192 protein-coding genes, 2 tRNA genes and 1 riboswitch (2 of these 195 running past the window's edge) are annotated in these 230686 nt (G+C 33.5%); of the genes, 78 read left to right on the top strand and 116 right to left on the bottom strand.

The annotated features are described in order from the left end of the window. From D1818_RS17280 to D1818_RS25420, 18 genes are all read right to left on the bottom strand, one after another. Positions 1-468, bottom strand: partial view of a cobyrinate a,c-diamide synthase gene (locus D1818_RS17280; RefSeq protein WP_118460216.1) — the 5' end (the start) only. The gene continues 849 nt to the left of window position 1, outside the view; 468 of the gene's 1317 nt are visible here — the first part of the coding sequence; its start codon is at positions 466-468; its stop codon lies beyond the left edge, outside the window. Then, on the bottom strand, positions 465-2135 hold the full coding sequence (locus D1818_RS17275) for an AAA family ATPase (protein WP_118460215.1): 1671 nt from the start codon (positions 2133-2135) through the stop codon (positions 465-467). Before D1818_RS17275 ends, D1818_RS17280 begins: the two co-directional genes overlap by 4 nt. After that, positions 2132-2848, bottom strand: a complete 717-nt coding sequence (locus tag D1818_RS17270) for a hypothetical protein (protein WP_118460214.1) — start codon at positions 2846-2848, stop codon at positions 2132-2134. The genes D1818_RS17275 and D1818_RS17270 overlap by 4 nt, the downstream gene beginning before the upstream one ends. After that, positions 2845-3930: a cobalt-precorrin-5B (C(1))-methyltransferase CbiD gene (gene cbiD / locus D1818_RS17265; RefSeq protein WP_118460213.1), complete on the bottom strand. Its 1086-nt coding sequence runs from the start codon at positions 3928-3930 to the stop codon at positions 2845-2847. Before cbiD ends, D1818_RS17270 begins: the two co-directional genes overlap by 4 nt. Continuing rightward, positions 3927-4682 carry a precorrin-6A reductase gene (gene cobK, locus D1818_RS17260; RefSeq protein WP_118460212.1) on the bottom strand — a complete coding sequence of 252 codons (756 nt, stop codon included), beginning with the start codon at positions 4680-4682 and terminating at the stop codon, positions 3927-3929. Before cobK ends, cbiD begins: the two co-directional genes overlap by 4 nt. Positions 4683-4867: 185 nt before the next feature. After that, on the bottom strand, positions 4868-6709 hold the full coding sequence (cobM, locus tag D1818_RS17255) for a precorrin-4 C(11)-methyltransferase (RefSeq protein WP_118460211.1): 1842 nt from the start codon (positions 6707-6709) through the stop codon (positions 4868-4870). Between the two features lie 3 nt (positions 6710-6712). Next, positions 6713-7909, bottom strand: a complete 1197-nt coding sequence (cbiE, locus tag D1818_RS17250) for a precorrin-6y C5,15-methyltransferase (decarboxylating) subunit CbiE (protein WP_118460210.1) — start codon at positions 7907-7909, stop codon at positions 6713-6715. Next, a complete protein-coding gene (bluB, locus tag D1818_RS17245; RefSeq protein WP_118460209.1) occupies positions 7910-8551 on the bottom strand; it encodes a 5,6-dimethylbenzimidazole synthase in 642 nt (213 codons plus the stop codon). A gap of 1 nt (position 8552) precedes the next feature. After that, a complete protein-coding gene (gene cobJ, locus D1818_RS17240; RefSeq protein WP_118460208.1) occupies positions 8553-9929 on the bottom strand; it encodes a precorrin-3B C(17)-methyltransferase in 1377 nt (458 codons plus the stop codon). Continuing rightward, positions 9926-10630 (bottom strand): precorrin-2 C(20)-methyltransferase, encoded by a 705-nt coding sequence (gene cobI / locus D1818_RS17235; RefSeq protein ID WP_233558516.1) that lies wholly within the window; start codon positions 10628-10630, stop codon positions 9926-9928. The genes cobJ and cobI overlap by 4 nt, the downstream gene beginning before the upstream one ends. A 2-nt stretch (positions 10631-10632) precedes the next feature. Continuing rightward, complete coding sequence (locus D1818_RS17230; RefSeq protein WP_118460206.1) at positions 10633-11571, bottom strand: sirohydrochlorin chelatase; 939 nt, start codon at positions 11569-11571, stop codon at positions 10633-10635. A 109-nt stretch (positions 11572-11680) separates the two neighbouring features. Beyond that, positions 11681-13222: a uroporphyrinogen-III C-methyltransferase gene (gene cobA, locus D1818_RS17225; protein WP_118460205.1), complete on the bottom strand. Its 1542-nt coding sequence runs from the start codon at positions 13220-13222 to the stop codon at positions 11681-11683. 2 nt (positions 13223-13224) lie between these two features. Next, positions 13225-14025 (bottom strand): ferredoxin, encoded by an 801-nt coding sequence (locus tag D1818_RS17220; protein WP_118460204.1) that lies wholly within the window; start codon positions 14023-14025, stop codon positions 13225-13227. Positions 14026-14105: 80 nt separating this feature from the next. Beyond that, positions 14106-14311, bottom strand: a riboswitch (cobalamin riboswitch). Between the two features lie 16 nt (positions 14312-14327). Further along, entirely contained in the window at positions 14328-14858 is a 531-nt protein-coding gene (locus D1818_RS17215) for an AAA family ATPase (protein ID WP_118460203.1), read from the bottom strand. Beyond that, the gene (cbiB, locus tag D1818_RS17210) at positions 14851-15786 is read right to left on the bottom strand and encodes an adenosylcobinamide-phosphate synthase CbiB (RefSeq protein ID WP_240338266.1); all 936 of its coding nucleotides are present in this window, start codon (positions 15784-15786) and stop codon (positions 14851-14853) included. Before cbiB ends, D1818_RS17215 begins: the two co-directional genes overlap by 8 nt. Continuing rightward, positions 15783-16790, bottom strand: coding sequence for a histidinol-phosphate transaminase (locus tag D1818_RS17205; protein ID WP_118460201.1), 1008 nt, complete (start codon positions 16788-16790; stop codon positions 15783-15785). Before D1818_RS17205 ends, cbiB begins: the two co-directional genes overlap by 4 nt. After that, positions 16790-18247, bottom strand: coding sequence for a cobyric acid synthase (locus tag D1818_RS17200; protein ID WP_118463876.1), 1458 nt, complete (start codon positions 18245-18247; stop codon positions 16790-16792). The genes D1818_RS17205 and D1818_RS17200 overlap by 1 nt, the downstream gene beginning before the upstream one ends. A 302-nt stretch (positions 18248-18549) precedes the next feature. Continuing rightward, positions 18550-18690 carry a hypothetical protein gene (locus D1818_RS25420; RefSeq protein ID WP_158596914.1) on the bottom strand — a complete coding sequence of 47 codons (141 nt, stop codon included), beginning with the start codon at positions 18688-18690 and terminating at the stop codon, positions 18550-18552. Between the two features lie 132 nt (positions 18691-18822). On the opposite strand from D1818_RS25420, the gene D1818_RS17195 reads away from it, so the two are divergent. Beyond that, positions 18823-19737, top strand: a complete 915-nt coding sequence (locus tag D1818_RS17195; protein ID WP_118460200.1) for a phosphatase PAP2 family protein — start codon at positions 18823-18825, stop codon at positions 19735-19737. A gap of 25 nt (positions 19738-19762) precedes the next feature. Here the strand turns inward: D1818_RS17195 and D1818_RS17190 are convergent, their stop codons facing one another. The 8 genes from D1818_RS17190 to D1818_RS17155 all read right to left on the bottom strand — a co-directional run bounded on the left by D1818_RS17190 (position 19763) and on the right by D1818_RS17155 (position 38498). After that, positions 19763-20659, bottom strand: coding sequence for a hypothetical protein (locus D1818_RS17190; protein WP_118460199.1), 897 nt, complete (start codon positions 20657-20659; stop codon positions 19763-19765). Position 20660: 1 nt separating this feature from the next. Beyond that, on the bottom strand, positions 20661-22058 hold the full coding sequence (locus D1818_RS17185) for a vanadium-dependent haloperoxidase (RefSeq protein WP_118463873.1): 1398 nt from the start codon (positions 22056-22058) through the stop codon (positions 20661-20663). Further along, positions 22042-25308, bottom strand: a complete 3267-nt coding sequence (locus tag D1818_RS17180) for a VCBS repeat-containing protein (protein ID WP_118460198.1) — start codon at positions 25306-25308, stop codon at positions 22042-22044. The genes D1818_RS17185 and D1818_RS17180 overlap by 17 nt, the downstream gene beginning before the upstream one ends. Positions 25309-25330: 22 nt before the next feature. Beyond that, on the bottom strand, positions 25331-28657 hold the full coding sequence (locus D1818_RS17175; protein WP_118460197.1) for a VCBS repeat-containing protein: 3327 nt from the start codon (positions 28655-28657) through the stop codon (positions 25331-25333). Further along, positions 28650-31970, bottom strand: coding sequence for a VCBS repeat-containing protein (locus tag D1818_RS17170; protein ID WP_233558514.1), 3321 nt, complete (start codon positions 31968-31970; stop codon positions 28650-28652). Before D1818_RS17170 ends, D1818_RS17175 begins: the two co-directional genes overlap by 8 nt. Before the next feature lie 88 nt (positions 31971-32058). Beyond that, positions 32059-33543, bottom strand: a complete 1485-nt coding sequence (locus D1818_RS17165) for a RagB/SusD family nutrient uptake outer membrane protein (RefSeq protein ID WP_118460196.1) — start codon at positions 33541-33543, stop codon at positions 32059-32061. A gap of 22 nt (positions 33544-33565) precedes the next feature. Next, positions 33566-36538, bottom strand: a complete 2973-nt coding sequence (locus D1818_RS17160) for a TonB-dependent receptor (RefSeq protein WP_118460195.1) — start codon at positions 36536-36538, stop codon at positions 33566-33568. A 286-nt stretch (positions 36539-36824) separates the two neighbouring features. Further along, complete coding sequence (locus D1818_RS17155) at positions 36825-38498, bottom strand: alpha-glucosidase (protein ID WP_118460194.1); 1674 nt, start codon at positions 38496-38498, stop codon at positions 36825-36827. A gap of 696 nt (positions 38499-39194) precedes the next feature. Between D1818_RS17155 and D1818_RS17150 the strand changes: the two genes are divergently transcribed. Next, positions 39195-40226, top strand: a complete 1032-nt coding sequence (locus D1818_RS17150; RefSeq protein ID WP_118460193.1) for a LacI family DNA-binding transcriptional regulator — start codon at positions 39195-39197, stop codon at positions 40224-40226. Between the two features lie 24 nt (positions 40227-40250). Here the strand turns inward: D1818_RS17150 and D1818_RS17145 are convergent, their stop codons facing one another. From D1818_RS17145 to bglX, 4 genes are all read right to left on the bottom strand, one after another. After that, a complete protein-coding gene (locus D1818_RS17145; RefSeq protein ID WP_118460192.1) occupies positions 40251-41264 on the bottom strand; it encodes a LacI family DNA-binding transcriptional regulator in 1014 nt (337 codons plus the stop codon). Positions 41265-41285: 21 nt separating this feature from the next. Further along, complete coding sequence (locus tag D1818_RS17140) at positions 41286-44072, bottom strand: two-component regulator propeller domain-containing protein (RefSeq protein WP_118460191.1); 2787 nt, start codon at positions 44070-44072, stop codon at positions 41286-41288. Positions 44073-44208: 136 nt separating this feature from the next. Next, complete coding sequence (locus D1818_RS17135; RefSeq protein ID WP_118463867.1) at positions 44209-46482, bottom strand: glycoside hydrolase family 3 N-terminal domain-containing protein; 2274 nt, start codon at positions 46480-46482, stop codon at positions 44209-44211. A gap of 4 nt (positions 46483-46486) precedes the next feature. Continuing rightward, positions 46487-48802 (bottom strand): beta-glucosidase BglX, encoded by a 2316-nt coding sequence (bglX, locus tag D1818_RS17130; RefSeq protein ID WP_233558647.1) that lies wholly within the window; start codon positions 48800-48802, stop codon positions 46487-46489. 656 nt (positions 48803-49458) lie between these two features. Here bglX and D1818_RS17125 point away from each other — a divergent pair. The 7 genes from D1818_RS17125 to arsM all read left to right on the top strand — a co-directional run bounded on the left by D1818_RS17125 (position 49459) and on the right by arsM (position 54693). Continuing rightward, complete coding sequence (locus D1818_RS17125) at positions 49459-49794, top strand: arsenosugar biosynthesis-associated peroxidase-like protein (protein ID WP_118460190.1); 336 nt, start codon at positions 49459-49461, stop codon at positions 49792-49794. Between the two features lie 63 nt (positions 49795-49857). After that, positions 49858-50913 (top strand): arsenosugar biosynthesis radical SAM (seleno)protein ArsS, encoded by a 1056-nt coding sequence (gene arsS, locus D1818_RS17120; protein WP_118460189.1) that lies wholly within the window; start codon positions 49858-49860, stop codon positions 50911-50913. A gap of 12 nt (positions 50914-50925) precedes the next feature. Next, positions 50926-51624 (top strand): DUF2064 domain-containing protein, encoded by a 699-nt coding sequence (locus D1818_RS17115; RefSeq protein ID WP_118460188.1) that lies wholly within the window; start codon positions 50926-50928, stop codon positions 51622-51624. 131 nt (positions 51625-51755) lie between these two features. Continuing rightward, positions 51756-52256, top strand: coding sequence for a rhodanese-like domain-containing protein (locus D1818_RS17110; protein WP_118463859.1), 501 nt, complete (start codon positions 51756-51758; stop codon positions 52254-52256). 17 nt (positions 52257-52273) lie between these two features. Beyond that, positions 52274-52870 carry a TIGR04282 family arsenosugar biosynthesis glycosyltransferase gene (locus tag D1818_RS17105; RefSeq protein ID WP_118463856.1) on the top strand — a complete coding sequence of 199 codons (597 nt, stop codon included), beginning with the start codon at positions 52274-52276 and terminating at the stop codon, positions 52868-52870. Further along, positions 52863-53675 (top strand): purine-nucleoside phosphorylase, encoded by an 813-nt coding sequence (locus D1818_RS17100; RefSeq protein WP_118460187.1) that lies wholly within the window; start codon positions 52863-52865, stop codon positions 53673-53675. Before D1818_RS17105 ends, D1818_RS17100 begins: the two co-directional genes overlap by 8 nt. Before the next feature lie 49 nt (positions 53676-53724). Beyond that, a complete protein-coding gene (gene arsM / locus D1818_RS17095; RefSeq protein WP_118460186.1) occupies positions 53725-54693 on the top strand; it encodes an arsenosugar biosynthesis arsenite methyltransferase ArsM in 969 nt (322 codons plus the stop codon). Positions 54694-54868: 175 nt separating this feature from the next. Here arsM and D1818_RS17090 read toward each other — a convergent pair whose 3' ends face one another. Continuing rightward, the gene (locus tag D1818_RS17090; RefSeq protein WP_118460185.1) at positions 54869-56089 is read right to left on the bottom strand and encodes an NADH:flavin oxidoreductase/NADH oxidase family protein; all 1221 of its coding nucleotides are present in this window, start codon (positions 56087-56089) and stop codon (positions 54869-54871) included. Between the two features lie 236 nt (positions 56090-56325). On the opposite strand from D1818_RS17090, the gene D1818_RS17085 reads away from it, so the two are divergent. The 6 genes from D1818_RS17085 (at position 56326) to D1818_RS17060 (ending at position 60523) form a co-directional block, all read left to right on the top strand. Then, entirely contained in the window at positions 56326-57039 is a 714-nt protein-coding gene (locus tag D1818_RS17085; RefSeq protein ID WP_118460184.1) for a DUF547 domain-containing protein, read from the top strand. Positions 57040-57065: 26 nt separating this feature from the next. Further along, positions 57066-57776: a TIGR04283 family arsenosugar biosynthesis glycosyltransferase gene (locus D1818_RS17080; protein WP_118460183.1), complete on the top strand. Its 711-nt coding sequence runs from the start codon at positions 57066-57068 to the stop codon at positions 57774-57776. 24 nt (positions 57777-57800) lie between these two features. After that, the gene (locus tag D1818_RS17075) at positions 57801-58907 is read left to right on the top strand and encodes an AraC family transcriptional regulator (RefSeq protein ID WP_118460182.1); all 1107 of its coding nucleotides are present in this window, start codon (positions 57801-57803) and stop codon (positions 58905-58907) included. A 133-nt stretch (positions 58908-59040) separates the two neighbouring features. Further along, positions 59041-59442 carry a hypothetical protein gene (locus D1818_RS17070; RefSeq protein ID WP_118460181.1) on the top strand — a complete coding sequence of 134 codons (402 nt, stop codon included), beginning with the start codon at positions 59041-59043 and terminating at the stop codon, positions 59440-59442. A 7-nt stretch (positions 59443-59449) separates the two neighbouring features. Further along, complete coding sequence (locus D1818_RS17065) at positions 59450-59938, top strand: hypothetical protein (protein WP_118460180.1); 489 nt, start codon at positions 59450-59452, stop codon at positions 59936-59938. Between the two features lie 12 nt (positions 59939-59950). Further along, positions 59951-60523 carry a YceI family protein gene (locus D1818_RS17060; protein ID WP_118460179.1) on the top strand — a complete coding sequence of 191 codons (573 nt, stop codon included), beginning with the start codon at positions 59951-59953 and terminating at the stop codon, positions 60521-60523. 213 nt (positions 60524-60736) lie between these two features. Here the strand turns inward: D1818_RS17060 and D1818_RS17055 are convergent, their stop codons facing one another. Both D1818_RS17055 and D1818_RS17050 read right to left on the bottom strand, forming a co-directional pair. Continuing rightward, positions 60737-62203 carry a BLUF domain-containing protein gene (locus tag D1818_RS17055; RefSeq protein WP_118460178.1) on the bottom strand — a complete coding sequence of 489 codons (1467 nt, stop codon included), beginning with the start codon at positions 62201-62203 and terminating at the stop codon, positions 60737-60739. A gap of 221 nt (positions 62204-62424) precedes the next feature. Next, a complete protein-coding gene (locus D1818_RS17050; protein WP_118460177.1) occupies positions 62425-63246 on the bottom strand; it encodes a thioredoxin family protein in 822 nt (273 codons plus the stop codon). 874 nt (positions 63247-64120) lie between these two features. On the opposite strand from D1818_RS17050, the gene D1818_RS17040 reads away from it, so the two are divergent. Next, complete coding sequence (locus D1818_RS17040) at positions 64121-64327, top strand: hypothetical protein (protein WP_147406161.1); 207 nt, start codon at positions 64121-64123, stop codon at positions 64325-64327. 54 nt (positions 64328-64381) lie between these two features. On the opposite strand, the gene D1818_RS17035 is transcribed toward D1818_RS17040, so the two are convergent. The 8 genes from D1818_RS17035 to D1818_RS17000 all read right to left on the bottom strand — a co-directional run bounded on the left by D1818_RS17035 (position 64382) and on the right by D1818_RS17000 (position 71268). Continuing rightward, on the bottom strand, positions 64382-65356 hold the full coding sequence (locus D1818_RS17035; protein ID WP_118460174.1) for an alpha/beta fold hydrolase: 975 nt from the start codon (positions 65354-65356) through the stop codon (positions 64382-64384). A 24-nt stretch (positions 65357-65380) separates the two neighbouring features. Next, positions 65381-65791, bottom strand: coding sequence for a nuclear transport factor 2 family protein (locus D1818_RS17030; protein WP_199726284.1), 411 nt, complete (start codon positions 65789-65791; stop codon positions 65381-65383). A gap of 50 nt (positions 65792-65841) precedes the next feature. Next, positions 65842-66402 (bottom strand): TetR/AcrR family transcriptional regulator, encoded by a 561-nt coding sequence (locus tag D1818_RS17025; protein ID WP_118460172.1) that lies wholly within the window; start codon positions 66400-66402, stop codon positions 65842-65844. Between the two features lie 88 nt (positions 66403-66490). Continuing rightward, positions 66491-67753, bottom strand: a complete 1263-nt coding sequence (locus D1818_RS17020) for a POTRA domain-containing protein (RefSeq protein WP_118460171.1) — start codon at positions 67751-67753, stop codon at positions 66491-66493. 4 nt (positions 67754-67757) lie between these two features. Then, the gene (locus D1818_RS17015; RefSeq protein WP_233558587.1) at positions 67758-68495 is read right to left on the bottom strand and encodes a hypothetical protein; all 738 of its coding nucleotides are present in this window, start codon (positions 68493-68495) and stop codon (positions 67758-67760) included. After that, positions 68488-69486 (bottom strand): glycoside hydrolase, encoded by a 999-nt coding sequence (locus D1818_RS17010; protein ID WP_118460170.1) that lies wholly within the window; start codon positions 69484-69486, stop codon positions 68488-68490. The genes D1818_RS17015 and D1818_RS17010 overlap by 8 nt, the downstream gene beginning before the upstream one ends. Positions 69487-69531: 45 nt before the next feature. Then, complete coding sequence (locus tag D1818_RS17005; protein WP_118460169.1) at positions 69532-70485, bottom strand: hypothetical protein; 954 nt, start codon at positions 70483-70485, stop codon at positions 69532-69534. 72 nt (positions 70486-70557) lie between these two features. Next, complete coding sequence (locus D1818_RS17000; protein WP_118460168.1) at positions 70558-71268, bottom strand: DUF547 domain-containing protein; 711 nt, start codon at positions 71266-71268, stop codon at positions 70558-70560. Positions 71269-71590: 322 nt separating this feature from the next. On the opposite strand from D1818_RS17000, the gene D1818_RS16995 reads away from it, so the two are divergent. Continuing rightward, positions 71591-72892, top strand: coding sequence for an NAD(P)/FAD-dependent oxidoreductase (locus tag D1818_RS16995; RefSeq protein ID WP_118460167.1), 1302 nt, complete (start codon positions 71591-71593; stop codon positions 72890-72892). Between the two features lie 3 nt (positions 72893-72895). After that, positions 72896-74533, top strand: coding sequence for a 4Fe-4S dicluster domain-containing protein (locus tag D1818_RS16990; protein WP_118460166.1), 1638 nt, complete (start codon positions 72896-72898; stop codon positions 74531-74533). 65 nt (positions 74534-74598) lie between these two features. Here D1818_RS16990 and D1818_RS16985 read toward each other — a convergent pair whose 3' ends face one another. The 3 genes from D1818_RS16985 to D1818_RS16980 all read right to left on the bottom strand — a co-directional run bounded on the left by D1818_RS16985 (position 74599) and on the right by D1818_RS16980 (position 77267). Further along, a complete protein-coding gene (locus D1818_RS16985) occupies positions 74599-75450 on the bottom strand; it encodes an IS3 family transposase (RefSeq protein ID WP_233558671.1) in 852 nt (283 codons plus the stop codon). Beyond that, positions 75447-75878, bottom strand: a complete 432-nt coding sequence (locus D1818_RS25625; protein ID WP_205487255.1) for a helix-turn-helix domain-containing protein — start codon at positions 75876-75878, stop codon at positions 75447-75449. The genes D1818_RS16985 and D1818_RS25625 overlap by 4 nt, the downstream gene beginning before the upstream one ends. A gap of 105 nt (positions 75879-75983) precedes the next feature. Continuing rightward, entirely contained in the window at positions 75984-77267 is a 1284-nt protein-coding gene (locus tag D1818_RS16980; RefSeq protein ID WP_118460165.1) for a sensor histidine kinase KdpD, read from the bottom strand. 228 nt (positions 77268-77495) lie between these two features. Between D1818_RS16980 and D1818_RS16975 the strand changes: the two genes are divergently transcribed. Genes D1818_RS16975 through D1818_RS16950 form a run of 6 tightly spaced genes read left to right on the top strand, consistent with a single transcriptional unit; the run spans position 77496 to position 82797 of the window. Further along, the gene (locus D1818_RS16975) at positions 77496-77993 is read left to right on the top strand and encodes a toxin-antitoxin system YwqK family antitoxin (RefSeq protein WP_162897285.1); all 498 of its coding nucleotides are present in this window, start codon (positions 77496-77498) and stop codon (positions 77991-77993) included. Beyond that, positions 77994-78686, top strand: a complete 693-nt coding sequence (locus tag D1818_RS16970; RefSeq protein WP_118460163.1) for a glycosyltransferase family 2 protein — start codon at positions 77994-77996, stop codon at positions 78684-78686. Next, positions 78686-80158, top strand: coding sequence for a cellulose synthase family protein (locus D1818_RS16965; RefSeq protein WP_118460162.1), 1473 nt, complete (start codon positions 78686-78688; stop codon positions 80156-80158). The genes D1818_RS16970 and D1818_RS16965 overlap by 1 nt, the downstream gene beginning before the upstream one ends. Beyond that, complete coding sequence (locus tag D1818_RS16960) at positions 80158-81537, top strand: mannosyltransferase (protein ID WP_118460161.1); 1380 nt, start codon at positions 80158-80160, stop codon at positions 81535-81537. The genes D1818_RS16965 and D1818_RS16960 overlap by 1 nt, the downstream gene beginning before the upstream one ends. Further along, a complete protein-coding gene (locus tag D1818_RS16955) occupies positions 81534-81962 on the top strand; it encodes a hypothetical protein (protein ID WP_162897284.1) in 429 nt (142 codons plus the stop codon). The genes D1818_RS16960 and D1818_RS16955 overlap by 4 nt, the downstream gene beginning before the upstream one ends. A gap of 7 nt (positions 81963-81969) precedes the next feature. Further along, entirely contained in the window at positions 81970-82797 is an 828-nt protein-coding gene (locus D1818_RS16950; protein WP_118460159.1) for an alpha/beta hydrolase, read from the top strand. 14 nt (positions 82798-82811) lie between these two features. On the opposite strand, the gene D1818_RS16945 is transcribed toward D1818_RS16950, so the two are convergent. Next, positions 82812-83432 carry a hypothetical protein gene (locus D1818_RS16945; RefSeq protein WP_118460158.1) on the bottom strand — a complete coding sequence of 207 codons (621 nt, stop codon included), beginning with the start codon at positions 83430-83432 and terminating at the stop codon, positions 82812-82814. 1 nt (position 83433) lies between these two features. After that, complete coding sequence (locus D1818_RS16940; RefSeq protein WP_118460157.1) at positions 83434-84624, bottom strand: hypothetical protein; 1191 nt, start codon at positions 84622-84624, stop codon at positions 83434-83436. A 557-nt stretch (positions 84625-85181) separates the two neighbouring features. Between D1818_RS16940 and D1818_RS16935 the strand changes: the two genes are divergently transcribed. Next, positions 85182-85859, top strand: a complete 678-nt coding sequence (locus D1818_RS16935) for a sensor histidine kinase (protein WP_158596942.1) — start codon at positions 85182-85184, stop codon at positions 85857-85859. Between the two features lies 1 nt (position 85860). Next, positions 85861-86622 carry a LytTR family DNA-binding domain-containing protein gene (locus D1818_RS16930; protein ID WP_118460155.1) on the top strand — a complete coding sequence of 254 codons (762 nt, stop codon included), beginning with the start codon at positions 85861-85863 and terminating at the stop codon, positions 86620-86622. Between the two features lie 229 nt (positions 86623-86851). Here D1818_RS16930 and D1818_RS16925 read toward each other — a convergent pair whose 3' ends face one another. Both D1818_RS16925 and D1818_RS16920 read right to left on the bottom strand, forming a co-directional pair. Then, on the bottom strand, positions 86852-87691 hold the full coding sequence (locus tag D1818_RS16925) for a pseudouridine synthase (protein WP_118460154.1): 840 nt from the start codon (positions 87689-87691) through the stop codon (positions 86852-86854). A gap of 48 nt (positions 87692-87739) precedes the next feature. Next, a complete protein-coding gene (locus tag D1818_RS16920; RefSeq protein WP_118460153.1) occupies positions 87740-88696 on the bottom strand; it encodes a carbon-nitrogen hydrolase family protein in 957 nt (318 codons plus the stop codon). A gap of 454 nt (positions 88697-89150) precedes the next feature. Between D1818_RS16920 and D1818_RS16915 the strand changes: the two genes are divergently transcribed. Further along, the gene (locus D1818_RS16915) at positions 89151-89495 is read left to right on the top strand and encodes a hypothetical protein (RefSeq protein WP_118460152.1); all 345 of its coding nucleotides are present in this window, start codon (positions 89151-89153) and stop codon (positions 89493-89495) included. A 173-nt stretch (positions 89496-89668) separates the two neighbouring features. Here the strand turns inward: D1818_RS16915 and D1818_RS16910 are convergent, their stop codons facing one another. The 4 genes from D1818_RS16910 to D1818_RS16895 all read right to left on the bottom strand — a co-directional run bounded on the left by D1818_RS16910 (position 89669) and on the right by D1818_RS16895 (position 93899). Beyond that, complete coding sequence (locus tag D1818_RS16910; RefSeq protein WP_118460151.1) at positions 89669-90505, bottom strand: hypothetical protein; 837 nt, start codon at positions 90503-90505, stop codon at positions 89669-89671. A gap of 404 nt (positions 90506-90909) precedes the next feature. Continuing rightward, a complete protein-coding gene (locus D1818_RS16905; protein ID WP_118460150.1) occupies positions 90910-91815 on the bottom strand; it encodes a geranylgeranylglycerol-phosphate geranylgeranyltransferase in 906 nt (301 codons plus the stop codon). 15 nt (positions 91816-91830) lie between these two features. Beyond that, entirely contained in the window at positions 91831-92766 is a 936-nt protein-coding gene (locus D1818_RS16900; protein ID WP_118460149.1) for a mevalonate kinase, read from the bottom strand. A gap of 47 nt (positions 92767-92813) precedes the next feature. Further along, positions 92814-93899 (bottom strand): diphosphomevalonate/mevalonate 3,5-bisphosphate decarboxylase family protein, encoded by a 1086-nt coding sequence (locus D1818_RS16895; RefSeq protein ID WP_118460148.1) that lies wholly within the window; start codon positions 93897-93899, stop codon positions 92814-92816. Positions 93900-93997: 98 nt separating this feature from the next. On the opposite strand from D1818_RS16895, the gene D1818_RS16890 reads away from it, so the two are divergent. Beyond that, positions 93998-94471 carry a TspO/MBR family protein gene (locus tag D1818_RS16890; RefSeq protein WP_118460147.1) on the top strand — a complete coding sequence of 158 codons (474 nt, stop codon included), beginning with the start codon at positions 93998-94000 and terminating at the stop codon, positions 94469-94471. A 26-nt stretch (positions 94472-94497) separates the two neighbouring features. Continuing rightward, positions 94498-95055 carry a TetR/AcrR family transcriptional regulator gene (locus D1818_RS16885; protein ID WP_118460146.1) on the top strand — a complete coding sequence of 186 codons (558 nt, stop codon included), beginning with the start codon at positions 94498-94500 and terminating at the stop codon, positions 95053-95055. 106 nt (positions 95056-95161) lie between these two features. Here the strand turns inward: D1818_RS16885 and D1818_RS16880 are convergent, their stop codons facing one another. From D1818_RS16880 to D1818_RS16860, 5 genes are all read right to left on the bottom strand, one after another. Continuing rightward, positions 95162-95944 (bottom strand): hypothetical protein, encoded by a 783-nt coding sequence (locus D1818_RS16880; protein ID WP_118460145.1) that lies wholly within the window; start codon positions 95942-95944, stop codon positions 95162-95164. A 74-nt stretch (positions 95945-96018) separates the two neighbouring features. After that, positions 96019-96576: a DUF1697 domain-containing protein gene (locus D1818_RS16875; RefSeq protein WP_118460144.1), complete on the bottom strand. Its 558-nt coding sequence runs from the start codon at positions 96574-96576 to the stop codon at positions 96019-96021. Next, a complete protein-coding gene (locus D1818_RS16870; RefSeq protein ID WP_118460143.1) occupies positions 96577-97788 on the bottom strand; it encodes an NAD(P)/FAD-dependent oxidoreductase in 1212 nt (403 codons plus the stop codon). It abuts the gene before it with no gap. Then, positions 97788-98465 (bottom strand): glycerophosphodiester phosphodiesterase family protein, encoded by a 678-nt coding sequence (locus tag D1818_RS16865; RefSeq protein WP_233558545.1) that lies wholly within the window; start codon positions 98463-98465, stop codon positions 97788-97790. Before D1818_RS16865 ends, D1818_RS16870 begins: the two co-directional genes overlap by 1 nt. 38 nt (positions 98466-98503) lie before the next feature. After that, positions 98504-98950 carry an Lrp/AsnC family transcriptional regulator gene (locus tag D1818_RS16860; protein ID WP_118460141.1) on the bottom strand — a complete coding sequence of 149 codons (447 nt, stop codon included), beginning with the start codon at positions 98948-98950 and terminating at the stop codon, positions 98504-98506. Positions 98951-99104: 154 nt separating this feature from the next. Between D1818_RS16860 and D1818_RS16855 the strand changes: the two genes are divergently transcribed. Together D1818_RS16855 and D1818_RS16850 are read left to right on the top strand one after the other, a co-directional pair. Further along, on the top strand, positions 99105-99740 hold the full coding sequence (locus D1818_RS16855; protein WP_118460140.1) for a LysE family translocator: 636 nt from the start codon (positions 99105-99107) through the stop codon (positions 99738-99740). 16 nt (positions 99741-99756) lie between these two features. Beyond that, the gene (locus tag D1818_RS16850) at positions 99757-101157 is read left to right on the top strand and encodes an aminotransferase class V-fold PLP-dependent enzyme (RefSeq protein WP_118460139.1); all 1401 of its coding nucleotides are present in this window, start codon (positions 99757-99759) and stop codon (positions 101155-101157) included. Positions 101158-101189: 32 nt separating this feature from the next. On the opposite strand, the gene D1818_RS16845 is transcribed toward D1818_RS16850, so the two are convergent. Together D1818_RS16845 and D1818_RS16840 are read right to left on the bottom strand one after the other, a co-directional pair. Then, the gene (locus tag D1818_RS16845) at positions 101190-101753 is read right to left on the bottom strand and encodes a hypothetical protein (RefSeq protein ID WP_118460138.1); all 564 of its coding nucleotides are present in this window, start codon (positions 101751-101753) and stop codon (positions 101190-101192) included. Positions 101754-101835: 82 nt separating this feature from the next. After that, positions 101836-103014, bottom strand: coding sequence for an acyl-CoA dehydrogenase family protein (locus D1818_RS16840; protein WP_118460137.1), 1179 nt, complete (start codon positions 103012-103014; stop codon positions 101836-101838). A gap of 391 nt (positions 103015-103405) precedes the next feature. Here D1818_RS16840 and D1818_RS16835 point away from each other — a divergent pair, with 391 nt between their 5' ends. Continuing rightward, positions 103406-103717, top strand: coding sequence for a hypothetical protein (locus D1818_RS16835; protein WP_118460136.1), 312 nt, complete (start codon positions 103406-103408; stop codon positions 103715-103717). A 118-nt stretch (positions 103718-103835) separates the two neighbouring features. Here D1818_RS16835 and D1818_RS16830 read toward each other — a convergent pair whose 3' ends face one another. The 3 genes from D1818_RS16830 to D1818_RS16820 are packed head-to-tail and all read right to left on the bottom strand — an operon-like array spanning position 103836 to position 105625. After that, positions 103836-104549, bottom strand: a complete 714-nt coding sequence (locus tag D1818_RS16830) for a tRNA1(Val) (adenine(37)-N6)-methyltransferase (protein WP_118460135.1) — start codon at positions 104547-104549, stop codon at positions 103836-103838. A 3-nt stretch (positions 104550-104552) separates the two neighbouring features. Beyond that, complete coding sequence (rimM, locus tag D1818_RS16825; RefSeq protein ID WP_118460134.1) at positions 104553-105077, bottom strand: ribosome maturation factor RimM; 525 nt, start codon at positions 105075-105077, stop codon at positions 104553-104555. 14 nt (positions 105078-105091) lie between these two features. Further along, positions 105092-105625, bottom strand: a complete 534-nt coding sequence (locus D1818_RS16820) for a 30S ribosomal protein S16 (RefSeq protein WP_118460133.1) — start codon at positions 105623-105625, stop codon at positions 105092-105094. 362 nt (positions 105626-105987) lie between these two features. On the opposite strand from D1818_RS16820, the gene D1818_RS16815 reads away from it, so the two are divergent. Continuing rightward, positions 105988-106875 carry a DUF6252 family protein gene (locus D1818_RS16815; RefSeq protein ID WP_118460132.1) on the top strand — a complete coding sequence of 296 codons (888 nt, stop codon included), beginning with the start codon at positions 105988-105990 and terminating at the stop codon, positions 106873-106875. A gap of 265 nt (positions 106876-107140) precedes the next feature. Here D1818_RS16815 and D1818_RS16810 read toward each other — a convergent pair whose 3' ends face one another. Next, positions 107141-108094 (bottom strand): bifunctional helix-turn-helix transcriptional regulator/GNAT family N-acetyltransferase, encoded by a 954-nt coding sequence (locus tag D1818_RS16810; protein WP_118460131.1) that lies wholly within the window; start codon positions 108092-108094, stop codon positions 107141-107143. A gap of 204 nt (positions 108095-108298) precedes the next feature. Here D1818_RS16810 and dnaE point away from each other — a divergent pair, with 204 nt between their 5' ends. Together dnaE and D1818_RS16800 are read left to right on the top strand one after the other, a co-directional pair. Further along, positions 108299-112684, top strand: a complete 4386-nt coding sequence (gene dnaE, locus D1818_RS16805) for a DNA polymerase III subunit alpha (protein WP_118460130.1) — start codon at positions 108299-108301, stop codon at positions 112682-112684. Positions 112685-113108: 424 nt separating this feature from the next. After that, on the top strand, positions 113109-114485 hold the full coding sequence (locus tag D1818_RS16800; protein ID WP_233558546.1) for a hypothetical protein: 1377 nt from the start codon (positions 113109-113111) through the stop codon (positions 114483-114485). Positions 114486-114601: 116 nt separating this feature from the next. Here the strand turns inward: D1818_RS16800 and D1818_RS16795 are convergent, their stop codons facing one another. After that, entirely contained in the window at positions 114602-114961 is a 360-nt protein-coding gene (locus tag D1818_RS16795; protein WP_118460129.1) for a hypothetical protein, read from the bottom strand. Between the two features lie 263 nt (positions 114962-115224). Here D1818_RS16795 and trxA point away from each other — a divergent pair, with 263 nt between their 5' ends. From trxA to D1818_RS16780, 3 genes are all read left to right on the top strand, one after another. Beyond that, complete coding sequence (gene trxA / locus D1818_RS16790; protein WP_027394894.1) at positions 115225-115542, top strand: thioredoxin; 318 nt, start codon at positions 115225-115227, stop codon at positions 115540-115542. A 127-nt stretch (positions 115543-115669) separates the two neighbouring features. After that, positions 115670-116599 carry a DUF58 domain-containing protein gene (locus tag D1818_RS16785; RefSeq protein WP_118463849.1) on the top strand — a complete coding sequence of 310 codons (930 nt, stop codon included), beginning with the start codon at positions 115670-115672 and terminating at the stop codon, positions 116597-116599. An 86-nt stretch (positions 116600-116685) separates the two neighbouring features. Beyond that, positions 116686-116759: transfer RNA gene (locus D1818_RS16780), tRNA-Asp, on the top strand. 276 nt (positions 116760-117035) lie between these two features. Here the strand turns inward: D1818_RS16780 and D1818_RS16775 are convergent. Together D1818_RS16775 and D1818_RS16770 are read right to left on the bottom strand one after the other, a co-directional pair. Continuing rightward, entirely contained in the window at positions 117036-117242 is a 207-nt protein-coding gene (locus tag D1818_RS16775) for a hypothetical protein (protein ID WP_147406130.1), read from the bottom strand. Positions 117243-117638: 396 nt separating this feature from the next. Beyond that, the gene (locus D1818_RS16770; RefSeq protein WP_118460127.1) at positions 117639-118139 is read right to left on the bottom strand and encodes a DUF456 domain-containing protein; all 501 of its coding nucleotides are present in this window, start codon (positions 118137-118139) and stop codon (positions 117639-117641) included. Positions 118140-118298: 159 nt separating this feature from the next. On the opposite strand from D1818_RS16770, the gene D1818_RS16765 reads away from it, so the two are divergent. From D1818_RS16765 to D1818_RS16705, 13 genes are all read left to right on the top strand, one after another. After that, complete coding sequence (locus D1818_RS16765) at positions 118299-118718, top strand: hypothetical protein (protein WP_118460126.1); 420 nt, start codon at positions 118299-118301, stop codon at positions 118716-118718. A 255-nt stretch (positions 118719-118973) separates the two neighbouring features. Then, a complete protein-coding gene (locus D1818_RS16760) occupies positions 118974-120782 on the top strand; it encodes a M56 family metallopeptidase (RefSeq protein WP_118460125.1) in 1809 nt (602 codons plus the stop codon). A gap of 189 nt (positions 120783-120971) precedes the next feature. Beyond that, complete coding sequence (locus D1818_RS16755; protein ID WP_118460124.1) at positions 120972-121343, top strand: BlaI/MecI/CopY family transcriptional regulator; 372 nt, start codon at positions 120972-120974, stop codon at positions 121341-121343. A gap of 176 nt (positions 121344-121519) precedes the next feature. Beyond that, entirely contained in the window at positions 121520-122047 is a 528-nt protein-coding gene (locus tag D1818_RS16750; protein ID WP_118460123.1) for a hypothetical protein, read from the top strand. A 50-nt stretch (positions 122048-122097) separates the two neighbouring features. Beyond that, on the top strand, positions 122098-122655 hold the full coding sequence (gene ruvC, locus D1818_RS16745; RefSeq protein WP_118460122.1) for a crossover junction endodeoxyribonuclease RuvC: 558 nt from the start codon (positions 122098-122100) through the stop codon (positions 122653-122655). 64 nt (positions 122656-122719) lie between these two features. Then, complete coding sequence (gene hemW / locus D1818_RS16740) at positions 122720-123856, top strand: radical SAM family heme chaperone HemW (protein WP_118463845.1); 1137 nt, start codon at positions 122720-122722, stop codon at positions 123854-123856. Between the two features lie 28 nt (positions 123857-123884). Continuing rightward, complete coding sequence (locus tag D1818_RS16735) at positions 123885-124673, top strand: class I SAM-dependent methyltransferase (protein WP_118460121.1); 789 nt, start codon at positions 123885-123887, stop codon at positions 124671-124673. A gap of 7 nt (positions 124674-124680) precedes the next feature. After that, positions 124681-125430: a cyclase family protein gene (locus D1818_RS16730; protein ID WP_118460120.1), complete on the top strand. Its 750-nt coding sequence runs from the start codon at positions 124681-124683 to the stop codon at positions 125428-125430. Beyond that, positions 125430-125786 (top strand): DUF4260 domain-containing protein, encoded by a 357-nt coding sequence (locus D1818_RS16725; protein WP_118463842.1) that lies wholly within the window; start codon positions 125430-125432, stop codon positions 125784-125786. The genes D1818_RS16730 and D1818_RS16725 overlap by 1 nt, the downstream gene beginning before the upstream one ends. Position 125787: 1 nt before the next feature. After that, complete coding sequence (locus D1818_RS16720) at positions 125788-126402, top strand: DUF4230 domain-containing protein (RefSeq protein WP_118460119.1); 615 nt, start codon at positions 125788-125790, stop codon at positions 126400-126402. Positions 126403-126407: 5 nt separating this feature from the next. Further along, the gene (locus tag D1818_RS16715) at positions 126408-126818 is read left to right on the top strand and encodes a GNAT family N-acetyltransferase (RefSeq protein ID WP_118460118.1); all 411 of its coding nucleotides are present in this window, start codon (positions 126408-126410) and stop codon (positions 126816-126818) included. A gap of 12 nt (positions 126819-126830) precedes the next feature. Next, on the top strand, positions 126831-127187 hold the full coding sequence (locus tag D1818_RS16710; protein ID WP_118460117.1) for an MmcQ/YjbR family DNA-binding protein: 357 nt from the start codon (positions 126831-126833) through the stop codon (positions 127185-127187). Positions 127188-127331: 144 nt separating this feature from the next. Next, the gene (locus D1818_RS16705) at positions 127332-129101 is read left to right on the top strand and encodes a DNA mismatch repair protein MutS (protein WP_118460116.1); all 1770 of its coding nucleotides are present in this window, start codon (positions 127332-127334) and stop codon (positions 129099-129101) included. Here the strand turns inward: D1818_RS16705 and D1818_RS16700 are convergent. Next, positions 129078-129938, bottom strand: a complete 861-nt coding sequence (locus tag D1818_RS16700) for an AraC family transcriptional regulator (RefSeq protein WP_118460115.1) — start codon at positions 129936-129938, stop codon at positions 129078-129080. The genes D1818_RS16705 and D1818_RS16700 overlap by 24 nt on opposite strands. A gap of 138 nt (positions 129939-130076) precedes the next feature. Between D1818_RS16700 and D1818_RS16695 the strand changes: the two genes are divergently transcribed. The 4 genes from D1818_RS16695 to D1818_RS16680 all read left to right on the top strand — a co-directional run bounded on the left by D1818_RS16695 (position 130077) and on the right by D1818_RS16680 (position 134978). Continuing rightward, positions 130077-130997, top strand: coding sequence for a dihydrodipicolinate synthase family protein (locus D1818_RS16695; protein WP_118460114.1), 921 nt, complete (start codon positions 130077-130079; stop codon positions 130995-130997). Between the two features lie 34 nt (positions 130998-131031). Further along, entirely contained in the window at positions 131032-132615 is a 1584-nt protein-coding gene (locus D1818_RS16690; protein ID WP_118460113.1) for an aldehyde dehydrogenase (NADP(+)), read from the top strand. A gap of 5 nt (positions 132616-132620) precedes the next feature. Next, entirely contained in the window at positions 132621-133631 is a 1011-nt protein-coding gene (locus tag D1818_RS16685) for a 4-hydroxyproline epimerase (RefSeq protein WP_118460112.1), read from the top strand. A 99-nt stretch (positions 133632-133730) separates the two neighbouring features. Next, positions 133731-134978, top strand: a complete 1248-nt coding sequence (locus D1818_RS16680) for an FAD-binding oxidoreductase (RefSeq protein WP_118460111.1) — start codon at positions 133731-133733, stop codon at positions 134976-134978. Positions 134979-135042: 64 nt separating this feature from the next. Here the strand turns inward: D1818_RS16680 and D1818_RS16675 are convergent, their stop codons facing one another. The 4 genes from D1818_RS16675 to D1818_RS16660 form a co-directional block, all read right to left on the bottom strand. Next, positions 135043-136143 carry a DUF4407 domain-containing protein gene (locus tag D1818_RS16675; RefSeq protein ID WP_118460110.1) on the bottom strand — a complete coding sequence of 367 codons (1101 nt, stop codon included), beginning with the start codon at positions 136141-136143 and terminating at the stop codon, positions 135043-135045. A gap of 128 nt (positions 136144-136271) precedes the next feature. Beyond that, on the bottom strand, positions 136272-138311 hold the full coding sequence (locus D1818_RS16670) for a M56 family metallopeptidase (RefSeq protein ID WP_118460109.1): 2040 nt from the start codon (positions 138309-138311) through the stop codon (positions 136272-136274). After that, on the bottom strand, positions 138308-138679 hold the full coding sequence (locus tag D1818_RS16665; protein ID WP_118460108.1) for a BlaI/MecI/CopY family transcriptional regulator: 372 nt from the start codon (positions 138677-138679) through the stop codon (positions 138308-138310). Before D1818_RS16665 ends, D1818_RS16670 begins: the two co-directional genes overlap by 4 nt. 222 nt (positions 138680-138901) lie before the next feature. Next, a complete protein-coding gene (locus D1818_RS16660; RefSeq protein ID WP_118463838.1) occupies positions 138902-140296 on the bottom strand; it encodes a dipeptidase in 1395 nt (464 codons plus the stop codon). Positions 140297-140511: 215 nt separating this feature from the next. Here D1818_RS16660 and D1818_RS16655 point away from each other — a divergent pair. The 4 genes from D1818_RS16655 to D1818_RS16640 all read left to right on the top strand — a co-directional run bounded on the left by D1818_RS16655 (position 140512) and on the right by D1818_RS16640 (position 144612). Beyond that, positions 140512-140593: transfer RNA gene (locus D1818_RS16655), tRNA-Leu, on the top strand. A 697-nt stretch (positions 140594-141290) separates the two neighbouring features. After that, positions 141291-141953 (top strand): AraC family transcriptional regulator, encoded by a 663-nt coding sequence (locus D1818_RS25415; RefSeq protein WP_158596887.1) that lies wholly within the window; start codon positions 141291-141293, stop codon positions 141951-141953. Positions 141954-142034: 81 nt separating this feature from the next. Beyond that, the gene (locus tag D1818_RS16645) at positions 142035-143234 is read left to right on the top strand and encodes a leucine-rich repeat domain-containing protein (protein ID WP_118460106.1); all 1200 of its coding nucleotides are present in this window, start codon (positions 142035-142037) and stop codon (positions 143232-143234) included. 55 nt (positions 143235-143289) lie between these two features. Then, positions 143290-144612 (top strand): serine hydrolase, encoded by a 1323-nt coding sequence (locus D1818_RS16640; RefSeq protein WP_118460105.1) that lies wholly within the window; start codon positions 143290-143292, stop codon positions 144610-144612. A 191-nt stretch (positions 144613-144803) separates the two neighbouring features. Here the strand turns inward: D1818_RS16640 and D1818_RS16635 are convergent, their stop codons facing one another. The 33 genes from D1818_RS16635 to D1818_RS16475 form a co-directional block, all read right to left on the bottom strand. After that, positions 144804-146459, bottom strand: a complete 1656-nt coding sequence (locus tag D1818_RS16635; RefSeq protein WP_118460104.1) for an alpha/beta fold hydrolase — start codon at positions 146457-146459, stop codon at positions 144804-144806. Between the two features lie 313 nt (positions 146460-146772). Next, complete coding sequence (locus tag D1818_RS16630) at positions 146773-148443, bottom strand: tetratricopeptide repeat protein (protein WP_158596885.1); 1671 nt, start codon at positions 148441-148443, stop codon at positions 146773-146775. 151 nt (positions 148444-148594) lie between these two features. Then, complete coding sequence (locus tag D1818_RS16625) at positions 148595-150250, bottom strand: alpha/beta fold hydrolase (protein WP_118460102.1); 1656 nt, start codon at positions 150248-150250, stop codon at positions 148595-148597. A gap of 217 nt (positions 150251-150467) precedes the next feature. Further along, entirely contained in the window at positions 150468-152228 is a 1761-nt protein-coding gene (locus D1818_RS16615) for a tetratricopeptide repeat protein (protein ID WP_118460100.1), read from the bottom strand. Positions 152229-152410: 182 nt separating this feature from the next. After that, positions 152411-152956, bottom strand: a complete 546-nt coding sequence (locus D1818_RS16610) for a hypothetical protein (protein ID WP_118460099.1) — start codon at positions 152954-152956, stop codon at positions 152411-152413. A gap of 28 nt (positions 152957-152984) precedes the next feature. Further along, positions 152985-153371, bottom strand: a complete 387-nt coding sequence (locus tag D1818_RS16605; protein ID WP_118460098.1) for a hypothetical protein — start codon at positions 153369-153371, stop codon at positions 152985-152987. A gap of 370 nt (positions 153372-153741) precedes the next feature. Then, entirely contained in the window at positions 153742-160098 is a 6357-nt protein-coding gene (locus D1818_RS16600; protein WP_118460097.1) for a leucine-rich repeat protein, read from the bottom strand. A gap of 1111 nt (positions 160099-161209) precedes the next feature. Continuing rightward, positions 161210-161794 (bottom strand): hypothetical protein, encoded by a 585-nt coding sequence (locus tag D1818_RS16595; protein ID WP_118460096.1) that lies wholly within the window; start codon positions 161792-161794, stop codon positions 161210-161212. A 7-nt stretch (positions 161795-161801) separates the two neighbouring features. Next, positions 161802-162473 (bottom strand): hypothetical protein, encoded by a 672-nt coding sequence (locus D1818_RS16590; RefSeq protein WP_118460095.1) that lies wholly within the window; start codon positions 162471-162473, stop codon positions 161802-161804. A 123-nt stretch (positions 162474-162596) separates the two neighbouring features. Beyond that, positions 162597-163364 carry an N-acetylmuramoyl-L-alanine amidase gene (locus tag D1818_RS16585; RefSeq protein WP_118460094.1) on the bottom strand — a complete coding sequence of 256 codons (768 nt, stop codon included), beginning with the start codon at positions 163362-163364 and terminating at the stop codon, positions 162597-162599. A gap of 326 nt (positions 163365-163690) precedes the next feature. Then, positions 163691-164395 (bottom strand): hypothetical protein, encoded by a 705-nt coding sequence (locus D1818_RS16580; protein ID WP_118460093.1) that lies wholly within the window; start codon positions 164393-164395, stop codon positions 163691-163693. A 710-nt stretch (positions 164396-165105) separates the two neighbouring features. Further along, positions 165106-170214, bottom strand: coding sequence for an OTU domain-containing protein (locus D1818_RS16575; protein WP_118460092.1), 5109 nt, complete (start codon positions 170212-170214; stop codon positions 165106-165108). 291 nt (positions 170215-170505) lie between these two features. Next, positions 170506-171888 (bottom strand): ATP-binding protein, encoded by a 1383-nt coding sequence (locus D1818_RS16570; RefSeq protein WP_118460091.1) that lies wholly within the window; start codon positions 171886-171888, stop codon positions 170506-170508. Beyond that, positions 171863-172345, bottom strand: coding sequence for a hypothetical protein (locus D1818_RS16565; RefSeq protein WP_118460090.1), 483 nt, complete (start codon positions 172343-172345; stop codon positions 171863-171865). The genes D1818_RS16570 and D1818_RS16565 overlap by 26 nt, the downstream gene beginning before the upstream one ends. Positions 172346-172807: 462 nt before the next feature. After that, a complete protein-coding gene (locus tag D1818_RS16560) occupies positions 172808-174415 on the bottom strand; it encodes a contractile injection system tape measure protein (protein ID WP_118460089.1) in 1608 nt (535 codons plus the stop codon). An 8-nt stretch (positions 174416-174423) separates the two neighbouring features. Further along, entirely contained in the window at positions 174424-176889 is a 2466-nt protein-coding gene (locus D1818_RS16555) for a hypothetical protein (protein ID WP_118460088.1), read from the bottom strand. A 60-nt stretch (positions 176890-176949) separates the two neighbouring features. Then, on the bottom strand, positions 176950-178056 hold the full coding sequence (locus tag D1818_RS16550; RefSeq protein WP_118460087.1) for a hypothetical protein: 1107 nt from the start codon (positions 178054-178056) through the stop codon (positions 176950-176952). 67 nt (positions 178057-178123) lie between these two features. Continuing rightward, positions 178124-179320, bottom strand: a complete 1197-nt coding sequence (locus tag D1818_RS16545; protein WP_118460086.1) for a hypothetical protein — start codon at positions 179318-179320, stop codon at positions 178124-178126. A 130-nt stretch (positions 179321-179450) separates the two neighbouring features. Continuing rightward, positions 179451-183647 carry a baseplate J/gp47 family protein gene (locus D1818_RS16540; RefSeq protein ID WP_118460085.1) on the bottom strand — a complete coding sequence of 1399 codons (4197 nt, stop codon included), beginning with the start codon at positions 183645-183647 and terminating at the stop codon, positions 179451-179453. Positions 183648-183669: 22 nt separating this feature from the next. Continuing rightward, positions 183670-184092 carry a hypothetical protein gene (locus D1818_RS16535; protein ID WP_118460084.1) on the bottom strand — a complete coding sequence of 141 codons (423 nt, stop codon included), beginning with the start codon at positions 184090-184092 and terminating at the stop codon, positions 183670-183672. Positions 184093-184114: 22 nt separating this feature from the next. After that, positions 184115-184531 carry a GPW/gp25 family protein gene (locus tag D1818_RS16530; RefSeq protein WP_118460083.1) on the bottom strand — a complete coding sequence of 139 codons (417 nt, stop codon included), beginning with the start codon at positions 184529-184531 and terminating at the stop codon, positions 184115-184117. After that, on the bottom strand, positions 184521-184727 hold the full coding sequence (locus D1818_RS16525; RefSeq protein ID WP_118460082.1) for a hypothetical protein: 207 nt from the start codon (positions 184725-184727) through the stop codon (positions 184521-184523). The genes D1818_RS16530 and D1818_RS16525 overlap by 11 nt, the downstream gene beginning before the upstream one ends. 10 nt (positions 184728-184737) lie before the next feature. Beyond that, positions 184738-186426 carry a phage baseplate assembly protein V gene (locus tag D1818_RS16520; protein WP_118460081.1) on the bottom strand — a complete coding sequence of 563 codons (1689 nt, stop codon included), beginning with the start codon at positions 186424-186426 and terminating at the stop codon, positions 184738-184740. A gap of 3 nt (positions 186427-186429) precedes the next feature. Next, the gene (locus D1818_RS16515) at positions 186430-187149 is read right to left on the bottom strand and encodes a hypothetical protein (protein WP_118460080.1); all 720 of its coding nucleotides are present in this window, start codon (positions 187147-187149) and stop codon (positions 186430-186432) included. Positions 187150-187151: 2 nt separating this feature from the next. Continuing rightward, on the bottom strand, positions 187152-187316 hold the full coding sequence (locus tag D1818_RS25410; protein ID WP_158596883.1) for a DUF5908 family protein: 165 nt from the start codon (positions 187314-187316) through the stop codon (positions 187152-187154). Positions 187317-187318: 2 nt separating this feature from the next. Then, on the bottom strand, positions 187319-187822 hold the full coding sequence (locus tag D1818_RS16510; protein ID WP_118460079.1) for a phage tail protein: 504 nt from the start codon (positions 187820-187822) through the stop codon (positions 187319-187321). Positions 187823-187833: 11 nt separating this feature from the next. Further along, positions 187834-188277 carry a phage tail protein gene (locus D1818_RS16505; protein WP_118460078.1) on the bottom strand — a complete coding sequence of 148 codons (444 nt, stop codon included), beginning with the start codon at positions 188275-188277 and terminating at the stop codon, positions 187834-187836. Positions 188278-188438: 161 nt separating this feature from the next. After that, positions 188439-188912, bottom strand: a complete 474-nt coding sequence (locus tag D1818_RS16500) for a phage tail protein (protein ID WP_118460077.1) — start codon at positions 188910-188912, stop codon at positions 188439-188441. Between the two features lie 41 nt (positions 188913-188953). Further along, positions 188954-190585 (bottom strand): phage tail sheath C-terminal domain-containing protein, encoded by a 1632-nt coding sequence (locus D1818_RS16495; RefSeq protein WP_118460076.1) that lies wholly within the window; start codon positions 190583-190585, stop codon positions 188954-188956. Positions 190586-190656: 71 nt separating this feature from the next. After that, entirely contained in the window at positions 190657-191433 is a 777-nt protein-coding gene (locus D1818_RS16490; protein WP_118460075.1) for a hypothetical protein, read from the bottom strand. Positions 191434-191474: 41 nt separating this feature from the next. Continuing rightward, a complete protein-coding gene (locus tag D1818_RS16485) occupies positions 191475-192089 on the bottom strand; it encodes a DUF4255 domain-containing protein (RefSeq protein ID WP_158596881.1) in 615 nt (204 codons plus the stop codon). 507 nt (positions 192090-192596) lie between these two features. After that, entirely contained in the window at positions 192597-192902 is a 306-nt protein-coding gene (locus tag D1818_RS16480) for an HPF/RaiA family ribosome-associated protein (protein ID WP_118460073.1), read from the bottom strand. A gap of 55 nt (positions 192903-192957) precedes the next feature. After that, positions 192958-193128, bottom strand: coding sequence for a hypothetical protein (locus tag D1818_RS16475; protein WP_367183193.1), 171 nt, complete (start codon positions 193126-193128; stop codon positions 192958-192960). 246 nt (positions 193129-193374) lie between these two features. On the opposite strand from D1818_RS16475, the gene D1818_RS16470 reads away from it, so the two are divergent. Then, positions 193375-194295 carry a LysR family transcriptional regulator gene (locus D1818_RS16470; protein ID WP_118460071.1) on the top strand — a complete coding sequence of 307 codons (921 nt, stop codon included), beginning with the start codon at positions 193375-193377 and terminating at the stop codon, positions 194293-194295. Between the two features lie 173 nt (positions 194296-194468). Then, positions 194469-195830, top strand: coding sequence for an FAD-binding domain-containing protein (locus D1818_RS16465; RefSeq protein ID WP_118460070.1), 1362 nt, complete (start codon positions 194469-194471; stop codon positions 195828-195830). 77 nt (positions 195831-195907) lie between these two features. Here the strand turns inward: D1818_RS16465 and D1818_RS16460 are convergent, their stop codons facing one another. Beyond that, on the bottom strand, positions 195908-196273 hold the full coding sequence (locus D1818_RS16460) for a hypothetical protein (RefSeq protein WP_118460069.1): 366 nt from the start codon (positions 196271-196273) through the stop codon (positions 195908-195910). Between the two features lie 37 nt (positions 196274-196310). Then, entirely contained in the window at positions 196311-196451 is a 141-nt protein-coding gene (locus D1818_RS16455) for an NAD(P)-binding protein (protein WP_199726275.1), read from the bottom strand. Positions 196452-196705: 254 nt separating this feature from the next. Here D1818_RS16455 and D1818_RS16450 point away from each other — a divergent pair, with 254 nt between their 5' ends. From D1818_RS16450 to D1818_RS16410, 9 genes are all read left to right on the top strand, one after another. Next, on the top strand, positions 196706-198964 hold the full coding sequence (locus D1818_RS16450; RefSeq protein ID WP_118460068.1) for a tyrosinase family protein: 2259 nt from the start codon (positions 196706-196708) through the stop codon (positions 198962-198964). Positions 198965-198979: 15 nt separating this feature from the next. Further along, on the top strand, positions 198980-201193 hold the full coding sequence (locus D1818_RS16445; protein ID WP_118460067.1) for a LodA/GoxA family CTQ-dependent oxidase: 2214 nt from the start codon (positions 198980-198982) through the stop codon (positions 201191-201193). 6 nt (positions 201194-201199) lie between these two features. Further along, on the top strand, positions 201200-201643 hold the full coding sequence (locus D1818_RS16440; RefSeq protein ID WP_118460066.1) for a hypothetical protein: 444 nt from the start codon (positions 201200-201202) through the stop codon (positions 201641-201643). Then, complete coding sequence (locus D1818_RS16435; RefSeq protein WP_118460065.1) at positions 201643-202791, top strand: NAD(P)/FAD-dependent oxidoreductase; 1149 nt, start codon at positions 201643-201645, stop codon at positions 202789-202791. The genes D1818_RS16440 and D1818_RS16435 overlap by 1 nt, the downstream gene beginning before the upstream one ends. Positions 202792-202813: 22 nt before the next feature. Continuing rightward, on the top strand, positions 202814-204433 hold the full coding sequence (locus D1818_RS16430; RefSeq protein WP_118460064.1) for a hypothetical protein: 1620 nt from the start codon (positions 202814-202816) through the stop codon (positions 204431-204433). Between the two features lie 134 nt (positions 204434-204567). Next, the gene (locus tag D1818_RS16425) at positions 204568-205002 is read left to right on the top strand and encodes a hypothetical protein (RefSeq protein ID WP_118460063.1); all 435 of its coding nucleotides are present in this window, start codon (positions 204568-204570) and stop codon (positions 205000-205002) included. A 65-nt stretch (positions 205003-205067) separates the two neighbouring features. Then, positions 205068-205964: a metallophosphoesterase family protein gene (locus tag D1818_RS16420; RefSeq protein ID WP_118460062.1), complete on the top strand. Its 897-nt coding sequence runs from the start codon at positions 205068-205070 to the stop codon at positions 205962-205964. A gap of 12 nt (positions 205965-205976) precedes the next feature. After that, a complete protein-coding gene (locus D1818_RS16415) occupies positions 205977-207155 on the top strand; it encodes a helix-turn-helix domain-containing protein (protein WP_118460061.1) in 1179 nt (392 codons plus the stop codon). A gap of 110 nt (positions 207156-207265) precedes the next feature. Beyond that, positions 207266-208396, top strand: a complete 1131-nt coding sequence (locus D1818_RS16410) for an acyltransferase family protein (RefSeq protein ID WP_199726276.1) — start codon at positions 207266-207268, stop codon at positions 208394-208396. Here the strand turns inward: D1818_RS16410 and D1818_RS16405 are convergent. The 3 genes from D1818_RS16405 to D1818_RS16395 all read right to left on the bottom strand — a co-directional run bounded on the left by D1818_RS16405 (position 208393) and on the right by D1818_RS16395 (position 210416). Next, positions 208393-208944 (bottom strand): hypothetical protein, encoded by a 552-nt coding sequence (locus D1818_RS16405; RefSeq protein ID WP_147406121.1) that lies wholly within the window; start codon positions 208942-208944, stop codon positions 208393-208395. The genes D1818_RS16410 and D1818_RS16405 overlap by 4 nt on opposite strands. An 86-nt stretch (positions 208945-209030) precedes the next feature. After that, positions 209031-209270 carry a NifU family protein gene (locus D1818_RS16400; protein WP_118460059.1) on the bottom strand — a complete coding sequence of 80 codons (240 nt, stop codon included), beginning with the start codon at positions 209268-209270 and terminating at the stop codon, positions 209031-209033. A 3-nt stretch (positions 209271-209273) separates the two neighbouring features. Beyond that, complete coding sequence (locus D1818_RS16395) at positions 209274-210416, bottom strand: Mrp/NBP35 family ATP-binding protein (protein WP_118460058.1); 1143 nt, start codon at positions 210414-210416, stop codon at positions 209274-209276. A 191-nt stretch (positions 210417-210607) separates the two neighbouring features. On the opposite strand from D1818_RS16395, the gene D1818_RS16390 reads away from it, so the two are divergent. Both D1818_RS16390 and D1818_RS16385 read left to right on the top strand, forming a co-directional pair. After that, positions 210608-211435, top strand: a complete 828-nt coding sequence (locus D1818_RS16390; RefSeq protein WP_118460057.1) for an outer membrane beta-barrel protein — start codon at positions 210608-210610, stop codon at positions 211433-211435. Between the two features lie 238 nt (positions 211436-211673). Beyond that, the gene (locus tag D1818_RS16385) at positions 211674-212984 is read left to right on the top strand and encodes a Fic family protein (protein ID WP_118460056.1); all 1311 of its coding nucleotides are present in this window, start codon (positions 211674-211676) and stop codon (positions 212982-212984) included. On the opposite strand, the gene D1818_RS16380 is transcribed toward D1818_RS16385, so the two are convergent. The 3 genes from D1818_RS16380 to trmB are packed head-to-tail and all read right to left on the bottom strand — an operon-like array spanning position 212979 to position 214630. Next, on the bottom strand, positions 212979-213317 hold the full coding sequence (locus D1818_RS16380) for an MGMT family protein (protein ID WP_118460055.1): 339 nt from the start codon (positions 213315-213317) through the stop codon (positions 212979-212981). The genes D1818_RS16385 and D1818_RS16380 overlap by 6 nt on opposite strands. Beyond that, positions 213307-213942: a LysE family translocator gene (locus D1818_RS16375; protein ID WP_118460054.1), complete on the bottom strand. Its 636-nt coding sequence runs from the start codon at positions 213940-213942 to the stop codon at positions 213307-213309. The genes D1818_RS16380 and D1818_RS16375 overlap by 11 nt, the downstream gene beginning before the upstream one ends. Before the next feature lie 13 nt (positions 213943-213955). Beyond that, complete coding sequence (gene trmB, locus D1818_RS16370) at positions 213956-214630, bottom strand: tRNA (guanosine(46)-N7)-methyltransferase TrmB (RefSeq protein ID WP_118460053.1); 675 nt, start codon at positions 214628-214630, stop codon at positions 213956-213958. A 311-nt stretch (positions 214631-214941) separates the two neighbouring features. On the opposite strand from trmB, the gene D1818_RS16365 reads away from it, so the two are divergent. Continuing rightward, on the top strand, positions 214942-215997 hold the full coding sequence (locus D1818_RS16365) for a glycosyltransferase (RefSeq protein ID WP_370449391.1): 1056 nt from the start codon (positions 214942-214944) through the stop codon (positions 215995-215997). Here the strand turns inward: D1818_RS16365 and D1818_RS16360 are convergent. From D1818_RS16360 to D1818_RS16350, 3 genes are all read right to left on the bottom strand, one after another. Beyond that, positions 215935-217014, bottom strand: coding sequence for a cell wall metabolism sensor histidine kinase WalK (locus tag D1818_RS16360; protein WP_118460051.1), 1080 nt, complete (start codon positions 217012-217014; stop codon positions 215935-215937). The genes D1818_RS16365 and D1818_RS16360 overlap by 63 nt on opposite strands. Position 217015: 1 nt before the next feature. Then, on the bottom strand, positions 217016-217699 hold the full coding sequence (locus D1818_RS16355; protein WP_118460050.1) for a response regulator transcription factor: 684 nt from the start codon (positions 217697-217699) through the stop codon (positions 217016-217018). 142 nt (positions 217700-217841) lie between these two features. Then, positions 217842-220229 carry an inorganic phosphate transporter gene (locus D1818_RS16350; RefSeq protein WP_118460049.1) on the bottom strand — a complete coding sequence of 796 codons (2388 nt, stop codon included), beginning with the start codon at positions 220227-220229 and terminating at the stop codon, positions 217842-217844. Between the two features lie 540 nt (positions 220230-220769). Here D1818_RS16350 and D1818_RS16345 point away from each other — a divergent pair. The 5 genes from D1818_RS16345 to D1818_RS16325 all read left to right on the top strand — a co-directional run bounded on the left by D1818_RS16345 (position 220770) and on the right by D1818_RS16325 (position 230450). After that, positions 220770-221132: a toxin-antitoxin system YwqK family antitoxin gene (locus tag D1818_RS16345; protein WP_118460048.1), complete on the top strand. Its 363-nt coding sequence runs from the start codon at positions 220770-220772 to the stop codon at positions 221130-221132. Positions 221133-221515: 383 nt separating this feature from the next. Then, positions 221516-224371 carry a TonB-dependent receptor gene (locus D1818_RS16340; protein WP_118460047.1) on the top strand — a complete coding sequence of 952 codons (2856 nt, stop codon included), beginning with the start codon at positions 221516-221518 and terminating at the stop codon, positions 224369-224371. Positions 224372-224415: 44 nt separating this feature from the next. Then, entirely contained in the window at positions 224416-225579 is a 1164-nt protein-coding gene (locus D1818_RS16335) for a multidrug transporter (protein ID WP_118460046.1), read from the top strand. Positions 225580-226415: 836 nt separating this feature from the next. After that, positions 226416-229190, top strand: coding sequence for a TonB-dependent receptor (locus D1818_RS16330; protein ID WP_118460045.1), 2775 nt, complete (start codon positions 226416-226418; stop codon positions 229188-229190). Positions 229191-229244: 54 nt separating this feature from the next. Continuing rightward, complete coding sequence (locus D1818_RS16325) at positions 229245-230450, top strand: hypothetical protein (protein ID WP_118460044.1); 1206 nt, start codon at positions 229245-229247, stop codon at positions 230448-230450. Between the two features lie 60 nt (positions 230451-230510). Here the strand turns inward: D1818_RS16325 and D1818_RS16320 are convergent, their stop codons facing one another. Further along, a protein-coding gene (locus D1818_RS16320) for an MATE family efflux transporter (RefSeq protein WP_118460043.1) crosses the window boundary here: on the bottom strand, positions 230511-230686 show its 3' end. 1231 nt of this gene lie beyond the right edge of the window; the window shows 176 of its 1407 coding nt (coding positions 1232-1407); its start codon lies beyond the right edge, outside the window — the gene reads right to left on this strand; it ends in the stop codon at positions 230511-230513.

Raw genomic sequence — 230686 nt, 5'->3', positions numbered from 1 at the left:
ATGTCTTTCGGAGCCTACTCGATTAAAAACAACTCCCATGATTTTCACCTCCTTATCAAAATTCACAAAACCTTGAATCAACGGTGCCACAGAATACGCAACTGCTTTTCCATCGACTACTAATAAAACAGGAGTTTGTAATTTCTTTGCCATTTCGGCCGTGCTCCCTGTATCTTTTTTAGCACCATCAAACAACCCCATCACGCCTTCTATGCAATTAATTTCAGCATGCTGGCCATAGAAATTTAAACTAGTGTTAATTTCATTTTGATCCATCATAAATAGATCTAAATTGACTCCTATTCTTCCACTAGCCAATTCGTGAAATTTTGGATCAATATAATCCGGACCAACTTTAAAAGACTGTACATCAACATCTTTTCGTTTAAGCAACCGTAATAATCCTAAAGTAACAGTTGTTTTACCTGCATTACTACTTGGAGCAGCTATAATAAATTGTCTGCTCATCCTTTGGTATATTTTGGGCTTTCAGAAACTGTTGTCCTCATTAAAATTTCATAATTAGCTTGAATACGCTTCGCAAATTCTTGAGCAACTCCAATTTTTACCATTCCTTTTTCTGCATCAATTATTTGATTGATATGTATTCCTTTGCAATACGTCTGAAAAGCAAGTACTATATCTTCTAAAGTATGTTCCGCATTTAATTTCCCATCTGTAATAATATGAAGGTGATGATGAAATGCTATATCTGAACAAATTCCTTTTATTTTTTTAAAACCAGCTATTAAATTGGTCTTACCTCCAGTTTTAAGATCTATTAATGCCGTTTCAATTTCTTTTAAAATTCCTGTTTGATTTAAAATATGTTGTGCTTCTCCATCAAATAAAGAAACAATAGAGAATTGCGTATGTTGTTTTTTCGACTGTTCAGCTATTTTATGTACGATACCTTTAGCATATGCTATAATTTCATCTTTCATCATAGAGCCACTAGAATCTATCAAAAAGATATGATGCTTCTTCAAAAGATTACTTTTCCTTTTTGTTTTTAATTCAAATTTATCTGTCGCTATATATTGACTTATCGTCTTTTTTGTATCGATAGCAGTAACATTTCCTTGATTATTTTGAATTGAATTTGCACCGTTATCAATTGTATTCGTAGCTATGTCTTTTGGTTTTCTAAATTCGTTTAATGGACTTAGAATATGTGTTTTTTCTTCTTTAGAAAGCGTTTCATTTGAAGGGGATTCTTTTGATTGCTCGTTTTCGTTTTGATTCGGTTGTTTCTGGTTCTGATGCTGATTCGAACTTCTATGGTTCAATACAAAATCGGCAATTTTATCTACGTCTTCTGTAGTAACTTCTGATTGATTCCAATAAGAAGCATAAGCTCTTGCAGTTTTCAGTAATAAAATATCTGCACGTAAACCTTCTACTTGATGCTGAACAGCCAATGCACTACAATATTCTATAATTGAATCATTTATTTTTATGGATTTTAAATTCTTTTTAGCCCTTTCTATTTGCATCGCTATATCTTCATCTTTATTTTTATAATTAGCGACAAACTCTACAGGGTTATCATCAAACTCAAAACGTTGTTTGATAATTTTTTGACGCACTGCCAGCTCTCTAGGAGTTGTAATATGTACGCTTAATCCAAAACGATCTTTAAGCTGTGGTCTTACATTTCCTTCTTCAGGATTCATAGAACCAACTAAACAAAATTGACTTTTAAAATAACGAGACATGCCTTCGCGCTCTACATAATAACTACCTGAAGCAGCTGCATCTAATAAAATGTCTGTAAGGTAATCTTGTAGTAAGTTCACCTCATCTACATACAAAACACCTTGGTGTGCTTGTGCCATTAAACCTAAGTTAACAACTTCTTTCTTAGCATTAATCAATTGTTCTAAATCGATATTTCCGATAAGTCTGTCTTCAGAAACACCAATAGGTAAATTAATAAAGGGAAAAGATTGTTCAGTACTCATTAGATTTGTTAGCGATCTAATGAGCGTGGTTTTTCCGGTTCCTTTATCACCAATAGCTAATACTCCTCCAATAAGAGGATCAACCAAATTTAATATAAGTGCTAGCTTAAAATCATCTTGACCAACAATCGCTGAAAACGGAAAATTGATTTGTTTTTCGTCTTGTATCATAATACCATACTATTATTATAGATCCATATCAATCCTATAATTATCGAAGCTACTCCTGCAAGACCATTCATCCACTTGAAAATTGCTAGATTACGTTCTAAAAAACGACTCATCACAACAATCAAAACATAACTATATACCGCCATTGCTACAATAATTCCTAAAGATTCTACAGCTAGTATAAAAAAAGCATCAGTTATAGTTGCGCTACTTAAAACTAGTGCAGATGTTAATGCACCTCCTGTGCCTGCCAACCCATGCAACATACCAATCCAAAAAGATTTATTCATTGGATTTACAGCAATTTCTTCTCCTTGGGTTCCGTGTAAATGAATTGGATTCGAAAGTTCGTGTTCGTGAGGTTCAATCTTTTTATGGACTTTTACCATTTCATTAATAGCATGATTCCTTCTGATTGCTACGATCCCTAACCAAATCATAATTGGACCGACAGCTAATTCTGCATAAAAAGAAATATCATTTATTACTAAAGAAGTTATACTCTTAAAAAATAATGCAACTCCTCCAAACAGTAACAAGGTTACGGAATGACCAAATGCCCATTGAGAAGCTTTGAATACCGATTTAAAGCTTACCTTTTTTTTATTAATGGCATTCTCAGTAGCTAGCACAGAAACTGCTGTTACGTGATCTGGCTCAAAAGAGTGTAAAATTCCCGCCATCAAAGGTCTAATCAAAGAAGTAAAAGTCATTTTTTATTATATTTAATAAATGTTCCGTTTTTATGAATAAGGTAAATATCGAGTGTTACCTGTTTAATTTTCACATGCGTATGTTGATAACAATGTTTTAATAGCAACTGAAAAAAAGGAGCGTCTTGCTCAAAATCAAATAATTCAATCAACCGTCCAGCCATATTTAAGGATTTGATTTTATCTGCATCCTCATAACCAACTTTTTGCGCTAATTCTACTACAAAATCTTTATTCCAACTAGAGACACAGCTATGCGTATCGGTAACTCCACCTGCTAGTTTTACAGCCTTGCCTAGCATAATCCCAATACTTACCTTTTCTATCGGTGATTGATTAATTTTATTGAGAGTTTCTCCTATCCAATTCCCATAATGAATAAAAGCTTGCTCTGGTAAATGATTAAATTTTTTTGACAGGAACTTTTCGCTTCTGGCACCAGAATTAATAACCAACTCTGTTACCTTATTTGCCACTGCAACATCAATTCCTTGCTCTATACTTGCTATATAAGATGAAGCGGAATAGGGTTTTACAATTCCGGTGGTTCCTAAAATAGAAATCCCATTCATAATACCAACCCGCTCATTAAGTGTTCGTTTGGCTAATTTTTTCCCATCAGTAACATACACAGTAACCGATACACCGCACTCTAAATCGTAATCGTGTAATAATTTTTGAAGAGCGCTAGCTATCATTTTTCTTGGAACAGGATTAATGGCAGGCTCTCCAATAGCCAATTCTAAACCTTTAAGCGTAACCGTGCCAACACCTTCTCCTGCAATAAACTGAATACCTTTTTCCTGCGTTAATTTTAGCATACAACCTATCTCTGCCCCATTGGTAACGTCAGGATCATCTCCAGCATCTTTAATTACTGAGCAATTGGATGTGCTTTCTGTAAACTCGCAATGATGGATAGGTATTTCGAGTATTTTATCTATAGGTAAGTATACGTTAACAGCTTTATTTTTTTTCTGATGAATAATAGCCTTTAAACCTGATTTAGCGGCAGCAGTAGCGCAAGTACCAGTAGTAAATCCATCTCTTAAAGGCCCTTTTGGAATTTTTCTCAAACTCATACTACAATCGTTTTAGAGATTAATAATTCCAAGGCTGAAGTATTATATACCACCTTAAAATACATTGGTATTTTTGGTTGCTTGATAATAATGATTTGCACATCTGCTTTTAAAGCTGCTTCAATTTTTGTGCTTAAAAACCCACTATTTCCTGTTTCTTTAGTTAAAATAACATCGATCTGATGCGTTTTAATCACCTCAATTTCTTTTTTCAAATTGGAAGATGGTAACCCTAAAATCAATTGTTCTTTAGGGAAATCACTTTCTGCTGCAATCGCTAGTGACTCAGGTCTGTTTAATATTCTAAAATACGTAGTGTTTTTTTGCCACCAAGGTGCTAATCTTTTAATCGATTGCACTCCGGTTAAGGCTAATACCCTTTGATTTTCTTTTAATATGGCTACACCTTCATTATAAGAATTCACATAACTGACCAATGAATTTTCAGTTTTAGGAAGTAATTGTCGTCCAAATCGTATAACAGGAATTTGTAAACGTTCTGCCACTTTAGCTATAGTATCGTGCAATAGTTCTGCAAATGGATGAGAAGCATTTACAATCATTTCTATATCATTCTTAATGATATATTTTTCTAATTGTTGCTCATCTAACGCACCGTGTCTGTAACTAGCAATCTTAGTTGTTTTAAAAGAGATATTTGTTTTTGTAGAATACACAAAAGACAAGGCCATACTTTCTAATAAAGTGGCTGTTTTTTTACCTTCTGTTGTTCCTCCAAATACAAGTATCATTATTCTTCTTTTAATTTTTTATATAAAATAGTGTCACTTCGAGTGAATTTCACGATTTCAATGAGTGAAATTTGTATCGAGAAGTCATTCTCTTATCGAAATGTTCTCGATACAATTTTTCTCCGCTATCGCTTCGGAAAAACCACTCGAACTGACGTATGCGAATTTCTTATCCATAAATCATACTATTCTGTTACGACAAATTTCTTATTGGTTCTAAAAATATGCTTCCATTCCGGGCTGTATAATTGTGACCTGTTCTTACGTGCGTCAATGGCATGGCCTACGACAATCAATACAGTTCTTGTTTTCTTGCTTTTCTTAACAATTTCAGCAAGATTCTCTAATTTTCCCTGAAAAATTTCTTCATCCTTCCACGATATTCTGTACATAACTGCTACAGGAGTATCGGCATCAAAATGTTCTAATAATTGCGCTTCTACTTTTTTAGCAATTCCAGCACTTAAAAAGATACACATAGTAGCATTCGTTGCTGCAAATGCCGAAATACTTTCTTTAGAAGGCATTGGTGTTTTGCCTTCACCACGCGTTAATACAATAGACTGTACCACTTCTGGAATTGTAAATTCTGATTTTAAAACTGCTGCTGCTGCGCTAAATGCAGAAATTCCTGGTACAATAAAATAATCCATCCCCAACTCGTCAAAAATGGTCATCTGTTCTTGGATAGCGCCATATAAAGAAGGGTCACCAGATTGTAAACGTACAATTGAATTTCCTTTTTTATAATGTTCTTGCATGATAGACACTTGCTCTTCTAAAGTCATCATTGCAGAATTTCTAACCACCGCACCTGGTTTGCACCAACTGGTCATTTCTTCTGGCACTAAACTACCTGCATATAATACACAATCGGCTTCTTCTAAATATTGTTTTCCCTTTACTGTTATGAGTTCCTCATCTCCAGGTCCAGCCCCAATAATAGCAATAGCAGTTCTACGTCCGGCTTTTGTATCTAATGCTACAGAAAATGTAAACTTCTCTCCGTTATCTAAATGGATTTTCTGTTTTTCAATTACTACATTTTTATTTCCAGAAAGTAACATTGCTGTAGATTCTGAAACACCGTGTACACCAATTTTAAATTGTACAACTTCACTTGGATTAGGTACCGTAATCGTATTTATTTCATCAGCCGTAAATGTGCTAAAAGGAATCCTGTTATTGTTACTGAAGTCCAAATACGCTTGCTGCTTTGCTTTGATATCAATAGAACCAAAGTTTTTAATGGCCGAAAAGTGAATGTTTCTACGTCGTAATTCTTCTTTTAAAGTGGTTTCAAACAGCACTGAATCTAACTGTTTAGAACACCCTGAACCTATCGAAAGTACTTTTGGAACATACAACAAACTCGGAATATTCACATCGTATACTTTGTAACTTACAACTATAAATAATTTAAACTGTGCGTAATCAATATCTGCTTCCCTATAAAAAACAGTAACAAAATCCGGAACTGTTTTTTCTAAATACTTTGTTCCTTTATCTTTAATATCTAACAGTAAGGCAGTGGGTTTATTATTTACAAAAAGCGCCATCGTTTTGTGCATAGACAATGAACTTTCCACTTGCCAATCAAATTGAGTACCTAGCGTATCTAATGCCCAAATGTTTTGTACATCACTCGAAGTAGATATAATAGGTTTTGCTCCTAAAACTGCTGCAATTTTCGAAGTAAAATCATTTGCACCACCTTTATGACCACTCAATACTGATTGAACATTTAATCCTAAATCATCTACCGAGACCACAGCTGGGTCACTATTTTTATCTTGAATATATGGTGCAATTAGTCGTACACAAATACCTAATGCAGTAACAAAACAAATACCATCTAATTTTGTGAAATTTTCATTTAAATAGTTCGAAATAGAGTTAATGGTAGACACATTTCCATTAGTGGATGATAACGTAGTTATGACCACCGATTTTGGAAATTCTTTCTGAATAACAAGGGCTTTTTCAAGGCCTTTTTCAGTAACTGCTATTATGGATATTTTTTTCATGTATTATTTTTCTGCGATGTGAATGCTAATTGTATTGTGTTCGTTTAACTGTATGGTATTCGTGCTAATCGTATATTTTAACTTCGTAAGTACTGAAATGAATACGATGCTACTACTTTCTCTTACCGCATTAGTTACAAATCGAACTTCCGGATTTAATTGATAAACGGTTTGAATTAATTCTTTTAAACGACCTCCGTGTCCACCAATAAAAACAACATCAGGCCTAGGATAGTTTTTTAAATTAATATTAAAGAAATCATCAATTACAATTTCAATACCTGGTGTTCCTAAACGTTCGGTGTTCTGTTGGATAATAGTCCTGCATTCAGTTCGTTTTTCGAAAGCTATTGCATTTATATGCGGAAAATGTTGTTTTGCTTCAATAGCTACAGAGCCTGTGCAAGAACCTATATCCCAAAAAACACGTTGATCTTGTAATGCTAATGCATTAATGGTACTTAAACGGATGGGCATTTTGGTAATCATATTCGCTCGATTCTCTAAAGGAATAAAAGCAGCATCAGGAATACCAAACAGTTTTTCCTTAGATCTTATCCGTTTTAATAACACACAATTTAATCTATGATGTATTTTGATTGAACAAGTGGATATATCAAGTTGTTCAATACGTTCATCATCACCATCTAAAGATTCACCAATAGTAATTGAATAATTGTCAAAACCATATTGTAACATACGTTTCGCTATTACTGCTGGTGTTTTTTTGTCATCTGTTAAAACACCAATCAATTCATTTCTATTGATTAATGCTTCATCTAAAGCTGACCAGTCTCTACCGTGAACCGATATTGATTTTAATACATTGTAATTTGTTTGCGTTTTATGACAAAGTAACTGAATACTATTGAAATAGGGAAAAGCTTTGAGCTGTCCGTTAGGTAATAAACGTTGTAATGTATTTCCGAAACCATAGAAAAAAGGATCTCCCGAAGCAAAAACAACAATAGAAACATCAACCGTTTTGTATTGTTCTATTAAAGCATCCATTTTTCCCGAAATCTCAATCCACCTATGATTTTTAGGTAAATATGATTGTACCAATTCATAATGACGTTTTCCACCAGAAAAAACAGATGATTCTTTAATTAATTGTAGCACTTCGCTATTCCAAACAGGAGTAGGATGATTACTAATACCAATCAAATAATAATCAATATGTTCTGTGGTTTTTATCATTTATTGATAAGATTCTTTTATTACTACATCGCTTATGTTCTTGCGTTTTTCCCATTGTAAACGTTCCAATTCTGGACTCTCATAGAACTTATCTACGTGTCCTAAACATAAATAACCTATTAACTGTCTATCTTCAGGAGCGTTTAAAATGGCTTTAATTTTATTTGGGTCCAAAATACTTACCCAACCTAAACCAATGTCTAAAGCTCTAGCCATTAACCACATATTTTGAATGGCACAAACCACAGAATACACTCCTGCTTCCTTCATAGTCGTTTGTCCTAAAGTAGGATCGGTGCTTGGTTTATAGAAAACAGCAATATTCAAATCCGATTCTATAATACCTTCCAACTTTAATTGAGTATAGGCCTCCGCTTTTTTTTCTTTAAACAGTTCTTTTGCCTTTTCATTTTCTTCAAAAAAACTTTCTTTTATTTTAATTCTAGTGACTACATCTTTAATAATAACAAACTCCCAAGGTTGCGAAAACCCAACCGAAGGTGCATTTACTCCTGCAAATAAAATCTTATCTAAATCTTTTTGAGAAACAGGCGTATCTATAAAACGGTTTCCTCTCACATCTCTACGTGCAAGAATTATCTTTTCTAGAGTATCTATATGTTCTGAAGTAAATTTGCTCATCTTAAGGTTTAAAATAGTTTGAAGCTTCGGGTAGTGTAAAAGCGGCATTTACAATAGCAGCGGCAACATTGCTACCACCTCTGTTTCCTTTTACAATTACCCAATCAGTAGTAGTAATTTGAGATAACTGTTCTTTTGCTTCTAACACATTTACAAAACCAACAGGTACACCAATAACTCCAACAGGTTTAAAAGTTGTGTTTTCTCTTAATTGTTCTACAATTTCAAACAATGCGGTAGGAGCATTTCCAACAACATATAAAGCATTAGGATACATCTCAATAGCTTTTCTAATTCCCGCTTGGGAACGTGTAATGTTTGCTGATTTTGCTAATAACTGCGCATCTTCATCATTTAATAAACAATGTATTTGATTTCCGTATGCTGCAGTAAAAGCTTTTGTGATTCCAGCTTTTACCATGGTAACATCGGTAACAATCTCTCCTCCGTTCTTAAGATGATTGTGCCAATTTTCAATAGCTTCTGATGTTGCCGAATAATGATTAAAATCTTCTAAAATTCCTGTGGTATGAATCACTCTGGTTATTGCCCATTTATCCGAAATAGAAAAGGGTAAATCGGTAATATGCTCCGTAACAATTCTAAAACTCTCTTGTTGGATTTCTTTCCCAGTATGTGGTTTTCTGTTCAAATACCCTCGCGGCGTTACCAAATAGTCTTTAAAACGGTAGGTTTGCGAATTCCCAATCATCACCAAACAAAACATATCTACATCTTCAGGATTAAATTCTCCTAAGGTGGTAATTTTAAGTTCTTCTTCTGGTCGTGTAACATGTCTTATAATCGCAACAGGTGTATTAGGAGAGCGCTCTTCTAAAAATATTTTTTGTAATCTACCTAGTTGCCAATGTCTTTTTTTACTCCTTGGATTATATAAACTTGTCACAAAATCCCCAGTAGCAGCAGCTTTAATTCTTTGCTCTATTTTGTTCCAAGGCGTCATTAAATCTGATAAAGAAATACAACAAAAATCGTGACCCAAAGGTGCACCTAATTTACTGCCAGATGCTAAGAAAGCAGAAACGCCCGGTAAGGTTTCCAGTTCAATATCCGTATGCTTTTCTTTTGACACCACTTCATAAACAATAGCTGCCATAGCATAAATACTAGCATCCCCAGAACCAATAACGACTACATATTTATCTTCATTCGCTTTTTCAATAGCTTTATGTGCTCTTGCTTCTTCCTGTCCTAAAGGCATTGAAATGAGCTCTGCTTCTTCTCTAAAAAGTGATGCTCCAAATTGAAAATAATAATCGTACCCAATAACTACATCTGCTTTTTCTAAGGCATTCTTAACCACAGGCAACATATAATTGATATCTCCAGGACCTAAGCCTGCAACTGTTATTTTCATAAGGCTTGTTTTTTAATAATGAGCAGAGAAAAATAAGGGATCTCTCTTTTATTTGCTATTGCCCAATTACTGGTAATAAATTGTTTATCCGTCCCCAAACACTCCGCATAAGTAATACTATGCTTTTTTGTATCGATTACCTCAGTAATACTATCCATAACCGATTTTATCTTCATCAAAACCACAGTATCAAAATTATCAATAGCTTCTTGTAACTCTCCTCTTGTTTGTACTCTAGGAATTACTACCACTTTTTCGTTTTGTAGGCACAATGGTATTTCACTTTCTGAAGCTAAATGCAGATACGATGTAATACCAGGAATTAAATTTATAGGTAATTTATGCTCCTTTATTTTTTCTAATACATATGAAAAAGAACTAAAGGTGCTAATATCGCCTTCGCTAACAATTGCAACAGATAAACCTTTCTTATAATCCTTCACTATTTGTTGAAATGTAGTCTCGTAAATTGTTTTTGCCTGGGCTCTTTCTAAATCCATTTTTAGATAAAAACCTTTCAGTTTCTCTACATCTAAATCATATTGATTTAAAATAGATAACGAATAACTCGATTTTCTACCATCTTTAAATAAGGATCCTGGATAATAGATTTTATCAGCTTGTTGTAATGCTTTTAAACCTTTTAGGGTAATTAAATCGGCATCACCAGGTCCTAAAGACACTCCGTATATTCGACCCATCGTCATATACCTAACATCTTTTTAACCTTATTCCCCAAACTGTTTTGTTTTTCATTAGGTTTTTCATCTTCCTCAAACAAAATTCCTTTTACATTTAGGTGATGTCCCATTTGTTCTTTCCCTTGAAATTCTTCAAAACCAATCACTTGTTTTCTGTACTTACACAGTTGACAATTCATATTGGCAATTCCATTTTTAGCTTCATGTAAACGCTCATCAAAGGCTTGTAAAATCAATTCATCCGCACCAAATGGATCTGTATACACATATTCCAAATCAGAATTGGTATTCATTTCGGAAACACTTTTATAAATTCTTTCTAATAAAACACCCGTAAAAAAGAAGAAAGGAATGACAATGGTACGTTTAAAACCTAGCTTTTCTACTAACTGCAAACCTTCATCAATTTTAGGATATGCTGTTCCGCTATACGCTGTGGTAGCAAAGCCAAATCCCATTCCATCCCAAAGCATACTGGTTAATTTAGCAACATCACTGTTAGCATCAGGGTCTGTAGTTCCTCTACCAACTACTACCAAACAGGTATCTTTTCTATCTATCTTAGGTAGGTTTTTTTCTGTTTCCTCAATACGTTTTAATGACAAATCCAGTAAAAAAGAACTCACACCAATATGTTTTCCCATAGAAATGGTTAAATCATCGTGATATGTTTGTAGCGTATTTAATTCGTAAGGAATGTCATTTTTGGCATGAGAGCCTGCAAATAAAATAACCGGTAAGGCATAAATTTTACGAATACCATTTGCATACATGCGTTCTACCGCAGCTTCATAGGTAGGATGATTAAATTCTAAAAAACCATAATCTACTTCATATGCATCTTGATAACGCTCTTTGAGAATAGCCACCAATCGTTTAAATGATTTTACACCAGCTTCTCTTCGTGTACCATGTCCACACAATAAAATTCCTTCTTTCATCTATTCGTTTTTATTGTTTTTTATCAGTCATATGTAACATCCAACAACACGTGCTGCTATGTGTTTTAGAAATTAAACTTAGATGTTTCATTTACTATTAGTTTTTAGATTAAATAGGTGTTGCGCCAATAATAAAAACTACCGGCATTTGTATCGTAGCATTCGTTATTTTTTCTTCTATATTTCCTAAGTTCCCAGTAACGATGGCTTGCTGTTTTCTCGAGACACTTGAGATAGCGTTTACAGGAATCCTATCATCTTTACATACTTCTAATAATTTAGGAACAATTCTATGCAAGTTTTTTAGCCCCATGTAAATAGAAATCGTATTCCCTGCTTTTAGCATATGCGCAATTCCATTTAGTTGCTCAAACGAATAATCAGCTGTATGTGCAGTGCATATTAACATAGCATTCGATTGGTTGCGTTCAGTAATAGGAATATTACAAATATTAGCTGCTGCTAAGGCTGCAGAAATTCCCGGTATAACTGTAAAAGGTAGTTTGTGTTTCTTCAAAAAACGGGCTTCTTCTGCTGCTCTACCATACACATATGGGTCTCCAGATTTTAATCTAACTACTTTATCTCCACGCTCACAATGATTTTTCATCAACGTATTGATCTTATTTTGTCTAGTTTCTTGGTTTTCTGAATCACCGAATTTCCGACCTACATAAATGCGTTTAGCATGGGTATTGACATCTAGTATTTCATCAGAAATCAAATTATCATGTAAAATAACCTCGGCCTTTTCAATGGCTTCAAGAGCTTTTAAGGTTAATAAATTTTTATTCCCAGGCCCAGCTCCTATAATATTAATTTCAGGCAAATATTCTTTTCTAAAAATCCACTCGGGATTTGAAAATTGATATTCAAAATTAAGTAGTGCCTTTGATTTTGAATTATCTATTATTTTAAAGTTTTCTTTTGTCGTTGTTACAAAAATAGGTGCTGGCAAGTTTAATTTGAGAGCCGCATTTTCATAAAAATCTTTCCGTTTTGGGTGCATATCTGCACAACCATTAATAATTTCGCCAAAACAATTTTGTTCTAAAATTGCTTCGACTAGTCCTATAGCATCTTTTTGATGAATAAGATTTACTGGGACATTAGGATTTTTTAATTGTTTCTTATCTGCTAACAATCTTCCTGGATTACGTTGCGGTCCAATTAGTCCTGCTAATCTCAAAATAGTTAGATTATCCCCAAAATGTTGGTGCAATAATTGTTCTGCTTTTAGTAAAGCTCTTCCTGATGCTTTTTCTGGAATGCAATCTTCAGTTTCATTGATGAGATTATTACTATCTTGGTATACTGATGTAGAGCTTACAAAAATAACCTTTGTGGATCTAGGTGTATGTTTTATAATCTGTTCGATCTGAAGTGGATGTACGACTTCTATGTTATCAATACGTTTTGGAGGAAAATTGATAATAAGCGTCGATGTTTCATCTATAAAAGACTCCCAATCTCCAATAATTCTATCGGATTCAATTTTTATTCTGCTTGTGGGAAATGAATACTTACATAATGATTTTAACGCAGCCAATTCAGCTGTGCTTCCATTAATTGAATACCCACTTTTTTGAAGTTGCAACGCAAGCGGCAACCCCAACCAACCTAAGCCTAATATAGAGATATGAGTATTCATAACTACACTAAAACTAAGCTTGTATTTTGTAATTGAATTTTTTTACAATACTCCCAAGCTTTGCTCTCGGCAGAATCAAATTCAATTTTCCCTAAAACTTCTCCAAATTTATTTTTGAAACGAATACCTGTTTGTTCTGTTCCTTTCTGATGAAAATATTCTGTACTAGAAATTTTTGATTTTTGCAATTCCATATTTTCTTTAGGAACTGCTGCAATCGTTAATCCAATACTTTCTGTTTTGGTATGTAGTTCAAGTGTGTATGCCTTTGTATATACTATCGTATCTATTTCTTCAAACGAAATGGGACTTCTATCAGCCATATAAAGCAGCACTCCTTTTGGGTTTTCTACCAGATATAAAAATAACGGGTATAAATATTGGTCAGAACTAAATCCTTTGGTGATATAACATTCTCCCAACTCTGCGTCATCTTTTAATTCAAAAGGTTTTGGTTTTATGGGAGTTCTTTCTTTGTTAGAAAATTGTTGTTCCCATCCTTTTTGGTACAATAGCTCAGTTTCGATAGGGTTTTCATTATTGAGATGTCTTTTTACAATAGGAATTATTTTTTCTGGTGTTAGTTCTTTGTACCAACATTCACCTGGATGTACAATGCAAGTAGGGGCATCTTCACATCTTCCATTACATCTAGTTTTAATAGTATGGGTAGTATCCCAAAGTTCGTTATTACGTAAATAAGCTCTTGCTGCTCTAATTACTTCCTCTGAACCTGCTTTTTGACAAGATCCTCCATCACAAAAGAAGAAAGTATTTGTTGTATTTGCTATGTTTTTACCCATTTTTTTAAATTATGGGATAGCTAGAGTAGGAAGCCTAAAAAATAGGCAGTCGAACACTTTAACTTTTATCCCGAAAGTTTAAATTATGTTTTGCTTTAGGCAGGTATTCTGACTCACTCTACTTTTAACGCCTTCCCATCCGCTTGTAGTGGACAGTGACATATATGTTAAAAGCTTTTTGTAGAGCTTACAGCTGCGGGAACAGTTTTGGATTCTCACCAAATTCCCTTTTAATTCTATATTCTTAAATCTAAAAGAACAAGAAACCAAAAAGCAACACAAATGTATCGTTAATTTTTGATTTAAGAGTAAATAGTTTCTAAAATGAATTTTGTTCTTTTCAGAGGGGAATATTTAGGCAATATTATAATTTCGAATCCTTTGTTTTTATACTGTTCTAAAAGGGATTTTTCTAATCTCAAACAATATTCAAAATCCTGTAATCGTTGTCCATCTTTACAATAGATCTCAAACCAAGTTGGTGCAAAAAAAACAATTTTATGATACGTTTCTTGATAAGGAAAACTAATTAAGTACTTTGGGATAGCTTTGTTTTCCAACATTAAATAAGCTTCCAAATCTAACAAAGATCTATCGCAAATTAACGTATCAGTATTCAATAGTTCTTGATTTGTATGTCTAAATACAAGATCCGTAAATCGATCAATATCTCCCCAAGGCATACCATTTTTATCGTTTTTTTGCTCATCAATAATTACTTTTCTAGCGACCTCATCCATACAAGGTATGGTTTTCTTTAGAATATTTATCAATGTCGTTTTCCCAGTACCTGGAGCGCCCGTAATAATGTGTTTTTTTTGAAAACTATGCATATCGAAATAATACTAAAACTCCAATAATTAAGAGACAAAAAACAATACTTACCGCATAATTAATTTGGCTTACTGTTTTAATTTCTTCGTGTTTAATTTCACGATTATTAGTGCCTATAAAAGGTTTCTTAACCAATTTTCCGTGATAATAATTTGGCCCTCCGAATTGGCAGTTTAACACATATGCCAGAGCAGCTTCTGGATAGCCAGCATTAGGACTACTATGCTTTTTTCCTTCTCTAAACAGAAAAGAAAGTCCGCTTAATTTAAACCTCACAACTAATATTAGTAGTGCAGTAATTCGAGCAGGAATATAATTAACAACATCATCTAATTTTGCGGCAAATTTACCAAACTGTATATAACGATCGTTTTTATATCCAATCATAGAATCTAAAGTGTTGATCATCTTATACCCCATTGCTCCTGGAACTCCTAAAATCAAAAAATAGAATAAAGGCGCAATAACACCATCACTTAAATTTTCTGACATGGTTTCGAAAGTAGCAACTCTAATTTGCCGTTCACTTAAATTATTAGTTTCTCGTCCTACAATCCAAGACAGACGTTTACGTCCCGCTTCTAATCCTTCATCTTTTAGGATATTAAATACCGTAAACCCTTCTTTTATCAATGTTTTATTCGCCAAACAATAAAACAACATCAATATTGAAAATACAAGTGCTAAAATTTCAAAATCATAGACATTTAATGATCTAATAATTAGAAAAGGAATAGTAAAAGAAATCCCGACTAATACACTTGTTAACAATACACCTTTTAAGAATTTATAAGATCCTCTATTCAACCATTTTTCTCCAAAAGCAATACTCTTTCCATAACCAACAATAAGATGTGGTAATTTTCTAGGATCTCCCAGAAGCAAGTCCAAACCAAAAGCAAAAACAACTATACAAATTTGGTTCACATCCATTCCTTTATAGCTTGAATTAATGCATTATTAGCTTCTTTACTTTGAGTAGAAAGTCTAATATATTCACCTTTTAATCCTTTAAAATTTGTCGCATCTCTAATAAGGATTTGATGTTTTACAATTAAATATTCTTTTAACTCTTTAGCAGATTTCTGTAATAATTCAACTAAGAAGTAAGAGGTATTACTTTTATAGACTTTTACACCTTTCAATTGCTCAAGTTGTTCTTTAAAAATGACTGTTTCTTCCATTAATTCAGCCGCGTCAAATTGAAATGCTTCATAATTTTTGAAAATATATTCACCTGCTTTTATCGCTAATGAATTAACACTCCAAGGCATTTTTAAAGTTAAGAGTTCTTTAATGATTAAGTTGTTTGAAACGATATATCCCAAACGCAATCCCGGAATTGTAAATGTTTTGGTTAATGAACGAACCACTATTAAGTTATCGTATTTTTTTGTCAATGAAATGATAGATTCAATACTATTAGTAAACTCGATATACGCTTCATCAATGACAAAAATAGTTGCTGGCTTTTGTTGAAAAAGAAGTTCTAAATCATTTTTAGAGAAAATAGCTCCATTTGGATTATTTGGATTACAAATAAACACTAAATCGGCATTAGTATCTTTTATTTCGGTTCTAGAAATCAATAAGTAATCTAACTGAAAAATTTTACAAGCATCTTCATATTCTGAAAAAGTGGGAGCTACTATAGCTGCTTTTTTATTAGAAAATAATTGGGCAATAAGATAAAAAGCTTCTGTGGCGCCATTAGTAAATAAGAACTGTTCTCTATCGAGTTGAAATTTATGCGCTGCCAATTCATTTAACTCACTTGCAGCAGGTGAAGGATAATTTTGAATTAGAGAGACATTCTTTGAAATATGAGTAAGTAATGTTTTAGGACATCCTTTATAATACACATTTGAACTAAAGTTATACCTGATTTTTTCTTCAATTAAATGAAGGTCATCCCCATGTCCGTCTAACATTATTGCAGGCTATTTTTTAAGATGGTTGACATTTCTAAGTTTTCATCTATCCAATCTGCTAATTTATCAAATTGTACTGCTTTAAACGCTTTATAGTCTTTTGCCGTGGCATCCGGATACTTTAAGCGTAATAATTCTGTAACTACTTCTTGATTATCAAATATCCCATGAAAGTACGTCCCCCAACTTTTATTCCCATCGAAATAACCTTCTTCCTCACCATCAACAAGGTTTAAACCTCTCGTTTTTGGCACTATAGTTTCTCCCATATGAATTTCATACCCTTCACAAGGTATTGCCAAATCTTTAAACCAAAAGTTACGTTGTACTGTTTGTTTCGTTTTTGAAAGTGTTGTTTCGATATCAAACAACCCTAAACCTACTTCTGAATTGATCATACTCTCTATTGAAAAAGGATCTTTGACCACCTTGCCTAGCATTTGATATCCACCACAAATCCCTAAAATTGGAATGTCTTTGTATTGTTTTTTGATAACAGTATCTAAACCATCTTTTTTCAAAGCTACTAAATCTTCAATAGTATTTTTGGTGCCTGGAATGATAATTACATCTGCTTTATTTAGCTCTTCTATATCTCTTGTAAAATATAGATTGATTAATGATTCTTGCTCTAAAACCTGAAAGTCTGTATAATTAGACATATAATGAAGTTTGACAACAGCAATATTTAATTTATTATTTGAAGCAGTTGTATTTCTGCGATTCAATGCTACGGAGTCTTCTTCTTCAATAATAATATCTTTAGCATAAGGTAAAACGCCTAAAACTGGAATACCCGTAAGTTCTTCTAATTTCTTTTTCCCATCAATGAATAAAGTTGGATCTCCTCTAAACTTATTAATGATGATTCCTTTAATCAATTCACGCTCCCAATCCTCTAGCAATTCAATAGTTCCATATACACTTCCAAATACTCCACCTTTATCAATATCCGCTACTAAATAAACACATGCATTGGCAGCAGCTGCCATTCGCATGTTTACAATATCTCTATGTTTTAAATTAAGTTCGCTAATACTTCCTGCACCTTCCATTACAATAGGATTGTGTTTTGAAGCCAATTGTCTAAATGATTTTTTAGCTTCTTCAAACAACTGTTTTTTATTATCTACTAAAAAATATTCTTTAGCTGTTTGGTCACCAATTGGTTTTCCGTGTAAAACAATTTGTGATTTATTTACTGATGAAGGTTTTAACAGAATAGGATTCATTTCTACTGTTGGTGGAATACCACAAGCCTCTGCTTGTACCGCCTGTGCTCTTCCAATCTCTAGATTATCCGGTGTAGAAAAACTATTTAATGACATGTTTTGAGCTTTAAAAGGAGCAGGATTATATCCTTTCTTTTTAAGCCATCTGCAAATACCTGTCGTTATCCAGCTTTTCCCTACATCAGAGCCAGTACCGACTAACATTATAGGTTGTATTTTTTGCATATTTGCCATTTTTTCGAAGTACAAAAATATTGAATTATATAGATTTTATATGAGGTTAATGACAAAGTTATTACAACTAAACTTTTATGTTATCTTATCTAAAAAAAGTTTCAATATTAATCAGGACTCTCTTACTATAGCTTCTACCTATTTTATATCAAAAGCTTTATTAACTATATATTAAATACTCTTGTTTTTTTATTATTATTTTCGAGCTTTCAAGACATATGTAATCATTTTACCAAAATTAGTTTCGTTTAATATTGTTACATTTTCTTTAAAAACTCGTTTAAGAGCTTCTTCTATCTCCCCATAAATAAAGATCCATCTTCTACTTTTGTGAAAATTTGTTTCAGCTCTTCTTTTGGCATATAATTAAAAGGTAGACGTATTAATTGGGATAATTCTTCTTCGTCAATGGTTTTTAACGTTTCGCACAACATTCCAAAAATTCGAATCGATGATGTTCAGTTTTTTGTTTTCTACAACTATAAAACCTCATTATTTAGATCGCGCCAACATATTTAACCTATGTTTGCGAATAAGTTGTTATTTTTACTTTACAAATTCTGCTTATGAGACATTTTAATATCCGACCAGTTTTTTTATTGTTATTTCTTTTTTCTGTTATTACTTATTCGCAAGAAAAATCAGAAGAACAGCCTGAAAAAAAATTAGAGGAAGAAAAATCAGAATCAACCCCAGAAGAAAAAACTGAAAAATCGCAATATGAAATGACTCGATGGCAAATGCTAAAGTATGATGGCGTTTCTGCTTTGGGTGGAGTCAAAAATGCATACACCCAACCTCTTAGATGGAAAGGTGATGATTGGGCAAGATTTGGGGGGATTATTGCGGGGAGCGCAATATTACTAGCCGCTGATGAACCTGCAAATGATTATTTCACTAAACAAAGTGAAGGGGTTCCTCAAATAATTAAGGAAAGTGGTTTTCGCTTTGGAAAACCTCTTTTTAACTATGGATTGACAACAGGTATTTACGCTTTGGGTCTTATTACTAAAGATGAAAAAATAAGAAAAACCGGAGTTTTACTTATTGCTTCTGCCACTGCTGGAGGGATTATCCAAACAGTGAGTAAAACGCTAGCCGGTCGTGCAAGACCTACCGCCGGAGAAGGTAATTGGAGTTTCCGTTTTAATGCTAGTGAAGCTGACTATCATTCTTTCCCTTCTGGACATGCTATCCTGTCATTTACTACAGCTTATGCAATAGCAAAACAATTCGACAGCCCTTACATCAAAGGAGGTCTTTATGCAGTAGGCTTAATTAGCCCTATTTCTCGTTTATGGAGTGGTGCTCATTGGTTAACCGATGTAGTTCTTGGTGTAGCATTAAGTGTGGTTATTGTCGATGGTATAGACAACTATCTATATAAGAAAGAAAGGTATGTTTATGATAGTAAAAAGTTTAGAGTAAAATGGGATCTTAAATTAGGTGCAGGTCAACTAGGCGTAGTAGGTACATTTTAACAGAAAGAATAATTTTATTAGATCTTTATTTTATTGGAAGAAAGACTTCTGCTTTCCATTGTAATTCATCACCACCTTGCATAGGATTATTATAAAAAATTTCGAATGGTTTTTTTTCTATTTCGATAGCATTAATTCTAGCGTATTCGATTAATGCAAACCAAGCCTGGTCACTATTTTTATAATTACCATAATAAGTAGCCTTCAGAGCTTTTTGGGAGACTTGTTCGTTATAGTTAGTGATTGAATTCGAGACAATAGAATCTTTACTTTTTACTGGAAATCCAAAATCAAACTGAATAGAATCAGATTTAAAATTCCAATGTTTTACTTTAATTACAGGATGACCTTTTTGTTTTATACTATTTCTGGGAATACTTAGAAAAAGGTCACTGTTAGCCATAATCATTTTACTGGCTTTTTCTGATCGTTTAGCTTTTATAAAAGCACTTACATACTTTACCTCAGGGATCTCACTTTCTCCATGTATATGAACTTTAAAACTACTTGTATAATCAATAAGCTTATTATTAAATTTAATTATTTGATTTTTATATGTATCAACAAAATCCGAAGAACCTGTAAGCACTTGCAATCTATTTTTTATTGATTCTTGTTCCGAAACAACGCCTACAGTAACTTTTGTGACGCTGTCATTAACAACTTTAAAATTCCAATCCAAAACGAAAGCAGTATTCTCACTTCCTACTTTTTGAATAACTTTTTTAAATAATATTGTATCTAATATTTCAATCTTACTATTACTATCTCCCCAAGATTTTAGTTCACATAATTCGTAATACAAACTACCAGGAGCCATTTTAACCTTAAATGTTATCTGATAATCATATTCTTTTATAAATAAATACCAAATGGACAAGCAGGAGAGCATCCCCAAGATTAAAACTACAATTTTCTTCATATTAATTAGAACTTGCTACTTTAGAATTTGATGTGTTCATTTCTAATTTATTAGCCACAAAATTTCCTAATGCACGTCCCTGATCCAATCCTAAATCGATTGCCGCTCTATAATGAATTCCTCCATATAACCTACTGATCGCAGCTTCATCAGCCGCTTGATTAAAAGACTTAAAAGAACGAACAGGAAGACCATATTGTAATTCTGTATCATCATCAAAAGCAAAATTATCTCCAAAAATAGTTGTTAACACCGTTGAAGCCGCCCCAGAAACAACCGAATGACCGCTAGTATATTCTGGAAAAGGTGGCGTCTGTAAAACTGGAGTCCAATTTTCATCAATATGTTGATTAATCAAGGTTTCAGGACGAATCAAATTGCTTCTGTATTTCTCATCCCAACAACTTATAAATGCGTCTGCTATTGCGATAGAGGTTTTGGTATAGGCAAAAACTGTTTTTGCAAAATCCGCATTGGTTTTTTTACTAGCTATTTTACATATCCCAATCCAATGAGCACCCGGTGTAATTTTTTTTGTTGCAAACATTAAATGCCCTTTATGTGTTGAAACATATGGATTACAATCCCAGAATTGTGCAATTTCTAATTTTTCTGAACCCTCTCCTTCTTCCTTAATTTTCTGGCCTACTTCATAAGTTTCCATTAATTCTTTATAAAATGGTGTATCTTTTTCTAATGAAAAATCAGGATATTTCGCAGGTTTAAACTGTGAAGAAGAGTCTATAATCGATGGTCTAATTTCTTTCCAATGAGGCTCAATACCATCCATATAATCTGGTGGAGTCGGTTGCCACCTAGAAGGATCTTCCGTATTTACAGAAAACTTAGGCATTGTTCTGGTTTGCGCATAATTATCTGTAGCATACCATTTTTTTATATGCTCTGCGACTGTTAATCCATAAGTTTTAGAGTCATTAAAAGTTACTTCGTTTTGTAATTTCCAAGCATTATATATACTGTCACGATATACTTCTACACGATCTTCTGAAAAAAGCAATGATTTACCCACTTCCAGATATGCAACTAATGCAGAAAGCTTATAGTTAATGCTTTTGGTTGTATCAACAGCAGGAATAGATTTTAGACCGTGTAATTGATTTGATAAGGTTTTATAGTTCCCGTCTTCTTGTCTTATCACTTCATATGCAGCAATATTAGCATAGTTGTATATTCTACTAGCTACAGGAGGTGAAAAAATATCGTGTACCATTACCTCTGTAATTTTATCCACAGCTTGGTGGTAATCATCAGAAGTAATTTCAATTTCTTTGGCTTCTTTTTGACAAGCATTTAAAAACAATAGCAAAAAAGTGAATAAAAATATATTCTTACTCTTAACCAAGAAAGGTATTTCGTTTAATTTATTGAAGCATTTCATAAATCTCTGATTTTCCATTGTTTAGTGTGATTAGTAAATAATCCTTATTTACAAAATTAATAATATTTAACCCTCTAGCGGATTTCTGACTCAAATTAATATGCAACTCTTGGGCATCAATTAACGAAGTATATCCTTTCATCATCGCCCCAGCAAATCCATCAAATCTGCCATGATAAGGAATCACTCCAAAATAGTTCCCCGCCATAAACACTTCTTCTTTTCCGTCTTTGTTAAAATCATATTTTAACATGGCAGTAATTGGGGATAATTGGAGAGAGTTTTCAAAAGGAACAAACACGAATGTTCCTTTTTCATTTTTCAAATACCCAGAAGCTAATTGATGCACTTCTAACAGCTCCGCTTTCTGCAGTTCACTTTTTCCAAAAACTTCTTCTACAGTCTTACCTGCAAAACTGTTATATGATGTAAACTTTTTCTTTAGATAGTTTAACTGACCTGACAATTCATCTAAACCCAAGGCAGTATAGTATTTTCCGTTTTTAGGTAATGCTAAAATTGTTTCCGTTTTATTATTGTTATCAAAATCAGAATAGTACATTTTTAGAGGAAAATCCGAAGAAGCAGTAAATTTAGAGTTCAATCCAAAATTGCCTAACAAATAATCAATATCACCGTCATTATCAATATCAAAATCTACTATAGATTGCCAAAGACCTTTTAATTCTATTTCAGAAACTTTATCGGTAACATCAACTAGATTTCCATTATTGTTTTTAAAAAAATGTGGTGACATCCATTCTCCTATTACAATCAAATCTTTTACTTTATCATTATCGAAATCGGTCCAAAGAGCATCAGTAACCATGCCCACTTGTTGAATCTCTTGGTTTTCTTTTATGGCGAAATTTCCATTATTATTTATTAAGAGATACGAGTTTGGAATTTTACCAAAATCATTAGAAACAGCATAGCTTCCCACAAAAAGATCAAGATCTCCATCTGCGTCTACATCAAAGGGTTTAATTACTGATTCATGTCCATATAATTCTGGAAAAACGCTTTTAGATAAACCTGCCTCTGAGTTTACATACAATCTATCCACCAACTCCTTAGATGTCCCAAAAAACTCTCCTCCAGAAGATGCAATCAATAAGTCTTTTTTACCATCATTATCTAAATCTTCTATAATAGCAGCTACGTCTTCTTTCTTTTTATCGGTATTAAGAAAATCAGATTCCAGTTGTTTAAAACCCGAATCAGTTTGGATATATATTTGAGATGCTTCAAGTTTAGAACTTCCAAAGAAAATATCATCTTTCCCATCTCCATTTAGATCCCCTATTGCCGTAGCAGGTCCTCTGTCAGAAATTTTATACGGTATTAACTTTTGACGATTAAAATCTGTGTAATTATTTTCTTTATGTACATACCGTAATCCAGGAATAGAATCCACTTTTTTAAACCAGCCCTTATTTTTAGGAAATAGTTCTTCATAATTCACAGTATTCCTTTTGTGTAACAATTTAATTGTTAATGTTTGATTTGTAGCTATATTTTCTGCAACCTGAATTGTATTATCGGGCCATATAATTTTTAGCGAATCTATAGTTGATATCGTATCGTATCCAAAATGAATCATAGGTTCTGAAGAAGACTGGAAACCCTTAGAAGTAAATAACTGCTTGTACTGTGCAATTCCTTGATGGTACGATATTACTTTGGTTCCTATTCCTAGTTTATTTTTGTCTTTGAAATCAAATTTCAGTTTTAAAAACTTACTTTTTTGATTTGTTTTATTTTGATAAAAAGAAGCTGACGCATTGATATTGTTCGTTATAATATCTAAATCTCCATCATTGTCCAAATCGGCATAAGCACTTCCTGTAGAAGCTGTATTTTCTATCGGGAGCCAGCTGGAAGATTTATCCATAAAGCTAATCTCTTTATCTCCTCTAAAAATACAATTTTGCACTTTGCCAGAAGGCATCATATTTAATGCCTCATTATCTACTAACTTTTTAGTGTTTAGTTTTTCTTGTATTTTTTCATTAGAAATATATTTAATATAGTCTAGGTCATTAGGGCGTTTCGGAATTCCATTAGATATAAATACATCTTGTTCTCCATCTTGATCATAATCCGCAAACAGGGCAGACCAGCTCCAATCCGTAGCCGATATACCACTTAGCAATGCAGTTTCAGCAAAATAACCTCCTTTATTGATCTGAAGCATATTACGAGCATATTGATAATGGTATCCTAATCGATTGATGCGCATTTGCAACATATCTACCGTTTCATCTCCAGCAGAAGCCTTCAGAACTGTTTCTTCATCGGGAGTCATATCCAACGTAATTATATCTGCATATCCATCGTGATTAATATCAGAGACATCATTACCCATTGAGAAACGGCTCGTATGCCCAAAACTCTCTTTTAGAGATTCACTAAAAGTGCCATCACCATTATTGATATAATAATAATCATCTTCGTGAAAATCATTACTCACATAAATATCTATATATCCATCATTATTAAAATCTGCTGTTGCTATTCCAAGACCATATCCGTTTCCTCCACCAAAAATGCCAGCTTCTGCACTAACATCTGTAAATACATCCCCATCATTACGAAGTAATTTATCTCCGCTTTCTGAGCTTCTTTTATTTCTGAGTGCAGCTCTACCAAAAGAGTTCTGGGTATGGATTGCGTGATTTAATAAATACATATCCAAATCGCCATCATTATCGTAGTCAAAGAATGCTGCTGAAGTGGTGTAGTTTTGAAAATCTAATCCATACTCCGACGCTTTCTCTGTAAATGTATTGTCTCCGTTATTTATAAATAATTCATTTCTTCCCTGTAATCCCTGAAGCCCAACAACCGCACAAACATAAATATCTAGATACCCATCGCCATTAATATCTGTCATTACTGTTCCTGTGTTCCAATCAGCATTTCCTTTTACTCCTGCTTTATCTGTAATATCCTCGAATTGAAAGTTTCCTTTATTTAGGTAAAGTTTATTTTCACCTTGATTAGAGGTGAAAAACACATCTACTAAATCGTCTTTATTAATATCTCCCACTGCAACCCCTGCTCCGTTATAGTAGTACAGATAATCAAGAATATTTAGTTCTTCGGTAGGATTTAGGGTGTTCTGAAACTTCACATTGGTAACCTCTGAAGTTATTTTGTCAAATAATTCTCCTTGGTGTACTTTTTGTTTTTTACACCCAGATACAAGCAACAGCCCCAATATTAATATGATTAAATTCTTGATCATTCTTATGAAATCTATTCTTAGGCTATTTATTGTCTATTTTAAATATTTTTGGAGCTTTATTGTTAATGCCAACAAGCAAATATTTTTCTCCAGACTTATTTTTCATCCAGTGCATGACTCTTACCTCATCTTCTACTAAAAACCCTGATGCTTTTTGATTTTTATAATTTCCTTTTCCATCTCCTAGCAAGACGTTTCCGCGACTAGCATCTAATCTGGAGAATTGAGGCTTAAAATTGTAATTGTTACCTGCAACAATAAGATCTAAATGACCATCTTTATTTACATCCTTTGTTTCGATATCACAGATACAAGATAATTGTGTCTCTTTTGGAAGTTCTTTTATCTCAAAAGTATTATTCCCATTGTTATATGCTATTAAACTTGCAAAGTTATTTACAGTCTTAATGGTTGTTTTATCTAAAATTTCTTTAGAAAATATTTCATCAATTGCCTTAGTAGCGTATTCAGAAAACTTAAGGTTTTGCTTTTTCAGAACATTAATTTGTGCTGTTATTTCATTTTTTAAATGTATTGGAATGTCTTTGCCATTTATTGTCTGTGTAACAATTTGTTCTACGGTTCCATTATTATCAAAATCATTTATATACATCTTAGATGGCCTTTCTTTACTACATTGGTAAATCGAGTTTAAACCTCTGTTACCTAATACCAAATCCACATCCCCATCATTATCAAGATCAGTAGCTTTTACTGTATTAAACCAACCGGAAACTTCATCTAAATTTGTTTTTATTAGGTTTAATGAACTTCCATCATTAAGAAAAACTTTTGGAGACATCCATTCGCCAACAAGGATTAAATCTTTTTTACCATCTCCATCTATATCTTGCCAAGTAGCGTCAGTGATCATTCCGGTATTTTTAGCTTCAGCAGCCTTGTTACTTGTAATATCTATAAATTTACCTTTACCTTTGTTTTCTAATAAATAGCTTTGTGGAGAAACTCCATAAGTACCTATGACGCTATGACTTCCAACAAATATGTCAATATCTCCATCCTGATCATAATCATAAGGTGCTAATGTAGATATATTAGTAACCGTTGGTAAAATTATTTCTCCTCTAGAAAGATATCCTCTTCCATCATTTATATAACTCCTAACCCCAGTCTTAGCGCCTCTAAAATTTCCTCCTGAACCTATTATTAAATCTAAGTCTTGATCCCCATCTATATCTTCAAAAATAGCAACGGTATCTTCAAAAAAAGTTTCTGTTTCGAATTTAGACAATGTTAATTCACCTCTTCCATTTTGATAATATAACTTACCAGGTTGACCATAGGCTCCACCAATGAAAACATCGTCATTGCCGTCTCCGTTAATATCTGCAATTGCCATCGCTGGACCTTCTCTGGATTGCATTTTGTAAATTAACCCTTCATAATCAAAATCTACATATTGATCTTCTTTATGAGCATCTAATGTGTTTTCGATTTCTTTAAAATAGGTGTCATTTTTTTCTGAGAAGTACTTGTAATCATGATCTGCATCTTTATGACTCAACGTAATTTGATGATTCACCGTAACATCTTTAATTAATTGTGATTTTCCATCCGGATAAATAACCCGAAGAGAATCTACTATATTTCTCTTACCAAGACCGATCGTCATTATATAATCTATCGATGACTGAAAACCTCTTGTAGGAATTAATTCTTGTCGTAATGTTTCATTGTTAATATATGTCTCGACAATACTACCTATCGCAAAAGTATTTTTACTGTCTCCATTAATCTTAACTTTCAGATAGTTGTTATTTCCCTGTTCGCTATTATTCTTATAAATAGCAACTGGCATATTAAAATTATTGACCACCAAATCTAAATCTCCATCATTATCCAAATCTCCATAGGCGGATCCATTAGAAAAAGTTGGTTCTTCGAAACCCCAAGTTTTTGTAGCATCAGAAAAGCTTAGATCTCCGTTATTTTTAAAAGCATAATTAGAAATCGGTGTGGAAGGCATTTTATTAATAATAGAATCTACTTCTTCTTTTTTACCGGTTAAAGTCATCTTCTGTATGATATCATTGGCAAAAAAGTTCATGAAATCCATATTAGTTAGATCATGATAGATTCCATTACTTACATAAATATCACGATAGCCATCATTATCCATATCAAATAATAAAGCTCCCCAACTCCAATCTGTTTTTGCTACTCCACTATAAAAGGCAATTTCTGAAAACGTATTATCTCCATTATTTAGCTGAAGTGAATTCTGCATATATTGATTATAGAAATCTCTGCTTTTCTTTAGTTTATACAAATCATAATTTTCGAAAGCACTGGTTTCTTTTAATCGTTGATCACCCTCAGGTAACATATCCGTTACAAAAATCTCTGGATATCCATCGTTATTTATATCTGCCATATCTGCTCCCATAGAAGAGGTACTAAGATGCTTTACCCAATCCTTAATTTCTTCATTAAACGTTCCATCACCTTTATTGATATAGAGATAATCTCTTTCATAAAAATCATTAGACACATAAATATCAGGAAGCAGATCTTTATTCACGTCTCCTATAGTTACTCCTAATCCAAAACCAATAAGACTTCCGAATATACCTGAAGCCTCGCTTACATCTGTAAACACCCCATCATCATTTCTTAGTAGTTTATCTCCTCCTCCTTTTAGAATTTCAGGAACATCCCAATCCTTTGCTCTAAGGTTACGTTTGTTCACATATCCTAAACTACTTACAGGGATAAAACTATTATTAAGTATATATACATCCAGATCTCCATCCTTATCATAATCAAAAAATGCTGCGTGGGTCGTAAACCCACTATCGGCCAGATTGTATTCTTCGGCCTTTTCCGTAAACGTAATGATTCCTGAATCTTCTGAAGGACCATTGTTTATAAAAAGTTCATTTTTCTGATCATCTCCTTTTACATTACCAGCATTACATACGTAAATATCCAATAATCCATCTGCATTGATATCCACCATGACTACTCCGGTAGACCAAGAATTCTTTCCTGTGGTTTTAGAAGATTTAGAAATATCCTCAAAAGTGAAATCTCCTTTATTGAGGTACAATTTATTTTCTTTTCGATTGGCCGTTAAATATAGATCAGGTAAACCATCATTATTTATATCACCAATAGCTACGCCGCCGCCATTATAAAAATTCCTGTAGGTAAAAATATTGAAGTCTTTTTCATTATTGACCTGATTAATAAAATCAATACTTGTTTTTTCAGGAGTGAGTTTGGTAAACAAAGTATTCCTTTGTTCTACAGGTTTTTGCTCTATTTTTTCTTTCGCACAGGAAAAAAATATTAGTAATATAAGACCGCTATATAGGAACTTATTCATGTTTCTTTTTTATTTTTTTTACAACTTGGATACTGTCATTATTAATACCAAATAGAAAATATTCCTCTTCTTTAATCTTGATTGTCTTAATGGATCTAACAGCTCCATTAACCTTCAAACTCGTGTTTTCACAACTTACAAAGCTTCCTTCTTTATCATTTAAGAGTACAACTCCGTATGATGCATCTAATCTACTTAATTGTGTGCTGATCTCATAGGTATTACCCCCGAGAATTATATCAGGATATTGATCATCATTTATATCGTGAACCAATATATCCTGAACAGAAGATACCTGTGCTTCCCAAGGCAAATCGCGCTGCGTAAAATCTAGATTGCCTTTGTTTTCAAAATATATCGTCTTAAGCGTAAATACTTGTTTTTTCTCTGCCTGATCAATTTTCCCCTTTGAAAAGTAATCTTTGAAATTGGCTTCAGAAAAGGCTTTGTATGACAAGAACTTCTTATTAAGTTGTGGTATTTGTTTAGTTAATTCATCCTTGGTGGCAATTGGTGTTTCTCTTCCTTGATAAAAATAGGTAACAATTGGATCTACTTTACCATTATCATCAAAATCATTAAGGCATAACTGAATTGGCTCCTCTTCTGAAGCTTTAAGACGACTATTAAGCCCCCAATTACCTGCAACAATATCTATATCTCCGTCCTGATCCATATCACCAACAGCAATACAATTCCACCAACCGTTTGTTTTTTCTAATGAAGGCACTATTTCTTTTTTATAGTTTCCTTTACCGTTGTTCATTAGAATTGTAATTGGCATATAATGTCCTGCCAGTATTAAATCTGGATATTTGTCATTATTGATATCAATAAACTCTGCATCAAAGACTTGTCCGATACTATATAAATCCGGAGCACTGGTTTTGGTTACTTCTTTAAAAATACCTTTGCCATTATTCTGGAAAAGATAATTTTTTGGAGATTTCCCATAAGATCCTGCCTCACTATTACTTCCAATAAAAACATCCAGATCACCATCCTGATCGAAATCTGATGTAATAATTACTGAAGCATTGATTTTAAGATCAGGGAAAGCATCAAGGTTAACTTTGAACACACCATTTTCATTAATGAAAAGTTTTGGACTTGTATCATATTCAGAATGTTTTTCATTACCTCCATAAATTGTAATCAGATCTAAATCACCATCGGCGTCTACATCAAAAAAACATTGATCTACATCTTCATATTTCTTATATAACTCTAGATCAGGTTGTTCAATTTTATTGAATTTTCCTGATATTTCTTGTAAGTACAGTGTTCCTGCTCTAAATCTTCCTCCAGGAACAAAAACATCTTCTAATCCATCTTTATTTATATCCTTTGTAGATATATGAGGCCCTTCATTAGAAATCGCATAAGGCGCTAAGGGTTCTGCACTAAAATCCTTAGTTTCATAATCCTGATGTTTAAATTTTATGTGTATGGAATCATTTTCAAAAGTGTATGAAGGTTCACTAATGTTAAAGAGACTGGCATAAACATCACCTTTACTTAAGGTAGTTGTAGTGTTTATTGCAATGTTTTTATACACAGACCTATCTCCGTCAGGCCATCTAATACCAATAGAATCTATACTAGCACTATCTCCTAATCCAAAATGTAATATGGGCGAAACCGATGACAAATACCCTCTGGTTGTATATGCTTCTGAAACTTGGAAACCTATATCAGTGTAAATAGTTGCTTTAGCTCCTATGGCATGTGGATTTTGTGCTGTTCCTTTTAATTTTAGTTTTATATAATTATTATGTTCCAAAGTATCTGAATGATTTTGATACACAAAAGCATTTTCATTAATGTTGTTAGTTACAATATCTAAATCTCCATCATTATCTAAATCTGTATATACAGCACCATTACTATACGATCCCAAATTCTGTGACCATACATTAGAAACATCCTCAAAAGTCAAATCTCCATTATTACGATAGAAGTAATTCGCGGTTTTCTTATCAGGCAGCTCGTCAACCAATGCTAAATCTTCTTTAGTCATTCCTTCACTGACACGTTTCTGAATATTATCATTAGCAATAAAGCTTATAAAATCCATATCATTAGTTGCTCCTTTTATTCCATTAGAAATAAAAATGTCTTTATAACCGTCGTTATCATAATCTCCCATCAAGGGCGCCCAGCTCCATTCTGTTGCGGCAATTCCTGAAAAAAATGCAATCTCACTAAAATTATTATTTCCTCTGTTTAACTGCATCGCATTTTGCATATACTGCGGTTGGTATCCATTTTTAAGATATTGATTATATATTGTGAATCCATATTCCGTTCCGGATGATTTATAAGTTGTTAAGTCTTCTGGCAACATATCTAGTGATAAAACATCAGACCATCCATCGTTATTGATATCCGCTATATCAACACCCATAGAGAAATGAGATGTATGCTGTATTGTATTTAAACCTAAAGTAATAACTTCTTTAAAAGTACCATCATTTTGATTGATATATAAATAGTCATTTTCAAAAAAATCATTCCCAACATAAATGTCAGGATATCCGTCATTATTAATGTCACTTGTAGCAATCCCTAAACCATATCCTATAGCTCCTTGAAAAATACCCGTTTCTTTAGTTACATCTATATATTTATTGTTATCATTTCGATATAATCGATCTCCAGATAGAGAATCTGTTTGTTTTCTTTTAGTGCCTCTTCCGTACGTTCGATTAGGATGCACCGAATGATTCAAGAGGTACATATCCAAATCACCATCACGGTCATAATCAAAAAAACTAGCTTGCGTAGAAAAACTAGATATATCAAGGTTATATAAAGATGCTTCTTCTTTAAAGATAGGAATACCTTCATTATCTAATCCTTGGTTTACAAACAGCTTATTCTTTCCTTTTAATCCTTTATAATTCCCAACTTTGCACAGATATATATCTTGTAGTCCATCCTGATTAATATCGATTATAGTAACACCTGTAGACCATCCTTCTTTATCTTTAAGAAGGTCAGAGGTAACTTCTTTGAATTGAAAATTCTTTTGATTGAGATACAACTCATTTTCATTTTGATTAGAAATAAAATACAAATCCTCCCAACCATCATTATTAAAATCTCCTACACCTATACCTCCTCCATTATAGTAATATAGATATGTAAGTATATTAAGTTCTGGAGTATCTTTTAATTCATTTTGAAAATTGATCCCAGTTTCTTTGTTTGATAATAATTCAAAAAAATAAGTTCTCTCATCATTTTGACAAGATGTAAGAAGTATAAATAGAAATATGCAAACGCTAATATTCTTAAGAAAAGTAATCAATTTTGATTTTTTTGTACAAGATAATAATTAGTAGAGCCCTTCAATATTGAAGGGCTCTGTTCTATTTTAACAAATTTTATGAACTTGCCTAATAACCAGTATTTTGAGATAAATTAGGATTTGTTGCTACAGCAGATGCTGGTATTGGAAACAATACTCTAAACTCTTCTGTATTGTCTTTCATGTCCCACGTACTATTAAAAGTACCGAAACGAATTTGATCATTTCGTCTCCAACCTTCAATCCATAATTCTCTTCGTCTCTCATCTAATAATTCTTCCATAGTATAACTTCCGGAAGCAGTTGCACCACGTAACGTTCTCAAACCATCCAGAATACTCTCTGCAGTCTCTCCTGAGGTACCTCCTCTCATAATTGCTTCTGCTTTCATAAGAACAACATCAGCATATCTTGCTACCACGGTTCCATTTCCTGGTGATGGCGATCCATCCGTAGTATTCGAATATTTCATTGGTCTTACACCCGTTCTTTCATTGTTACCACTAATTCCATTAGGAAAGTCTTTTGTAAACACTAAATCAATTCCACTTCTATCTGTTAATTTTGTCCCATCAGGAGCAAACTGTTGACCAATTAACATTCCTCTTCCTACTCCAGCAGTACCTGTCTCTCCAAGACGAATATCACTACTTTCAAATGAATCATAAACCTCACCTAAAGTAGCAAATCCGTTCCAACCTCCTTGAGAAGATTGAAGTATATTCCATACTCTATTACCTGTCCATGTATCTAATGCTAATATAATTTCTTGATTTGCACTATTATCTGGTAAAAATATACCAAAATAATCTGAATCTAAAGTATATCCTTGAGCAGTAACTGCATCACTATTTTCAATAACTTTTGTATAATCAGTCGCGTCGGCACTACCCGTATACACTTCTTTATTTATATACAATTTAGCTAACAGGAAATGAGCAAAAGCTTTATTCACTGTATAAATGTCGGATAAATTCGCATCTTCTAAATCAGGCAATGCTTCAGTTAAATCTTTTACTATAAACTCAAATGCTTCGGCTCGTGTAAATACTACTGGATCTACATTTACACCATCATTTACTTCTCTAAAAGGTACTTGTCCAAAGAAATCCATTACGTAGAACATGTTCAATGCACGTAATGCTTTTGCTTGTGCTACTTGTCCTGCTGTTGCATTTGATTCTGTTGCTATAATCTGATTACATCTGAAAACAGCTGCATTACGATTATTCCATGCCGCTAGAATATGTGGGTGATTGGCATCCCAATTATGCTGATGCATCGTTCTCCAGATACCATTATCCCCCCAATCGGCTCCACGGGTTGGCACTACTAATTCATCAGAGGACACTTCTAATAAAGCATAGGTATTTGCTTGATCTCCCATACCTTCAATATCATTATATGCTGATTCCAAGAAATTAGCTGGATCAACACCTGCAAAAGCTCCAGAAGCATCTTCTACAGCTACAGAATCGTCAAAAACAGGTTCTAAATCGGTACAAGAACCTATCGATAAAATTGCAATACTCAGAATGAGTCTTACAACATTTTTTGTTTTTAAATTTTTCATGATCGTTTTTATTCTAAATATATTAAAAAGTCACGTTTAATCCTAATGTAAACGTTCTCGCTTTTGGAAATGCTGTATAATCAATTCCTATTGATGGAACTCCGTTAATCTGCTTATTAATAGACACTTCCGGATCCTGTCCGCTATAACTAGTGATTACAAATAAATTCTGTGCATTGACAAATAGTCTTGCTTTATTAATCCATTTATATCTGTCTAGATTTAACGTATAACCTAATGTTGCTGTTTGTAGTCTCAGAAAATCACCACTTTCCAGATATCTAGTTGAAACGTCTGCAGCATTAAAAGGGTCTTCTGTACCAATAAGAGCTGCTGTATCAGTAGTACCATTTCTACCTTGTGAAAGATTTGCTACAGAAAACAAAGCATTCTCAGTATTGTTATAAATCTTGTGTCCAAATTGTCCTGTAAAGAATAAGTTTAAATCAAAGTTTTTATAAGTCATATTACTCGAAAAACCTAAGTTATACTTAGGAAGTGGACTATCTCCTGTGAATTTTTGAACATCTCCTCCTTCATATTCTGCAATTCCATTTTCATCAAATCCAATAAATTCTCTCAGGAAAAATGCATATAGAGGTTGTCCATCGGCTATCTGTTGCGCAAACGCTCCAGTTAGACCTGGACCATCTATTTGCCCTGTATTAATAGGAGCTTCATTGAAATCAGTTACTTCATTCTCAAGAAATGCTACATTGAAACTAGTATCCCAGTTAAAATTTTCACTACTTATCACTCTATAGTTAAGAGATAATTCTACACCTTGATTTATAATAGTAGCATCAATATTTTTCCAAACAAAAGGATTTACTGCTGGTTGTGCGCTAGTAATTTGTGTTAATAAATCTGTGGTCTCTTTTCTAAATACGTCTAAAGACCCAGACAATCTATTTCCAAAAAATCCAAAATCCAAACCGAAGTTAAGTTGAGTAGACTCTTCCCACTTTAAATCAGGATTTCTAAACGCCACAGTAGACTGACCTCCTGGTATAAAATTACCATCATTATCGATACTTCCTTCATCAAAACGAACTCTTTCTACATAAAGATTAGAAGGGATCTCTTGGTTACCAGTAATACCATATCCTAGTCTTAATTTTAGATCAGAAAAAGCGTCTGGAATAAAATCTTCTTCGGATAATCTCCAAGCAAATGCAAAGGATGGGAAATAACCATATTTTTCATTAGGTCCAAATCGAGTAGAACCGTCCGCTCTTAATGTTCCCGTAAATAAATACTTATCATATAAAGAATAATTTATTCTTCCATAGAAAGATTGCAATTCGTCCGTGAAATTACCGGAATTTGCGCCAAAAACCTCCGCAGATCCAATATTATTAAGCATTAAACCTGGATCTGTTTCTCTAAAATTCGCTGCAAATAATGCTTCTACATTGGTGCTAAATTGCTGATAAGAGTATCCTAATAATGCATTAAGACTACTATTTTCAAAATCCTTTTGATACGTAAAATAGTTTTCCCAAAGCACAGAAGTCAAACTTAGATCATCAACTCTTGCTCTACCAATACCCTGTGTATTAGTTAGTTCGAATTCAGATGAAAACGCCGAACCTGTTTTAGAGATTGATCTATCTACCCCTATCGCTGTTTTAAAAGAAAGCTCTGGAATAAAGAAGTATTCTAGAGAAAAATTACTAAGAGTTCTTAAGGTTTTTGTATTAATTCTAGAAAACCCTAAAATAGCCGCTGGATTCAATTGTTCTACAGACCCTGTTGATGTAGGAACCCCATTCTCATCAAAAGGTGACAATGTAGGATTTGAATAGTACGCTGCAGAAATTAAATCACCTCTTGCATTTGCATCATCTGTAATTGGTGCTTTATCAATATCTACATTAGAAACATTTAACTGAACATTCATTTTCAATTTATCATCGAAAAAATTGTATTTCCCATTAAATCTAGCTGTCAAACGTTCTAGACCAGTTTTTTCCACAATACCTTCTTGGTTGATGTATCCCACAGAAAAACGATATCCTCCATTCTCTCCACCACCTCCAAAAGCTGCATGGTATTCTGAACTAAAACCATTTCTAAATATAAAATCTTGCCAATCTGTATTTCCTCCTAAATCCAATACAGATAAATCGGCTCCTAATTGTGATTGAGCATCTAAAAACTGATCTCTATCCAATATGTCCAACGTATTACTTACAGAACTAGAAGATACAGATGTATTAAATTCTAATAATTGAACTCCTTGTTTTGCTCTTTTAGTAGTTATTAAAACGACTCCATTTGCTCCACGCGAACCGTATATTGCAGTTGCCGACGCATCTTTAAGTATATCTATACTTGCTATATCATTTGGATTTAGAAAACTTAATGGATTTGTAGCAGCTGAAGCTCCAATATCAGAACCAGAAGCTCCTGCAGATGTATCTGCTCCGTTCAAAGGAAAACCGTCTACCACATAAAGTGGATTATTATTCGCTCTTACTGATGAAGTTCCTCGTATTCTTAAATTAACCCCAGCTCCAGGTTCACCACTGGTTTGTGTGATCTGAACCCCAGCTGTCTTACCTTGAATTAACTGTTCTGGAGAATTAATAATACCTTGATTAAAATCTTCAAATTTTACGGTAGCTACCGCTCCTGTAGCATCCTTGGACCTAATTGATCCATATCCTACCACTATCACTTCATCTAATCGCGCAGCATCTTCTTTTAAGATGACATTAATAACAGTTTGTCCATTAACTGCTGCTTCCTGAGTTTCGAATCCGATGTAGCTAAAAATTAATACAGCATCTTCTGGAACATTGTTAATAGTATAGTTACCGTCGAAATCTGAAACCGCCCCATTTGCAGATCCTTTAACAATGACATTAACCCCAGGTATTGGACCGTTTGCATCAGAAGTCACCCCCGTAACTGTGATTTGTGCAAACATCATATTCCCCGAGATAAATACCAAAAGAAACATGAGTTTTTTGAGTATCATACTTTTCATAATTTAGAGTTTGATTAAATTTAAATATTTAGTTGTTAATTATTAATATTTTTACCGTTAAAAAATTCATTTTTTCTTAAAAAAAACAAGTAACAGGGGCGTCTTCGTCTTACTAGAACAATCGACACGTTAGTAACTACAAATAAATATTTGAAAACAAAAGTTACAATTTTAAGATGCCCCTATGTTACCTCTTATAAAGGAGTTCCTATCAGAAAAACTCCTTCGCTAACAAACAAAAACTAATTTCACTTTCTACTTGATTCATCTTTGTTATACTTCAATTTTATTTTAAATCCAGTATCACCCCTTGATATGGTTTCAAGAGAACATTATTATTTTCAACATCCAGATTTTCGTAATTATTTACCAAAACCTCAACTTCATTTATATTACTTCCAGCATCAAATGACTCTTCAGAACTATTGAAGTTAAGCATCACCATAATTTCCTCTTTACCAAGCTTCTTTTTGTATATATATAACTTAGGGTTATTAAATTCTATCTCTTCGAAATCTCCGTGTACAAATACATCGTGTTCTTTCCTTGTTTTTAATAAATTTCTATAAAAATTCAATATAGAATTGGGATCTTTCTCCTGATACGCTACATTAATATCTTTATAATTAGGATTAGCTTTTAACCAAGGTTCCCCTTTAGAAAAACCTCCATTTATTTCATCACCATCCCATTGTACCGGAGTTCTTGCGTTATCGCGACCTTCTTTATTAATCATTTCTAGAGCCAATTCCTCTGTGTACTTATGAGTTATTTTATTTTCTTTATAAAAGTTTAAAGACTGTATATCTCTTACTTCATCAATATTAAGCAAGGATATATTAGTCATTCCAATCTCATCACCCTGATATATATTCAAAGTACCGTTTTGGGTCGATAACATGGTCATTAACATTTTAGCGGACTCTTTATGATATTTCTTATCGTCTCCAAACCTAGATACCATGCGCGCAAAATCGTGGTTTCCCATAGCGTTAGCAATCCAACCTGTTTGGTGTATTGCATCCCGCCATTTTTTAAATATATGCTTCATTTGGACCAAATCAAACGGAGAAACTTCTTCAAATTTCCCGTTTACTATTGTACATTCCAGAATATCGAAATGATACAACATATCTAATTCCTTTCTATCATAGTTTACATAAAGCCCTACAGTATCTTCATTAATCCCAACTCCTTCTGCCAAAGAAAATGCATCATATTTACTAATAACCTCTTCATTCATTTCATTTAGATACCTATGCAGAGTAGGCCCATTAGCGTACACATCTTCAATAATTTTTCTAAAACCTATATCTGGTGCATCAGGATACCCTTCAGGTTTTGATATCAAAGGAATAACATCCATCCTAAACCCATCAACTCCCTTATCTAACCAAAAACGCATTGCATCATATATCTCTTCCCTTACTTTAGGGTTTTCCCAATTTAGATCAGGCTGTTTTTTAGTAAAAAGATGCAAATAATATTCATCTGAAACTTCGTCTAACTCCCAAGCACTTCCACCAAAAAAGGATTTCCAATTATTTGGAGGGCCACCATCGATTGAAGGTTTCTTCCAATGAAAATAATCTCTATATGGATTATCTTTAGATTTCCTAGCCTCTTCAAACCACTTATGTTCATCGGAACAATGATTCGCAACCAGATCCAAAATAAGCCTCATCCCTCTTTTATGGGTTTCTTTTAATAACACATCAAAATCTTCCATTGTACCAAACTCTGACATAATAGAACAATAGTCACTTATATCATACCCATTATCATCATTTGGTGAACTAAAAATAGGACTCAACCATATGATATCGATATGCAAACTATGTATATAATCCAGTTTTTCGATGATCCCTCTTAAATCTCCTATACCATCATCGTTACTATCGTTAAAACTCCGAGGATATATTTGATAGATCGTTCCTTTTTTAAACCAAGTAAGCTCCACTTAATAAATTTTATTTTTTAAACAATAATTATTCTTATTTATTAAAGGATCCAGATGCCATTAAATTAATTCTAATTATTTTTTTCTCAAAAAACATTACACATAATTAAATTAATAAAAAAAGAGTTAAAATATATCGATATCAACACATGTTAAGTTCTTTTTTTATCAAAACTACAATAATATTCACATAGAATCTCAAATATCTAAATCTTTACATTAACTATACAACACGGTTTTAATGGCTATTATTATAGTTCAAAAAACTGATAATCAGATAATTAATTAATATCAACAAGACGTAAAAAGGTGGCATAAATAAAGAATACAAACGATTAAGTATAGATTTTATATAGACACGTCCTTAAAATTTTTCTATACAATCATAAAAAAACAACCAATAAACTTCTTATCAAACCATTTTTCAATTTCTTAAAAAAACATAGGTTCTAACATTATTTATCATAAATTAGCGTAGGTGATTCAAATACGGAAATTTGAATTTTTTATTTTGGGGAAGGTTTTATCAATACATCTTAATACTGTATTAATTTGTGCTAATTCATGTTATCACAAATTACATAACAAATAGCATCCTAGAAAAGTAAATCTTCTATTAAAAAAATACAAACGTTTGTATTATCGTTTTTTTATCAAAATAAGGAATTTATTGATAATTTTTTAATACTAATTTTGATGGGTTTTAAAAAAAGAAGAGTAAAACTTGAGGATATTGCAAGAAAACTCAATGTTTCTATTGCAACCGTATCTCGTGCTTTAGATAAAAACCCCAGAGTAAAAGCAAGTACTCAGGAAAAAGTATTTAACACTGCAAAATCGATGGGGTATATGCCTAATCAAATTGCCAAAAGCCTTAGTTCTGGGAAAACTAATATTATTGGAGTTCTTATTCCTCGATATGATGAGCCTTTCTTTATTGAAGTATGTCGAGGGATTGATCAATATGCCAGAAATCATAACTATAAAATACTTATTAGTTCCTCAAGAAACTCATATGAATTCGAAAAAGAAAATCTAATTTCCTTTGAAAGAGGTTTGGTAGATGGTATCATATTATCGCCGACGCATGAAACTGAAAATGTAGCTCATTTAAATGACTTGATCAATAAAGGAATGCCAATGGTATTATTTGATAATATTAGAGAACAAGTTTCTGGAGCTGATCACGTAATGATAGATGATAAAAAAGCTTCTTTTGAAGCTGTAGAATTCTTAATAAAAAAAGGAAAGAAAAAAATCGCTTTCATCGGAGGGATAAAAGAAAAGAAAGTGTTTCAAGATCGACATAAAGGTTTTATTGCCGCTTTAACTGAATATGACATTCCTGTTTACAGAGAACTAATTTTACACTGTAATTCTCTTCATCGAGAATTTGAAGATAAAGAAATCCTTGATTTTTTTAAGCATTTATCTACTACTCCTGATGCAGTCTTTGCGTGTACTGATAATTACGGATTACTAACCATGAAAACTCTATTGAAAATGGGCAAAAAAATACCAGAAGAAGTTGCCGTAATAGGATTTGGAGATTTAGGCCTGGGAGAAATATTCGTTCCAACTTTGACTTGTATATCTCAACCAAGTTTTGAAATGGGTCAAAAAGCAGCGGAACTTCTTATTAACCAACTTAATGAACCCGATGAAATGGATCATAAGAAAACAATAATTCGGTTGAAAACTCAACTAACTGAAAGAGAAAGCACCTAAAAAATCAGTAATAATTGAATAAGGTTAATTCGTAGAATCCCTAAGTATTAAAGAAGTTTTTACAATCTCAGTACTAGTTTGATAATTATTCTCTGACGTATTAGATAATCTGTCAAGCAACATTTTTGCCGCTTTTGCACCCAATTCTTCCGCATGTTGAGATACGGTAGTTAATTTAGGGTAAGAGTGTTTTGACAATATACCATCGGTAAAACCAATTACAGAAATTTCTTTCGGTATGCTATAGCCTAATTTATTAGCCATATTTATTGCTATTGCAGCAGCAGTTTCATCCAATCCAAGTACTGCATCTATTTCATTATTCCTCAGAAATGACTCTATTTCATTTTCCTCTGTCTCTACATTGTTAATAGGCAATTGTATCAATGTTACTCCATCGTGTAATAGAACTTCTTCCTCCGCTCCTTCTATTCTCAATTTACCCACACTAAGGTCAAAAATGGTAGAAATTATTGCTAGTTTTTTACATCCGGTTCCTATTAAATATTGAATAGCGGTTTTTGACGCGTGCTTATCATCAACAATAACTTTATCACAATCTATTTCTCCACTTACCCGATCAAACATAACCAAAGGCACATTGTCTCTTTTTAAATCTTTAAAATGATCTAGTTTATTAAGCATTTGAGTTTCTTTACTCAATGCTAACACAAATCCATCAACACTGCTATAATTAAGCATTTCTACATATTCTACCTCTTTCTCATAAGATTCATTGGTTATACAAGTAACAATTTTATATCCATTCTTAGAAGCTTCTTGTTCTATACCATATAACACTTTTGCATAAAAATGATTTAAAATTTCCGGTAATAAAACCCCTATAGTATTCGTCTTGTTACTTTTTAAACTTACAGCTAATGCGTTAGGTTTATAATTATAAAAATTGGCTAATTCATGAACTCTATTAATGGTTTTCTGACTTATTTCTGAATCATTTTTTAATGATTTAGAAACGGTAGAAATGGACAAGTTTAGTTCTTTTGCAAGCTGTTTTAGGGTAACCTTTTTCCTCATGACCTTACTATTAGAAATTTCTTATTTTAGACTTATAAGAATATTAGTCAAATTATCTTTGGAGCCTAAATTAAGCTTTTTTCTTAATCTATGTCTGCTAACATCGACACTTTGTGAACTTATTCCTAATAGTGGAGCAATTTCTTTTGAAGAAAGATTCATTTTAAGGTATGCACATAACCTTAAATCCTTAGAAGTGAGGTTAGGGTAATTTTTAGAAAGTTTTTCATAAAATTCCTGATGTGATTTATCAAAATTAATTTCAAACAACTTACTTTCTTTATCTGTAATATAATAATCCACCAATCTTACCAATTCGTTATAGCTATTAGTGGGCAATTTTTGAGGAGAAGAACCTTGTACTTTAACAATTTTATCCTTTATTTTCTTGAGAATTTTATTTTTGTTTAAGTTAACATAAGCGATCTGAGTAAGCTCTCTACTTTTTGCCTTTATCTCATCCTGTAATTTAGAATTATTTAGCTCAATAATTTTATGCTCCTGTTCTAATTTCTGAGCTCTATGTTCTTCCTCCTGTTTTTGAAGTTTTTCTGCTTTTTGCTCTAATAAAATTCGTTCTTGCTTCTTCAGTTTATGTCGATTAACTCCGATTACAGAAATAATCAACAACAACAGCAGTAGCAGATACAAAACATACGCCCAATTTGTTCTATAAATAGGAGGTTTTATACTGAAATCAAAAGTACTTTCTCTAAAATCGCCATTGTATTTAGCTCTTATTTTAAGCTTATATTTTCCTTCTTTCAGATTAAACAAAGTTTGTTCTGTTGCTGTAGTTTTTTCACTCCATTCCTTGTCATTTAAACTAGTTTGATATGCTATTTCCTGGCCATATATAGGTAGCGCATAATTAATCTTAAGATCATTGTCTGAAAATGGTATCTCGGAATCAAAGGCATATGATTTTTCGCTATTAACCGAAACGAAATCTCTAATTAACACTTCGCTCCCAAGAGCTCTGGTCATTACCTTTTTATCCTTGGAATACAAAGCATAACCATTAAAAACAGGAATGATCTTATGCTCTTTACTCAATGAGAAAACATTAAGGACATCAGGTATCAACTGGTCTTTTAGTTCGGGTAGTGCTGTAAGGCCATCTTGATCCTCCACCGCTACTTTATTATTATCCACATACCAGGTTTCATCTCCTCTTTTAAGTATTCTAGGAGCATATCCTTTGCTTAAACCTATTTCAGACTTTGTAAAAGTGTTTTTATCACTAGAATAAGTATATGAATGAAAATTTGATGTTATAACAATTTTATTTTCAACTTTTGAAAGAGATATTCTTTTTCCGTCAAACTCACTTACAGGATAAAACGCTATGCTTTTTAATTCTTTATTATCGTAATTCAATCGATACTTAAACACACCATCAGTTCCTAGAGCCACCCAAAGATTGTTTTCTTCGTCAACTTCCAAATATCTCCCCGATTTTTCAAAACCTTTTAATTTATATCCTTCCCATTCATCACCATTTTTTTGGTATAAGGAGATTCCGTTATAATTTCCAGAAACAATAACATTATCGAGTCCCGGTACTTCATATTTCCGAAAATTCCAAGCACCCAAATCCTCCCCCATTCTTATTAAAACCTTTCCTTTTAACGCATAAGCACCTTTATCATGTCCAACATAAATTTCATTTCCAACCTTTTCTATATTCCAAACCTGTCCGTTAAGTAACAACTCTAAAACATCATTAGAATTTCCTGAGGCATTATCCGTAACATAAAGTCCTTGATTGGTTCCTAAGTACGTTAAATTTTGTTCTTTAACTACAGCATAAGTGGATCCTAGATCTCCATAGTAATCATAATAATAAGTAAGAGGTGAGTTCAATTTTACGTAGTCTACTCCGTAGTCTAATGCAAGCCAAAGATTATCTTCGTCATCTTGATATATAGAAAGTATCGTATTATTTTGTAATCCATTTCTCTTATTTATATTATTTGTCTCTCCTGTTTTAAGGTCTACTATATATAGTCCATTAGAAACTGTTCCCAGTGCTATTCTGTTGTCGCTAAGTTTTAGAAAAGAAAAGATCTGAGCTTTCTCAACTTCATCAGACATAGAAAAATTAAGGGGGATCAAACTATCACCAATAAGCTTATATAACCCCTTAGTATCTGTTATAATAATTAAATCTTCATTTACCTTCGTAACTCCAATAATATTCTCATTTAGATCAGCATCACTAATTACTGGGATCAGGTTAGTCTCCTGCAACCTAAAAACACCATACTTAAGATCATTTACATATATTTGATCATCTACCTTATAGCTCCATTTAAAGCGATAGGGAGCTGGTATTTTAGTAATGATATTATCTTGATTAACGTATAAATTCCTGAAGGTTTGAAAAATGATCTCATTATTAATAAAATGAGTTCTCCAATATTCTTCAATATCGGATACAACGTCTTTTTTACTATTCCTTAATGGCTGAACATCATAGTTATCGTAACCATTTTTAATTAACATACCATGATGCCCGTCCGCACCAAAATAAACTGTATCCTTATTCTTAACAAGAAGACTTCTATTGACCATTTCTGGATTAGTAGCTACAGAAGACCAATCAGTTCCATCAAATATCAAAACTTGATGCCCATTAGCAATATAAATCAGACCATTCTCATCTTGCTGAATATGCCAAGACTGAGCATTAAAACCCATATTTTTAGTATCATAATGGGTGATTTTAGGAAGTGTCTTATTCTTTATAGATTGAGAAAAAACCGAAAAAGGTAAACAACAAAGTATAATAAAAAAACGATACATTAGATGAGTTTTTACATAAGTAAGCTTATCAAATATACCATTAAAATCTTAACACATTTTACAAACTACTTGTTTATAAAATATTAATAAGTCATCAATGCTAATTTACCAAAAGACAGATACTAAGTCTAGGCAATTATTTAAGCTTAATTTTTTTATTTAAATCTCCGATTCTAATTTCAAAATCACCGGGTTCCGCAACTGTTTCTAAATTTTCATTAACAAAGGATAATTCATCTTTTGTGATTGTAAATGAAACTTTTTTAGATTCCCCTTTATCCAGTGTTATCTTATCATACCCTTTTAGTGCACGAACTTCTGGTGTAATGCTGGCATATAAATCACTTATAAAAAGTAACACAGTTTCTTTTCCTTTTCTACTTCCGGTATTAGTAACATTTACAGAAACTTCAATTGATCCATCTTGATCCATTTCTGCAGAACTAATCGATAAATCAGCATACTCAAAACTAGTGTACGATAATCCATCCCCAAATTCATATTGCTGATCGTAGTCAGATTCATAGTAATTAGGTACAGAAATATTATCCGAGTGCTTATGATTATAATTTACAAACGCATGAGGATGTTTCGGGTAATTTATTGGTAATCTTCCTGATGGATTTTCGATACCAAATAATAAATCTGCTAAAGCATCCGCTCCATAATTTCCTGGTAAATACCCCATAAAAACTGCATCAACCAGCGGCTCTATTTCATTAAAAATAATTGGTCTTCCTTCTAATAAAACAAGTATTATTTTTTTTCCAGTTTTAGACAATGCTTTTGCCAAATCAATTTGATCCTTTGGCATTAGTATAGAATTTATATTTCCCGGGGTTTCTGTATATGAGTTTTCGCCTAGACATAATACTACTACATCACTTTGTTTTGCTGCTTTCACTGCTTCATTAATATTGTTTTCGCCTTCAAAAGAAACTCCCTGTATAAATGTAGCATTACCTGAATTCGTAAAAGCCTCAGCTATTGTATTTTTATCTTTTGCATAATTATCAGCCTCACTACCCTGCCAATTATAAGACCAACCTCCGTTAAGGGATCTCATAGTATTAGCTGTTGGACCTGTTACTAATATTTTAGCACCCTTTTCTAGAGGAAGGATATCATTCTTATTTTTCAATAAAGTAAAAGATTCTACCGCTGCTTTTTTACTAACCTCGGCAAACTTATCAGAACCAAAATCAGGATAATCCTTTGGATCCGTAACAGGATTCTCAAACAACCCTAATTGCATCTTAACTTTTAATATTCTAGAAACTGCATTATTGATCCTTTCCTCAGAAACATTTCCTTCTTTCACTAATTCGACAAGTAATTCTGAAAATTCAAAGTCATGTGGCACCATACTCATATCTATTCCCGCATTAACAGATATTTTAATTGCATCTTTAATAGTTTCGGCTACTTTGTGTCTAGTATGCAGATAATTGATATCCGCCCAATCTGTAACAGCAATACCATCAAAACCTAATTCACCTCTTAACACATCTGTTAGTAAAAACTTACTGGCGTGTACTGGAACACCATTAATCTCCCCAGAATTTATCATTAATGTCACAGATCCTGCATCTACGGCTTCTTTAAATGCTGGCAAAAAATACTGTCTTAATTCTCTCTCTGGTATCCATGCAGGTGTGCGATCTTTACCAGAAAGTGGAACACTATACCCTAAATAATGTTTCATGCAGGAAGCAACTGTATTTGGATCTCCTAATGTTCCCTGATATCCCTCGACCATGGCAACACCCATTGTTTTCCCTAAATACACATCTTCTCCAAATGTTTCCCATAATCTTGGCCACAATGGATTTCTTCCTAAACCTAAAACAGGAGAAAAATTCCAAGGAATCGAAGAAGCTCTCGTTTCATAAGCAGATATTTTTGCTGCTTCTTTTACCAAGTCTTTATTAAAAGTAGCGGCTAATCCTATTTGTTGAGGAAACAATGTAGCTCCAATTGTATAGTTTACACCATGAATGGCGTCGATCCCATAAATAATTGGAATCTGTCTTGGCGTTTTTGCTGCCTCATCCTGAAAAGTTTTAATCGTTTTATACCAATCTTGTCTTGACAAAGGCACTCCTGGAGTGTTAAGTATTGAGCCAACCTTATAAGTATGAATGGCTTTATGAACCAATGCAGAGTCCAAAGCGTACGGTTGTGATGAGCTATATTGATTATCGCCTTTTGTAACAACATCCAACGTAATTTGCGTCATCTGACCTACCTTTTCTTCTAAAGTCATTTTAGAGAGTAACGTAGCCACTTTTTTGTCTGTTTCCGAACTCATTGTTGGTTTTTCTGATATTGATTTACCATCTTCTTTACTTGATTCTGAATTACAACTTACGACAATTAGAACCAATAATATTATATATAATTTTTGCATCATTTTATTTTTTAAAAGAGAAATCGATTTCAAGATCTGTGTCTGAAGTACCTCCTACAAAAGCCTTAAAATCTCCCGATTCGGCTTCCCATTTTTTATTTGCTGTATAAAACTGGATTGTCTCTTCACTGATACTAAAAGTAACTGTTTTACTTTCTTTAGGCTCTAATTCAACTAACTCAAATCCTTTAAGCTCTTTTACCGGACGTGTTAAGCTCCCTATGATATCCCTAATGTATAATTGTACAACTTCTTTACCTTTTCTCTTACCCGTATTTGTAATAGTTACTGAAACAGAAAGATTTCCTCCAGAGGCAAAAGACGGAGCACTTATTTTTAAATCTTTGTATTTAAAAGCAGTATAGCTTAATCCATGTCCAAAAGGATATAAAGCATCATTTTTCTCATCAGTATAATGTGACCAAAATACCATCCCATCAAGGTTTGAAGGTCTTCCTGTATTTTTTACATTGTAGTATAAAGGTAACTGACCAACGTTTCTCGGAAAAGAAACAGGCAACTTACCAGAAGGATTATAATCCCCAAACAAAACATCTGCAATTGCATTTCCTGATGCCGAACCTAAATGCCAGGTTTCTAATATCGAAGGTGCTTTTTCCGCAATATCCGAAATTGCCATAGGACGACCATTCATAAGAACTACTACTATGTTTTTATTAACCGTATATATCTCTTCGAATAGTTTTTGCTGAGGCTTTGTTAACTCAATACTTACTTGACTTCTCGCTTCTCCAGACTGAAAAGCTTCTTCTCCAATAGCTAAAACCACAACTTCTGCATCTTTAGCTACCTTTACTGCTTCTTCAATACCTTTAAAACTATCTCTATTTACTTTTAAATCACGGACAAAACTCCTTTCACCCACTCCAAGCTCTACTCCTTTAGCATAGGTTATTTTAACACTTTGATCTAGTGCTGTTTTAATCCCGTCTAGAAGTGAAACTGCAGAATTAGGAGTTGCCATTCCTCTCCAACTACCAATTGGAGTATCCTTATCATCCGCTAATGGACCAATAACTGCAATACTTTTGATATCTTTTTTAAGAGGCAATACATTATTATCATTTTTTAGCAAAACAATAGACTTTTTAGCTACATCTCTAGAAGCCTCTATGTGGCCTTTGGTGTATATATCTTTTTTCTCTCTTTCTTCATCACAATATTTAAATGGATCATCAAATAATCCTAACTCAAATTTAACTCGCAGTACTCGCTTAGCAGCATCGTTAATTAGTTTCTCATCTACTTTCCCATCTTTTATCAATTGTTCTAAACCTGTCTCATAGGCTCTTCCTTCCATATCCATATCATTACCAGCGTGTATCGCCAGTTCTGCTGCGTGTGTTTTATCTTTTGCATATCCATGAAATATCATCTCTGCAATAGAAGCCCAATCAGAAACTACAAATCCGTCCCAACCCCAAGTATTCTTAAGAAGATCTCTCTGCAATCCTTTATGTCCAGTCGCTGGTATACCGTCAATTTCATTAAATGAACTCATGATAGAAGCCACACCGGCATCTACTGCTGCTTTAAAAGGAGGTAATACCGTGTTATGTAACTCATACTCTCCAATACTTACTGTATTATAATCTCGCCCTCCTTCTGCAAACCCATAAGCTGCAAAATGCTTAGCACAAGCAGCTAACGTATTATTTTTAGACAGATCATCACCTTGAAAACCTTGAATTCTGGCGACAGCTATTTTTGAAGCTAGAAAAGGATCCTCTCCAGCTCCTTCCATAACTCTACCCCAACGAGCGTCTCTAGAAATATCCATCATAGGTCCAAATGCCCAATTAATTCCAGAAGCCGTTGCTTCTTTTGCCGCTATAGATGACGACTTTGTAATAGCCTCTAGATCCCAACTTGCGCTTTCTCCAAGTGGGATAGGAAACATAGTTTTAAAACCATGTATGACATCATATCCGAAAAGTAATGGTATTTTTAATCGTGAATTTTCAACAACGGTTTTCTGTAACTCTTTAGTTCCCGCAACAGAAGTAGCATTAAGCATAGCTCCAACTTCTCCATTTTTTAATTTTTCATATTTTTCCTTATTCCCTACATCAGACGGTGGTCCAGTTACATCCCAACTTCCATTATATAAAACAAGCTGTCCTATTTTTTCTTTAACAGTCATCAAAGAAAGTAGTGAATCTACTTTTCTTTCAATAATATCTGGAGATTCTTGACGCCCTTTATCTTGAGAAAAACTAAATTTAGGTACTAGTACTAAAAGACCTACTGTAACAATTACATTAGTACTCCTAAAATTAAATTTTTTATAAACTTTCACTGATTTTGTTTTTTGGTTATTTACTAATAATGATTAAACAAATCTATCCTCCCTATTTACTTAAAAAATATTAACTCTATAATCATTTAAAGAGTAAATAAATATTTTAGATTTTTTACTGCGAATATTGATAAAACTACAACATTACATCCTAATTCACTACAATAAATCAATCTTAACATTGTATTTACATATGATACTAAAAGTTTGACAACAATTTAATAATATTTAAAAAAAACACTGTAATTCAGTCATTTATGCTTTTTATTTGTTAAAACATTGAATGCTTCAACAGCTAACAAAACAAAACCTAGTAAAGATTAATTAAATATATTGTATCAAAGAATTTCATAGTTATTACTAAATATCATCTATCAATTTTTAAATTAAAAAGAAGTCCATTATCTTAACATTTCTAATTAAAAAAGCATAATATCAAAATTAAAACAACACTTCACCTGATATACGATTCAGATATTTTCACTTTTTAATAATCAACAATTTGTAATAAAAAGACTTAATTATTTAACATTAGCTTTTATTTTAACAGCATAATGCAGACTTTAGTCCTTATAAAATAAATATAAATTTATTGTAAGTTTTGATTATTACTATACGACTAACAGTAAATGTCTGTAACTAAAAAATGACACAGCATGTCTAAAACATATTACGATCCTGCGGATCTAAGAAAATTTGGAAAAATAACAGAGTGGAGTGAAGAACTTGGAACTAAATTCTTTGATTACTATGGAAAAGTTTTTGAAGAAGGTGCGCTAACTGCACGCGAGAAATCTTTAATTGCATTAGCAGTCTCTCATGTAGTAAAATGTCCTTATTGTATTGATGCTTACACCAAAGATGGCCTTCAGAGAGGAATTACCAAGGAAGAAATGATGGAAGCAGTGCACGCCGGAGCAGCTATAGAAAGTGGAGCTACACTAGTACACGGTGTACAGATGATGAACAAATATGATAAATTGTCCATGTAAACGGATTGTTATCGGTACATTTTACGTCATCTAAAAACAGAATATTATCGCTAAAAACAATGTATGGCTACTAAGTCGCTAAAGAATAGAAATAACGAACTCGCTGACTCTCATAGACAATTAGAGATTCTGAACAATGGCATTTTTGCAAATGGAGAATTACCAAAGTTCGCTGATAAAATTGCCGAAATTGGACATGATACATTGCGCCCTAACAAATTGGAAATACTTCAAATTAATGTAGGGTATATGTGTAACCAGGTTTGTGAACACTGTCATGTAGACGCTGGTCCTGATCGAAAAGAAATTATGACTAAAGAGACCATGAAACAGTGTCTGGAAGTCATCAAGAAAACAGGAGCCCACACATTAGACTTAACAGGGGGGGCTCCGGAAATGAATCCTAATTTTAGATGGTTTGTAGAAGAAGCTAGCAAAGCAGGAATCAAAGATTTTATTGTACGAAGTAACCTTACCATTATTAGAGCAAATAAAAAGTACTATGATTTACCTGATTTTTTCAAAAAACATAATGTACACGTAGTTTCTTCGATGCCTCATTGGACCAGAGGTAAAACTGACAAACAACGTGGAGATGGTGTTTTTGACAAATCTATCAAAGCGCTTCAAGAACTTAATGAACGGGGATATGGAATGCCAAATAGTGGTCTGAGATTGGATTTGGTTTACAACCCATCTGGTGCTTTTTTACCAGGTGATCAAGCATCCATGGAAAAAGATTTTAAAAAAGCTTTGTTAGAAGATTTTGGAATTCACTTTCATAATTTGTTTGCAATTACTAATTTACCGATCAGTAGATTTTTAGATTATCTAATTGCTTCAGAGAATTATGAAGATTATATGTATTCATTAGTAGAAGCATATAATCCATCTGCCGTAGCAAATGTAATGTGTACTAATACTATTTCTATAAGCTGGGATGGATGGTTATATGATTGTGATTTTAACCAGATGTTAGATCTTAAAGTTGCCAGTAAAGTAAAACATATTAGTGAGTATAATGAAGAACTACTACAAAATAGGGATATTATCATCTCTCAGCACTGTTATGGTTGCACAGCTGGAGCTGGAAGTAGTTGTCAAGGAACTGTAGCATAAAATGATCAGCATATGAACATTAAAACCGCCGTATTAGTTTTTGTGAACTCCTCCAAGGAAGAGCTTCTGCACAAACCTATTATTGGTGGTGAAAAACTTTTTACAGAGCTTACTAAAAAAACAATGCAGGTTGTAGAAAGTTCTGGACTTCCATTTTTTGTATTTACTGAAAAAAGACAAACGGGTAAGACCTTCGGAGAACGTTTTGTAAATGCTATTCAGGCTACCTATGATCTAGGATTCGAAAATATAATCACCATAGGAAATGACACACCTCATTTAAAGAAACATCATTTATTAGAAAGCGCCAAACAACTTCAAAACAATAAGTTTGTCTTGGGACCATCTGCCGATGGTGGATTTTATCTAATGGGATTACATAAATCTCAGTTCAATATAAATACTTTCTTAAAGCTTCCCTGGCAGTCTAAACATTTAGCTAAAAGTATATCGTTTTTAATTAAAAATACAGAAATTGAAGTTGCACAACTTGAGGTTCTATATGACATTGACACAGTTGACGATCTAAAAATCATTTCTAAACTTAATTTTACTTTTTCTGAAACGCTTCAGGCTATTATATATCATATTACAAATTCCCAAATAGAGATAGTAAAACATAACGATTCGATAAAAGATACTTATTATCTCCAATCCTTTTATAACAAAGGTTCTCCTATGTATTCGAATTCCAGTTTTTACACTATTTAGACCCTAACAACTACCTTATCTTCTTAAGGGAAGTTTATGGAACAAACCTAAAAACTGATCTCTACAAATAGATTCGCACTTTAACAATCAATTACATTGTATAGCTATATTAACTAGATATGCCGTTATATATGAGAAAAATAATCGTAATACTATTATTAATTTTATTCCCTTTTTTAGCTATTGGCCAAGATTCACTTGATGAATTATTGGATCAATACAATAATGAAAGTATCCCATATATCTCGGTAAAAGAATTAAATGAGATACAAAGTGAAGTAATCCTATTAGACGCTAGAGAAATAAATGAGTACGATACTAGTCATCTACAAGGTGCAATCCACGTAGGATATGACCATTTTGACATCAAGACTCTTTCCAACGAAAACATAGATAAGAAATCAAAAATTATTGTTTACTGTAGTTTAGGCATACGATCGGAAGACATTTCGGAAAAACTTAAAGAAGCAGGCTATAACAATATCTATAATCTATATGGCGGAATTTTTGAGTGGAAAAACGATAATAATAAAGTGATTGACTCTAAAGGAAAAGAAACAGATAAAATACACGCATTTTCCAAAGAATGGGGGAAATGGTTACATAAAGGAAAAAAAGTATACACACAGTGAAAGAAAAGAATCTATTAATGATTTTTACCCGAAATCCCGAATTGGGTAAATGTAAAACTCGTTTAGCCGCGACCATAGGAGATCACGCTGCTCTGGAAGTTTATGAGTTATTGTTAGCCCATACTGTATCTATTACAAAAGATCTTACAGTGGCTAAGGAAGTATACTATTCCACAAGAATTGGAGAGAACGACATCTGGAACCCTACTGTTTATGAAAAAAAGCAACAAGAAGGAGAAGATCTTGGTGATCGTATGTATAATGCTTTCAAAAGAGGTTTTAAAGCAGGGTATACCAATATTATTATAATAGGGAGTGATATGTACGACCTAAGCCAATCCGATATACAGAACGCATTCAATGCTCTGAAAACAAATAATTATGTAATAGGTCCTGCGGAAGATGGAGGGTATTATTTACTAGGTATGAAAAAGCTGAATTCGCAAGTTTTTCAGAACAAATCCTGGGGAACAAATACAGTACTTCAAAATACATTAAACGATCTACAACAAACAACTATTAAACTATTAGAAGAACGTAATGATATAGATTATTATGAAGATATCAAGGACATTTCAGTTTTTCAACATTTATTAAGCTATCAAAATGACTAAATACATTAAAGAAACAACAGAATACTTACAAGAAAAAGGATTTGATAATCCAGAAATAGGTATCATCTTAGGAACAGGATTAGGACAGTTACTAGATGAAATAGAAATCATAAAAGAAGTAAGTTATAATCACATTCCCTATTTCCCTACAGCCACAGTAGAATTCCACAAAGGAAAATTAATCTACGGAAAGTTAGAAGGCAAAAAAGTAGTGGTAATGCAAGGACGTTTTCATCTCTACGAAGGTTACTCTCTACAAGATGTGACATATCCTGTTAGAATTATGCATCAATTAGGAATCAAAACACTTTTAGTTTCTAATGCATCCGGAGCGATTAATTTAAACTTTAAAAAAGGCGAATTAATGCTTATTGATGATCACATTAATCTTCAGGGAGGATCTCCTTTAGCATTTAAAGGAGTAGAACAATTAGGCACCCGTTTTACAGATATGAGTGCTCCTTATAACCTTAAAATTAATGCAAAATTAGAATCCATTGCTAAAGAAAATAACATTAATCTTCATAAAGGTGTATATGCCTCTGTAGTAGGACCGCAATTAGAAACCCGCGCAGAATATCGTTATCTAAAAATCATTGGAGCCGATGCAGTAGGAATGAGCACAGTTCCTGAAATTATTGTAGCCAATCATTTAGATCTTAAAGTTGCAGCAGTATCTGTTCTTACAGACGAATGTGACCCAGACAATCTACAACCTGTCAATATTGACGAGATTATTGCCATGGCCGGAAAAGCGGAACCGGAAATGATCCTTTTATTCAAAGAATTGATAAAATCTCTCTAAACATTAACGAATTAAGTAATTATTCCTTCAAAATAAAGAAAACAAAAATATGAGCTATTTAGAAACCACGCATGATGTATACAAAGAAGCAGCATTAACTCCAGATGTAGGTTTATGTTGTACCACAAATCCTATTTGGGAACTACCTGGATTAAAAATCCCAAAGATCATGCAAGAAATGAATTATGGTTGTGGGAGTACAGTAAACGCCCGTGATTTAACCAATAATCCAAAAACACTTTATGTTGGTGTTGGTGGCGGAATGGAATTATTACAATTTTCGTATTTCTCTCGTCAAAAAGGTGGAGTAATTGGTATTGATGTAGTTCAGGAAATGCTAGATGCTTCTCGTAAAAATTTTAAAGAAGCAGAAGAACAAAATGAATGGTTCAAAAGTGAGTTTGTAGACTTAAGATTTGGTGATGCTCTGAATCTTCCCGTAGAAGATAATAGTATTGATGTTGCCGCTCAAAATTGTTTATTCAATATTTTTAAAGCAGAGGATTTAAAAAAAGCGATAGAGGAAATGTATCGAGTATTAAAACCTCATGGTAGATTAGTGATGAGTGATCCAACTTGCGAGCAACCTATGAATGATACGCTCAGAAATGATGAACGATTAAGAGCTTTATGTCTTAGTGGAAGTTTACCTATTGCGGAATATGTAAAAGCATTGACCGATGTTGGTTTTGGAACCATAGAAATTAGAGCGCGTAAACCGTATCGTATTTTGGATCCTAAAAACTATGAAACCGATGAATTAATCTATATAGAATCTATTGAAGTAGCTGCAATCAAAGACCCTATGCCAGAAGATGGCCCTTGTATTTTTACTGGTAAGGCAGCCATTTATTATGGTAATGAAGATTATTTTGATGATAAAAAAGGACACGTATTACTGAAAAATCAACCTATTGCGGTTTGTGATAAAACTGCTGGTGCTCTTGCTGACCTGGGAAGAGATGATATTTTCATCAGCGAATCTACGTACCACTATGATGGTGGTGGATGTTGCTAAAATTTTAAAACTCGCTTTAAGTAATAATTTTATATGAGGCTGTCTGAAAAGTGAACAAAATCTAAAATTGTCAGTCTGAGCCTGTCGAAGACATTTTGAAAATCAACGGATTAAAAACTTCGACAAGCTTAGTTTAGCATAGTAAAGTTACTTTACAGACATCCTCATTGTTTTTTCAAGCTAATTTCTTAGCCATCGCTTTTCGGAATTCATATACTATTAGAAACATAGAACACCAAAGTGGGTTCATATTGGTTTTTAGTCCTTTCCCTTTAGAAAACCGGATAATTTGCCTAGCATAAAAACCACCTTCAGCAGCATCTTCGAATTGTTTTAATCCAGTGCGGAGTACCAGGTTTTCAAGACATGGTAATTCTCCAACTAAAAATTTAGATATATCCTCTCGATTGGTAATAAAAGGACGAGCCATCCCTATCAAATCAACCTCTCCCTTTGCTAACACTTCATTACAAAAATCATAAGATCTAAAACCACCTGTAATCATTAGAGGCAACTTACTAACAACTCTGATTTTCTTAGCAAAATCGATAAAATATGCCTCTCTCTGTTTCGTGCTTTCTTTAAGATCAGAATCCTCTTCATTCATTATAAAAAAAGCTAGTTTTTCATAAGTCCCTCCTGATATCTCGAGCAAATCGATCTTTTCCTTGTCTAACATCTTTATCACTTCCAGTGATTCTTCTTCGGTAAATCCTCCTCTCTGAAAATCCGCTGAATTCAATTTAACAGATATCGGAAAATCAGTTCCAACAACTTTTCTAACATCTCTGATAATCGTGAGTAATAAACGGCTACGATTCTCTATATTACCACCCCAATGATCAGATCTTATATTAGTATTGGGTGATAAAAATTGACTTAATAGATATCCGTGAGCCGAATGAATTTGAACCCCAGTAAAACCAGCTTCTTTGGCTAGTTTAGCAGCAGTAACAAAACGTTGGATCACGTCTAGGATATCCTCTTCTGTCATTGCTTTCGGTTTACCAAAAAGCCCTAATTTCTTTAACTGCACCTCAGAAGGTGCTAAGGGTCTACTCGTTCCAAATCTATTCGTTTGTCTTCCGGAATGAGAAATCTGAACCCATATATGATTTCCATGTTTTTTACCCGCTTTGGCCCATGATTTTAGTTTTGGCAGCATCCTTCTATCATCAAAACACACATTTCCTGCTGACTCGACATGTTTTCGATCCAGTACAACATTACCTGTTATTAATAAGCCTGCACCTGTTTTGGACCAATCAGCATACAATTGTTCATGCCCCTTAGTTGGTTCAAACTTATTATTACTAATGCGCTCCGTCATAGCAGATTTCACTAATCTATTATTTAATATCGCACCGCAGGGGAGTTTTAAAGTTGTACTAATCATATAAAAACAGTTCAATTACAATAATACGGAATCAGAAATTGACTTGCAAAACCAAAAAACATTGGCCATAACTATATTTGTAAGGAGTGGCACAAACTTTGGACTAAACCCAAGTATTTAACGAATATTTAATAGAATTTTCGTTATTTGAAAACAAAAAAGTAATTAAAAGTTGAACACAATTAGCCATTTGTAAAAATCGATACATCTGGATGGATTAAAAAAGATTAAAAAAAATGAAGACCCCTAAAATAATTATATTAGTATTATTGGTATTTATCTCTTTTCAGACAAAAGCTCAGGAAAAACTTGACCATGCTGTTTGGGATCAAATTTTATTGATCAATGTTTCTGAAGACGGAAAAGTAGATTACAAAGGATTTATGAGAGATAGTGCTCAACTATATGAATATTTCACTTACCTCTCGGACAATCCTCCAGCCGCAACATGGAGTAAAGAAGAAACATTAGCGTACTGGATCAATGCTTATAATGCGTACACTATAAAGTTAATTATAGATAATTATCCTTTAAAGAGCATCAAAGACATTAAAGATCCTTGGCATAGACAATTTTTCAAAATCAATGGTGTTTTGCATAGTTTAAATGAATTAGAGCATAAAATTCTTAGAAAGCTTGGCGATCCCAGAATTCATTTTGCTATTAATTGCGCTTCTTTCTCTTGCCCCATAGTTTGGAATAGAGCATTCACAGCCAGAAATGTAGATGATGCATTAGAAACGCTAACAAAGAATTTTATAAATGATCCAAAAAGAAATACGATAACTGAAGAAGTAGTTGAAGTCTCTAAAATCTTCAGTTGGTTTAAGAAAGATTTCAAAGTAGATGGAGAAGATGCTAAAGCTTTTATCAATAAATATTCTGAAGTTAAGATTGATAAACAGAAAAAGAAAGGATATAAAAAATACGATTGGAGTTTAAATGAGTAATTTTATATTCGCATAATACTAAGCTTTTGAAAATATCAATAATCATCCCTATTCTAAATGAAGCAGCTACAATTTGTAAGCTGCTTTCCCATTTAATACAAGCTGCAAGTGCAGCGGATACTATCGAAGAAATTATCATTGTAGATGGCGGAAGTGTGGACGAGTCTATAAAAACAGTACAGAATTTTTCGAACACACAAAGCACGTCTATTAGAGTAGTTTCTTCAGAAAAAGGGCGTGCTAAACAAATGAATGCCGGAGCTGCAAAAGCTTCTGGAGATATACTCTATTTCTTACACGCTGATTCTTTTCCTCCAAAGAACTATGACCGATATATTGTAGAAGAAGTTCATAAAGAAAACGAAGCAGGGTGTTTCAGAATGAAATTTGATTCTAATCATTGGTGGCTTCGTTTTCTCGGTTGGTTAACTCAATTCGACAGTAAACGATGTCGCGGCGGAGATCAAAGTCAGTTTATCACTGCATCATTATTCAAAGAAATAAATGGGTATGATGAAGCGTATGTGGTATATGAAGACAATGATTTAGTTGACCGACTTTTTGCAATAAATAAATTTGTTATCATCCCTAAATATGTGGTTACCTCTGCCAGACGTTACAGAGAAGTTGGAGTTTGGCGATTACAATATCATTTTCTTAATATACATATGAGAAGATGGTTAGGTGCTTCGTCAGAAGATTTGTATCGATATTATAAAGAAAAAGTTGTTTCTTAAATCTTCTTATATATCTTTAATGTAGTGGAAACGTTAGAGATACTTTTAATCATATTATTATGTATTGGTGCTATCCAAGGAATCATTTTTGGAGTCATTTTATGGCAAAAAAAAGGATTGCACTATATTGCTAATCGATTTCTAGCAACCATATTATTTTTCTTCTCCTACCGCCTGATTGTAGAAACCTTAAATATTTTTGGGCTGGGACGATATGATTTCTGGTATCATATCCTATTAGAATACAATTGGATTTATGGAACACTCATCTATTTTTTTGTAAAAAGTTATGTAAATCCAAAATTCAAGTTCATACAAAAAGATTGGATTCATTTCCTTCCTGTACTGATAGAATTTGTGTGGAGCTTTTTTATAAAAACACAAAATTTTTATTGGGATGGTACTCGCGAGAGTTTATCTTGGTTAGGATATTGGGGATATGTTGTATGGATGCATTATCCTACTATGTTTATCATTTCTGGAGCATTAATTATTTTTTATAGTAGCAAAGCTGAAAAAATACTTAGCAACACTATTGAGGTGGAAGGATATAAAATTCTTCCAGAAAAAATCAATTGGATTAAAAGAGTGGTACTGGTAATGAAAATATTCTCTATCCTTTATGTATTTGGAATATTAATCGACTTTTTCTTTTTCAATTTCGCTAGTAATTTTTTCTATGGTCATCCGGTATTTATAGGAATGGCAATTATTACCTATTGGTTAGGCCTAGAAGGGTTTGCCAGAAGAAAAGAAAGCGCATTCAAACAAATTGCCACCGTTTCTGATAAAGAAAAAGAGCAATTGCAAAATATTAGTAAAACTTTAGAAACTAAAATGAGGGAAGAACAACTCTTCAAAAATCCAGAGCTTACTCTAGGTTCTCTATCAGAATGCCTTTCTGTAAAACCCTATTTGCTTACTAAATGTCTAAATACGATCTATCAGAAAAAATTTAGTGATTACATAAACGAACTTCGTTTTGAAGAAGTAAAAAAGTTACTCAATAATCCTAAAAACGATAATCTTACCCTTCTTGCTTTAGCATATGAAGCAGGTTTTAATTCTAAAGCCTCTTTTAATAGAGCCGTAAAGAAAATTACAGGAAACCCTCCAAGCGCTCTAAAATAAAGACAATAAAGGTTTCAATTAAAAAATTGCAACGTCTACTTCTCTAAAAATTCGTCTCATTTAGCCAATTGAAACGATTCTTTTCTGTATTAGGTGAATATTTGTCTCAAACAAATTCTAAAAATCAGAAAAAATGAAACATCTCATGATCATAAAAAAAGCAAGCCTACTTATCCTTTTGATTACTTCTTTCTCAAGCTTTTCTCAAGAAAATAATAAAGATCTAAAATTACTAATTGGCGAATGGCAATTAGATATGAGTCCGCAAGATAAAACGGATACCAATTTCGCTATGATGCGCATAGATAAAATAGATGCTAATTCAGTACAGGGAACATTTTATCGAGAAGGGGTTGAAATAAAACAAGGAAAAGTTAATACCCAACGAGACGTTATTTATGTTGCCCTAATCTCTGGCGACAATAGCGGAAGTTATAATACTAGCTTTTATTACAAAGACGGAAAACTATATGGTTCTACACACGCCGTTGACAGAGGGTTTTTAGCAGTTTGGATCGCTGAAAAAATAAAATAATAAGAATATGAGAACAGTAATTTTACTAGTAATAGCATTCACCTTAAACTCATTGACTGCACAGATAAAGTATGGAACTCCTATAAACGATCAATTACCCGAAAAACTAAAAAGCGTACGCAAAGCAATTGAAGTAAACAACTTTCCCAAAACCATTGATCCTATTAAGATTGGTGATCGATATTATTGGAAACACAATACAGCAATTCTGTGCAAAGAAAGTGAGATCAAAATTATTGAGTACGGAGCCTATCTTTTTTATAATGACACCTGGAATCTTAGGAAATCATATTCATTAAAAGAATTGAACAAAAACTTCGGAACCAAAAAAGAAATTATGAAACAGTCTGAACCATATACTTGGTCACAAAATTGGCGTACAGATAGTTCGCTTTTTGGAGGATGGGCTATGTGGTATTTCATTGGTATTACAAAAGAAGGAGAAACTGTATGCGGCTATGAAAAAATTGAAACTACAGATACACTTCTAAATTAAAAAATCCCTAAAATGAAAACAATACAAATACTATTAATTACTCTTTGTCTACACATCGGATTACAAAAAGCATATACACAGAATTTTGAGTTGGATACCAGAAAATCTGAACTATTCTGGACAGGCAAAGCAGCATTTAGTTCTTATTCCTTAAAAGGAACTATAGCACCAAAAAAAGGTATCATCTCTATATCCAATACTACGATCATGGCTTTAAACATCGTAATTGATATGAAAAGTCTGGATCATGAAAACAACGATCTTAAAAATCATCTAAAAAATGAAGATTTTTTTGAAGTAAAGACCTTTCCAAAAGCAACATTTTTAATAAACAATGTTATAGAAATCAGTAATAAGAAAGCTATCTTACTTGGAGCGCTTACCATTAAAGGAAAAACGAATACAGAAAATATTACTGTACGTATAGAGCAAGCTGAATCTGGAATCACTCTTAAATTCAATCATACTATCGATCGAACCAAATATGGAGTTAACCATAACTCACCTAGTATTTTTAAACGTATGAAAGAAAATGCAATTGCAGATGAATTTACACTAGAAGGTACATTAATATTTGTCAAGTAAAACATAGTTGACGGGAAATCACTGTTTTTAACAAACATCATTATTTACTATCACTTACTTTTTTAGGTTTCGTTTATCACGAAAGTAGTACATCAAGTATTTTATAAACATCCCTAAACACAGAAACAGGGTATTAATGGATATTATTTATCTCTTCTGTGATTCTTAAAAGTATACGATAGGTAGATTTTTTAGAAAAAAGTGATTTCTATTTCACAGCTCACTCTTACTTACTTTTCCTGAAACATTTATAATTGTTCTCACTTTTCTCCAGAGATTCCGAGACACTATTGCGTTTTCGTCAATCTCTCCTAGAAGATGTTCCAAATTTAATTTTTTGACTCTATCTTGATGTTGTATGCTTAGCATACCATCATCTGATAATATTGACATATCCCATTTTTCGAAAGTGCGGTAAGGTTTCGATCCACTCCACATAGTGATCACATCCGTATGCCTTTCATCTTCTTTTATTTTATCATATAACGGTAAAACTTCCTTTTTAGGTCCTTCAATTAATTGAAAAAATACATTTTTATAATAAATCAGACTTCCTGTAATATTATTTTTTTTATTGTTTATTCTTGAAACATCTATTATCTGTTGTACATCCGATTCATTTAATTTATCACTTGCTATCGATCGATAACTTACTTCATACATTAAAGTATCCTTGTAGAACGAGTCTTTATATTTACTAGGAAGAATACCGAACCTTTTATAAAATAAATTTGAAAAATGACTTCTACTAGAATAACCAACCATATAGCATATTTCAGAAACACTCTTGTTCGTTTTATAGATAAGCTCTTTTGCAACTTCCATCCTAACATTGCTTACATATTCATTAACAGAATAACCATATAAAAATCGAACGCCGGCTTGGAGTTTTCTTGGAGAAAAACCTAAATATTTACTAAGAACTGAAATTGTTAATTTATCGTCGATATTATCTCTTATGTAATCACCGAGTTCTGTAATTTTTGATAATTCTGATTTTGTAAGCTTGGGCTGAAAATTATCAGTTTGATGATCTAAATCGTGTGCTTCAATTTGTGCAGCAAGTAAATTTGTTATAGCGCCCTCAGTTAAAAGTCGGCCTACTAAATCAATTCTTGTATTCTTTATAATAATTTCTGCAAATGTACCGGTATGTGCATCAATATCTCCAAAATAGCGATATGGCCGTTCACCTGAAATTTGTAGAAATATTTCTTTTAGGTTCTGTTCCAGTCTCTTCCTCGTGTTGTGGCTAGAGCCCTTCAATAATGACGGTGTTAGAATTAAATAACAACTTTCAAATTTGATACCACTACTCATCTTAAATTCAGAACTAGTGCCAGGTTCGCTAATAAGTATGAAGTTTTGCCCTTGTCTTATTTTATGATACTCTGTCTCGTCAGCGAATTTCTGCATTTGAAATCCCGAAACATGATACCCAAAATAATAAGGTCTATCAGACGAAAACTTTAAATCGATAACTAGTTCAGAATTAAATGTAATATTATAAACCCAGGCAGTAAGGCCAGGAAAAAGCTCATATAAAGATATACTACCTTCTCCATGTTTATTATTCAAAATAAGAGTAGCCGCCCCAAGACTTTCTTCTAAATTAGCATCAAAATAAACAGCAAACTGTTGTAACATCTCCAGTGGGCTTTTCTCTTCTAATCCTAACATATAACTTTAAAATTTAAATATTTTGTTTTTTTAAATTCACTTACAAAATTAAGGAAAATTACAGGTACTCAAAAAAATTAAGCTAATTCTTCGTGCTAATAGTTATACCAAAGCTCTAAGCTTAATCACTAGTAAAATAAACTTTTGTATAAGTCAATGAATATGTAATAATAGGTTTTAACATAAACATAGGTTCTCGGGTTATAACATTCTTATCAAGTTTACTGTTCTAATAGTGCCAACATATCAGGATTTTTAAGCTGTTTTTTTTCTATAGCTAGGGCTTTATCGTTACCTTCTTTAAGGTAGCAATAGCATTTTATAAAATGTACTAGCTCTGATGTATAATCCTCGGGAGTTTTTTGGTTTAGTTTTTTAAGAACACTTTTACTTTTGCCAGCGATAGCTTTATTGAGTAACTTATATAATTGAACCTTGTCTAATAGCTCCTCATTTTTGCTTTTTTTTAGAATCACCTTGAATTGCTGATTACTTTGTTTTATGAATACGCTTTTGATCAAAGCATTGGACGTATCCATAGCAAGATTCTGATACGCTACTCCAAGCTTAAGATGCGCCACACTACTTTTTCGATTCTGAATCATAGGGATCATAGCTGTATATACGTTTTCTAAATCGAGATTTGGGATCTTTTTAAACCAGTTTATATACTCATCTGTATGTCTGTATCCTGTTTTTCTATCGATGACCGCTTTATTAGGATCCATTATTAAAACCGTAGGAAGCGATTTTATATTAAAGTATTTGGCGAACTCTCTTTTTCTATCAAAATTTACTTTTACAAATACGAAATTATCTTTTATAGAATTAATCGCTGTTGTTTGCCATAGCTTGTCATCCATTCTTTTACAGGGACCACACCAACTGGCCCAAAAATCAACTACCATCCACTTTTTTTGCTCTATGGCAATCGCACGCCCCAGCTCAAAGTCATGAATCCATTGCACCTGGGCTATTGTCGTTGTGGTGTGCAGTAGCATTACGAATATGACACTATACTTTAATTTCTTTATGTTTTTCATTGTTTTAAAATCATAGTAGTGCCAACCTTATTTTATAGAGGCTGGCTTTACTATATTAATTAATATTTTAGTGATATAATCTCACCGTCCTTGCAAATCTACTGAATCTAGAAATCAAACCATTCTTATTTTATCATCTCATCTCATCTATGTATAGGGCTTACCCCATTCCGCACCCCCTTTTAGCCCTCAAAAAGGTAATTCGAAGAATTAAAATACTTCTTAGAAGAAGTATATCAACGAATATTTTGGTATTGGCAATGCATCCTAGGGGTATCATAAAGGCTATAAGCCTTGTTTTCGAGGCTGCTTGGCCAAATTTTAGGGGTTCTGATCCAAAAAATGACAGCTCGAAGAACCTTTTTAACCCTTCGAAAGACCTCAGTAACGCTTCCGGGAATCTCTGAAATAGCTAGAAGGTGTAATCTAGGGGAGCAATGTCGTTCAAGATTTGTTTGATACCATCTAGGTACTGGTCTAGCTGTGTTAATTCTTCTTCTGTAAAGCTTATGCTTATTAGATTCTCTAATGCCATACTTCTAATTTTTTATGATTACTATTCTTATAAGTGTTCGACTCTCTAAAGAGCCACCATAAGAATGTGTAAGGAAGTATGAAATTGTTACCTTGGATTTTAAAGTTTTTTTAAACATTCTACTATTATTACTGCTAGCTATAATGCTCCGCTTTAGAAAAAAACCAATCGGAGCTATATTTTATGCAAGTTCTGGAACCAAAAAGAAAAATCATTAGAGAAATGATAACTAACACTAAAAAAGCAACAAATTCCCCATTTTTTCGTTAATAATCGTATAGACAGAAACCTCAAATGTCTATAAATGTTTGGGGAAATATGATTCTTAAAACCTTAATTATGTTAAAAAGCATTTTAAATCTAAAAGACGCACAGACTCTTAGTAAAGAAGAACAAAGATCTGTAAATGGTGGTAGTAACAAAGCTAGTTGTCCTATCTACACTCCGAGAGAATGTCAATCGTGTGGCGGGTATTCATTACCAAATGGATGTTGTTTAGGTACACAAGCAACTCATCTTTGTCTTACCGGAGGAGGTATTGAATAATAATGAAACAAGGATCTAGTTTATCAACTAGATCCTTGTTCTATTTTGTAGCTATTATTTAACTCCATTTTTTTTCAGGAAAAATCTAATTTTCTTGATAATCGATTTACTTTCTTCCTCTAAAGCAAAATGCCCAGTATCATAAATATTATAATCAATATTTTTTACATCCTTTTTAAAAGCTTCTGCCCCACTTTCTGGAAAGAAGGCATCGTTTTTACCCCAAACAATTAATAGTGGAGGTTGGTTGTCTCTAAAATACTTTTGCCATTTCGGATATAACTTTATGTTGTTTTGATAATCATAAAACAGATCTAAGTTGACTTTATGAGCATTCGGTCTTGACATTCGTAAGTAATCCAAATGCCAAGTATCTGGATTCACATTTTCTGGATTTCTGGTACCGTGAGTATATTGCCATTTTAATCCTTCTATAGAAAACACAGGTAACAAAGCCTTCTCAGTTTCTGGAGATCTATTTGCCCAAAATGCTTTAACATCCTTCCAGGCAGGTCCTAAACCTTCTTTATAGGCATTTCCATTTTGATTTATAATAGCGGTTACTCTTTCTGGATACTTAGTCGCAATTCTTAAACCTATTGGAGCACCATAATCTTGAATCATTAATGCATAGGACCTAATTTTTAACTTTTCCAAGAAAACCTCAATAGTATTAGCTAAGTTATCAAAAGTATACTCGTAAGACGTAGCACTTGGAAAATCACTATTCCCAAAACCAGGATAATCCGGTGCAATTAAGTAAAACTCATCGGATAATGCATTCAATACTTTACGGTATTGATGAGATGAAGAAGGAAATCCATGTAATAATACAATCGCCGGATTTTTAGGATTACCAGCCTCTCTATAGGCAACATCTATTCCTTGTATATTGATTTTTTTATATTTAACCGCATGCTCTATAGTAGTTTCGTAATTATTCTTAAGGGGTAAACCATGCGCTAAGACACTTGTGGTAAGAGTAATCACAAGCAATACTATAAAACGCTTTGTCTTTTGATTTTTCATCTTTATGTATGTATTTAAATTAGATTATAATTTTCTTTCTGTCTCTGATATTTCTAAATCGTTAATACTGGCATATCTTTTTTCCATAAAACCATTCTCATCAAACTCCCAATTTTCATTACCGTATGCTCTGTACCATTGATTGTTTTTATTTTGATATTCATACTCAAATCGCACTGCAATCCTATTATCTTGATATGCCCATAATTCTTTTCTAAGTTTATAATTGAGTTCTTTTTTCCATTTATCTCTGAGAAATTCCTGTACTTCTTCTTGTCCATTGATAAATTGATTTCGATTACGCCATTCGGTTTCTAAACTATAAGCCGTTGATATAGCTATTGGATCTTTACTGTTCCAGGCATCTTCTGCCATCTGAACTTTTTGTTTTGCCGTTTCTTCTGTAAAAGGTGGCAAAGGGAATTTTTTTTTCATTATTAAAATTTATTACCGAACGTTCGGTAAATTATTATTGTAAAAAAATATTATGCTTTATACTTAAGTTTTATATCTTCTAAAGTATCCAAAAACAAGCTGTTATCAGACATTGCATTAGCTACTACAAGACTTCCTTGTATACTTATTAAACCCTGTTTTGCAATTCTCGTTGATTGATCTCTACTAAGTCCGAACTCTAATCCAAATTCTGTGAAATTTCTTATCCATCTATCCATCTCTTCTTTTATTTGATCTCCAAATATTTCCATTCCAGATTCCATTGATAAGGATCTAAGCACACAAGTTTCTTTTCCATCACCGTATAATTCCTTTATTCTGGTTAAAGTCGTTTCCAACCTTTCCTCTTTCAAAACTTTTTTATCCATCAGTAACTCATACAGATTCTTATGCAACCAATCCGAAGAATACGATAAGACTGCAAGGCCAATTCCCTTTTTTCCATCGGGAAATCTATGATACAAACTTGCTTTTTTTAAACCGGCACCTTCTGCCAATTCGTTTAGACTAGCTCCTTCATAACCTTTAGATCTAAAAACCTGATTAAGGCCCTCCATCAACCGTTTATCTTCTACTTTTACTGGTCTCATAACACCACAAATATATAGGTAATTAGTTTTTTACCAAACGTTCGGTAACTAATTAACTTGTTTTTAACAAAAACCTAATTTTTGATTATTAGAAATATTGCCCTATTCCAAACACAAATCCATTGGTAGCGTCCTCTGTGACACCATACCCATAATCGATTCTAAAAATCGCATTAAAAATACGTTTGTGCATAAAACGTAATCCTACACCTGGATATATTCTGAAGTTTTGTGTATCGCCAAAATCACCAAAATCCCCTCCAGGATTTCGCCAGCTACCTCCATCTACAAAAACATTACTCTGCAATACGAACCAATCTTTGTCGTACAATGTATGCCTGTATTCTGTATTGATTACGATTACTCCGGTTCCTCTGTCAATTGTATTTCCAACCCCTCTAATATTAAGGTTGTTATCCACTGCAAAGGGAGCAAAGGGAGAGTCATCATTAGTTGCTAATCCAAGACGTAATCGTGATGCCCAATTGCCTTTTTTTCCTACTCTGTGATAATATAAAAAATCATTCCAGCCGATTAAAAAATCAGGTAAAACATTTTCGGTACTAATTACATATTGAAAATTAGCAACACTCTTAAATCCAGAGACATACTGAAAATCATAATCAAGATTATTATACTCGTAGATTAGTTTGTATAGTAATTTATTAACATCAAAATCTAAAGGCACACCTGGACCTGTTGCTCCTCTTTTATAACTATAATCTTCATTAAAGTAATTTACTCCCAACTCTACTCGATTCTGAAAATTAAACTCATACAATCCCAATAATTCATAAGATGTATTATTGTATCTATAATCCGCAGTACCAGTATCCAAAAAAACAGGTTCCTGAGTGGTAAGATTTTGATAATTAAAAGCTAGGCCAATTTTACTACTAAACAAATAGGGAGCTCTTAGATTAACCCCAAAGGAACTATATATATCATCCTGATAAAATCCTCCGAAAGTAATATTTTGACCAAAGAGATTAAATTCATATAAACCAACTCTAAAGGCAAACTCGTCATCATTAGTCGTATACACATTCGCACTAGGAATGATAGTAAAATTTTCTTCTATGGTATAAAAAACATTATACTCTCCTTCTTTTTGTGCTTCGAAAACCTGATAATACGCATGAGCGACTGATGGCAATCTTTTAATTCTTTTAATATCTTCTTCGATTGCAATCGAATCCAGAGTTGCTCCTGCTTTTACTTTTGCAATTTTTTTTATGAAAGATGCCTTTGTTTTTTTATTCCCTTGTACTTTGAGATCAACAATCTTTAATTCTTGTGCATAATTGACAAAGCAAAAAAATAGTGTGGTTAATAAAATGACCCTTTTCATAGCGCTAAGGTGTAAAGTTTTTTTCAATAAGTAAATTCACCCAATTATCTTCACTTACTCCCATTAAAGTAAAATTGTAAGAGTTCATCGGATCTAGTGGTGGTGGTATTCCTTGTGTAATATTTAAAACTACATTTTCTAGTTTATAATACTGAAACTGTTTTTGAAAAGTATACGTTCCAGAAAGTAATTCATTATTGGTGTTAGAAATTACCTGGAAATATATGTTATTATCATCAAAAAATCCATCATTCCAGCTAAAAGAGGGCATAGCCTCTGCACCTGTAGTAATAGTCAATTCATCAGTAAATTCAGTGGGTTTTGTAATATGCTTTAATCTAATCGGATTAGACAAGTGTAATTTACTTTCTTCAAAAAAGGTAATGATTACCCATTTTTCTTCAGTAGTACTTCTGGTAAATTTTTTGAGATATCCGCTAAAAAAATCCGAAGATTCTATGTCGATATGCATATAGTTTTTATAATTATCCTTATCCACATCAATTCTAGAAGTCTCATAATATCGTATATCTGTTGCACCGGGCCTTGGATATACATAAGTAATAACAGTGTTTTGATCTGATTTAGATGCTGATGCACAAGCAATCACATTATCAATTTCTATTTCATTAGCATTTACTAATGAAGCTAAAGAATTCTCCAATTGTATAGTATTCTCACCATTGTCACACGCATATAAGATGCAACATAACACGAGTACTATATAATTGGTTTTAGTCATCTTTATATAATGATTGTATTAGCTTTTCTGCTGGTTTATTCTGTATGGTAAATCTATTATTATCTTCACCTCCTACCTCATCATGATTATGATACCATTTCCAAAGAAATCCTCCAGCAAACCAAGGTTCTTTCCAAAATTCTTCATATAATGCTGTTAAAGCATTACTTTGCGCCAATAGATCCACATTTCCATGTATTCTATTAGAATCCCAAGGTTCTTTTCCTGTATAATGAACACTTCTATATCCGTATTCTGTAAATAAAACCGGTTTTACTATAGTTTCCTGTAATGTCTCTATTTTACTTTTGTGCTGCTGCCATCCTTCTCTCAACTCTTCTATAGTTGGTGTTTTACTATCAGAAACCGGAAAATATGCATCTACACCTATATAATCTAGCTGATTCCAGAACGGAACATTAGCAAACTGATCCCAATTCTCCGCATACGTCAACTTTCCTTTATATACTGATCTTATCTTCTTTATGAGTTGCCTCCAGTAAGTAGGTCTTTTTTGCACAAAAGTGTGCAATTCAGTTCCAATACATAAAACAGGAACTTTCATTTCTTGGCCTAATCGAGCATATAACATTATGAAATCTTCATAAGAATTCTCGAAAGTGTTCCAGTCTTCTTCAGAATCCATAGAAATATTACCCGTAAACTCTCCTTTCCAAACCCAAATCTGAGGTTTCAACATTACTTTGATCCTCTTTTGATTTAGTAACTCTATAGTTTGTTTTGCTCCATCTGCCCGTTCTCCCCACCATTGTCTTTCTATATTAAAAACAACCGAAGGTTCTTTTAAATTTTTAACAAAACCAAAGGGCATTACCGCTGCCCAATTAGCCTTTACATTTACAACCGGATCTATATTGGTTTCGCTTATCTCTTTAGGTGATGCTACAAAACTAATTCCGTTAATTTTAGATTTTTGACCAGAACAACCGCAACAGATTAAACTAATCAGCAGTATAAAAAATCTTTTCATATATATCTTTTATACCGCTGAAAATACAATTTATATTCTTTTTTCTTAAAACAATGCTCTTAAACCTAAGCTAAATGTTTGTCCTAATCCTTGAAAATTATCTCCTCTAACAAATTTTCCAAAAGAAGCCTCTATATTAAGAACTTTTGTTAACTGATATTTACCTCCAAATCCTAATTGCGTACCATTTTGAGAAAAGTTATCCTGTCCTGGTCCTTGGGGATTATCAATTCCTATTAAGAAAGCTTGTTGAGCATTTACGAAAACTGTAGATTTTGATGTCGGAAAGTAACTCAAGAAAGCACTTATTGGCAAGAACAAACTATTACCCGCGAACCTTTCTGATGAATTTTCATCTGGTGCTACATTTTCCCTATTATCTCCAAAATTGAATTTAAAATCTACTTCCGTAAACAATTGCCACTTATTTCCACCAAAAGTTCTGTCATAGAAAAACTTGGTTTCCCAAGCAAAACTTCGCTGATCCAAAAACGAATCCACATTATCAGCTACCGTATCAGGAGCATCTTCAAAAACTGGAATAATCAATGATGTCGTAAAAGAGAATGTTGCTAAACTTCTGAATGGCTGTATTCTTACTGCAGGGGCAATTGTAGTTAAACCAGATCTTCTATCATTACCGTTATCCTGGAAAGAAAAAACGTCCAAAGCACCTTGACCTGCTAATGAATTAGACCTTACCTGAAAAATGGCTCCTACATTTACTCTAGAATTTTTGCTAACCCCGGTAAATATTTCTGTAGTATTGGTAAAGAATGTTTGCCTATCTATTGTTACTGATTTAGATCCTGCGTCAGTTCGTTCGGTTTGAGTATAAATACTATTAAAAAACTTAATATCCCATTGTCCCTTTTTCAATAGTTTTGACGGTGTAAATTCTTGTATATTAGACACTCCAGAATCATCATCCTGAGCAAATCCAAAAGTGATTGCTAGGCATATAAAAAGTGTAGTTATAAGGTTTTTAGTAGATTTCATGTTATTAAAAGATTATATGATTAGAACAATTTAGATGATCAACACCCTAAATTGTTAATGATTTGATTTTTATTATTTGATACTATTTAGACTCCAATTGTATGGGTAATAAGATACTTTTGCATTCGTCGGAATTTTTTCCTTTCTAAACTGATTTACATAGTCTATTTCTGAACCATTTTGGGTAAAATCGCCTTTGTACCATTCGAATATCTTAGAAAGCTGCACTTTTTTTCCTTTAACTTTTATGAAATTAGGGTTATTTAATGCTATCGTTGTCTGGCGTTGCAGTTGTTTTTCTAATAATGAAGGAGTGTAAGCTTCAGAAATTATTGGAGGACATCCTAATCCAGCACACACTAATGCGAAATGAAAACGAGCTTCGGTTGGGAAGTTTTTTCTTAATATTTTATTCTCAAGATCATTCAAGGTTGTCGTTTTACCTCCTAAAGTATATTTGGTTTTATCGAAAAAGCCCTTGATATCTAGTGGAGACTTTGTTGGATAATTATCAACAATTCCTTTTATCACAGACAAATTATATCCATTTATAAAGAACGCCTGAAAAGTTTTGGAGTCATTTTTAGAAACACTCGCACCAGCAGCTATATCTAATAATTCATTTAATGTAGTTGGGTCATTTTTGATGGACTTATAATCAACTTTTCCTTTAGTTACATGCTTTTTGAAAAAAGCATCTGACTTAGTAAAAAAATCGGCTGTGTTTTGTGCAGAACCAATAGTGACCGTAAGAAAAGTCAATAAGAAAATTATTTTTTTCATGAGTTAATGTTTTTATAAACTTCATTCAATGAAGCTGTTTTTTATATGAGTTAATTTCATTTAAGTTTACCTTGGCAACTGGCATTGAGTCGAAGGGCATACCTGCTACTTACAAATTATTTTGAATTTGTTTAAAAGATATTTTTATTCTTTTCGAAAAGAAATCACTGTTCGATTTCGATAGTAAAACTTACAGAAGCACAGCTTTTTAGATTAATTCTAAATTATTAATTCTCTTTAAGTTCTTATATTTATGAACGACTGACAGACGTAAGTTTTATTTTTTTAAGCTAAAAATCGAATTCAACTAACACAAATCTTTATGGAACATATTGTAATTATCGGCAACGGAATTTCTGGTGTTACTGCTGCGAGGCATATCCGGAAAATGTCTGATAAAAAAATTACCCTTGTATCTGCCGAAACAGATTATTTCTTTTCTCGTACAGCATTAATGTATGTCTATATGGGGCATATGAAATTTGAACACACCCAACCCTATGAGAATTGGTTCTGGAAAAAAAATCGAATTGAATTGAAAAAAGGGTATGTTTCTAAAGTAGATCACCAAAAAAGTCAGTTAATTTTCGATAGCGGAGAAAATCTGAAATATGACAAACTTATTATTGCCACAGGCTCAAAACCAAACAAGTTTGGGTGGCCAGGTCAGGACTTAGATGGTGTAATGGGAATGTATCACAAACAAGATCTTGAAAATCTTGAAAAATATGCCCCTACTAATAAGGTTTGTAAAAGAGCAGTAATTGTGGGAGGTGGATTAATAGGTATAGAATTAGCAGAAATGCTAAACTCCCGAGGTATTCCTGTTACTTTTTTAGTAAGAGAAGATAGTTTCTGGAATGGCGTTCTTCCTCCTGGAGAAAGTGGAATGATTAATAGACATATAAAGAATCATCATATTGATCTTCGTTTAGGGATGAATCTAAAGGAAATTATTGCTGACGATAACGGAAAGGTTAAAGCAGCAGTAATTCAGGAAACTGGAGAAGTCATTGATTGTGATGTTGTAGGTCTAACCGCTGGTGTATCTCCAAATGTAAATTTCTTAAAAGATTCTGGCATTGAACTGGGAAGAGGTATCAAAGTAAATCGCTTTCTAGAAACAAACATTCCTAATATTTATGCGATTGGAGATTGTGCAGAACAACACGAAGCTATAGGAAACAGAAGACCTATCGAAGCTGTTTGGTATACGGGCAGAATGATGGGCGAAACAGTTGCGCAGACTATATGCGGAAATAAATTAGAGTATAAGCCGGGGCATTGGTTTAATAGTGCTAAGTTTCTAGATATCGAGTATCAGACCTATGGATGGGTGTTTGGAAAACCTAAAGAATACGAAGCACAATTTCATTGGATACACAAAGATGATACAAAATGTATTACCGTTTCTTACCATAAAGAAACTCGAGAATTTCTTGGTATAAATACTTTTGGAATACGAATGCGTCATGAAACATTTGACAAGTGGCTAACAGAGAAAAAAGATGTAGACTATGTTATGGAGCATCTGGCAGAAGCCAATTTCGATCCTGAATTTTTTAAACATTTCGAAAAAGATATTTTAAATGCTTTTCAAAAGCAACAAACAATAAACGCATAAATCATGGCAGTAGAAAGAAATATGGCATTAACAGGACAACCTCCTAAAAGCCTAAACACAATTCAAAAAATTGGTGTTCTTATCGGGATATCGGGATTATTAGTATTACTATTAGCAGCTTTTAATTTAAACTTACCTAACAAAGGACTTTGGCTTACAATGTCTTTATCAGCCTTAATAACAGGTATTATCATTTTTTCAAAAGGATCTTATGACAAAAAATTAGAAGGAATAAAAAATGATGGAGTCTGGTTTAAATCTATGTCATCAAGAGGAGTGCTTGCCTGGATAGCAGGAGTTGCTCTCACAGGCTTTTATATCGTTTTATACTTTTTTGCCGAATTATTAGGATTAGGACAAGGAGTAGACGGAACCAATACAGGATTAGTAGGATTGTTTGATCCTTTAAGTCGTTTACTAAGTGGTAATCCAGCTAGCCAATGGTTTGTATATGGAACACTATATACTGTCGCCATAGTTGGTTTTGGGATAAAGTTTTTGATGAAATACAAACACAATCGCTACGAGCAATTACGTACTATGAGCGTTATGTTTTTTCAAACAGCATTCGCTTTTGTAATACCAGAATTAATGGCTCGTTTAAATTCTGACACTTTTTCTTTGCCTTATAATGATCTAAAGAATATGTGGCCTCTTAACTATTATGCATTTGAACAATGGCGAGTAGATCAATTCATCAATGCGCAAAATATTGGACTATTCTTTTTAATCCTTGCCGTATTAATGGTATTTGTAATTTCTCCGTGGTTAACTTATAAGTATGGAAAAAGATGGTATTGCTCTTGGGTTTGTGGTTGCGGAGGATTAGCTGAAACCGCTGGAGATTCTTTCCGCCAGTTGTCCGACAAGAGCGTGAAAGCTTGGAAACTTGAAAGATGGATGATAAATACAGTATTAGTATTCTCTGTAATTATGACCGTAGCTACGATCTCTACTTTCCTAGGGTATGATGCTACCAAATATTGGTTTACTAAAAATGTATTTCTGATTAGTGTCGGCGTGTTTTTAACATTACTTTTTACTGGTATTTTATATTTCAAAAGAGACCAACTTAATAACAGTGCTGTAAAAGGAGCTGTTGGTTTCTTTATTCTTACCATAGCTTTTCTTGTATTAATTGCTTTTGTGGATTTAAGTCAAATACAAATTCAAGCAAAATACTTTTCTTTTGGTTTAAACGACAAAAGTTATGCTGCTGATAGTGCTTTAAGAACATTTTATGGTTTTGGTATTGGATCTATCTTCTCAGGTGTTATTGGAACAGGTTTTTATCCGATTTTAGGTAACCGTGTTTGGTGCCGTATGGGATGTCCAATGGCGGGTATTATGGGAATACAACAAAAGTTATTTTCTAAATTTAGAATTACTACTAATGGAGGTCAATGTATTTCTTGTGGTAATTGCTCAACATATTGCGAGCAAGGTATCGATGTACGTGCTTATGCACAAAAAGGTGAAAACATTGTAAGATCTAGTTGTGTAGGTTGTGGAATTTGTTCTGCTGTATGCCCTAGAGGTGTATTAAAACTAGAAAACGATAGTTTAGACGGAAGAATCAATTCTAATGAGATTTTATTAGGAAATGATGTGGATTTAATGGATTTTGTAAATAACAAATAAACTCAATATAACTTGTGACGTCCTGAATAATCGTTACAGGAATTAATAAATACAAGGTAGCAATTTTAATTTGCTACCTTTTGTTTTTTGTAGCTTTTTCTTTTTAATTTATTTTGTTGATGCATTTGATCAGGTGTTAACATTGAATTAGATAAATGAGGTCTTATCTGATTATAAATGCGGATTGCATTTTGAACCAGTTTGGTTTTGATTTGCATTGAAGTATCATACTTGTCAATAGCAAATTCTTGTTTAAGAATTCCATTAATTCTTTCTGCTATGGCATTTTCGTAAGGGTCATATTTTTCAGTCATACTAGGGCTAATATTATTGATGTTTAATGTTTTTTGATATTCATTGGAACAATACTGTAATCCTCTATCGGAATGATGAATTATAGGTTTTTCATTATAATCTCTATTAGAAATAGCCATATCTAAAGCTGTTAAAGATCCTTTTACACTTAGACTATTTGATACATTATATCCCATTATTTTTTTAGAATAAGCATCCGTGATTAAAGCCAAATAACATGGATTTTCCCTATTTCCTATATAAGTTATATCACTGACCCATACTTGTTCTGGTCTGATAAATTCAACATCTTTTATTCGATTTTTATGTTTTCTAAATCTATGATGAGAATCCGTAGTTACATGATAGTTCTTTTTAGGTAAAATCAACAAGTTATTAGCCTTTAGTATTTTAAATAGCTTATCGCGACCAACTCCGATTACTTTGAGTTGAGATTTTAAAAGATGAAATAATTTTCTTGTACCGATTCTAGGCATTGATATGCGAATGGTATTTACTAAATCAATTACCTTTTTACTTAGTTTTTGTTTGTCTTGATAAGACCGAATAGCTCTATAATACACCTGTCTATTCACCCCGAGTAAATCACAGGTAGCAGTTATGCTTTCTTGTTTTTCTTGGCTATATTTTTCGATAACTCGGGTACGTGCTTTTTTCTGATCGGAATATTAAATTCCTCTTCGGCGATATCAATCATCATATCAAATATAATTGCTTTCTTATCCGCACGCTCTGCTAAAAATTCAGCTCTTGCTTTTTGTTTCTCTAAAAACTTGACTTGCTGTTCTAATTCTAAAATACGTTGTTCAGGTGTTTTGGACATGGATCTATTTACACTAAAATCATAATCAAATTTACCATATTTTTTTAACCAAGTGCGAATCGTAGATCTTGCTTGAATACCATACTTATCCAAAGCTTGAGTTCTTGTTAATAAGCCTTGTTCAATCTCTTGAACAACTTGTAGCTTAAAGGATAAACTGTAATCCTTCTGTGTACGCTTTACATAATTTGAATGTAATGACTCCATAAATAACATTTTAGTGTAACGATATTTCAGGACGAGACAATTATTGTAAAAAAACAGCCTAATCTATTAGGCTGTTTTTTTTATGTAATAGTTAGGTTGTAAATTTTAAGCACTCATAGTGTGTGGAAAATACAAGTTAATTGTCGTTCCCTTATTATACTCGCTTTCTATTTCTAAAACTCCGTTTTGTTTTTCCACTAGTTTCTTAGCGATACTTAGTCCAAATCCAGTACCTCTTTCATTTTCCGTTCCGGTTGTAGAATTATTCTTTTCTGTAGTAAAAAGATCATAAAGACTTTCGTTACGTATTCCTATTCCTTTATCCTCTATGGCTATTCTTACTTGTCCTCCTATTTTTTCGGATTTTACGATAATATCAGATCCTCGATGAGAAAATTTTATAGCATTTGCTATTAAGTTTCTCATAACTGTTTCCATCATTGCAGGATTTATAGTAACCTTAAGATCTTTTGGCAATTCATTTATTAAACTAATTTCTTTATTTTTTGTTTTCAAATCAGAAAATGCAAAAACCTTGTCGACAATAACAGAAATCTTCTTCGTTTCTAGCAAAACTTGTGATTGCTTTTTATAAATATTACCCCATTCTAGTAAATCTTCTAACAAATTGTTTCCTTTGTCAGCTGCCTCTTTTATCATAGCCCTTATTTGATCTCGTTCCTGAACATTATCCACTTCATCTACCATATCGATAAGAGATCTAAGTTGATAAAAAGGTGTTCTAAGATCATGCCCGATAATTCTAAAGAGATCATCTTTTGATTGATTCATTTCTTTAAGTTCTTCATTCTTGATACTTATCAATCTATTTGCTTCTTTTACTTTTCTAGATAACTGTACGAGTAATCGTTGACAAAAATATGCCATAAGACCACCTCCACTTACAATCACAAAATAGAATGCTAATTTCTCCAAAGGAAAACTAGGATAATAGAATGTGCTCAAGGCTATGAAAAGAAAATTAATCGTAAGTAAAAAGATAATATGTCTAAAATGAACCAACATCCCTACAGCAAAAAACAATAGTGACACGATCACTTCTACTTTCAAAAAGAATGATTCAAACTCGAAATTAGGATCTAGTACCCCATAAAAAAGAGAAGACATCATCCCTAAGACAATAGTATATACCGAAAGCGTAAGCAATCGAGACTTTCTGATCAAACCACTTTTCTGCAATAACAAACTTATGGTAACTATTGTAAAAGTGATAATTGCTCTTATAAAATAGACACTTAGTCCTCCTTCGTTATATTCTACGATACCATCTAATATTATTCCCGGCAATGCAATAAACATTACAGTGAATAATACTTTGTCAAATTGAAAAAACTTGGGTGATTTTCGGGATTTATCACTAATATTCATATCAATATCAATTTATTTAGCCCCGTTAAACTTTATATAGAAATAGAAATCAAATTTCAACTATATCGATAAAGTTAACAAAAAAATCGACAAAATGCACTTTTATTGTTAAATAAATCTAAAAAAAGCTTTTTTGCATACACATTAAAAATCTATTAGTTTAATTTTTAAAAATATTTTGTAGGTAAACCAAATCATTTTCGTCTAAGCAACTAACCAATGCTAATTATGATGAAATACACTGTCTATATTGTTATTTCCCTATTTTTCCTTTCTTTTCAAACTTCTGTTAAAAAAGAATACCATAAAGAATATTATAGCGATGGATCCATCAAATCTGAAGGCTGGAAAATAGCCGAGCAAAAGATCGATTATTGGTATATATATCATCCTAATGGTACTGTTTTAGAACAAGGGCATTATAGAAATAATAAGAAACAAGGGTATTGGTATTTCTATTCCTCAGAAAACAAACTCATTAAAGAAGGACATTTTATAAATGATAAAGCAGAAAAATGGTGGATTATTTACGATATTGCCGCTGGTAATAAGAAAAATCAAATTATCAGAAAATATCAATATCAAAATAATAAAAAAAACGGGTACTGCCTATTATATAAAAATGATAAGCTCTTTAAAGCAGAAAAATACGTTGATGATCAAAAAGTGGGAGAATGGACAGATGTTTTTAGCTTTAAGAAAGACAATCCCAATGCTTCGCTATAAATGAATCCCATAATCAAAGTTATCATACCTGCCTATAATGAAGAAGACTCTATAGGCCATGTAATCAATGAAATTCCTAATCTTGTCTCTGAGATAATTGTTGTAAGTAACAACTCCAGTGATAATACTGAAGCAGTGGCAAAACAAGCCGGAGCTATTGTACTAAGAGAGGAAAGAATGGGATATGGATATGCTTGTCTTAAGGGTTTAGCATATGTAGCTTCACAAAAAACTACTCCAGAGATTATTGTATTTCTAGATGGTGATTATAGTGATTACCCTGAAGAATTGACAAAGATTATTGAACCAATCATCAATCAAGATATGGATATGGTTATTGGTGCTAGAGATAAAAAATTAAGAGAATCAGGTTCTATGACCGTTCCACAGATTTTTGGGAATTGGCTTGCTACAAGTTTAATGAAACTTTTTTTTGGAGCAAAATTCACAGATCTAGGACCTTTTAGAGCAATTAAATACAAAAAGCTTCTGGAATTGAATATGCAAGACAAAACCTATGGATGGACTGTGGAGATGCAACTAAAAGCAATAAAAAAGCGTTTTAGTTATACAGAAGTTCCTGTTCGTTATAAAAAGAGAATAGGCGTCTCAAAAGTTTCAGGAACCATAAAAGGTGCTATCTTTGCAGGCGTTAAGATTTTAAGTTGGATTTTTAAATATAGCTTTGCATAATGGATATTGCTATCATTGTTATTTATACAGTAGCTTTACTAATCATTTTCTTGTATAGTTTAGCACAGTTGAATTTACTTTTCAATTATCTTAAGTCTCGTAAACTAGATGATAATTCTCCTACTTTTGACCTTTCCAAAGAAGAAGAAACTCCTTACGTCACCATTCAATTACCAGTATATAATGAACTCTATGTAATGGAACGTTTATTGGATAACATTGCGTTATTGGAGTATCCTAAAGACAAGCTAGAAATACAAGTATTAGATGACTCTACAGACGAATCTGTGAATACTACTGCAACCCATATTAAACAACTACAAAACACCGGTTTAGATATTAAGCATATCTGCCGAGAAGATAGAACAGGTTTTAAAGCAGGAGCTTTAAAAGAAGGATTAAAAATTGCTAAAGGTGAATTTATAGCAATCTTTGATGCCGACTTTCTTCCTGGTAAAAAATGGTTGCTTCAGACAATTCCTTATTTTAAAAATGATAAAATAGGTGTTGTACAAACTCGCTGGGGACATATTAATAGAGATTATTCGATGTTGACCAAAATTCAGGCATTTGCGCTGGATTTTCATTTTACGATGGAACAGGTAGGTCGTAATTATAAAGATCACTTTATTAATTTTAATGGAACCGCAGGTGTATGGAGAAAGAAATGTATTGAGGATGCCGGAAACTGGCAAGGAGATACGTTAACAGAAGATTTAGACTTAAGTTATAGAGCCCAGCTCAAGAAATGGAAATTCAAGTATCTGGAAGAGGTAGAAACTCCTGCCGAGTTGCCCGTTGTTATAAGCGCTGCTCGATCGCAACAGTTTAGATGGAACAAAGGTGCTGCAGAAAACTTCCAGAAACTGTATTGGAAAATGCTGAAAGATAAAACGGTATCCATTAAAACCAAATTCCATAGTTTCTTTCACTTATTAAATAGTAGTATGTTTTTATTAGTACTGCTAGTTGCAATATTAAGTGTTCCGGTGATGTACATTAAAAATAGCAATCCAATGTTTAGCTGGTATTTTAATGTGATTGCCTTCTTTGCATTAAGTACTGTGATATTTTTCTTTTGCTACTGGCACACCTTTAAGAAAATTCATAAAGGTGGATTTTGGAACTTTATAGAATATATAAAGATGTTTTTTACTTTCTTTTCTATAGCGATGGGGTTCTCTGTACATAATTCAATGGCAGTTCTAGAAGGTCATTTTGGAAAGAAAAGCGAATTTATCAGAACGCCAAAATTCAATATAAATACACTTAAGGATTCCTGGAAAGGAAATAAATACGTGAATAAGAATATTTCTGGAAATACAATCATAGAAGCGATTCTTATGTGCTATTTTGCATTTGCTTTATACAGTGCTTTTAAACTTCAGGATTTTGGATTGTTTTTATTTCACATCATGTTATTCCTCGGATTTGGTTTTGTATTCTTTAAGTCAGTTACTTCTAAAATGTAATGGTTAGACTTTGGAAATACCATAAGTTCTCCATTATCTTTACCGTAGTTTGCGCCTTATTTTATTGGAATTTTGCATATCGACTAGATCGCATTGACTTCCTAAAAATGTTTGGTCTGTGGACTGGATTATTCTTTCTGTCCTATAAAATCGTTCAGACTAATCCTAATAGTATTAAACTCTTAGCAAGTATTGCTTTAGGATTTAGAATTATATTTCTATTCGCCATACCAAATCTATCTCAAGATTTTTACCGATTTATCTGGGATGGTCGCATGCTACTAGAAGGATTTAATCCATATCTATCATTACCAGAAATATGGATTGCCCAGGGTAGTGCTCCAATTGCTCAAGCACAAGAACTTTATGAAGGAATGGGCACACTTAATGGTAGTCATTATACCAATTATCCTCCTGTAAGTCAGTTTTGTTACTTAATTGCCGGAATTTTTGCTGGAAAAAGTATTCTGGGCTCAGTAGTGGTTATGCGATTTTTGATTATTTTGGCAGATATCGGTACTTTCTTCTTTGGAAGAAAATTATTAAGACTACTCCAAATACCAGAAAACAGAATATTTTGGTACATCCTGAATCCATTTGTTATTCTCGAGCTCACTGGAAACCTTCATTTTGAATCAGTCATGATATTTTTTATTATCTGGTCATTATATCTACTGCAAAAAGGATATTGGTATTGGGCAGCCATTGCTCTAGCACTTTCTGTTTCAGTGAAACTAATTCCATTATTATTTTTACCGTTATTCTTCCAGAAGTTCATAGTCGACTTCGATAAGATCAGTCTAAAATATCGGTTTTTAAAGCTTATTGGATTTTATAGTATAGTTATTATAACTACTGTAGTTCTTTTTGCTCCTTTCTTATCTTTAGAATTTATCTCAAATTTTGGTAAAACTATTGGTCTTTGGTTTCAGAATTTTGAATTCAATGCGAGTATCTATTACATCATTCGCTGGATAGGATACCAAACTATTGGTTGGAATATCATTGGCACGGTTGGTAAGATTTTACCATTAATTGTGATTGGGATCCTTTTGCTACTCACTTTTTTAAGGAAAAACAAAAGTTCAGCTCAGTTAATCACGGTAATGATGGTAGGGATTTGCAGCTATTATTTCTTATCAACTACAGTACATCCCTGGTATCTGGCAGTTCCTTTAGCCCTTTGTGTTTTTACAAAATATAAGTTCCCTATTTGGTGGTCATTCGTTATTATATTTAGTTATACTGCATATATACATCCCGATTTTAAAGAAAATTTATGGTTTGTTGCTCTAGAATATAGTGTTGTATTTGGTATTTTTATTTCCGAAGTGTTTAAAAACACAAAAATAGTTTCACTAAAATCTATTTATACTTGAGATTCACATTACATAGTAAAATATGCTATCTACTCATAATATCACTTATAAGTGGTTTTTTATTTTCTCAAGACATTTCTTCTAACATAATAGTATCATTACAAAATGATTGGAATCTATGTAAGGATATGACCAATAAACATTATTGTGAATCGAATTCTAGTAGCTTATATTGTAGCTATCAAATAAAGTTTATAAAAAATCAATTTATCTTATTAGAAGATTTAGAAAAGATTGATGAAGGAGATTTTGAAATCCAACATGAGTATGACAATACTTTCTTAATAAGTTTCTATTCTACATTTAATGATGAAATTTTGAAACTATTAGGATCTGAAACCATCAAGCTTTTTAACGAAAAGGAAAAAGGGTTTATACTGTATGCGGAGTCACCAGCAAATTTATTTGTATTAAAAAAAATATAGCGACATTTTGAAAATCAATTTCAGAAAAATAGGAAGAAGATTATTACGATTTATAGTATTCATTATTATTTTGATTCTTTGCGGATACATATTCCTATATATAAAACAAGAACGTTTCTTTTTTAACCCTAAAGTATTATCTAAGGATTATACCTATTCTTTTGATCAATCTTTTGAGGAAATCGACATTAAGGTAGAAGATGATGTGACTTTAAATGCTTTATTATTTAAAACCGATTCTATTAGCAAAGGTTTAATCCTATACTTTCATGGAAATGCAGGAGCAATTCATGAATGGGGAGAACGAGCATATTTATATACAGAAAATAGCTTTGATGTCTTATTTGTAGATTACAGAGGATATGGCAAAAGTGATAGTTTTTACGAGGAAGAATCTGAATTATATAATGATGCCCAAAAAGTATATGATTATGTACTTACACGTTATGAAGAAAAAGATGTTATTGTATTAGGATATTCAATAGGAACAGGGTTTGCGGCGTATACGGCAGCAAAGAATAATCCTAAACTTCTAATTTTAGAAGCTCCGTATTATGCTTGGAACGAATTCATATCTAATATAGCTCCTGTTCCACTGGCACTAATTAATTACGAGATTCCATCCTATAAGTTCTTAGGAAAAGTCAAGTGCCCTATTCGCGTTTTTCACGGTGCTAAGGATTTTCTGATCAAACCTGAGGAACATTCTAAACGATTAAAAGAATTATATCCTGATAAAATAGAACTTACACTCATTAAAGGTGCTGGGCATAATGGCATTTACCTTTCTAAGCAATATTATGATGAGCTACAGGAGTTATTGAGTAGGTATTGAGATCTGAATAAGAGTTACTTATTTTTATTCACGAAATGTTTAGTCAAAGCATACTTGATTTTCTGTTTAAGATAGAGTTCTTGGCTATATAATTCGGTAATATAAGCATTTAGAATCTTTAGATTTTCAAATGTATGATTAGGATCAAAGTTTTCTCTCGAGAGTAAAAAATTAGCAATTAGCTTCCAAGTAATCTCAACACCATCTTCCTGAAGCTTATAAAGTTTCGAAAGGTCATTCACTAATTCAAAATCTAATAGACTAATTGAATTAGTAATCCTAATAGTCTCCCAAGATGTTTTCTGTGGCGAAGGCGGCATAATACCAGAAGGATTCACATCACTCATCAACTCTAAACCAGTTTTATTTATTTCCCCTTTTATGGTGCTCAACGAGTCGATCATTTTCAATAGCCTTTGAGTTATTTTTTTATGGTAGGGAATAACCTTCTCTAAACCTTTAAAATTTCGCTTTAGTTCATTTTCAAGGTTATGTAACGATTCCTCTTTTTGACTGTTTAACTGTTTCGTAGCACGAATTTCATTCACTCCAAGTGCAAAAAGAATACTAAATATTATAAGTAAAGATTCAATTATGATTTGAAAACCATTTACCCTTTTTAAAAATCTTTTCATATCAAAAACTCGTAAGAGGTTTTGCATCTTTGATAAGAATAATTACATCAAACTTGAAAATATATTGTTTTATTTTTCTTGAAAGTTTATTGACATAAGGCCTTAATGCTTTTGTATCTATAACAAGATATTTTTCATCCGATTTACCTGTTAACGCCATAAATTCTTCCGGAAGGTATTTATTTTCGTTTATCGTATGTAATGTCTTTGATGGCTCGAAAGGATTTGCTAGTCTTTGTACTCCTGAAATACCCATTGCTAAAATATGTAAAGACTCCATTCCATTCATAATGGCTAACTCTGAACATAAGTTAGAAATGTCATAAATATTAGTTCTTGTTAAACCACGAGCAGCATGATTTGCACCAAGCTTAAAAACTACCTTTGGTAACGAATCTAATAAAGAGGCTTTTCTGTAATAATTCATAAAGTTTGACTTCATTAAACTACCTCTGATTTGATTGTTTAAATAATATTTACCATTAAAATTATATTCGTAGATTTCTTTAGTTTTCCAAAGTTGTTCAATAATTTCTTTCTCTACAGAATCGTTAGTTAGGCTCATTAATCCTTGATGAATTGATTCACTATACTGAAATATAAAAGGAGCCATAAAATCTTTTTCTTCAATTGCTTTTTTATAAGAGGTTATTGCTTTTTCCCTTAAAGGAATTAATGTATCCTTTAACTTTTTATTACTAGTCCGGTTAATAATATAATCAAAGTTATATCTAAACTGTGTCATTAGACTTTGATCAATACCCCATAGAGAACCTTCTAATTTAGATACATTTTTAAACATCTCAAAGTCCTCATAATTATTATAAAAAGGTATCGTAAAAGGATATTTTTTTTCAAATTCTTTTGCCTTGTTTATAGGAGATGCTACATCTAAAAACGAAGAAAGTGTTTTTGCTGCTACGGCATCTGTTTCAATACACAAAGTTCTGAATCCAAAAGGTTGGGCAATGTCATACAAAAGGGTTGTTACTTCACCAACTTCTATAATACCGTGTTGTTCTCCTAAAAAGACAAACTGACTTTCTTGAATTTTAGGTTTAATAAAGTCTACAAATTTTGAATTCGATATATCCTGAATAAAAAAACTATTCGTTTCTAAAAGTTCGTTTTCCTGACCATTTACACTTAAAAAAAAGGTCCATATAATTGACAAAATAACAGCTTGTTTCATTTCGAAAGTCTTTATTCAAAACTAGAGATTTCAACACTCTGTTTTTTTTAAAATTTTTCTCAATGTAAATTATCGCTATATGAACCTAAATATTTTGAGTACAGACTTTACTATATACAATATAAAGATGTTGAATTCATTAAAATTATCCATTACGGCAGGATCATAATAGCTTTGACCTATTAGAAATATTCTATTTTTGATTACAATTATAGTTTATGAAGAGTTTTTCAATATATAAGAGGATACTTATATCTATCGCTATTTCCACAATTTTTGTTGTGTTCATTTGGTTAACCTCACAATTTAAAGAGCCCCCTGAAATTAATTTTTTGACTTTTGTTTGGTTTATTATTGCCCACATAACATTTGAAGTGATCTGCTTTTTTCAAAAAAAGATGTATTATTCTAGCATACTTCAGAAAAATTTAATCCAACAAATATTATTTCTTTTATCAAGCATCACTATAGGAACATTAGTCTATTCCTTTTTGTTTTTTGGTTTTAAATGGATAGACCACTTGCTATATTATAGCGAAAAACCAAGCTTAAAACATATGACCCTTGCATTCGTTATTGGGCTTTGCTTATCCATAATATTTTCATTAATTCAATATTTATCAGATTTAAAAAATCAACATTTCTATACATTAATTGAAAATGAAAAGATTAAAAGCGAGATTACAGAAGCTAATCTTCTTATTTTAAAAAATCAATTGAATCCACACTTCCTTTTTAACAATTTTAATACGCTCTACTTTCTCATAGATGAAGACACAGAATCTGCCAAGAGTTTTTTAAAAAACATTTCGAGTATTTACAGAGTAATGCTTCAAAATAAAAATAACTCAGTAATAGATGTAAAAGAAGAATACCGTCTTGCTATACAATATCTTGATATTATGAAACAACGCTATCAAGATACTTTAATCATTAATAACAATCTACTTCTTAAGGAAATTGCAGGTAAAAAACTCCCCCCATTAGTACTCCAACAACTTATCGAAAATGCTATTAAGCATAACCAAATTGATAAGGACACTCCCTTAGAATTACAATTTACTAATGATCTTGATTCATTGTCAATTACCTCTATAGGAATAAAAAAAGTATCTGGAGATCATCTTAGATCTGGATTACAAAATATCAAAAAAAGATATAGTTATCTTACGAATGAAAAAGTGAAAATAGTATCTGAAGAAAAGATGTTTAAAGTAACCATTCCATTTATATAAAATGAAAATAAAAACGGTTATCATAGAAGATGAAATCACCGCCTTACAGCATTTACAAAAGATTCTCAGTCAGGTCTCTTTCGATTTTGATGTAATCAAAGTTTTAAGTTCGGTTAAAACGGCGACAGAATGGTTTCAAAATAATCAAAAACCTGATCTAATCTTTATGGATATTCAGCTTTCTGATGGTATTTCTTTTCAGATCTTAGAAAATGTAATTATTGACACCTCAATTATTTTTACAACAGCCTATGATCAGTATGCCATTAAAGCTTTTAAAACCACTGGTATTGATTATTTACTAAAACCTATTACTAAAGAGGATGTAAATATATCTGTATCCAAATTTGTAGAAAAATTTGCTATAGATAATGACTCTTCATTCCTGAAAAACATAGATCTTATAAATCAACTTAAAACAAAAGAGCATTACAAGAAACGATTCTTATTAAAAGACGGCAAGAAATATACACCGGTAAATATTGAGCAGATTGCATACTTCTATAGAGATGAATCCGTATTTGTAAAACTAAAAAATGGTGATTCTTATATAATAGACGAATCTTTAGAACAACTACAAAAAGAGTTAAACCCAAATCATTTTATACGATTACACAGAAAATTACTTACTAACATTAGTGCTATTAAATCCTTGAAAAACTATAAACCAGGGCGCTTTGTTGTCGAACTCGAACCTACATATGAGGATGGTATATATTTAAGTCAAGAACGCTCAAGATGGTTGCGGAATTTTTATAGTTAACACTAAAAAGGTATAGCTTTTAAGAACTTATCTGGAAAGAAAGTTTTTATATCGTGAAAAGTGGTTAAATAAAATAGTAAGAACAGCTAATGTATTTAATTCAAAGGTAAAGAATCAAACAGTATTGTGATAAATTAAAGAATTTATTAAATAAGTTTAGTAATAAAAGAGGGAGCTAGATAATTAATCATCTAGCTCCCCTTTTATATTACGAAATTATCAGTTTATATTACATCATCCTCAAGTTAATCACTTCTTGTTCAGTAAGTATTCTCCAATGACCTCTAGGAAGATCTTTCTTGGTCAGTCCTGCAAAAATAACTCTGTCTAATTTCACTACACCATAATTAAGGTGTTCAAAAAGTTTTGTTACAATTCCATTTTTTGAAGACATCAATTGAATTCCTATTTCACTTTTAGCAGCTCCTTCTATATAAGAAATCTCATCTACCTGAATAAAACCTTCCTCTAATTTGATCCCTTTTTCTATTTTCTGAAAATCTTCGAACTTAAGATTGCGATCCAACTCTACATGAAAGATTTTACGAACTCCTGTCTTATGATGTGTCAATTTTTTTTCTAAATCCACATCATTGGTAAACAAAAGTAATCCCGTTGTATTACGTTCTAATCTACCAACTGGTTTTAATCTATTTTTAGAAGCATTGGATACTAAATCCATTACTGTTCTTGTTTTCTCTGGACTCGTAGAGGTCACAAAACCTTTAGGCTTATTAAGCAATACATATTCTTTTTTCTCTGGAGTTATAAGTCTTCCATCGAATTTAACCTCATCAGTAAGCTTCACTTTATAACCCATTTCGGTAATAGGCTTTCCATTTACCCAAACACTACCTGTCTTAATATACAGATCTGCATCTCTTCTGGAGCAAACACCAGAATTAGCCACAAATTTATTTAATCGAATTTCATCAGAATTCGAAATCTTCTTTGGTGAGTTATTTGCTTTTTTTACAGGAGCATTACCTCTAGTATATGATTTCTTTTTTGGATTTCCTCCTTGTCTTCCACTTCCTTTTCCTCTATTGGAATTGTCTCCACGACTCATATCTTACATTTTTTGCAAAGATAGTTGTTTAGTTTTTAGGAATAACAACTATTCTTCACCAAACCAAACAGTACTTTGTCGTTCTCTATTCACACTCAGTTGTGTAACATCAGGTCTAGAATAGTGTCCAACGGGATCAAAATTCTGGCGCTCCTGTAATACGCGATTAAAATCTAAGGTTTCTATTAATAATCCTTCTTTATTAAGAACAGGTTCTAGAATCCATTCTCCATCAGGTCCCGCAATACATGAACCTCCATTTCCTAAAATGTCTGGGGCTTTTTTTAGAATTTCATCTAAATGTGGTGTTGTCGAAGGAAAATCTTCTTTGCGCATTAAACTCGAAACGGAAATTACATAGGACCTAGATTCTCTAGCGATAAAACGAGTAATATCTTTAGTGTTATAATCACTTCCTGGCCAAACAGCGACGTGCAGATTTTCTCCTTGTCCATATAAAGCAACTCTTGGCAGTGGCATCCAGTTTTCCCAACAATTTAAACCTCCCACGGTAAATGCTTTTAATGGATGAACGCGAAGCCCGTTACCGTCTCCAGGTGCCCAAGTCAATCGTTCCTCATATGTTGGCTGTAATTTGCGATGTACAGATTTAATTTCTCCATTCTGATCTATATATACCAATGAGGCATATAAGCTATGACCTCCTCTATCTAATGGACGTTCTATAATACCTAAATAAATTGCTATTTCGTGCTCTTTTGCTAAACTACAGATTGTATCCAGATCACCATGTTCTATTACTACTGCATTCTGAGCATAGTGTGCATGAATTTCTTTCTGAATTTTACTATCAAATTGTGCTCCGTCTGTTAATGAAACCCAAAATGGGTAACCTGGTAACAATGTCTCACCAAATACGATAAGTTCTGCTTTTTTCGAAGCGGCCTCAATAATTGAACTTTTTATTTTTTCTATAGTAGCATTTTTATCCAACCATATTGGTGATATCTGCGCCAACGCAACAGTGAGTAGTTGATTCTTCATTAAGAATTTCTAATTTTTATAGTTTTTGTATATAGGTTTACTCTTAGGATTCACAAAGTTTAAAGATTTGGTTAACGAATAATTAACATTTAAAAAATTGACTTTCAATCACTTAAATTCAAATGTTGACGTTACGGCTAAACCCTTTGGTAACGTTAAGTTAACATTAGAATAGGTGCAAAAATTCAATTATTCGTACTTCAATAATATCAAGACTTAAGAATTTAGCACCAAAAAAATCAATCTACCTTCATACTCCCAAAGTAAACTTATAAAAAGTATATATTATTCAAAGTTCAATTTATGTTAAAACGTTCTCTTTTTTACACAATGGTAAACTTAGGAACACATTCTAATAAAATTCAAACCAAAAAAAAAACACCTATCACATCTACATTTGTCATGTAAAATTTAAACAAACAATATTTTATAACTCAAATTAAAAACACAAAAAATGAAAAAGTTAATCGTATTATTAGTAGTAGTTTTTGCATCAACTCAGATTTTTGCAAATGACAAAAACACAAAAGAAACAAACAAGGAAAAATTAAGAAGTGAAATCGCTGTTTTATTAGAAAAGCCGCAGATCAAATTAGAACGTAACGAAATTAACGCTAGTATAGAGTTTATCTTAAATGCTAAAGGTGAAATTGTAATCTTAAGTGTTGATTCGGACAAAGAGGCAATAGATGCTTATGTAAAAACTAGATTAAACTACAAAAAAGTAGATGCCGATATCACTAGAACAGGAAACAAGGTATTCAAATTAAAATTAAAAGTATTGAATCCTGAAGCTTAAACTTCTTTAGTCAACTACCTCGGGGCAAGCCCACAAGGCATTAAAACGAACTGACTTTTAATTTCGAGGCAAGCCTCGGAGTATTAAACCCTTTGGCGGTGCCAATAAAATCTATAATTCAAAAGAGCGCTTTTAATAAAAGCGCTCTTTCTTTTTTTTATTCGTATTGCAGCTTATTTCTTTACATATTTATTCCCGCTTGTTATAGCGCAAGGTTGAAATCCATAAGTAGCATCAGGAGCAATCAATTGCCAAAAAACAGTATCTCCCGAATTTAAGTTTTGATCTGCAAAAGAGGTTCCTATTGATCCCGAAGTATTTGGATTTGCCCTTCCATTAATAGAATAAAACCAGAAAACATAATCTGCACTAGGATTAGTTGTTAGATCATAACAAGAATTACTAAGATCAGCAGTTAATTCATATACGGATAATGGTGTAAATGATTTTACATATAAGTCACCATCAATTGTAACTGTAGTATAAGGCATCACAGGAGATGAAAAATACTGTTTATTTACCTCATCCATTACCTCCTTAATTGTTGGGTTTTGATTGCTTAATTGTACTGTGTATGCCGGAGTAGAAATGGCATAAGGACCTCCATAATTTTGATCCACAAAATCATTCCCTTTACAAGTAAAATCTACGGGGCCATTAGACCCGGAAGGAAGATTGTAAACTACTGAGAATGGATATAATGCCGTTGCATTTTCGGACTGCGGATCGGTTAATACATCTTGTACCATTTTTGATCCTACATTATGTAGTACATTTTGTAAAAGTCGCAAAGATCTCCTATATGACCCCAAGTGACGACTTACAGTATATCCATTGGCAGAATTATTACTTAAATGCGCTATAGTTCTTCGTAAAACTGCACGTTCTGCTTTAGTAATCCCGTGAATTCCTTCTGCTTCGGTTATAGGATCTACTAAAAAAGTTCTTAACGCATCATCATCTGATAATAGATGAGATACGTAATTTAATAATTTCGAATTTGATTTCATTTTTAAATAAGTTTTAAGGTTATAAATGATATTTAATTAAAGAAAATAAACCTTGTATTCATCTTCTATAATTTCCCTAAAACTACCTTAAAAATAAAATATCCTATATAGGGGAAAATACCCTTATTTAAAATAAGTACAATAGCACATATAATGAAACGAATAAGAAACATTTCAGTGATTTACAGAACGATATTTTAATCCGTTTTATGCATAAGAAACCTACTACAAATGTCTCTTTTTGCGTGAAGGATTGTAGTGAAAATCCCGCAGCCTGAGCCTTTTTCTGGCGAAGTACGAGGAATTGTAACAGAAAGCCTGACCCTTGTGGTCACGCCCACATCATTATTGCGCAAAGTTTATCCTGAATTCGTACGATATATGATAGATCTCTATGAATTTCATCAAAATATCCTATCTAAAATCATATTAACATCAATTAATATGATACTAAACACACCTGATACAATAATCAGTTTCAGAATATTATGTAACCAAACATAGTGCGTTCTTTCGAATGACTTCCATAAAGCAATCAGAAATAAAAACAATAGTCCTAAGCATATATAGAAATAAAGGTGCATAAAACCTATTTCATACCTTGTTAATAGCAGATAAATAGGAATGCAAGAAGCAAATACAAGTAAACTAATTAATCTTTTAGAAGTCGTTTCTCCGTATATAATAGGAATAGTTTTATAGTTCTGTGCTACATCTCCTCTAAGGTTTCCAAGATCTTTAACCATTTCTCTCATCACCAACATTAAGAATAAAAAGGTAGCGTGGACAAAAACAACTTCATCAAAATTCTTATAATAGATAAATACTGCAAAAAAAGGTGTTATAGATAATGTTGAAGCAACAAAATTCCCTAGAAAAGGCATTTTTTTTAGTTTATGGGAATAGAACCATATCCCGAAAACATATAAGGAGAAAAACATAACTGCCCTAAATGAAACATAACTAGCAAGTATTACAGAAAGAAAGTTAAGCACAAAATACCCGGTTAATTTGGTGCGTTGACTTACCAAACGATCCAGCATAGTTTTCTGAGGTCTATTTATGAGATCTTTTTCTCGGTCGTAAAAGTTATTAATAATGTACCCAGCAGCAATTACTCCGGCAGATGCTAAAACAATAACAAACAAATTAGTATCAAAAAGAACATTTCTCAAGGGTATATGAGGAGCCAGAATAAATACAGAAGTAAGGTATTGTGCCAAGACAATAATAAGAATGTTATACCCTCTAACAATAGAAAACAAACTCAATAACTTTAGAAGAATGAGTTTATTTTTTCTGGAAAGCATCCTGATATGTACCTGTTAAAAGTTGTAAACCACTTCTAATTTATAATCTTTAAGAGCAGATTGAGCTTTATCTAAGTCTTGAGTAAATCCTAGAATATAACCTCCGCCACCAGAACCACATAGTTTAAGATAGTAGTCATTAGTTTCTATTCCATTTTTCCACAATGCATGGAATTGTTTAGGAATCATAGGCTTAAAATTATCTAAAACGACATTAGATAATTGTTTGATGTTCGAGAATAACGATTTTATATCTCCTTGAAGAAAATCATCAACACACGCATCCGTATGTTTTACAAACTGATTTTTAAGCATTGTACGAAAACCTTCTTGTTTCATGTTTTCCATAAAGATACTGACCATAGGAGCAGTTTCTCCAACGATTCCGCTATCCAATAAAAATACAGCTCCTTTTTTATTATCAAGACTTTGTGAAGGAATTCCTGCTGGTTCTATATTATCTTTAGAATTGATAAGGATTGGAAGGCTTAAATAACTATTTAAAGGATCTAAACCTGAGCTACTACCATGGAAAAATGACTCCATTAACCCAAAAATCTCTTTAAGTTTCAGTAATTTATCACGAGTAAGATTTTCTAAAACCGTAATTTTATCATCCGCATATTTATCATAAATTGCGGCCACCAACGCTCCACTACTACCTACTCCATATCCTTGAGGAATACTACTATCGAAATACATTCCTGATCCAACATCTTCTTTCAATCTTTGTAAATCGAATTTCACAACACCTTCATCCTGAATTTTCTCTAAGTAGCTTGTAAAATTACGTAAACTTTCGTTGGACTTAATAGCTTGTTCGTCTGGATTATCAGTAAGCTTTAAAGCTCCTTTGAAGAAATTATAGGGAATAGAAAGTCCTTTAGAATCTTTGATTATTCCGTATTCGCCAAATAAAAGTATTTTCGAGTAAAATAGTGGTCCCTTCATCAGTTTGCTTTCCTTATATCCAATTTGTCTAACTAATTAGGATAAAGTTACAACAATTTAGCACCTAATCCTATTTTGTCGCAAATATACTGTCCTTTCTGACAATATACAACTAACTCACTCTTAATGAAATCCATCACTTTGTTTTTCTCAGAATCTGGATACAATACGTGTACATTCGCTCCCGCGTCTAGAGTAAAACAAATCTTAGACCCTGTTTGTTTTCTATATTCCCAAATCTTATTGATTACGGACAATGTATTCGGTTTCATTAATATGAAATAAGGTAGCGAAGTCATCATCATTGCATGTAGTGTTAATGCCTCACTTTCAACCACTTCAACAAACGCGTCTAAATCTCCTGACATCAAAATATCTTTTAGTCTTATGATATTTTTATTTGCCTGTATAAATCGCTCTGATGAAAATGGATGTCCGTGCATTAAATCATGACCAACAGAACTACTTACTTGTTTCTCTCCTTTATCCACAAGAAGAATGGTATCTTGATAATTCGCAAAGTTTGGATGAATATCATATGGAAATTTAATTGCGTAAGCATCGCTACTTTCTGAAACTTCTTTATGCTTACCCCATACTGTTATAGGACCTTCTATACTTCTACTGGCACTTCCCGATCCTAATCTAGATAAAAAAGAGGTTTTTTGTATATATTCCTCATCAGTCATTTCCGGATTTATTTGTTTATCTAATTGCATTAAACAATATGCTAAAGCGCTCATACCACTTGCAGAAGATGCGATACCACTACTATGTGGAAATGTATTACTTGTCTCTATTATAAACTTATAATCCTTCAGAAATGGAACATAGTCCAAAATTCTTTTAAAAAAACTTTGGATTTTCGGCTTGAAATCTGGTTTCGGTTTACCTTCAAAAAACAATTCAAACTGAAAATTTTCAGAAGCTTTCTCTAACTTTTCATACTGTAATGTTGTCTCCGTTTTACAAACATCTAGGGTAAAACTTATCGAAGGATTCTCTGGTAATTGTACTGGTCGTTTTCCCCAATACTTAACTAAAGCAATATTACTAGGTGATGAACAGGAAATAGATCCTTTATCTAGTTTTACTGAAGATATTTTAGAAATAAATTGGCTATAATCGCCCATAATGCAAAATTATTTTGGCAAAGATAAGTTGTTAAGTGGTTTTAAAAGTAAGCTAGTAAAAATAAATTGCTATTTTAGTATTTAACTAACTAACCCTAATGAAAAAAAAGTTACTGCGTATCGGTATTGCCGTTTTATTATGCGTGCTAATAGGTTTTTTGAGTAGTATTGCTACCCAAACATCCATTAGCACTTGGTATGTAGCTTTAGAAAAGCCAACTTTTACCCCTCCTAATTGGCTTTTTGCTCCTGTATGGACAATCCTTTATATTTTGATGGGAATTGCAGCAGGAATTGTTTGGAGTAAAGGTTTTTATCATAAATGGGTAAAAACTGCGTTATATCATTTTGGGTTTCAACTTTTACTCAATGCTGCGTGGTCCATTTTTTTCTTTGGAATGCGTAATCCATTGATTGCACTTGTGGATATAATTGCCCTGTTTATCCTATTATTGTTTACAATCAAGTGGTTCAAAGTTGTAAACTCTACTGCCGCTTACCTACTTATCCCTTACTTGATTTGGGTTGCTTTTGCGACTGCATTAAATTTTAGTATATGGCAACTTAACTAAACCAAGAATGAAGGAATAAAATTTTTATGAACAAAAAGTCAATCGTCTTACAGACAACTTTAGAATTAATTACAAAACAAGGAATACAGGCAACTTCTCTTTCACAAATTATTAAAGAATCCGGCGTTGCTAATGGGACCGTATATCATCATTTTAAGAATAAAGAAGAAATTATAACGGAACTTTATTTAATGCTTACTCAAGATTTTGGAACTGTGGTTATGCGTAACATCCCAGAGGATGATATTAAGAAGCAATTTTCAATCATGTGGCTTAATCTGTTCCACTATTTCGTGAATAACCCTCTTGCTTTTGTATTTTCTGAACAAATAGCAAGATCACCAGAGATTCCTCAATCCTTAAAAGATCAAGCAAGACAATATTATGGTGAAATCGAGAATTATTTCAAAACAGGTATTCGTCAAAAAGTATTCAAATCATACAATTCTATGGTCATGGAAGAATTATTTTTTGGAAATGTGGTATCTATTGTGAAAATTCACGAAAATGAAAAAGTAAAACTGCTTGATAAACACATCAATCAAGCTATTGAAATCTCCTGGAAGGGATTCTTAAGAGATTGAATATTCACTGATCTTTAAAATTTAATAAAAGATATCCTACTAAATAATTATTTAGCAGGATATCTTGATTTTTGGTTTTAAGAATTTTTATAATCTGGATAGTAGCTTAGTTGAACACCACATTAATGCACGAATCTTTATACAAATCCTTAACGGCTGCTTGTATAGCAAGTTTAGAATCTTTTGTCTTACCAATAGATTTTCCTTTGTAATATATACCACCATTTCCTTTCCAAGAAAACTCCTCACTATGAGATTTTATAAGCCTAACTCCATCTTTTCTCGTAATCTGAAAAGACTCTAATTTTTGATCATACTCTAATCCCGCCGGAAAATACACCTCAGTAACGAACTTAGTATCTCCATTTCCATACATATAGCAAACACACTCTCCTATATCTTTAGCCTCAGAAACTCTTACCATATTGTTTTGCACAATCCGCCATCTTTCATTAATCTGAATCCCTACCATATCCATCAACATAGTTCCTTTTTCGGCAAGTTTTTTATTAATAAATGACTCAAAACTAACCACAGCCGATATGATTCCTGCATTTTCTTTCTGATTCTGGAAAACGATTTTATCTAAGGTGAGTCTAAAGCTATAATTATCATCATTGATAATATCATCTAATTGAGAAGAAATATTTTTCTTATCATAATTTTTTCTAACTAAAGCACCGGATAAATTAACATAAACAGTATTACCGCTATATTTTTCATCAAATAAATACAAAACATCGTTTTTTTTAGCCCCTCTTTCCAGATCGTTAATCTTATTAATATAATCCATCAATAGCTTTTTTATAGGCTCTTCTACGCTGGCTTTAGCTACAAAAGTGCTATTGCAAATAAAAATAATAATAAGTGCTAATGTAATTTTTTTCATAGTTAATAAGGTAATGGTTAAACCTTTTTAAGGTACAAAATTTTACACAGATTTCCGAAAAGTATTAAGACAACTTATTTTTTTAAAAAACTTAATTCCAATAACTTACTCAATGTCCTGAGATTTCTAGTGGTTGTTTGACAATTTAATTTTTTTTCAAAAAAGTTGTTATGAAGTTTTGTTTTCCCATACCCATTAGCAGCAAATAAGTAAATTACATTTTTAGTAATTATGAATTCTTCAGGGTCAAAAGATACCTTAGAAAGTTCTGCTGTCGCAAGAGAATTGGGCTGATTACATAAAAGCATGAAGTACATTTTTTTATCATCAATCTGGCCACTTTCCAGTCTTTTCACATAAGGGTTTTTCTGAAGAATTTCATTTAGCGTATCGTGAGTAATTATTAATACTGGTACATCAAAACCAAAACGTTTCTTGATTGCAGTTTGAATTTTGACCTCTAAAACTTCTATATCTTCTGAAGCATCCCTAAAAACAATATTTCCACTTTGGATGTATGTTACTACAGCACTAAATCCTAAGCTTTCCAGCATCTCTTTAAGATCGGCCATTTTCATCTTTTTATGACCACCAACATTGATCCCACGAAGTAAAGCAATATATGTATTCATTTATTTTGATGTAATAGCCTGAGCTGCAATATAACCACCTGTCCAGGCATTCTGGAAATTAAACCCTCCCGTTATAGCGTCTATATTTAAGACCTCTCCAGCAAAATATAAATTCTTATGTTTCTTACTTTCAAAAGTTTTAAAATTAATCTCTTTTAGATCAATTCCTCCTGCCGTAACGAATTCTTCCTTAAACGTACTTTTCCCATTTACCTTAAAAACACCTTTGGTTAGTTCTTCTGAAAGTTTGCTCAGTTGAGATTTATTGGTATCCGCCCATCGAGTTGTACTCTCAATACCAGAAGCTGTCACTAAACTTTGCCAAAGTCTTTTAGGCAGCTCAAACTGGGCGTATTTAGACACTTGCTGTTTTGGATTTTTATTTTTCAGAATTTTAAGTTCATTTAATACTTCTTCTGGAGAATAATCCTGTATCCAATTAACAATGATTTCAAAATTATATTGATAGGAATTCAATTCTATTGCTCCCCAAGCTGATAGTTTAAGAATCGCTGGACCACTCATTCCCCAATGAGTAATAAGCAACGGACCATCACTGGCTAATTTAGAATTCTTTACTTGAACGGAAGCATCCGTTGCTATTCCTGGCAAACCTTTAATTCTATTATCTTTTATATTAAAAGTAAACAACGACGGAACGGCATCGATAGTTTGATGATCCAAGGAATTAAGTTTTGTCCATATTTTAGGATTACTTCCTGTAGCGATCATCAGCTTTACAGTTTCAAAATTACCTTGACTTGTAATTACTTTCCAGATTCCTTTTTCTTGATAAAAATCTTTCACTGAATGATTCGTCAGAACCTGGATGCCTAATCGTTTGGTTTCTGATAAAAAACAATCTATAATCGTCTGTGATGAATCAGAAACCGGAAAGATTCTACCATCATCCTCTATTTTCAATTCCACACCACGATGATCGAACCATTCCATAGTATCCCCTGTCATAAAAGTATGAAAAGGTCCTTTTAGTTCTTTCTCTCCTCTTGGGTAATTCTTACTTAAATCATCAGGAATAAACTCTGCATGTGTTACATTGCATCGGCCTCCTCCAGAAATCCGGACTTTGGATAGCACTTCTTTTCCTCTTTCGAGAATAGCTATTTTCAGACTTGGATCTTTTTCTGCCACATTAATCGCAGTAAAAAATCCAGCTGCTCCACCACCAATTATTAAGAGATCATACTGCATTAAGCAAAATTAGGGAAATCTGTTATGATACCATCAATCTTCCAGGTTTTTGATGATGCTATCTTAGCGGTATCATTTACAGTCCAAGTATATACTTTATACCCTTTGTTTTTTGCCAAAGTGACTTCTTCTTTTTGTAAAGAATATATCGGTGGATGTACAGAAAATGCTTCTAAGGTTTCGGCTACATTTAGTATGGATGGGATGTTTTTTTCTGTTAGTACCCCTAATTTAAATGCCGAAGTTTTAAGTTTTATTTGAAATAACTGAGAATGATCAAAACTAGATAAGATGAAATGATCATAATCCCATTTAGAATCTTTGATTCTTTTTTCTAAAAGCTCTATAACAGGAATAGCCGTACCTATTCCTTTTAATTCTATATTAAGAGTACATTTAGCATTCACTACATCTAATACTTCATCAAGAGTGGGAATGCTATATCCTTCTCCAGTTTTATATCTTTTGAGCTCCTGTAAAGTGAATTCTGAAATCTTTCCTTTACCATTGGTTGTTCTTTGTAATGTTTCATCATGGATAACTATTAGTTCTCCCGATTTACATTTATGAACGTCTATTTCTATTCCGTCTACATTATACTTCAAAGCTTCTGCTATAGATTCTAATGTGTTTTCGGCAACCAATCCAGCTGCTCCACGATGTCCAAATATTTTCATTAATATACTATTGATTAAATCATATTTTCAGTAAACATTTACTGACCATTAATTATTTTCTTACCATTAGTTATGATATCCGAAAGAATTACTTGTGTTGATGGATTACCGTGTTCTGCTAATTTATCAATCACCTCCTGCAAATGTTCACTATCTCTTACTATAATCTTCATAATCAAGCAATTTTCTCCAGTAACCCTGCTACAATGTTCCACCTCCTCAAAGCGATCAATAATACTTATAAAATTGTGAAAATTTTTGCTCTCTAAACTCATCAGAATATATGCAGATACAGAAAAGCCTATTTTTTTGGTATCTATTAGTGTAGCATACTCTTTAATAACTCCTGTATTTTCTAATCGCTGTATTCGTTCACCGACAGCAGAGGCAGATAATCCAATCTGCCGTCCGATCTGAGCATATGAAGCTCTCGAATTATTTTTCAAAAACAGAAGTATTTTACTATCTAATTCATCTTTTATCACAATTCATTGTTTTAACACCAAAAAAAGCTCGATTCAAAGGAAACAACAATATAAATTGATTGAATCATCCTTCTTTTCTTAAGGGCATAAAGTTAAATTTACATTTCAAATTATAATAATATCTCATTGAATTATTTTTATTAAAAAAGAAAAAATGTTTGGAATCATAAATTTTGAAGCTTTTGTGCTTGCAGGAATTCTGCTAAACCTGACTCCAGGGGCAGACACAATGTATATCTTAGGAAGAAGTATTTCTCAAGGAAAAAAATCAGGGGTTTTATCCGCATTAGGTATATCAACCGGTGCCTTAATCCATTGTTTATTTGCCGCCTTGGGGTTATCTATTTTATTGGCAAAATCCGCAATAGCATTTAATATTATAAAATATGCTGGGGCTATATATTTATTATATTTAGGTATCCAACTTTTGCGATCTAAAAGCCAAAATAATCTCGAAATAGAAGAGCGTAAAACGTATAGAATAAATTATAGAAAAGTTTATTTATCGGGAATATTAACTAATGTATTGAATCCAAAAGTAGCATTATTTTTTCTTGCTTTTTTACCTCAATTTATAAATCCCGACTTTGCAGAAAATTATACTCCTTTCCTTATATTAGGTTTAACATTCGTAACTACCGGAACCCTTTGGTGTTTATTTCTTTCCTTTTTTGCAGCAAAATTATCTAACAGTATAAGACGTAATTACAAAATAAAACTATGGTTAGATAAATTCACGGGTAGTGTATTTATCATTTTAGGAATCAAATTAGCTTTTACAAAGCAGTAAATAAAAACGCAAAGTTATGAATATACTTGAGCAAATGCGTCTAGAACTATCAGAAAAGAAACTTTTTGACCAAGCCCGTAATTTTGCATTTAATTATATTGATAGGATTGAGGATATGGATGTTTTTCCATCAGAAGAAAACATAAAAAAATTAGACTTATTTGACGAACCACTTAAAGAAAAATCCTGCTCAGCCACAGAAATTATTAACCAATTACATAATTTTGGTTCTTCTGGAACTATTGCCCAAACCGGAGGCAGATATTTTGGTTTTGTAAATGGAGGTGCAGTCCCAGTATCATTAGGTGTAAAATGGTTGTCTGATGTTTGGGATCAATGCGGAGGATTATATCTTACTTCTCCTATTAATGCAAAATTAGAACAAATCTGTGAACAATGGCTTAAAACCATTTTTAAATTACCAAAAGAAACGGTCGCAGGCTTTGTTAGTGGAACATCTATGGCAAATCTATCTGGGCTTGCCGCTGCTAGATTTAGGTTGCTCAAGAATTTAGGATGGGATATCAATTTAAAAGGATTAAATGGTTCTCCAAAAATTAAAATTATTGCACACGAACAGATCCACGCAAGTATTAAGAAGACATTAGCGATGCTAGGTTTTGGTCACGAAAACATCACGTGGATTCCATCTGACAACCAAGGAAGATTTAATACAGAAGCATTACCTGAATTAGATGATCATTCTCTTATAATTTTACAAGCTGGAAATGCTAACACAGGATCTTTTGATGATTTCAATATCATATGCGACATTGCTAATAAAGCCGGTTCCTGGGTACATATTGATGGTGCCTTTGGACTTTGGGCCGCTGCTTCAAAATCACTTTCTTATCTCACAAATGGAATTGAAAAGGCTTCATCTTGGGCGGTTGATGGTCATAAAACATTAAATACACCTTATGATTCTGGGGTAATATTATGCAAAGATTCTGAAGCGCTTTTATCCGCTCTGCAAGCTACAGGAGAATATATTATCTATAGTGAACAACGAGATCCACTATTGTACACTCCAGAATTATCAAAACGCTCCAGAGGTATTGAACTATGGGCAACAATTAAGTATCTTGGAAAAACAGGAATTGATACAATGGTTACTACATTCCATATAAGAGCAAAACAACTCGAAAAAGGATTACAAACCATCGGTTTTAAAATACTTAATGATGTTGTTTTCAATCAGGTATTAGTAGCTTGTAAAAATGATCAACAAACAAATTTGGTTTTAAACTTTATACAAACATCTGGTCAATGTTGGTGCGGAGGATCTACTTGGCAAGGAAAAGTAGTAATCCGTATTAGTATCTGCTCTTGGATGACAAGTGAGAAAGACATCGAACAAACCATCGAAGTATTTGCTAAAGCCAAAAACCTATCCGAGAACAGACCTGCGGTTTAAAAAATCTATTAGTAAACCAATCATTTTCAGAACTAAAAAGCGTATCCGATCGTAAATGACAATATGGGTAACACGACATTATCTGTACGAGTTTGTCCATACCCTATACCTCCTTCAAAACCTAAATGAAGCCAATCGAAATATGTTCGCTGTATTCCATATGCTAATCCAATCACAGACAGATCACTTTCGTCTGTAAAAAGGTCTTCCTCATTACCTTCCAGATTCTCAAGAAAACTCTCTGTAAAATAATAAGTTCCTTTTAGAGCTATAAAATTACCACTGTTTTTGGAAATATTTTTACCTTTTTCTTGTCTTTGCTTCAGATTGTAATAGTATCTATATTGTCCATCAATTATCGGAAGAATCGCAAAATTAGTCTCTACGTTTCCATTAAAATCCTCACTAGATCCAATACCCCATAAAAAACCTGCATTTAATAATATAGTAGAGCTTTTAGTAACCCCAAATTCAACTTCTGCTCCTGGAGCTAAAAAATTTATTCGAAATTGTACTGGTTCTACCTTTGCCATATCCTGAGCAAAAGATGAATACACAAACAGACTACACACTAAAATAAAAATTACTTTTTTCATTGATTTGATTTTTTGAAGCCGCAAATATCCATAAAAAAACGTCTTAGAAAAACTAAGACGTTATTATTTTAAAAATACAGTCTTATTTAAAAGCGGCAATTCCTGTAATATCCATTCCTGTAATCAATAAATGAATATCATGGGTTCCTTCATAAGTAATCACACTTTCTAGATTCATCATATGCCTCATAATACTATACTCTCCAGTAATTCCCATTCCTCCTAGAATTTGTCTAGCTTCTCTAGCAATTTTTATCGCCATATCTACATTATTACGTTTTGCCATAGAGATTTGTGCTGTAGTAGCCTTTCCTTCTTCTCTCAAAACTCCTAATCGCCAAGCAAGTAATTGTGCTTTGGTAATCTCGGTAATCATTTCTGCTAGCTTCTTTTGCTGAAGTTGTGTTCCTCCAATGGGTTTATCAAACTGAATTCGTTCTTTAGAATAGCGCAAAGCTGTATCATAACAATCCATTGCTGCTCCAATTGCACCCCAGGCGATTCCAAAACGAGCAGAATCCAAACAACCTAAAGGAGCTCCCAATCCACTTTTCCCTGGCAAAAGATTTTCTTTAGGTACTTTTACATTATCAAAAATAAGCTCTCCTGTTGCCGAAGCACGGAGTGACCATTTATTATGAGTCTCCGGTGTGGAGAATCCTTCCATACCTCGTTCTACAACAAGTCCATGAATTCTTCCTTCTTCATTTTTTGCCCAAACCACTGCTATATCAGCAAAAGGGGCATTGGATATCCATAACTTAGCGCCGTTAAGCAAATAGTGATCTCCTTTATCTTTAAAATTGGTAGTCATCCCACCAGGGTTTGATCCGTGATCAGGTTCAGTTAACCCAAAACATCCCATAAACTCTCCTGATGCTAGCTTAGGAAGGTATTTATTTCGTTGTTCTTCTGTACCGTATTTCCAGATTGGATACATAACCAACGAAGATTGTACCGAAGCCGTAGAACGAACTCCAGAATCCCCCCTTTCTATTTCCTGCATGATCAATCCATAGCTAATCTGATCTAATCCAGCTCCACCGTACTTTTCTGGAATATAAGGACCAAAAGCTCCTATCTCTGCTAATCCTTTAATAATTTGATTTGGAAACTCTGCGCGTTGGGCATATTCTTCAATAATAGGAGACACATCTCGTTTTACCCAACTGCGAGCAGCATCGCGAACTAACTTATGCTCATCTGTTAAGAGTTCATCTAAATTATAATAATCTGGTGCTTCAAAAAGATCAGGCTTCATTATATTTTCTATTTATGTTTTATACTATTTTCAAAATCATGGTGATTAAACCGGTAACAAATGTAATTAATGAAAAAAGAGCAACCAATTTTTTTTGACTTCTTAAAATATTATATAAAACACTGAGGATCTCTAATACTTGGAATATTTGATGGTAATGCCACTCATAACAGAAATATACTTAGACTTAAATTTATAGAAACTTGTGGACAAATTCCGCATTTGGAAATTGATTTCTACACATTTTAGATACTCTTAACATTATTAATACTTTGTTTAAAAACCTGATTTAAAGCTATTTAATCCTTTTTTCTTCATTAAAAACCATCTGGCACAATTATTCCTTTTAGTTAAACAACGAAATAAAGAATAATTAAAACCTAAGAACAAAATGAAAAATTTATTTGTATTACCAGTAGTAGCTTTTGGACTTTTATTAGGAACACAAAGTATCAATGCACAAGAATTGTCTTCTGATGAAACAGTAGAAGTTACTGCTCAGGAAAAATATATTGAGTTAGCTGTTGAAAACTTACCACAACCAGTGCTTGACGCTGTAGCAAAAGATTTTGCTGGAGCAACTATTAGTAAAGCTGCTGCTAAGGAAGATGCTTCTGAGTTTAAATTAGAACTTACTAAAGAAGATGGAGAAACAGTAGAAGTGCATTGTGACGCTGAAGGTAATTGGGTTGCTAAAGACTAATTACTGTAAAAATCTTAAGAGTGTTAATTTATAGAAATATAAATTAAACTTCGTAGAGTGATTGAATTTGGAGAAAAGGAGCGTTATAGTATAATGCTCCTTTTTTTATATACTCACCTTACATCTTAAGGTAAAACTCCTTTGTCAATTCGATATACTCTTTCGTATATTGAAGCCTAGTTTTTTCTATAATCAATTCTTCTGATTCAAAATCGGATTGATCAAATCCGAATAATAACATACTTCTTTTAATTTCTGAAGAAGGATTTCCCTTAACTCTGGTAATTTTTTGAGGATATAATCCTACTCTTTTTGCGATATCTATAGCATTATTTTCTTCTTTATAAGGGAGTATAACCGCAAATCTTCCATTTTCTGATAGTAAATGAGAGGCTCCTACAAAAAGGTGTTCAAAAGGTAGCGAATCTTCAAACCTAGCTGCATCACGACTTGCATCAGCTGTTTTGTAATCATCTGTATAAAACGGAGGATTACTAATTAGTAAGTCATATTCGTCATCTATCTCCTGGAAAAATTCCTGAAAAGAAGCGTGGTAGCAAAACAATCGATCTCCCCAATCCGAGGCTTCAAAATTTTCTACCGCTTGCTCATACGCATCATCATCAATTTCTATAGCATCTATAGTATCTACATAAGATCGCTGAGCCATCATCAATGCTATAACTCCTGTTCCCGTACCTATATCCAGAATTGAATTTATCTCATTGGATAACGGAACCCAAGAACCTAGCAAGACCCCATCTGTGCCTATCTTCATAGCACAACGGTCCTGGTGTATTGTAAATTGCTTAAACTGGAATGGTTTAGACATGTTCTAAAGGTAAAGATCTATCAATCCTTCTGGAGTATTTACAAAAACGGTCTTAGTATCTCTATCCACCTTATCTATAAATTCATCATTCATCGGTATTAAAATCTCAATACCATTACGATCAATCTCAAAAAGCGCCTGTGCTGTACTATCATTAATATGTTTAATGACACCTACCTCTCCAAAACTATTGTCTATAATTTTAAAACCTATCACTTCATGAAAATAGAATTTATTTCCTTCAAGTTTAGGTAAAAGATCGATGGGCAGATATATTTCTGCTTTCATCAGATCATCCGCATCTTCTTCTGAATCTACGTCTTCAAATTTCACGCGAAGCAAATCACTTTTATGAAGTGAACTTTTTTCAATAAAAAATGGAACCAAATTTTTATTATAATTAATAAAAACTGATTCCATTTTCACATAACTTTCAGGTTCGTCAGTGTCAAGTTTTATCAACACTTCGCCCTTAAAACTAAATTTGCTTACGATTTTGCCTAGATAGAAGCAATCTTCTTTCTTCATCGTCAGTAATGCAACTATTCTTCCTCGTTGCTAGCTTCTTCAGTTGCTTCTGCTTCTGTAGCATTAGCGGCAGCTTCTTCTGCTTTAGCAGCTGCTTCTGCTTCCGCAGCATCAGCTTCACGCTTAGCATTCACTTCTTTTTCTGCAGCAAGTGCTTTTGCTTTAGCATCAGCTTCTGCTTTAGCTAAAGAATCTTTCTTAGCACCAACAGATCCTTCTTTTTCCTGAACCCAAGCATTGAATTTTTCTTCAGCTTGTTCTTCAGTCAAAGCACCTTTTCTTACACCTCCAGTAAGGTGATTTTTTAGCATCGCTCCTTTATAAGAAAGGATAGCTCTAGCTGTATCAGTAGGCTGCGCTCCATTTTGTAACCATTTTACGGCACCATCAACATTTAAGTCTATAGTCGCTGGGTTAGTGTTTGGATTGTACGTACCGATTTTTTCTAAAAACTTACCATCTCTTTTTGCTCTAGCATCCGCTGCTACGATCCAGTAAAAAGGTTTTCCTTTTTTACCGTGTCTCTGTAATCTTATTTTAACAGACATATGAATTAATTTTTGGGTACTCGACCCCGATTATAATTAAGTGCGCAAATGTAATCATTTTTAACAAATTAGCGCTAAAATGATTTGCCTTTATGATCTATTACAAAATCTTTTAAGTTTCAAATTCTAAAACAAGGTTCTAATATGTAGAATTTGCATATTTATAAATAAGTGTAAAAACTTACTTTAAATAAACAAAAACAAGTTTTTTGTGTATTTCATCGGTGTTTTTTATCCTTAATCGTTGAAAATTGTGTTTTTTATCGGAAAAAAATTGTTTTCTTAAGATTTTCATTATATGTTTGTACCAGAACATCTAATTATAGTTTTTTCCGTAATTAGATTTTTAAAGCCCCAAACGTATGATTAAAAAAATTACCCCACTATTGGCAGTAGTCTGCCTAATTTTTAATTCTTGTACAGACGATGTGGAATTTAACACACCAGGATTACAGGCTACAATCGACGGAAAATTATTCAGACCTGATATCAGAAAAGCTATTATTCACGATGATGGTACATTAGTCATCGTCGGAAACACTGGCACAGAATCAATAAATTTTTCCACTTCTTCTACTGACATTGGAACTTATAGACTAGAACAACAAGCTATTAACAAAGTTAGTTTCGAAGAGGATGATGTAAAATTTATCTCAGAAGACGGAGTAAGTAACGGACAGATAGTTATTACAGAAATTTATAATAATAGTGTTTCCGGTAATTTCTATTTTGAAGACTTAAAAGGTAGTAATGGAAGATCTATGAGCTTCAAGAACGGATGGTTTTATAGATTACCTATAGAAAATTTTGTTCCTCAACCAGAAGAGGAAGAAGAAGATCCTGAAATTATTATAAACGTTGAAGAGGAAGAAGAAGATCCTGAAATAAACCCATGTCTTCTTAATGCATCTCTAACTGCTATGATTAATGGCAACCCAATGATTACAGATGATCACGACGCAATTCCATTTGGAGTAAACAACCCTTCTATTTTTATCAAAGCAAGTAACGATGATGAAGAAATAGAGATTGTTTTCCCTATAAATGTTACTGTTGGAACACATTCCCTAACGGGGTCTGGAGATTATAGTGCTACTTATAGTTTATATAATGACAAGGCATCTGCAGTATCAGGAAGACTTACAATAACTTTTCACGATACTGAAACCAAATGTATTAGTGGTAGCTTTGAATTTACCACAACAAGCGGAATAGTTGTCACCGAAGGATTATTTGAATACGGATATTAAAATCACAACTCAACTATAATTCGAAAAGCGTTCACCAATAATATTGTTGAACGCTTTTTATTTTTTAAAGGATTTGTCGATATTTACAGAGTTCATCAGAATAGCATAAGATTCTTTTCAAGTACTTTATAACCTAATATAGCAGTAATTATGATTCGGCGAGGTAGTAGTTATACCTATAAACTCATAAACAAATCAAATAAAGACTTATTAAGTATAATCTACAACCAACGCCGAACATAACTCCTTTTCACTTTTTACCATTTTAATCAAGCTTAAGTTCCATCTGAATATTACAGCGTTCATATGGAGTAGGATGACCAACAACCCTTTTGAATCCTAATTTTTGATACAGATTGATCGCAGGAGCTAATACAGTATTACTCTCCAGATAAATTTTCTTTGCATTTAAGAACCTTGATTTTTCAATAATTGCTTTCCCTAAAATCCAGCCTATCCCTTTTCCTTTAGCTTCAGAAGAGACAGCCATCTTTGCTAATTCAAAATCATATTTGGACTCTTGCATTTTTATCAATGCACACACTCCAACAGCCTTATTTTTATACAAAGCAATTAAAATATAACCTCCTTTATCCAATATATACTCTTTAGGATGTTCTAGTGCTTTTCGGTCAGTCTCCTCCATCTTGAAATAATGATTTATCCATTCTTCATTTAGCTGTCTAAATGTTTGTCGATATTTTTCTTCATAAGGTATGATTTCAACGTTATAAGATTCTCGTTTTTTCTTCTGCTCAATAACTCTTTTTAGTAAAGACTTTTCATCTAATAAAAATTCAAACTCTCCGATGGCATTCCACATATTATGTTTTGTTTGCACTAAAATATCATCTACAGCACTCTTTACATCAAAGCATTGATTCTCCATTTTTAACGCCAGACTCTTTCCTTTAGAAGTAAGCTTTATATTATTTTTTCTACCATCATTTTTATCTTTCTGTTCAGAAATAATTCCATCCTGAGACATTTCTCTAACTATTTTGCTAACAGAAGGATGAGAATGCCCTATTTCTTTAGCAATCGCTGTAATTGATTTTTCATTATTTTGTGACAAAACATAAAACACAGGAAACCATTTTGGTTTTAAACCAACTCCATACAATTCATATACTTGTCTCGCATCTTCTGTTATTCGTTCACTTAACATCCTTAACCTGCTGCCAATTGCCATTGTACCTATAGTATCAAAAAAAGTCATATCTAAATCTATTTACGTAACTGATTACGTAAATATATTATTTTATTTATTTATTTCAAAAAACAAAATCCTTAAATTAAAAATGCAGCGTATTCTCAATGGTTAATAATTCTGAATAACTTTTAATCAATCAACTTATCATTTTAGTTATTTTTGGAGATCACTTCCACTGGAAGATTGAACTTTCTCGAAACTGATCTTTTTATGTACTTAATTTTTGACACCGAAACAACAGGTTTACCTAAACGTTGGGATGCTCCAATAAGCGACACAGACAACTGGCCAAGATGTATCCAAATCGCTTGGCAGTTACACGATGAAATGGGGAACTGTGTAGAGCACGAGGATTATTTGGTAAAACCCGAAGGGTTTAACATTCCTTATGATGCAGAAAAAATTCACGGAATTTCTACCGCATTAGCAGATCAGGATGGTATTACATTAACAGAAGTTTTAGAGAAATTCAATATTGCGCTTTCCAAAACCAAATTCGTTGTAGGTCAGAACGTAGGGTTTGATATTAACATTATGAGCTCTGAGTTTTACAGGCTTGGTATTGATAATCAGCTGCAGGAACTGCCTGTTCTAGATACCTGTACAGAAACTACGGCTAGTTTATGTCAGATTCCCGGTGGTCGTGGAGGAAAATTTAAACTCCCTACATTAACCGAACTGCACGAATATCTTTTTGGAACAGCATTTGGCGAAGCACATAATGCCACTGCGGATGTAGAAGCTACTACCCGATGTTTTTTGGAATTGATCCGTAAACAAATTTTCACACAGGAAGAACTAGATGTTCAACCAGATTATTTCCAAGATTTTAAAGAAAAAAATCCAGCACCTATACAATTAATAGGTCTAAAGCATATAAATCTTAAAAAGGCCTCACAAAAAATCCAAGAGGCTTTGGATCAACAAGGCAGCTCTAATATTTCTCAGCAAGAGATCAAAAAAAATATTGCCGCCCTTGATTCAGTTAACTTTGCACATCTTCACAATCATACTCAATTTTCGGTTTTGCAATCCACTACGAGTATTCCTGATTTGGTAAAAGAAACAGCTAAACACAAAATGACAGCTGTTGCTATGACGGATCATGCAAATATGATGGGGGCTTTTCATTTCGTATCGGCAGTTACTAATCATAACAAAAGTGTAAAAGCAGCTAATGAAGAAGCTCTAGAAAATGGAGAGGAACCTACAGGAGTAGAAATAAAACCAATTGTTGGTTGTGAATTTTTTGTTTGTGAAAATCATAAAGACAAATCCAGAAAAGACAACGGTTATCAAATCGTACTGCTCGCTAAAAACAAAAATGGATATCATAATCTAGCAAAAATGTCTTCTATCGGTTTTGTTGATGGGTTCTATTACCTGCCTAGAATTGATAAAGAGGTGATTAAACAATATAAGGAAGACATTATAGTGCTTACTGGAAATCTTTATGGTGAAGTTCCAAGCAAAGTATTAAATATAGGAGAAAAACAAGCTGAAGAAGCATTGCTCTGGTGGCATCAGGAATTTGGTGATGACCTGTATATAGAAATTATGCGTCACAACCAAGAAGATGAAAATCGTGTAAATCAGGTCTTAATTAATTTCTCTAAAAAACATAATATTAAAACCATCGCTTCTAATAACACGTATTATTGTGAAAAAGAAGATGCCAACGCCCATGATATTCTTTTATGTGTAAAAGATGGAGAAAAACAAGCTACACCAATAGGACGCGGAAGAGGGTATCGATACGGTTTACCTAATCAAGAATACTATTTTAAGTCGTCTGAGGAGATGAAAAATCTATTCAAAGATCTTCCAGAAGCGATTATTAATATTCAGGAGGTTGTTGATAAAATAGAACCTTTTGTACTAGCCAGAGATGTATTATTACCAGCCTTTGATATTCCCGAAGAGTTTCAATCCGAGGAAGACAAAGTTGATGGTGGTAAAAGAGGAGAAAATGCTTACCTAAGACATATTACTTATGAAGGCGCCAAAATACGATACGGAGAAATTACTCCTTCTATTGATGAACGACTTGATTTTGAATTAAAAGTAATCGAAAAAACGGGATATCCAGGATATTTCTTGATTGTAGAAGATTTTATACGAGCAGCAAGAGATATGGGAGTTTCAGTAGGTCCTGGACGTGGATCCGCAGCAGGGTCGGCAGTTGCCTATTGCTTATGGATTACCAATCTTGACCCTATAAAGTATGATTTACTTTTTGAGAGATTCTTAAATCCAGATCGTGTGAGTATGCCCGATATTGATATTGATTTTGATGATGAGGGACGTGGACGTGTAATGGATTACGTAATTGAAAAATATGGATCAAATCAGGTAGCACAGATCATTACATATGGTACTATGGCAGCAAAATCTTCTATACGAGATACTGCGCGAGTTTTAGATCTACCACTTGGTGATGCGGATAGAATAGCCAAGTTAATTCCTAATATGTCTAAATTAGGAAAGATATTTGGTGTAGATGAAGCTACTTTAAAGAAGAAATTTAGAAGCGATGAATTAGAAAAAGTAAACGAGCTACTCAATATTGCCGAAGGAAGTGATCTGGAAGCAGAAACACTAAATCAGGCAAGAATATTAGAAGGCTCTGTTAGAAATACAGGAATTCACGCTTGTGGTGTAATTATTACGCCAGATGATATTACCAAATTCGTCCCGGTTGCTTTAGCCAAGGACTCGGATATGTACTGTACACAGTTTGACAACTCTGTTGTGGAAGATGCAGGACTACTAAAAATGGATTTCCTGGGATTAAAGACATTAACTTTAATCAAAGACACCGTAAAAATTGTAAAAGCTAAACATGATGTAGATCTTGATCCAGAGAATTTTCCACTAGATGACGAAGAAACCTATGCATTGTTCCAGAGAGGAGAAACGGTAGGAGTTTTCCAATATGAATCTCCTGGGATGCAAAAATATATGAAGGAATTAAAACCTACTGTTTTTGCAGATCTTATCGCGATGAATGCTTTGTATCGTCCTGGTCCTTTAGAATATATTCCAAGTTTTATTAACAGAAAACACGGAACCGAAGAAATTATTTATGATCTTGAAGCTTGTGAAGAATATCTAAAAGAGACTTATGGAATCACGGTATACCAGGAGCAAGTAATGCTATTATCACAGAAACTTGCAGATTTTACTAAAGGTGAAGCGGATGTACTTCGTAAAGCGATGGGTAAAAAGCAAAAAGCCGTTTTGGACAAAATGAAGCCAAAATTTATTTCACAAGCTTCGGCCAAAGGGCATGCAGAAGAAAGTCTGGAAAAAATATGGAAAGACTGGGAAGCTTTTGCAGCTTATGCCTTCAACAAATCTCACTCTACTTGTTATGCTTGGATAGCCTATCAGACCGCATACCTAAAAGCACATTATCCTGCGGAATACATGGCTGCGGTGCTTTCTAATAATATGAATGATATCAAACAGGTTACTTTCTTTATGGAAGAATGTAAACGTATGAAATTAGATGTATTAGGCCCTGATGTTAACGAATCCTATAGAAAATTCTCTGTAAACAAGAATGGTGCGGTTCGATTTGGGATGGGAGCTATCAAAGGTGTTGGTACCGGAGCTGTTGCAACCATCGTAGAAAACAGAAAGGAAGATGGACACTATAAATCTATTTTTGATATGGCAAAACGTATTGATTTACGAGCCGCCAATAAAAAAGCATTTGAAAGTTTAGCACTAGCCGGTGGTTTTGATTCTTTTTCCGAAACACATAGAGGTCAATACTTTCATCAAGATGGAGATGGGGTTACATTTCTTGAGAAAGCGATGAAATATGGATCAAAGTATCAGGAAAATGAAAATTCCTCTCAAGTAAGTTTGTTCGGGGAGGCCAGTGATGTCCAGATTCCTGAGCCTGTAGTCCCTCCCTGCGAGGAATGGGGAACTATGGAAAAACTAGCCCGAGAAAAAGAAGTAGTTGGTATTTATCTTTCAGGCCATCCATTAGATGATTTTAAATATGAAATGAAATATTTCTGCAACGGATCACTTCTTAATTTTGCAGACTTAGAAAACAACTTAAATAGAGAAATCTCATTTGGAGGTGTAATCACTGGTGTAGAACATCGCACCTCTAAAAATGGAAAAGGATGGGCTATTTTTAGTATAGAAGACTATAATACTGCACACGAATTTAGAATTTTTGGAGAAGACTATTTGAAACATAGACCTTTCTTGGTACAAAGTACATTTGTATACGCCAAAGCCTTTATAAAAGAAGGGTGGGTAAATAGAGATACCGGAAAAAAAGGTGACCCAAGAATACAGTTCAATAGCTTTCAATTACTACACGATGTGATGGAGACCTACGCCAGAAAGTTAACTATTCAGTTAGATATTAATGACCTTTCTGATAAGAGAATTGACGGACTTAAAGAATTATTAACAGAGCATTCAGGGAATCACACCTTAAACTTTGTAATATTTGAAATGGCTGAAAAATTAAAATTACATATGCCTAGTAGAAAACAGAAAGTTAATATTTCTCCAGAATTATTGACCGCCCTTGAAAATGATTCTGTGTATTACAAATTGAATTAAAATTTTAAATTAATTTCTAGAACAAAATAGATTATTACTAGATTTTCTATGTAGATACAGACTCTACAATTTACACCTATAAAAAAGACAAAAGTATTTACTTCATATGTTAGTTATCTAACATATGTGAAATTTTCACACGCTCTTAAAAAGTGAGAAAATATAATAATTATTTGTTAAAAACATAATCTTTCAAAATTATTTTTTTTCTTATAAAAAATTGTAATATTCTAAAAATCAGTTATTTAAAATCAAATCTAAAAATAAAGAAAACAATATCCTCTTTATTTTTAGATTCCTCTTTGTAAGTACAAAATATCGATATCGTCTCAAACTATGTAAGATCTTAAGACCCTTATTTAAACGATTGGCCGATTGTTTTCCTATTTACTTTTTCAGAATATAACTATTAAAAACACAAAAAATGAAAAATTTTAAAACTATACTTTTAGGTATTTTCACTATCTCATTATTTATAGCCTGTAGTGCGGATGACACTGTAATTACAGAAGATCCATTAGCAACCAGTGAAACGGCAGAAGATGCCTTAGAAAGAGAAGCTCAATCCAAAGGATTCTTTCAATCGTTAAAAGCTTTAAAAGAAGCTAAAATCTTGTTAAGCAGCATTCGTAAAGATGGAGGGATCCCATATAATGTATTTAATCCTGCGCTTAGATTTACAGAAGCACAAAATGTTTTTTTACCGAGTGTTCTAGGTATTGATTTTAGGATAGATAGGTCTGTCGTTCCAGCTGGACCTACTGCTAGATTTCCAATGTTTCAGGGATGGGAAACCTTACCTGATGGAAATCTTAGAAAAGGATACTATGTAATAACAGAAGCATCAGACAGATTTATGGCTAAAAAATTAGGAGTTATTTTTTCTCCTAGAATGGCTGCATCAGTAGGATCAGGAGGAGAACAAAAAGCATATTTTAATCGAAATGGTAGATTAGTTTTTGAAGGATCCGTAGATTTTTCTCCTAAAAGATCTTTAGTAGCGGGAGCTCCAGATGGTTTGTTATTTGGTTTCCCTCCAGCAGAAGCTAATCCCGGAGCAATAGCAGACTCTAAATGGTCATCATATGTAGTATTACCAAGTGGAGTAGTTGTAAATGCTCAATTAGTGGCGAACAGTACCGGTATTCACGATAGAATTCCAAATCCGAATGGAAACAGCATCGAAGATCAAGATGATTTAAACAATCCTAACTTAGCTATTAATCAAGCCTCTGTAGTAATGCAACTCTTAGATGGGTGGCAAGATGGTAAACCTTATTACTTTCATATAGTTACAGATACGTCCGATCCAGGACCTGCTACTATAGAGCTAGGAGTGTTTGCACCAAGGCTTGCTAACTTACCGACATTTGGATTATTCCCTGGAGGTTCTATGCTACCTTTTAGTCCTACAGCAAATGGTAGAACAACGGATACAGATGGTTTTGGAGTACAAGGTTTAAATACCGCTTCTTTAAGTGATCAACAAGTACAGGACCCAACGAACACCTTCCCTATTGATCCTAGAGATGAAAGATATGCGCCAATGTGGGATGCACACGTAACTGAGTTTACAGTTCCAGAATCTGATCGTCCAATCTTAAGAAGTTTTGATCAAGTAAATCAACTTCTAGAAGAAGGTATTTTAATCCCTTTCAGAGGAAATGCTAACCCTAGTCCATTAGCAAATTCTTTGTCGGATTTACTAACAGCTACAGGCGCGATTATAAACTGCCCTGTAATTACACAACCAGACGCAAGTGTTATAGGTAGTCAAATTGGAATACCATTAAATAACTAAAAAGAAGATTGAAGAATAAACTATTTTGTTTGTCTTTAATTTCAATATCAAAAAGCTTCGACTATTATTTGTTGAAGCTTTTTTTTATATAGTTAAAAGTGTAAATTCAGAATAACTCAATCAAAAAAACTCAGTGCCCAATCCTCAGCCTCATCGAGTTCTTTAAAAAAAGTAAAGGCTTCATTCCACAATGGTTGCTCCTGCATAGCTCTTTTTATTTCTTCAGGATTTTCAGAAACAATAGCAAAACCAATCATATTTTTTAGTATTCGTCCGTTGTAAACATTTAGATCTATATCGTGAGGATATTTCCTATGCGTAATAAACACGAACTTCTTCCCTTTATAATACGCTTCAAGATGATCCGTGATTTCTTTTGACGTTTCCATAGTAATAGCAGAATCTACTTTCATTACTAAAATAGCATAGGACTCTTTAAAAACAAGATTACAATATGACAGTTCTATTTCTTTCATTCTGTTAATTACAGATGTAAATATAATGTTAATTTTAAAAAATAAATTGAATTAATCGTATATCAATTCTATCCTAAACCACAAATGAAATTATTAATCCGTTAAAGAATTATTGTTAGCCGGAATAATTTAATATTATATTTGGTATCAGGAAATCCAATAACCCCATAGTCAAAACAAATATTATGACTGTAAGCTTTGGGAGAATTATTGACTAATTTTGTGAAATTAAAAATGAATAAGAATTTAAATAATAAATAACTATGGCATTAGAAATAACAGATGCTACTTTTGATGAAGTGGTACTTAAAAGCGATAAACCTGTATTAGTTGATTTTTGGGCAGCATGGTGTGGTCCTTGTAGAATGGTAGGTCCAATCATTGAACAAATCAGTGAAGAATATGACGGAAAAGCCGTTGTAGGTAAAGTTGATGTAGATGCTAACCAAGAATTTGCTGCTAAATACGGTGTAAGAAATATTCCAACTGTTCTAGTTTTCCAAAACGGTGAGGTAGTTGGTCGTCAAGTTGGTGTTTCTCCTAAAAATGTATATGCAGAAGCTCTTGATTCATTGATCTAAGAATTGGTATAACAAACAAAAAAGGGTTGACGGATTGTCAACCCTTTTTTTATATAAAATAGATTAGTTATACGTATATTGTTTGCATAATATTAATTCCATAGCCCTTTAATAATCAAGAAGGATGATGAATATCCAAAATGAAATAAATAAAACCGGAGGTTTCACAAATCTGGAGCTTTTAGCTAAGCAAGTAGTGGAGGGATTTATTTCCGGGATGCATAAAAGTCCTTTCCATGGTTTTTCTGCAGAATTTGCAGAACATAAAGTATACAACAATGGTGAGAGCACAAAACATATTGACTGGAAACTCTATGCTAAGACAGATAAACTATTTACTAAGAGATATGAAGAAGAGACCAATCTGAGATGTCACATTATTATTGATAATTCTTCTTCTATGCATTATCCCGAAGTGAAGGAACATCATTTAGGGTCACTAAATAAAATTAGTTTTTCTGCACTGGCCACAGCTTGCTTAATGAATATCCTAAAAAAGCAGAGAGATGCAATCGGTCTGAGTATCTATAGTGATACCTACGATTATTATACTCAGGAAAAAGGTAGTGAAAGACACCATCAAATGCTTTTAAGCAAGTTAAGTCAAATTGTAACCTCTACACCTGATACAAAAAATACGGATACCTATAAATTTTTGCATCAGATAGCAGAAAAAATTCATCGTAGATCATTAATATTCCTGTTTACAGACATGCTACAAGCTACATCAAGTCCTGAAAAACTATTTGAAGCGTTAAGGCATCTCAAATACAATAAACATGAAGTAGTATTGTTCCATACTTTTGATAGTACCAAAGAGTTAAATTTTGACTTTAGTAATCGCCCTACTCGATTTATCGATGTAGAAACTGGTGAACATGTAAACTTATACGCTGATAATATCAAAGAAAACTATCAGAAAGCTGTTTCATCTTATTTTTATGATCTTAAATTAAAATGTTCTCAGTATAAAATAAAATATGTAGAAGCCGATGTTACAAAAGATTTTGATAAAATCTTAACCACGTATTTGGTTGAGAGGCAGAAATTTGTATAAAATCGAAAAAAATAACTCAAAAAAAATCGAAAAAACATTTGTGAGTATTAAAATGAGGTGTATATTTGCATCCGCAATAAGGCAATGGTCTGGTAGTTCAGTTGGTTAGAATACCTGCCTGTCACGCAGGGGGTCGCGGGTTCGAGTCCCGTCCAGACCGCAAAATTGCAAAAGCTTCAACTACCATTGAAGCTTTTTTTTGCAATTAACGAAGTTGTGTTGTCCCACGCCTGTTGCGTGGGTGGTTTAGTAAACCAATGAGAAGCTTTTCCTGAAAATGGAGAGGCTTTTTTTAATTTAAGAAGATTATCAATTTAAAAAAAAACTGCAATACCAAAAAGTATTGCAGTTTCAACTTGGATTTATAACGGATCAAGACCAACCCGTTATTACGACTGCGAAATCAGAAATATTCTAAGATCATAATTTCCCATGCCTAGTTACCCATATCAGTGATAATAGGATCAAATATAAGTGCATCTGGTTCAGTATCTACTTCACCACCACCATAGTAATTATCTTCTCCTTTGATAGCCGATAAATTATCCAGTTTAGAGGTTGAAAACTTTTCTAAGAACAATTTTGTTTGTTCTGAATTTAGATTTTGTTTTTTCATAATATAATTATATTTAAAATTTAGCATTAATGTTTGTAAGAACAGAAATGTTACCCCCTCTCTTTTTTAAATAAATTTAAAAACCTCATTATAGGCTTATGATAGAAATTGCCAGATTGTTTATGAATTGTATTAAATTTTACGTTCAATCAAGTAATGTAATTTCAAAATGTAGTATTAATCTTACTTTTTAATCAAAATTATGAATTAATAATGTTAAAATGACATTATTTTACGATAAAATACACAAAAAGTTTGGTGGTTACGAGTTTTGTAGTATCTTTACAAAGTGAGTTTTAATTTTAGATTAAGCCCCTAAATTAAGATGATTTGTGTGAAGAAAAAGAGCGTGGAGACGCTCTTTTTTGTTTGTCTATATATTTCAGGAAAAACAATTACATTTTTAATATCTAAAGAACTGTTTTAAAATAGTTCTCCCCAATATTCCCAAACCTTGTTCACATATAAAATAATAAAAGCAATAGAAACTACAAATTTCACAAAAGTGCCGGCAAGAAACCCTAAAAATGATCCAAAAGCAGCTTTTAACGCTTTAGAAGAATCATTACTATCCTTAATCAACTCACCGATAAAAGCGCCTGCAAAAGGACCAATAATAATACCAAAAGGCCCTAAAAATAACAAACCAATAATAAGTCCAATAGAACTACCAATCATCCCATATTTTGTTCCTCCAAAGCGTTTTGTCCCCCATGCTGGAACAATATAATCCAATACCCAAACTAACACCGCAATTCCTAATGTAATCCCCAAAAAAGTCCAATTTTGAGGAATAACATCTGCGAAATGAAGTATTAATAAACCAATCCAGGATGTTAACGGTCCCGGCAATACTGGTAGAAAACTACCAATAATACCAATAAGACATAAAATAAAACCAATAATTACTAATGCTATATCCATAGTAACTCATTAGACTCAGAATATTGTTTTTTGTTACGGTTAAATAAAATATTACTCACCATAATAATTAAACTTTAGGTAACATCTAAAGGTGATAGACAAATTATTTTTGTTAGAGCAAGTATAAACTTTTAAACAACTAATCTACCCTCCAAAATCATGAAACAGTTTCTGAAAGTTATCCCTATTTTACTAATCGGATTTAATTCCTATGCGCAAAACAAACCTACTACGACTAGATGTAAAGACAAAACCATAGAACGTGTTCGAAAACATTGCGTCTGTAATGATATTGAAACATACGTAAAAGAAAACTACAATATTTTATCTGTATCTTCCTATGCCCAATCTGGTCTGAATCGTATTTATGTAAGATTTAATATTATTAATGAAGGAAAAATTAGTAATATACAGGTTAAAGGGTCATCACCAGAATTAGAAAAAGAAGCTTTTAGAACTTTACAGTCCTTTCCTGATATTATTCCTGCTACTTCTGTATCAGAAATTAATATAGATCCCCAAGATTTTTACAATATATTGATTCAGTTTGAGATTAAAAACACCATCACTAACCTATAATTCAAAATCTCTAAACCGTTTCAATACGCACTAAAAGAACTTTACAAAAAAAATCTTCTAAAAAAGAATACTATTTTTTTAACTAAAAACTTAGTTAAAATAAAAAAATACCTATATTTGTCATTCAACTAAAATATTAGTTGAATGAATTTAGTTATAGCTTAAATAATATTGGGGTCGTCAATCTGAGTCTACTTTTTTCTCTAAATAGACTCAGAATTGACATGATTCTCTAATAATTTTAAAATAAAAAACATGTTCCATTACCTACTTCAAGTTCTAATATTTCAGCTTTTATTTCTTGTTATATATGATGTTTTACATAAAAAAGATACCTTTTTTAATTGGAACCGATTGTATCTGCTTGCTGTTCCATTTCTATCTTTAATATTACCATTCATAGAAATTGATTTTTTAAATTCAAGCTCAGCAGAAACTTATGTATTGAATATAGAGAGAACTATTATAGCTTCTACCAAAACTATTATCCCCAACATAAATCAAACTGAAGCCATCTCAAAAATGTCTACTCAATCAGTTAATTGGTGGATAGTAATATATTTTATAGGGATCATTGTTAGCTTTATTCTTCTTATTCTAAAATTTCATAAACTACATATTCTGAGAAATGTTTCTAACATTACCAGAGCATTTGACAAAAGAATTGTAGTACTCTCCAATAGTTCCCACGCATTTTCATTTTGGAATACCATCTTTTTAGGCGACTCCTTAACAGAAGAAGAAAAGAAGAATATCATTTCACACGAGCTAGTTCATGTAAATCATAAACATACCATCGATCAAATAAGTATAGAAATATTAAAGATATTACTATGGTGGAACCCGCTGATCTATATTTACCAAGCACGGATCACCTTACTTCATGAATACATCGCAGACTCCGTTACCATTAGTAAAGTCAATCAAAGAAACTATATAGAACAACTACTTAATGCTGCTTTTCAGACAGAAAAAATAACATTCATTAATCAATTTTTCAATCAATCATTAATCAAAAAACGAATACTTATGTTACAAAAGTCCCAATCAAAATCTATTGCAAAATTTAAATACCTACTTCTAATACCAGTAATTACAGGTATCCTAACCTACACTTCTTGTAAAGATACAGATAACGCTAAGTTAACAGATGCTAAAGAAAGAATACAATCAAGCAATCAGTCTGATTGTCTAAATAAAGATTCTAAATACGATTACACATTAGATAACTACTTAAAAGTAACCAACGGAAAACATGCTAATATCATTGCGAAAATAGTTTCTTTAAAAACGTCAGAAGTTATCAGAAAAGCTTTTATAACCAGATCTCAGACTTACTTCATAAGAAATATTCCTGAAGGAGTTTATCGTATAGATGTAATTTATGGAGAAGAGTATGCAGAAAAAGACGTTGATGGTTCTTGTATAGGCTTCCTTAAAAAAGAAGTATTATTTGAACAAGGACAAGATATCCTTGATTTTACAGCTATTGTAACAAATAAGGGGAAACACGTTCCTTCATATTCTTTAGATATAGATTTACTCCCTGAAAATTTACAAAACAAAAATGGTCATTCTCTGGAGACAATTAACAAGAGCGGAGACGAAAAAAGTCTCGAAGTTGCTCAAAAACTTACAGAACAGTATCGTAATAAAATATCGCCAAGAGCCAATGAAATCTCTAAGAAAGAGGCAGAACCTTATTGCGCAAATCAAGGAGATACCAAATACGATTATAAAATTGACAACTATTTGAAATTTACCAGTGGGAAAAATGCCGACATAATTGTTGACATCGTTTCCAATGAAAATTCTAAAGTGGTAAGAACACTATATTTACCTAAAAACACAGATTATTATGCTCGAAATATTCCTGGTGGAATATATCATTTGAGAATTGTTTATGGAGAGGGTTATCAAGAAAACTCAAAAGATGGGAAATGCGAACTTTCTTTCAGAAAGAAATTAATGGAAGAAAAAGGAGCGGATATTCTAGACTTTAATGTGATTACAAATGCAAAAGGCATTAATGTACCTTCTTATTCGATTACATTAGATATGTAAGAAGAACAAAAAAATTGATAAGACAAGCAAACTATTAATATTAAAAGATATGCTTCAATACATAGTTCAAACCATATTATTTCAGCTAATATTTTTATTAGCGTATGATCTATTTCATAAAAAGGAGATCTTTACATATTAAAAATTCAATAATAAACTAGACGTAACACACACCATATAATTTAATAAATGAAGCAACTCACCAAGGCAGAAGAAGAAGTAATGCAACTCTTATGGGAGCTCGGAGAAGGAAATGTAGCCGCTATTATTGATAAAATGTCGGAACCAAAACCTGCATACAATACAATTTCTACGATTATTAGGATTCTGGAAAACAAAGAATTTGTTTCTCATCGTAAAGAAGGTAAAGGATACGTGTATTTTCCATTAGTTAAAAAAGAAGAGTATAGTAATCAATCCTTAAACAAGTTAATGAATAATTACTTCAATGGGTCTTTTAGAAATATGGTATCCTTTTTTGTAAAGAAAAACGATATGAATATCGAAGATCTGGAAACGATACTTAAAGAAATTAATAAAGAAGATAATAGTAACCCATAATCCATTAAAATTTTTATAAAGAGGGTATTTGTGAGAAAACAATAGTGACAGCAAAATTAGAAAAAGCTATTAAAACAAATAAAAAGATGCTAAAAAGAAATAATCTTGTAGATCTATCAAACTATTGCTTTCTAACTACAATTACATCAACCTTCTGAATAAAAAACTTTAATTTTATGCGCTTAGAAATACATCACGTATTTTTACAGCGAATAAAATTATCAATGATTAAAAGGGTTTATTATATATCTATTTTGATTTTCACAGTATGTTCCTGTGATAATTTGATTGTTAAAAAAGAGAATAGCGAACAGGTGTTAAAACAAATGTGGAGCGAAATTGATAAAAACCAAGTCGACGAACCTCCATTATTTAAAGCTTGTAGGCATGTATCTCAGGATGAGCTGGAACTTTGTTTTCAAAAAACTATAAATGAACAAGTTGGTGATTATCTAGCGAATCATATAATTACTGTAAAACAGGCTATTAATGACACTGTCTGGATTCCATTATTGATTACTAAAGATGGAGAAATTAAGCTCGAAGATTTTTTAACCCCCGATATAATTGCTTCTCAGGTTCCTGATTTTAGAGACATCTTAGAAGAAAGTATTGATAATCTTCCAGAAATAGAACCTGCTCATACTCGAAGCACTCCTGTGACAACACGATATAAACTTCCACTTGTAATTCGCATCAATTAAGAACCACTTCTTATTCTTAAATCCTTAGTTTTGTAAAAATTCATTGTTAGTTGGAAAGCGAAAAAATAATATTAGGTATTGATCCTGGAACCACCATTATGGGGTTTGGATTGATTAAAGTGGTGAAGAAAAAAATGTCTTTTTTACAACTTAATGAGCTACAGCTTAGTAAATATGATGATCATTATCTAAAATTAAAACTAATCTTCGAACGAACTGTTGAACTCATAGACACCTATCATCCAGATGAAATAGCTATCGAAGCACCGTTTTTTGGTAAAAATGTCCAATCTATGTTAAAGCTTGGTCGTGCTCAAGGAGTAGCGATGGCAGCTGGATTAAGCAGAGAGGTACCCATTACTGAATACTCTCCAAAAAAAATAAAAATGGCCATTACCGGTAATGGTAATGCTAGTAAAGAACAGGTCGCAAAAATGCTACAAAGTCTTTTAAAATTAAAAACATTACCTAAAAACCTGGATTCTACCGATGGATTAGCAGCGGCAGTTTGTCATTTTTACAATATGGGCAGAGCTAATATAGTTGGTAAAAGTTATACTGGTTGGGAAGCTTTTGTAAAACAAAATGAAAAGAGAGTGAAAAAGTAATTAAGAATTACGAATTTTGATTTCAGAATTAGAATCGTACATCATAACTCTAAAACCAAACATCATCAGCGGCATCTATATACATATTCCATTTTGCAAACAAGCTTGTCACTACTGTGACTTTCATTTCTCCACTTCTACTAAGAAGAAAGATCAAATGGTTTTTGCATTATGTAACGAAATCAAATTGAGAAGACCAGAAATTGATGATCACGAAGTCATTGAAACTATATATTTTGGCGGTGGAACTCCAAGTATCTTATCTGTTTCTGCATTAAAGTTTATTATTGATACGATCTACGAAAACTACCTCGTTTCTGATGAAGTAGAAATCACCATAGAAGCCAATCCAGATGATCTGACAGAAGCATATATAAAATCATTAGCTCCTACCGAGGTAAATCGATTAAGTATTGGCATTCAATCTTTTTTCGAAGAAGATCTAAAACTAATGAATCGCGCTCACAACGCTAAGGAAGCTTTGGATTGTTTATTTCTTGCGACTAGCCAGTTCGATAATATATCAATAGATCTGATTTATGGAATTCCGGGAATGTCTTCAGAACGATGGCAAGAAAATCTAAAAATAGCATTAGATACTGGAATTCCTCATATATCAAGCTATGCATTAACCGTGGAGCCCAATACAGCCTTATCGTCTTTCATTGAAAAAGGAATTATTTCTCCTATCGAGGATGAACTGGCACAGGAACATTTCGATATCCTTGTGGAAACGATGGAACATGCAGGTTTTGAATATTATGAGTTTTCTAATTTCGGAAAGCAAGGATATTTTAGTAAAAATAACACTGCTTATTGGCAAGGCAAGCATTATTTGGGTATTGGACCTTCTGCACACTCCTATAACGGAAAAGAACGCAGCTGGAACATTAACAACAACATAAAATATATCAAAGCACTTCAGGAAAATAAACTCCCAAGAGAGATCGAAACACTAACAACTACCGATAAATATAATGAGTATGTAATGACTGGATTAAGAACTATTTGGGGAGTATCTCTGCAAAAAATAGAAAATGATTTTGGAGTTAGTTATAAAGAATATTTATTGAAACAAGGGCAGAAACATCTTGATGAGCATCTTTTATTTCTTGATGGAGATATATTAATAGTCACCAAAAAAGGAAAGTTTTTAAGTGATGGTATCGCAAGTGATCTTTTCTTGTTAAATTTAGGGTAATCTATTCTCCTAAATTAAAATCTAGGTAATGCAAGAAAAATATGATGTCATAGGAACCAATTATAATACCACTCGTACAGCAGATCCTTATCTTTTTAATAGATTACTTACACTTCTTAATCCTTCAGCCAAAGGAATGTATTTAGATATTGGATGTGGCACGGGCAATTACACAAAACAATTTGACAAAAAAGGATATCAGTTTATAGGTATTGACCCTTCTTCGGAGATGTTAGAAAAAGCTAAAATCCCAAGTAATAATGTACTCTGGAAAATTGGAAAAGCTGAAATTTTAGGGCTTTCAGAAAATAGTATAGATGGAATAGTTGCAAGTTTAACACTTCATCACTGGGATAGTTTGGATCAAGGTTTTGCATCATTACATAAGGTTTTAAAACCAGAGGGGAACATTGTAATTTTTACGGCTACTCCAGAACAAATGAAAGGATATTGGTTATGCCATTACTTTCCAAAAATGCTGGAAGATTCTATGAATCAAATGCCTTCGCTAGAAACAGTTAAAAGGAGCCTACATAAAAATGGATTGGTTATAGAAAAAACAGAAAAGTATTTTATTAAACCGGATCTAGAGGATCTTTTTCTATATTCAGGAAAACACAATCCAAAACTATATTTTAATCCTAAAGTAAGGCATGGAATATCGTCTTTCTCATCACTTTCTAATGCTTTAGAGGTAGAAAATGGTCTAAATGCTTTAGAAAAAGATATAGATTCAGGCAAAATAAACGATATTATAAAAAACTATGAAAATACAGATGGGGATTATCTGTTTCTTGTAGTCAAAACTACAGACTAACAATTTAATGATTACTAGTATACATTATAAAAACGTCACTTATAAAGTTGATCTATCACAACCACTTGATATATCAATCCCATTAAGAGCGACTAATGAAAATGTGAATGCCTGGTATATTCCAGCTCCAAAAATCGAACCGGTTACGGATGGAGATTGGATAGGAAAAGTTTCTGAAGGTGCTTCTACAAATTTTAATAGCATCTACTTTAATCCACACGGACACGGCACACACACAGAATGTATTGGACATATAACCAAAGGGTTCTACAGCATTAATCAAACATTAAAACAATTCTTTTTTACGGCTGAACTCGTTACCATAAACCCAGAGAAACAGGGAGATGATTTTGTGATTACTAAAAATCAAATAAAGACAGCTTTACAAGCTAATCCAAAAGCTTTAATTATCCGAACGCTTCCCAATACCGAAGAAAAACTTAGCAAACAATATTCTCATACGAACTGGCCGTATATATCTAAAGAAGCGGCTCTATATATGCGCGAAATAGAAATTGATCACCTCTTGATTGATTTACCATCAGTTGATAAAGAAAAAGATGACGGAAAACTATTAGCCCATAAAGCTTTTTGGAACTATCCAGAAGCTCCACGACTTGAAGCTACTATTACTGAAATGATTTTTGTAAAAAATGAAATCCCAGATGGTACTTACATCTTAAATCTTCAAATTGCCTCCTTCGAGAATGACGCTTCTCCAAGCAAACCAATTTTATACAAAACACTGAAGTCATGATGAAAACTACCTTGCAATTAGAAGAACTTGCTATGTTAGGACTAGGAATCTATCTATTCAGCCTATTGTCTTTTTCCTGGTGGTTATTCTTGGCCTTATTTTTGGTGCCGGATATAGGAATGTTAGGATATATTATTAATAACAGAATTGGTGCATTTACCTACAATATATTTCATCATAAAGGTTTAGCTATTTTCATGTTTTGCTTTGGGATATATTTATCAAATGAGCTTATACAACTATGCGGAATTATTCTATTTTCGCATGCTGCCTTTGATAGAGTTTTAGGTTATGGATTAAAACATGAAAAAGGATTTAAATTTACACACCTTGGTGAGATAGGTAAAAGGAATTAATATGGAGTTATTATTTATTGGGTTATTAATAGGTTCTGTTTTGGCGTATTTTATTTTTTCCAGATTTAACGCGGCAAAAAAAAGAGCTGGTATACAAACACAATCTACTATCCTAATGGAAAAAATCAGAAGTGTTTGTAAGCTAGTTACTGTGGAAGGCGATTTTGCCGAAATCTATCATTACGAAAGTGTAAAAGAAAAATTCTTTAAAACCATTAGAGGGAAGAAAAAAGCTTTAATTCTTATTGATGCTAAAGCACACGTGGGTTTTGATCTTTCTAAAATAAAATTAGATAGTGATACTAAAAACAAAAGAATTGTATTAACTCAATTTCCAAAGCCAAAACTACTAACCATAGAAACCGACTTTAAATATTATGATAAAAAAGAAGGCTGGCTTAATCCGATGACTTCTAATGATCTTACTGATATAAATCAAGAAGCTAAGCAATTTATCATCGATAAAATACCCGAAAGTGGATTAATCGAATCAGCCGGCAAAGAATTACTTACTGTTATTTCACTTATGGAAACTGTTGCAGAATCTATTGGTTGGACATTAGATTATTCCGCACTGGAATTAGACAATGATCCTGACCAAAAGCTTATAAATTAAAACTAATGAGCATTATTATTTCTACAGAAAAATCGGAATTAGATATCGACTTTATTCATCAATTTTTAACCAATTCATACTGGGCAAAAGGAAGAACAAAAGAAGAAGTAAGAACAAGCATAGAACATTGCCTTAATTTTGGCGTTTATCTAGATGAGCAACAGGTTGGTTTTGCCAGAGTACTCACTGATTATACTGTATTTGGTTATCTAATGGATGTTTTCATTGCGGAAAACCACAGAGGAAAAGGATATTCGAAAAAATTAATAAAATCTATTATAGAACATCCAGAATTGCAGAAAGTTAATCGATGGATGCTAGCTACGGCAGATGCCCATGGATTGTATAAACAATTTGGATTTGATGTGTTACCAAACCCAAAGATGATTATGAGTAAGGGTAAAATCAATAGATAATAATATATAACAATGAATATAGAAGCTTTTAGAGATTATTGTTTATCAAAAAAAGGAGTAACCGAAGAATTTCCTTTTGACGAAACAACACTGGTTTTTAAGGTAATGGGAAAGATGTTTGCGTTAACAGGTTTGAATAGACTTCCTTTTAGTGTAAACCTAAAATGCGATCCAGATAAGTCCATCGAGCTTAGAGAATTCCATCCAGAAATCGAGCCTGGATATCACATGAGTAAAAAACATTGGAATACTGTTAACTTTTCGGGCAATTTAGCTACTAACATGCTATGCGAATTGATTGATCACTCTTATGATTTAGTAGTAAGTGGTTTAACCAAAAAAGCAAAACAAGAATTAGAGAATTTATAAATCAAAAAAGAAGGAATAAAAGAGAAAACATAGTCATATGAAGTGGAGTCAAAAGTTTTTGACAACTCCAAACAACTATCTCTCGACTCCGCTCGAGATGTCATAGGTAAACATTTTTTTGCGCTCTCTTTTCGAATATATAATATGAATAATCCGCAACAATTTTATAGATCACAAATTGATCTTCATAATATATCATTAAAAAAAGTAAAGAAACAACTTGCTGTTTCCAGTACGATTCGACTATTCGTTTTTCTAGGTATTATAGCAGGTATCTATTTCGGGTATCCTAATACACAAATCATTATAGGTAGTATCGTAATAGGTATAACAGGCTTCATTATTATGGTAAATCGTCACACAGATCTGTCTTATATAAAAAATAAGCTTCAGAAATTGATCGACCTTAACCAACTGGAGCTTGATGTTTTTGAGGGTGATTATAATAAGCTATCTAGTGGAATAAAATATGTTAACCCTTCGCATCCTTATAGTCATGATATTGATTTATTTGGAGATCGATCTTTCTTTCAATATACCAATCGCACAACAACAGCTGCCGGAAAAAACAAACTAGCCGCTATACTACAAAGTAATAATATTGAAAATATAGAACGGAAACAAGATGCTATTAAAAACCTATCTAAACTACCGGAATGGCGCCAGGAATTCAGTGCAGTTGCCTCTCTAGTAGATGTATCTATTTCTGTATCTACTATCCGACAATGGCTTCAGAATTACACTCCCTTTGTACCAAAAATAATGCGCATACTTCCTGCAATTGTATCTGGAATTTCTGTACTAATGATTGTATTATTATTTTTAAATATAATTACATTCAACATCCTCTTATTATGGTTTTTTATCGGCTTAGGAATTACGGGATCTCAACTTAAAAAAATCAACGTCTTATACAGTAAATCTAATAAAGTAAAAGATACATTCGAACAATATTACAAATTAGTAGATCAGATTGAGAAAAGTAATTTCGAATCAACTTTACTTCAAGAAAAACAACAAGATGTAATCAATGAAAAAGAAAAGGCGTCAGTAATATTGAAACAGTTTGCGGGTATCCTCAATGCTTTAGATCAACGAAATAATATGATGTTTGGGGTTTTAGCTAATGGTTTATTTCTTTGGGATATCATTCAGTGCTATCGTATTGAAAAATGGATCGCTACACATCACGATAAAGTCGATCAATGGTTCGAAGTTATCGCCTTTTTTGATTCGTATAACTCCTTAGGTAATTTTTCTTTTAATAACCCTAATTATGTATACCCAGAACTAACTACAGAAAGCATAATTCTTAATGCTCAGGAATTAGGACATCCTATGCTTAATGCCGAGAAACGAATAGATAACGATATCACTATTGGCAAAGAAGAATTTTTTATCATTACAGGGGCTAATATGGCTGGAAAAAGTACTTTTCTAAGAACTGTAGCATTACAGATCGTAATGTCTAATATCGGTCTGCCGATTTGTGCAAAATCTTGTATATATAGACCCATCAAATTGATCACTAGTATGAGAACATCAGATTCGTTAAGTGATGATGCTTCCTACTTCTTTTCAGAATTAACTCAACTTAAAAAAATTGTTGATGCATTAGAAAAAGATGAATATTTCATCATTTTAGATGAAATATTAAAAGGTACAAACAGTAAAGATAAAGCAGCGGGATCTCGTAAGTTTGTAGAGAAGCTGGTCAAAGCCAACGCAACAGGAATTATAGCTACTCATGATTTAAGTTTATGCGAAATAGCATCAGAACTGGATGAAGTAAAAAATCGATTCTTTGATGCACAGATTGTGAATGATGAACTATATTTTGATTATAAATTCAAAGATGGTATTTGTCAAAATATGAATGCTTCCTTTCTACTAAACAAAATGGGAATCGTATAATCTCTTTTTATAATGAGAAGGAGTAATACCTTTTATTTCTTTAAACTTTCTATTAAAGTTAGATAAATTTTTAAAGCCGCTATTATAGGAAGCTTCGGATATAGTGATCTCCACTTCTTTAGATAGTAATCTGCAAACATTCTCAATTCTAACTTCAATCAAAAATTGAAAAAACGTTTTGTTTGTACGTTGTTTAAAATAACGACAAAAAGCATTTGGAGTCATATGCGCAAGATCCGCTACCTCCTTAAGCGAAAAATCTCGGTTAAATTCATTCATCACCGTCTGAAAAACTCTAGCCATTCGTTTCCCCTCATTATCTGTATACGCTCTTTTCGAAATAAATGAAGATATAGTTTTAATCTTTGCTGTTTTTAATAGTTTTAAGATCTTCAGAAAAATCGTAAAACGATCTAGTCTTTCCTCTGCCTTAAGAATTTTAAGGAATTGTCTTTTTAATTTTTGTTTTTTTGAAAGCACTCTAATTCCATATACCGAACTTCTAAAAAAACTGGATAAATCTTCAAACTCTGGGAGTTCAAAAAATGTATTCCCAAAAGATTCCTTCGTAAAAAAAAGAGAAATCATATAAGATTCCTGGTCTGACACTGCACTTTGTAATACATGAGGGACATTACTTCCAAAAACCAAAATGTCATCTGGTTTATAATCAGTAATCGTATCACCAACAATTACACTACCTTCTCCTGATACAATAATAGAAATCTGTATTTCCTCATGTTGATGAAATTTATCATATAAGACAATTTCCTTATCTTCTTGAACGATTAAAGTATCTGTTGAAGATTTCGGTATTTTAAAAGGTAAAACTTTCATTTATAGCAATATATACTTCAATATTAATCATAAATAAGTAAATCAACACAATAAGAGGTAATATAATATCATTATAGGATAATTTCAGGATATCCTTACATTTAAATTGACAATATATTTGAACCAAAATTATAAGGAATGGTTATAGATTGGAAAGGCGTAATGCCAGCTGTTACTACAAAGTTCACACATGAAGACACTTTGGATCTAGAAATGTTTACTACTAATATCGAAGCACAGCTAAATGCTGGTGTTCACGGTATCATCCTGGGAGGAACTTTGGGGGAAGCCAGTACTCTGGACAATGCCGAGAAAAGCACCTTGGTAAAAACTACGGTAAACATTGTGAAGAGTAGAATTCCGGTAGTTATTAATATTGCAGAACAAAGCACAAAAGGCGCTATTAAAGCAGCTCATAAAGCCGAAGAAGATGGGGCAAATGGGTTGATGATGCTACCACCAATGCGTTATAAAGCTGGAGATAGAGAAACCGTGACTTATTTTAAAGAAGTTGCTAAAAACACGAATTTACCTATCATGATCTATAATAATCCAGTAGATTATAAAATTGAAGTAACCATGGATATGTTCGATGAACTTATTGAACTTGATAATATCCAGGCGGTAAAGGAATCTACCAGAGACATTTCTAATATCACCCGTTTAAAAAATAGATTTGGAGATAGATTAAAAATTCTCAGCGGAGTTGACACTTTAGCGTTAGAAAGCCTATTGATGGGTGCAGACGGATGGGTTGCTGGATTAGTTTGTGCTTTTCCAGAAGAAACAGTGGCTATTTACGAACTACAAAAAGCAGGAAGAATTAAAGAAGCTATAGCTATCTATCGTTGGTTTTTGCCATTGCTGGAATTAGATATAAACCCTAAATTAGTACAAAACATTAAATTGGCGGAAGTTGCTACTGGTATAGGTACAGAAAATGTGCGTGCCCCCAGACTTCCTTTGGCTGGCGAAGAACGTAAAAAAGTATTAGAGATTATTGAACATGGTATAAAGACAAGACCAACACTACCAAATTATAAATCATTAGTTTATTAAATCGTCATAAAACTAACTCACTAAATCATCAATCATGATCACTGGCAAAAACTATATAGGAAATGAACTTTCTTCTGAAGGGCTCAAAACATATACAACTTTTAACCCTAAGTTAAATATAGAAAACGAACATACTTTTTTTGAAGCCTCTCCAGAGGAAATAGAAAAAACCGTATCTCTTGCTTCAGAGGCTTTCGAATCCTTCAAGAAAGTATCTGGTAATAAAAAAGCTGAGTTTCTTAACTCGATTGCAGATGAAATTTTGGCATTAGACCAATCCCTTATAGAAACCTATGTGTCCGAGACGGGCTTACCAGAAGGTAGAGCGAAAGGAGAACGTGGCAGAACTATTGGGCAATTAAGAATGTTTGCAGAATTAGTAGCACGCGGTTCTTGGGTAGAAGCTACTATCGATACTGCAGATTTAGATAGATCACCAATCCCAAAGCAAGATATTCGCAAAATGTTAGTTCCATTAGGCCCAGTTGTTGTTTTTGGAGCTAGTAATTTTCCTTTGGCTTATTCTACAGCTGGTGGAGATACTGCTGCGGCATTAGCTGCTGGATGCCCGGTGATTGTAAAATCACATCCTATGCATGCCGGAACCGGAGAATTAGTTGCATCTGCTATTATCAAAGCTGTACAAAAAACCGGAATGCCTAACGGTGTTTTCTCTAACCTTAACAGCTCGGGAATAGAAGTTGGTGTTCAATTGGTAAAACATCCCAAAGTAAAAGCAGTCGGATTTACAGGAAGCATTAAAGGAGGTAGAGCACTTTTTGATTTAGCATCGCAGCGACCAGAACCTATTCCTGTATTTGCAGAAATGGGAAGTATTAATCCTGTAATTCTACTTCCAAAAGCAACAGCATCAAAAGGTGAAGCGCTTGCTAAAACATATGCCCAGTCTATCACACTCGGAACTGGACAATTTTGTACAAATCCAGGACTCATTTTAGGAATAAAAGGCGATTCACTTGATAATTTTATCAATATCCTTTCTGATGAGATTATAAAAATTGAACCATCTTGTATGTTACATCCTAATATCATTGGTAATTATGAAAAAAATAGATCTAATGCATTACAGCAAAGTGGATTAATCGTTACCGCCCACTATCAAAATGATGTAGCGTCCAATCACGCAAGACAAACAGTAACCACTGTAGAAGGAAAAACTTTTTTAGAAAATACTACGTTACATCAAGAAGTATTTGGACCCTTTTCTATGGTAGTACAATGTGCAAATGTAAATGAATTAGAAACTATTATCAATAATCTGGAAGGTCAACTAACAGGAACGATATTGGCAGAAAATGATGAAGTTGCCATATATACTTCGGTAATAGAAGCACTCCAAAACCGTGTGGGAAGAATCATTTTCAATGGTGTTCCTACGGGTGTAGAAGTTTGCCCTGCTATGCTTCATGGAGGTCCGTATCCAGCATCAACGGATAGTAGATTTACGGCAGTTGGGATTCATTCTATAAAACGCTGGGTAAGACCATTCAGCTATCAAAGTTGGCCGAAAGCACTATTACCCGATGAACTTAAAAATGAAAACCCCTTAGGAATATCTCGTTTAGTAAACGGAAAACAAACTCATGATAAGATCTAGGAGCCATGTCCAAAACAACTTATAAATGTATCGATGCCCATACCTGCGGAAATCCTGTACGAGTTGTTACAACAGGACATCCCAATCTCCAAGGTAATTCTATGAGCGAAAAACGACAGCATTTCTTAAAAGAATACGATTGGATTAGAACGGGATTGATGTTTGAACCTCGCGGTCATGATATGATGAGCGGTAGCTTTTTATTCGAACCACAGGATCCCGTAAATGATTTTGCTATTCTTTTTATAGAAACATCAGGTTGTTTACCTATGTGTGGACATGGAACCATAGGAACTATTACTATTGCAATAGAAGAAGATTTAATCCAACCTAAAGTTCCCGGAGAAATACGCATGGAAGCTCCTGCAGGATTAGTTGAAATTGAATATCAACAATCAGGAAAAAAAGTGGATTGGGTAAAACTAAAAAATGTAAAATCTTACCTGGCGGCAGAAGCATTGACGATTGATTGTCCTGAACTTGGTAAAATAACCTTTGACGTTGCTTACGGCGGTAATTATTATGCTATAGTTGATACCCAGAAAAACTTTAGAGGACTACGGAATTTCACTGCTTCTAAATTGATACAATATTCTCAGGTTATTCGAGATCGAATTAATGAAAAATATCCTGATTATTTCATTCATCCAGAAAATGAAACCATCAGAGATGTTAGTCATATCCTCTGGACAGGAGATCCGATCGATCCTAGTTCATCCGGAAGAAATGCAGTTTTTTATGGAGATAAAGCTATAGATCGTTCTCCCTGCGGTACAGGAACCTCTGCAAGGATGGCGCAATTATACGCTAAAGGAAAATTAAAAAAAGGAGAAGAATTTATTCATGAAAGTTTTATTGGTTCTAAATTTATAGGAAGAATTGAAGAAGAGACTGAGCTTGCTGATCAAAAAGCTATCATTCCTAGTATACAAGGATGGGCAAAAATATACGGATATAATACAATCATTATTGATGATCAAGATGATCCCTATGCACACGGATTTCAGGTTATATAAAAGTCTTCGACAAGCTCAGACTGACAGAATAACTAATAATTTATGAAATAGAAATAAAAAACAATATGTCACACTGAGCTTGTCGAAGTGTTTGCAACTATGAGTAAAAAAGTAATTATCATCGGAGGTGGAATAATTGGACTTTGTTCCGCATACTATTTGCATAAAGAAGGTCATAACATAACCGTTATAGATCAGTCCTCTATGGATTATGGTGCCTCTTATGTAAACGCCGGATATCTGACTCCCAGTCATATTATTCCTTTAGCAGCTCCGGGAGTCATGAAAAAAGGATTAAAATGGATGTTCAATCCTGCTAGTCCACTATTTATAAAACCTCGCTTAACATCTGATTTCTTACAATGGGCTTGGGCTTTCAATAAATCTTGTTCTTCAGAAAACGTAGTTCGTAGTATTTCTGTCATTAAAGATATAAATCTATTAAGCAGAGATTTATATTCTGAAATTAAGGAACAAGAGGATTTTAACTTTCATTTAGAACGAAAAGGATTATTAATGCTTTGTCAATCAGATAAACTGCTGGAGGAGGAAATTCTCATAGGAAAAATAGCCCAAGAAGAAGGCTTACCGGTTAAGAATCTTTCTTTTCCTGAATTAAAACAACTAGAACCTAACATACAACTACATGCTAAAGGTGCGGTATTGTATGAATGTGATGGACACACCACTCCACATCTATTTATGAAAGAAATGAAAGCTTATCTAGAAATTGCTGGCGTTACATTTCGAAAAAATGAAAAGATCAATGATATTGATGTAAGAAATAATAAAATCGTTTCGATAACAAGTACTTCTAATACATATACCGCTGATGAATATATACTAGCTGCAGGTTCTTGGTCTAAATTATTGAGTAAAAAACTCGGAATCAAATTATTGCTTGAAGCAGGAAAAGGATATCGAATAAATTCTAAAAGAGATTTAGGAATTACTATGCCTACGATTCTTGCAGAAGCTAAGGTAGCAGTTACACCCATGCAAGGATTTACTCGTTTCGCAGGAACCATGGAAATTGCCGGAATCAATCATGATATTAATAAAGTGAGAGTCGAGGCCATTGCCAATGCCGCTCATAGATACTATCCAGATATTATTCTCACTTATGACGAAAAGAATGATGCTGCCTGTGGTTTACGACCAGTCTCTCCAGACGGCATGGCTTACATTGGTAAATCTAGTAAATGCAAAAACCTAACCATTGCTACTGGACATGCAATGATGGGTTGGAGTATGGGACCAGCTACCGGTAAATTAGTTTCGGAACTAATTTCGGATAAAAAACCATCCTTAAATTTAGAGGTGTATCACCCTGATCGACGGTTTTAAAAAAAACCTTTATTTAGTTAGACCTAACAGGTTTTGGAAACCTGTCAGGTCTTTTTATTATATGCTACAATATATCCGTTTGCCTTTTATAAAAAGCATCTTGTTGTTTCTGCATTAGTTCTCTTGCAATTTTCTTTTTGTATTGATACAATTCATCTTCTTCTGCAATATCACCATATACTCGATCATTCACAGTATGATCTGTTGCTAACATAATTTTGCGTTGATCAGCTTTCTGTGCTGTCCAGGTTTTTACTTCACCCTCTATATCCTCAATTTTAAAATCATATTCTCCTTTTGGCGAAAGTAACTTTGCAAAAATAGGCGAGGTCTCTATAGCTAAAAACAATAAAAAGATAAAAAATGAAGGTAACCAAGGCAATTCATTAAGTGCATTAACTCTGGCCATCAATCCATCAAAATTATCAATGATTGGTTGAGAAGTTTCCACTTGCTTATCATAGGCTGATGCCAATTCCGTCTTTTGTGCTTCTAAACCAGTGATTTTTCCGGCATTTGTTTTCTTCAGCTCCACCAACTCAGCTAGCATTGCATCATGCTTTTCTCTTTTCTCTTTATAAACAGGACCTTTACCTACAAGCTCTGTACCTTTTCGTCCTTCTGCCTCAGCAATATAAGTTTCATACAGCTCATTTACTTCTGTTTCCTTTGCACTTATTTCTTGTTTTAACCCAGTTATTTCGGTATCAATTCCTTCTACAACTGGAGTATATTGAGTTGCGATTTGTTCTTGATTAGCTAAGGTGAGATCGTTCTTTTGCTCTAGAAGAACTTGGTCAATTTCTTTTTCAAAAATCTTTAATTCTAAGGGCTTTGAAATAACAACCGCAATGATAACTGCTAAAATAATTCTGGGAGAAGCCTGTAAAAGTTCATCCAGAAAATTATCCTTTTTCTTAATCGTAGAAACTATAAATCGATCTAGGTTAAAGATCAATAATCCCCATACTAATCCGAAGAAAATAGCAGTAAAATAATTATCAAATACAGTATATAGCGCATAACTCGCCGCTAAAAATGCCATAAGTGCAGTAAAAAATACAGTTGCACCAATACCTGCATACTTATTTTGTTCTCCATTAGAGCTATCAGCCAGTATATCGGCATCAGCACCAGAGCACATAATGAAAAAATTTTTTAACATAATCTAAGGGTGTTTTTTGATTGACAATAGACTTATAACGCTGATTTCTAACTAAATGTTGCGCAAAAAACCCCACCAAGGTGAGGTTTTAGATAATTTATACATTTAATAATAACTAAATGTTTCGATCAATCTTTAAGTTTCACTTTTGATTTTCCATTTTTTGTAGACGCATCTATCGAAAGATTCTTATTAGAGTCTTCAACAAGTTTGAGTGCTTCTTTGGCAGAAATTTGTTCTCCATTGTAATAAAATTCAGCATCTTTTTTAGCCATCCTTTCTATTAATTTATCAGGTGAATGGTTCCTGGCTACTCTCATTGCTTGGAGTTCTGCTTTTCTAGCTTCCATTTCTGCTTGTCTTGCACTTTTTCTTGCTTCCATCGCAGCTTTACGAGCTTGCATTTCTGCTTTTCTCATTGTTTTTCTAGCTTCCAACTCTACTTCCATAGCGTTTTTTCTCGCCTCCATTTCGGCTTTACGCATTTCTTTTTCAGCTTTACTAGTTTGCATTTTAGCCTCTCTCATTAACTCTCTAGATTCCTTTCGGGCTCTTAATCTCGCTTCCTGAGATGCTTCCATAGCTATTTCACGAGCATTTTCTGCAGCTCGTCTAGCTTCTTCTGCATTCAGCATTGCCAATTCCGAAGCAAGTTCTTGCTCTCTTCTAATTTCTTCAACAAGAACCTCTGCTTCTTCTCTTTCAATTTCTGCTCGTTCTCTTTCTTCCTCTGCTTCCTCTTTTAATCGTTCATTTTCTTCTTCTGTCCAATCTTCTTTTTCTGATAAGAGAATTTCTGCGTAGCCATCATTGGTTTTAATTCTTTCTGCTTTTTTTGATAAACCGTTTGGAGTATTTTTTTCTTTTGGTGGTGGAGGCGGTGGAATGTTACTTTTTTCACCTTTTTTTACTTTTGGAGCTTCTGGTGGTGGTGGAGGTGGTGGAATATCGCTTTTTTCTCCTTTCTTTACTTTTGGTGCCTCTGGCACAGGAGGTGGTGGCGGAATATCAGGGAACTGTTCTGATCCTTTACGCTGCTCAGCAGTCATATTTCTATAAATATTTATCATACGATAAATCTCACTCTCTCTAATAGTAATCGATTTATTCGCTTTAATTTTAGCATTTAAATCTTTTGCCCAGACATTATATTCTTTTACCATTTCATCTGTTACACCATCCTGAAAATCAGTTACATTTTCATCTACAGAAATACTTCCTTCTTCGCTTTTCACAACCAGTGTTGAAACTTTCTCTTCTGTATGAAGGTTCACAATCTCATCAAGTGGTCGTTCTACTTCTTTAGCCACTATTTCGTTATTAAAAAATAATACGCATAGTGATAAAACAGGCGCTAAAGTGACTAACTTTAGCATCGTTCTTTTTTTCGAAAATTCTTTTGTCATCATCTGTAATCGCTTTTTTGTTAATGAATAATTAATAGGACTCGATAATACAGCTTGATTAGAGCTGTTGGGATAATTAAGGAGTAATTCAAAGTAATTTTGTATTGAAAACCTTTGTTTCAATACGCTCTGGTCTGCAAGAAACTCATGGTTTAGCTTAATAGATCTTTTTATAAAAATAAATAAAGGGTTAAACCAAAAGATTACTTGTAGAACCTCTACAAACAGTATATCTAGTGTATGTTTTTGCTGTACATGTGTTTTTTCGTGAAGTAATACTTCTTCTGGGATGTTTTTATTTTGGAATTCTTTTTTAGGGACAAAAATGTAACTCAGAAAGGTATGTGGAATTATTGAACTACTTAACAACACATTAATATGTGATGGCTCTTTTAATCTTTCATTGGTTCTGATCTTTTTAGAAATAGCAATTACATTTCGGATAAATCGGAAACCAAAAACTAACACACCAATTCCGTAAACAATCCACAAAATAATTGGTAAATAATCAACCGATTCTTGAGTGATTTCTGTTTCTGGCACTATCAATAAAGGAGTTGTTATTTCTGAAACTGTTTCTGATTGGGAAATGACTTCTGCTTCATAAGTCAGTGTAATCAAGGGGATACTGAATGCAAAAACCAAACTAAAAAGAAGATAAAACCTCTTTACAAAATGGATGTTTTCCTTTTCTAAAAACAGCTTATAGAATGCCCATAAGAGCATCAAACAAAGTGATGATTTAATTATATATGCTATCATTTTTGTTTCTTTAAAAGTTCTTGGTCTACAATCTTTTTAAGTTCTTCTAATTCTGAAGTTGATAAGTTCGTTTCTGAAGTAAAAAAGGATGCAAACTGCGATGCAGAGTCATTAAAAAAATTCTTTATCAAGCCGTTTACATGTTTAGAAAAATAATCTGTCTTTTTTACCAGAGGGTAATATTCTCTAGACTTTCCGTACAACGTGTATGCTATAAATCCTTTATCAGCCATTCTCTTAAGCAAAGTAGCAACCGTTGTAGTCGCTGGTTTTGGCTCCGGAAAAGCATCTAGTAAATCTTTCATAAAAGCTTTCTCTAGCTTCCAGAGGTATTTCATTAATTGTTCTTCTGCTTTGGATAACTGCATTACTCTACATTGTTAGAATTAACTCTACAAATGTAGAGTAAAAAATTATAATTCCAAATATTTTAATAAAAAAATACCTGTTAGGCTATTAAAACCTGACAGGTATTTTACTATTTGCGTTAGGGATTGAACGGCTTGTTTGAGCTCCTTTTAGTGATTTATTGAAATCCCTAAAAGAGCGAGCAGTGAAAGCCCGACCTCGATTAAAATCGGGGTAACGCCCTAATTATTTTTACTCAACTCCGTAAAATGTTTATAAAATAATGGAATCGTTTCAATACCTTTTAAGTAATTCCACACTCCAAAATGTTCATTAGGAGAATGAATCGCATCACTATCAAGTCCAAATCCCATTAGGATTGTTTTACTTTTTAATTCTTTTTCGAATAAAGAAACTATAGGAATACTTCCTCCGCTACGTTGCGGAATTGGAGTTTTTCCAAAAGTATCTTGATATGCCTTGCTTGCTGCTTTATATCCAATATTATCTATCGGTGTCACGTATCCTTGTCCTCCGTGATGCGGAGTTACTTTTATTGTTACTGCTTCTGGAGCTATACTTTCGAAATGGTTTTTAAACAATTCTGTAATTTCATTCCAATCTTGATTAGGAACCAAACGCATAGAAATTTTAGCATACGCTTTACTTGCTATAACCGTCTTAGCACCTTCTCCAGTATATCCACCCCAAATACCATTTACATCTAACGTAGGACGAATTGAGTTACGTTCATTAGTTGTATACCCTTCTTCTCCATAAACGGCGTTAATATCTAATGATTTTTTATAAGCATCCAAAGAAAATGGCGCTTTCGCCATTTCTGCACGTTCTTCTTTAGAAAGCTCTTCTACTTTATCATAAAAACCAGGAATAGTAATATGATTATTTTCATCGTGTAAAGAGGCAATCATTTTGGTTAAGATATTAATCGGATTCGCTACTGCCCCTCCATACAATCCACTATGTAGATCCCTATTGGGACCAGTAACCTCTACTTCTACGTAGCTTAATCCTCTTAATCCTGTAGTAATTGACGGAACATCTTTAGCGATCATACCTGTATCACTTATAAGAATTACATCATTCGATAATTTTTCTTGATTTCTTTCTACAAACCAACTTAAACTATTACTTCCTACCTCTTCCTCTCCTTCTATCATGAACTTTACATTACAAGGAAGTTGATCTGTTTTGGTCATTAATTCCATCGCCTTGACGTGCATGTACATCTGTCCTTTATCATCGCAAGAACCTCTAGCAAAAATTGCTCCCTCAGGATGTAATTCTGTTTTTTTGATAACTGGTTCGAAAGGGGGACTATCCCAAAGATCAATTGGATCTGGAGGTTGGACATCATAATGACCGTATACTAAAACCGTAGGAAGATCGGGATTGATTATTTTTTCGCCATATACAATAGGATACCCCGGAGTTTCGCATATTTCTACAAGATCGCAGCCAGCATTTTCCAGGCTTTTCTTTATTTCATCAGCTGTTTTAATAACATCTTTTTCATATGCTGAATCTGCACTAATAGATGGTATTTTAAGTAGTTCTAAAAGTTCGTTGATGAAACGATCTTTATGTTCCTGAACGTAAGAATTCGTATGTTGCATTTGGATTGAGTTAATTTTGTCTAAAAGTACTAATACCAATTATTATATGAAATAATAGCATAAAATAGTTTCTTTTGGTTTATACTTAGCTACAAAATATATTGACACCTAAAACCATCCATAAATTTTCTTTGTTGAGACTTTTTATTTTAAAAGTATTGTTTATATTTGCACTCGCTTTTACAGATAGTCCTAAGTTTTGTAAAAGTTTTAATGCGGGCGTGGTGGAATTGGTAGACACGCTAGACTTAGGATCTAGTGCCGCGAGGTGTGGGAGTTCGAGTCTCCCCGCCCGCACAGCAAAAGAAAAGCTTCTTGGAAACAAGAGGCTTTTTTTTGTTTATGTCCTGTGCTTTTTTGAACATCATCAACTTTTAATTTAAACCCCTACTATATCGACGTATTATATGCTTGTTCATCTTATATACATATAATGTTATAAATTCTGTTATTTTTATAACATATGAAAAGTCATTAAAACCGATGTATCGGTTAAAACCTAATCGCATTAAGTTGAAATTTTATGAACTTAAACCTTACAGCTACTTTAATCCTTTTTGGTTTATTCCAGAGTACAATAATGATATTTCTCATAATCAGAAATAGAAATTGGAAACAAACACCAAATAAATTGCTTATTGGGCTTTTAGTAGTAGTTGGTCTTTCTCTAGTTCCTACTTTCTTGGGGAAATCGGGATTATTGGAAAAAAATGATTATTTAAGATTTCTACCATTCAATTTGGTAATTTTTATCTTTCCTTTATTGTACCTCTATCTTAAATCTCTTTTGAGTTTCTCTTTTCGGTTTGATTCTAAAAGCTTCCTCCATTTAATTTTGCCTCTTGTTTTCACGGTGTACTACGTTCTAATTTGGATAGGTAGTTTGACTATTTCTCCTGAAATGAAGGGAGTATGGATCTTGCGATATGGGTATTTCGAGATTCAACTACTACATAACATTGCCCTTTTGCTATTACTTTTTACTTACACGATTATGTCATACCTGGAAGTAAGGAATTATGAAGCAATAAACATATCGAAAGTAGCTGATACATATCGTACCTGGATACTGACTTTGCTTGGTCTATTTTTCATTGGAGTGCTATTCGAATTAATTACCACTCTTCTGGGTAAGATTTACGGCTACTGGAAAAGTTCACCCGTGGATGAGTGGTTAGGCTTTTCATTAACCATGATAGTTAAAATATATAACGGCATAGTATTGTATATCATTTCTTTGGTAGGCTATTTATCATATTCAAATCCTAAATTGAAAAAGCAGACAGTGAGTAGAACTTTAGTTGAAGAGCAGATAAAATCAGTTTTACATATAATGAAGGATAAGAAACCTTTTTTAAGCAAAGACTTTTCTTTATCAACATTTGCAGAACTAATGGAAATAACTCCTAGTGTTTTATCTAACTTGCTCAACAGTTATTTGGATACTTCTTTTAATGATTTTACTAATAAATATAGAATTGAAGAAGTAAAAGATAAACTTAGAAAAGGATTACATAAGAGTCTTACGTTAGAATATATTGCAGAAGATTCGGGATTTAAATCTAAAACCACCTTTTATAGAGCATTCTCCAAGTTTTCCTCACAGACACCAAAAGAATATATCAAACAATTGGAAAAGGAGAAAAAAGTTTCATAATATAATTTGAAACTTTTTTTACAAGAACTTAGTGTTTACTTACCATAACAATTGTTGATTTTTGAGGTAAAACAATTACTTATGCAATTTTCAAGAATACTATTAACATGCCTATTATTAGGTTTAACAACATTGGTTTACGCACAAAATAAAAATGACCAAATCTTAATCGAGGATTTCTATCTCGATTTAGCAATACGCAATTATTTGGATAAACCCACAGGCGAACTTTTGAAGTCTGATTTGGAATCATTGACACGCTTCGTTGCTGTTGGAAAAGGAATTACTTCACTTAGCGGATTGGAACACGCAAAAAATCTGACATATCTTAAATTAGATTATAACAAAATTGTTGATTTAACTCCCTTGTCCGGGTTATCCATGCTCAAGAGTTTATTTATTAATGGAAATCAGGTCAAATCACTATCTGCCATTGAAAACTTAGTCCTTTTGGAAACCTTTTTTTTCGATAGAAATTTCGTTTCAGATATAAAACCGTTGAAGAATTTGAAGAAACTCAAAGGGATTTCAGGAAACTTCAATATGGTAAAAGATATATCAATAGCCCGAAATTGGACCGAGTTAACCCATTTTAATATGGCCTTCAATAAATTGGAGACTTTAGAGCCATTAAAAGATTTAGTCCAGCTTAAAGGCATTTGGATACCTGATAATAATGTAGCAGATATAAAAGCTGTATCGAAGCTAAAAAAACTTGAGATTCTCATATTGGAAAAAAACCCTATTTCGGATATTTCAGCCATGGAAGGCCTCACTAAGCTCATTCAGGTAAATCTTATGAATACCAAGATAAAAGATTTTGAACCTTTATCAAACCTAAAAAATATAGGTGTATTGGTATTAAGACAAAATCAAATTAAAGAATTGAAATTTCTTGAAGGCATAACCAACATTGAATGGCTCGATTTAAGGGAAAATCAAATCGACAATATTGACGAGCTGAAAAACCTGAGTAGGCTAAAAAAATTATTCTTATCAGGTAACCAAATAAAGTCAATTGTTCCTATTGCATCTTTGGAAAATCTTGATTGGGTTTTGTTGGATTACAATAAAATAGATAACCTATGGCCATTGTACAATTTAGAAGGTATCACGGATGTCTCCTTACATAACAATCCATTGGATAACACTACTGAATTAGCCAATATGAATAAGAAAATAATCAAAAGTATTAAATCAAAACGCAAGAATATTCTAACAAAAGAAATAGAGATAAATTCCATCTACCAATTAACGCCAAGTAAAAAAATAATGAAATAATATACGCCTAATCGATCTAAAATTAATCGTCTTAATTAAAAACAAATATCCTACCATGAGAATACCGTCGTATCTTTTTCTTTTATTTACAATTTGCTCATTCGGGCAACAGGAAATATCATTTGATTTCGAAAAAACATTACCTACTTGGCAACAAGAGTATAAAGTTCCTGCTGTTGCAGTAGGCATTATTAAAAACGGAAAAGTCTCATATACTAAAGTTTTTGGTGAACAAAGAATCGGAGTACCTGCTAATTGTGAGAGTATTTTTACCGTAGCCTCTCTCACCAAACCTATATTTGCTACTGTAGCATTACATCTAATATCCCGAGGAGATTTGTCTTTAGATGAACCGCTTTATAAATATCATCTAGACCCAGATTTAAAAGTGGATACCAATCTCAAGAAATTGAATGCCAGATTCGTGTTGAGCCATCAATCCGGTTTTGTGAATTGGCGAAATATGAATCCATCAAAAAAATTAGCTTTTAATTTTGAACCTGGTAGTCAGTATTTATATTCTGGTGAAGGTTATGAATATCTTAGAAAAGCTATTACGAACAAAATGAGTAAAAGCCTACCAAAATTCGCTGAAGATTTACTTTTTGAGCCTTTAGGACTCAAAAATATTTCATTTACTTGGAATCCCAATTGGGATATGAATAAAGTCGTATATCCGTATGACAAAAATTATGAAGAATACAGCTATGCTCCAAGAACAGAGTTAAACGCTGCAGCAGGATTACTGACCACTATAGAAGATTACACTAAGGTTTGCTCCTATATTTTGAACGGAGCGGGTTTACCGGAATCATTATTTAACGATATGATGACACCACAAGTGAATGTCAAAGAAAACCTTTTTTACGGCTTAGGATGGGAGGTCATACCAGAATTATCCAACGGTGAGTCGGTTATTATGCATTCAGGGGATGAAAATGGAATCAAGACGTTTGTGGTACTGTTACCTAAATCCAAAAACGGAATGGTCATTTTTACTAATGCTGACCAAGGTTTTAAAGTATATCAAAAAATAGTAACATCTTATTTAGATGAAGGTGAAGAAATTTTCGAAATCAAAAGTAAAAAGTTAGTTCCTACCGAGAGATATAAGATTTCTACTGATCATCTAAAAAATTATATTGGTACTTTCAAAATAAAAGAAAATGTCAGCTTCAATATCGAAGAGGAAAATGGGCAACTCAAACTTGTTATTCCTGGACAAAAATCTGCTAAGTTAGTAGCACAGTCGGAAAAAGTATTTTTAGTTGATGAAGAGTTGAGAGTCGAATTTATAAAAGACGAAGAACAAAACTTTAATACTGTTATTCTTTATCAATATGGTGTTAAGACTTATGGAGGTAGAAGAGTGAAATAAAATTAACTTTGATAAATGAGATATCTGATTATGATATGATATGTAGGATCGCAAGATGTGAGAGTTCAAGTCTATACTGCTGCAACAGCAAAAAAGCTTCTCATCCCTAAGAAGTTGTTTTGTATTATGATGCTTCTACCAAAAAAAATTGTTTTGATTTCTGTAGCAATTAAAATAAATTGATAATTGATTTAGGATGAAATTAAATCTGATGGACTTACTGAAAATTCCTTTTTAAAGCATTTAGAAAAATACGAAGGACTAGAAAAGCCTGTTCGAAAAGCTATTTCAGCTACTGTGTTTTCTTGATCTAAGAGTAATTCTTTTGCGTGATGTAAACGAACAGAAGAAATAAGCTGATTAGGAGATTTATTGGTAATCGCCTTAAGTTTACGTTGTAATTGACGTTCACTAACTCCTATCTCTCTGCATAAGGTAGTTACACCAAAGCAATCATTACTCAAATGATTATAAATATTTTGAAGTACTTTTTCTAAAAAAGAATTGTGTTTCGCTAGTCTGTGTTGATCCGTGTCTTGAAGCGTATCTAATTTTAGGTTTTCAACTACTGTATACAACGAAATACATTCTCCAGATGCTGTTTTAAAATTAGTTTTATGAGGAGCAAGATTTACTCCTGATCCCAATAATAAATTCTTTACAGTTTGTGTGAGTATAATTTGATAAGGCACCGATTGTTCGAATATTGCTACTTCAAAATTTTCTGTTTGTTCACAAATACAATGCTGCACAAAACACTCTTTGATATCTATACCAAGCGATAATGGAGCATGAATAGCTTTCATAGCTTTCACTAAATCAGAGCCGCAAAAAACAGCTTTACTTGGACCTTCAAAAGTGGCTATAAATGTTTGTGAAGTGTATTCGACTATATTTCCTTTATATTGTTTTATGTAATTCCTAATAACTTCTTGATGTTCTGAATTATTAAGGCCAAGAGAAATAGTACGACCAACCATTACTGTAAATAGTTTTTTCTCATAAACAGGTGCTGGCTCTATATCATTTATAAAAGCCTTCATTGCTTCTAAAATAACATCAGTATCTCCTACCCAAAATAGATGATCGCTTCCTTCTAGTTCTAAAAACTTTGAGCCTGGAATACGCTCCGCAATAAATTGCCCTTCCTGGATTTTTACATCAATATCATCTGTACGTTGCAATAACAAAGTAGGTACTTTTATAGATCCTAGAATACCTATGATATCGACCTGAGTATTCATTCTTGTTAATTTCAAAGCTGCACTGGGACTAGCACCTAAACGAAAGTAACTAGCTAACCAATCCATAAAAGCTTGATCTTTTGCTTTAGAAGGCGCCAATGATGCTAAATTCATATCTCCACTGCCCCAATCATTCTCGATCATATCATAAACAACCTGACGCTCCTGATCGGTTGGTGCCCAAGGATAGTCATTAGAATACTTCCTCTTTGCAAAAATACCGAAGGTGATTAAAGAAATAACACGATCAGGATAAGTTGCACTAAATAGCGCAGAGACACTTCCACCCTCGGAATGTCCAAAAAGAACTGCTTTTTCAGAACCTACAGCATCCATTACTGCTGTAATATCTTCCATTCGCTCTTCGAGAGTAGCGAATTCTACAACTCTATCAGAAAGTCCTGTCCCTCTTTTATCAAAAAGGATTACCCTGGCAAACTTACCTAGTTCTGTGAAAAAATCAACCAATTCCGGACACGACCACATCCAATCGATATTAGATACCCATCCCGGAATATATACCAAGTCTACAGGACCAGAACCAAAAACTTGATAAGCGATATTAACCAGACCACTCTTAGTATATTTGGTTTCAGGTTTCATAAAATATATCCTATTCTTTTAATTTGACAAAACAGTATCATGCTTCTTAAGTAAAAATTATAAGTAGTGAATAATCTTATCTAAAGTTAGACGACACATTGTTAAACAAATAAATGTATAAGGAGTCTACATTGCAAAAAAAAGAGGGTAGCAAATGAGTATCAAGTATTTTAAGATGCTGATTTACAATTTTTTATACAGAAGTGTAATTTGTTGAATTTTATTTATCTCTTTAAGAGATGAATAAAATATTACTTCCAAAATATGGTTTTAATAAATTAAAAAACTGTGTATAAATAATCCTTTTAACACCTTATAACGTAATATCTTTATTTTCAATAAAAGCAATAATATCCTGTTCAGAACCTAAACCAAGTTTTTTACGAATGCGATATCTTAAAGATTTTATAGCAGCTACTGTATTGTTTTGAAGCTTACTAATTTCTATGGTACTGAGTTCCATTTTCATAAGACAAAGGAGCTCTTTTTCCTTTGGTTTTAATTCGGAAAAATGTTGATCAAGTAGTATTTTAAAATCAATATTTACCTCATCGAGGTACGTTTGTAAGTTTAAAGATGATCTTTTAGAACCTTTCTCTGATAATAATGAAGCCGATATGGAGCGTAATGCTGACTTACGTTCTCTCTCATCATCTAAAGCCGTAACTTGCTTAATATCATCTATTGTATTATTAAAGACTTCTTCTCTAACAGAACTTTCTACCACTACTTTTTTAAGCTCTCGTTCTCGATGTGCGAGTGCTAAGGCTGTTTTTAATTTTTCAACCTCTGCTAGTTTGGCTTTATTTGCGACAAGTTCTAGTTTTTGTTTATTATTTTTTCTAATAAAATAGATTAAAAACAAAGCTGCCAGCGCGGTAATAACGAGTAATCCTAAATACAATTTCTTTTTAGTAGATTCATTCTTGAGATTTATGGCGACTAGCTCCTTTTCCCTCTTATATTGATATGCAAATTCTAAATCGGCAAAACGTTTTGTTGTACTTTCCTTTACTAAAGAATCTTTGTACTTATCTTGAATTAAAAAAGCCTCGTAAGACTCTGAGAATTTTTTATCGTTATATGCTATTCCAACTTTAGCGTGGTATGTCGATTGTATCAAAAATAATGCGTTCACCTTTTTTGAAAAGAAAATAGCACTATCTATATGTGCATTTGCTTTACTATATTCTTTTTCATTGTCATATACTTTTGCTAGATTAGAATGGTTATGTGCTCTGATATTATACGCAGTCGGATCTAACAGTTTTAAGTTTTCTCTATAAATGTTACCCGCTAGATCGTATTTTCCTGCATCTGCATAGATACCAGCCAAATTTCCCTTTATTTGTAGTCTTAGTGTCTTGGCAGTATCAGCTTGTATAGCCTTTTTCAAATAATACGTAGCAGAATCCTCTTTTTTCTGTTTATTAAAAATTAATCCTATTCGATTCAATGTAAGTGCTTGACCACGAGTCGATTTTGCCTTTTCATGGAATACTAATGCACGTCTATGAAATCGTTTTGCTTTCTCAAAATCCATTTGTCTTGAGTATGTATTCCCTAGATTACTTAGAGCCCGACCCACGATCATATCATACCCAATCTCTGTTGCAATATCTATGGACTCATTGGCATATTGCAAGGCTGCTGCAGTATCTTGTAGATTTAATGATACGCTTGACAGACTATACAATAATTCTGCTTCTAACTTTTGGTAATGATAACTATTATATCCTTTGTCTTTAATGATTTTACGAACATCCAGAAAGATTTCTTTGGCAATATTGCCATCAAAATAGGCCAATTGACCTGCTAATTTCAACCTAAGTGGTAATCGTAAAGAATCTGAATCGGTATTTTCTATTTGTACTTTAGTCGCTTCTATTTTTTTAGTGCGCGCATCTGTAACCTTATTTTCTTCCTGTGAATAGGAAAAGAGAGAGATAAAACATAACAAAAGTGACAAAATTCCAGTTTTCAAAATAGGAGGGTTTTAAGTAAATATATTATTGAAACTTTAATTTTAGCTAAAATACAACTTCATACAAAAATTAATATAACACATTTGTGTTTTCCACATTGAACGTCATTAAATAATTAACTTATACAGTTATAGACTACTTATCATTTTCCTAATTCACAAGCTCTGATGGGCTCATTGCAAATTCCCTTTTAAAGCATTTAGAGAAATAAGAAGGACTAGAAAACCCTGTTTGAAAAGCTATTTCGGCTACGGTATTTTGTTGATCCAAGAGTAATTCCTTGGCGTAATGTAATCGAACTGAAGAAATGAGTTGATTAGGTGATTTGTTGGTGATTGCTTTAAGCTTACGTTGTAATTGTCGCTCACTTACACCGATTTCCATACAAAGAGTGGTAACACCAAAACAGTCGTTACTTAAATGATTATGAATATTCTGAAGTACCTTTTCTAAAAAAGAATTATGCTTTGACAGGATATGTTGATTTGAATTTTGGAGTTTATCCGGTTTTAGATTGTCGACAACAGTATACAAGGATATAGATTCTCCGGATTCTGTTTTGAACCTCGTTTTGTGTGGAGCCAAACTTACCCCAGATCCAAGCAATAAATTCTTAACAGTTTGCGTGAGAATAATTCGGTAAGGTGCCGGTTTTTGGAATATAGTTTCTTCAAAATCTCCTGTTTGTTCACAAATACAATGTTGCACGTTACACTCTTTGATATCTATCCCAAGGGATATCGAGGTGTCATTAACTCTCATCAATTTTACCAAATCAGAACCGCAATTTACCGCCTTACTAGGCCCCTCAAAGGTTGCTGTAAATGTTTGTGAAGTATAGTCAATAATTTTTCCATGATGCTGACGTAAATTTTCTTTAATAAGTTCTTGATTTTTGGAACTATGATTATCAGAAGCAATAATATGCCCAACCATTACTGTAAATAGTTTTTTCTCATAAACCGGTGCTGGCTCTATATCGTTTATGAAAGCCTTCATAGCTTCTAAAATAACATCAGTATCTCCTACCCAAAATAGATGATCGCTTCCTTCTAGTTCTAAAAACCTTGATCCTGGGATACGCTCTGCAATAAATTGCCCTTCCTGGATTTTTACATCAATATCATCTGTACGTTGTAATAACAAAGTAGGTACTTTTATAGATCCCAGAATATCTATGATATCAACCTGAGTATTCATTTTTGTCAATTTCAAAGCTGAAGTGGGACTAGCACCCGAGCGGAAGTAACTAGCTAACCAATCCATAAAAGCTTGATCTTTTACTTTAGAAGGCGCCAATGATGCTAAATTCATATCTCCACTGCCCCAATCATTCTCAATCATATCATAAACCACCTGACGCTCCTGATCGGTTGGTGCCCAAGGGTAGTCTTTAGAATACTTCCTCTTTGCAAAAATACCGAAGGTGATTAAAGAAATAACACGATCAGGATAAGTTGCACTAAATAACGCTGAGACACTTCCACCCTCGGAATGTCCAAAAAGAACTGCTTTTTCAGAACCCACAGCATCCATAACCGCTGTAATATCTTCCATTCGCTCTTCGAGAGTAGCGAATTCTACAACTCGATCAGAAAGTCCTGTCCCCCTTTTATCAAAAAGAATCACTCTAGCAAATTTACCCAGCTCCTCGAAAAAACTAACTAATTCCGGACACGACCACATCCAATCAATATTGGATACCCATCCCGGAATATATACTAGGTCTACCGATCCTGAACCAAATACCTGATATGCTATATTGATATCTCCGCATTTGGTATATGTAGTCTTTGGTTTTGTCATATCATTTCAGTTAAAAGGTAAATACAAAAAGGCAGAGAAGCCTACCGATTGTAAAACTAGAGAAAGCCCTAGCTATCCCAATAAAAACGATACCTACAATGTGTATACTTTAAAGTTTAAAGTGTTAAAAACAGATGTACAAAATGTAGACAAACAAAACTAAACAACTGAAAATCAATTATTTAATTTTTTATTTCAGTAAAGATCAAACAAACCTCTACATCCACTCTTTTTCTTGTTCGATTTTTACTAAATATGTGAAAATTTCCTGCTCTGGAGTCAATTTTAGCTTTTTCCTAAGGCGATATCTTGCGGTTCGAGCACTATCGGGAGATATCCCGAGAATACCTGCCATTTCTTTAACATTGAGGTTAAGCATTATCAAAGAACAAATTCTTAAATCATTGGTACTTAGATCTTCGTGTTGTGATTTTAACTTTGTGTAGAATCCCTGATGTGCATCTTCAAAAAATCTGCTGAAATCATCCCAATCTTTATCAATACTCAGGTTGGTACGTACTATTTTATTAAGATCAGCAATTAATTTTCTTTTTTCTATAGAGGAAGACTTTTTAATATTTTGGATGGTTTGCTGTATTCTCTCTATGATTTCATTCTTCTTTATAAAATTGAGCGTATATGAACTGAGCTCTTTGTTCTTAAAATCCAATTGTTGTCTTAATTCTCGTTGCTTTAGTTCAGAATTTTCCAGTTCTTTTTGTGTGAGGGTATGAGCCGCTTCTAATAATTCTCTAGTTTTAGATGCCAATTCATTACTTTTTTTAGCTCGTTGTCTGGAAATGACGTAAATCATAAGCCCACAAATCGATATAATAATAACACTAAGCATCAAAATGAGTTGAATAAGATCATCTTTTTTTTCTTCCGCCTTAAGCATTATCAATTCTTTATCTTTCTTTTCTAACTCATTTTCAAATTCCAAATAGGCAATTTGTTTTGATTTTTCTAGATTGAAAAGAGAATCTCTAAGAAAAAGATATTTATCATAAAAAACATACGCTTCCTCAGGTTTAGCTTGTTGTTTTCTAAGTTCTTTCAATTCGTCATAGGCGAACAACTCGTATTTCTTAAGGTTATTTTCTTTTGCCAGTTGTAAACCTTTATCTACCTCAACAGCTGCCTCATCGAGTTTACCAGAAAGTCTTAGAATTTTACCGTTAATAATAAGATTATTTGTTAACCCATCAATATCATTTACTTTACTTCCTAACTCTTTAGATTTTTTGATATGGTAATACGCTTGTTCTATTTCGTTTTTATGAAGATATAATATCCCAAGTTTGTTATGTGCTTCTGCAATACCATAAGTAAAATTATTATCCCTATGCATTTTTAGTGCATCGGATAAATACCGTAATGCTTCTTCATCTTTATGCTCTTCAATAAGCATGGTGCCTATTTTGGTAAAAGTAGTCGCAATCCTTCCTTTTAATCCTAGTGCTGTAAATTCATTAATCGCTTGTTCATAATAATGCAATGCTTTTGTATACTCTTTAAGATCTGCGTAGACCATCCCTATATTGAGTCTGGTATTAGCTAATCCTTTTTTATCTTGTATATCTTGGTATACTTTGTTTGAATTATTGAGGTATTGCAAAGCCATCGTTAGATCTCCTTGTGCCCAATGAGCTACACCAACTATTCGATAAGCTCTGGCTATGCCTTTTTTATTGCCTAGTTCTTCTGATAATTGTAGCGCTTTAGAGCCAAAGTATAAAGATTTATTAGCATCTACAATCCAATACTCATACCCAATTGCATTAAGAAGATTGACTTTGGTAGTATCTTCTTTGGTATGTGCTTTTAATTTTTGTTCTAAACTATCTATTCTTTTAGTTTTCTGTATTGCAAAGGAACTATCTATTATAAAAAAGATCCCAAAAACTGCACAAAAAACCAACTTTTTACCGCATAAATATCGTTCTAACAGAGGTAAAGAGGTTTTAATAAAATTCATTAACAACAGGGATTACAGGAAAAAGTGACTTTTATAGTCATAAAACTACTCATCCTTTTTTTAATCTAACCTGTAATAACTGTTAAAACCTTTATAACACAAAGGGTTTTGAAAACCTATTAATAAACCTTCTATTAATTTAATAAAAATGTATTCTTAATTCATTTTTATCTGATTCTTACTTAAAGTGAAACTCCCAATAAAACTCCAGCTCCAACTCCGGCAACACCTATCAATATTTTTTCAAAAACGGTCTTTCTTCTTTGTCGTTTAGTAGCTTTTTCAACCAATTCTAAACTATTGGTTGCTTTATCTAGGCTGTTAATCGTATAATCCAAGGCTTTGTGCGTATTGCTTAAAGTCGCTTGAGTTTTTTGATATACGATCTGATCGAGACTATCACTTTTAGTAAAGTTGATGTTTAATTGGCGCTCCAGATCGATATTTCTTCGCAAAGTTTGAGTGTATTTTTCTACCAACTCTTTAGTCATTTTATCTTGATCAATCGTACTCTGATACACATTTTTAATAGCTAAAAAAGATTTCTTATTCACCAGAAAAACATCTGGTGTTCTAAAAATATATAAGCTATCCTTTTTTACCGAAAATGGTTCTCCCAAGCGATTAGCATAAGATTCCTGAATTTCTATTACTTTTAATGAGTCAATTTCCTGACAAAAAACTTTGCATACCGAGAATATCAATAATGTAAGTACTATTTTTTTCATGTTTTAAAATTTATTTTTAATAAAACTTCTATTGATTTAAACCAAAGAGACCATCTAATAACGTGCGCTCTTTTGCTAATTGATCATTCGTTAATTGTATAGAATCTTTAATATTCTGCAATTCATCCCAATCTTTAGCATTCTTCCTTTTAAATGAAAAAAGCAATGAATCACGCTCATGGATCATCAAATCCTTTTGGATTTTCATTTGTTGAAATTCTAACCTTGCATTTTTCAAAAGATCTTTTGTGATTGCCAAGGTATCTTTTGATATCTCAAGCTCTTTGTTTGCTTTCTCTAATTCTGATGTAATAATTTTCCAGTTTTCACTACTATTAAAGGTCAAATAACCGATAATAATTAGAAAAACTAATGCTACTATCTGTAATACCGTACTGATATTTATATTTTTCATATCCTCGTCTCAATCAAAATTATCTAATAACCTTTTATACTAGCTCCCGTTATAAAATTGAACATTGGTAAGTATATTTTATTTTCTAAATAAGAGGTAACAATCTCTTTTCCTTTGGGCATTAAAAGTATAGAAAACCCATTAATTATGCTATTACAAAACCGCATAATATTGATAAAAACCCGACAATCAATTAGTAAAATTTTTACTCTTAGTCACTATTATCAACTACAATAAATTTCTTAGCTATTTTAATGAAAACAAAAAAGCCCTGAGCATTACGCTCAGGACTTCATCCCCCATTTCAATCAAGAATTACTTGATTAACACTTCATAACTTAGTATACTAATTTATAACTACTAAGAGATTCTATTTTCTTATCAATTGCTTAGTAATACTACCTTGCTTTCCTTCTATAATTACAAAATAAGATCCGCTTTCTAACCTAGAAATATCTAAGGACACATCACTTTCTGATACACTTTTTTGATCAGAAATGATTAACCTTCCATTCATATCATATACCGAAATGTTGTTTAACACTACTCCAGCCGGATTAGAAAAATGTACTACATCACTTGCCGGATTAGGGTACATGCTTATGCTTCCTAATTGCTCCAGATCCTCAGTACTCAATGTGGTATCTACAGTGATTTCAAAACTACAGCAAATCTCATTTCCAAAAGCATCTGCCGCACAAAGAGTGACTATAGTAACTCCAGAATCAAGCAAGGTACCTGCTATTGGATTTTGAGTAAAAGTTACCAATGGATTGGCACAAGTACCTGTAGCTAATGCTTCTCCAGAAGCAAAGTAATCCGGTAAAGAATACGTATCGCTTCCTTCATCTGATACCACAGTTTGGTCTACAGGACAACTGATTTGTGGTGCTGGAATGTCTTCTACCGTTATGGTTGCAAAACAAGAAGCAACATTACCATTACTATCAGTTATCGTTAGCGCTACTTCATTGCTGCCAATATCAGCACAGTCAAACGTAATCGATGATCCAGGTCTCGAAGATTCGTTTACTGATATGTATAGTAAGGACTTAATATCACCCGTAAACCTATCTGGGCTTAATACTGGTGCAACCACTTGTGCATTTATATCAATTGTATAGATTTCTGAACAACCAAAAGTAGTACTTACCACAAACTTTCCATTTCCGACATATTCTAAAGCTTGTGCAGTTCCTCCGCAACCTGTAATTCCCTGTACAAAAGAAAATAACAAAGTTACATCACCATTTGTGGTATCAATTTCATAAAGATCTACTAGTGATTCATCCTCATTCAAACTTGTATAGATAAGGCGATCCGTATCATAATCATATCCAAGACCAATACCTCCTCCATTTTTCGGAGCGGAAGCCAATGCAGTTGTGGTCATTGTATTTACATTAAGAACATTGATTGCACCATTTCCAAAAGAAACATATAGTTTGCCATCAGGTGCAAATACCATAGAATTTGCTCTTGGATTCCCATTCGCTGCATTAATATCACCTAATTCGGCTCCAAGAGTGTTTGTCTCCAAGTCATATAGAAATAATGCCCTGTTATCAGTAGTCGGAGAATCAGCAATAAGATATACCTGACCATCTATTGGGTTAAAATCCATATGAATTGTATTTTCCAGCGAAGTTTCCCCATAAGGATTATCTACGATAGCTATTGCATCGGTCGATGGATCGTAGTTATAGCGTGCCAGGTTATTGGTAGAAGAACGATCTAATGCATAAAGTCCGGGCAAAGTTGCTGGTTCTACCACAGAAGAACCTATGGATAATGATCCAATACCAAATACATCAGAAGATCCGCCATCAATCTCTGTTGCAGAGACAACCACTTGCCCATTTGCATCTAATTGAACTGTAATATCCTGACATACCACAGTTGGTATAGCAGCATCTATTACATTCACTATAGCGTCGCAAGAAGAGGTACTGCCATCTGTATTGGACACCGTAAGTGTTACTACATTAGCACCAATATTAGAACTATCAAAACTATTAGGTATAACATCAAACGTAGCCGTATTCGTGTCATCAATATTACCACCAAAAACATCTTCTCCTGTAATGGTAGCTTGCCCATTTTGGTCCAAACTGATGGTAATATCCTTACAAGCTGCTACTACAAAATCATTAGGAACTACAGTGACAATACTATTACAGGTAGCTACATTTCCGCTTTGGTCTGTTACGGTAAGTACCACCGTATTTTCTCCTATTTCTGTCAGCCCAAAAGTATTAGGAGTTACCTCGAGACTTGCTATACTACAATTAGCAACACTCCCACCATCAATATCTGCCGCAGTTATAGTTATTGTATCATTTTCATCTAACTGGACAGTGATATCTGTACATATAGCTTCTGGAGCGACACCTTCACTGTTGACAATAATCGTTTGTAAGCAGGTAGCTATGTTTCCAGAAGTGTCTTCAACACTCCAAGTAACTTCAGTAGTTCCTACAGGATAAATACCCGATGCATCTGCGCTCCTAGTATAATCATTGAACACACTTACATTTCCAAACTGTGGCAAACGAAGTCTAAAGAAATTAACGGAACCACTATTGCACAGATTCTTGTCAACTTCTAGATTATTTTGAAGGGTAAAACTCAGATCATTGCCAAAAATAGTTACCCAATCATTCCAAGTGTCTTGGGGTATGGTAATACGTTCGTTTATTTCCACACATACGGGGTTAAAACCAGTATCGCTAAAAACAACTGAACTATCCGGTCCTAATAAAGTAAAGTTTTCGTTCGACTGATCATGGTCACCGCTAAAATTTAATTGCAAAAGGACATCTTCTGTTGCAGAAGTAACTCCGGGTAAAACACTCGGAGTATCTATCAAATCTCCGTCGTCATCAAAAAGATAAGGTATAATTCCTGTATCAGGCATTATTGTTGAGCCACCACAATTATCAATTACATCTGTCAATAGAGGTATTGTAACTTCAGCCTCACATAGGTCAGTTTCATTAGGAATCGTAATATCTACCAGACACGTAATTATCGGAAGTATACTGTCTTCTACTGTTACTATTGCTTCACAACTTATAGAGTTTCCTAGGGTATTGGTAACCGTTAATGTCACAGTATTTTCTCCAATATTGGAACAATCAAAACTACTTTGACTAATTGACAAAGTATCAATACCTGTCGCATCAGAAGAACCACCATCTACATCCTGGGCTGTTACGTTAACTGAACCGTTTTCATCTAACTGCACGGTAATATCCTGGCATATTGCAATTGGGAAATCATCATTGATCACGGTTACGATGGCAGTACAGGTGGCTTCATTACCATTTTCATCCACGACTGTTAAAGTCACTTCGTTATCTCCTAAATTATCAGCTGTGAACGTATCCTGACTAACCGATACGGTATCAATTGCGCAATTATCTGTACTCCCTCCATCAATGTCCTGGGCTGTAATTATTGCCTGCCCTGTGTCATCCAAACGTACTGTTATATTCTGGCATACAGGATTAGGAATTTCTGTATCATTTACAGTAATAGTCTGTGTACATGTAGTACTATTACCTGACAAGTCTACTGCAGTCCAGGTAACCGTAGTGGTCCCTACTGGATATATGGCAGTAGCATCTGATGTTCCTGTAAAATCATTAGAAAGTGTAATATCTCCAAACTGAGGCAAACGCAATCTGTAAAAATTATTGGGACTACTATCACATTGATCGTTATCAACTTCACTATTATTTTGAAGGGTGAATACCAAGTCGCTTCCAAATGCAGTAATCCAAGAATTCCAGGTACTCTGCGGTATAGTAATATGTTCGTTTACCACCACACATACCGGACCAAAACCTGAACCGCTAAAAATAATAGAACTATCGGGTCCTAATAATACAAAACTTTCACTTAAACCGTTATGGTCTCCACTAAAAGTGAGCTCTAACAATACATCTGTATCACTTGAACTTAGATTTTTTAAGATCCCAGGTGTATCTTCTAATTCTTCTGTGGTAGTATTGAAGATATAGGGAACATTAAACGTATCTGGTACTAATGCTCTACCACAATCATCATCAAAAGTAGGTATCGGTACACTTACATTGGCTTCACATATATCTGGTTCTGACTCGAAAGTAATTGCTTCAGCGCAGGTTAAACTTGGACCTGTTACGTCGTTAATAGTAACATTAAAAGAACAGGTGATCCCATTTCCTGCTTTATCTTCTATATAGAACGTATTGACCGTAGTACCACTGGTAAAAAATCCTCCGGAAGGAATTCCCGAGACTTGTATAGGTTCTCTCGAATCATAGTTATGAAATTCAATAATATAAAGTCTACTATTTTCGCGTGATATATCATTCCATAACCCTGTATCTGAAATCAGTACTACCATATCTTCTCCGCCAACATCATTAGGTTCTCCAGCATTAAAATTGGTGAAGGTTGCGGGCTGACCACTTTGCCATTCAAATACTCCTTCAGTAGTAAGATCGTTATACCCTATAAGTACAGTTGATACTCCCAAAGGAGCAACTTGCGATCTAATAAAATCATTTTCTTTTTGATTATTGATGGTAACTATTTCATATCCTTTTTCTTGAACCTCTGCAAAAGCTTGCTCTCCACTTATTGGTAGATTAGAGATAAAATACGTACTGTTCTCAAAAGTCCCCAATAGCCCAAAACCGTCAACAGCAGTAGGAACTTCTATAAGCCCACAAATATCTTCAGAAAAAGTAGGTAGCGTATATGAAATAATGCCTCCGCAATCCTGAACAACATCTGCCGGACAGGTGATAGCAGGAGCAGTTGTATCTTCAACAGTAACGATGGCAATACAACTAGAAGAATTCCCACGAGTATTTGTTATGGTCAGCGTAACCTCGTTACTACCAATATTTGAACAATCAAAATTATTGGGTGTAACTGTGATAGAGGCAATACCTATAATATCGGTAGATCCTGCATCTATATCCCCTTCTGCAATTGTGACCAGACCTGTGGCATCTAATTGTACTGTGGCATCCTGACATAACGCAACAGGAAAATCGTTTGCAACTACAGTCACCGTAGCAATACAAGAAGCAGAATTTCCATTTTGATCTATCGCAGTAAATGTCACCTCATTTTCTCCAACATCTGCTGTACTAAAAGCGTCCTGATTAATACTTTTACTAGCTATAGCACAATTATCTATACTTTCTGCCTCAATATCAACGATTGTGATAAAAGCTTCACCATTGCTATCTAGTTGCACTGTAATATCTCTACATTGAACCACAGGAGGAACCCCATCTTCTACAGTTACAATTGCAGTGCAGCTAGATGTATTTCCGATCACATTAGTCAATGTTAAAGTAACTTCGTTGTTCCCTATATTAGAGCAATCAAAATTGGATGGTGTAACTGTTATTGATTCAATACCTGCATTGTCCGCAGATTCTGCATCTACATCCGTTCCCATAATAGAGACTTGACCATTAGCATCTAACTGTACTGTGATATCCTGACATACTGCAGAGGGTGTAATCCTTGAAACAGATCTAAAACCTGTCCAACCTGCATTTTCATAAGAGGTAAATGTATTATCTGGTATGAATAAATTTATACCACTCCGATTTTCAAAACTACTACTAGTGATGGTAGCAGGAGAAATGCCCTCCGAAATAATTACGGTTAATTGATTGCCTTGAAAAGTACTATTACCAATTGATATAACACTATCCGGAATTATAACGCTAGTTAATTGATTATCCCTAAAAACATCATTTCCAATAACAGTGATATTGTTTGGAATGACAAATGTACTTAGATTATTATTTCTGAAAACAGCTCTTTCAAGAGCAGTAACATTTGTGGAAATAGTAATACTTGTCAATGCATTACGAGCAAAAGATCCTTCTCCAAGAGAAGTAACACTATTGGGAATTATAACCGCTGTTAGCTGGTTTATGAAAAAAGCATCATTTCCAATAGAAGTAACACTATTGGGAATCGTAACATCTGTCAGCCCTTTATCTCTAAAAGCATTTCCACCAATAGTAGTAACAGTGTAGCTAAAACCATCAGGTGCTACTACACTATCGGGGATTATTAATTCGTCAGTAACAACTCCACCTATTATCTCTACAGTACTTGGACTTGAAGAAGTTACCCTATAATTTAAGTTGTTTACAAAAAAGTTGCTGTTAACAGGAAGCATTCCATTCACTTCAGAGAAACCAGTCCAAGAAGCATCATTATAGGCAACTTCAGTACCAGTTGGAACAAATAAGCTGATTTGGCTTCTATCTCCAAAAGTTCCTCTTGCTATGGAAGGAGGAGTACTGTTTTCAGAAATCACTTCGGTCAACGAATTATTTAAAAAAGATTCATTCCCTATAGAAGTTACATTTATCGGTATGGTAATGCTAGTGATTCCGCTGTTATCCCTAAATGCCCGAAACTCAAGCGTTGTCAGGGTTTGAGGCAGAATAACACTGGCTAATCCTTTATTTCTAAAAGCTTCTCTACCAATGGTAGTAACTGTATAAGAAATACTTGTATTCGGATCAGTAACTGTTTCAGGAATTATTAAATTACTTGGTAAGGAAGATCCGCCTATCGCACTGACCGTATTCAAATTAACATCAATCACTTCATAATTGATATTGTCTATGGTAAATGTTTGTGAAAAGCTTACTGCAGCAGATAACAATGCAATAAGCATGAGTAATTTTGTTTTCATTTTTACTTTTTTTAAAATTTACTTTTTTTGTTTATAATTTTGAATTCATAACACCTAATAGAAAAGATAAGTGAACCGTAAAAAAATTGTTATTGTAGAAGAAAAAGCTTGGGTGATAAAAAACTTATTACCTAAAGCCGTCACAAACACACTACCCTTTTTCTTCCGAGTCAAAAGTATTGGTAACCTTGTAAATCAGATATCACATAACCGCATAATACTGGTAAAATCCCGACATTTTACGCTAAAACAGTAGTTGTTAATTTACTTTATCCGAAGTTGTGTTTTTAATCTATGTTATATAAGGAATTAGCTTTTTTATATATGTTATCTATGTTGCGCATAACTGACCGCTGTAGGAAATTCTTTTATGAAGTTTATAGCTGGTATAAAAAGCACTTTTAATTTTAAAATCGTTTTCATAATGTAAGATGTTAAGTTTAATTAATTTTTTGGCTAAACTATGCTAGATGAGGACTGCGTGACAAAACAAATCTGGCGAGAAGGAAAAAAAAGCCTTGAGAGTGAAAAATTGACGATGAAAAGAACACAAAATTTTATCCCTAAAAACGAATAAAACCTCAATCTTTCATTTGTTGGTCAAAAGTATAACTACCCCAAGGTTCTGTTATGGAAAAACCGAAAAAACAGTGTATAAAAACTAAGATTGTTAAGCCAAAAAAGACGTTTTTATAAGTACGTAATTGTGTTTCAACTTTATTGATAAATTTCAGGACGGTTAGATCTTAAATCGGTACTATGTAAATATGAGAAGCTTAAAAAACTTACTGCTATAGTAGGTCTTACTGACCTTTAAATTTCAATTAATTTGAAGAATGGTTACAAATCGATGCGATATTTTTTAATACTATAATCAATTTAATATTTAGGAAAACTATGAAGAAAAAGTATAAAATATTTCAGTAATAATCTAAAAGACTGTTGTGTCGGAGCTAACTGAAGACAAAATACTCACCTGCTCACAAAATAGCATACCGAGAATACTTTTTAACCAACAATTCTACGCTCGATGGATTTCTCTAAAGTCGAAATTTGAGAATTTACAGAATTTTGGTTCAAAAAAAATGTCTAAATGAAAACGAGCATCACATTATTTTTTTTCTACTTTAATCGTATACTTATCTTTATAGAGTATCATCAGGTTACAGAACGAAATGATAAAACCTGCCGATAATAAATAACATAAAAATAAAAGTACTATCAGCTGTATCCTATTAGATGCAATACTTTCTTTGGTCCAAGCTTTTTCTGGATCGCCAAGAATAATCATCATTTGCTCATTTCTAGCTGGTAAAAAACCATGAGAATCTTTAAATGCTTCGAAAGGATTTGTTTCTATTAACTCATTACCAATCACAATATCTTTATCCAGATATGGTAATGTTTTGCTTTCTCGTGCAAGATGATATGCCGCATAAGTTCCTACAAAAATCACGATGAAATTAATAGATAAACGCATCCATACACTGATGACTTTATTTTTTAAGGAGTATAAAATCAGGAATCCCGCGAGGGCAGTAGCAATAAATACCCCGAACTTCATTAAGAAAGTGGTATTGTCATCGGATGCATACCAAGAAGGTAAAGGGATTATAAAAGCCCCCGCAACAGATGCTATCCAAGTGCTAAGCAGTGTGATCTCTTTCCAGACTTCTTTAAATTTATTAACCAACATTGTTTCGTTATTTTGGAGCTTTTAGTACCAATTGTTTTTCCTCTTCACCGCTATTACTCATAATTAAATGCAGTTCTGGTTCTCCTACACGATCTTCTTTTTCTAACCAAAAAAGATAATACCCAGGTACAAAATCCTGAATAGCATTTTGAGTAGGTTGGTTAAACCGAAACCTTTTAATATCCTGTCCCTGCTCGTAGGACAATTTCCCGAAAACAAAAAAACCTTCTTCTTCATTAGAATTTACCGTTACTTTAATTTTTGTAGTAGCATTATTAGCTGCTGTATTCTTAATCGTTTGTAATTTAGCATCATAGTCTTTATAAATTGCACCTAAGATAAATGCCTTATCTGAAGTTGTTGTAAACTCTTTGTTCACTCGACTTACTGTTTTCTCTATTTCTTTTAATGTGGTTATATATTCAGGAGCAAGTGCATACTTTTCATTACACTTTTCTAAAACCGGAAATAATTCTGATCGCTTTTTTTCTAAGGTATCATAGGCACTGACAAGTTCCTTATCTCCATCTGCAACTATTTTTTCTCCAATACTAGCCAAGGCTTGTTGTGTGTTTGACAAAACTATTGCGAGGCTATTATCTTTTGGACCATAGCTTGCACACCCGCTTATAAGAACCAGTATGAAAACTATTACCGTTTTTATAATTATTTTTTTCATGAGTAATCATATTTAATATTGTTGGTCTATCATATTGAATAGTAAAGATATATTTCGAAATGGGTATCGGACTATTACAAATCCGACATATTAGAGTAATTTACCGACTCTTTACTTTAATTATTAAAGCTCTTCCATAACTTTTTGCCAATCAAATGCGGGCCCTATATCCCATTTTCCAGAAGATCGATAATTTACGTGAGATGTAATCCCTTTAAAATTGACTAACTCATTTTCTGCCACTATATCATATCGTTTATCCTCTGGCAGGAATACTGCAGGTATTTTATATTCTGCAGTTAAATACCGAAGTAATAAAGCCAAGCTTTTATATTGTCTGATCGTATATCTGGCATAATATTGTTCACCTCTATACGGTATGTCTAGCTTGGTATAAAATCGTGTTTCATTCATATGGCAGTATACGTCTGTATCACTATATACAGTAACTAGCTGGTCTCCAATTCTTTTCAGAAATCCAATATTAGACATTTCTATCGCTATAGTCCTCTTGGCACCATTAGTGTTTCCTCCTACGGCTCCAGAACCTAAGTGATATGCCCAATAGGCAGAAGACCACATATTAAGAATAGTACCATTTCTGGCAATGATAAAAGGTACTGATACCCGATAATTAGGCTTGGACAAAGCCGCCACGTCTCCTTTTAAATAGCCCGCGGTATAATGCAGTACAATCTGTGTTTTTGTGTTTTTCTCTTGCTCATAAAATGAAGTATCTCCATTTTTTTGCCTACAACTTATATAAGGCATGGACTCGTTAGTTCCTTTAATTGGAACCGTATTTGGAGTTAATACAAATTCTTTTCCGTCTGAGTCTCTTCCTGTTTCAAAAAAAGTATTCTCATGATTTGCTATACTAGTTGCCTTCATACCTTATTTAATTTGTGATTATAATGATATCAAAGGTACCGCTAGTCGTATCTCTATACTATCTCAAAACCGCCAAATACAGGGAAAATTGCGACACTTCTTCTTATATTCAAGAATCAATATTTTAACAGTATTCTACAATTTAGTTCCATTAAAGTTTTTGGATTATCAGTCTGAGCCTCCTCCAAAGGCGGACAGGTGTCGAAGATCTGTTGGGCTTCGAGAACCTCAGCACGCATTTTTCCAATGCCTCAGTCCGTATTTTTCGAACCCTGAGGTCTCTCGAAGGGTGAGCTGTCATACTGGGACTTTCAAGGTACAATATACTAACGCTTCTCTATACTTTTTTCTTGATTAAAGGTCTTCATCATATTTTCAAAATCTTTATGAATTCTACCTTTTACTAGCCAGGCTACTGCAAATGCATATAACGCTACCCACTCTAACCAAAAGGTGTAGGCAGGAAGTATGGTGTCAAAATTTATCCCTAGCATTGCTTCCAAAACAAAAATCAATACCAACGCACCTACAGATGCCCAAACGATAATACCACTTCTGCGGAACAATCTGTTTCTAGAAGAAGATGCATCGTGATTTAAAACAAATTTGAAAAAACTCATATACCCTAGCAAAAAGAAAAATGAAGCCGCGCTTAGCAAGTGAATTGCTCCCAGAAGTCCATTAGATGCGTGACCAAATAGATACGGAGCATCTGTAAAAAACAAAGTGCCTAATGGGTTTTCTGATTTGGTAGGAATCAATGCAGTAACAAGAATACATATTCCGGCAATAGTAGTGATCAAACGATCACTCATCAACTCTCCTTCTTGTTTTGGGTATCCTCTATAATTTATAAGAAACAAGCCAAAGGCCGAAAGGATTAAAATAAAAAATACCCCACCTGATGTATAATAATAATGACTCATACTAGAGAGTAATTCCTGATGTGTTACTAAGAGCAGTATAGGTAATGCTAACCCAAGGATCCCTATTGTTTTTCTAAGCGAATACATTGATTTTTTATCTTCCATAATTGTGTTATTTATACTTTTTTCAAATGTATAAAGAGAACATATCTTATAGTTATAACAAAAACGGCAAATCAAGGGAATTTTGCGACAAACTAATGATCTAGACCTGTCAGGTTTTAAAAACCTGACAGGTCTGAACATCCTCTCCTAACCTATCCTTTGGAAGGAGAGGAACTATATCTTTTGTAAATCAACCAATAAGGGTAAGTAGGGATTGGAAATTTAATATGCTACATTTTACAGAGCATTGATCTGATACTTAGCTTATAACACGCCATATTTTGATACATATATGGGTCGTAGAAATCCTGCTTACCCCCTTTGATTACCATTTCGAAGCGTTAACGAACTATTCCGAAGGATTAAAACAATACTTCGAAGCAGTTCTATAAGACTTGATTACCAAAGGTGATCGTCGAAGTTGATTGTTATTTTTTGCTTGTGCTCTGCGAATGTCTGTGACTTCGCCACACTACACATGTCCTTTTCTATACACACCTTCTCACTGTTAACGCTACGAAGTTCCAAACTTCGCAGAGCAGGTTACTTTCATACTTGTTAAATTGAATGGTTAAAAATTCAATGATTGAAAACTTTTAGTTTCATTACACCTTTATAATTAGAAAGTGTAAATCTGAAAGATCAGGTGATTGCTTATTTTACATAAAAATAATACTATAATTTCTTTGTTACAGGTACGTTATCCTCTACTACTTCTCTCTCCTAGCAATTATAATTTTAAAGTGTGAAGCCGATTGATGCAACACTAAATTTTCAGGTTCAAAAGCAGTATCAGGCAAAGTATCCGTCCTTGTAACAGTGGCTCCATTAATACGATTTATCCTTCCGTTATCTTGAACAAGGTATATAGTTTGGTCTTTCATTGCCGAAAATGCCTTGATCTCTTCCAATCCACCCCAAATTCCTTCTTGTCGCATTAAAAGATAATATGCGGCTACTGGAATTCCTTCTCTCCCATCTACATCCCTAGCTAGATTTCGTAAACCTTGACTATTACTACTTCTTAACATTCTTCCTATTTGGTTGTCCACATAACCATGTTTAATAAGCCCCTGCGCTTCTTGGTAACTTACAATATCTTGACGTAATTTAAAAGCTGCGGGTGCACTATTAGTTCTTCCCAAAGCATAAAACAAACAATCGCCTTTTCCTTTATTATCTTCAAATAACCACGGACTTTCGGCATCCTGTATTTTCTCTTTTGGAGCTTCATTAATATTTTCGTTATTTAACATTCTTGCAATAGCTTCTTTATTCATTTTTCGCTGTGACTCGGTTTCATACGATGCCTTAGGTGCTTCTTTTGTTGGTTTACTTTCGGCGATATGATTTCTCATTAAATGTACAATGCTATTCACCGTTTTACCTTTTTTAGGTTGAAGCTTTTCAGGCATTTTTTGCTTAAAAAAATCAATTACTGTGGACTTTGATGTATTTGTAGTATTTTTTTGTGCTTGTAAAATTCGTAACTCATTTTTTCTCTGACCTTTACTAACAATCGTAAATGTATTTAAGGTTCTTTTAATTACAAACTGACGTAACGTTTCATCATCATTTTCGTTTATTGCTTTACCAATGATTTGCCTATAATCGTAAGCCGCAATTTTTATTTTTTTACTAGTAAGATTCATAACTTCAGAAGCTAAAAATCCTTTTTGAAAGTCATTTAATAGATGTAATGGGAGCTCAAAATTTGCTGGTAAATCGTTTAGTGTTTTTTTCTCTTGTTTTGTACGTTCATTAATTTTATCATTTACAAACTCTAAAAATTTATCATCGCCCCGAGTTGCATAGGAAGCGTCCTCATCAATCAATTCTCGGAGTACAATCAGAAAATTAGCATACTCATCAATCTCTCGTTCACTTTCTAACCCAGGATTTATGCGAACTCGACCACCAGGACCAGGAATAAACGAAATATTGGTATATGGAAATCCAAAACTTGCTCTTTGCCCTAATCCTTTATTATGGTTTTCGGCCCATTTTTTAATTCGTAACATATAACGATTACTTTGCTTATTCTCTGGATCTATTTGATCTGTTCTAATGTCTATAAAAACAGCATTTGGGTCGCTATTTTTTGCAATGTATATGTTTTCCTTAATAGTACTTTTTTCGTGTAAACCTGCAGCAGCCAATTTATTATAAAAACGATTTGTACTTCTCATCAATGCTTGCCTATATCGTTCTTGATGGTGACTTCCATGTGTAGCTACATGTGTAAGTCCTTGGTGGGTTAATCCTGTTGCATGGCCTTCTTGCTTTAAAATACGCTCATTAAACTCTTGGTAATCATCTTGATTGTTAATGGTTACACTAAAACCACCATAATAATTATCTAGCCCCAACATATCAAATTTTTGAGAACTTCTATTTAAGACCACATTTAAGGCACCACTTTGTATGCGTTCTTTCTGAGATACTAAAAAATCATAAACTTCTTTAGACCGAACATAATCTATTGTACAATCAATAGACACCGTAAATTTATCTGCAACTTTCTCTTCTGCATATAACTGATTTACTTGAGCTATAAGATTTTCGGTAGCATATTCTTTTCTTGTAGCCGAGATGTTGTGGTGGAAATCACAAGCATATATATCAAATTTCTCCTCAGATTCAGGAACTTTTCTTTTTCCGTCCCAAGTATAACTTTTGTACGCTTTTGACTTTTGAACAAGTCCAGCATATCCTTTACTCCCAACAGTTTCGTAATAATTATCTTTCAGTATTAAAATATTCAATACATTACTTCCTTTTTGTAATTCCACACCTGAAAGTGTGCTACTAAAAGAATGCATATACGAAGGTTGGTGATGAATCATTGTATGAAACTCTTCATAAATATTTGGAGATACTTCTTCCGCTTTTACTGATTTCTTTGGTGCTACTTTTTCTTCTTTTATTGGTTTTTCTATGGCTTTTTTAGTTCCTTTTTTCTTCTTAAGTCCAGCCATATTAAGCAACCTCGACATAGTAGATTTATGATTTGTTTTTTTTGGTGCTATGGTAGGCGCTACAGTTTTTACTATTGCTTCTTCTTGTTTTGGTTTGCGTTCCTGATTTTCCAAGATATCATAGTCAAGTCCTTCTATGGGTGATTTTGTATGTGCTGCTAACATGGCATTGTGAAAATCTATATCTTGACGATACGGTTTTACAATAGCCAATATCATTTGAATATAATTATGAAGTAGTTCTATGGCATTTATAAAGCTATCCATATTGTTTATAGAAACCATTGCTGATAAAATTCCTAAGTGCATACGCACGTAGGTCATTTTTAATAAACCAGAAATTCTTTTTCGTTCAAACACTTGGTCTATGGTTTCTCCAATAGGTAATTTAGTTAAACCTTCTATTAGATCCGCAGTAGCATTGCTATAAATCTGTACGTATGGAGGATGGTCTTTATTATCAGATAATGCTCTAAACTTTTGAAAAATAGTTGAGCTTACAAAAGCAGTTAAAGAATTGTATAGATTTACATTTTTAGTATTGATTTTCGCTTTTGTATTTGCTTCCTTAGTACCATTTTTTGCTTTAAACATTTCTAAGATTTGTACCAATTCATTTCCTTCAAAACCTTCAGCTAACGTTACAGGTGAAATGCCTTGAGCTGCTAGTACATTTTCGAAGCTACTGAATTTTAAATTCGCTTCTTTAGCACTCATCGGATCTATTTTTGTACCAGCACTTCCTAAAGTTGATTTAATAGTTGATTTAAAATTTTTAACATTTAAGGTTTCCGCTTCAAATTCATCTTTCGACTGTAATGGGGTCACCAAATCAAATTCAAGGTAAAAATGAACTCCTTCATGAACATCGATAGCGAATATATTTAGTTTTTCCAGACACTTTTTTATTAATACATTCCTTGTATTTGCTTCTGTATCTGTTTCTGTATCAATCTCTATAACTTCATAAATTGTAGTAAATAAAGCTTCACTTAACTCACCTTGAATTTTAGTAATTACATCTTGTAATGTTGTTTCTTCATCCTTTTCTTTTACTTGCGCTTTGTAATATGGACTGATATCTAAAACAAAATCTTTTTCTACAATCTTTCCTACTTGTAATTGCGTACAAAAATTGATAACAAATGCTGTAAAATTAGCTACAGAACCTATCTTGGTTTCTTCTGAACTCGCTATTGTATTTTCTCTTTCTGTGTATATTAATGGATACTCTCCTAGAAGATCGTCCATTGTGACATCGCTATCCACTTCTTTTTTGCGATTAGGAATCTCATGAATGTCTGTAATGCCTTTTTTTGTCTTTAATTTTTTTTTAGTTTTCTTTTTTTCCGTTGGATCTTTTATCTTCCTCACAGGAGGGTTATTTTTTTGCTGCACTGGGGTTATTTGCTCTGGTAAGACAGCTTCAAACCCTTTATTATTCCTAACGGCTTCATTCAAGACAAATTCTACTGCATAATAATAGCCAGCATCAGCTATTAAACCTGCTATATACATTTTACTTAAACAGCTTTCTAATAAGGTTTCTTGTTCGAGTTGACTTGTTGTTTTCTCTTTTACTATGCGAGTTAACACTTCTGCTAAATTATTTTGAACTTCAATAACTAGCGCTGAATGATTGATTGGTGCTTCTTTTGCTTCTTGTAAAGATGTATAATAATTACTAATATCTATAACGAATTGATTAGCTACAGTAATTCCTCTCATGATTTGGTCAAAAAAATTACTTATAAGTTCTTCAAAGGTTTGTATACTGTCAATATTGATGGCTTCAATTCCTACATTATCATCGGTTTTTATAGTGTATAGTAGAGGAAATGCTCTTTTCGCAGTTTCTAGTGCAAGTGAATCGCTAACTATAACAATATTATTATTTACGCCAAGTTCTGCTCTAAGTAATTCTTCTACCGAATCATTAATTGGATTTGTTCCATCACTCCTGTAATAGCCCCCTCCGTTAAAAAAAGCAGTGCCTTGTTTTCCTCTATAATCGCTATGAAATTGTTTGTTTTTTTCTTTTTTATCGTGGACAGCTAAGGTATCAGGAGCTGTAAAGGTTGCTACTTTGGAATAGTTTTGTAATGCAGCTAATGCAATATCGCGTCTGGTTTGCTTAGCTTCTTCGTCTCCTTCTTCTTCAGCTTGTTCTAAAGATCTATAGGCATCCATTAAAATAGCCAAACCTAGATACCACTCACGATTTCCTTCTTTATACTTTTGATTTGGATGAGGATTTCCTGCGGGTCTTACTAATTTATGTGGATCAATGTAAACAGGATGTATTCTTCGGTTATATGGAGGCCAATCTTCTGCGTTGGTAAACTCGTCTCGCTTTACATAACCTGATTTTGAAATCAATGCTGTTTTACCATCTTTAAATGTGAGTTTTCTTCTAATTCTGATAAAACTAAAATCAGGATGATCAATAACTTCACAGGAAGACACAACTTGGTCATCCTCAAAGAGTTTTATCGGTATTTTAGTAAATTGTTGTTGCTGATTGTTCCAATTGTAGAAATAAGCAACTGGCTCTCCTTCTATTTGAACTATTGGCTTTTTTTTCTTTTTGTTTCTTCCAAAATTTAAAAAACTCTTTTTATTTCCTAGTAAATCTGTTGCGTCTGGCGGAGTTGGTGCCTCTGGTGGAGTTGAGGCTTCTTGTGTTATGCCTAAATACACCTTTTGCTCTTCAGGTGTATTTTCATTTGTTGCTTCTACCTCTTGAGTTTCTTCTTCAAATTCGTTTATTTCTTGTATTTCTGGTTGTCGTTGTGAGCCGTTTTTTGATTGCTCTTCTTTAGTGTTTTTTCCTTGTCCCATTGTTGAATTTAATCGTATTTAAAACTCGAAATTTTGTGTGTAAAATGATCTGATTTCGATATCACTAAATGATAATTCTCAATACAATCTCGATTGATATTGAGATTACTAGACATGATATTCAAAAATCATTAAAATTTATAACTATAACCCGTTGTGCATTTAAAAACTAAAACAGCCCTAAATTGTAAGTTCGAGTACTTTTGAGGTACGAAAAAGTGTATCGAGGACTATTTTAAAGTTAAAATTCTTATTCTCGATACACAACAGAGTTATATATAAATATATAGGTTAACTTAATAAAATCCCCTCTTTTATTAATTCTAATTTTATGGCATTTTCTAATCGATCTTGCGTAATTGTTTTCTCATTTTTGGCAAGCGTTTGTAGCGTACATCTTCTAACCACATTCATCATTATACCTCCCGAAAGTTTATATTTTTCAGCAATGTACCATAGGTCTATTTCGGCAGCTAAAGGAATTTCTTTTGCAAACGATTGTTTCCAAAGTTGATAACGCTCTGATACATCAGGAACTTTAAATTCAATCATTGACTGAAATCTACGTGTAAAAGCATCGTCGATATTATCTTTTAAATTTGATGCTAGAATTACAACGCCTGGAAAATCTTCAATACGTTGTAATAAATACCCGATTTCCTGATTTCCGTAACGGTCATTTGCCGAAGAAACTTGTGTTCGTTTGCCAAATAGTGAATCTGCTTCATCAAAAAATAAAATCCAGTCGTGTTGTGATGCTAAATCGAAAACTTTGGCAAGATTTTTCTCCGTTTCTCCAATGTATTTTGAAACGGTCAAACTTAAATCTATTCTATATACTGGCTTTCCTGTACTTTTTCCTAGTATAGCAGCAGCCATACTTTTACCTGTTCCCGGTGGGCCATAAAATAAGCTTTTATACCCCGGTTTTATGCGCTTTCCTAAATGTAAATCTTGTAAAATTGTGGTGCTAAATTGTATCCAGTCTCGAATCTCTTGTAACGCTGTTCGCAATGTTTTTGACACTACTAAATCTTCCCAATTTAGTGTTGTGCTTATGGGTTGTGCTGGAAAATCTGGTCCGTATTCAGGACTGTAGGTAGTGCCATCAATCAAATATTGTGCATGTGCCTGTGTTACTAACCAAATCGTTGCCATAATAGGCACTATTTTTTTAGTATCTGAAATACTAATTATTTCTTTTTGTACAACTTTAGAGTTTTTTGTAAAGAGATATTGATAACGTATGCGTTCTATTATATTCTCTCCTGCTAACAAAAACATAGCTGTTTCAGCAGTGGGTATAAAACCATTGTGTTCTTTTATAATAACACCTCCAAAAGCGGTAAAACGTCGATTATATTCGGTGTCTTTTTTGGAAAAAACATCTAATATCGTAGGTTGTATGTGCGGTGTTAATGCTAATATTAATAGCAAACGCTCTTCAAAACTAAGTGCTTCTTTTTTAATGAATGTACTGTAGGGTGTTTGATAAGCAGTAATAGTTGGAGGCTCAACTTCCAATATTGATGTGTAAATGATTTCTTGATTAAAATGTAATGCTATTCGTACGTGTATGATTTCATATAACCAGTCTAACTCTCTATGGAGTACCTCAGCATTTTCAGATACAGTATTTTGTTTTGTTTCATTCAGCAGTGCTTGTACATTCATTCTTTCGATGATTTTTATATGAATAATTATATAATTTTCGCCTTGTCAACTTTCCAATAGCAAATGTAGGGATCAAGCCCAGATGCCCTTCTAACAATAATCCTCCAAATTCGCTATAACGACGATTATAGTACTTGTTTTTGGTCAATAATATGTCTAGAACCTCTGGTTTTATATGAGGAACCAATGCCAAAATAAGCAGTAATCGTTCTGCAAAGTTGAGTTTGTGTTGTTGGATAAAACGGGCATAAGAGCCTTCTTTATCTACTATATTTGGTGGCACTAATTCCTCAATGGATGTATATGGTGTTTCTTGTTGGAAATGGAGTTCTAAACGGGTTTGCAACACGAGACTTAACCAGGATACTTCGGCTTTTAAAACTTCGGCATTACTATTATTTGTGTTTCTAATAACACTATTGTGATGTATCGTTTCTATGATTGCTGATTTTTCCATATTGTTATTTCTTTATACTTTATTAAGGTTCTTCTTTGTAAATCGGACTTCGAGAACCTCAGCCCTCGTATTCCTATTTCTTATTTATAATTCATTCAATTCTTCAGTTTTAAAGTCTCTCTTCCATTTTATTACTCCCTCCCCTCGGGGGAAGGGCTGGGGATGGGAATAGTTGCTTTCTAATCCCATCCTAAATCCTAAAACCTCATACCCGATACCTCATCACACACATCTTAATACTCTTGCTAAATCGGGCTTCGAGAACCTCAGCCCTCGGAATCCATATTTCTAAATCTCAAAAACTCAATACTCAATACTCAATACTCAATACTCAATACCTCATCACACACATCTTAATACGCTGCATAAACCGGGCTTCGAGAGCCTCAGCCCTCGGAATCCATATTTCTAAATCTCAAAAACTCGCGCACATCTCAATACTCAATACTAAATACTAACCCCTCACAACCACTCTACCACCAACACTTCTGTCATCCAGGGGAGCTTTACGGTATGAAAACCCCAAGGCAATTTTTCTAAGGTAATATCATGAGTTTCTCGTTGCACCTGTAACAACCAATGACCATCTCTGGTACGTAAAGATCCGGGGCGACATAGATAGGAAGTTCTAAATCCATCTATGGATAGGTTCTTCCAATGTGGGCCCTGTCCTATCACCGCGCTTAACAATCCTTCTGCCATTTCCTTTTCCTCTTCTGATAGTGTAATTGGGGATATTACCTCTTCTATAGCCACACCGCATAACAATTTGTTTAACGGTAGTGCACCTTCAAACAGTTCCTGATCCTCTCCTTCACACAGATACTGTAATGCACAAATAGCAGTATGCCGAGCGGTTGCATTAGTAAAGGTTTTATCGGTGATCAGCCCCAAATTTTCAAAAAAGCGTACTAAAAATGGCCAGAAAAGTACCAATCCGGCGTTTTTTATGGATATAAAATCGGTGTCTTCAAAAGCGGCCGGCAACTGATCTACGATCGACTTCGGCTTTGATGCAATCTGCTGTACTTGTTTTTGTACTCCATTGATATAGGTTGCCAAGGGTATTAATACATGATTGGCATCTATCGCTTGGTCCTGTGTCTTTCCTACATCTCTTAGCAATTGTATACATTCCTGTAAGGTCTGCGCAGGCAACTGATCGAAAAAAGGGGTGTTTATGATGGTTGATAGTTGTCTAAAAAATTCTTGCCATACGGTATTCTTAGCTTGCCTGGTTGTATAGCTAGCTACTAAAGATTTGATCTCATAGACATCGTATGCTTGATATTTTTTGCTACTTCCACCATGATCTATTCCTAGTCCTGCTAATGTACCTTGGAAGCATTCTTGTTTGAAGGACTTGAAATCTTTAGACGTATCAAACTTCTGAAACGCTGTTTTCCAAAAAGTAGCCTGTATCTTTTGCGATGTGATGCCGTATTTTTTGTGAATTCTATGTTGAAATTTTTCTAAAGCAGTCACTATTTCTTGTATAGGGATCTCAGAAATCAACTGAAAAGATTGAAGCAATTGTGTCGCCGTACTTATATGTACAAAACGTTCTAGCTGCTGGGTACTCCATCTCAATTGTTTTAGCAAGGTGATGAAAGTGGTGTTCGGCTTTTGCAACAATTCTTCTAATTGCTCCAAAACATATGCTTTGGTTGTGTCCTTTGCCCACCACGGCAATATCCCGGTTTTCAGATAATATGCTACTGTTCTAATAGGTGTTTTTTCTTTGAGTTGACTGACCTCATCTTTTTGTTCCACTTCATCAGATTGCTGATATCCAGTGAATGCTTCTTGAAGTTTTTCTTGTAATTCTTCCTCAAAAACAGTCGCGAAATCTTTTACAGATACCTTTCCTAAATCTAATGTAAGTCGATCAATCTGCAACGGTTGATCACCCATATTATTAGTAGTATTCCCAAATATACGATCCATAACCGTTGTTAACTGATGCCGACACAGCGCACTTAGTTCTTGCTGTACAGCAAAAGTATCTGCAGTAGAAGGCAAGTGAATTTCTAGAATCTGTTTATTGATGATATGTTTTTGCTGTGTCATAATACTACTTATCCATTGTTGATTTCTTTTAGAAAACGATGATGGGCATGGTCAAATCGTTGCATTTCTTCTTGATCCAACCATTGGATATTGGTCTTGATATGTACCGGGGTCTCCTCACGTATCGTTAATGCAATGAATTTCTTAAAATCTTCATCTTGATATTGTTCTATCCATCCGGGTAGTGCAAAGCTTACTTGAAGGGAATACGGATCATTAGGAGCCGCTGTTGACATCCATCGGCCTCCTTCTTCTTCTGCAAATGGTACGGCGATGTCAAACCCTTCTTGTGATACCGAAACGATGGTATGTACCCCATTATAAATAGCTGTTCGGCTAATCTCCACCTGATCTCCGGGTTGTAAGCTATGTTTTCCTATCCTACAAAATGTATGATTTGATTCCGTTCCTGATACTTCAAAAGTAGTAATTGGAGCGGATTGCAGATAATAGCGAATATCGGGAGTACGCTCCCAGATTCCTCCTGTTTCGGATTCCTGAAAAGGGGCTTTGATTTCGAAAAAATCATCTCCTACCGCCAAGACGGTATAGGTTCCATTATAGGTATCATTTCCAGTAATTTCTATTTCTTCTCCTGCTAATAGTTCGTGTTCTCCAATAATACAACGCGTAAATTCCTCGGTAATAGCAACTTCGAATCGCTCAATTGTAAAAGGTGTATACGCTGTAGTAAAGGGATACGGGTACGGTTTTCTGTGTCTTAGCAAAATATGTTCTACCATGTGTATCCCTGCCGCAGTGCCGTCCCCCAGGTTTCTACGGCTATAGTCTTCTATTCCTATTTTTAGTGCAATGCGTCGCTCTAATCCCGAAATATTTTGAGTATCCCAAACCGCTTTTGTAGTATCAAAGGCTTTAGCTTTACAGGCACTCACCACTGGATATTCTTTTAGAAAACGGGCTTTATCCCGGATCAATTTTTTATCCATCGCAACAGTATCGTTGTTCAGGTCTTTTAAAACCATACCATAGCCTGTGAATTTTTCTGCAAATCGGGCCAACAAATGATTTTGAAATTTATTTTTTCGCAATAATCCGGCAGTAGCATCAGTGGTCATTTCGCTTAGATAGGCTTCATAACTTTCTTTACTACCGATCACTTCAGACACTCCGGGAATACAGTCCAACAGCGATTGATTCCAATAGGTTTTGGTATCTTCTCCATCAAAACTCATTAGTTTTTTAAAGTGTGCTAATTGCGAAAAATAATTGGCCAATGTTTGCTCAAAAAACAGCAAATACCCGCTCAATTGCTTAGCCTGTGCTTTTCTCACAGGAGAAGCAGAATCTGGTAATCCTATTTCGCCAACCCCATAATTATCCGGAAATTGATTTTGTATCGGATCATATTTTTCCAATTGCTGTACCTGAGTTTCTGGTAGAATCATATCCCGTTCTTTGGGCGCTATTACTTTTGTTGCTCCTGCTATTCTTTTTTGATTGTATAGTGTTTTGATCCTTTCGGGATCGATCCCTACCGTAAGTCCTTTGGAGGTAAATGATACTTGTGCCAAGGTGCCGTCAACATCCAAAATAGGAGTTTTGGAAGGATCTAGCGGTAATATCCAATTTTTTACCGTATTAGTTCCCGTCGCTAGGGCAATTGTATCAATAGCCAGCACACCGTTCTGATCCATAATTTCTTTGATCACATCCGAGGTTTGCAACTCTGTTTTTCGGTAGTTATGGATCAGGTCCTGATCTTCTATAAACCCATGATCCAATCGAGGGCCTTCAAAAATTTCGTCGGTTGTTTTCCCTTTTTCTAACTGTTGTTGTAGGGTATAGAAGGGAATACGAGGCGAAAAATGAGTGCTTATACGATGTAATATCCCTGCTACCATTTCATTGACATCATCTACCGTATCTGCAATTTCAATAACACCATGTAATCGGACATCTTGTGGATCTAGTGATTCTATTTCTGCAAAATCTTCGCAAACCGTTCGGCATGCATACAATCTCTCTCGGACGGCAGGAACAATTTTACTCCCATTAAGATCCGATAAACCATCTATTTCTATAAAAACCTGATACAATCCTTTGGGAACAGTTTCTCCATCGTTTACTGAAATCGCAGCAGATCCTTTTTGTGTTACTTTTTCTATCCAGGCATTTTTAACGCCCTCTACATCAATCGCTACTTTGCGAATATCCAATACCGTTACTGGATTTGTGGTTAAAATGGTAGCGGGACTATAGAGATTTTCATAAGTACTGGCAGTATCACTGGCTATAATATCCTGGATATTGTAATCCATACGATAGGCTAAATCTGTAATGGCATAGCATACTTGCTCTAGGATGGTAATCCCAGGATCGTGAATATTATGATCGGTCCAGGTATCTCCTGCCATTTGTTGTATCAGTTTGATCCCTTCAGCACGAAGAAATTCATAGCTCAATGCGCTGTTTTTTGGAACTTCTCTGGGTATGGTGATTGTCTCTGTCATGGTGTACTGTAATTCGATTTAGTAGTATTCTATTGAATATAATTTCTTTAATAATCCCCCTTATAATTTCATTATATAGGCTAATACAAAATACGGCGGACGGTTTTCATGGGGTTCGTTGCCTCCAGAGGATTCTAAATTAGTTTTAGCCGATTTGACTGTAATCCCGGTTTTATTACTCTGAATGGTACCATAATTATTTAAGGCAAACTCTCTACCAGCACCTTTATTATTATCCATTGTATCGGTAGTATCCTTACCGGTAAACCTTACTAATCCATTAAAATTTCCATGATTATGATTATGGCCTGGATCGTTTACTCCATGTGAATGTCCAGGATCTGTGTGGGTGTGTTCAGGCATTTGTTCTTTGGTAAGGGCAATGAACTCTTCTCCTCCTTTTTTTCCGATCTGGTACTCCGTATTATTTTTATCCATTCCTACAATGAATCTTCCTGATAAATCAGGTGTATTGTTGGTGCCGTCGCACAGCACCCAGCCCTTTGGGATATCCTGTCCGGACCACATAGAAATCAACCCTTTTGGCAAGCGGGTATCGATATAGGTTTTTACTGCTTTTTGCGTAGCAATCTTACCATGACTTGTAGCTGTATTATCCAATTCTTCATTATCTGAAATATTGGTTGCCTTGAGATTTCCTTCTACTTGTAACGTTCCCTTTACGGTAACCCCTTCTTTTTGTGAAACTTCTAAAATTGTATCAGGATTATTCGTCGTATCGGTTACTGAGAATAATGAAGCTGTATTTTTACCTTCTACTGATAGTTTAGCTGCTGGTTCCAAAGTTCCGACGCCTACATTACCTCCATTTGATTTGATAAATAAACGGCTTTGCCCAGTAGCATCCTTGATGTTAAATCCATCTTGATTACTGGTAGGTTCTGCCGGATGTATCCTAGGATTCAAATTAATAGACCATTTTGGATTATCATCAGTTAGGCTTTCATATACATCCAATACCTCCTGAGTCCCCACAGTTTCTCCCTCTGCCTGTACCGAGAGTGGATTGCCCTGTACTTTGGCGATACCATCTTCTGCCTGGTTCAGTCCTGCTTCTATAAAATCTGCAAACTCCTCTTGAGTCGGTTTGTCATTGATCTTAAAGTATTCTTTGAGTTCTGTTCTGTTTTTTTTATTGATTTCCACGTCTTTTATTTTTTATAATGATTCCTTTTCTGTAAATGGACTCTTATTGTATATCTTTCTAATATCCTTATAATTTCATAATGTATGCCAATACAAAGTATGGGGGTCGATTTTCATGGGGTTGGTTGCCTCCTATTTGGTTGGTCGTAAAAGTATGTTTATGACTACCATCTGTTCTAGTAAAATGATCGATGGTAGCTCCACTTTCTCCATCAACCACTAAAGAATTTTTACCGCTTCCTGAAGTGTTTCCTGAGAATTTATTGTCTATCAAATGTTTATGACTACCGTCATTATTGGTCGTTCCTGAGTGACTATGAGCTGGGATTTGACTTGTATTGAGGGTTACCTTGTTGAGTCCTCCTGTATTTCCGATAGTATTATAATCTTCTGTACTTTGATGAAATCCAACAATAAATCTACCTGATAAATTAGGGGTTCCCTGCGTTCCATTACATAAAGTCCACCCCGCAGGAATGTTGTTTATATTTCCGGACCACATAACTATGACTCCTTTAGGCATACGGGTATCTACATAGGTTTTTACAGCCATTTGTGTAGGGATTCTTTCGTGACTGGCTCCTTCCTTATCCAAATCCAGATTCGAAGAAATGTTGTCTGCCTTCAGGTTTTTTGTGGTAATCTCACCTTCTACCGATAACGGTCCATCGATACGAACACCTCCATCAGCAATGATATCTAACTTTCGTGTTGCAACATCTTTATTCGCCGTTTTTCCATAAATAGCAAAGGTATTTTCGGTTACCTCTATTTTTGCAGAGTCAATAGTTTCATTAGAGTTTACCCCTCCAAACTGAATGCTGTTTTCAGCTATTTGCATAGCATTATTTGGTTTTGCAGCATGAGTCCCTTTGATGGTCAGTGGAGCTGTGGGCTCTATAGTACCAATACCAACGGCTCCTTCTCCCGATTTTATAAACAACCGGCTTTGCCCAGTAGCATCCTTGATATTAAATCCTGGTTGGTTACTTGTTGGTTCTACCGGATTTACCCTAGGATTCAAATTAAAAGACCATTGTGGATTATCATTACTTAAGTCCTCGTATATGTCCAGCACTTCCTGAGTACCTACAGCCTCTCCTTCTGCTTGAATGGATAGGGGATTGCCTTGTACTTTGGCTATTCCATCTTCTGCCTGGTTCAGTCCTGCTTCTATAAAATCGGCAAACTCTTCTTGTGTGGGTTTGTCATTGATCTTAAAATATTCTTTGAGTTCTGTTCGGTTTTTCTTATTAATTTCCATTGGATTGTTTTCTTTTATTTTCCTACGTGTAATTCCTTGTTTTTTACATGATTTCCCCTTCGACTCCGCTCAGGGGGACAGATACAAAAAATATCATGTTGATCATTACGTATTGCTGATCTTCAAATTTTTAGCGAACTATAAAATCTTTATTGATTTCCATATAGTTAATCCCTTCGAAACTGTCTTCTTCGAATCCACCTTCATTAACTACATATACCTCGTGGATTTGGGCAGCGACCATGATCATATCAGGTTGAGATGGAACCACTATGGATTTTCCATTATTTAGACTTCGCACATCAGTAAAGGTCTTGCCGTCTTCACTCTGAAACAATTTCAGATTGGCTACATAATCGATATAGGGTCTTTCTGCAATAAAATTGATGATCACACTGGCATGCAGGGATCCTCCGATCTGTATTTCTCTATCCTCGCCATACGCCCAGGGTGACATAAATCGCTTGATCTCTTCGATAAGTTTATTTTTATAAAAACCTTCATCATATCCTTCATAAAATTTTACGATACACTCTGTAGATACTTGCAGGTACAAGGGATTGGTTACCGCTATATCTGCATAAGTAGGTGCATGCATTTGTGTGTATTTTTCTATCTGAAACAGCGTATCAGCTGCTACCTTTGGTGCAAAGGGATCAAAAGGTAACTTTCCTTTGATATCAGGTACTACAATCACATCCACTCCTCCTGTTCTATCGTTTGCTGGAAGACACTTGGTCTTGTATATCTCCGGAAACTCATTTAATATTAAATGCTCATAATCCCACATGGTAAGCGCTCTGTTTTTATGTCGTAACCGCTCACTAACACGTTTGTATAGTGCGTTTCCTTTTTCGGCGGATTTTCCTTTGCTAGAGGTAAAAGGTTGTGTAATTTTAGCGACCTCAGGGATCGGATTAAGCGCCTCTGTAATGGTATCAATGGGTAATGGATTTTCGAAATGTGTGGGATCTACTCCAACTCCAGAAAGTGTAGCACTGAGTACCTGACTTCTAATATCAATAGTATCCGATATACCATTAATATTTTTAAAAGCGGATATTTTAATCCAATGTAAATCGTTTGGCATTAAGGTACCACCAGTAGTGGCATCTTCAGGTATTTTTATTTTTACGATTCCTGTATTGACCAATCCATTGGTTGTATCTTCTAAAATCCCTGAAGGTGTCACGATTACCCATTCATTATTTCGCAGATAACTCCACTGCAATTCAGGTTTTGGCACATCAGGATCCGCACTCCCTTCTGCCATCTGAAATAAAATAGCTAGTATCTGTGGCGTTTTTAATTGATCGACTCCTATATACAACGAACCTTCATCCGTATATACAGGTATTAGATCGGTCTGAGTTCCTGGGATTACGCGATCATATCCGAATGGATGTATATGAAACAGCTTATTTGTGCCAGTTTCAGATGCATCCGCAGTGATATCTTCACAAGCGGTATAAGAAATTCCAAGTTTTTTTAGCTTCGGCTGATACGGTGGATTGATCTTAAGGCTTTTTATATCTTTTTTCTCGGATACAGCTTGCTTTGTAAATAAAGTATTAAATGCAGTATGCTGAAAATTGACTGGGGTCAATTCTATTCTAAAATAGCGCTCCCAAGATACTACTTCTTCCTCTTCTGTATCAATACCAAAACGCTCTTTGTATTGGTAATCGGGACTTGTTTTCTGCATTCGCGAAGGGATATTGGTCACTTTAATGGTTCCTTGATTCGTAAACAGTGGAAACCCTTCACTTACTATAGTGCCCTGTTCATTTTCTACCATTGTGGAGAGCAAGACTTCTGCGTTTCGATCTTGAAAATAAATATCAGCTCTAAAGTCGCTATCGTTTTCTATAATAGCAGCATGAGTGGCAAGTTGTTGCGCAATCAAATCAGACAACTCCTCATCAGTAAGCGCAGCAAGCTCCACTTCTGTAAGATCTGCCTGAATCAACCAATAATTTTTATAGTAATCTACCATGGATTCTGGTTGCTGCATCCATTCCATATCCAGCTTTAAATCCTTGATTCTCTTCTGTGCTATTTCTGTATTCGTCAAGTATAAGCTACTTCCTATGTCGGGTTGAAATCCAAAAGGCTCGAAAGGTTTTTTGACATCAATTGTACTCTGGTCGTTTTGTAAAATACTTTGCTGCATGCCCTGTACATCTACCCGGATATGTGCCTTTTCTACGCTGAGGTCAATGAGATGTTCATAATTACTTTTGAAAATTTCCTCCCCGTTAACTTCTTCTAAAAATGGCTGTAACGTACAGACCAGCGTAGGATACTCGGATGCTATAAAAAAAGAGGATTCTAATCCAAAAGGTGTAATGGCCAAATCGGTATCCTGAAGTCGTATTTCTATTTTTAAAGCATTTATATACACCTGATCCGTAGCATATTTTTGAGCCTTTTCGACCTCCCCTTCGATACTACCGATTTCTTTAACCTCCACAACTGTTGTATCCAAAAGCGCAGTGATTTCATATATTGTTTGGGCAGTATCTACTATGTATTTACCTATATCAGTACTGTTAAAATTTTTGGTATCCGTGATGGTAATAGTATTATCAGAAACAATGATGTCCAGATCGGTCTCAGCACTTGCTCCTACATAATTTCCTAAAGAATAATGAACTGCATCTGGTGTAAACCATTGCTCGGCAGTACTTATATACGTTTTGAAGGGATCATTTTTATCAAAAACTGATTGTAGATTTTTAATAGAACGACCTTTTTGTCCCAAATCCAGTAGTATTTCAATAGTACGTTTACCATCTTGGAGCAGTAAGGTAGGAGAACTGATGGCAAAACCAATCTCAGATGGTTTTAAAGAATGATCCAATATACCTGATTGTCTATTACCAAAAGTCTTAAATCGCTTACTTTCTTCCTCTTCATCATATTTGCTAAAAACAAATTCTTTGGCATCAGCAGTGGCGTAGATATCTGATAACTTTCCTATGCTAGGCGGAAATATAAAGACCGATCGTATCTGGCGCTCAGCGAACTCTAAAATACGATATACTTTATCCTTATCTGCTTCAGAAGCCGCAGAATTTGCTTGGGTTTGCATAATATGTATAAAATCAGGCTTCTCTAATTGCAGTTCTACTGTTACATATTCTAATGCTTTTTCTGCTGTTTCATCTGCAGTCTGTATATCCTCGAATACCTGATCTAACAAGGCTTTTTCTCCATTATATAAGGGCAATGCATCTCCGGGGCTTGGATTTCCATATACTTTTCTCATCATTACATCGAATCCTTCAACATCCTCTAGTTCTTTAAGGTTTTGTTGTCTTTGATGTACGATTTTCTTCTTATATGCCTGTTCTAAGTGCTCATAGATAGGTTCCCAATCTGTAAGTATGCCTTCTTTTTCTTCTTGATGTTTTAGAAAAATAAGATCAAAACGCTCTTTTTCTAAAAACAGCTCTTGGGTTACATAAGAAATCGCAGCTGCATTTCCTTTTTTTACTGCTGAATTTAGCTCAAAAACATCTGTAATCTGATCTCCTGGGAAATCCGGAAGTGCATCTCCAGGATTCGGATGTCCCAATGCCATTTCTATCATGTCGATAAAGGCTGCATCCTTCGTTTTACCACGTTCTTGATGTGTATTTTGAATAGTAAGAAACTCTTTCTCTACAAAAACATTTTTAAGTTGTGTGATTTGAGCCTTACTAATTACTGTATCTTCATTGGTGATGTACTGCAATTGATTGCCTGCAGCGTCTTCTCCAGCCTCTAATACAGTTCCCTTATGTACTTCTAAGTATTCAGTATTCTCTTCTAACGCTAATACTACATTGACCACATCCGGCACGGCTTCTTTTGTAGTCAATCCAAGGCGTTCTCTAAAATAAAAATCAAGATGCCTTGCCGTAAGTCCATTCATTTTGGATTTCACGTGATTTAACAACTTTAGGAACGTTATAAATAATGCGACGTGAGGTTTGGATAGTTTCGCTTTCTTTTCTGGATCATTATAAAAACGTTCTGGATTTTCTACATATGCAGCTAATAGATCAGCCCATCTTTTTTGTTGAATCCTTCTTCCTTCTGGAGAATTTTGATTAAATGTTTGCGGATCGTCAATTAAAAAAGACTCCCAAGTAGTAGTAGGTCTGTTTTCTATATCAAAAAACTGAAGCTCTTTGGCTATACGCTGTGCTTCGGTAATCAGTTCTTCGATACTACGATCTTCTATCGCTACATAATCTGGACGAATCGCATCTGTATTGCGATCCTGCTGACTGGTTCCGTCTCTAAGGAGTATATTATCTGAATTTTGAATATGAATCATTGTTTCTACTACTTTACTAGGTTTAAGTGGCTTGTATTTTTGTGTTTGCAGGTATTAGTTTTCCTTGTCCCGGATACATCGGTATAGGATCTGGTACGTTCGTTGGAGGCGGTTGTTTTGCCTGCGATGTGACTTTGAACTCTGCTATAAACATATTCCCTTTCAGAATAATGCTTTTAGTGCCACTTTTGCTTTTTTTTGTTAATTGATCTGGACCTAATTTTTTTATGGTTAAAGTTCCTTGACCGGGAACTACAAAAGGAGGTGCTATATATGAACAATTGGCCACTTCTACTTTTGCTTCATCACCATCTACACAAACCTTTTTCCCTTTAATCGTTGTCTTTCCTGAAGCGATCATTTTTCCGGGTTGTACACTTACCAAAGCACTCCCAAATACAGGAAGAAAATTAACCTGATCTCCATCTATAATTATTGCATCCATTTTTTTGTTTTGTAATTTCTTTTTAAAGATCAAATGCTACTCCAGAAGCTTCATTGATATAAAATGGATAGACCAGATTAAATCGATTGTTAGTTGTTCTAACTATATAATCCACAGCGATCTGCACCATGCCTTTTTCTGGATCTATGTCTGCGACGTCTACTGCATTTACCTGAATTCTTGGTTCATGTAATAATAGTGCCCGGGATACCATATTGCTCAATTCGGTAGCAAATCGCTGATCCAGTTCCTCAAACAAAAACTGAGTAAGATCACACCCAAAATCAGGATGCATCATACGCTCATTCAGCGAAGTAGATAATAAAATCTGAAGACTTTGTTTGATATCTTCTTCTCCTGCTACCAATCCTACCTCGGCGCCTCCTGCTGTAAAAGTTGGCGGGAATCCCCAACCGTTTCCTAAAAATTTATTGTCCATCTGCTATTGCTGTTTTAAAGGTTTCATTATTTGCTATCAGACCATTCCCTTGGTGTGATTTTAATTGCGAAGCTTCTTGTTGTTGTATTTTCTGAATTAAATCCGCTACTTTGATATAGAGCTGTTGTCCAAGTGCGGCAAGTATCATATTAGCTTCCGTGATTGTTAATTCGAGTTGTATTGTATTCGTATCCATACTGTGCTGTTTATATTAAATCCACCTTTTTCCCTTTGACTTTAATTTTTCCTTTAGCATTAATACTAAGATCTCCCTTAGCATCTATCATAAAATCTTTAGCACTCATTATCTTAATACCATCCTTGCCTAACTCTATTATATTTCCGTGAGCATCTTCTATAGTAATCTTCTTTTCTTTTTGATTGATACAAATCGCTTGTTCATTTGTATGATCTGTATCTGCTGTAGATAAGCTTACTGTCTCTTTTTCCTCATCAAACAGCAATTGGTAATTCGACTTGGTAAAAATCCCTTTATAGGTATTTTTCTTTTTTACTGTATTTGGTATTTTATTACTATGCATTGCGCCCAATACAATGGCTTGTCTAGGATCATCATTTAAGAACCCTATCACCACACGATCTCCTTTTTCTGGAGGAAAGAAGATTCCATGATCTGCTCCTGCATCCAACGAAGTAAACATCGCTAATACTTCTGTCGGTTTACCTTCTTGATGAAATGCTGGTATATGTACCTGAAGCCTAAAGCCGTGATCCGCATCTTCGATATGACCTAAAACAGTACCGACCTGAAGGCCATTTACACCCGGAAGCAATCCCGCTGCTTGTGTTTCGACAATATCCGATTGCGCGCTAAACCAGTTTGCACTCATACCGATTTGTAGATAGGTGTACCATCCTAACCCCATAACAAATGTATTACGAACACCTGTGATGATGTGATTTCCGTTAAATCGACTTACATTTTCAATTTTTATTGTCTGTCCCACCTTAAGCTTCCCATTTCCATCAATTCTAATGGTGCCCTGTACTGCAGAAAGTCGGGATTTTATACACTGTGCATCCGACCAGGACTGAAGTTCCAAGGGATCTGTGGGTACCGCATGAATTAATTGGGCTTCTGTAGCTCCTACTATATTCGATAGCAATGGTATGTCATATCCTATACTCCCTAATGTTTGTGTTTGTTCTTTGGCTTTTTTAGGAAAGCTTAATGCTAATTCTTCTTTCTTAGTATCTAAACCAAAAGTATGAATCTTCTCATATTGGCCCCGACTACTCAATTTTAAATCAAAATGTGCCAAATCAATGCCAAAGGTTAAGGTAAGATCTGGATTATTGATGTTTGGGGTTTTCACCGATAGTTCTCCATTATCAACTGCTACTAACTGCCCATTAGCTTCTGCTCTTGATATCATAAAGTCCCAATCCGACACATAGTATTGTACCATTTGCGGATGTTTATACGATGTATTCTCAATTTCTTTTACTTTTAGATCTTGGTATTTGCTAATCAGATTTTTTATAATTTTAGTGTCTGTAAAATCTTTATAAACCCCATTTTTTCGTAAACTGGTCATTTTAACACAAGGATCACAAAGTGCTATGGTTAACTCTGATTGGTATTCAGATCTTTCTATTTCCTGATTGATCACAATCCCTTCAAAAATCTTTTGCTCCTCAGTATTCTTACCTTCGTAGCGCATAAAAATTTCAATCAGCGACCCTGGAACAAAAGCTTCTCCATCCAGTGTTTCGAACTTTTGTTTCGCTACACAACCATCATGTAACTTCAGTTCTGCCATGGGTATTTTATTAAACTCTTTACTGGTATCCAAAGACATCAATTGATACGTCCCCAAAGGAATAACCCTGCCGTTGCTTTTGATGGTATTTGTTACTACTGTTGATGCCATATGTTATTTTTCAAGGGGTGGAAAATAAATTTCTTGTCCTGGTGTAAGGTTTCTAAAACTCTTAAGTTTATTAACACGTGCCACTAGCGGATAATACAAAGGAGAACCATATATATCCTGACACATTAAGGGTAATTGATCACCGGCTTTTACCATTCGATAATGTGTTAAATCAGGAGATTCTAATCCTAATTTTTTCTTTTGTTCATCAATTGCATCATCTTCTACAAAAGAAATATTGAGCTCTGCACGTAACGGATCTCCGCTCCTATCAAACAGGGTATAATTAATATCTAAGCTTGCCAGTCTACAATTAAAGTTTATTGTTTTCCCCCAACTTAATACCAAAAAAGGTGGTTCGTGAAGTTTGCCTTTGACTTTTACAATGTTTGTCAAAAAATAATCTATTTGATCTTTTACACTTTTTTGGATTCCTAATGCAAGTTTCGCTATAGTTTCCGCTCCATATTGATGTACGTTAGTTCCATCAAAAATCAACTTCATTCTTACGGTAGATAATGCACTGTAGGTAAACTCAGCATCTTCCTTATTCAGAGGATTGTTAGGGTTTCTAGCAAACTTATTAGTAAAATTTTGCTGCACTGATTCTGGGTTATACATCACCTCAAAATCAAGTCCGTTCGCTGTTCTTTCCTGATTATCAAAAGAGGTAATTTTAAGTTTTTGGAGTTTAAAGGGTCGTAATATATCCAATACTGACATAGCTATCTAAGGTTTTTCTTTTTCAATATTTTTAATACCTGTTGTACACATTCCTGCACCATCATTTGTTGTTCATTTCTAGTATCCCTTGGTGGATCCGATCCTTCTGATTCCACTGTATCGGATACAATTGCCCTGATGACAATCTCTTTGATTTCTACTGCCATTTTTATATTCTTAAAATTTGAAATCGTGTATATGCCAATTCCAGGGTGTCAATTGCTACCGTATTAGATTGTGCATCCAGATCAGAGACAGACCATTTTACCGGATATGCTTTGAGAAACATCCACCCGCCCATTGGAACCCCTTCTTCATTAAATAAAGTAACTAACACATTAGATGGGTTAAACTTGAATAATGAAAATGTCGCATTGAATTCTACATTCAAAGGAGAGAATAATCGACCTCTGCCTTTATTACTGGATACATACCCTCTTTCTAACACCAAATTGTTATAATTCATTTTCTTTGGCATGCGATGCGCATGCAAATTTTCTCCTCCTTCATTAATAGTTTCTAACTGCACATCTGTGCTGATACCACTCACTTTCTGAAATCTGAGATCAATAGGATTAGGAAGTAAACCTCCTGCCAAGAAGAACACTCCGAACCTATGTGATAACGTAGGTTCTTGATCCGCAAAATTGATTGCTTTTAAAACATCTAACATATTGTAAATCTTTAATTGTGTTTTATTCGTAAATCATGAGCAATTAGATTTAAACTTTCTAACGCAATATCGCTAGTACTGGCACTAAATGATGGTGCATCTAACTTAAAGGGCAACGCTCGGGAGACCTCCCAAACCACGATACCCATCCCAGCTTCATCACATAGTTCTATTCTAATATCTTTTTTTTCACCAGATTTGACCCAATCGTAGAGATCGCTACGCCTCTTGACGATACCTCGTTTTAGGGTGATATTAATCGGTTTTCGCTGGCCTCTAATCAAATGATCCCCTACCGCAAAGCTAAAGCCGTGTCTGTACAACACATGATCATGATCAATTTCTAAACCTGAAATCTCTGAAAAAGACATAATTTCAACCCCATTTATCGTTACCTGATAATTGTATACCGGTAAAGGATAGGTTTCACTAATTTTTTGTTTGGTAATTGCCATAATTCCTTTTTTTAGCTATTCACGAACTGACTTTAGTAAGCCGATTCCGATGATAATACAACTGCTGCGTGTTTGGTGTATGTAGTGTCTGTTCGAAAAAAGTATAAACTCATCTTCATGCTATTCCCGACAAGACACTACACTCTCCAATCAATTAATGATTACGCTTCTTCCATGGTTACACGGAACGCCATCAAATCCATTGATTCTATAGCAACATCATTAGAACTCGCGTCAAAAGAAGGTGCTGTGAGCTTGGTTGGGAAGGCGTCAATCACTTTCCAACTTACCATAGTACTACCAGTCTCATCTAACAGATGTACTACGATATCTCTTTTATCAATCTGATTGAGTTGTGTGCTATTGATCCAATCGTAAAAAATCGGTATACTTTTGCCCTTTACCAATCCTTTTTTCATAGAGATATTTACTGGCTGGATTTGTCCCGGCATATACATAATATTAGGTCCTACTTTACCTCCTGCAGCAAAACTTTCTTTATAAGTGTGAGTTTCAAAAGATAATTCTAAGCCTGAAACCTCGGAGAAGCTAATAGACTCTCCATTAATGTCTACCCTGTAGTTATAGGTTACCAAGGGGTAATCTGCTTTTATTTGTTCTTTAGTTAAAGCCATTATTTTTACTTTTTATAGTGTTATTAAATCTTATGAATAGGCTATGCCTCTTGCAGTTTATGAGAGAATTTTAGAATAATAAACTCTGCAGGACGTACTGCAGCGAGTCCTATTTCTGCAATCATACGACCTTCAAGAACATCCTGTTGTGTCATGGTTTTTCCTAATCCTATATTTACAAAATAGGCTTGTTCTTCTGTGGCTCCTGCCAAACCACCTTGTTGCCAGATTCCGTAAAGAAAACTCTCGATCATCGCTTTAACCTTGAGCCAAGTAACTGCATCATTGGATTCGAAAACAGCAAACTGAGATGCTTTTTTAGTAGATTCTTCTATCATATTGAATAATCTTCTTACGGATACGTATCGCCATTCGTTATCATTTCCGGCCAGCGTTCGAGCACCCCATACCAAGGTTCCTTTACCTACAAAACTGCGTATAGCATTGATAGATTTACCATTATTAGCATCTACATTCAATCGTTCCTGATCTTTGGAAGTTATTTTCTTTACAGGTGCTATTATCCCGTTTAGACTTACATTCGCTGGTGCTTTCCATACGCCTCTTTCACGATCGGTAGTGGCATAGGCTCCCGCTACTGCTGCACTCGGTGGTAAAATGATACGTTGTTTAGACACCTCACTAATTACTCTATTGTATAATTCGGATTGCGTTTCTTTGATTGTTGATAAACTAGTAGATGCTCCATCACCTCCAGTTGTTGTCAGACTGCGATTTCCTGTAAAGGACTCTACAGTAGCTGTACCATCTATTACAATAATGTCAAAATCACCTTTACCTGAAAATGCATTCCAAGCATCTACCACTTCGTTGGCCGATACACCTTCTCCAACATTAGTAATGGTTAACGTGGTTCCGCTAATACTGAAAGACAGCGTACCAGCCGATCCTTTATTAATCGTTGTTTTTGGTTCATCCTGTGCAGATCCCTGATAAACAATTCTAATAGCATCATTTACTTCTAACTGAATGGTTTCTTGCGCTGAAGAACCGGAAATGATAACACTATCTTCTTGATACTTGTATGTAAGTGAAGTCTGTAGATAAGGCGTATACGCCGCTCCATATTTTAGATTGTTGGTGCCAATAGCGGTTCTAAAAGAAGATGCATCTTCATCATCTTTTTTTACATCAAAAATGCAAAATCTGTCTTTTAATTCCTGGCATTGTGCTAGTGCTGCTACACATAGGTCGTGATAATCGACAGCATCTAATTTAGTGGCTTCTCCTAACATGAGTAAAGTAGGTTCATCTTCTTTGCTTACAGCTTCTATACCTGCCATAAAAGAAGCTGCGTTATACGTATCTTCATAACTACCTACTGATACAATATAACAATCTCCTCCGCCATTTCTAAAATATAACTCTATGGCATGATATAAAGTATGCTGTGGAGCTGTGACCTCAACATTTTCTATAACTTCTTCATTTATATTAACCTTAAAAGATGCTGGTTGAGCACCTCCAAAAAGCTCTTTGAACTCCAACAGTGTGGATATTCTGTAAGCTTTGTTTTTAATACTTTCCTCGTTTTTTTTGGTTTTCTCGGTATATCCAATAAACGCAGGTACTGCTGTGGAAACTTCTGCTACAGATTGTGGTAAAAGAGGTACTTCCTCTGTATACACATCTGGTGTTAAAAATCTAGACATATTTTAAAAATTTTAAATGTTTATACTTGGCATTTCTAAAACCTTATATGAGTCCCTCGAGCTGCCTTTTCTTACTTAATTTTGATGATTTGAATACCTTGTTGTTGTATTTTGGGATTTGGTAAATGACTCATAAGCACATCGCCATTTTTGATCAATTTGATATTTTTTATAGGTTTATTGCTGTAGGGAACCGAATCTCTAGACTCAAAAGCTCTTATCTGGGTATTAGGAAAATTTAATTGTAATGACCTTATGATCTGATCTGAGACATTTTGATCCACAACCATTTCATTAAAACTAATTTGCTCGTCTCTAGATTCTAGTGTTATGGTTGAATCATCCGTATTAGAAACAAAATAGTACTTCCATTGTACTGATTTTGCCTTAAATAGTATTTCATAGTTAGTAGACGGTGCGCTACTATTTGTATTAATTTTATTTCCAGCAATTACGATACTTGCTAAAGCAGGAAAACCACATAACACACCATTTTGTTCTACTTGGGTAGAAATCATTTCAGCACTTCCTATCTGTCCTTCCTGATTTGAAAAAGAAAGCATGTTTCCGTTCTCTATTTCAGACAAATCAGTAACTTCCTGAATACGCACTGATGTAGGGTATACGTAAAACGTAAATACATCATCTTCACCTAGGCTTATAAAGGTATCGCTATCTTGAGCTACAAGAGTCAAAATCTTTACACCACTAGTCGTTTTTTTTAGAATATAACCCAGATTATTTAGACGTGTTTTCGTTTCATTTTCTGCAACAAGTAAAAGATCTTCGGGTATCCCCGAAAAATAGTTGTGGGCTATAGTGATAGAAAAAAATTCTTGATACTTCATAATTTTATTTTTATCTCAGCTTTATCAGCTATTTTTTATACTTAGTTATTTGTGCTATTTTCTTGCTCTATTTCCTCAACTTCTTTGGTTTCGGGGATAGGGTATTTATCTCCAATCTTCAGATTAACATCTTGTGTTGGAGCACCCACAAACTCTATACTTTGTTCATCTATGAATGATAGTAGGCGAACTCTATACAACACTGAGGGCAAATAGGAGGTATTTAAAGAATGCCATACCTGATTTTGTTCTTCTAAGGGGATTGAAATTAATTCTACAACCAATTTCTCTATATTTTCATCAGATAATTGAGGAGAATTTAATGGATTAAAAATCCTGTTCACCTGAAAAAACTTAATGACGTGAGATAGAAATTTAAGCGCCTGATCATATTTACTGAACTTAGACACAAAAAGAATCAACAACTCAATTCTAATTTCTGGATTTGTTTGTGTACGTATTCCGTTTCTTACAATACCCGAATATTGATCTGGATTTCTAAATTTCCGATCTTCTGAAATATTAATTAAAAATGGGGTGATTTTATCATTGGTAAAAGAAACCGGATCATTACTAGTAGTACTAATAAATTCTATAATATCAGACTCCGTAGTACCAACTACATTTTTAAAATATTCATTGAGTTTATCTTTCAAAACGCTTAATACAACATCAACCATAATACTGCTCTTATAAATTATTGATTTTAATAACTCAAAATTACATTGGAACGCCACATCGGGGTTAGTAAAAGTCCGGCAAATTCTTAGAGATTTCCGACAAGATGGTAGTACAAAATCGTCAAACTATGACATTTCCGACAAAATAGAGGTAAACCGATTAATTATGATATATTTTCCCTAATCAAAAAGGGAAAATGCACACAGCATTGTTTTTAAATATATTATAGAATATAGGAAGATGTTTATCTTGTTTACTTACAATAAAGGTCAAAAGTATTTGTCTAAATAGAGTCTAATTTCTTGTCATTATTTAAAGTAGATACAAATAAAATTCCTTTCGAATTTTCATCAATTAATAAAGACAGACATCATTTTTTTATAAAAAAAAGTAGCTGTTTGGCCAAACAGCTACTTCTCAAACAATCAATGATGAAAGCATCACTAATAGAAAACTATAAAGGGCGATTTATAGTTCTCGTACTAACCCAAATTCTTATATAACTTTACTTTTCTTTTATCTAATTGATCTTTAAGATCTTTTATGGTATTATTTATCGCATTTTCAAAACTGTTTTCGTCAGAAGATGCGTAAATCCTAGGTCCTGGAAGACTTAGTCTAATTCCACAAATATTACCTTTTTTGAAATCATTATGCTCCTTGTTAAAAAAGATGTCAGCTCTAATAATAAACGCATATTTATTTGCGAGTTTTAGTAGTTTTTTTGCTGCAAAAGTCTCTAAATATTTGCTTGCTTCGATGCTTTTATATTCGAAAACTGTTTTCATACTTTTAAACTTAAAGGTTCATCATTACTTACATTTAATACTCTTAGATCGCGTACTAAATAACTAAACGTCCACGCAATCTTTTATCTATTTTACGTTTTTTCTCAGTAATCATTTTCATGAGACTCATGAGATCAGGATCTTTACTTCTCTTATATATTTCATTGATGCTTAGCACCAATGATTTTGCTTCTCTGGATGCAGAAACTCGATCGCTTGTACTCATATTACTCATACTTCTTTGATGAAATTCTCTCGCTTTTTTTAATAACTCCATAAGAATACATTTTAGTGAAACATTAGACTTTAGTTCGTTATTATTCTGAAATCAAGTAATACATCAAAATCAATGGTAACTTTTTGTTTTTGTTGTATTTACATCTCTTAATTTTTACTAACAACACTATAAATATATATATTACTTTTCATATATTTTTATTTATATTTGTAATCATAAACATTAATATTATTTATGAACTATACGTTGCATCAATTACAGATCTTTCTTAAAATAGTAGAAAAAGAAAGTATTACTAAAGCTTCCGAAGAGTTACATTTAACACAACCTGCGGTATCCATACAGCTCAAAAACTTTCAGGATCAATTTCCTATCCCTCTTACAGAGGTTATTGGCAGAAAGTTATACGTCACTGATTTTGGAAAAGAAATCGCTCTTGCCGCTCAGAAAATTATAGATGAAGTAAATCAAATTAGTTATAAGACCAAGGCGTATCAGGGACAATTGTCTGGTATTTTAAAAATTTCTGTTGTTTCTACAGGAAAATATATTATCCCTTATTTCCTGTCTGATTTTATGAAACAGCACGAAGGAGTGGATTTGGTTCTTGATGTTACGAACAAACAAAGAGTAATAAATAGTCTGGAAGAAAATACAGTTGATTTTTCGCTAGTTTCCGTATTACCCAATAATATGCAAATTGAGAAAACAAAGCTCATGGAGAACCAATTATATTTGGTAGGTAGTACTTCAGAAGAATTTACCAAGAAAAGGTATAATAAATCTATTTTTTCTGAACTTCCTTTGATTTATAGAGAGCCTGGATCAGGAACAAGACATACGATGGAAAAATATATTGAAAAGAACGATTTACCGGTTAGAAAAAAAATGGAACTTACCTCTAATGAGGCAGTAAAACAAGCTGTGATTGCGGGACTAGGATATTCTATTATGCCACTCATTGGAATACGAAATGATCTAGATGCTGGGCGTTTACAAATTATTCCAGTGCAAGGTTTCCCTATTAAATCCATCTGGAATCTTATCTGGTTAAAAAATAAAAAGTTTTCTCTTGTGGCAGAAGCTTTTCTAAAATATGTAGAAGAAAAAAAGGATGAAATAATAAAAGATAAGTTTCATCTTTTTGATCAATAAAAAGAAGCTTAAATACAGTTATAATTTTGGTTAAAGTGTCTCGTTAAGAAAAAAATAAACATAACAAAAATTTATAATTATCATCATAAATATAAATAATAATATATAGTAAATTATATTGATTTTTGCATAAAAAAGGGAATTAGCCTAATTAGGAATTTAGTACCATTATTATGAAAAAGGACAATATCAATATTGTATTACTAAAAAAGGATCTTCGTTTACAAGACAATCAAGTACTCTATGAAGCAATTTGTTCCAAAGATCGGACACTTTTGTTATATACTATAGAAAATAACTCTAGTGCAGGCTTTAATCACTCTAAAAGACAAATAGATTTTATCAAAGAATCTTTATTAAATTTAAACAATATTCTTAAATTATATAATACAAAAATATTAATAGTACAGTCAGAAGCTACCAAAGCTATTAGTATTTTACAACAATTTTGGAATATAAAAAGAATATATTTCCATAAAGATTATGACGCTCCTTTTTTAACTCAACAATATCGAATGTTATATCGATTTTGTAAAAATAATCTAATTCAAAAAATAGAAATAGATCCATATAAGGATTTATGTTTTGATAAAAACAATATAGAATTCAATACGTATTTTAACACCAAATCGATCCCTTTTATTCCAACAAAGGATAGTTTTATTACTTTGCAGAAAGTGCAAGATTTGGAAAAGTTTTTTTCAACTGTAGAGCTTACAGTAAATAAGAATTCTTTTATATTAAAAGGAGGTCCATCTTCTGCACAAAATAATTTAAGTAACTTATCTAGGTTAGACAAAAATCAGATTAACATTCAAGAATTAATTTATAAATTATCTCCATTTATATCTTGGGGCAACATTTCTTTAAGACAAGTATGGCAATATCTCAGCGAGGAAACTGATCAAATAGTAAGTTTAGAAAAATTTCTACATACTATAAGGTGGAATATTCATTATATACAACACAACGAATTTCTTAAATATTCTAATAAGATCGACACTTATAAAAAATCTAATAACAATTTACCATCCCAAAATGCTTGGGAAAAAGGCATGACTGGATACCCTATTATTGATGCTATAATGCGCTGTCTCCAAAAAAACGGGAACATCAACTATAAAATGCGAATGTTAACTGTTTTATTCTATAAACAATACTTGTTATTGCCCTGGAGTGATGCTGTAGAATTCTTATCTAAAAATCTATTAGATAGTAGCCCTGGAATTCAATTCAATTATTTTGAAACATTAAATAAAAATAACGCTCAAAACAAAAGAAGGATTTTGTTTAATATAATTAAACATAGTAAAGATATAGATCCAAAAGGTTTTTTTATCAGAAATCATATACCTGAATTAAGAAATATCCCAAATGAATTTATTTATAAACCTCATAAAATGATAATCACTATTCAGAAATTTCATCAAACAATAATAGGAAAAGATTATCCTAAACCTATTGTCAGAAATATTATTAATGATAAGATACAGCTTTATAACCTTGAGAATTATCTCAATCTGACAAAAAACTAAAGAATGACCAAAGCATTTATTTCTAGGCATGAGTTATATGAATTGTGTATCAAAAAATACTATGTACTCCCTAAAATTTAAGCAATACATAGTATGAAATAATCTTTATTGTTTTTTGTCAAGGTATTACAAGTTATGTGTGGAAACTTTACAATAGTTCCGTTAATCGGAATATTCATCAAAATCGTTTGATTATAGGATAATTGTGTAAACTCTCCTCCTCGTATAAATGCCTGTAACCAATAGTTAGCGCTATAATCTACTACATTCGCCTTTTGTTTTTCGAATGGAATATTGGTTACAGAACCTTTTGCTACAGGATTTTCGGTATAAACTCCCCACTGAATATATTGAACACAAGGATTAGCCGCAACTCCGTCCTGTAATGTTTGATTAGGATTATTGTTTAAAGAAGAGAATGGATTTCCACGAATAGGAATCAAATCCGATTGTAGTCTACCCCCAGTTCAATTTAGACGTTCATATATCGCAATTTTTTCCTGAGTAAGTTGGATCATTAATCAATCGATATGCACAATACAGACCAGAAATACCTGCTCCAATAATCGCAATGTCCACATCATCATGATCTGAAACTTCTTTAAAAGTTAAAATAAACATGTTGTTTAGTATTTAAAAGTTGTGAATTCTAAGCCGGGGATTTCCTCAAAGTTTTATCATTCTTTCAAAGAAAAAAAGCGTATAAACTCCTGTTTTTAGAACACTAAACAAGCAGGTAATTTTTTTAACAAAAACATTTAACGGCCTAAAAACAGGCAATCAATGAGAAAACAGGTATTTATACCTATACCAAATTTTCCCTCCTATATCTAACTTTGAGAAGCATGGGTCAATTAAAAATATAACACACAATTATGGCTGGTAAAAAGAAAAGAAAATCTCAATATGAACAGGTAAAAGAAATTCTTAATACACTTCAAGGAAAAGCAATCCCCAGCTATCAAGGGTTGCATGCTTTTTGGTTAAATCCAAAAACTTTTATGACAGCCTCTTTATATGGACAACGACTGATTGCTCCAAAAGATGGTTCTAATTCTAATCAGACATCTGATGGGTGTTGCGGATCAAAAGGTATATCTTCGGTTCCTACTGCTGCCAAACAACCAACTACAAGTAGTGAAGGATGTTGTGGATCACAAAAAAATTCTTCCGACACTGCTTCAATGCAGCCAGCGGTATCTGCTGTACAACAACCACCTACAACAACTTCTATAGGCGATTGCTGGCCATCAGGAGGTTCTGGCGGTGGAGGCGGAAGTAGTCCATCTCAAAAACGAAGTGACCAATCTGCAATTATTATAGGATTAAAAGGACACTATCCTTTTGATGGTAGTATTTTTCCAAAATTATTGTGGGATGCATCTGCAACAGCTTCTGCAGACCAAATACAAACTATTACTAACTGGATCGATGCAGATTGTCCATTAACTTTAGAAGAAGAGCAAAAAAACGCATCGAAAGTGCTACAAGCTTCTACCAGTAATAATCATCTGGCACTGGCCAATGGAGAATTACTTCATCAGGTATCTACTAATAAAACCAATCAAGATCACAAGGATAATAAAGGACTTACAATTAGAAAAGAGGTAAGTTCTCTTACACCTGAAGAATTGAACACCTTTAGAGAAGCACTGAACTGTATGTTTCAATATACAGACTTCTGGCAAGATGAAAGAAGTTTTGACTATTGGGCAAGAATACATACAGATTCTTGTCAGCACGGATGGGAACAATTTACCACTTGGCACAGATTATATTTATACTTTTTTGAGCAAAAATTACAGGATTATGATCAGAATATTGCATTGCCATATTGGTCTTGGACAGATTATGCAGATCAAAATAAGAATACCTTTAACAACAAAGAATATGATCTGGGTGTCCTTCCAGAAGCTTATGGATGTTATCTAACTCAAAAAGGATTAGACAAACTCAAAGACAAAAAAACTTCAGAAGGGAAATCCATATTAACTAAGAAAGAGATTTCAGCCTTAGAAAAAATTGTAAAAAAAGGAACGATTTATAATTCAGGTCTGCGTTTCTTAAAAGCTGCTGGAATTCCTTATGAAATCATTAATGTCAATAATGTAGCCGTATGGTCGGATAAAATCCGAGCTATCTATGATATCCTTAAAGAAACCAATCCTTTATGGTTTCCAAATCGATGGCCTGGATCTATGGGTCCATTATCACAATATCCAACCAAAGATGATATAAACTTGCTCCTATCCATGGATAACTTTGGGGATTTTGGAGGAGGGCCTTCTTATGACCATCATTATGGGGCTTTAGAAAAAGTGCACAATGGTATGCATAATTTTTCTGGTGGTACCAATCCTTGTTATCCGGATAATAGTGATGAGTGGAAAAAAATATATCAAAAACTAAAGCTTACTGCTGACCCACAAAGCAAGGAAAATCCAGTTTATGGGTGGATGACTGACAACAGAATTACAGCCTTCGACCCTTTGTTTTGGGCACATCATTCTAATGTTGATAGATTATGGGCTCGATGGCAAGAATTACATACAGGAACTCCTCAGGAAATGAATGCTGTTTTAGCTCCTTGGTCTATGACTGTTCAGGATACTATAAATATCCAAAAGTTAGGATATACATATATGAGAGATTCTGTGTTTTACGATGTATCCAGTAAAGTAGGATTGGTAAAATTTAATAGTGCACCTACTAAAGTTTCAACAAATACATTAGACACTCACCGCAAAGCTGAAATCAAAATCCATAGAGTTCAACGAGGAAATCTACAAAATGCACATATCAGAGTATTCTTAAACGCTCCTGATGCTACTATCGATACTCCGACAAAAGGTAACGATCACTTTGTGGAGGAAATCTCCACGTTTCACGGAAGTTGTTATGGAGGCCCTGGACATTGTAATTTACCTCTGGATAAAACCAGACAATTTGACTTTAGACAATTACATCACCATGAACCCAGAAATTATAAAATTAATGCCACAGATGCTGTACAACGCATCTTGAACAATGGCGCAAAAGACATTACGATACAACTAGTGATTCTTGGTATTGATGGAAAACAGATAGACAACGCTGTATACATCGATGGTGTATCCTTAAACTTCATGGACTAAATTAAAGCAACACAAATGGACAATACATATACTACTTTTAAAATTCACCCAAGTATCGGAATTGCAAGACTTGGTAATACTGATGACGATTTTTATCTTACTCCAGAGCAACCTGGAACATTGCCTATCGCTTGTGATGAAATGGGAAGAGAACAAAAAGACTCAAAAGGAAATCCAATCAGAGTAAGCTCTTTCAAAGACAGTAGTGATTTATCTAAAATCAAGAAACAAGCTGCTCGATTTAGAATATTTGCTTACAAAAACGAAGAAGATACTGAAGGGGAAGAAATTAAAGTTGGAGGCACTTATAATTTTGTATATCAAACTGCAGTAACAGCACCAAGAATGGTCCAGGGAAAAGTCACTGATATTGATTGGACTGTACATTTAGCAAATAAAAAAGCTTCCTGGTATGAATTTCAGGAAACTGATGGAGAACATGGATATGCTCCTAGTCATCCGCTTCGTAATCCTGAAGTAACACGACCTGATTTAAGAAGACAACTTATTATTGATCCTGGGCCACTTACGGTAAACCTTAAAAACAACAAAGGTGCTTTTGCCAAATTTGGTTCGGAAAGTAAGAAGATGGATACAAGTAAGTACAAAAAAGTATCATATCCGCAAACTTTTCCGCCTTCAGACATACAACCGAATTCTATTGAAACATTGGGTAGTCTAATGGTTAATGAACAGGAAAAAAACATCCGACTAATTGTGTTGGGAGGAAATGGTAATTCAGGATCTACTACAACCCCTGTCATTGAAAGTTTTGTAAATAATGACGGTTGGTTTGATGATATCTCTGATGGCCCTGTTACCGCTAAAATCGAATATACATTTACGGATATTACCTATGATGGCGATAAAGAAATAAAAACTAAAACTAAAGGAACAATGGACGTACAAGTTCCTGCTTGGGTTGTAGTAGGATATCCAAGATACGTTCCAGAAATGGAAGACATGATCACTATGGATGAAAAGATGTATGATCTTTTTGTTCGTAAAATGGCATATGACCCACAAGTGTTTGGTGTACCTCCTTTTACAAAAGAAAACAACAGTCCTAAAACTCAAGAAGAGTTCGATATATGGAGAAATGAAGCACGATACAATCCCGATTATTATCCAAAATTTTATAAAGAGTTATGGCCGCAATTGCGCAGGCCTGATGACTTTAAATACACCTTTGTTTTTGACTTTTTTGGTGGTGGTGATCCTCATAATCGAGGAACTGGTGGAAATTTAAACTATGATACGCTTTCGATACCTCCCGAAAATGGAGAAGATCCCTACTACAGATTAAGGCAATTTGTACTTGGAATTATGAGACAAACAAACCAACTTAATGACTATGAAGTAGAAGGAAACTATAACTCTACGTCTAACAAACCACGTTTAATGCCTATGCTCTGCGGTAATAATCCGCTTAGTAATACGGCTCCAGAGAAGTTTCTTTCTATGACAGAAACACAGTTGTTCTTTTTAAAACAATGGGCAAACGGAAAATTTGTGAATGAATGCACTGAATGGGGAGAGAGCAATAAGAAATGTACCAATCCATGGGTACATCCTCCTACAACAGGCATCGGTATTGACAGAGGTGTATTGAGTAATGTACTAGGAGGTGCGTTTTGTCCTGGAGGAGAACTTTCGTGGATTGTTAACAATCCTGCTATCTATAGTGAACCATATAGAATTAAACACGCCACCTATATCGCTGGAGGATTAAGTATTCCAAAACCGATTGCTAATACAGATGGTAGTACTGCTCCTAATCTAGCAGAAGGTTTAGAACCTGGAGATCTTACTAAATATATAGGTATCCCTTGGCAAGCAGATTTTCATGAATGTACGTTTCAAAATATAAATATCACTTATGAAAAATGGAACAATATTTATCCCGAGTCAACTGGTGATCCGGTAGAACAGCAAATAGCATATAACATTCCTTGGTGGCCGGCTCACAGACCTATCGTGGTTCCAGAATCTTTAAACGGATCGCAAGTATATTGGGCATCAGGAATTCCTAATAATAAAGCTGGTGATTTACAAATGGTTCAAGCATGGAAAGACCTTGGATTTTTAATTGCTGAAGGAACAGGAATTACAAGGCAATTTTATCAAATAGAGCGAAATAATGACGCACTTGGTGATCCTGTAAAACCTGGAGATCGTGTATTAGGGCAAAGTTTTGGAGAGTCAAACAAAGAAAATAACAACAATTAAATCATTATGAACACATCAACTAATTCAGTTCCTGAAATCCTCACCGGGATATGGACTTATAGAAGTTTTCTAAGCAATCCTGACTTAGATGCAGATTTTGATTCATTAGAATTTGGAAGAGGAAACATAAAAATAAACGAAGCTCCTATGCAAACTCTGGATGGTTTGATATATGGTCCAGGATGGGAACTAAAACTAAGCGGTTCTATTGGATATGGAAATCCTTTTACATTACAATTTCAAGGAAAAGGAATTGCAGGAGGCGCAGAGTGGATTTATAACTATTTAGGATATTATGTCCCTAATTGGATGAACGGCATTGATCAACGTCCTGCTATCGTTGGATCTATCGTAAGAGCCATTCCACATCCAACGGGTCCTAATGGAAAATCTACTGCTCCTGCTGGTGTAGTTGCACAATGGATCGCCGTAAAACAAGATCCTAGCTAATGAAGAACAATCCATATACATATGATGTCGTTGTGATAGGTGGCGGTGTAGCAGGATGTGCTACTGCAATTGCTTTAAAAAATGAAGCTCCTGAACTTCGTATTGCCATTATGGAACGCAAACCATCTTTCAACCCTAATAACGCTTGTATATATCGAATAGGAGAAACATTACCTCCGCATGCCTCTCAGCAATTGCAAAAATTGGGGATTTGGAGTTCTTTTCTAGAGTGTAATTTTGTAACTGCCTATGGAACCTCAGCTGCTTGGGGATCCTCTGAACTATATCATAATGAGTATATGTACTCTCCTTATGGATACGGATGGCATTTGGATCGAATCGCTTTTGATCAATTTATGATTAAAGAAGCGCAAAAAAGAGATATTCTCTTCTATTTTGAAACTAGTATTACAGCATCAAAGAAGAAATCTAAACATTGGATTTTGGAAACTAATTCCAAACAAGACAACATAACTTTAAAATCCAATTTTGTAATAGATGCCACTGGCAAAAAAGCTGCATTCTCTAGTCTCCAGAAATCTACTAAGATTAAGAAGGACCAGATGGTTGGGGTTTATTGTATTTATAATACAAAAGATGAGCATAAGGATCATTCTGGAATAGGTAGCGGCACCTGTGTAGAAACCGATCAAAATGGATGGTGGTATAGCGCTACATTACCTAATAAAACTATCGTAGTTGGCTATATGACAGATGCTGATATTGCAAACCGATTACAACTTCGGAAAAGAGAAGCTTTTAATAATCTTTTACACAATACCAAACACACTAACAACAGAATAAAAGATACTGCATACCTCTCACAGCCTCAGGTAACAGCAGCTCATACGCAATATCTTAGCGCTGTTACTGGTGATTCTTGGCTTGCAGTAGGTGATGCAGCTTCGTGTTATGACCCTATTTCATCCTTAGGGATTTTTAAATCATTAACCATGAGTCAGTTTGCAGCTTATGCTACCCTAGATGATCTAAAAGGGGATCGATTCGGATTACAAAAATATCAGCAAATCATTACTCAAGATTATAAAGCATATCTGAAAAAGAGACAAGAATACTATGCTCAAGAAGATCGATATACTACATCGCTTTTTTGGAAAAGAAGACATGCTCATCAAAATTATCACTAATAACCTTAAATTTTTTTATACTATGAAACACACACTACAATTTTTCTATTCAAATTTGAATCAACTCGTATTGATTTTATGTATTTCATTACTACTATTTTCTTGTGATGATAAGGTAACGATAGAAGGGAATAATGATAAAGCAGCAATAACTATAAATGAGAATGATTATAAAAAAATTCCTGCTCCTGTTAAGTTTTCTGCAGACATTCCTGTAGACGTAAATCCAGTGATTCAAAAAAAATTAAAAGACAAAAAGAATATATTCAAGCTTAATGAAAAGTTCAATGAATATAGCTGGCAAGCATTTATAGCAATTATGTGGCCTAGAGATAAAAAAGGAAAACCAGCGGAGAAATTTACAGATAAAGGAGAGCCTACCTGGTTAGGTTGGAAAGAAGCTTTCCAGGTATATCGCAAGGATGGAAAAACGCCTGCTCCTTGGGGAAGTCCGAGAACAGCATCTGGATTGAATTTATCCGAAAACGCTATAAATGACACCAATTCTAGAATAGTTCTCTCTTCTGCTACACCTACAACCCCTAAAAACTTTGATATAGCTGATGAAGTAAACCAAGCGTTTGCAGGAAAACTATTTGATCAAAACGGAAGTGTCGTAGTATACGAAGTATTAATGAATAAAGAAGAGTTTGATTATATCGTTACAAACAAGTTGTATAATAAAAACGGACAGACCAAGTTTTCTGAAAGTGGTATTGCCAACTTTCCAAAAGGAGATTATAAAAAGAGTAAGCTGGGAGCAATAGAAATCAAATTTGCCTGGAAAATACTTACGGATAAAGATCATAAAGAAAGATACTACAGGGAAGAAGGATATATCATCAGTCCTGATTCTACTTTAGTTAAAAAAGATTTAGGAATGATTGGTTTTCATATCAGTCAAAAAACTCCAACCGGAAAGCAATGGGTTTGGTCTACATTCGAGCATATTGATAACCTAGACCAAAACGTAATCGAAAAAGATGAAAAAACAACTGTAATCTCTCCTTCACTTACAGACCCAAATTGTGAGATATGTCCAGTAAATTTGGATGTAACAAACGGTGGGACGACCTATACTCATAATAAAGGAGCACACGGAGATTTTTGGACTATATCTAGTAGTAATACAGATATGTACTATGCCAAAAGCGATACTATGAAGACTCAAGCTAAACGTATGGTTGATATTCCTGTACGAGTAAAGCGAGTAAACGAAAAGATGCAAACCTATTTTAAACAACAAAAAAGTGTTTGGCAATATTACCAACTAATCGATACTCAATATCCTTTAGATCAAAACGCTCTTCCAGGAAATCATACAGAAGCTGGATATAAAGTGCCAGAATCTGTAGTCAACAAACCTGGTGGCAATCCTAATCTGGCGTTACTAACCAATATCACCATGGAGACTTTTTTCCAAACAGGAAATCAATCAGCTGCTAATCTTATGGAAGCAAATCCCGTAAGTGATATTACCATTTTTGGTACGGAAAGCTGCATGGGATGCCACTCTAGTGCTGGAATCTATGAGTATAAAAATGGAAAAGCAATATCAGGAGACCAGTTAAGTGGGGATTTTAGTTGGCTGCTTGGCAAAGCACAATGGGAAAAAGGAAAGCCTAAAAAACCGTCTAATTAGTCAATGTTATCATAATCAGAGAGAGGTTTTTACAAAACATTGTATTCACTTCTCCCTGATTACTTTAAATAATATATCATTTTAACACTTCTTTTTGCCCATAATCAAGTTTAATTCTAAAAACACAACAGCAAATGTATACTTCAAACAAAAACTCCTGTTCTTGTGCTACCAAAGGTTCAATAAAGCAAGTCGGTAATCACACAAAGAAAATGAGCGCTCTGAACATACTATCTGCTGTTGTGTTTTTTCTATTCCCAAAATGTGCCTTCTGTTGGGCAGCTTATGCTTCCTTTTTTAGTTTTATAGGATTCGGGCAACTGGAATACAACTCTAAATGGAAATATATTATTCTTACAACATTTCTTTTGGGTAGTATGATACTCATGTGGAAGCATTATAAAAACAAATCCTGGATTAATATTTTACTATACACTTCTGGGCTTTCTATTCTACTGATCGCCTATTATCTTAACTATAGTCAGACTTGGTGGCTATATATAGTTGCTTTCCTGATGATTTTAAGTAATTTTCATTTACAAAAAAAACAGATACTAAGCCATCATTAATATTTATTAAATAGTATCTACAAAAAAACATATAGTATTGTATATTTATACAAAAAGTACTTTATATGTCATCCCAATCCCGTCTGGATCGCGCTTATAAGAATGCAAAAATCATTTCTTTTGATGACAGTTCTAAGTTTATCTTATTTAGTGATTGCCATAGAGGTGATAATAGTTTTGCAGATGATTTTGCGAATAATAGAAATATTTACTTCCACGCATTGACACATTATTATAATGAAGGTTTTACCTATTGTGAATTAGGAGATGGAGATGAGTTATGGGAAAATTTACATTTTGAAATTATTCTCAGAGCTCACAAAAATGTTTATGGTTTACTTCAAAAATTACATGCTGAAGACAGACTAGCAATGATTTGGGGAAATCACGACATGGTCTATCGTGATCCAAAACATGTAAAAAAACAGTTGTCTTTTTACTTTGATCCTAAATTAGGAAAGGATGTCCCTTTATTTCCAGGTATCGAATATCACGAAGCAATTATTCTAAAGCACAAGGACACTCAACAAGAAATTTTCTTACTACACGGGCATCAGGTAGACTTCATGAATTATGTAGGATGGAGAATTAATAGGTTTCTAGTACGTTTCTTATGGAGGTCACTACAAGTTATAGGAATATCAGATCCAACAAGCCCTGCAAAGAATTATACAGAAATGATTAAGGTAGAAAGACGTATGAAAAAATGGATTGCTAATCATAGAAACCAGTTTACTATTATAGGTCACACTCATCGTCCTCGTTTTCCCGAAGCAGGCGAATTAGCACTATTTAATGATGGAAGCTGTGTCCATCCAAGATCTATCACCGGAATTGAAATCGAAAATGGAAATATTACTTTAATCAAATGGCAAATCGCTACTACAGAAGATGGAACTCTCAAAATTATTAGAGTACCTCTGGAAGGGCCTCAAAAATTGACCGATTTTATTACTGATTAATATTGTATTCGTATGGGAAACATTAATCAAGTACTAGAACAAATTCCGATAAGACACGATTTTGTCTCCTATTTTATTAGTCTGGGTATTTTTATCGGATTGTTAGTAAGCTTTGTTCTCTTACTTCGTACTTCTAATAAAAATAATGCCTTCAGAATCTATGGTTGGTCATTATTAATCCAATCTATCATTGCTACAGATGTTTTCTTATGCTATACAGGTCTAATAAAATATATACCTCATTTTAATGATAGTACAGAACCATTAGTACTACTGCTGGCTCCATCAATATACCTTTTTGTATATACGCTACTTACACGAAAATCAATCACTTTAAAAAAACATTGGATTCATTTAGTACCATCTGTTTTATATTTCTTATCCCAAATACAATATTATCTTCAACCAATATCTATTAAAGTTAATGCTTACTTAGGGGCTTATTATGATGATATAGAAAAAGTGATAATTCCTAAAGACACTGATTATAGTTACTTATGGATTAAAGATGAATTTAGATGGTTGATTTTAGCAAGTTTTGTTTTTTACATCATTTTATCAATGCGTCTTATTCTAATAAACAGAACTAAAAAGAAAATCTTAAGCGCAGAAAACACAAGGATTAATAAATTCGATTTCTCCAAAAATACCTCTCTTGGACTTCTTGCTTTTTTCTTGCTCATATTTATCGTGTATATAAATTTTGAAGATGACGGTGGAGATCATTTTATATTCATTTTTAATACGATCATAGTTGGTATTACTTGTGTCATATTATTATCAGAATCTCGTTTTTTTGAAAATTCCTGGATTGCGGATAAATACGAAACTTCAAAATTTAAGAGTCAGGAAATTTCAATTAATGATATCAAGCAATTTGTGGAGAAGAACAATTTTTATCTACTGAGTTCTGCTTCCTTAAAAAGTTTGGCCGAAGAGTTAAACTCAAGCTCCAATTATATCTCTCAGGTAATTAATACATACACTGATCTTAATTTTAATGATTTTATCAATCAATATAGGATTGAAGCATCTAAAAGTCGTTTAATAGATTCGGAATATAGTCACCTTACCATCGAAGCGATTGGAAACTCTGTAGGATTTAAATCAAAATCAGCATTTTACAATGCATTCAAAAAACATGTAGCAATATCTCCCAAAGCATTTGTCACACTTCAAAAAACTGACTAATACCTATTAGAAAACGTCCAAAATTATAATTCTACACATAATTTGATTCATTTCCTATCCAATTAGAAGAGAAATATTCCACTTTTGAGGAAACAAATTTTTCAAAAGTTATGGATAAAAAGATTCGTCGTTACGATTTAGATTGGCTACGTGTTATTGTATTTGGATTACTTATTTTTTATCACGTAGGAATGTTTTTCGTTCCTTGGGGATGGCATATTAAAAACAACGTAATTTACGATTGGATTCGTTGGCCAATGCTCTTTTTAAACCAATGGCGTTTACCAGTTCTGTTTGTCATCTCGGGTATGGGTACATTTTATGCCCTGTCTTATCGAAATCTTTGGCAGTTTAATATGGAACGAATTAAAAGACTATTGATTCCTTTATTATTTGGAATGTTATTCATTGTCCCCCCGCAGGTTTATTTTGAAAGATTAGTCACTAATCAATTCAGCGGATCTTATGTTGAGTATTTAACAACTGAAGCCTTTACAGGAGTATACCCAGAAGGAAACATTAGCTGGCATCACTTATGGTTTTTGCCTTATCTCTTAATATTTTCTATTATTCTTTCTCCTCTATTTATAAAAATTAAAAGAGGTGCTCCAAAACTTACTATTTGGATACAACAACAGCTTCAAAAACCGTATGGATTATATCTATTTATTATACCATTATACTTTTTCGAAGTATTAATAGAACCCTTTTTTGATATTACGCATGCGTTGATTGATGATTGGTTTAATTTTATAAACTCTTTAGCCTTCTTTCTATTTGGTTTTATACTTATCGCTTCAGGTAAGGTATTCTGGAAAAGTCTTAATCTTATAAAGTCCAAAGCTCTTATGATAGGGATTGCTACTTTTTCTATTCAGCTTTTTATATGGATACAAGGCCAAGATAGCCTTCTTATTCATTGCATCGAAGCATTTATAAAAGTAACTAATCTATGGTCTTGGATTTTGGTTATTTTAGGATATGGAGCTAAATTTTTAAACACAAAAAGTAATCTACTTGCCTATTGCAATAGAGCTGTCTATCCTTTTTATATTTTACATCAAACGATCACTATAATCATTGGATATTACATCATGCACCTTGATTGGGGGTTGTTATCAAAATTTATCATACTAGTTCTAGGCACTTTTGGCGGTAGCTGGATGATCTATCATTGGATTATTCTAAAGATTCCAATATTACATCCGTTCTTTGGTTTAAAAAAACCAAAGAATTATTAATCTATTATAATACTAGGTAGTGATAACTCATTGTCATTTGGGATGTTATATTCAGTACAAGATTCTTTTTGAAGGTTATATTTTTCAGATGAGACCTCTACCCAATAATCATCTCCAAAGAATTTAAAAAAATAACGCTTATCGATATAGACTTCAAATACATCCTGAACGGCATAATAACCATCTTTTTCAACTATATTACCAATTGAATCTTTAGATTTTACCGAAATGTATTTTTCTTTGAGATAATGAATATAAACAGAATCTTTACAAAAAAGAAGATGTTTAGGTTCCGCAGTGCCTCCATCCCAATCTATATCTCCATTATTCACTGTAAATTTATAACTATAACTATGAGTTGTCCCATAATTAGAATTCGTTATAACACCTATATGGGTGGTATTCCTATTCGTTTTTTGGACTTCTAAATGTTTGTCTTTTCCTAATAGTTTATTCGTTATATCGATACGTTCTGTAGTTTTTGATCTACAACCGGTAATTAAAAAAATGAAACTGAGAACACTTACATAAATTAATTTTTTTATCATTCTATTAGAATTGGAATTAAAAAACATATGCTCAAGAAAAAGATTCTTCTTGAGCATATGAATTATAAAAATTTAATAAAATTATATTATTCGATGTTTAACACCTCTTCAATTTGAGGAGCATACTTCTTGATTGTCATCTCAACTCCCGATTTTAAGGTCATTTGATTTACACTACAACCTACACAAGCACCCTCAAGTTGTACCTTGACTCTCTTATCATCTTCTATACCTATTAATGAAATATTTCCTCCATCACTTTCTAAGAAAGGACGAATTTCATCTAGTGCTTTTTCTACATTAATTCTTAATTCTTCAGAAGTCATTTATTATTTTTTTACAGCAGAGCATCCCGCCATTGTTGTTATTTTAATCGCCTCAGTAGGTGGTAAATTTTCGTTTCTATCCACTACTTCCTGTACAACATTCCTTGTTAATTCTTCGAAGGCCTTTTCAATAGGGGTTGCTGTTTGCAATGCAGCTGGACGACCTACATCTCCTGCCTCACGTATACTTTGAACTAAAGGTATTTCTCCTAAAAACGGAACATCAATATCTTCTGCAAGATGTTTAGCACCTTCTTTACCAAAGATATAATATTTATTGTTAGGAAGCTCTTCTGGAGTAAAATATGCCATATTTTCTATGATCCCTAACACAGGCACGCTAATACTTTCTTGTTGAAACATTGCTACTCCTTTTCTAGCATCAGCAAGTGCTACATTCTGAGGTGTACTAACTACAACAGCTCCCGTAATCGGTAAAGATTGCATAATCGATAAATGAATATCACCTGTTCCTGGAGGCAAATCCAATAGTAAGAAATCTAATTCTCCCCAGGCTGCATCAAAAATCATTTGATTTAATGCTTTTGCAGCCATAGGACCTCTCCAAACTACTGCTTGGTTGGGTTGTGTAAAAAATCCTATAGACAATATTTTGACCCCATAATTTTCAACGGGTTTCATTTTAGATGCAGAACCTACTTTTACAGATAATGGTCTTTCTCTTTCTACATCAAACATAATGGGTGCAGAGGGTCCGTAGATATCTGCATCTAATAATCCAACACTAAAACCCATTTTCGCTAAAGTAACAGCTAAGTTAGAAGTCACAGTAGATTTACCAACTCCCCCTTTTCCAGAGGCAACGGCAATAATATTTTTAATTCCAGGAATCGGTTTTCCCTTGATTACATTTTTTTCAGGTTGTTTAGCAGCAGGAGCTTCTACTTTAATATTCACCTTTATTTTGGCCTTTTCATACACTTTATCATGAATAGCTTTCATCACATCAACTTCTGCCCTCTTTTTGATATGTAATGCAGGTGTAGACAATTCTAAATCAACAATTACTTCATCTCCAAAAGTAATTATATTTTTCACTGCACCACTCTCCACCATGTTCTTTCCTTCTCCGGCAACCGTAATGGTTTCTAGCGCTTTTAATATATCCGATTTTTCTAACTTCATGAGTATTATTTCTTTTTCTAACAATGAATCAATCTAGAATGATTCTAAACGCAAAGATAGGTTGAAAAGTTAAGATTATAAAGTTCCTAAATTGAAATGATTTATAGTTCTATCGGAGGGAATGATAACATATTTTAAAAAATGGTATAATTCGTGTTAATTCCCTATTCAAGATTCTATACAATCACATTATGAGACATATATTTTTTATTTTATTCTTATCGTTTTTTACTTTTCAAGGGAACAGTCAGGGGAAACTTGAAAAAGCTGAGAAAGGGTTGTCTCAAAATAATAACTATTATTCATCCTCCCCTAATTCTAGAACGTCATCTAATTCATCTTATGGAGATAATTCTCTTTGGGGAGGACTCACAATGGTCTTTATCGAGATTGGATTGTATGCTACCTATTATGGTTTAATCGAAAGTCCTACAGAACAAAAACATCCCGCAAGCAAAGCATTTATTACTAAATATCCATATCACAGTTCTAATAGAGGTAATTATGCATATAATTGGGATGGAGATACCAACCTATCTAGAATTACTGTAACTAATCGATTTATTGTAGAAAATAGTGAATTGTATGGCAATCACCTCAATGCAGACTTTAGATTTCTAAAGAGAATAAGTATCGAGGCGGATTACCTACAACTTTGGGAAAATAATACTTTTTTTGGAGATAACTCTTTAGCTACTTTTACATTCTTAGCTAAATATCATAGAGTAAGAACAGAGAAATTTAATGCGTATTGGGGTATGGGGGCCACTTATATTGGTGGAGATGTAGATGAATTAGGTTTCACCTATGGTATCGGAGCGGAATATTTCTTTGCTAATCCTATGAGTCTTGAACTTAATTATAATCAAACATTAATTAACACACGATCTTCTGACAAATTAAACGCATTATTAAATTACCACGTTAATAGGTTTAAGGTAAATGGAGGATATGAATACCTAAGAATTGGAGGTGTTGGTTTTTCTACTTTTTCTGTGGGTGTCGGTATTTCTTTATAAAGAACGTCCAGACGGTTTATATGCTATATCTTTTTTGTTTACTTCCTTCGCCAATCTAAACAATACAACAAAAAAGGATAAAGCCTGTCCTGAGCCTCCTCCATAAGCAGACGGGTATCGAAGGGTTACTATCCTAATGCAGTTTTTACTATTATTTGTAAATTTTTCAAAAATTAGGAAATAATAAGATAAATCGTATATTTGATGATATTTGTAAATTTTTCAAAAATTAGGAAATATGATTGAAAAAGCACCAAAAACGGATCTAAAAATGAATGATCCTGAAACATATACCGATTCCTTTGCAATTTCTCAAGTTCATTTAATTCTTCCAGTAATTAAAAAAATTGAGAATGAATATTTATACTGGGATAAGGTTAAATACTTAAAAGAAAACAAATGGAATGGAGTAAAATTATGGGAAATAACAAAATATAAAAGAGTGCTACAATCTTCTATTTCTTGGATATCTCGTATTCAATATAGCTATAATGTCACAACTAATCTTCAACAAAAGCTTCACTATTTGGATCACAATTTTGGAGCAGGGTTGCAAAAAGAGCAATTACTTTCAGAATTAGATAAACAACAATACCTCAACAATGCTTTGATGGAAGAATCTATATTCTCTTCAATGATCGAGGGAGCGACAACCACAAGGGTAAAAGCGAAAGACATGCTTCGAAAAAACAAAAGTCCAAAAAACAAATCGGAGCAAATGATCTTAAACAATTATGAAACTATTCAATATATCAGCGATCATAAAACCGATGATATTTCTGTACAAAAGCTTTATGAAATCCATCATTTAGTTACCAAAAATACGCTTGAAGAACAAAAAGTAGGTGTTTTTAGGAATAATAATGAAATACATGTAATGAATGAAATCACAGGAGAAATCGTACACACCCCACCCGATTTCAAATTGCTTACTCGTTTAATGGAGTCGTTCTGTGATTTTTTTAATAATAATCCAAAAGATAGTTTTATTCACCCTATTGTGAAAGCAAGTATATTACATTTTTTTATAGGTTACATACATCCTTTTGTTGATGGTAATGGCAGAACTGCTCGTGCAATATTTTATTGGTATTTACTTAAGGAAGGATATTGGTTAGTAGAATATCTCTCAATATCAAGAGTAATTATGAAAACCAAAGTTCAGTATGAAAAGGCATATATCTATACCGAAATAGATGATATGGATGTAACTTATTTTATCCATTATCAAATAAAAGTACTTACACAAGCCTTTGAAGATTTGAAAAAATACGTCTCCAAAAAGAAAAAAGAAGAGGATAAATTATCTATTTTCTATAGGGAGTCGAATATAAATGAAAGGCAAGCACAACTTTTGTTTTGGATAAAAGAGAATGAAAATCGGTATTTTTCTGTTAAAGAAATAGAGAACATATTTTCTATAACCAATCAAACAGCCAGAACAGATTTAGAAAATCTCGTAGAAAAACAAATTTTGAAAAAGGTGTACATTAATAAAAAAGCAGCAAATTATTGGAAAGGAGATCTCTTTGACAAGAAATTTTCATAACTCCTTCATTGGATCCCAGAATAATTTCTCAAAATCTTGTATTTGATTGTCAATCACTTCTACACCTTCGTTTTCGAGTAGTTGTTGCATCAAATTTGTTCCATCAAAATGATGTTTTCCTGTTAGGATTCCTTTTCTATTAACTACACGATGTGCAGGTACATCTTCCAGTTTCCCTGAAGCATTCATAGCCCAACCAACCATACGTGCACTTCTTGCCGCTCCTAGGTATTTAGCAATGGCGCCATAGGAAGTAATTCTACCATAGGGAATTAGTTTTGCTACTTCATAAACTCTTTCAAAGAAGTTTTCATTTGTATTATTATCCTTCATTCCAAGTGTATATAATTCTGGCTACGGTTAGCAGTACTAAAATCAACATTAATATTCCCATAAAATAATTAGAGTATTTAGCTACAGTAGATGTTTTCTTTACAATTTTTAAAAAAGAAATTACATAAAAGTATAAGGTGATAAACGTTCCTATTCCCGCAGCAATACCAAATATTATAATCCTTGGCGCATCATATTCTATTTTACCACTTACACTCATTGCTGCTGCAATTGCGCAGAAATAAGGTATAGGCAATACATTGATTGCTGATATCATTATTCCTTTAAAAAAACTCCGAGAACCCGCGTGTTTATATACCTTAATCTTAGTTCTTCTTTGTTTTGCTTTAACAAAAAAATAAATAGCCATTAGAAAAAACACCACTGCTCCTGTTCTAAGCAGCATGTTTTTCACATAAGGATTAAAAAATATATATTTTGCTAATAAAATCGCGAATAATGCCTGAATAAAAACAACAACCGAAGCTCCTATTGCCACTAAGATTCCGTTCTTTTTTCCTCTTTCTAAACAAGTCTTAGCGACAGTCATGTTAATTAATCCTGGTGGAATTACTCCAACTAAGGATGCAAAAAATGTTACTAAAAAGAGTTTAGTTGTTTCCAAATCGATGACGCAATTAGGTAATTTTAAACTGGATGTAAGTTATGGGTTTATTTTTTTCTAAGTATTGTTTTTCATAAAAAGTCTGGATCGATGTTACTTCCTCTGGTGACCCCTCTTGATGATACACATTATGATTAGCATATAATACTTCATGTCCTTCTCCATGTAACAAGCCTAGTGTATATCCATGCATAAATTCACTGTCTGTCTTAAGATGCATGATCCCGTCCGGTTTGAGAACTTTCTTATAGCGTTGCAAAAACTGATGGTTAGTCATTCTATGCTTTGTCCTTTTATATTTTATTTGAGGATCCGGAAAGGTTATCCATATCTCATCAATTTCATTAGTCTCGAATATATGATCTACTAATTCTATCTGAGTTCGAATAAAGCCTACATTGTTCATTTCTTTCTCTATAGCCGTTTTAGCTCCACGCCAAAAACGAGCTCCTTTGATATCTATCCCTATAAAATTCTTATCAGGATACTTTTCTGCCAACCCTACAGTATACTCACCCTTACCACACCCTAATTCTAATACAATTGGATTTTCATTCTTAAAGAACTTCTCTCTCCATTTTCCTTTATACCCCAAAGAATTATTCAGCACCTCTTCTCTGGTAGGTTCTACTACATTCTGAAAAGTTTTGTTTTCGTTAAAACGTTTTAATTTATTCTTGCTTCCCACCTATTTATCTACTTCTATATCTATTTGACTCTATAACTGATTTTATGTTACATCCAGGTTTAGAATAATTTATCTACAAATGAAGTTTATAATCCTAAGCTTCAAAAACACAACTACCATACATATCCCATTCCACAATGGGATTCGTTCAACCAGTGTATTCAATGCGCTTCACTTTTGAAAATATAGTTTTACTAACCTAAACATAAATTTTTGGTAAAATTAAGGAAATATATACTTAGAAGAATACTATTAATTTTAAAAATAAGACAATATGTTTTTTGAATAATTAACTTCCAAAGCAACTGATTTTGAGCAAAAAAGTACTTGTAGCGCCACTTAATTGGGGATTGGGTCATGCGACTCGTTGTATCCCAATAATAAATGCCTTGATTAATGAAGGTTTAGAACCTGTTATAGCTTCAGATGGAGCAGCACTTGCTCTATTAAAAAAGGAGTTTCCTGATTTAAAATCAGAAGAAATTCCTTCCTATAACATAGAGTACTCAAAGAAAGCTAGTAATTTTAAATTAAAAATGCTCTTAAATAGCCCTAAAATAGCCCACACTATTACTGCCGAAAAAAAAATAACAAAGCGCATAATAGAATCTGATGATTTTTATGGTATTATTTCTGATAATAGAATGGGAGTGCGACACAAGAGTATACCTTCTGTATTCATTACCCATCAGCTCACGGTTCTTAGTGGAAAAACAACCTCGATTAGCACAAAAATCCATAGTAAATATATCAAGAAATTTGATGTATGCTGGGTTCCTGATATGGCTGACGACCCAAGTCTAAGCGGCGAACTTGGCCATCCAAAAAGAAGCAACATTCCTGTAACATATCTTGGACCATTAAGCAGATTTACCTATCAAAATTTACCCAAAAAATATGATATTATGGTATTACTCTCGGGTCCTGAACCCCAGAGAACCATGTTAGAAAAAAAGCTTTTTCAAGAATTCGAACGGAGCGATAAAAAAATAGTATTTGTTAGAGGTATAATTGAAGAAACACAAAAAACATATGTAAAAAACAACATAATCATTCATAATTATCTTACTGGCAATGCACTACAGGATACTATTAATAGCAGTAATATTATTATTTCTAGGTCAGGATATACTACCGTTATGGATCTAGCCAAATTGAAGAAAAAAGCATTTTTTATACCAACTCCTGGACAATTTGAGCAAGAATATCTAGCACAACGCCTTACCAATAACAAGCTTGTGCCTAGTTGTAAACAGAATGAATTTACATTGAAAAAATTATACAATCTAAATGCTTATAAAGGATTAAGTAGTTTTAGTACTGACATCGACTACGGGGAACTTTTTCACTTTTTCCAAAGTAAATGAAAATTCACTTCCTATTCGATAATCACTTTCTACATAGATACGTTCGTGGTGCGCTTCAATAATATGTTTAACGATAGCTAATCCCAGTCCAGAACCACCTTCTTTACGGGAACCACTTTTATCTACTCGATAAAAACGTTCGAATAATCTAGGGATGTGTGCTTGTGCAATCCCTTCTCCATTATCAGTAACCCTGACAATGACCTTATTTCGAATTAAATTCTCTATACTAACCTCCGTGGTACCATCTTCTTTTCCGTACTTAATAGAATTAACGATTAAGTTGGATAATACTTGTTGAATTCTCTCTTTATCTGCGTGGACCATAACAGAATCCTGATAATTCATGTCAAAAGTTAACGCTATGTTCTTTTTTGACGCCTTCATTTCGAATAAATCAAAAACACTCTGCACCAGTTCAATAATATCAAAATTGGTATAATTAAGATTCAGATCACCTACTTCTAGTTTAGTAATCATGTCAAGATCTTTCACTATATAAATAAGACGCTCTACTCCCTTATTAGCACGATTAAGATATTTATCCAGAATTGCGGGGTCATCCATTGCTCCATCGAGAAGTGTTAATATATATCCTTGTACCGTAAACAATGGTGTTTTAAGCTCATGAGAAACATTCCCCATAAATTCTTTACGATAATCTTCTCTGACTTTTAAGGTCTCTATTTCAGTCTTTCGTTTCTGGGCAAATTTTTCAACTTCTTTGATCAAAGTTTTCATATCTGTAGTTACTGGACTTTCACCAACAGTATCAACATCCAGCATTTCGATATCGTCATATATTTTTCGGACTCTACGATAAATAAATTTCTGAACTCGGTACTGAATTATTAGAAAAGATACTCCATAACATATGATAACGAAAATTACTACGAATAGAAAATTGAATTGATCTTGAACGTACAAAAAAACGCTCATTAAGAGCGTTAGTAATAATGTTATATATAAAGACGACAGGTAAGCAAACCTATACGATCTCTTAAAATTTTCTGCCATTTTATATTACAAACTTGTAGCCGACTCCTTTTATGGTTTTGAAACTATCATCACCTAGTTTCTCTCTAAGCTTTCGGATGTGTACATCTATTGTACGTCCTCCAACAATAACCTCGTTACCCCAGACTTTATCCAAAATATCTTCTCTTTTAAAGACCTTACCAGGCTTTGAGGCCAATAAAGATAATAATTCGAACTCTTTCCTAGGTAATATAATCTCCTTTTTATCCTTAATGATCTTATATTCATCCCTATTAATAACAAGGTTTCCTATCTTTACCACATTATCAGATGAATCATCTTCTTTTAACCTACGCAGTAAAGCTTTTACTTTACTTACTAAGACTTTAGGACGAATGGGTTTTGTAATATAATCATCCGCACCAGCATCAAAACCTGCTACTTGAGAATAATCTTCTCCGCGTGCGGTTAAAAAGGTGATAATTGTATTCTGTAAATCTGGTATTTTACGAATCTGCTCGCAAGCTTCGATACCATCCATCTCAGGCATCATTACATCAAGTATGATCAAATGCGGGTTTTTCTTTTTAGCAATTTTAACGGCCTCAATACCATTCTCAGCTGTTAAGACATTATAGCCTTCTGCTGTTAGATTATAGCCTACAATTTCTAAAATATCCGGCTCATCATCTACTAGTAAAATCGTAATATCCTTTTTATTCATTTCTTTATTGAATTACATCACTAATCGTAAATATACTAGGTTAAAATGAAGTATCGATAAACATTCATCCAGGAAACGATAAACTAACACAAAGATTTCATAAGCATAACATTAAGTTAACTTAATAAACTTCATTTTGTGATCAATCCTGGTGATCTCTGTAGGTAGTTAACAAATTCATGGTAGCTGTTATGAGATCTTTTGTCTCCATGAGTAGTCCGAAATAAAGCGTCGTATTTTTAGGACTACTTTCTTCTGTTCTGGTTCGTTCTACCTGCTTATTAATTTTATCATTTACTAAAGTAAACAATTTTTGTTTTTCTTCTATAATACCATTAAGACCGCCAAACTCTCTGCTATCAAAAACATCTTTAATACTAATAAAAAATTCTTGCAATTCATCTTCAATCTCCTTAAGATCCTTAATCTGATTAAATCTTAATTTTTTATGATTATTATTGACATGCTTATGACTAGTCTTAGAAATATACTCAAGTGACTGGGTAATATCCTCCAGGTACCCTAAAATGGAAATATAAAAACTACTTGCACCAACACTAGTTTCGTCAAGGTTTTTGATAAAATAAAAAATACTATCTCTAAGTTCTTCTACTTCTGTTTCTAGTTTTGCAATTCCCTTTCTGCTCTTTTTAAGAGATGTTAGATCATATTTTGCCAAACTATCTATTGTATTGCCATAAATTTTATTTCCTCTATTTACAAAAGATTTAATATTATCTGCACTTTCTTCAATAACCCCTTGTATTGAACTACTTTCTGATTTCTTAAGACTATCCTCCGCTTTATTCGCTCTTGCCTTGTTACGATACTTAATCGTATTCCTAACCAATAAAAGTACTGCTACTAATAGTAGCACACCTGTCATGATCGGTTGATTAAAATTAATGAGGAAAGCAATAAGTGCTGCCGCCAAAAATGCACTTATCGCGGTAAAGAACCATCCTCCGATTACATTTAGAACTCCTGCTACTCGATACACCGCGCTCTCAGTTCCCCAAGCTCTATCTGCTAAAGATGTACCCATTGCAACCATAAAGGTTACATAGGTTGTTGATAACGGCAATTTCATAGAAGTTGCAATAGAAATTAAAACTCCAGCTACCATAAGATTAACCGCTGCTCGCACCATATCAAAAGCCGGCATATCTTCCTTTCTCGCAGTAACAGGCAATGCCTGTTCTTCAAACTGTTTATCAGAAAATTTCTTAAATGACTCCGGTGTAATAGAAGATATAACTTCAGAAATAAATACCGTCCCTCTTACGACACCTCTGGATAGAAAGTTAGGACGAAATTTTTCATCCCCATCTCCTTGACGTGATAAATCGATAGATGTCTTAACTACGTTTCTCGCTTTGGACGAAAACCATAGTGTTAAGACCATAATAAGTCCAGCTGCTAGTAACAATAAAGTTGGTGTCTCTGCCTTACCACTTAGTGAAGTCATGAGATATTCGTTTGCAAGAATCCCAGAATCATTCCACATTTGGTATCCTTCCCAAGCAGCTATCGGCACTCCGATAAAGTTTACTAAATCATTTCCAGCAAAGGCTAATGCCAAGGCAAAAGTTCCTACAATAATAATGAGTTTATAAATATTTGTTTTAAAAACACTCATAACTGCATAGGAAAGTAAAGATAATAGCCCAAAGCCTGCAGCAACAATTAATAAAACATTAGTCTCTAAAAACCCTCTTAAAGTAGTAGCGATTGTACCAGCATCTGCATCAATCTTAAAGAGATCTTTCTTATCAGCAATCATTTCTTTGACTGTTTCATAAGAACTTTCAAAATGAATATTAGCCCACTCTAAGAAACCTAATCCAGTATCATTTGTGAATGTATCAACAACTATTTTAGCATAATTAGTTCCCTTAATACCTTTAATAAAAATAAAATAAAGTATTGCAGTTAATGCAACCCCTCCAAATAACGCTCCTACCCATTTTGCTTTTTTTTCAAAATTAAATGACAACAATAATCGTGATACATATTGTACAATTGCCCCAATGGAAAACGCAACAACTACAGAGAGTAATATCCCTGTAATGATTTCACCTGCTTTTTTAGTGTTAATATAATTTCCTAAATCTCCAAAAGAAAGGGATGAATCTGCAGCAATTTTAATCAAAGCAACGCATACAGCGGCTCCTAATAATTCGAAAACAATAGAAACCGTAGTCGAAGTTGGCATACCAAGTGTATTGAAAAAATCAAGGAGTAATATATCTGTAATCATAACCGCCATGAAAATAATCATGATCTCATCAAAATAAAATTCACTAGGTACAAAAATCCCCTTACGAGCGACCTCCATTAATCCACTAGAAAAAATAGCCCCCGCAGCTATCCCTAAACTTGCAACTATCATAATAGTTCTAAAGGATATCGCTTTAGAACCTATCGCTGAATTTAAAAAATTTACGGCATCATTACTGACTCCAACTACCAGATCTGCAATGGCTAACATAGCCAAAGCAATAATCATCAAAATATAAATGTCGTTCATATTTTTCTTACAATCTTATAAAGCACAAAAATGTTACTAAAAATCTACTCGTATGTTATTGAAATGTTATCTTTTTTAATGTAATCCAAAATCATTTAGCCCTAAATTATCATTAAAATCTTAATTACCTAATGATTAACATTATGTGATTTTCCGCTACATTTATCACAATTTTTATAATTAGTTAATACGAGCAAAATTATATTAATATTTTCAGAATCCTTTTACAATCCCTAAATCATAGTATTTCCGCAAAGTTATGAGTTAACTAAATTTATAAAAGAGACTTGTAGTGATTAATACTTCTGTCTCGGGCTTGATGATAACTGAGTTAGTATATTCTATAATTATTGATCCTTTTTTTGTCTTTAACTGTTTCACGTGTAATAAAAACATACACTCATAACATCCCAAGTTATTTAAAATCAAATGTTTACACATTCAATGTTAATTTAATGTTACGTAAAGGTTGCTTAAAAGTAAAATTAATGTTACATTTGTAATGTAAATATTAAGAACACCCCCAATAAAACATATATTATGAAAAATTTACTCTTAACACTAGCAATCCTTTTTTCAGGAGTAATTATGGCACAAGAAGCAAAACCTACTTTCGAAAAGCAAGGTGATGCTATCAAAGGCACTTACTTTTACGAAAACGGCGAGGTACGTCAGCAGGGATTTTATAACAAAGAAGGAAAACTTCACGGAGAATGGAAATCTTATGATGCAACTGGTAAGAAAATTGCTATGGGACAATATACTAATGGATTTAAGACAGGAAAATGGTTTTTCTGGAGTAACGAAAAACTATCAGAAGTAAATTATACTGATAATAATATTGCTTCCGTAACCACTTGGTCTAACAAAAGCGATGTAGTTGTCAATTACAACGATAATTAAATTTGCTAAAATATTTCATATAAAGCGTTCATAAATTTATGAACGCTTTTTTTTGTTTAAAAAACTCCAAACCTTATAAAGACTAAAACGCTATTTTTTCCAAACAGAATGTACAAATCTTGTCTTTGATCAAAACCACATTCATATATCACTTATCCTTAAAACGAAGCTCTTAACAATTAGGTAATCATCAAAAATTTTAAGCTAAACCCTTACCTTTAAAGAACTTCACAAACGACAACTGACTAGTTTTTTTATAAAAATGTAAATCTTAGTCAAAAACAGATAACAATTACATAACATTATAATCACTCTTATTTAATTTTTCAGTAACGCACAGGTAACAATAGCTAACGTTATTTGCACCGAATTTAGAACACGTTATGAGAAAAATTGTAATTCTCTGTGCACTATTCGTTGTTGGAATAGTTAGTGCGCAGGAAACCGGCTCTATAGCTGGTACTTTGCTTGATAAAGAAGCAAATAATCAACCTTTACCTTTTGCCAATGTATTGATAAAGGGAACTAGTAAAGGAACAACCACTGATTTTGATGGATTGTATACCATTGAAAATTTAGACCCTGGAACATACGTTGTAGAATTTAGTTTTGTTGGATATGAAACACTTGAAAAAGAAGTTATCGTAAAACCAAATGAAACTACTACTGTAAACGCATCAATTAGTGCTAGTGCAGCAGCCTTAGATGAAGTTGTTATCAAAACGACTAGTAGAAAAAAAGAAAGTGTGCAAGCACTTCTTTTAGACCAAAAAGGTGCTATAGTTCAGAAACAGAGCATTGGAGCTCAGGAACTTTCGAACAAAGGTGTGAGTAACGCTGCTGGAGCCGTTACTAAAATTTCTGGAATCTCAAAACAAGAAGGAGGAGGTAATGTTTATGTTAGAGGTCTTGGAGATAGATATCTGAACACCACATTCAATGGTTTATCATTACCCGCAAATAATGTAGACAAGAAAAATATAGATCTTGGTCTCTTCTCATCTGATGTTATTCAGAACATCGGCGTAAGCAAAACATATGCTGCTAATTTTTATGGAGATTTTGCAGCAGGTAATGTAGATATTATCGCCAAAGAACATGTGGGAAAAGCATATATTAATGTTGATCTAGGTAATACAATAAACACAGCTGCAATCGGAGAAAAGTTCGTAAAAAGTGAAGGAACGGGATTCTTTGGATTTTACAATAGATATAAAAATGATCCATTTGCTGTTGTACTATCTCACGGTATTGATCCTATTTCATCAGAAGGACCGGTTGGACTTTCTGGATCAATTACAGCGGGAAAATCCTGGGAAATTGGTGAGGAATCAAAACTAAGCATCTTTGGAACCGCTTCTTTTGGAAGTAGTTACGAATACGCAAGAGGACAAGCGGCAAATGTTACTGCCGCAGAGAATCAAATATTTAGAGATGCTGAAAGCTTTGAATATAGCCGCACTACTACCGCAATGACAAACATTGTATATAGTATTAATCCTGATCATAGAATAAAGTTTACTTCCTTATTCATTAATGATGCAACAGACGAAGTAGGTCGTTTTGGAATTGATGGGAAAGGATTTAATCGAAATACTATTGCAGATATTGACGACTTTGGTTTTTTTACTCAAAATGTACAATTTGAGCAGGATATGATCTATGTTAACCAACTATCTGGAGTTAGTAACATTAATGAAAAAATAAAAGTAGATTACGGAATTGGTTTTAATAGTGTTCTTGCTCGTCAACCAGACAGAAAACGAATCGCTATAGAACAGTTCGACCTAGCCCTAGATAATGATCCAACTACAAACCCAGTTCTTTTCCGTAACGTAGATTTTGATAACCAACGTTATTTTCAAAATATCGAAGATCAAGAATGGAACGGTCGTATAAACGTAGCATACGAGCAATCAGAAAATTTGTCCTTCAATTTTGGATACAATGGACGTATAAAACAGCGTGATTTTGATAATCAACGTTTTGGATTAAGTATTCTTGAACCAAGAACAGAAGTTACTGATGTTAATGATTTTAATTCAATTTTTAATATTGATAATCTGGGTGTTACCTATAATACAGTAGTGATAAATGCTTTAGATCCTTCAGCTGGATTAGGAAACACAAACCTTCCGGGGCTTCCAGAAAACACCTATACCGGAAACTTAGATATACACGCCTTATATGCTAATGCAATCTATAAATACGGAGAAAAGTGGACATTTGTTCCTGGATTGCGTGTAGAATCATTCAAACAAAGCATTGAATACGATGTAATCAATCTTGCATTTAACAATCCTGGAAGTAATGAAGCTACAGAAACGTTCTTCTTACCAAGTTTAAATGTAAAATATGCATTAAACGAGGATCAAAATTTACGTTTTTCTGTGAGTAGAACAGTTTCTAATCCAGAATTTAAAGAGGTTGCTCCATTTGTATATGAAAATGTAACTGATCGTATCGGTGGTAATCCAGACCTATTAAATGATCCTGCATTCTCTTCTATTATCAATCTAGATTTAAAATACGAATGGTTCTTTAATAAAGGTCAGATATTTTCTGTTGCTGCTTTTGCAAAACAAATTAATGATCCTGTAAACTTAGTATCTGCGAATGATGCTACAGGAACACAACGTTTCTTTAGAACAGGAGATAAAGCAGAAGTTTTTGGTATTGAATTAGAAGCGCGTAAAGCATTGTTATTAAATACTGAAGAAGAAAGTCTTCTTTCTGCAGGTCTAAACGTTACGTACACAGCTACAAAACAAGATTTAAAAACTATTTCAGGAACCTTCAATACCAATTTTAATAGAGATTCTGATCAACTACAAGGTGCATCACCATTTTTGATCAATGCTGATGTAAGTTATACTCCAACTTTTGGAGATTATAAGCCTGTAGCAAACCTTGTATTCTCTTATTTTTCTGATCGTATCGATGCATTAGGAGCAGGACAATTAGGAAACATAGTTGAAAAGGGAGTGCCGACATTAGATTTCGTTTGGAAAAACAAAGTACGTGACAACTTTGAAATTAACCTTAGTGTTAAAAACTTGTTGAACCCAACGATTGAAAGAGTTCGTGAAAACGCTACGATATCAGAAGATGTACTTACCACTTTAGGCATTCCATTTAGTAGAAATGCAAATAATGAAATCAATCCAATAGATGAATTTGCGCTATCTAGTTATAAAAGAGGAGTAAATATCGGATTACAATTTAAATATACATTTTAACCCAATTAAAACGAACACGAAGAAAATTAATTAAAATAAAAATCATGAAAGCAAACATATTTCTTTTAAAAATCACTGTCATTGCAATGCTTTTCGCAGCGTGTGCAAGTGACGATACATCAGACATAACGATTAACATCAATGGTGACGGTTCTCCTGTTGATCCTACGAGTGAAGTTATAGGAGGTACTCTTACAGAAGACCTTACTCTTGAGTCAAATACTGAGTACTCGCTTACTAGCGCTCTTATTGTTCCTGAAGGATTCACGTTAACTGTAGAACCTGGTGTAGTTGTACGTGCAGCAACCGGATCTGATGTATACATCGCTGTATTACAAGGAGGAATAATTAACGCAGAAGGAACTTCTTCTAACCCTATTGTATTTACTTCTGCTACCTCAACTCCAAATCCTGGAGACTGGGGAGGTCTAATCTTATTAGGTAAAGCACCGATAAACTCTGTTGTTGGAGGAGACGCAACTTCTACTTCCGAAATTGGAGGATTACCATATGGTGGTAGTGCAGTAGATGACAACTCAGGGATCCTTAGATACGTTCGTATCGAATATTCTGGTGGTGCAGCAGATGCAGCTTCAGAAAATAATGGGTTTTCGTTCTACGCAGTAGGAAACGGAACTACAATAGAATACATACAAGCTTTTGAAGGAGCAGATGATGGAGTAGAGTTTTTTGGAGGAACAGTGAACGCTTCATTTATATCTGTTGTAGGCGCACAGGATGATTCTGTAGACTGGACTGAAGGATTTACTGGAACATTAACAAATGTATATATCGAGCATAGACAATCTCATGATAAAGGAATAGAAGGTGACGGTTTTAATACAGATATAGGAAACAACTCAAATCCTGTATTTTGGTCAGCTCCTACAGTTACAAACCTAACCATTAATGGACTTGGTTCTTCTAACGAGAATGAAGCAATCAGATTACGTGCTGGAACAAGAGCTATATTTACAAATGTACTGTTAGAAGGTTTTGCAGAAGGTTTTGACCTTGATGATACCGAGACTGGAAACGGTGTATTAAGCAATGAAACTTCTGTTACAAATATCACCTTTGACGATATTACACTAACTCTTAAAAATGACACTGGAACTACTTTTGGAGAAGCAGATGTAATCACAGGTGTTGGTAATGGAACCGGTGCAGATTACAACTCATGGAATTCTGGATGGACTCGTAACTAAATAACATACCTTAAAAAATCCGCCAATAATAAGCTGTTTGAAAAGTACTTGAATATTTTTCAAACAGCTTATTTTTATTTTTCTTATATAAAAAATCAGCCCCCTTAACTTTTTCTTTTCATTCCTTGCATTTAAGTTACATTCTCATAATACAAGTATAATACTCAAATAAAGTACAACTGAAACAAACTTTATTTATTTGTAATAAAATTTTGAAATAACATTCAATCAGAATCATAGCATACAGGACATACTACTTTCTTGAATATTTTGAGTTAGCTATTAGATATAAAGAAACGTGTTCGTAGAAGGCTGGAAGATCATTATTATCCAACAACAATAATGTTTCTCTTCAGCCTTCTCTTTTTTTATAAAATCTTAAAAATTAATGTTTTTAAGAGATTAGCCACAAAGTCATTACTCTTCATTCTAAAATTTCAAGTAATTCTTTAAAAAATACAAAAACATCACAACTATTCGTATTGTAAGTTTATCCAATTGTTAAGACAGATATATTCATTTTCACCCGTTTAACGTTGTGATAATGTTTATATAATATTTCACAAAACTACCAAAACCCAAAGTTGTTCATTTCCTGAAACAAATTCTCAATTTGTTAAAGCAAAAAGTAAAATTCAAAAGTCACGGTAAACAAAGGATTTACAAGGACTAGTGCAATGCTATGGTGCGCCAAAATAGATTAAAAAAAATATCAAAAACTCTATTTCTCGCCATTCTATTCAAAATTACAATCCCTTAAACTAAGGATAATAGTAGGATAAGATTCCTTACTGGAAAACCGTATTTATTTGTAACAGATTTTTTAAGGACACGAAATGAGAAAAATTTTCACAGTAATTGCACTGTTTTATCTTGGATTAAATTTTGCACAAGAAACCGGATCAATCGCCGGAATATTGTTAGATAAAGAAACTAACAATCAACCCTTGCCTTTTGCAAACATACTTATTGTAGGAACCACTCTTGGAACTTCTACAGATTTTGATGGTAAGTATGAAATCCCAAACGTCCCCATAGGGAACTATACATTAGAATTCAGTTTTACTGGATATCAAACTTTACGTATCCCAGAGGTTGTTGTAGAACCCAATAAAGTAACTGTTATTGATACTGCACTAGGCGCAACTGCCGCTGCATTAGAAGAAGTAGTGATTAAAGTGCAAACCAGTAGAGAGCGAGAAGAGGCATTATTATTGGAGCAGAAGAATGCAGTAGAAATCAAACAAGCCATCGGAGCACAAGAATTGGCCAGAAAAGGGGTTAGTAATGCAGAATCCGCAGTTACTAAAATCACTGGAGTAACTAAACAAGAAGGTGAAAAGAATGTTTTTGTAAGAGGCCTCGGGGACAGATATAATTCAACTACCCTAAATGGGCTTCCACTCCCATCTGACAACCCTACCTATAAAAATATAACTTTAGATTTCTTTACATCTGATATTATTAAAACGGTGGGGGTAAGTAAAGTTTTCAATTCTAATCTCTACGGTGATGTAGCAGGAGCTAATATCGATATCGAGTCTAAAGAATTAAATGGGAGACAACAAATTAAGCTTGCTATTTCCTCGGGAATTAACACAGTAACTGTAGATGAAGATAATTTTTTAACAACCGATGGTTCCAATGGACTAGGTTTTGGTTTAAACAGTGAATCTCCAATAACTTCATTAGATCAATATGATTTTGATAATAATTTAAACCCGGACTCGCAAAGCACCCAATTTAATAGTAGTGTTGCTATATCTGGCGGAAGAAGATTTAACATAGGAGAAGACAAATTAAGTCTATTCCTCGTAGGAGGTATTGATAACAGCTACCAATATAAAGAAGGTTTTGCACGACAAATTAATGCAACTGGTGGCTTGGGTAGAGATCTAGATGTAGATCAATATGAATATAGTGTTTCTCAACTTTTAATGGGTAATTTTAAATATACTTTTGGCGAATCTAGAAATACAATTGCTTTTAACACTATATACATTCACGATAATAATCAAAATGTGAGTGAATATTTTGGATTGCAAACAAGCGTCAGTGATGATGAAGAGAGACCCACTTTCATAAGAAGACAACAAACAAATGACAACAACCTCTTTATAAATCAGTTATTAGCTGAATTTAAGATAACCAAAAAGTTAACTGCTGATATTGCTGGTTCTTTTAACCTTGCAAGAAGTGATGAACCAGACAGAAGACAAAATACATTTTTAAGAATAGATGATGAATTTAGAGTAGCCTCCGGTAGTGCCGGACTTAATCACAGATTCTTTTCTGAATTAAAAGAGGATGATATTGCGGGAAGAGCTATTCTAACATATGATTTAAACAATGCTAGTAATGAATATTCTGAAGAGGAGGACAAAATTAATATTATCAAAGCTGGTTTAAATTATAGAAATACAGACAGGCAATTTGATTTTATTCAGTTTAATCAAGATTTTTTTAGCCAAACTCCAATAGATAGAAATAATCCAGATGCTGTATTCAATCAAGAATCTATTGACAACAATACTTTTAGAGTATTAACGGATAGAGGTACTGGCACCAATGCATTAGATCCATTCTTTTATAAAGGAAAAAGAGCAATACTATCGCCATTTGCAGCTACAACACTATCTTTTTTTGATAAAATTACTTTAAATGTGGGTGTTCGTTTAGATAACGTAAAGCAAACGGTAAATTATGACACAGAACTTATCAGTAGTGTATCAGCTCCACCAACCGGTCCAGAAGGTAACATCGAAAAAAATTACATTTTACCAAGCTTAAGTTTAAAATACAATTTCACTGAAAATAGTATTCTAAGACTTGCAGGAAGTAAAACATATACATTACCTCAGTTTATTGAAGTAGCCCCCTTTCTTTATGAAGATGTAAACTTTTCGAGATTTGGTAATCCACTTTTGCAGGCGTCCGATGACTATAATGTAGATCTAAAATTTGAATGGTATCCAAAGTCAGGAGAAATTATAGCAATTACCGGATTCTTTAAATACATTGATTTCCCAATAAACACTATAGAAGTAAATTCTGCAGGAAATGATATTTCATTTGTAAATACTCCTGAAGCTACTGCATTTGGAGCAGAATTAGAGATAAAGAAAAACATATTCAGTAGTGAAAGCGGAGAAAACAATTTAAACAAACTAAGTGCAGGATTAAATATTTCCTACCTAAACACCAATCAAACTTTGGAAGATGTAGAAACCGATGAACTTACTGTTAGATATACCAATAGTGAAGACAAATTATCCGGAGCATCTGATCTCTTAATAAACGCCGATTTAACCTACAATATTAAAAGAAAAAGCTATGATTTTCTAACATCCTTAGTGTTCAGTTATTTTAGTGATCGAATCCTAACAATTGGTGTTGCAGGGAGAGAAAACATTGTAGAAACCGGAATCCCAACACTTGATTTTGTCAATAAAATTAAACTTGGAGAAAACTTCGGTGTATCTGTAAGTGCTAAGAACTTATTAAATCCAGATTTTACCTTAACTCAAGATACTACTTCTGGTGATACAGTAGAATTATCAAGTTACAAGAAAGGAATAAACATAAGCGCCGGTATATCTTATGAATTTTAACAATAACAATTTTTATCAATTATTACGAATATTTAAAACTCAAAACAGAAGAACATGAAAAAATTAATTTTATCAAGTTTAGCAATTGCTACATTGTTAGTAGCATCTTGCGGAAGTGACGACGATGGGACACCGATTACACCGATTGATCCAACTATGGACGGAGTTATTGCTGATCAAAATGATCCAGATTTAGTAGTAGCAGATCTTAAAGGAAATGTTACAGGAAACATAACACTTGCCGCTAGCGAAGCTTGGATTTTAACAGGAGCTCTTTCTGTAAAAGATGGTGCAACGTTAACTATAGAAGCTGACACCACTATCAAAGCAACTGCTGGTGGTACAAATGTATTTATTGCTGTAGAACAAGGAGGAACTATTATAGCTGATGGTACCGCTACAGCTCCAATCCGTATTACTTCTAACGCTGGCAATCCTCGTTCTGGAGACTGGGGTGGTATTTTAATAAACGGTAAAGCTCCTATTAGTGGTGGTGGAACTTCTACAACTGAAGTATTACCATTACAATATGGTGGAACAGAAGCTGCTGACAATTCAGGTATTTTAGATTATATGATCATAGAATATACTGGAGCAAGAATCAACGGAGAAAAAGAATTTAACGGATTAACTCTTTATGGAGTTGGTTCTGGTACATCTGTTAGTAACATCGCTCTTTTATATGGTGATGACGATGCTATTGAATTCTTTGGAGGATCTGTAAGTGTAGATAATCTTTTAGTAGTAAATGCTAGAGATGATATGTTTGATTGGACTCAAGGATACACTGGAGGTGGATCTAATTGGTACGGACTAAGAACTGCTGATTACACAGCAATTTCTGAAGACCCTAGAGGTATCGAAGGAGATGGTAACCTTGACGGTAACTCACCAGCTGACAACAATCAATCAAACCCTACTATCGAAAATATCTCTATCATCAATGCAGGTATTATCGAAATGGCAGATATGATTAAAATCAGAAGAGGAAGTGGTGCTACTATAACTGGAGCATATATTGGTTTAGCTAATGAAGATGCTTCTGCAAGTGATTTAGTAGACTTAAGAGATAGTAAAGGTTGTGCTATTGCGGCAACAAGCATTGTTGGTACTGCTAGCGATGCTAATGGGTTAGATATCACTGATATCAAAAACCGTGATGTAGACTGTGGAACTGGAGAAGCTACTGTAACTATTACTGCAGGAACAACACCATCTGTTGATACTGCAACTTTCTCTTGGACTGGATTTACTTTCTAAAAAAAGTTATTCACATAGTATTAAAACACCCTCAATAGAGGGTGTTTTTTTATACCACAGTTACACCTTCACCGATTTCCAATTTCCTTTTTTAAACCATATAATTCCAACTACGGCTATTAAAATTTCGGCAAAAGTAATTGCTAAAAATACTCCCATTGCTCCCCAATCAAGAACAATTGCTGCCAAATAAGCAAACGGAAGTTGAAATACCCAGAAGCAGAAAAAGTTAATAA

This window comes from Aquimarina sp. BL5 (assembly GCF_003443675.1).
In the GTDB taxonomy this organism is placed as follows: Bacteria; Bacteroidota; Bacteroidia; order Flavobacteriales; family Flavobacteriaceae; genus Aquimarina.
Note: the sequence above shows the minus strand (reverse complement) of the source record. Positions and strands in the feature narration are given on the sequence as shown.

What these genes read in the sequence shown, in the direction of transcription:
- D1818_RS16395 (WP_118460058.1), bottom strand. Translation starts at nt 210,416, where the DNA reads ATGAAGTTAGAAAAATCGGATATATTAAAAGCGCTAGAAACCATTACG.
- D1818_RS16475 (WP_367183193.1), bottom strand. Translation starts at nt 193,128, where the DNA reads ATGAGTACAAGCGATCGAGTTTCTGCATCCAGAGAAGCAAAATCATTG.
- arsM (WP_118460186.1), top strand. Translation starts at nt 53,725, where the DNA reads ATGAGCTATTTAGAAACCACGCATGATGTATACAAAGAAGCAGCATTA.
- D1818_RS16830 (WP_118460135.1), bottom strand. Translation starts at nt 104,549, where the DNA reads ATGTCTAAACCATTCCAGTTTAAGCAATTTACAATACACCAGGACCGT.
- D1818_RS16890 (WP_118460147.1), top strand. Translation starts at nt 93,998, where the DNA reads ATGAAAAAAAAGTTACTGCGTATCGGTATTGCCGTTTTATTATGCGTG.
- D1818_RS16390 (WP_118460057.1), top strand. Translation starts at nt 210,608, where the DNA reads ATGAGACATATATTTTTTATTTTATTCTTATCGTTTTTTACTTTTCAA.
- D1818_RS16580 (WP_118460093.1), bottom strand. Translation starts at nt 164,395, where the DNA reads ATGGAAGATAAAAAATCAATGTATTCGCTTAGAAAAACAATAGGGATC.
- trxA (WP_027394894.1), top strand. Translation starts at nt 115,225, where the DNA reads ATGGCATTAGAAATAACAGATGCTACTTTTGATGAAGTGGTACTTAAA.
- D1818_RS16455 (WP_199726275.1), bottom strand. Translation starts at nt 196,451, where the DNA reads ATGTTTATTTTAACTTTTAAAGAAGTTTCAGATCATGATGATGTGGAC.
- D1818_RS16840 (WP_118460137.1), bottom strand. Translation starts at nt 103,014, where the DNA reads ATGAAGCCTGATCTTTTTGAAGCACCAGATTATTATAATTTAGATGAA.
- D1818_RS16340 (WP_118460047.1), top strand. Translation starts at nt 221,516, where the DNA reads ATGAGAAAAATTGTAATTCTCTGTGCACTATTCGTTGTTGGAATAGTT.
- D1818_RS16350 (WP_118460049.1), bottom strand. Translation starts at nt 220,229, where the DNA reads ATGAACGACATTTATATTTTGATGATTATTGCTTTGGCTATGTTAGCC.
- D1818_RS17195 (WP_118460200.1), top strand. Translation starts at nt 18,823, where the DNA reads ATGAGACATTTTAATATCCGACCAGTTTTTTTATTGTTATTTCTTTTT.
- D1818_RS16940 (WP_118460157.1), bottom strand. Translation starts at nt 84,624, where the DNA reads ATGAAACAAGCTGTTATTTTGTCAATTATATGGACCTTTTTTTTAAGT.
- D1818_RS17115 (WP_118460188.1), top strand. Translation starts at nt 50,926, where the DNA reads ATGAACATTAAAACCGCCGTATTAGTTTTTGTGAACTCCTCCAAGGAA.
- D1818_RS16635 (WP_118460104.1), bottom strand. Translation starts at nt 146,459, where the DNA reads ATGAAACCTGAAACCAAATATACTAAGAGTGGTCTGGTTAATATCGCT.
- cobK (WP_118460212.1), bottom strand. Translation starts at nt 4,682, where the DNA reads ATGATACTTGTATTTGGAGGAACAACAGAAGGTAAAAAAACAGCCACT.
- D1818_RS16675 (WP_118460110.1), bottom strand. Translation starts at nt 136,143, where the DNA reads ATGTTAAAAAATTTTTTCATTATGTGCTCTGGTGCTGATGCCGATATA.
- D1818_RS16930 (WP_118460155.1), top strand. Translation starts at nt 85,861, where the DNA reads ATGAAAATAAAAACGGTTATCATAGAAGATGAAATCACCGCCTTACAG.
- D1818_RS16730 (WP_118460120.1), top strand. Translation starts at nt 124,681, where the DNA reads ATGATTACTAGTATACATTATAAAAACGTCACTTATAAAGTTGATCTA.
- D1818_RS17135 (WP_118463867.1), bottom strand. Translation starts at nt 46,482, where the DNA reads ATGCAAAAATTATATATAATATTATTGGTTCTAATTGTCGTAAGTTGT.
- D1818_RS16970 (WP_118460163.1), top strand. Translation starts at nt 77,994, where the DNA reads ATGAATCCCATAATCAAAGTTATCATACCTGCCTATAATGAAGAAGAC.
- D1818_RS16850 (WP_118460139.1), top strand. Translation starts at nt 99,757, where the DNA reads ATGAATATACTTGAGCAAATGCGTCTAGAACTATCAGAAAAGAAACTT.
- D1818_RS16385 (WP_118460056.1), top strand. Translation starts at nt 211,674, where the DNA reads ATGATTGAAAAAGCACCAAAAACGGATCTAAAAATGAATGATCCTGAA.
- D1818_RS17060 (WP_118460179.1), top strand. Translation starts at nt 59,951, where the DNA reads ATGAAAACAATACAAATACTATTAATTACTCTTTGTCTACACATCGGA.
- D1818_RS16555 (WP_118460088.1), bottom strand. Translation starts at nt 176,889, where the DNA reads ATGACAGAGACAATCACCATACCCAGAGAAGTTCCAAAAAACAGCGCA.
- D1818_RS16540 (WP_118460085.1), bottom strand. Translation starts at nt 183,647, where the DNA reads ATGATTCATATTCAAAATTCAGATAATATACTCCTTAGAGACGGAACC.
- D1818_RS17000 (WP_118460168.1), bottom strand. Translation starts at nt 71,268, where the DNA reads ATGAAAAAAATAATTTTCTTATTGACTTTTCTTACGGTCACTATTGGT.
- cobA (WP_118460205.1), bottom strand. Translation starts at nt 13,222, where the DNA reads ATGAATACTCATATCTCTATATTAGGCTTAGGTTGGTTGGGGTTGCCG.
- D1818_RS16920 (WP_118460153.1), bottom strand. Translation starts at nt 88,696, where the DNA reads ATGAAGAATCAACTACTCACTGTTGCGTTGGCGCAGATATCACCAATA.
- D1818_RS16660 (WP_118463838.1), bottom strand. Translation starts at nt 140,296, where the DNA reads ATGCAACATACGAATTCTTACGTTCAGGAACATAAAGATCGTTTCATC.
- D1818_RS17110 (WP_118463859.1), top strand. Translation starts at nt 51,756, where the DNA reads ATGAGAAAAATAATCGTAATACTATTATTAATTTTATTCCCTTTTTTA.
- D1818_RS16510 (WP_118460079.1), bottom strand. Translation starts at nt 187,822, where the DNA reads ATGTTAGATGTTTTAAAAGCAATCAATTTTGCGGATCAAGAACCTACG.
- D1818_RS16765 (WP_118460126.1), top strand. Translation starts at nt 118,299, where the DNA reads ATGAAACAGTTTCTGAAAGTTATCCCTATTTTACTAATCGGATTTAAT.
- D1818_RS17230 (WP_118460206.1), bottom strand. Translation starts at nt 11,571, where the DNA reads ATGAAAGAAGGAATTTTATTGTGTGGACATGGTACACGAAGAGAAGCT.
- D1818_RS16935 (WP_158596942.1), top strand. Translation starts at nt 85,182, where the DNA reads ATGACCCTTGCATTCGTTATTGGGCTTTGCTTATCCATAATATTTTCA.
- D1818_RS16505 (WP_118460078.1), bottom strand. Translation starts at nt 188,277, where the DNA reads ATGGCAATTACCAAACAAAAAATTAGTGAAACCTATCCTTTACCGGTA.
- D1818_RS16885 (WP_118460146.1), top strand. Translation starts at nt 94,498, where the DNA reads ATGAACAAAAAGTCAATCGTCTTACAGACAACTTTAGAATTAATTACA.
- D1818_RS16615 (WP_118460100.1), bottom strand. Translation starts at nt 152,228, where the DNA reads ATGAATTTTATTAAAACCTCTTTACCTCTGTTAGAACGATATTTATGC.
- D1818_RS16995 (WP_118460167.1), top strand. Translation starts at nt 71,591, where the DNA reads ATGGAACATATTGTAATTATCGGCAACGGAATTTCTGGTGTTACTGCT.
- D1818_RS17085 (WP_118460184.1), top strand. Translation starts at nt 56,326, where the DNA reads ATGAAGACCCCTAAAATAATTATATTAGTATTATTGGTATTTATCTCT.
- D1818_RS16715 (WP_118460118.1), top strand. Translation starts at nt 126,408, where the DNA reads ATGAGCATTATTATTTCTACAGAAAAATCGGAATTAGATATCGACTTT.
- D1818_RS16875 (WP_118460144.1), bottom strand. Translation starts at nt 96,576, where the DNA reads ATGAATACATATATTGCTTTACTTCGTGGGATCAATGTTGGTGGTCAT.
- D1818_RS16870 (WP_118460143.1), bottom strand. Translation starts at nt 97,788, where the DNA reads ATGCAGTATGATCTCTTAATAATTGGTGGTGGAGCAGCTGGATTTTTT.
- D1818_RS17025 (WP_118460172.1), bottom strand. Translation starts at nt 66,402, where the DNA reads ATGAGACCAGTAAAAGTAGAAGATAAACGGTTGATGGAGGGCCTTAAT.
- D1818_RS16600 (WP_118460097.1), bottom strand. Translation starts at nt 160,098, where the DNA reads ATGAAAACAAAATTACTCATGCTTATTGCATTGTTATCTGCTGCAGTA.
- D1818_RS16445 (WP_118460067.1), top strand. Translation starts at nt 198,980, where the DNA reads ATGGACAATACATATACTACTTTTAAAATTCACCCAAGTATCGGAATT.
- D1818_RS16710 (WP_118460117.1), top strand. Translation starts at nt 126,831, where the DNA reads ATGAATATAGAAGCTTTTAGAGATTATTGTTTATCAAAAAAAGGAGTA.
- D1818_RS16700 (WP_118460115.1), bottom strand. Translation starts at nt 129,938, where the DNA reads ATGAAAGTTTTACCTTTTAAAATACCGAAATCTTCAACAGATACTTTA.
- D1818_RS17180 (WP_118460198.1), bottom strand. Translation starts at nt 25,308, where the DNA reads ATGATCAAGAATTTAATCATATTAATATTGGGGCTGTTGCTTGTATCT.
- D1818_RS16495 (WP_118460076.1), bottom strand. Translation starts at nt 190,585, where the DNA reads ATGTCTAGATTTTTAACACCAGATGTGTATACAGAGGAAGTACCTCTT.
- D1818_RS16625 (WP_118460102.1), bottom strand. Translation starts at nt 150,250, where the DNA reads ATGACAAAACCAAAGACTACATATACCAAATGCGGAGATATCAATATA.
- D1818_RS17205 (WP_118460201.1), bottom strand. Translation starts at nt 16,790, where the DNA reads ATGTTAGACGGACATGGGGATGACCTTCATTTAATTGAAGAAAAAATC.
- D1818_RS16810 (WP_118460131.1), bottom strand. Translation starts at nt 108,094, where the DNA reads ATGACTTTTTTTGATACTATAGGTACAATGGCAATTGGCAGCAGGTTA.
- D1818_RS16590 (WP_118460095.1), bottom strand. Translation starts at nt 162,473, where the DNA reads ATGAAAAAAATAATTATAAAAACGGTAATAGTTTTCATACTGGTTCTT.
- D1818_RS16695 (WP_118460114.1), top strand. Translation starts at nt 130,077, where the DNA reads ATGGTTATAGATTGGAAAGGCGTAATGCCAGCTGTTACTACAAAGTTC.
- D1818_RS17200 (WP_118463876.1), bottom strand. Translation starts at nt 18,247, where the DNA reads ATGCAAAAAATACAACCTATAATGTTAGTCGGTACTGGCTCTGATGTA.
- D1818_RS16325 (WP_118460044.1), top strand. Translation starts at nt 229,245, where the DNA reads ATGAAAAAATTAATTTTATCAAGTTTAGCAATTGCTACATTGTTAGTA.
- D1818_RS17100 (WP_118460187.1), top strand. Translation starts at nt 52,863, where the DNA reads ATGACTAAATACATTAAAGAAACAACAGAATACTTACAAGAAAAAGGA.
- D1818_RS17010 (WP_118460170.1), bottom strand. Translation starts at nt 69,486, where the DNA reads ATGAAAAGATTTTTTATACTGCTGATTAGTTTAATCTGTTGCGGTTGT.
- D1818_RS17165 (WP_118460196.1), bottom strand. Translation starts at nt 33,543, where the DNA reads ATGAAAAATTTAAAAACAAAAAATGTTGTAAGACTCATTCTGAGTATT.
- D1818_RS17030 (WP_199726284.1), bottom strand. Translation starts at nt 65,791, where the DNA reads ATGAAAAAAAAATTCCCTTTGCCACCTTTTACAGAAGAAACGGCAAAA.
- D1818_RS16775 (WP_147406130.1), bottom strand. Translation starts at nt 117,242, where the DNA reads ATGCTAAATTTTAAATATAATTATATTATGAAAAAACAAAATCTAAAT.
- D1818_RS16420 (WP_118460062.1), top strand. Translation starts at nt 205,068, where the DNA reads ATGTCATCCCAATCCCGTCTGGATCGCGCTTATAAGAATGCAAAAATC.
- dnaE (WP_118460130.1), top strand. Translation starts at nt 108,299, where the DNA reads ATGTACTTAATTTTTGACACCGAAACAACAGGTTTACCTAAACGTTGG.
- D1818_RS17105 (WP_118463856.1), top strand. Translation starts at nt 52,274, where the DNA reads ATGATTTTTACCCGAAATCCCGAATTGGGTAAATGTAAAACTCGTTTA.
- D1818_RS16965 (WP_118460162.1), top strand. Translation starts at nt 78,686, where the DNA reads ATGGATATTGCTATCATTGTTATTTATACAGTAGCTTTACTAATCATT.
- D1818_RS16335 (WP_118460046.1), top strand. Translation starts at nt 224,416, where the DNA reads ATGAAAGCAAACATATTTCTTTTAAAAATCACTGTCATTGCAATGCTT.
- D1818_RS25415 (WP_158596887.1), top strand. Translation starts at nt 141,291, where the DNA reads ATGTCATACCTGGAAGTAAGGAATTATGAAGCAATAAACATATCGAAA.
- D1818_RS16670 (WP_118460109.1), bottom strand. Translation starts at nt 138,311, where the DNA reads ATGATAGCATATATAATTAAATCATCACTTTGTTTGATGCTCTTATGG.
- D1818_RS16545 (WP_118460086.1), bottom strand. Translation starts at nt 179,320, where the DNA reads ATGGAAATTAATAAGAAAAACCGAACAGAACTCAAAGAATATTTTAAG.
- D1818_RS16330 (WP_118460045.1), top strand. Translation starts at nt 226,416, where the DNA reads ATGAGAAAAATTTTCACAGTAATTGCACTGTTTTATCTTGGATTAAAT.
- D1818_RS16430 (WP_118460064.1), top strand. Translation starts at nt 202,814, where the DNA reads ATGAAACACACACTACAATTTTTCTATTCAAATTTGAATCAACTCGTA.
- D1818_RS16800 (WP_233558546.1), top strand. Translation starts at nt 113,109, where the DNA reads ATGAAAAATTTTAAAACTATACTTTTAGGTATTTTCACTATCTCATTA.
- D1818_RS16645 (WP_118460106.1), top strand. Translation starts at nt 142,035, where the DNA reads ATGCAATTTTCAAGAATACTATTAACATGCCTATTATTAGGTTTAACA.
- cbiD (WP_118460213.1), bottom strand. Translation starts at nt 3,930, where the DNA reads ATGAGTTTGAGAAAAATTCCAAAAGGGCCTTTAAGAGATGGATTTACT.
- cobI (WP_233558516.1), bottom strand. Translation starts at nt 10,630, where the DNA reads ATGGGTCGAATATACGGAGTGTCTTTAGGACCTGGTGATGCCGATTTA.
- D1818_RS17015 (WP_233558587.1), bottom strand. Translation starts at nt 68,495, where the DNA reads ATGACTAAAACCAATTATATAGTACTCGTGTTATGTTGCATCTTATAT.
- D1818_RS17185 (WP_118463873.1), bottom strand. Translation starts at nt 22,058, where the DNA reads ATGAAATGCTTCAATAAATTAAACGAAATACCTTTCTTGGTTAAGAGT.
- rimM (WP_118460134.1), bottom strand. Translation starts at nt 105,077, where the DNA reads ATGAAGAAAGAAGATTGCTTCTATCTAGGCAAAATCGTAAGCAAATTT.
- D1818_RS16575 (WP_118460092.1), bottom strand. Translation starts at nt 170,214, where the DNA reads ATGGGACAAGGAAAAAACACTAAAGAAGAGCAATCAAAAAACGGCTCA.
- D1818_RS17125 (WP_118460190.1), top strand. Translation starts at nt 49,459, where the DNA reads ATGTCTAAAACATATTACGATCCTGCGGATCTAAGAAAATTTGGAAAA.
- D1818_RS16415 (WP_118460061.1), top strand. Translation starts at nt 205,977, where the DNA reads ATGGGAAACATTAATCAAGTACTAGAACAAATTCCGATAAGACACGAT.
- D1818_RS16690 (WP_118460113.1), top strand. Translation starts at nt 131,032, where the DNA reads ATGATCACTGGCAAAAACTATATAGGAAATGAACTTTCTTCTGAAGGG.
- D1818_RS16945 (WP_118460158.1), bottom strand. Translation starts at nt 83,432, where the DNA reads ATGAAAAGATTTTTAAAAAGGGTAAATGGTTTTCAAATCATAATTGAA.
- D1818_RS16925 (WP_118460154.1), bottom strand. Translation starts at nt 87,691, where the DNA reads ATGAGTCGTGGAGACAATTCCAATAGAGGAAAAGGAAGTGGAAGACAA.
- D1818_RS16425 (WP_118460063.1), top strand. Translation starts at nt 204,568, where the DNA reads ATGTATACTTCAAACAAAAACTCCTGTTCTTGTGCTACCAAAGGTTCA.
- D1818_RS16355 (WP_118460050.1), bottom strand. Translation starts at nt 217,699, where the DNA reads ATGAATAAAAAGGATATTACGATTTTACTAGTAGATGATGAGCCGGAT.
- D1818_RS17005 (WP_118460169.1), bottom strand. Translation starts at nt 70,485, where the DNA reads ATGAAATCTACTAAAAACCTTATAACTACACTTTTTATATGCCTAGCA.
- D1818_RS16470 (WP_118460071.1), top strand. Translation starts at nt 193,375, where the DNA reads ATGAACTATACGTTGCATCAATTACAGATCTTTCTTAAAATAGTAGAA.
- D1818_RS17140 (WP_118460191.1), bottom strand. Translation starts at nt 44,072, where the DNA reads ATGTATCGTTTTTTTATTATACTTTGTTGTTTACCTTTTTCGGTTTTT.
- D1818_RS25410 (WP_158596883.1), bottom strand. Translation starts at nt 187,316, where the DNA reads ATGGCAGTAGAAATCAAAGAGATTGTCATCAGGGCAATTGTATCCGAT.
- D1818_RS16565 (WP_118460090.1), bottom strand. Translation starts at nt 172,345, where the DNA reads ATGGAAAAATCAGCAATCATAGAAACGATACATCACAATAGTGTTATT.
- D1818_RS16960 (WP_118460161.1), top strand. Translation starts at nt 80,158, where the DNA reads ATGGTTAGACTTTGGAAATACCATAAGTTCTCCATTATCTTTACCGTA.
- D1818_RS16410 (WP_199726276.1), top strand. Translation starts at nt 207,266, where the DNA reads ATGGATAAAAAGATTCGTCGTTACGATTTAGATTGGCTACGTGTTATT.
- D1818_RS17070 (WP_118460181.1), top strand. Translation starts at nt 59,041, where the DNA reads ATGAAACATCTCATGATCATAAAAAAAGCAAGCCTACTTATCCTTTTG.
- D1818_RS25625 (WP_205487255.1), bottom strand. Translation starts at nt 75,878, where the DNA reads ATGGAGTCATTACATTCAAATTATGTAAAGCGTACACAGAAGGATTAC.
- D1818_RS16610 (WP_118460099.1), bottom strand. Translation starts at nt 152,956, where the DNA reads ATGAAAAAAATAGTACTTACATTATTGATATTCTCGGTATGCAAAGTT.
- D1818_RS16820 (WP_118460133.1), bottom strand. Translation starts at nt 105,625, where the DNA reads ATGTCTGTTAAAATAAGATTACAGAGACACGGTAAAAAAGGAAAACCT.
- D1818_RS16795 (WP_118460129.1), bottom strand. Translation starts at nt 114,961, where the DNA reads ATGAAAGAAATAGAACTGTCATATTGTAATCTTGTTTTTAAAGAGTCC.
- D1818_RS17190 (WP_118460199.1), bottom strand. Translation starts at nt 20,659, where the DNA reads ATGAAGAAAATTGTAGTTTTAATCTTGGGGATGCTCTCCTGCTTGTCC.
- D1818_RS17220 (WP_118460204.1), bottom strand. Translation starts at nt 14,025, where the DNA reads ATGGGTAAAAACATAGCAAATACAACAAATACTTTCTTCTTTTGTGAT.
- D1818_RS17275 (WP_118460215.1), bottom strand. Translation starts at nt 2,135, where the DNA reads ATGATACAAGACGAAAAACAAATCAATTTTCCGTTTTCAGCGATTGTT.
- D1818_RS16990 (WP_118460166.1), top strand. Translation starts at nt 72,896, where the DNA reads ATGGCAGTAGAAAGAAATATGGCATTAACAGGACAACCTCCTAAAAGC.
- D1818_RS16865 (WP_233558545.1), bottom strand. Translation starts at nt 98,465, where the DNA reads ATGAAAATATTTGGACATCGTGGAGCAGCTGGATTGGTTGCCGAAAAC.
- D1818_RS17035 (WP_118460174.1), bottom strand. Translation starts at nt 65,356, where the DNA reads ATGAAAAATCAAAAGACAAAGCGTTTTATAGTATTGCTTGTGATTACT.
- D1818_RS16880 (WP_118460145.1), bottom strand. Translation starts at nt 95,944, where the DNA reads ATGAAAAAAATTACATTAGCACTTATTATTATTTTTATTTGCAATAGC.
- D1818_RS16435 (WP_118460065.1), top strand. Translation starts at nt 201,643, where the DNA reads ATGAAGAACAATCCATATACATATGATGTCGTTGTGATAGGTGGCGGT.
- cobJ (WP_118460208.1), bottom strand. Translation starts at nt 9,929, where the DNA reads ATGAAAATAACAGTTGCAGGCTTAGGTCCTGGAGATATCAATTATATG.
- D1818_RS17040 (WP_147406161.1), top strand. Translation starts at nt 64,121, where the DNA reads ATGTTAAAAAGCATTTTAAATCTAAAAGACGCACAGACTCTTAGTAAA.
- D1818_RS16450 (WP_118460068.1), top strand. Translation starts at nt 196,706, where the DNA reads ATGGCTGGTAAAAAGAAAAGAAAATCTCAATATGAACAGGTAAAAGAA.
- D1818_RS16480 (WP_118460073.1), bottom strand. Translation starts at nt 192,902, where the DNA reads ATGAAAACAGTTTTCGAATATAAAAGCATCGAAGCAAGCAAATATTTA.
- D1818_RS16640 (WP_118460105.1), top strand. Translation starts at nt 143,290, where the DNA reads ATGAGAATACCGTCGTATCTTTTTCTTTTATTTACAATTTGCTCATTC.
- D1818_RS17020 (WP_118460171.1), bottom strand. Translation starts at nt 67,753, where the DNA reads ATGAAAAGGGTCATTTTATTAACCACACTATTTTTTTGCTTTGTCAAT.
- D1818_RS16465 (WP_118460070.1), top strand. Translation starts at nt 194,469, where the DNA reads ATGAAAAAGGACAATATCAATATTGTATTACTAAAAAAGGATCTTCGT.
- D1818_RS16680 (WP_118460111.1), top strand. Translation starts at nt 133,731, where the DNA reads ATGAGTAAAAAAGTAATTATCATCGGAGGTGGAATAATTGGACTTTGT.
- D1818_RS16980 (WP_118460165.1), bottom strand. Translation starts at nt 77,267, where the DNA reads ATGAATATTAGTGATAAATCCCGAAAATCACCCAAGTTTTTTCAATTT.
- D1818_RS16905 (WP_118460150.1), bottom strand. Translation starts at nt 91,815, where the DNA reads ATGCTTTCCAGAAAAAATAAACTCATTCTTCTAAAGTTATTGAGTTTG.
- D1818_RS16405 (WP_147406121.1), bottom strand. Translation starts at nt 208,944, where the DNA reads ATGATAAAAAAATTAATTTATGTAAGTGTTCTCAGTTTCATTTTTTTA.
- D1818_RS16705 (WP_118460116.1), top strand. Translation starts at nt 127,332, where the DNA reads ATGAATAATCCGCAACAATTTTATAGATCACAAATTGATCTTCATAAT.
- D1818_RS16855 (WP_118460140.1), top strand. Translation starts at nt 99,105, where the DNA reads ATGTTTGGAATCATAAATTTTGAAGCTTTTGTGCTTGCAGGAATTCTG.
- D1818_RS16755 (WP_118460124.1), top strand. Translation starts at nt 120,972, where the DNA reads ATGAAGCAACTCACCAAGGCAGAAGAAGAAGTAATGCAACTCTTATGG.
- D1818_RS17065 (WP_118460180.1), top strand. Translation starts at nt 59,450, where the DNA reads ATGAGAACAGTAATTTTACTAGTAATAGCATTCACCTTAAACTCATTG.
- arsS (WP_118460189.1), top strand. Translation starts at nt 49,858, where the DNA reads ATGGCTACTAAGTCGCTAAAGAATAGAAATAACGAACTCGCTGACTCT.
- D1818_RS16490 (WP_118460075.1), bottom strand. Translation starts at nt 191,433, where the DNA reads ATGAAGTATCAAGAATTTTTTTCTATCACTATAGCCCACAACTATTTT.
- cobM (WP_118460211.1), bottom strand. Translation starts at nt 6,709, where the DNA reads ATGAAAAAAATATCCATAATAGCAGTTACTGAAAAAGGCCTTGAAAAA.
- D1818_RS17145 (WP_118460192.1), bottom strand. Translation starts at nt 41,264, where the DNA reads ATGAGGAAAAAGGTTACCCTAAAACAGCTTGCAAAAGAACTAAACTTG.
- D1818_RS16665 (WP_118460108.1), bottom strand. Translation starts at nt 138,679, where the DNA reads ATGCAGTTATCCAAAGCAGAAGAACAATTAATGAAATACCTCTGGAAG.
- D1818_RS17150 (WP_118460193.1), top strand. Translation starts at nt 39,195, where the DNA reads ATGGGTTTTAAAAAAAGAAGAGTAAAACTTGAGGATATTGCAAGAAAA.
- D1818_RS16760 (WP_118460125.1), top strand. Translation starts at nt 118,974, where the DNA reads ATGTTCCATTACCTACTTCAAGTTCTAATATTTCAGCTTTTATTTCTT.
- D1818_RS17055 (WP_118460178.1), bottom strand. Translation starts at nt 62,203, where the DNA reads ATGTTAGGATTAGAAGAGAAAAGCCCACTGGAGATGTTACAACAGTTT.
- D1818_RS16595 (WP_118460096.1), bottom strand. Translation starts at nt 161,794, where the DNA reads ATGTTGGTTAATAAATTTAAAGAAGTCTGGAAAGAGATCACACTGCTT.
- cbiE (WP_118460210.1), bottom strand. Translation starts at nt 7,909, where the DNA reads ATGATAAAAACCACAGAACATATTGATTATTATTTGATTGGTATTAGT.
- D1818_RS16770 (WP_118460127.1), bottom strand. Translation starts at nt 118,139, where the DNA reads ATGGATATAGCATTAGTAATTATTGGTTTTATTTTATGTCTTATTGGT.
- D1818_RS16835 (WP_118460136.1), top strand. Translation starts at nt 103,406, where the DNA reads ATGAAAAATTTATTTGTATTACCAGTAGTAGCTTTTGGACTTTTATTA.
- D1818_RS16380 (WP_118460055.1), bottom strand. Translation starts at nt 213,317, where the DNA reads ATGAAGGATAATAATACAAATGAAAACTTCTTTGAAAGAGTTTATGAA.
- D1818_RS16500 (WP_118460077.1), bottom strand. Translation starts at nt 188,912, where the DNA reads ATGGCTTTAACTAAAGAACAAATAAAAGCAGATTACCCCTTGGTAACC.
- D1818_RS16520 (WP_118460081.1), bottom strand. Translation starts at nt 186,426, where the DNA reads ATGGCATCAACAGTAGTAACAAATACCATCAAAAGCAACGGCAGGGTT.
- D1818_RS16360 (WP_118460051.1), bottom strand. Translation starts at nt 217,014, where the DNA reads ATGGCAGAAAATTTTAAGAGATCGTATAGGTTTGCTTACCTGTCGTCT.
- D1818_RS16910 (WP_118460151.1), bottom strand. Translation starts at nt 90,505, where the DNA reads ATGAAATCAAATTCGAAATTATTAAATTACGTATCTCATCTATTATCA.
- D1818_RS17090 (WP_118460185.1), bottom strand. Translation starts at nt 56,089, where the DNA reads ATGATTAGTACAACTTTAAAACTCCCCTGCGGTGCGATATTAAATAAT.
- D1818_RS16895 (WP_118460148.1), bottom strand. Translation starts at nt 93,899, where the DNA reads ATGGGCGATTATAGCCAATTTATTTCTAAAATATCTTCAGTAAAACTA.
- D1818_RS16720 (WP_118460119.1), top strand. Translation starts at nt 125,788, where the DNA reads ATGGAGTTATTATTTATTGGGTTATTAATAGGTTCTGTTTTGGCGTAT.
- D1818_RS16735 (WP_118460121.1), top strand. Translation starts at nt 123,885, where the DNA reads ATGCAAGAAAAATATGATGTCATAGGAACCAATTATAATACCACTCGT.
- D1818_RS16515 (WP_118460080.1), bottom strand. Translation starts at nt 187,149, where the DNA reads ATGTCAGTATTGGATATATTACGACCCTTTAAACTCCAAAAACTTAAA.
- D1818_RS16725 (WP_118463842.1), top strand. Translation starts at nt 125,430, where the DNA reads ATGAAAACTACCTTGCAATTAGAAGAACTTGCTATGTTAGGACTAGGA.
- D1818_RS16560 (WP_118460089.1), bottom strand. Translation starts at nt 174,415, where the DNA reads ATGACACAGCAAAAACATATCATCAATAAACAGATTCTAGAAATTCAC.
- D1818_RS16400 (WP_118460059.1), bottom strand. Translation starts at nt 209,270, where the DNA reads ATGACTTCTGAAGAATTAAGAATTAATGTAGAAAAAGCACTAGATGAA.
- D1818_RS16345 (WP_118460048.1), top strand. Translation starts at nt 220,770, where the DNA reads ATGAAAAATTTACTCTTAACACTAGCAATCCTTTTTTCAGGAGTAATT.
- D1818_RS16915 (WP_118460152.1), top strand. Translation starts at nt 89,151, where the DNA reads ATGAAAAAGTTAATCGTATTATTAGTAGTAGTTTTTGCATCAACTCAG.
- D1818_RS16440 (WP_118460066.1), top strand. Translation starts at nt 201,200, where the DNA reads ATGAACACATCAACTAATTCAGTTCCTGAAATCCTCACCGGGATATGG.
- D1818_RS17215 (WP_118460203.1), bottom strand. Translation starts at nt 14,858, where the DNA reads ATGCATAGTTTTCAAAAAAAACACATTATTACGGGCGCTCCAGGTACT.
- D1818_RS16685 (WP_118460112.1), top strand. Translation starts at nt 132,621, where the DNA reads ATGTCCAAAACAACTTATAAATGTATCGATGCCCATACCTGCGGAAAT.
- D1818_RS16605 (WP_118460098.1), bottom strand. Translation starts at nt 153,371, where the DNA reads ATGAAAAATATAAATATCAGTACGGTATTACAGATAGTAGCATTAGTT.
- D1818_RS16785 (WP_118463849.1), top strand. Translation starts at nt 115,670, where the DNA reads ATGAATATCCAAAATGAAATAAATAAAACCGGAGGTTTCACAAATCTG.
- D1818_RS16570 (WP_118460091.1), bottom strand. Translation starts at nt 171,888, where the DNA reads ATGAATGTACAAGCACTGCTGAATGAAACAAAACAAAATACTGTATCT.
- D1818_RS16585 (WP_118460094.1), bottom strand. Translation starts at nt 163,364, where the DNA reads ATGAAGGCAACTAGTATAGCAAATCATGAGAATACTTTTTTTGAAACA.
- D1818_RS17160 (WP_118460195.1), bottom strand. Translation starts at nt 36,538, where the DNA reads ATGAAAAGTATGATACTCAAAAAACTCATGTTTCTTTTGGTATTTATC.
- bluB (WP_118460209.1), bottom strand. Translation starts at nt 8,551, where the DNA reads ATGAGCAAATTTACTTCAGAACATATAGATACTCTAGAAAAGATAATT.
- D1818_RS16525 (WP_118460082.1), bottom strand. Translation starts at nt 184,727, where the DNA reads ATGGATACGAATACAATACAACTCGAATTAACAATCACGGAAGCTAAT.
- D1818_RS16750 (WP_118460123.1), top strand. Translation starts at nt 121,520, where the DNA reads ATGCGCTTAGAAATACATCACGTATTTTTACAGCGAATAAAATTATCA.
- D1818_RS16530 (WP_118460083.1), bottom strand. Translation starts at nt 184,531, where the DNA reads ATGGACAATAAATTTTTAGGAAACGGTTGGGGATTCCCGCCAACTTTT.
- D1818_RS17270 (WP_118460214.1), bottom strand. Translation starts at nt 2,848, where the DNA reads ATGACTTTTACTTCTTTGATTAGACCTTTGATGGCGGGAATTTTACAC.
- D1818_RS16900 (WP_118460149.1), bottom strand. Translation starts at nt 92,766, where the DNA reads ATGAAGGGACCACTATTTTACTCGAAAATACTTTTATTTGGCGAATAC.
- D1818_RS17175 (WP_118460197.1), bottom strand. Translation starts at nt 28,657, where the DNA reads ATGAATAAGTTCCTATATAGCGGTCTTATATTACTAATATTTTTTTCC.
- D1818_RS25420 (WP_158596914.1), bottom strand. Translation starts at nt 18,690, where the DNA reads ATGTTGTGCGAAACGTTAAAAACCATTGACGAAGAAGAATTATCCCAA.
- D1818_RS16975 (WP_162897285.1), top strand. Translation starts at nt 77,496, where the DNA reads ATGATGAAATACACTGTCTATATTGTTATTTCCCTATTTTTCCTTTCT.
- D1818_RS16535 (WP_118460084.1), bottom strand. Translation starts at nt 184,092, where the DNA reads ATGGATGCAATAATTATAGATGGAGATCAGGTTAATTTTCTTCCTGTA.
- D1818_RS16845 (WP_118460138.1), bottom strand. Translation starts at nt 101,753, where the DNA reads ATGAAAAAAGTAATTTTTATTTTAGTGTGTAGTCTGTTTGTGTATTCA.
- D1818_RS17050 (WP_118460177.1), bottom strand. Translation starts at nt 63,246, where the DNA reads ATGAAAAACATAAAGAAATTAAAGTATAGTGTCATATTCGTAATGCTA.
- D1818_RS16815 (WP_118460132.1), top strand. Translation starts at nt 105,988, where the DNA reads ATGATTAAAAAAATTACCCCACTATTGGCAGTAGTCTGCCTAATTTTT.